Raw genomic sequence first — 186,314 nt, forward strand, 5'->3', positions numbered from 1 at the left:
GGCGGACCACGCCCATGCAGTGTCTGGGCAACGACAGGTGGGCCGGGCATTTCGAGGTGCCCGAGCCTGGCCGCTATGTGTTTTGTATTGAGGCCTGGGTCGATCACTTCGCCAGTTTTTGCCATGAACTGGATAAAAAACATCAAGCGGGCGTGCCGGTGAGTCTTGAGCTTCAACAAGGTCGGGTGCGGGTGCAGCATGCAATCGAGCGCAGCACGGGCGAGCTTCAGCAACAGTTGCAGGCATTGCTGCGCGAACTCTCAGGGTTGCTTGAGACCGAACAAGTGGCCTTGTTCCTTCATGAAAGCAGCGCTCAGTTGATGGCGCAGGCGCAATATCACGCCTATGTCAGCCTCAGCCCTGAGTACCCGGTAGAGGTGGAACGGCAGTTGGCTGCGTTTGCCAGCTGGTACGAACTGTTCCCGCGCTCAGTCACCGATGACCCGGCCGGTCACGACACGTTCAATGATGTGCATGCCCGCTTGCCAATGATTCACGACATGGGCTTTGACGTGGTGGCTTTGCCGCCCATTCATCCCATCGACCAGCACCACCGCGCAGGACCGGACAATTCACTGCAAGCAGGCCCTGATGAACCGGGCAAACCGTCTGCCAATGGCCGCGAGGAGAGCGGGCAGGCGGTGATTCACCCGCAATGGGGTACGCGGGATGATTTTCGCCGGTTGGTCGCGGCCGCTGCGGCACAGGGGCTTGAAGTTGCCCTGGACTTCGCCGTGCAATGCTCCCAAGACCACCCCTGGCTCGCGCAGCATCCTGAGGGGTTCAACTGGCCCCCCGACGGCACGATCCGTCATGCCCAGAACCCGTCGCGAAAGTATCCGGACAGCGTCAACGTTGACTTCTATGCCCCGCACGCGATCCCCGGTCTCTGGCTTGAACTGCGCGCAACGGTGCTGGACTGGGTCGATGAGGGGGTCACGCTGTTTCGGGTGGCCAGCCCGCACACCCAGCCCCTGCCGTTCTGGCAGTGGTTGATCGCCGAGGTCAGAGGGCTGCACCCCGACGTGATCTTTTTAGCGCAGGCGTGCACCACCCCCGCGATGATGGCGCGGCTGGGCAAGGTCGGCTATTCGCAGAGCTACACCTATTTGTGCTGGCGTCATACCAAGGCCGAGCTGTGCGAGTACTTCACCGAACTCAACCAAAGCCCGTGGCGAGAATGCTTTCGCCCGCATTTTTTCGTCGATACCCCGCACATCAGTGCGCAGTGTTCTCTGGCATCTCGCCGCGCGGGGTTCCTTATTCGGGCCGCGCTCGCAACGATGGGGTCTGGCCTGTGGGGCATGTACTCGGGGTTTGAACGGTGCGAGGCCCAAGCCTTGCCGGGCAATAACGAGTGTCCGGGCAGCGGGATGTCCCCAATCGAGCCTTGCGACCTCAGCGCGCCGGGCGACATCGTGGCTGAAATTGCCCAGCTCAACCGGATTCGTCGGCAAAACCCGGCCTTGCATAGCCACTTGGGCTTGAGGCTGTACAACGCCTGGAATGATCACCTGCTGTATTTCGGCAAACGCACTGCCGATGGCAGCAATTTTGTGTTGGTTGTGATCAATCTCGATCCGCATAACGCCCAAGAGGCGCATTTTGAATTACCCCTGTGGGAGATGGGCCTGGCCGATGATGCCGCCACCGCTGGCGAAGACCTGATGACGGGGCATCGCTGGACCTGGTACGGCAAACATCAGTGGACGCGGCTTGATCCCTCGCAGCAGCCGTTCGGTATCTGGCGCATCAAACCTCTTTAACCCGGCCTTCAATGCCGCTCCCGTGGCCACAGGCGTGTGAATCAACAGGTAGTTCCAATGGCAAAGAAACGTGCATCGTCGAACCTGATCAATGACCCGCTCTGGTACAAGGATGCGGTGATTTACCAGGTGCACATCAAATCGTTTTTCGACGCCAACAACGACGGTATTGGCAACTTTCCCGGCCTGATCAGCAAACTCGATTACATTGCCGATTTGGGTGTCAACACCGTGTGGCTGTTGCCGTTCTACCCGTCGCCGCGCCGTGACGACGGTTATGACATCGCTGATTACCGCGGTGTGCACCCCGATTACGGCACCCTGGCTGACGTCAAACGCTTTATCAATGAGGCCCATCAACGCGGCCTGCGGGTGATCACCGAGCTGGTCATCAACCACACTTCAGACCAGCACCCCTGGTTTCAGAAGGCTCGCCACGCCAAGGCAGGCTCAAAGGCGCGCGACTATTACGTGTGGTCCGACAGCGATCAGAAATACGCAGGCACGCGCATCATTTTCCTTGATACCGAAACCTCGAACTGGACGTGGGACCCGGTGGCGGGCCAATACTTTTGGCACCGTTTTTACGCCCATCAGCCCGACCTGAATTTCGACAACCCCCAGGTGATAAAAGAAGTGCTGTCGGTCATGCGCTTCTGGCTGGACATGGGCATTGATGGCCTGCGACTGGATGCCATTCCCTATTTGATTGAGCGCGATGGCACCAACAATGAAAACTTGCCCGAAACCCACCAGATTCTGAAACAGATCCGTGCCGAAATTGACGCGCACTACCCCGATCGCATGTTGCTCGCCGAAGCCAATCAATGGCCCGAAGACACCCGGCAATATTTTGGCGACAGCGACGGTATCAAGGGCGACGAATGCCACATGGCCTTCCACTTCCCCTTGATGCCTCGTCTGTACATGGCGCTGGCGCAGGAAGATCGCTTCCCCATCACCGACATTTTGCGGCAAACCCCGCCCATACCTGCCCATTGCCAGTGGGCGATTTTTTTGCGTAACCACGATGAGCTGACCCTGGAAATGGTCACCGACAAGGAGCGTGACGCGCTGTGGAATCACTACGCGCCCGACCGGCGCGCGCGCATCAATCTGGGGATTCGTCGGCGTCTGGCGCCGTTGATGGAGCGCGACCGTCGGCGCATTGAATTGCTCAACAGTGTGCTGCTGTCGATGCCCGGCACACCCACCTTGTATTACGGCGACGAAATAGGCATGGGCGACAACATCTACCTGAATGACCGCGATGGTGTGCGCACGCCCATGCAATGGTCGATGGACCTCAATGGCGGGTTCTCGCGCGCGAACCCGGCCAGCTTGGTGCTGGCGCCGATCACGGACCCGCTGTATGGCTATCAGGCAGTAAACGTTGAGGCGCAAGCCCTGGACCCGCACTCCTTGCTCAACTGGACGCGGCGCTTGTTGGCCGTGCGCAAGCAGCAAAAGGCCTTTGGTCGCGGCAGCCTGAACATGCTCTCGCCCCGCAACCGCCGGGTTCTGGCCTATGTGCGTGAATTCACCGACGCTTTGGGTAGCACCCAAACCATTGTGTGTGTGGCGAACGTCTCGCGCAGTGCCCAGGCCGTGGAGCTGGACTTGTCCACGTGGGCGGGGCGGGTGCCGGTCGAGATGCTGAGCACCCAACCCTTCCCGCCGATTGGGCCAATGCCTTACAGCCTGACCCTGGCCCCCTATGGCTTCTATTGGTTTTTGCTGGTCAGTGAAAACGCCATGCCCGATTCCCGGGCTCACCCGGTGCACAGCCTGCCCGAACGGGTCACGCTCGTGCTGAAACAGCGTTTTGAAGACGTGCTTGAGCCGCCATTGCGCACCACGCTGGAGCACGACATCTTGCCCGCGTGGCTGGCTGACAGGCGGTGGTTGGGGCACACGGCGGCGCTTATTGAACAGGTCAAAATCGTTTACGGCACGTCGATCCCCGCGCCTGAGCTTCCCGTGTTGCTGACCGAAGTGCAGATCACGGCCGCAGGGCAGCAGCGGCGCTATCAATTGGTGCTGGGCCTGATCAGCGAGGATGAACCCGACAGCGCGCAGGCCAGCCAGCCAGTGTTATGCCGAGTTCGCCAGGGCCGTGAGATCGGGCTGGTCACAGAGGCCTTCAACCTGCACCCTTTTGTGCGAGCTGTATTGGCCGGGTTGCAACATGCCCGCACCCTGGACACTGACGCGGGGCAGATCCGTTTTAGCCCCACGGTGCATTTAGCCCCGCTGGCACTGGATGAGCGCAGCGAGATTGGTGAACTGACAGATGAGCCGGCCCACTGTTCGGTGGTGATCGGCGGCACGCTGATGCTCAAACTGTTGCGTGAGGTCAGCAGCGGCCTGCACCCCGCGCTTGAAATGGCGGCCTGGTTGACCGCCGCTGGCTACGCTCATGTCCCGCCGCTGCTGGGTTCAGTAGTCCGTTACGATGACGCGGGCGATGGCACGCTGCTGATGATTGCCCAACGCTATGTGCCTCATCAGGGCGATGCCCGGGCCTGGACTCAAAACATCCTTGAACGGGCGATTCGCGCAGAGCGGGCCAGTACGGCGCCCGAGCGCGCTCAGCCAGTCAGCGCACTTGCCGAGCTGGCTGATTTCGCGGCGTTGCTGGGCCAGCGTCTGGGTGAACTGCACCATGTATTGGCGCAGCCTACGGATAACCCGGACTTTGCCCCACAGATCATTGGCGTCGATGACGTGAGCCAATGGGCCGCCGAGATCAGTGAGCAAGTGCGCGCAGCGTTGCAACAGCTCAATTTACAGGGGCCGGTTTTGCCAGCACGCGATCAGGCGCAGATCAGGCACCTGTTGAAACACCAACAGCCAATCGTCGCCTACATCGAACACCTGGCCACCCGCACCCTGGGTGGGCTGAAGATACGTGTGCACGGCGACTTACACCTGGGGCAAGTGCTGGTGGTACACGGCGACGCCTGCTTTATCGGCTTTGAGGGCAACCCGGCGCGCACCTTGCAAGCACGTCGTAGCACACACAGCCCTTACACCGATCTTTGCGCGCTGTTGCGCTCTTTTGAGTACGCCGGGGCGATGGCAATCAACAACGTGCAGCAAGCCGATCATCCGCCCGAGGCGGATCGGGTGCCACAACAGGTGGTTGAGCGTTATCTCAAAGAGGCACGCAGTGCATTGATTCAAGCGTATTCGCAGGCAACAGCTAGTCTTGCTCAGGGTTGGCAAGTGTCAGGTGGCCATGAGGCTGCACTGGCCTTGTTCAGTCTGGAAAAGGCGGCCTACGAAGTGATGTACCAAGCGGCCAACCGACCTGCCTGGTCTGGGGTTCCATTGCAGGGGCTGAGTGCATTGCTCAGCCATTTGCCAGGCATGTCCAAGCCTTTACCAAACGGAGATAAAAGATGAATGCTGGCAAGGATCTGGGTAAGGGAAGTGTTGCTTTATTGCCCGATCGTCAAGACATCGAGGCGCTGATTAAGGCTGAGCACCGCGATCCCTTTTCGATTTTGGGTCCTCATGCCGATGGGCAGGGTGGGCAGGTGATACGGGCGTTTTTGCCCCAGGCGTTGAGCGTCAATGTGATAGACCGGGCTGGCGGCCAGGTGCTTGGCCCGTTGTCGATCACAGAGGTGCCGGGGTTGTTTGTCGGCCAGTTTGCGCAGCTGCAACCCTACGCCTTGCGCATCAACTGGGCCGCAGGCGAGCAAACCAGTGAAGACCCGTATAGTTTTGGCCCGTTGCTGGGCGAAATGGATTTGTATCTGTTTGCCGAAGGCAATCACCGTGACCTGAGCACGTGCCTGGGTGCGCAAGTGATGAGTGTCGATGGGGTGCCCGGCGTGCGCTTTGCGGTCTGGGCGCCAAACGCGCGACGGGTCTCAGTGGTGGGCGATTTCAATATCTGGGACGGTCGCCGTCATCCCATGCGCCTGCGCCACCCCAGCGGGGTGTGGGAGTTGTTCATTCCGCGGCTTGAGGCCGGGGAGGCCTATAAATACGAAATTCTAGGGGCCGAGGGGATCTTGCCGCTTAAGGCCGACCCTATGGCGTTGGCCACCCAATTGCCGCCCGACACCGCGTCGAAAGTGGCCTCGCCCCTCTCGGTCGACTGGCAAGATGCGCACTGGATGCACGCCCGGGGCGAGTTGCAGCGCCCCGACGCGCCGCTGTCGATTTATGAGCTGCACGTGGGTTCATGGCAGTGTGAAGTGGATGAAGTGGGCGAAGTCGCGCGCCAATACACCTGGCATGAGCTGGCTGAGCGCCTGATCCCGTATGTGCAGCACATGGGTTTCACCCATATCGAACTGATGCCGATCATGGAACATCCGTTTGGTGGCTCGTGGGGCTATCAACCGCTGTCGCAGTTCGCCCCGAGTGCGCGCTTTGGCTCGCCCGATGACTTCGGTGCATTCGTCAACGCCTGCCATGTGGCGGGTATCGGCGTGATTCTGGATTGGGTGCCCGCGCACTTTCCCAATGACACCCATGGCCTGGCGCAATTCGACGGCACGGCGCTGTACGAATACGCCAACCCGCTGGAAGGCTTTCACAAGGACTGGAACACGCTGATCTACAACTTGGGCCGCACTGAAGTGCACGGTTTCATGCTGGCCTCAGCGCTGCATTGGCTCAAACATTTCCACATCGACGGGCTGCGGGTCGATGCCGTGGCGTCGATGTTGTATCGCGACTATTCGCGTCAGCCGGGCGAATGGATTCCTAATCGCCATGGCGGGCGTGAAAATCTGGAAGCCATCGACTTTCTGCGTCACCTCAACGACGTCGTTGCGCTTGAGGCGCCTGGTGCGTTGATGATTGCCGAAGAGTCCACTGCCTGGCCGGGTGTGAGTCAAAGCACCGAACAGGGCGGGCTGGGATTTTCGTACAAGTGGAACATGGGCTGGATGCATGACTCGCTGCACTACATTCAGCAAGACCCGGTGTACCGCGCCCATCATCACAACGAACTGAGTTTTGGCTTGGTGTATGCGTGGACCGAGCGTTTCATCCTGCCCATCTCCCACGACGAAGTGGTGCACGGCAAGCATTCGCTGATTGACAAAATGCCCGGTGACCGCTGGCAAAAGTTTGCTAATTTGCGCGCTTATCTGAGCTTCATGTGGGCGCATCCGGGTAAAAAACTGCTGTTCATGGGCTGTGAATTCGGGCAGTGGCGCGAATGGAATCACGATCAGCAACTGGACTGGTATTTGCTGCAATACCCCGAGCACAAAGGCGTGCAGAAGTTAGTCGGCGACTTGAATCGTCTGTACCGCGACGTACCGGCCTTGCATGACCAGGATGACGTGGCGCAGGGCTTTGAGTGGTTGATTGGCGACGATGCGACCAATAGCGTCTATGCCTGGCTGCGCTGGAGCAAGGCCGGCAAGCCGCTGTTGGTAGTTGCCAACTTCACCCCGGTGCCGCGCGAGGCGTATCGCATCGGTGTGCCGTTTGCGGGCACCTGGGGCGAAGTGCTCAACAGTGATGCGGCGCTGTATGCGGGTTCCAATTATGGCAATGGCGGTGGGGTGCATACCCACGCCGATGCCAGTCACGGGCAACCGTTCAGTTTGGCCTTGAACCTGCCACCGCTGGGGGTGTTGATCCTGGAGCCGCAGTAAGGCGAGCACCCCGACGTGCGTGGCCGCACGTAACCTGCGCCCATTCGTCTTGTAGTCGTTGACGAGTTGCGCGAGGTTGCGTGCGGGCACGTAGCGGTCGCAAGGCCGTTCAATGCGGTGCCTCAGGGTTCGCACGTTACGATTGTTGTGCAGCCGGGCACCGCCTGTGGCAATGGCTACAAATGAACGTCCACCGCCAACGGCAAGTGGTCCGACAAATGTGTCCAGGGTTTGTTGCTCAGGATGGTCGGGCTATGGCTGCTGGCGTTGCGCAGGTAAATGCGGTCCAGCCGCAGCAACGGCCAGCGCGCGGGGTAGGTTTTGGCCAACTGCCCATGATGGCGCTCAAACACTTCGTGCAAGTCGTCACGTTGCGACAGGGCTGCGTTGCCTTGCAGCTTCCAGTCGTTGAAGTCCCCGGCAATGATCACCGGATCGTGGGGCGGCAATGATTTGAGCAGTTGGTTAAGCAGCACGATTTGCAACTGGCGATGGCTTTCGAGCAGGCTCAGATGGACGCAAATCGCGTGCACTTGCTCATGCCCCGGCACATCCAGCACGCAATGCAACAGCCCGCGCCGCTCGGGGCCGGTGATCGACACATCCAGGTTGCGGTACGACTTGATCGGGTATTTGGACAGCACCGCATTGCCATGATGCCCGTCGGGATACACCGCGTTGCGCCCATAGGCGTAGTCACTCCACATGCTGTCGGCCAAAAACTCGTACTGCGACACGGCGGGCCAGTGGTCATAGCGTGAGGCATGCTTTTCGTGCTCGCCCAGCACCTCCTGCAAAAACACCAGATCGGCGCCGGTGCTACGCACCGCTTCGCGCAGCTCGGGCAAGATGAAGCGTCGATTAAAAGCGGTGAACCCCTTGTGGGTATTAACCGTCAACACCTTCATCCGGTGTACAGCAGGGGTTGCGACAGGTGCAGGGGGTTCAAGGTTGTTACCGGCAATATCGAAGGTCATGGTTTCTCCTGTGCGATAGGGCGTTTATAGCGCGTCGGCCCTTGGACCCGCTTGATGGGGGTCATGTTCGGCCGCACCCAGTAGCGACTTCAGATAATCACCAAAGCCGCCCGCCGCGCGGCAGTCCAGTCGCGCGCTGGTGGTGACCTGCGGGCGGTGGCTCCAGGCGATTGAAGCCCCGCACGCCTCCAGTTGTTGCACCAAGTGCACGTCTTCATGGCAGGCCAGCGGCTGAAAACCGCCAGCGCGCCGATAGGCTGTGGCGCTGACGCCGAGGTTGGCGCCGTGGATATGCCGATGCCCGTCGCGGGCCTGATAGGCGGCCAGGTAGCGTGACTGGGCACGCTCATCGATTTCCGTGCCCCAGTCATCGACGGTCACGGTGCCGCATACGGCGTCTTTGCCCAAGGCCAATTGCGCCACCAACCAGTCCTCGGCCACGCGGCTGTCGGCATCGGTGCATGAAATCCAGCGCGCGCCTTGCTCCAATAACCATTGCGCACCGGTCGCACGGGCTATGCCGACATTGCGCGCATTGATCACCAACACGTTGACGTCGTATTGCGCTGCGATGTCAGCCGACAGGTCGTCACAGCTGTCGAGCACCAGCAGCACGCGCACCTGCTCGCCGTTGAGCTGTGGGTGAGCGCCGGCTGACAGCACCGCATGCAGGCAGTGGGCGAGCAGGGCTTGCTCGTTGTGCGCAGGTATCAACACACCAATCATCGCAAACCCTCCCGGCTGGCTACTGAAATAGGGTCGCGGCCCCACACTTCAAGGATGAAATCGTCTTCCAGGTGTTGCACTAAGCGCGGCCATTTCAAGGTGTCGTGTATCAGGGCGTGCACCTCATCGCCCGTCAGCACGCAGCCCTCGATGGGCGGGCGCCAGTGGCAGGCCAGCAGATGGCCGTCGGGGGCGAGGCTGTTGATGGCCCGCTCAAGCACGTCTTTGAGTGCCTGGGCATCCAGGTAATACGCCACTTCGCTGATCACTATCAGATCAAAGCGATGTTCGGGCCATTGCTCTGGCACACGGCTTTGGTGCACTTGAACGTGGGCGCAGTGGCTCAAGCGCTGGCGGGCCAGATCAACGGCTCTGGCGGCTGCGTCGCATGCCAGTAGCGCGCCGGTGCGTTGCGCCAGCCCGGCACTTAACTCGCCGTTGGCGCAGCCTATTTCGAAAATGGCCGGGTAGTGCTGGCGAGGCAGGCTGGCCAGCGTCACGGCCCGTTTGCGCTGTTCGTACCAGCGCTCGCGAAAGGCCCACGGATCGCTATTGTCGGCATACAACTGATCAAAAAAAGCCGTTGAGACACTCATGGCCTCTCCCTGTCCTGTACAAAAACCAGTTCAAAAGGTTGCAGCAAGCGTTCGAGCGCCAGCGGGCTGAGCACGGCTGGCGCCCCGGTGCTCGGGTCTGCGCTTAACTGGCTGGTGAAGGCCTGGGCCGCGTCACGTTTGCGCGCAACCTGCTGCTCACTGAGGTTGATACGGCGGGCACGGTGCCACGGCACACGCGGGTCATCATCGTGCGCCCAATGCCAGGTCCAGATCGGCAGCTCATGCACGGCTGCGCCGACGTTTTTAGCCGCCAGAGCGCTGGCGCGGCCCACCGCATCGTGGTCGCAATGCCCGTCCTCGCGCCAGGTGCTGAACACCACGTCGCCGGGTCGCAAGAACTGCTGAATGAAGGTGCCGAGTGCCGCCTCACGGGCCTGCACCTGGCTGTCGGCGAATCCGCCCCTGACCCATTGCAAGCGTGGCAATGCCAACCCCAAGCGCGCCAGCGCCTGTTCAGACTCCGAGGCTCGCTGGTGCGCCAGATCGTGGGGGGGCCAGCGGCTTGAACCCGGATGGCTGGCAGTGCCGTCCGTGACGGAAATCAGCAGTATCGAGCGCCCCAGCGCATTGGCCATTTGCAGCAGGCCGCCACTGCCCAGCACTTCATCGTCCGGGTGCGGCGCCACAATCACCGCCCGCGAACCGTGGGGTAACAGGTGTGCAAGCTCAATCGACGGTAAGTTGGCCAAGCGCTCAGACTGGCGCCAGTGTGCTAACGCAGTGCCGCTGCCCACGATCAGGTTGGCTTTCATAGTGGCCAGTGCCTTGCGGGTGACTGCGCGGCCAGTTCACCCAGCACTTGGAGGTCGCGCTCGGCATGGCTTTGACGCAGGAAAACCGGCAAGTCAGCGCTTAGGCGGGCAAACTGCGGGTCTTTACAAAAAGGCCCGGCCCCCAGCGCCCGACCGACATGGGCGATGACGTGCTCGGCGCAGGCCTCAATCTGTGCCCGCGCCTGCCGGGCCAGGAGTTGACTGTCGGCGGCCGGGTTTTGATCCAGATACGTGGCGCAGGTGTGCAGCGTGTTACGTGCCCCGAACAGCGCGGCCTGCACCGCGCCCAAATGCGCCAGCGCGTGTGGCTCTGCGCGTTTGGCACACTGCTGTTGCAGATGATGCGCCAGTGAGGACGCCGCCCCCAACCAACACGCCGCGATGCCAATAGCGCCTTGCCAAAAACCGGGGCGGCGCAGGTAATCACCCGGCTGGCCGACGCGGGTGCAGGGCACCTGATCAAACACAATGTCGACACTGGCAGTGGTGGCCATACCCACGGCGGCCCAGCCGTCATCGGTGACGCTGATCCCCGACTGTTGCATGTCTACGGCCACCAATTGTTGGCCGCCGTGCTCATCCCAAGCGGTGAGCAAACCGTGGCTGAGCATCCCTGCGCCCGAGCACCAGGCTTTACGGCCCATGAGCAGCGTTTGGCCGTGAACTTCGCGCATTTGAACGCGAGCATTGGGCGGTTCGGCCGCCCACATGCCCCATGTGCTGCCCGCTGGCACGGGGCGGGCGCCCAATTCGCGCAGGGTCGCCAGCGCATCGGTGTGCCCTTCGAACAGTTTGCACAAGCCCAAATCGTGGCCCGCGACTAACGCCAAATGTTGCCAGCGCTGCAAGGTCAAACCGCTGCCCGGCAACGGCAGTTGATCCAGTCCGGCTTGCACCATGCCCTGCAAGCACTGACCCAGCGCCTGCGGGGTGTCGAGTGGCCAGGCGTGGTCCTCAAGGAAGTCATGCAGGTTCATGAGCCGTTGGGTTCCTTGTGATGCTCCAGTTCAAACAGCGCGAGCGAGCGGCCGTTAAGCCTGTACGTGCTGCCAAACGCCAAGGGGGCGGGGCTTTTGAAGTCAGGGTCGAAGGTGTCGAACTTGCAGATCCAGGCGGAGCCTTCAGGCACCTGCGCCAGGATGAAATCCACCCCGTCATGGTGGGCATTGAAGGTGATCAGCAAGGTGGCGTCGGCGCCGGCGCGCTGGACCCCGGACACTTGCGCCCGGCCATCGAGCAACATGGCGAAGCTGCGGCCTTGGGCGTCCTGCCATTGTTCGATGGACATTTCGTTACCGTCGGGCGCCAGCCAGGTGACGTCTTTAACGCCCAGTTCTTCGTTGTAGTGGCCGACCAGAAAGCGCCCGCGTCGCAGGATCGGGTAGCTGTTACGCAGCTTGATCAGGCGTTTGACGAACTTGAGCAACGATTTGCCGTCGCCATCCAGGTCCCAGTTGATCCAGCCGATTTCACTGTCCTGACAATAGGCGTTGTTGTTGCCGTGCTGGGTGCGGGCAAATTCATCACCGGCCACGATCATCGGTGTGCCCTGCGCGAGCAGCAGCGTGGCGAAAAAATTGCGCATCTGGCGCAGGCGCAATGCATTGATTTCAGGGTCGTCAGTCGGGCCTTCGACGCCGTGGTTCCAGGACAGGTTGTTGTTGCTGCCGTCCTGATTGTTCTCGTCGTTGGCTTCGTTGTGCTTGTCGTTGTACGACACCAGATCGTGCAGCGTGAAGCCGTCGTGGGCGGTAATGAAGTTGACCGAGGTGTACGGGCGGCGGCCGCGCTGGTTGTACAGCTCGCCCGAGGCGGTCATGCGTGCGGCAAAGTCGGCCAACTGGCCGTCGTCGCCTTTCCAGAACCCACGCACGGTGTCACGAAAGCGATCGTTCCATTCGGCCCACCCCGGCGGGAAGCCGCCGACCTGATAGCCACCGGGGCCGCAGTCCCATGGTTCGGCAATCATCTTTACCTGACGCAACAGCGGGTCCTGACGGCAGGCGACCAGAAAGCTGTGCCGTTCGTTAAAGCCATCGTGGTAACGCCCCAGAATGGTGGCCAGGTCGAAACGGAAGCCATCCACATGCATCTCGTGCGCCCAATAACGCAGCGAGTCAGTGACCATTTGCAGCACGCACGGGTGGCTCAGGTCCAAGGTATTGCCGGTGCCCGAGTCGTTGATGTAATAGCGTTTGTCATCCGGCATCAGGCGGTAATACGAGGCGTTGTCGATGCCGCGCATCGACAGGGTGGGGCCTTGCTCGTTGCCTTCGGCGGTGTGGTTGTAGACCACGTCCAGAATCACCTCCAGCCCGGCCTCGTGCAGGTGCGCAACCATTTCCTTGAACTCGGCAATCTTGCCGCTGGCCAGGTAGCGCGGGTCTGGGGCGAAGAAGGCGATGCTGTTATAGCCCCAGTAGTTGGTCATGCCTTTTTGCAGCAGATGCTGATCGTTGACGAACGCATGCACCGGCAGTAACTCGACACTGGTGACGCCCAGTTTGCGAATGTGCTCGATGACTTCATCCACCATCAGCCCGGCAAACGTGCCGCGTACCGCTTGCGGCACATCAGGGTGGCGCATGCTGATGCCACGCACGTGGGTTTCATAAAAGATGGTCTTGTCCCATGGCACGATCAGGCGATGGTCGTGCCCCCAGGTGTGCGCCGGGTCGATGACTTTGCACTTGGGCACAAAGGGCGCGCTGTCGCGTTCATCAAAGCTTAAATCGCCATCCGGGTGGCCAATGGTGTAGCCAAACAAGGCCTCGGACCATTTCAGCTCGCCGACCAATTGTTTGGCGTAGGGGTCGATCAGCAATTTGTTGTGATTGAAGCGATGGCCATTTTGCGGGTCATACGCGCCATATACCCGGTAACCGTAGATCTGCCCCGGATGTGCATCGGGCAGGTAGCCGTGATAGGTCTCGTCGGTGTACTCGGGCAGTTCGATGCGTTCTAGCTCCACCTCGCCGGCTTCATCGAACAGGCACAGTTCAACCTTGGTGGCATTGGCCGAAAAAATCGCGAAGTTAACACCTAGCCCGTCCCAGGTAGCGCCCAACGGGAAGGGCAGGCCCTCCCTGAGGCGTGAGGGTTCAACGTCCGGTGTCTCGGGTGGGGCTGACTTGCGCTTGGTCATGTTGACTCCTGGCTGGATCAAAGGCCTTCACAAACGGCAGGCAAAACGTGCCCGTCAGGCATTACGGGCCTGTTCAAATGGGCGTGAAACGTCGGTGCGTCAGGGTTCTGCGCACTACAAGCCAAGCGTCAGGAAGCGGGAGGTTTGCGCGCAGCGCGGGGTTTTTTCGCAGCCGGTTCTTTCACCGAGGCTTTGCTGCTGGCAGATGGCGCTTTAGGTTTGGCCTTGCGCGGTTCAGCGTTGCCTGGTGCCAGCGCTTCGGCTTGGGCCAGCGTGCGCGCCATGTCCCAATGACGGGCTTGCTGGCCATCAGGTTTGCCTTCGGATTCCCAGATTTGGTAAGCGAATTCACGAATGCGTTTGTCATCATTATTCATCGCAAAGCTCCTGAACTAGGTGGTGGGTATGAGGTTGACAGGGAAAGAACCTAGTACGTCGCTGACCCGTATCGTCTTACTGTTAATGACTGCTGGCTGTGTAAAAAATCCATTTAATTTGCGAGATGTTCCGTCGAACGGTCATTTGATGCGGGTATATGCTCATATGGATTTCTATATGGGTTGGCTGGCATCCACTTGGATGCCTTTAGGCGCCTGGATCATCGTCTGCACTCATCGCGTTCTTGTGCCTGTAGGCGCGCGCAGGCCAGCAGTTCCAGACGTTTGGCAACATCCGGGCGATCAAGCAGGGCTGAGCATTCAACGGGTAAGCGGCGGCGCCAATTGGGATGAGTGCCCACGTTACCCGGCAAGTTGGCTTGCTCCACCACGCCCAGCGCATCCTCGATGGGGAGCAGCACCAGCGGTGCCCGGGTGTGCCCCAAGAACCGTGCGCTGGCGTTGAGTACCTGATCGGCGCCGCTGGCTTCCTCCTGAAAATTTTGCGGGTCCTGGCTCAACGCATGATGCAGACCGTTGCGCTCATGGGCACGGTTGTCGCGCCAATGGTCTTCGGTCTCGGCATTCACCAGACCCAATTGCGCGTTCCAGTCGATGTCGCGTTCCAGCCACCAACCATTGAGCGTGGGCAAGTCGTGGGTGCTGGTGGTGGCCAGGGCGGTGTCGGGCCATTCGAGGACCGGGCGAAAGCGCGCCCCATAATCCTGTTCAAACAGCAAAATGCGCATGCCCAGAATGGCGCGTTCGCTGAGCTTTTCACGCAGGCCATCCGGCACCGTGCCCAAGTCTTCGCCCAACACAATGGCGCGATGACGTAACGATTCGAGGGCCAGCAGGCGCAGCATGTCTTCGACCGGGTAATACAAATAAGCGCCGTCGCCGGGCGGGGCACCCAAGGGAATCACCCACAGCCGTTGCAGGCCCATGACGTGGTCGATGCGTAAACCCCCGGCATGGGCAAAATTGGCGCGCAGCATTTCAATAAAGGCCCGAAAACCGTTGCGTTTGAGACCGTCGGGTGAAAACGCCGAAATGCCCCAGCCCTGGCCCTGACGGTTAAGCAGGTCAGGTGGGGCGCCGACGGTGAGTTGCGAGAGTAATTCGTCCTGACGGCACCATGCCTGACTGCCAGCGCCGTCAGCCCCCACTGCCAGGTCCGCGATCAGGCCAATCGCCATGCCGCTGTCACGGGCCGCCTTGTGTGCCTGGGCCAGGCAGCGGGCAATGAGCCATTGGCAAAACGCGTAATAGCCGATGTCGTGGTGGTGTTCTTCGGCAAACAGTAACAGTGCAGGGCTGTTGGGGTCGCGCCACTGTTCGGGCCAGTCGCGCCAGTCCTGGCTCAGTTGCTCACTGCGCCGTTGAACTTGCACCGCTTCGAAACGGCAGTGGTTTTCAAGGGCTTCTCCCCCGGCGTCGCGAAAGGCATAGAAGTCGTCGTGCAGCGGCTGTTCAGTGCTTATGAAGTCGTCGTAGAGCCTGCGCAGCAAGGTTTGGCGGGCCTGGGTTGCCGCTGGCCAGTCGATCAGCGGCAGGTGCTCAAGGCGTTGCCACTCCTCGCGTAACCCGCAGTCATCAATGGCCTGTTGCACCACGCTTTCGCCCAATACGCTGGCCGGGGCTGCATAGAGGTAATTGAGGAACAAACGGCTGGAGGGGGAATAGGGGCTGTAACGCTCTGGATCGCAGGTGAACATGGCGTGCATGGGGCTGATCGCCAGCGCGTCGGCGCCTCGTTCCCCGGCGGCCTTGGCAAACGTTTCAAGCGCCTGCGTGTCCCCCAGCCCACCGTCGCCGGGGCGCCACAGGCTGTAGAGCTGCGTGCTCAGCCCCCAGCTGCGCGGGGTATCGCTGTGCTCGGCATCGCTGATGCTGTAGCAACGCGCGGGTGCCACCGCGAGGGTGAAGTGCTGCTCGCCGATCTGTGCCCGGTGATAACCCACCGGCACCATGCCGGGCAGGTAGGCATCGGCGTCCAGTTCAATGTCCAGCGAGCCGCCCGTCTCCAGATGGATCACGCACTGGCTGTGGGGGTGAAAGTAGCGGGTCAGGTCCAGACTTCGGCCTACGTCTGCCGTCAACAAAGGCGGTAGACGTTTGTTTTGCTGTTCCAGTTGCAGGTTCAACAAACTGGTTTCGATGGCTTCGTCGCTGTCGGCGGGCAGATCCAGCCCGGCAAGCACGGCACGCAGCACGCAGGAGGACACCCGTTGCGGGTTGCCATTGGCATCCACCCAGTCCACGGCCAGCCCGGCACGGCTCGCCAGTATTTCCAGTTGCGCGTCGCTCATAGGCGTTCTCCATCAGGGGCGAGGGGTTCGCTTGGCGGCACCCGGCTGAGCAGGGCGCTCTAAGGCGTTAATTCAGTGCTCTAGCCGTTCACAGGTCAGGTACAGCAGATACCGGCCGTTAATGCCTGTCACTTAACTGGCCGGTTTCAATGCAGGTCTTGTTTTTGTCAGGGTTTGCTCACGCGGGTCAGCGATTTGAGCACCAGTTGTTCATAGAGCTGCGCGTAGGGTTCTACCGCCTGGCACCAGTTAAACGGGGCTGACATGGCGCGGCAGCGCATGGCGTTGAGCAGGCCGGGAAAGGCGAACACTTTGAACGCTCGGCCCAAGGCCTGTTCGTAGCTCTGCACGCTGGATTCGTTAAACAGAAACCCGGTGATCCCGTCTTCGATGGTGTCTGCCAGCCCGCCGGTATTGCGCGCGACCGGCAAAGAGGCATAGCGCTGCGCGTACATTTGGCTCAGGCCGCAGGGTTCGTAGCGTGAAGGCATCAACAGGAAATCGCTGCCGGCAAACATGCGCCGTGCATCGGTCTCATTGAACCCGATGCGCACGCCGATCTGGCCGGGAAAACGCAACGCCAGTTCGCGCATGGCCTGTTCTTCTTCTGGCTCGCCGCGGCCGATGATTGCGATTTGCCCGCCGTTGGCCACGATGTACGCGGCCACACCTTGCGTCAGGTCCAGGCCTTTTTGATACACCAGGCGCGAGACCACAGCAAACAGCGGGCCTTTGGACGGTTTGAGGCCGAACAATGTGCGCACATGATTGGCGTTGATGGCTTTGCCTTGCCATTCACCGATTGAAAAGGGCGCCACCAGATGCGGATCGCTCGCGGCCTCCCATGTCTCGTCTATCCCGTTGGGGATGCCGCTGAGCAGGCCTTGCTGGGTCTTGCTGTGCAAAAAGCCGTCCAGCCCGCAGCCAAAGGCCGGGGTGGTGATTTCTTGCGCATACGTGGCGCTGACGGTGGTGATGTGGCTGGCATACGCCATTCCTGCCTTGAGGAACGACAGTTTGCCGTAGAACTCCATGCCTTCCTGTTGCAGGGCGTGGGAGGGGATGCCCAGCTCCGGGCAGCAGGCCAGGCTGACCACGCCCTGATAGGCGAGGTTGTGAATCGTGAACAGGGTGGGAGTGCGTTGACCGCGCCAATGCATGTAGGCGGGGGCCAGCCCGGCTGGCCAGTCGTGGGCGTGCACCAGATCGGGCTGCCAATGGATTTGCGCCAGGTTGGCGGCAATGTCGGCGGCGGCCAGGCCCAGTCGCGCAAAACGGATGTGATTGTCGGGCCAGTCGCGACCGTTATTGGCGCCATATGGCGTGCCTTCGCGCTCGTACAGTTCGGGGCAGATCAGTACATAAATCACCAGCCCGTCTTTCAAGTCCATGCGCCCGATCTTGCAGGCGGGCAGTGCGGCATGCCCGCCCAGCTCACCAATAATATGGATCGGGTTGTCGCTGTTGATCACCTGCGGGTAGCCCGGAATCAGCACCCGCACATCATGCAAATGGCGCATGGCACGCGGCAGCGCGGCGGATACATCGCCCAAGCCGCCGGTTTTAACCAGATCGGCCAGCTCGGAGGTCACAAACAGGACTTTCTTTTTGTTGGGGTTGTTGGGGATTTCAGGCGCTATAGGCACTGCTGCTTTACCTGCCGGGGTTTGGCCCGCAGCGGCGATCACCTCATTAACCAGCGTAGTGAGGCAATTGTGTGGGTGTGGTGCAGCAGCACTGATCATGATGTTCCCCCTTGTATTTATTGATCGGCCTCGACCTGTGGCCGGGCTATTACTCACATCCTGTGGGCAGGCACTACAGGCCTAAACTGGGTAAAGCGCTTGATGGCATCACACCTACATCTTGGGTGAATACGGCTTTGCAAGAATTGCACCCGATAACGCAGACCCTCTTTTTAAGCTGACCCGACGCAGACGCAGAAGGTTCGTTTTAAATGACTCGGCTTTGAAGCCAGATTTCAAGCTGCTTGAGTGTAGGAGAGAAGCTACAAAGCGGCGTTTAAACAGACAAAATGTGTGGGAATTTTTTCTCTGATTGTTTCGGATGCGCCAATGAGGTGCAGTCAGAGAAGAAATGGTGCGATTCAGGGACTATCGCGGGGCGATGAGATGAGTTCTACCAAGGATTTGGTGAGAGATCCAAGCAAGGCTTAGAACGATTTGGACTTATACAGAACGTTTGGTTGTTGCGCGTCAATCGGGACTGTAGGAGCGAGCTAACTCGCCCCTACGCAGGGGTGTTGATCAATGACCGGGGTATTGAGCAACCACCACATCGTGGCCATCGTTGCTCAGGCCAATCACTTGATAGGCATCCTTGCGATCACCCATCTCCATGCCCGGTGAGCCCATCGGCATGCCCGGCACGGCAATGCCTTTTAAATCGTTGCGTTTAGTCAGGGCCACCACTTGGTCGGCAGGCACGTGACCTTCTACAAACTTGCCATTGATCACCCCGGTATGGCACGAAGCCAGTCGAGGCTCGACGCCAAGGCGCCGCTTAACGCTGCTCATGTCGGTTTCTACGTGGTCATTGACCTTGAAACCGTTCGTTTCCAGGTGTGAAATCCAGGCCTTGCAGCACCCGCAGTTGGCGTCGCGGTGAACATCAATACTCAATTGCTCGGCGGCATGCGCCGTGGCGCTGAGCAGCAAGGCGGTGAGTGCAGCAATACGTAATGGGGTGTTCATTGAGGTCCTCTGTCCGTAAAAAGGCGTACATGCAGCCTTGGGAAATTGCCAGCCTGGCTGACGACGGCTGTCAGTCAACTGAGGGCTGGATGACAGTTTTGTCAGGTTGGGGCGGTTGTTTTGTTATCGGGTTCAATGGCACTCAGAACAAGGCGATCCATTTTCCGTGGCACCTGCTGAGGCTGAATTTGTGGTCATGCCCAAGCGATGGGTGGTGGAGCCAACTCATGCCTGGAGTGAGAGGGCTCTGCGACTGATCATGCACCACCACCGTCTTTTTGCGGTAAGCGAGGCATGGGTGTAGTTGGACGAGGCTCGAATACTCGCGCGCCGACTTAGCACATGATTTTGTCTACACCCTCTTAGGTGTCTGACTGTCATTTATGACAGGTTAAATTATCTGATTCTGACTCTATATTGTTTTTGCGGCAGCTCTTGGAGTAAGGGCTAGTGCTAAATCAGGGAGATATGAATCATGACGCATAATATTATGGGGATTGACCCATGCGATGCCCAGAACCAAGCAGTTTTTAATGTATCCGCTCAAAAACGAACGTTTGTAGATCAGCGCACTGGATTATTTGAAGCCTATGTTCCACTGCCTTCAGTAACGGGCAACGCAGGGTGTGGCCCCGTAGTGGATATGGGACTGTTTTACTCTCCAGTCGTCAATAATCAGGCGGGTTTGGGTGATGGCTGGTCCTTTGCGTTTACGACGTACGATGAAGGCAGTTCCAAGCTAACGCTGCATACCGGCGAAATTCTGAGTGTTAAAAAAAATGAGAATTTGAACGTTTCGGGAGTTTGGGTTACGTGGGATGAGAAGGAAAAAACATTAAGTGTTTTACGTAAAGATGGGCGAGAAGAAAAACTCAAAGCCGCCGGTAAAAGTAAGATTTATGTGCCAGAGACCATCCTTGACGATACCTTAAATAAATTGTCCGTCACTTGGAATATAACGGAACAACAGCTGGGTAATGTCACGCACTACCAAATTAAACTGGCGGGTATAAAAGACTCGGCGCGAGAATTGCTCCGTGTGAATTACACAGCGTCGCAAGCTAAAGACTACGATACCTGTGCACAGGTCATTTTTTGGCCCGACAGCACCGAAAAAATGTCTTTTGAACTTCGAATGAAAGAGTATGCACTAAAGGCGGTAGTTGCCCCCGAACAAACGAGTACAACCTTATCGTATTTGGATCACGCGAAATGTGGCTGGCTGTTGACGGAGATAATCAGTTTTGACGGTCTCCGGGAAACAGTTGGTTATAAGGATAATGGGCTGAAATTTGATGACAATCCTAAGCTCACACAGTTGCCGTGCGTAGAGTTGCATACGATAACGCCCATCGGCGCGGGCTGCGAACGCACCGTGTGTGCATACAAGTATGAGCGGCTTAATGATAAGCGCTATAAAACAACATTGTCCTATAAATCTAAAGATAGTTCGGTGGTGCGCACGGAGAGCTATCTGTATGGCGCTGATCATAATCTGCTTGAAGAGATTGTTGATCACTCGGGAAGCTCTATAAAAAAAGAATATACACAGGAGTCAGACGGTCTTCTGACTGCGGTAACCTATCAAGACAAGGACAGAGGGAGTCCGCGCAAGGAAACATTTTTTTCTGCATTTGATGAGATGGGGTGCCGTTCTTCAAAGGATGGTGTAATAAATTATTTGATTAATGATAATGGCGCTGCGCTCAATAGCCATGAAAAGTATAAAGATATCGGGGCCACTATCGGTTATCGGTGTCTAGCCAAGAAAGAAGCGGAACCAGCACATGAAGAAGATTATATAAATAAGCTATGTAGGGGGGACATTGATAAACGAGTAGCGATCTCTGACTTTGTTGGCGGTTATGCTCGAGCAGAATTGACAATGGTTAATAAAAAATTGTTCAAGGATACTAAGTCTTGCTTGTCTTTTGAAAGCTCAGGAGTGGGAAATGTGGGGTCTGATTTTAACCAAATTGTGCTTTTAAAATATCATTCTTATCAAAAACGGTTGGGCAGGGTGGGTAATAAGATTAGCAGAACGTTGACTATGGCCAATGCGATCGGAGACATTAAAAAGTCTGCATGGTTGGGGCAATGGTTTAGCTATTATGAGGATGAAGACTTCCGCTGCGGGAGAAAAAAGACGGTCGAACAAGGGACAGTGAGTGAGCGTGGGGAGTTGGCTAACCCTACAGAACCTGCCTACACCTATGAATATTCACTGAGCAAAACCGAACTCACTACAACGACCAAGGCACGTTGGGAAAAAGACGTCCGTGAGAGTTCGCAAACCCACAGTGTTTTAAGCGGTCGACTGCTGGCTGAGACAGACGCCGATGGCAATAAATCTGTTTATAGCTACGATGACTATGGGCGACTTAATAAAAAAACGGTGTGCGCACAAAATGAAACTTACAAAGCGTCCACATCGTTCTCTTACCCCACTGTATCCCGTCTGGAAATTACTGAGCCTAATGGGCTTACGAAGGCGATCGAGTATGATGGTCGAGGTAATATTACTCAAGAGCTACAGCGCTTTGATAACCCAAAGACCCAGAAGATTGAGTGGATTCCCACGTTGGCTATCAACTATGACGCCTTGGGCCGTACAGCACGCATCGAGAAGTATGATTCTGCTGGCACCGTGCAGATCAGTGAGTGGTGCAATATCAAGTATGACAACTGGGGTGAGGAATGTGGGCGTGACTACAGTAATGGCACGAAAGAATATTATGAATACAATCCGGTCAAATTAAGTAAAGTTGAGGGTAAAGCTGAGGCTGGAGACGATAGGACTCTCACGCTCTTTAATGCAGATATGTCTATTAAAAGCATTGAAGAACATAGGCTTTCTCGCTCGAATGGGACGCGGAATTTTTCCTATAATGAGGCCGGTAAATTAACGAATGAAATAGTGAGCGGCGAGCTGGGTAAGGTCTCTATTTCTTATGCATACGACGGCATAGGGCGCGTTTTGAAGGAGACGCACGCAGAGTATAAGAAAGACGAAGCATCAGCGTGTTTGGAGTTTACGTATCACTATACATACGCTGCCAACTGGCTCTCCAGTGAACCGTTGAAAATTGAAATTGAAGCCGACGGGGAACGCAAGACGCTTGGGGAACGTCATATTGACGGTTGGGGCCGAGTGACGACGTTGAGTCGAGGAGCCAACACAGAGGCGTTCACGTTCAAAGGTGCTAGTACAGTCCCTTTTTCGCGAAAAATCGGTGACACTACCTTTACATACGAGTACATCAAGGAGTTGGGTAATCGACTGAGTACTGTAAAAAGTACCAAAGGAGGGACTCAGACGCTTACCTATAGCTACAATAAACAATCCAGTTCTTCAGCCGTAGAGGACTCTGTCAAGCTGGATTATAAACACGCCGACGAGTTCAAAGTAAGCAAACAGTCTCATGGCAATACTAAAACGGGCAAGGGGCACGCATTGACTTCATCCTGTTCCATAGGTGGGCGTCTGCTCAGTGAAGTCGATGCGCAGGGTAACGAATCGACGTTTACTTATAATGAGCTTGGGCAACGTGTTAAAACAGTCAGCAAGGAAGTTGTTACGCAGCATGTTTATAATGATAAAGGTCAATTGAAATCTGAGACCTTGACCTTGACGGATAAAAAGACGCTTCCCGTCGCTGTGGAATATGAGTATGACCTGTCGCTTAGAGAAGTCTCCCGGCATTACAAAGTGTCTGGAAGTGTTTTGTTCACCCTGGCGACGGATTACCATTTAAATGGTAATTTAAGGGGCGTTGAACTCAAGCAGAAGGGAAAAGTTCTGGCATCACGCGGGTTGGAGTACGACGCCAATAGTCGAGTCGTTAAATGTTCAGTCAAAGGCGCATGGATGAGCAAGACCCCGAAAAACAATAAAAATGTGGACAGCCAGACGTTCACCTATGACGCGCTGGGGAACGTGAAAACCTGTATCAGTAACGTCGTTGGAGGCAATCCATGTACCAGTACTTATACCTATGACACCCTCAGCAACAGTCGACTCGAAAAAGTGGATCATGCTGCCCACCCTGATTATCCTGCCACTGCCACGCTTCAGTACGACTCAGAAGGGCGGGTGACACAGGATCAAAACGGCAAAAAATATAGTTATGACGGGCTAGGAAGGTTAATCAAGGCCGGGTCAAGTGTGTACACCTATGACCCTTTGAATCGTTTCATGGGGCACGGAGAGGGACAAAATCAACGGCATATTGTTTACGATGGCCTTCAAGTTCGGGGAGAAATTGATCCGACTGACACCCGCACAGGGCGCTATCTAAGCCCAGGCAGTGCGGCGTGTACGGTGCAACGGGTGCGGCGTTCAGAAGTCGACAGACTTCTATTGGAAATGCGAGATTTTGATGGAACTGTACTGGTCAGCTATGACCTTTCTGCCGACACCATGAAGCATCATGCTTATAGCGCCTATGGCGAGCACTTCTCGGAAGAAAAAGATTCTTTGTTGGGTTTTAATGGTGAGTTTCGCGACCCTAATACTGATCAGTATCCGTTGGGTCAAGGCTATCGCTGGTATGCGCCCGATAGCATGCAGTTTCACGCTCAAGACTCATTGAGCCCGTTTGGGCTTGGAGGCCCGCAGGCGTATGGGTATTGCAATGGCAACCCGGCCAATCTCAAAGACCGCACTGGGCACTTTTCAGTCAATAACAGGTTATACCAAGCGTGGGGTGGCAACGTTCCTAAGCCTCTTGGTCTCGGATCCAACGGCCCAATGATAGGTACTGTGTTGTGGGCTGGCCTTGGGGTATTAACCGCCATTTTTTCGGGGGGGGTCTCGCTCTTGCTGCACGCCGCATTGATCGCCGCTGCTGTTGTGGCGATGGCATTGGCAGTGACCGCTGTTTTGATTAAGGATACGAATCCGGCTTTGGCATCGATCCTGACGTGGGTGTCGTTCGGCTTCACGATGGCGGGTGGTGTTGGCATGCTTGCGCGAAAAGTATCCTTGCTGCTCGCTCAGTTGGGTCGTGCTTCGGCGGGGATGGCTCGTAAATTGATGAGCAATCTGAAATATTCGGCCTGGCTCGGTCGATCAAACGTTTATAAGGTGCCGAAATTATCAGTTAATGACATTGGTCGTCCTATTAATAGATGGAATTTTCTAGGCAACTCGGGTGGCGCGTCATACGAATCCGCTATGGTTAATTTTGCAAAAAATAGTACTCAAGTACCTGTAGCTACGATGTGGCTCGCTCCTGCGACAGCCACTTCTAACCTGGCATCGGCTGGCGGAAAAATGAGCATCATGCAGCGGTTTTGGGCCCAAGGCCTTGAGTCACTCGATTTAGACGACTTGAACTCGGTCATTTGTGGAGTAACCGGGGTGCTGGGCAATAGCGGCTATTTCGATTCAGAACGGGCCGCTGAGATTAATGCAAATATTAATAACTTGACGTGGACCCCTTGGACTAGCGCTTTTTCCAGATGATGAATGCAAGGGCCGTCCGCAGCGGTCACTCGCGTGAATGGTATTGACTTCGAACACCCCAAGACGGTTAAACCCTCTTGGGGTGTTTGACTTTAGGCTCTGTACGACACCAGCTGAAACCCATTTGAATGCCACGGGCATTGAAATTCAGTAAAGTCCGCGACCATCAAAGGCAGTAGCCCACGATGGGCAAACGGTACGAACTCCCCGACGCAGTCTGGGATTTGGTTGCAGACATCTGCTATGAATCACGCCGTCGCGGGCGCCCACGAACAGATGATCGCTTGATGATCAACGGCGTCCCTTGGGGACTCTGTTCTGGCGCCGCCTGGCGCGATATGCCTGAGCGCTTTGGCCCATGGTCGACGGTTTACTGAGGCTCAGGGCGCGAAACGCAAACTGGCTCGAATGCCCTGAACTTCAGGCTCAACGGCTTTGTAACCGTCCGCCGGGCCTGCGTAGGACAGCGCATAAGCGTGGCTGCCACGGGTGGCGGCCACCAGGGTCTGGGTCATCAGATGATTGCCGTTCTGCGTGATTTTGCAGGTGGTCTCCAGCGCATCCAGGCCGCCCAGCGTGCTGGCGTGGATTTTATTGCACGCGCTCTGATAGCCGCCTTTGGCGAAGTTTTGCTGCAAGGTTTTACGCATTTGCAGCAGCACAGCGTCCATGTTGACCTGATGCTCGGGTGCCAAGGTGGTCTGGGTCAGCTCCATGACCATCAAAGGGTCACCGTTGGCGTCATTTTTCACCGCGCGCTGGCGCTGGCCATTGTCGTCTGGTGCAGGCGGTACCGCTTGTACCTCCCAGCCCCCGGGCCAGGTGATTTGGGTCGAATCGGCCCAAGCCGGAGTTAACCCGAATGTACAGAGGAGTCCGATCAATGCACTACAGCGCGGTGAAACAGTCATGGGGAGCGGGCCTTATGGGCGTTTTTTGACTGTCAGATTGTATCAATAGGTGTCCATATATTGCTTTGCTCTGCCAGATGTTTTTCACCTTTGCTCAGCTAAACCTTTGCTTCTTATGTCTAATCCCGGACAATCGCGCCCTTCTTATGGCTGGGGCGTTGTCTGTAAGGTGTGTTTTGTCCGCCCCGGCCGCGTGGTAACGACCGGCTAGCGGAGATTCGACCGGATGAATGACCAGGCTAATAGCGTCGACGAACGTTTCGACGAGACACCCGCGACACTCACTCGCTGGAACCGCCAAGACACCACCTGGATGCTGGGCCTGTTTGGCACAGCCATTGGCGCAGGCACTTTGTTTTTGCCGATCAACGCCGGACTTGGCGGCTTTTGGCCGCTATTGATTCTGGCGCTGTTGGCGTTCCCCATGACCTTTTATGCGCACCGTGGCCTGACCCGCTTCGTGCTCTCCGGGCGTGAGGGTTCTGACATCACGGACGTGGTAGAAGAACACTTCGGCCTCAAGGCTGGCGCAGTCATTACGCTGCTGTACTTTCTGGCCATCTTTCCCATCCTGCTCATTTACAGCGTGGCGCTGACCAATACGGTGAGCAGTTTCATGCTCAACCAACTGTCGATCACGCCCCCGCCACGGGCACTGTTGTCGCTGGTATTGATCCTCGGCCTGTTGATTGTGGTGCGCTGCGGCGAGCAAGTGATCGTCAAGGCCATGAGCATGATGGTCTACCCGTTTATCGTGGCGTTGCTGTTTTTGGCGGTGTTTCTCATTCCGCACTGGAACGGCGGCATTCTGAGCACGGCCAGCACGTTGCCAGAGCCTTCGACGTTCCTGCACACGCTGTGGCTGGCGATTCCGGTGATGGTGTTTTCGTTTAACCATTCGCCGATCATCTCGGCCTTTGCTGTCGATCAAAAGCGCCGCTACGGTGAAAATGCCGACGAGCGCAGCTCACAGATCCTGTCCCGCGCCCACCTGCTGATGGTGGCGATGGTGCTGTTCTTTGTGTTTAGTTGCGTGCTGACCCTGTCGCCTGCACAGCTGGCCGAAGCCAAGGCTCAGAACCTGTCGATCCTGTCCTACCTGGCCAACCACTTCAGTAACCCGACCATTGCGTTTGCTGCGCCGCTGATTGCCTTTGTCGCGATTGCCAAATCGTTCCTGGGTCATTACATCGGTGCCAGCGAAGGGCTTAAAGGCCTGGTACTCAAAACCGGCAAGCGTCCGGCAGCCAAAACCCTGGACCGCATGACCGCCGCGTTCATGCTGATCGTGTGCTGGGCGGTTGCGACGCTGAACCCAAGCATTCTGGTGATGATCGAAACCCTCGGCGGCCCGGTGATTGCGGCCATCCTGTTCCTGATGCCGATGTACGCCATCCGCCGGGTGCCGTCCATGCGCAAGTATTCGGGCAAAATTTCCAACGTCTTCGTGACGCTGGTGGGGCTGATCGCGATTTCGTCGCTGGTTTACTCGCTGATTCCTTGATCCCTGTAGCGGTCGTCGCCTGACTGTGCGGCGACCGCCTGTGAATCCCCGCAATCCCCGCCCTTCGCCATCCGTACTTGCCTTGAGCTGTGGCAGCGCGGTCAACGTGCCGTACGTCATTTCAGCGTTTGCCAGCGTCAAAGAGCATTGATCCGCATCAAGAGTGCGCCCGCACACAGGCATAGGCTTAAACCTTCCATGCAGCAGCAGGAGGTCCTGGATGAGCATCATCGTGACCGGTGCGGCCGGGTTTATCGGCAGCAACCTGGTAAAAGCCCTCAATCTGCGCGGTGAGCGCGACATCATCGCGGTGGATGATCTGACCGATGGCGACAAGTTCCGCAACCTGGCGGACTGTGACATCGCGCATTACTTCGACAAACGTGACTTTGTGCAACGCTTTGCCGATCGCCAGCTCGGTGACGTGCGCGCGGTGCTGCATCAGGGCGCGTGCTCCAGCACGGTTGAGCATGACGGTCGCTTGATGATGGACAACAACTACCGTTACAGCTGTGACCTGTTGCAAGCCTGTCAGGATCAGTCCGTCCCGTTGGTGTATGCCTCGTCGGCGGCGGTGTATGGCTCTGGTACGGACTTTCGCGAAGTGCGTGAGTGTGAACGCGCGCTCAATGTGTACGGTTGGTCCAAGAGCCTGTTTGACCAAAGGGTGCGCCAGCTACTGCCCAGGGCGCGCAGTCAGATTGTCGGTTTGCGCTACTTCAACGTGTACGGCCCGCGCGAACAGCACAAAGGGCGCATGGCGTCGATGGTGTGGCACTGCGTTAACCAGTATCGCGAGCGCGGGTTTGTTGAGTTGTTTGGCGAATACGGCAACTACCCGGCGGGTGGTCATTTGCGCGACTTTGTGTCGGTGCAGGATGTGGTCAAGGTCAATCTGCACTGGTTGGACCATCCGCACACCGGCGGTATTTTCAATGTGGGCACAGGGCGCGCGCGCTCGTTCAATGATCTGGCCTTGGCAACGATTAACAGCCTGCGTGCGGCTGAGGATCGGCCCCCTTTGACCCTGGAAACTGCGTTGCTCGAAGGAGTGCTGCGCTACTGCGAATTTCCCGACAGTTTGAAGGGCAAATACCAGGTGTACACCTGTGCCGATCTCACTCAACTGCGTGAAGCGGGGTATCGCGAGCCAATGCTGACGCTAGAGGAGGGGGTGCAGCGCTATATCGGCACGATAAACCGGTAGAAGCCCTGTTACCGGCCCACTATTGCGCCTGTAATACGTGTAGCCGTTGACGCGAAGCGCTCGCTAATTCCTTGACGCGGTGCCTCACAGACACCGCGTCACGGGGTTGCAAGCGCTTCGCAATCGAACGTCGCCTTCGGCACCGGCTGCATCACATGCAGCCGCAGCCTGTGGGCGTTGCGGGTTAGTTACCCGACAACAGCGCTTCCAGCTTCTCTTGGTCACGGGCGAACTGACGGATGCCTTCTGCCAGTTTTTCAGTGGCCATCGCGTCTTCGTTGGAGGCCCAACGGAACTGCGCTTCGTTGAGGATCAGGCGCGGCTCGCCGCCATTGCCGGGGCTCAGTTTGCGCGCCAGCGTGCCTTGCTCTTGCGCCAGTTTTTCGATCAGGTCCGGGCTGATGGTCAGGCGGTCGCAACCGGCCAACTGCTCGATCTGGTTGAGGTTGCGAAAGCTCGCGCCCATGACCACGGTGTTGTAGTCATTGGCTTTGTAGTAGTTGTAGATGCGGGTCACGGACTGCACGCCCGGATCATCGGAGCCGGTGTAGTCAATCCCGGTGGATTTTTTGTACCAGTCGTAGATCCGGCCTACAAACGGGGAGATCAAAAACACCCCGGCGTCAGCGCAGGCGGCCGCTTGGGCAAACGAGAACAGCAGGGTCAGGTTGGTTTGAATTCCGGCTTTTTCCAGCTTTTCAGCTGCGCGGATACCTTCCCAGGTCGAGGCCAGTTTGATCAGCACGCGATCGCGGCCTACACCGGCTTTGTCGTACAGCTCGATCAGTTGATTGGCTTTTTGCAGCAGGGCAGGTTCATCAAACGACAGGCGTGCATCGACTTCTGTCGAAATGCGGCCCGGAATCACGTTCAAGATACCGCTACCCACAGACACCGCGAAGTGGTCGCAGGCCAGGCCGACATCACCCTTGGCGTGGCTGATGGCACTTTGCAGCAGCTCGGCATAGCCGGGCATGGCCGCAGCCTTGAGCAGCAGAGAAGGGTTAGTGGTGGCGTCTACGGGTTTAAGACGGGTAATCGCGTCGAGGTCGCCGGTGTCTGCGACCACGGTGGTGAACTGCTTGAGTTGTTCCAGCTTGGAAGTCATGAGCGTGCTCTGTCCGAAAAGTATTAATGGCTGTGAAGATTGAGTGCGTCGTCGATCAAAAGTTCGCTAAACATCAGGTCTGGCAGCATGCCGCTCAAGACGTGGGTTATGCAACCAGTGTGTGCGCGCACGCGCCATTAGATCCCTTTCGAACAGGCTTTTTAGAACTTCAGTGTGCCCTGACCCGATGTGCGCACAGGCTCTTCGCTCATCTGTACGGCATTGATGGTTTTGCCCGTGGCCTCTTCAACCCGACGTGCCACTTGCGGGTCGTCCGCGAAGGGGATAAGGCTGGCTTCGTCGATGTCGCGCTCGGTTTGATGCTTCAAACACCAACTGATCGCGAAATAGAGGCTGGTCACGGCCGCCATGTTCAAGGCGATATCAATCATCTCTGAAACTCCTTATTAAGCACCGCGCAAACCGTAGGGTTTGCGCGGTGTGTGGGTCAGGCGATTTGCGCTGACAACTCGGCTTTTTTGAAGTCAGGAACGCGCACAGTGCGCCACACGTTGTAGGACATCAGCAGCATGCCGGTGAGGAAGAACACGCCTCCCACCAGTCGCACCACGAAGCCCGGGTGGCTGGCTTGCAACGATTCCACAAACGAGTAGGTCAACGTGCCGTCATCGTTGATGGCGCGCCACATCAGGCCCTGGGTGATGCCGTTGACCCACATCGAGGCGATGTACAGCACGGTGCCGATGGTGGCCAGCCAGAAATGCAAGTTAATCAGCGCCACGCTGTACATCTGCTCGCGGCCATACAGTTTGGGGATCATGTGATACACCGCGCCAAAGGTGATCATCGCCACCCAGCCCAAGGCCCCGGCATGCACGTGGCCGATGGTCCAGTCGGTGTAGTGGGACAAGGCATTTACCGTTTTGATGGCCATCATCGGGCCTTCAAAGGTCGACATGCCGTAGAACGCCAGTGACAGCACCAGAAAGCGCAGGATCGGGTCAGTGCGCAACTTATGCCAGGCGCCCGACAAGGTCATCATGCCGTTGATCATGCCGCCCCAGCTGGGGGCCAGCAGGATGATCGACATGGCCATGCCCAGCGATTGCGCCCAGTCAGGCAGGGCGGTGTAGTGCAGGTGGTGCGGGCCGGCCCAGATGTAGAGGGTAATCAAGGCCCAGAAATGCACGATGGACAAGCGATAGGAGTAAATCGGGCGGCCGACTTGTTTGGGCACGAAGTAGTACATCATCCCCAGGAAGCCTGTAGTCAGGAAGAAGCCCACGGCGTTGTGCCCGTACCACCACTGCACCATGGCATCCGTCGCGCCCGCGTACACCGGGTATGACTTGAACCAGTCCACTGGAATCGACAAGTGGTTGACCACGTGCAGCATGGCAATGACCAGAATGAAGGCACCGAAGAACCAGTTGCCGACATAGATATGCTTGGTCTTGCGTTTGACCACGGTGGTAAAAAATACGATGGCGTAGGCCACCCACACCACGGTTAACCACACCGCGCCGGTGAACTCGATTTCGGCGTACTCCTTGGTGGTGGTGTAGCCCAGTGGCAGGGTGACCAACATGATCACAATCACCGATTGCCAGCCCCAAAACGTAAACGCGGCCAGTTTGTCGGAGAACAGCCGCACCTGGCAGGTGCGCTGCACGGCGTAGTAGCTGGCGGCAAACTGTGCGCTGCCGGCAAAACCGAAAATCACCAGGCTGGTGTGCAGCGGCCGTAAACGGCCGAATGTGGTCCAGGGCAGGTCGAGGTTCATGGCGGGCCAAGCCAGTTGAGAGGCAATCCAGACCCCCATGGCCATGCCGATAACGCCCCACACCACCGTCATGATGGTGAATTGGCGCACGACCTTATAGTTATAGGCCTGCCCGTTTAGTGCTGTGCTCATGCTCAAGTCTTCCACGGTTCAAAGTCCTGCCAGACCTCGTGGTCTGGCGCAGGTTGAACTTTAGAAACCCTGCGCATAACAAAACAGATCCAGAAAAACATAAATAATACGGATCAGATATAAAGGCTGTTTTAAGGCTTTAAATCGCTATCTGATCTGCTTTTTTGGATATTTACTGATTTTTTGAATACTCTGCGCCGTATTGACGCAGGTTCACAGCGTGCGCGTGATAAATGGGCGCTGGATCACACCTGCTACGCAATGCACGGCGAATCAGTGACGATTGCCCAAGGCTTGTCTATACCTTAAACACCGTGTGCATGCGGTTGCGCTTTCTACAGGAGTTTCATCATGAAGTTGGGCTTAATGATCGGTGCGCTATGCCTCGCCTCGCTTGGGCTGGGCGGTTGTTCAAGCAATGTTCCGCAACCGGATGAATACTCCGGTTTTTTGAAGGACTACAGCCGTCTCAAAGAAGCAAAATCGCCCTCTGGCGCTGATGTCATGCGCTGGGTTGACCCCAATCTCAACGTTAACCAGTTCACCAGCGTCTATATCGAACCCAGCCAGTTCTATCCAGCGCCACAACCCACCGCAAAAATTCCGCAAAGCACCCTCACGGCCATCACCCATTACTACGATCAGGCACTCAAGCGTGAGCTGAGCAAATCGTTACCCTTGGCCAGCGCACCGGGGCCAGGCGTGATAGTGGTTCGCCCGGCAATCACGGCGGTCAGCAGCAAGACTGAAAGTCTCAAGCCGTACGAGTTGATCCCGGTGGCGTTGGTGGCGGCCGCCGTGAGCACCGCTTCGGGTATTCGTGATCAGGAAACCGACTTGGCAACAGAGGCCGTGTTTATCGACGGCAGAACCCAGGATGTGGTGGCGCAAGTGGTGCGCAAAGGCACGGGCAAACCGCTGGAAAACGACAGCCAGGTCATGAAGGCCGATGATGTGAAGAATGTGATCGATGGCTGGGCCTCCGACCTGCATCAGTCGTATTTGAAACTGAAGCAGTAAAGCGTTGCACCATCCACCCTTTACAGGGGCGAGGTACGCTCGCCCCCCCGCGCCATAACGCCAGTAGCAAGGGGTTGTAAGTTTTTTGCGTAACTGTATTCAGAAAAAGTGCGGATCTGTAGGAGTGTGCGTGTAGGAATTTGTCTGAATAATGTTAAGAATCGTCTTAATGTGATGTTCAGCATGACATTTTGCAGGTAGGGCATAGGTCAGCAGAATGTTTTCATGTTTAACTTCGGCCTCTTCAAAAACTGTTAAGAAGGACATTGTTCATGGCTCAAGTGACGCTTCAAGGCAACCCTGTACAAGTCAACGGCAACCTGCCAGCAGTAGGCGCCAAGGCACCTGCGTTCTCGTTGGTTGCGGGTGATTTGTCCGATGTAACGTTGGCCAGCTTTGCCGGTAAACGCAAAGTACTGAACATTTTTCCAAGCGTTGATACCCCGACGTGCGCGACGTCGGTGCGTAAGTTCAACGAGCAGGCCAGCAACCTGGCCAATACCGTTGTGCTGTGCATCTCGGCCGACCTGCCATTCGCTCAAGCGCGTTTCTGCGGCGCTGAAGGTCTGGAAAACGTTAAAAACCTGTCCACCCTGCGTGGTGCAGAGTTCATCCAAAACTACGGCGTGGCCATTGCTGACGGTCCGTTGAAAGGCCTGACAGCTCGCGCTGTTGTGGTGCTGGATGAAAACGACAACGTGCTGCACAGCGAGCTGGTTAAAGAGATCGCTGAAGAGCCGAACTACGAAGCCGTATTGGCTGTATTGAAGTAAGCCTCGGCGCTTCACCTAAAACGGCCCGGCATTGATTGCCGGGCCGTTTTTTTTCGCATGCGCCGACCGGCGACGCGAGACAACCCAGCCGTCGTAAAACCCTTGTGTCCGGTGTTTTCGACCCATCACGCGCTCAGGATTTACGTCTGCTTGGCGCTTGATCGCAGCCTCGCCACTCGACAGTGGCCACACGTCTTGGGCTTATTTAGCCCTTAAACCCGCTCCAGACACCCCGTTAACGTAAATACCCGGTAAAGAGCCTTTTCTTAACGGCCCACACTGCTTATCGTTCAGCCTTCTCGAATTCAAGCCCTCGTGCCTAATGGTTGATCACTCCATGCAATCCTCTGTTTCACACAAATCCCGTCGCTGGCTGGTTGGCCTTTTGCTCCTGTTGATTGTCATTGGCCTGTGCTGGTGGCTGTGGCCTTCAGCCTCGAAAAACCAGCAGGCGGCCCAGCCTGCCGGGCATACCGGTAAGTCGGGGATGATGCGCCCAGGTTTTGGCGGCTCCACGCAGGCGGTGCCGGTCAGGGTCTCTGAAGTGAAGCGCGGGGACTTCCCGGTGTTCTATAAGGCTCTGGGCACCGTGACGGCGCTGAACACGATCAATGTGCGCAGTCGGGTGGGGGGAGAGTTGGTCAAGGTGTACTTCAAAGAAGGGCAGATGGTCAAAGCGGGGGAGTTGCTGGCTGAAATCGACCCGCGCAGCTATCAGAACGCATTGCTGCAAGCAGAAGGCACGCTGTTGCAGAACCAGGCCCAATTGAAAAACGCTCAGGTCGATGTGCAGCGCTACCGCGGCCTGTACGCCGAAGACAGTATCGCCAAGCAAACCCTGGACACCGCTGAAGCGTTGGTCAGCCAATATCAGGGCACGGTCAAAACCAATCAGGCAGCGGTCAACGACGCCAAGCTCAACCTTGAATTCACCAAGATTCGCGCCCCGATCAGTGGTCGTGTGGGGCTGCGCCAACTGGATGTCGGCAACCTGGTCGCGGCCAATGACACCACAGCCTTGGTGGTCATCACCCAGACCGAGCCTATCGTGGTGAGTTTTACCTTGCCCGAAACCGATCTGGCACTGGTGCTTGCCCGCTATCGCTCAGGCGCAAAACTGCCGGTGCAGGCGTGGGATCGAGGCGATCGTAAAGAGCTGGCGGTCGGGGTGTTGAGCAGCATCGATAACCAGATTGATATCACCACCGGCACCCTGAAATTCAAGGCGCTGTTCGAGAACCGTGATCAAGTCCTGTTCCCCAATCAGTTTGTCAGCGTGCGCTTGCTGGCCGACACCCTGAAGGATGTAGTGCTGGCCCCGTCGGCGGCCATTCAGTTCGGCACTGATGGCTCGTTTGTGTACGCGCTGGAGGGCGACGACAAAGTCAAGATTCGCCACATTAAAGTGGGGGCCACTGACGGTGACGTGAGCGTCATTGAAGAGGGCCTGGCGGCAGGTGATCGCGTGGTGCTCGAAGGCACCGACCGTCTGCGTGACGGGGGGGCGGTCGAAGTGGTCAATGACAGCGCTCAAGTGCCTGCCACGCCTGCTTCGCACCTGCAAGGCGGGGCCGATGCCGATGCCGGTACTGCGCAGGCTACAGACACTGCCAAGACCAAGGCCCACGAATGAATCTGTCGCGGCTGTTTATCCTGCGTCCGGTCGCTACCACGCTGTGCATGCTGGCCATCGTGCTGTCCGGGATCATCGCCTATCGCTTGTTGCCGGTATCGGCCCTGCCTCAGGTGGACTACCCGACCATCCGCGTGATGACGCTGTACCCCGGTGCCAGCCCGGACGTCATGACCAGTGCCGTAACGGCGCCACTGGAGCGTCAGTTCGGGCAAATGCCGGGGCTGACGCAAATGGCCTCCACCAGTTCCGGCGGCGCGTCGGTGTTGACCTTGCGCTTCAATCTGGACATCAACATGGATGTCGCCGAGCAACAGGTGCAGGCCGCGATCAACGCTGCCAGCAACTTGCTGCCGAGCGATCTGCCAGCACCCCCGGTGTACAACAAGGTCAACCCGGCGGACACCCCGGTACTGACCTTGGCCATCAGCTCCAAAACCATGCCGTTGCCCAAGCTCAACGACTTGGTCGACACGCGCATGGCGCAGAAAATCGCACAGATCAGCGGCGTCGGCATGGTCAGCATTGCGGGCGGGCAACGCCAGGCGGTGCGGATCAAGGTCAACCCGCAGGCGCTGGCGGCCAATGGTTTGAACCTGGCCGATGTGCGCACCTTGATCGGCGCCTCTAACGTCAACCAGCCCAAGGGTAACTTTGACGGTCCGACCCGGGTCTCGATGCTCGATGCCAACGATCAACTTAAAACCCCGCAGGAATACGCCGAGCTGATTCTCGCCTACAACAATGGCGCGCCATTGCGCCTCAAGGATGTGGCCGAAATAGTCGACGGTGCCGAGAACGAACGTCTCGCCGCGTGGGCCAATGAGAACCAGGCGGTGCTGCTCAATATTCAGCGTCAGCCGGGCGCCAACGTGATTGAGGTGGTGGACCGCATCAAAGCGCTGCTGCCCAGCATCACCGACAACCTGCCCGCCGGTATCGATGTGACCGTGCTGACCGACCGCACGCAAACCATCCGCGCCTCGGTGCGCGATGTGCAGCATGAACTGCTGATTGCCATTGCGCTGGTGGTGATGGTGACGTTCCTGTTCCTGCGGCGTGCCAGTGCCACGATCATTCCCTCGATTGCCGTGCCGCTGTCATTGGTCGGTACGTTTGGCGTGATGTACCTGGCCGGTTTCTCGATCAACAACCTGACCTTGATGGCGCTCACCATTGCCACCGGCTTCGTGGTGGATGACGCCATCGTCATGCTGGAAAACATCTCGCGCTATATCGAGGAGGGCGACAGCCCGATGCAGGCGGCGCTCAAGGGCGCCAAACAAATTGGCTTTACCCTGATTTCGTTGACGCTGTCACTGATTGCCGTGCTGATCCCGCTGCTGTTTATGGCAGACGTGGTCGGGCGTTTGTTCCGCGAGTTCGCCATCACCCTGGCGGTGGCGATTCTGATCTCGCTGGTGGTCTCACTGACCCTGACGCCGATGATGTGCGCGCGTCTGCTCAAGCCTGAGCCCAAAGAAGCCGAGCAAGGTCGGTTCTACCGCGCCAGCGGTGCCTGTATTGACTGGATGATTGCCGAATACGGGCGCATGTTGCGCTGGGTACTCAAGCATCAGCCTTTAACCCTGCTGGTCGCCATCGCCACCTTGGCCCTCACAGTGTTCCTGTACCTGGTGGTGCCCAAGGGCTTCTTTCCGGTGCAGGACACCGGGGTGATTCAAGGCATTTCTGAAGCGCCGCAGTCCATCTCGTTCAGCGCCATGAGCCAGCGTCAGCAAGAGTTGGGCAAAATCATTCTGCAAGACCCGGACGTTGAGAGCCTGTCGTCCTACATCGGCATCGATGGCGACAACGCGACGCTTAACAGTGGTCGCATGCTGATCAACCTCAAGCCGCACAGCGAGCGCAGTGAAACCGCGACCGAGGTGATTGCGCGGTTGCAACCGCAGCTCGACAAATTGGTGGGTATTCGCCTGTTCATGCAGCCGGTACAGGACTTGACCATCGAAGACCGTGTGAGCCGCACTCAATACCAGTTCAGCCTGTCGTCCCCGGATGCCGAGCTGCTCAGCACCTGGAGCCAAAAGCTGGTCAGCGCATTGGCCAATCAACCTGAACTCAAAGACGTCGCCAGCGACCTGCAAGACAAAGGTTTGCAGGTGTACCTGGTGATTGATCGCGATGCTGCGTCCCGTCTGGGCGTCTCGGTGGCCAATATCACGGATGCGCTGTATGACGCGTTCGGGCAGCGGCAGATTTCGACCATCTACACCCAGGCCAGCCAATACCGTGTGGTGTTGCAGGCGCAGGACGGCGAGAAAATCGGCCCGCAGGCGCTGGACCAGATTCACGTCAAAACCACCGACGGCGGGCAGGTTCGCTTGTCGAGCCTGGCCAGGATTGAAGAGCGCCAGGCGCAACTGGCCGTGTCGCACATCGGCCAATTCCCCTCGGTGATGGTCTCGTTCAACCTGGCGCCCGGCGTGGCGCTGGGGCAAGCCGTTGAATTGATCGATCAGGTGCGCAAAGACATCGGTATGCCGGTCGGTGTGCAGACCCAGTTCCAGGGTGCGGCGCAAGCGTTTCAGGCCTCGCTGTCGAGCACCTTGTTGCTGATTCTGGCAGCGGTGGTGACCATGTACATCGTGCTGGGCGTGTTGTACGAGAGCTACATTCACCCGATTACCATCCTCTCGACCTTACCGTCCGCGGCCGTCGGGGCTTTGTTGGCGCTGATTCTCAGTGGCAACGATCTGGGCATGATCGCCATCATCGGCATCATCCTGCTGATCGGTATCGTGAAAAAGAACGCGATCATGATGATCGACTTCGCCCTCGATGCTGAGCGCAATCAGGGCATGGCCCCCGAGCAGGCGATTTACCAGGCGGCGCTGCTGCGCTTCCGACCGATTCTGATGACCACGCTGGCAGCCCTGTTTGGTGCCGTGCCGTTGATGCTGGCCACCGGTTCCGGGGCCGAACTGCGTCAGCCTTTGGGCCTGGTGATGGTCGGCGGTCTGTTGGTCAGCCAAGTGCTGACCCTGTTCACTACCCCGGTGATTTACCTGTATTTCGACCGACTCGGCCGCCGCTGGCGGGGTGATGTGGCCCAGCCTGAGCAGGCGTCGGTATGAACCTGTCCGGGCCTTTTATTCGGCGGCCGGTCGCCACTATGCTGCTGAGCCTCGCAATCATGTTGCTGGGCGGGGTGAGTTTTGGCCTGTTGCCGGTGTCGCCGTTGCCGCAGATGGATTTTCCGGTGATTGTGGTGTCGGCCAACTTGCCGGGTGCCAGCCCCGAGGTCATGGCGTCGACCGTGGCCACGCCGCTGGAGCGGGCCTTCGGTGCGATTGCCGGGGTCAACACCATGAGCAGCAACTCAAGCCAGGGTTCAACCCGGGTGATTTTGCAGTTCGATCAGGACCGCGACATCAACGGTGCCGCGCGCGAAGTGCAGGCGGCCATCAACGCCTCGCGCAACCTGCTGCCCAGCGGCATGAAAAGCATGCCGACCTACAAGAAAATCAACCCCTCGCAAGCGCCCATCATGGTGCTGTCACTGACCAGTCAAGTGCTGTCCAAGGGTCAGTTGTACGACTTGGCCTCGACCATCCTGTCGCAAAGTTTGTCGCAGGTGCCGGGGGTTGGAGAGGTGCAGATTGGCGGCAGTTCGCTGCCTGCCGTGCGTATCGAGTTGGAGCCGCAACTGCTCAACCAGTACGGCGTCGCGCTCGATGACGTGCGTCGCACCATCGCCAACGCGAACGTGCGCCGGCCCAAGGGTGCGGTGTCCGACGATGAACATAACTGGCAGATCCAGGCCAACGATCAACTGGAAAAGGCCAAAGATTACGAACCGCTGATTATCCGCTACCAAGATGGCGCCGCGTTGCGCCTCAGCCATGTGGCCACGGTCAAAGACAGCGTTGAGGACCGCTACAACAGTGGTTTTTTCAACAATGATGCGGCGGTGTTGCTGGTGGTCAACCGGCAGGCCGGGGCCAACATCATTGAAACCGTGAACGCGATCAAGGCGCAGTTGCCAGCTCTGCAAGCGGTGTTGCCGGCCAGTGTGCAACTGAACGTGGCGATGGACCGTTCACCGGTGATCAAAGCCACCTTGCACGAAGCCGAAATGACCTTGCTGATTGCTGTGGCGCTGGTGATTTTGGTGGTGTTTCTGTTTTTGGGGAATTTTCGCGCCTCGCTGATCCCGACGCTGGCGGTGCCGGTGTCGTTGGTGGGCACCTTTGCCATCATGTACCTGTACGGTTTTTCGCTGAACAACCTGTCGCTGATGGCGCTGATCCTGGCCACCGGGCTGGTGGTCGACGATGCGATTGTGGTGCTGGAGAACATCTCGCGCCATATCGACGCCGGGATCGCGCCGATGAAAGCCGCGTACCTGGGGGCCAAGGAAGTCGGTTTTACCTTGCTCTCGATGAACGTCTCGCTGGTGGCGGTGTTCCTGTCGATTCTGTTTATGGGCGGGATTGTCGAAAGCCTGTTCCGCGAGTTCTCCATTACTCTGGCGGCCTCGATTGTGGTGTCGCTGGTGGTCTCCTTGACCCTGACCCCGATGCTCTGCGCGCGCTGGCTCAAGCCTCACGTGCCGGGCACTGAAAACGCCATGCAGCGCTGGAGCATACGCCTCAACGAGCGCATGGTCAGCGGCTATGCGCGCAGCCTGGATTGGGTGTTGCGGCACAAGCGCCTGACGCTGTTGAGCCTGCTGCTGACCATTGGCGTCAACGTGGCGTTGTATGTGGTGGTGCCTAAAACGTTTATGCCGCAGCAGGACACCGGGCAGTTGATCGGTTTTGTACGCGGTGACGATGGCCTGTCGTTCAGCGTGATGCAGCCCAAGATGGAAATCTTTCGCAAGGCGGTGTTGGCAGACCCTGCGGTAGAAAGCGTGGCGGGCTTTATTGGCGGTAACGGCGGCACCAACAATGCGTTCATGATCGTGCGCCTCAAGCCGGTGTCTGAGCGCAAGGTGTCGGCGCAAAAAGTCATCGAACGCTTGCGTGAAAACATGCCCAAGGTGCCGGGCGGCCGCCTGATGCTGATGGCCGATCAGGACCTGCAATTTGGCGGCGGACGTGATCAAACCAGTTCGCAATACTCCTACATCCTGCAAAGTGGCGACCTTGCCGAACTGCGCGCCTGGTATCCCAAAGTCGTGGCCGCGTTCAAGGCGCTGCCGGAGTTGACCGCCATTGATGCGCGCGAAGGCCGTGGCGCGCAGCAAGTCACGCTAGTAGTCGACCGCGACCAGGCCAAGCGCCTGGGGGTGGACATGGACATGGTCACTGCCGTGCTCAACAACGCCTACAGTCAGCGCCAGATTTCTACCATTTACGACAGCCTCAACCAGTATCAAGTCGTCATGGAGGTCAACCCCAAATACGCCCAAGACCCCGAAACCCTGAATCAGGTGCAGGTGATTACGGCCGAGGGCCAGCGCATCCCGTTGTCGGCGATTGCGCACTATGAAAACAGCTTGCAGAACGATCGCGTCTCGCACGAAGGTCAGTTTGCGTCAGAGTCCATCGCGTTTGACATGGCACCCGGCGTCACGCTGGAGCAGGGCACCGCGGCCATTGAACGGGCGATTGCCAAGCTTGGGCTGCCCGAAGAAGTGATTGCAAAAATGGCCGGGACGGGCGACGCCTTTGCCGACACGCAAAAAAGTCAGCCGTTCATGATTCTTGGCGCGCTGGTGGCGGTGTACCTGGTGCTGGGGATTCTCTACGAAAGCTACATTCATCCCTTAACCATCCTTTCGACCTTACCGTCGGCGGGGGTCGGGGCGTTGTTGAGCATCTACCTCACGGGCGGAGAGTTCAGTCTGATCTCGCTGCTCGGTTTGTTCTTGCTGATCGGGGTGGTGAAGAAAAACGCGATTCTGATGATCGACCTGGCGCTGCAACTCGAACGTCACTCAGGCATGAACCCGCTGGAGTCGATCCGCAGCGCCTGTTTGCAACGTTTGCGCCCGATTCTGATGACCACGCTGGCCGCCATTCTCGGCGCCCTGCCGCTGATGCTCAGTACCGCCGAGGGCGCCGAAATGCGTCAACCGCTGGGCCTGACCATCATCGGCGGTTTGATCTTCAGCCAGATCCTGACCCTTTACACCACCCCGGTGGTTTACCTCTATCTCGACCGCACGCGCCATCGTTTCAATAAATGGCGCGGCGTGCGCACTGATGCTGCTCTGGAAACTGCGCTATGACCCATCGTTTGCTTACCCTTGCACCGGCTCTGTCGTCCCAACCGTGGACGCTGGCCCCCGGCTCGCGCCTGTTGGCACTGGTGCTGTCCGCCCTGTTGCTCAACGCCTGCGCGATTGGCCCGGATTATCAGCGCCCTGACACCACCACACCGGTGGCGTTCAAGGAAGCGGCGGGCTGGCGCCAAGCCAACCCAAGTGACGCTTTGGCGCGGGGTGCGTGGTGGGAGCTGTATGGCGACGCGCAGCTCAATGACCTGGTCCAGACCCTCAACCGCTCCAACCAGACCGTTGCGCAGTCCGAAGCCCAGTTTCGTCAGGCGCAGGCCCTGGTGCGCAGTGCGCGCGGAGCTTTCTTTCCGAGTGCCGACTTGAGCGTGGGTAAAACCCGTTCCAGCCAGGGCACCGGCAGCTCCAACTCCAGTTTGACCAGTTCCAGCAGTGGCATTCGGGACACCCTGAACGCGCAGGTCGGCGTGAGCTGGGAGGCCGATGTGTGGGGCAAGTTGCGCCGGGGCCTGGAAGCCAATGAAGCCAGTGCCCAGGCCAGCCTGGCCGACCTGGCGGCCATGCGTTTGAGTCAACAGTCGGAACTGGTGCAAAACTACCTGCAATTGCGTGTGATCGACCAACAGAAACGCCTGCTGCAAAACACCGTCGTGGCCTATGAGCGTTCGCTGAAAATGAGCGAAAACCAATACCGCGCAGGCATCTCCGGCAAAGATGCCGTGGCTCAGGCACAAACCCAGCTGCGCAACACCCAGGCCAACCTGATCGACCTGATCTGGCAGCGGGCCCAGTTTGAAAACGCCATCGCCGTGCTCACCGGGCAACCGCCCGCAGGTTTCACGCTGGCCGAAACCCAGGCGGTGCCTGCCTTGCCACAAATCCCTGTGAGCTTGCCGTCGCAGCTGTTGGAGCGGCGCCCGGATATCGCTTCGGCGGAACGCTCAATCATTGCGGCAAACGCCAACATCGGGGTTGCCAAAGCGGCGTACTACCCTGATTTCAGCTTGAGCCTGTCCGGCGGTTACAGCAGCAGTACCTATGAAGACTGGATCAGCGTGCCGAACCGTTTTTGGTCGGTGGGGCCCAAAATCGCCTTGCCGCTGTTTGATGGTGGCCAGCGTTCGGCCGAAGTGGATCGCAATGAAGCGCTGTATGACCAGACCGTCGCCAAATACCGGCAGACCGTGCTCGATGGTTTTCGCGAAGTTGAAAACTACCTGGTGCAGTTGAAGGTGCTCGAAGACGAGGCCGTGGTGCAGCAGCAGGCGCTGGAATCGGCGCGTGAGTCGTTGCGCTTGACCAGCAACCAGTACAAGGCGGGCTTGATTGCCTATCTGGACGTGGTCGTGGTGCAAGCCACGGCGTTGAGTGCAGAGCGCACCGTACTCAACCTGCAACAAAGCCGATTGATTGCCAGCGTTAATCTGATTACCGCGCTGGGTGGCGGTTGGGATGGCAACACCGACTTGAGCGCGAACGAGAAGGCCGCTCAATAGTCATGAGCCTGGTGCGTAGCCGTTGGCGCAGGCCACGCACGGGCGGCTCATCTTCGACTTGTTCTGCGTCACTCATCCGAGCAAACTGCGCGCATTCGCCCGCACCGTTCTCTTCAGGATGTTCAATGTTCAAGTCATTCCCCCTGCGTACTGCTTTTGCCGCCTTTGTGCTGACAAGCCTCGCAGGTTGCTCGACGCAGAAAACCGCGATTTACGAGCATGAAAATTTCGATGACTCCGGCACGTTCTCGCGCAACTACCCGGTGGCCGACAAAGCCGCGTGCGAAGCGGCACGCCGTGCCTTGCTCAGTCAGGGCTACATCATCGGCAGTCGCGATCCAAAAATGATCAGTGGCCACAAAAGCTTTCAACAAACCGGTGAAAGCCATCTGGAAATCAGCTTTAGTGTGGTCTGTGCCGATGAGGGCGCAGCCAGCCATCACTCCACCATGTTTGCCAACGCCTTGCAGGACCGCTATGCACTGAAGAAGGTGAATAATTCGGCCAGCCTGGGGGTGGGCGTGTTGGGATCGGTGTCGATGCCGATTGGCTCGACCGATGACTCGATGGTCAAAGTCGCCAGCGAAACCGTGTCGTCGGCGCAGTTTTATGATCGTTTCTTCTCCTTGGTTGAAGTGTATTTGCCCAAAGATGTGAAACAGGCTGCGCACATTGAAGAGACACCCAAGGCTGACCTGGGGGTGCCTGACGCGGTGCCAGCCAAGGTGGAGGTCGCCCCGGGCGCGCTTGCACCGGTGGCTCCGGCCGTTATCGCCCCGGTTGTGGTTCCCGCCGCAACACCGTTGGCTGAACCGGTCATGGCCGAACCGGTCGGCTCACAGCCGGTGGTGCCGCCAGCCGAAGCAGCGCCCATTACCCCGATCGAGGTGCCTGTAACACCGCAAGTGCCAGCGCCTGATGCACCGCAGGCGCCTGATGCCCCGGCACCTGAAACGTCCCAACCCGCTCAAGCGCCGGTGCCCGTGACGGCACCAGCAACCCTTGAAGCGATGCCGATGCAATAAAGGCGCGGTAAATCCGAAACGTTCTGCTACGTTTAATTCTGAGCGCCGGGTCAGCCCGCGAAGGTGTCATTTTTCCTTCATGCGGGCACCTTATGCTGGCTCGAACACGACCACAGACACACAAGGATGCCGACATGGATGACTATCAGGAAGAGCTGCTTGAATATCAGGCATCTGAACTGGACCCGCTGGACCCCGCTGACGACGCCACCGAGTTGTGATCGCAGGGTTGCCCTGTCAAGCCGACTGGCGCTGGCGACGTCGAAACTCTCCCGGGGTTTCGGCGTTCCAGCGTTTGAAGGCGCGTTGAAACGCCTCGGCTGAGGCAAATCCCAACAAATACGCAATTTCACCAAACGCCAACTCTGTATCGCGGATGTAAGTCATGGCGAGGTCGCGGCGCGTGTCGTTGAGAATGGCGCGAAACTGCGTGCCTTCTTCGGTGAGCTTGCGCCGCAGGGTCCAGGTCGGCAGCTTGAGGCGCGCAGCCACTTCTTCCAGGTCGGGTTCACGGCCGCCGTTGAGCAACGGTCCCAGCAGTTGAGTGATGCGTTCGCGCAGGCTGCGGGTGCGGGTCAGTTGCTCCAGTTCGCGTTCACACATCAGCAGCAGACAAGACCAGGTGCTGGGGCAATGCTGCGCATTGCGCAGGTCCAGCGCGTCATGGTTCAAGCGCAACTGATTGGTGTCGGCGCGAAAGTGCAGCGGGTGATGGCTGAGGTGGCGGTATTGCTCGGCGTAATCGGGCTCACTGAACTCGATGTCGATGTGTTCACTGATCAGCGTCGTGCCCGCCACCGACGATAATTGGTGCAGCCAGCCGCAAATGATCGAGTCCACGACAAAGCGGTTATAGGCGTTATACGGGCTGATGGAATAAAAGCGCAGCCAGGCGCCCTGGGCATCTTCGTGCAGGCTCGACTGACCGCGGTAATTGGAGCCGTACAGCGCTTCGAAACGAATCAACGTGCGTGCCGCTTCACGCACCGTGGGCGCCTGGGCGGCTGTCACCCCGGCCAGCCCGGCCTGGCTCAGGCGGCTCAGTTGGCCCATGCGCAAACCCAGCGCCGGTTGCTGGGTCAGCGCAATGGCGGCATGCCCCAGGCGCATGTAGCGCGGGATCGACAACCGCGCCAGCGGCTGGCTCAAGCGGGCGGCATCCAGCCCGTACTGGTTGAGCAAGGGCTGCGGGTCGTGGCCATAACTGCGCACTGCATCGGCCAGTTGCTGCACGAAGCCGACCGATAAATCCCCCAGGCGCATCGGCAACGGTTTCATGGTTTACAACCAGAGATTGAGCAGGCGCGCGCTGGTCACCGGCATGTCGTGGCTGGTCAAACCGTTACGGCTGATAAAACTTTGCCCGCCACTGTGCTTGTTCCAGAACTTGCCTTGTGAGAACACCGTGATTCCGGCTTCGGCAGTGCTGGTGGGCACGCTGCTGATGAGCGTTAAACGGTGCCAGGCTGCGCCCTCGCTGACTTCACCGGGTTTAAGGCTGATTTCGCTGGGTGTCGAAACGCTCTTATAGCCGCCCCACGGTTTTTGCCAGGTGTCTTTGCCGGTGATAAACGCAGGTACTGCGATGAACTGCGCCTGTTGCTCGTTGAGTGAGCGATAGTTTTCGGGGTACCAGCTGTCGCTGCCGACCAAAATGCCCAGGCGCCCGGCCGGGGTGTCAATCACATTCAACTGGTGGTCGGGGCTGGGCTGGATGTAGGTTTGTTCTTCATAGGTGGGCAGCAATTGACGCTGCGGTTTGCCCTGCGCGGCGCCATTGCGGTCAAACACCACGCTGCTGTTGTACAGCGGCCCTGTGCCTGCCCGCAGCGTGCCGTTTTCGATGCGCGGGTCGGGCAGCGCAATGCTCCCGGCCACCAGCGTCACGCCGAACTCCTTGGCCAGCCCGCCAAACAAGGTTTGGTAATCAGCGGCCATGCTCGCGGCTTTCATGCGCAAGTGCGCATCGTTGAGGCGGCTTTCACCGACTGCGCCCAGCCACGCACGGGTGAACGTCAACGGGTTGCTGATGGCCAGCCAGTGCATGGCTTCGCTCAAATCGCGGGCTTGGTACAGTTCGTTTTTTTCACCGCGAAACATTAGCCAGGTGCCAATGTGCTCGGGTAATACGACGATGGTTTTGTCGTTGAGCAAACCGGCATCACGCGCTTTGCTCATATAGGCAGCCAGCTTGAGGTGCAGCAGCGCCAGGCTTTGATAGTCACGCGGCGACAGTTGGGCTTCGATGCCTAACAAGTTGCCACGTCCGCTATCGACGCCGTCGTTGATCGCCAGTTCAACCCGCAGGTCAGACAGGTAGTGGCCGACCTCTCGTTGCTCGGTCCAGTACGCATAACCGCCACCCGCGGCGGCAAGGGCAATCAGTAGGGTGCAGCCAATTAAAGTACGCATGGGAAATAGAGCAGGCAGCCATTTGCAGGATTCGGCGTCTAGGGTAGGTGGCGTATGCACACTTGCCAAGGGGCGCTGCGCAATTGGGTTAATAATTTGTCACTTTGGGTCATTGAGCGGGGTCGGGCGTGCCATTACTGTGCCTTACCTTCAACGACGGGAGCCGCAGAGCATCCCGCGTTCCGTGAATTAGCCTGTTGTGGAGCAACCTGATGACTGCCACTCACTACCCGCATTTGATGGCCCCGCTGGACCTGGGTTTTACCACGCTGCGCAACCGCAGCTTGATGGGCTCGATGCACACCGGCCTTGAAGAAAAACCCGGCGGTTTCGAGCGCATGGCCGTCTACTTTGCCGAACGCGCCCAAGGCGGCGTGGGCTTGATGGTCACAGGCGGCATCGCGCCCAACGACGAAGGCGGTGTGTACAGCGGTGCAGCCAAACTCAGTACCGCTGAAGAAGCCGAGAAGCATGTGGTGGTGACGCAAGCGGTGCACGCAGCGGGGGGCAAAATCTGCTTGCAGATCCTTCACGCCGGGCGTTATGCCTACAGCCTGCGCCAGGTGGCGCCGAGTGCGATCCAGGCACCGATTAACCCGTTCAAGCCCAAAGAGCTGGACGAGGCGGGTATCGAGAAGCAAATCAGCGATTTCGTGACCTGCGCCAAACTGGCGCAAAGCGCTGGCTATGATGGCGTCGAGATCATGGGCTCTGAAGGCTACTTCATTAACCAGTTCCTGGCGGCTCACACCAACCAGCGCACTGACCGTTGGGGCGGCAGCTATGAAAATCGCATGCGCCTGCCGGTCGAGATCGTGCGCCGCGTGCGTGAAGCGGTGGGTGCGAACTTCATCATCATTTATCGCCTGTCGATGCTTGATCTGGTGGAGGGCGGCAGCGTCTGGGATGAAATCGTGCAACTGGCCCAAGCGGTCGAGCAGGCCGGTGCAACCCTGATTAACACCGGTATTGGCTGGCACGAAGCGCGTATTCCGACCATTGCAACCAAAGTCCCGCGAGGCGCATTCAGCAAAGTCACCGCCAAGTTGCGCGGCTCGGTCAGCGTGCCGCTGATTACCACCAACCGCATCAACACCCCTGAGATCGCCGAGCAGATTCTGGCTGAGGGCGATGCCGACATGGTGTCGATGGCGCGGCCGTTTTTGGCTGACCCTGAATTCGTCAACAAGGCCGCTGCCGGGCGCAGCGATGAAATCAACACTTGCATTGGCTGTAATCAGGCGTGCCTGGATCACACCTTTGGCGGCAAACTCACCAGTTGCCTGGTCAACCCGCGCGCCTGTCATGAAACCGAACTCAACTACTTGCCGACCATTGCCGTGAAAAAAATTGCTGTGGTCGGCGCCGGGCCTGCGGGCCTCTCGGCGGCCACTGTGGCGGCCGAACGGGGGCACCAGGTCACGTTGTTTGATTCGGGCAGTGAAATTGGCGGCCAGTTCAACGTGGCCAAACGTGTACCGGGCAAAGAGGAATTCTTCGAGACCCTGCGTTACTTCAAGCGCAAGCTGCAAACCACTGGGGTCGAGGTGTGCCTCAATACCCGCGTGAATGTTGAGCAGCTGCTGGCGGGCCACTTCGACGAAATCATTCTGGCCACCGGCATTGCACCGCGCACCCCGGCGATCCCGGGTATCGATCACCCCAAAGTCCTGAGTTATCTGGATGTGATCCTGCAACGCAAGCCGGTGGGCGCCAAGGTGGCTGTGATTGGCGCGGGCGGTATCGGTTTTGATGTGTCGGAGTTTTTGGTACACAAAGGCGTATCCACCAGTCAGGACCGCGACGCGTTCTGGAAAGAGTGGGGCATTGACACCCGGCTTGAAGCCCGTGGCGGGGTGGCAGGTATCCAGCCTGAGGTTCAAGCGCCCGCGCGTCAGGTGTTCCTGTTGCAGCGCAAAAAAAACAAAGTGGGTGAAGGTTTAGGTAAAACCACCGGCTGGATTCATCGCACCGGCTTGAAAAACAAACACGTTCAGATGCTCAACAGCGTCGAATACCTGAGCATTGACGATCAAGGTCTGCACATCCGCATCGGCGAGGGCGAGCCGCAACTGCTGGCGGTCGACAACATCGTGATCTGCGCAGGCCAGGACCCGCTGCGTGAATTGCAGCAAGGTCTTGAAGCCGCCGGGCAGCGCGTGCATTTGATCGGTGGCGCCGATGTTGCCGCTGAGTTGGACGCCAAGCGTGCGATCAATCAGGGGTCGCGGCTGGCGGCCGAGCTATAAGCGATTGAGGTGCGCTAAACTCCGCTCATTTTTGAGCGGAGTCTGCCGTGAATGTGCCTTTGATCGACTGGCAGCCTTATGCGCCTTTGCAGCGCTTGCATGTTGACTGGCTGACAAACGCAGGGGTTGAGGTGGCGGTGCTGCGCCTGGATCTGATTGACCCACTGATCAGTGGTAACAAATGGTTCAAGCTGCACCATCACTTAAGGGCCGCTCAGGCCGCTGGCGCGCAGGGGCTGATCAGCCTCGGCGGGGCACACTCCAATCATTTGCATGCGCTGGCCGCTGCGGGTAAACGCTTCGGCTTTACCACCGTGGGCCTGCTGCGCGGGCACCCTCAAGCAACCCCGACCACCCGCGACCTGCAAGAGTTCGGCATGCATCTGCATTGGCTGGGCTTTGCCGGGTATCGCGCCCGGCATGAGCCGGGTTTCTGGCAGCCTTGGCACGCGATGTATCCGCAGTTACACACCGTGCCCGAAGGCGGAGGCGGGCTGGCGGGCGCTTTAGGGTGCGCGCCGCTGGTGACGCAGGTGCGCGAGCAACTGGGTGCTATCGGCTGGGCGGATTATGACGCGTGGTGGTTGGCCGCGGGCACCGGGACTACGCTGGCAGGCTTGGTGCTTGCAGACCCGCGCGAGGTGTATGGCGCGCTGGCGGTGCCGCAGGATCATGGGGTGGCACCTAATGTGCAGGCCATCTTGCAACAGGCCGGGCAGGCCTCGCGGCCCTATCAGTTGATCGAGGCCTGCCGTGGCGGGTTTGCCAAGGTCGATGATCAGTTGCTTGAATTTATGCGTGCCAGCGAACAGTCGAGTGGGGTGCCGCTGGAGCCGCTGTACACCGCCAAGGCCTTGTTGGCGCTCAAAGAGGCGGTGCAAACGGGGCATATTGCACGCGGTCGGCGAGTGGTATTTGTGCACACCGGCGGCTTGCAGGGCCGCCGGGGATTTGCCGCACCGGTTTAGCTGCGCTTGGGCAGCATGCGCAGCAAGGTGTTGTCTTTGATCACGTAGTGATGCGCCAGGCCGGCCAGTGAATGCAGACCGATCAGCCAGTAACCAAGGGTGCCGCCCAGTTCGTGCCAGCCCTTGATCTGTTTGGCAGTGTCGATGTCTTTGAGGGTTAACGGCGGCAGGTCAAAGCCGTAGAAAAATATCGACTTGTCGTTGTAGCTCAGCACCAGATAACCCATGACCGGCATGGCGATCATGAACACATACAACGCCCAGTGCATGAGGGTCGCGAGTGCGGTTTGCCAGGCGGGTGGTGTTGGCGTGATGGTGGGCGCCACGCCGAGGGTGCGTGCCAGCAGGCGCAGCCAAACCAGCGCAAACACGGTTAAACCGAGCATGAAATGTGCATCTTTCATCAGCGTGCGGCCGTCGCTGTCTTTGGGGAAGATCCCGCGAAACTCGATGGCGGCGTAGATCAATACAAATAACAGCACCATCAGCCAGTGCAGGGCGATGGACATACGACTGTAACGGTCAGTCGAGCTTTTCCAGGACATGGTGTTTCCTCACGGTTCAGGTCTTGAGCCTGCGTTCTTGTCTGACGCAGTGCGTTCACTTTAATACGGTTGCACTCGATTGCATGGTTTCGCTGTTACCCGGCAGGTTTGGCCACACGTCGGACACCAGAAACAAACGCTCGGCTTCCTCCCAGTCACCGTCGTTGTTTTGAGTCAGGCGCACCAATAATTGCGCGGGTGCCTGGGGATGCAATTGGCTCAGCCAGCCCTTGAGTTGGGTTGCGCTCCAGCAGTCTTGCGGGCCGTAGTGGGCGGGCGCCAGCCACGCATGGCGGGGCAGCGGCTGCCAGCAGCCTTGGGCGCTCTGACGGACAAACGCAGGCCAGTCGCGCTGGTGCAGCCACCGCCCACGCAAGTGTTGAGGGTGAGCGCCCGCTGGCGGCTGCGCATGGCCGGGCCACGGGTACAGCAGGTAGCCGCCCAGCCACAGGTGCGCGCTGAACTGTTGGATATCCAGCCCGGCCAGAATCTCGCGGCTTTGCGCCCGGCTGGACATCGGCAACTGATGCTGGGCGAAGTGGTTGAGTTTGCGGTCCAGTCGGTCATTGCTGCCGGGGCCAAGCCATTGCGCGGGGTCGCGGCCGTCGCCTTGTTGCGGCCCCAGATAGAGCTTGATCGCCAGTTCGAGGTGATGCACGCCGTCGCGATCACGCAACAGCATGTCCAGTTCGCCCAGCGTGTGGCCACCCACGCGAATGGGCAAGTTGGCTGCAATCAACGCCACACCGGGTGCGTGTTGGATAGCAAACTGCCACAGTCGCTCGTAGTAACGGCCGAGCCTGCGCGTGGTGGCCTGCGCGAGCCAGTCCTCCAGGGGTTGGCTGTGCTGATCCAGTGCCCGCAGCCAGTGTTCGAGCGCATCCGGGGCCTGTACCCAGTCGCTGCCAGCCAGCGGGTGACGTTGTGGCCACGGGGTTTGGCTGAGCATGGGGGGCGCGAGGATCACCCACGCCAAATCCCGCACCTGGGGGTGACGTAGCTGGCGGGGCAGGTTGAGCAAGTCGGGGAAGAGGATCATGCTGCGAGCATAGCGTGCTGAAGGGCTGAAAGGGTTTTGTCTATCGTGTGCTTTCGCCCATAATCGTCGTTTTCGCCCGTCACGTATCCCGCAGGAGCCTCATGGAGCAATTTCGTAATATCGGCATCATTGGTCGTTTGGGCAGTTCGCAAGTGCTCGACACGGTTCGCCGACTGAAAAAATTCCTGCTCGAGCGGCACATGCACGTGATCCTCGAAGACACCATTGCCGAAGTGTTGCCCGGTCATGGCTTGCAAACCTCCTCGCGCAAAATGCTCGGTGAAGTGTGCGACATGGTGATTGTGGTCGGCGGCGATGGCAGCTTGCTGGGCGCCGCTCGCGCACTGGCGCGGCACAATGTCCCGGTGCTGGGCATCAACCGGGGCAGCCTGGGTTTTTTGACCGACATTCGTCCGGATGAACTGGAAGTCAAAGTGGCCGAGGTGCTCGACGGCCATTACCTGGTTGAAAACCGCTTTCTGTTGCAAGCCGAAGTGCGCCGTCACGGCGAAGCCATTGGCCAGGGCGACGCGCTGAACGACGTGGTGCTGCACCCCGGTAAATCCACGCGCATGATCGAATTCGAATTGCACATCGACGGCCAGTTCGTGTGCAGCCAGAAAGCCGACGGCCTGATCGTTGCCACGCCGACAGGCTCCACGGCCTACGCCATGTCGGCCGGTGGCCCGATCATGCACCCCAAGCTGGATGCCATCGTCATTGTGCCCATGTACCCGCACACCCTCAGCAGCCGGCCGATTGTGGTGGATGGCAACAGCGAGCTGAAAATCGTGGTGGCCAAGGACATGCAGATCTACCCGCAAGTGTCGTGCGACGGTCAGAACCATTTCACCTGCGCGCCCGGCGACACCATCACCGTCAGCAAAAAAGCGCAAAAGCTGCGCCTGATCCACCCGTTGGACCACAACTACTATGAAGTGTGTCGGACCAAGCTCGGTTGGGGTAGCCGACTGGGCGGTAGGAGCGACTGATGCTCGATCCCGCGCGCAGTTACGATCTGATCGGTGACGTGCATGGCTGTGCTCATACCCTTGAGCATCTGTTGGAGCGTCTGGGCTATCGCAAACATGGCGGTGTTTGGCAACACGCGCAACGCATGGCGGTGTTTCTGGGTGACATCATCGACCGTGGTCCGCGGATCCGCGAGGCGCTGCATATCGTGCGCGACATGGTTGTGGCGGGGCACGCGCTGTGCCTGATGGGCAACCATGAGTTCAACGCGTTGGGTTGGTGCACACCGGCGCCTGCGGGCAGTGGCAAGCAGTATGTGCGTGAGCACAACCCGCGCCACACCCGGCTGATCCACGAAACCCTGGAGCAATTTGCCCAGTACCCCGGCGAGTGGCGCGACTTTGTGCAGTGGTTTTACGACATGCCGCTGTTTGTCGATGCCGGTCGTTTTCGGGTGGTGCATGCCTGCTGGGATGCGGATGTGATTGCCACCCTGCGCGCGCAATACCCCGATGGCTGCATCGACGAACCGTTCCTGCAAGCGGCGGCGCAGCCTGAAAGCTTTGCCAATATGAGCTTCAATCGCCTGCTGCGCGGCACCGACATGCGCTTGCCGAATGGCATGACGTTGACCGGTGGCGACGGTCTGACACGAGCGTTTTTTCGCACCAAATTCTGGGAAGACGACCCCAAAACCTACGGCGATATTGTGTTTCAGCCTGATGCACTGCCCGCAGGCGTGGCACAAAAGCCACTATCGCCCACTGAAAAGAGCGCCTTGCTGCGCTACGGCATTGAAGAGCCGATGTTGTTTGTCGGTCACTATTGGCGCAGTGGCAAGCCTGCACCGATCCGGCCAAACCTGGCCTGTCTGGATTACAGTGCCGTGTTGTACGGCAAGTTGGTGGCCTATCGTCTGGATCAGGAAACACGCCTCGATCCGCACAAATTTGTATGGGTGGATGTTGAGCGCCCGGAGGCTATTCAATGAATGCTGTTGCTGTATTACGTTTGCCGCTGTCGACTGATTTAAGTGGCTTTGTCAGCCTGCTCAAGCGCCTGCAAGTGCCGCATCGCGTCAGTGAAGAGGCGGGCGAGCAAGTGGTGTGGGCGCCAGACAGCATCGCTGACGATGTGCGCAGCCTGTATCAGCGTTTCCCTCAGGGTGATCCCGAACATCAATTGCCGATCGTTGAGCGCCCGCAGGCGATGGCGCGCCCCGGCTTTATCCAGCAATTGCGCGACAGTCCGGCCACTGCCGCGATTTTGCTGTTGTGCATCATCGTCGCGGGGGTGACGCAACTGGGTGAAAACCTCTCGACCCTCAGCGGGCTGACGTTTCTCGATTTCAGCATCCGCGGGCAGTACATCCAGTTCACACCTTTGTCGGATAGCCTGGCCGCCGGGCAATGGTGGAGATTGTTCACCCCGATGCTGATTCACTTCGGTTTCTTGCACATCGCCATGAACGGCCTGTGGTACTGGGAATTGGGGCGACGCATTGAAATGCGTCAGGGCAGCATCAATCTCATTGGGTTGAGCCTGTTGTTCAGCCTGGTGTCCAACTTTGCCCAGTACCTGTTTGGCGGCCCGAGCCTGTTTGGCGGCTTGTCCGGCGTGCTGTACGGCCTGTTGGGGCATGTGTGGATTTACCAGTTGATGGCGCCAAACCCGCTTTATCGCCTGCCTCGCGGGGTTTTGGTGATGATGTTGGTGTGGCTGGCCGTGTGCTTGTCCGGTCTGGTGTCACTGATCGGTTTTGGCCAGATCGCCAACGCCGCCCACGTGGGCGGGCTGTTGATCGGTTGCCTCACCGGTTTGCTCGGCGGCCTGTGGGCCCGCAGAAAGCAGACTCATGCCCTGTAAGTCGATGCCCAAGGCTGCGATGTATACGTGGCGAGCCTTCCTGAAATTAGCGAAGGTTTTTCGGTCCTATCTCACCCTGCGCCAGCGACTACGCGATTAATTACTTTTTAGTGGAAAAACAACCATGTCCTCTTTCAACGAAATGATCCAAAACATCACCCCCGAGATCTACCAGAGCCTGAAACTGGCCGTGGAAATCGGCAAATGGGCGGACGGTAACAAGTTGACCGCCGAACAGCGCGAGCTGTCGTTGCAGGCCATGATTGCCTGGGAGGTGAACAACCTGCCGGAAGACCAGCGCACCGGTTACATGGGCCCGCAGGAGTGCAGCTCCAAGTCCATCTCGGTGCCTAACATCCTGTTCAAATCGGATGCCATCCATTGATTGAAATTGGTCGTGGTGCAATCAGCAAAATGTCGGCAAGCCTTGAATCGCCGACTGTTCAATATGCGTTTCGCTTGGGTGACACCGAGGTGCCGGTCAACCCGTTGATCGGCACTAAACTGCGCCTGGAGTTTTTGGGGGCGATCAACTGTACCCACTGCGGGCGCAAAACCAAAAAAAGCTTCAGCCAAGGGTATTGCTACCCCTGCATGACCAAACTGGCCCAATGCGATGTGTGCATCATGAGCCCGGAGCGTTGCCACTACGACGCAGGCACGTGCCGTGATCCGTCGTGGGGTGAGCAGTTCTGCATGACCGATCACGTGGTGTACCTGGCCAACTCGTCAGGGATCAAAGTCGGCATCACCCGTGCCACGCAGTTGCCTACGCGCTGGCTCGATCAGGGCGCCAGCCAGGCAATACCGATTGTGCGTGTGGCCACGCGACAGCAATCGGGGTTTGTCGAAGACCTGTTTCGCTCGCAAGTGGGGGACCGCACCAACTGGCGTGCACTGCTCAAGGGCGACGCCGCGCCGGTGGACCTCGTTGCAGTGCGTGAGCAATTGTTTGAGAGCTGTGCCGAAGGCCTGCAACAGTTGCAGGAGCGTTTTGGCCTGCAAGCGGTCCAACCTTTGCATGACGTTGCGCCCATCGAGATTCGTTACCCGGTCGAGCAATACCCGAGCAAGATCGTCAGTTTCAATCTGGACAAAGATCCGATCGTCGAAGGCACGCTGATGGGGATCAAGGGCCAGTACCTGATCTTTGACACCGGCGTTATCAACATTCGCAAATACACGGCCTACGAGCTGGCCGTGCATCAGTAAAAGGACTCCAGCATGCGCACCGAACAACCGAAAATGATCTACCTCAAGGACTATCAGGCGCCCGAGTATCTGATCGACGAAACGCACCTGACCTTTGAATTGTTCGAGGACCACACGCTGGTTCATGCGCAGCTGGTGATGCGTCGCAACCCGGAACGGGGTGCAGGCTTGCCGCCATTGGCGCTCGATGGCCAGCAGTTGGAGTTGCTGTCGGTCAAGCTCAATGACCTGGAGCTGACGGCGCAGGACTATCAGCTCACGGACAGCCACTTGACCCTGCACCCGCAAACCGAACAGTTTGTACTGGACACCAGCGTCAAGATCCACCCTGAATCCAACACCGCGCTTGAGGGCCTGTACAAGTCCGGCGGCATGTTTTGCACCCAGTGCGAGGCTGAAGGCTTTCGCAAGATCACCTACTACCTCGACCGCCCTGACGTGATGAGCACGTTCACCACCACGGTGATCGGTGATAAAAACCGCTACCCGATCCTGCTGTCCAACGGCAACCCGGTGGGCAGCGGCCCGCAGGACGACGGTCGGCACTGGGCGACGTGGGAAGATCCGTTCAAAAAACCGGCTTACCTGTTTGCGCTGGTGGCCGGTGATCTGTGGTGCGTCGAAGACACCTTCACCACGATGAGCCAGCGCGAGGTGGCGCTGCGTATTTATGTCGAGCCTGAAAACATCGACAAGTGCCAGCACGCCATGAACAGCCTGAAAAAATCCATGCGCTGGGACGAAGAAACCTACGGCCGTGAATACGATCTGGACATCTTCATGATCGTGGCCGTCAACGACTTCAACATGGGCGCAATGGAGAACAAGGGCCTCAACATCTTCAACTCCAGCGCCGTGCTGGCGCGTGCCGAGACCGCGACCGACGCCGCCCACCAGCGCGTTGAAGCCATCGTTGCGCATGAATACTTCCACAACTGGTCGGGCAACCGCGTGACTTGCCGCGACTGGTTCCAGTTGTCGCTCAAGGAAGGCTTCACCGTGTTTCGCGATGCAGGTTTCTCGGCCGACATGAACTCGGCGACGGTCAAGCGCATCCAGGACGTGGCCTACCTGCGCACACATCAGTTTGCTGAAGACGCAGGCCCGATGGCTCACGCGGTACGCCCGGACAGCTTCATCGAAATATCCAACTTCTACACCCTGACGGTGTACGAGAAAGGCTCGGAAGTGGTGGGCATGCTTCACACCTTGCTCGGTGCCGAAGGTTTTCGCAAAGGCAGCGACTTGTACTTTGATCGCCACGACGGCCAGGCCGTGACCTGCGACGATTTCATCAAAGCCATGGAAGACGCCAACGGCGTGGACTTGACCCAGTTCAAGCGCTGGTACAGCCAGGCCGGGACGCCGCGCCTGAGCGTCAGCGAGCAGTACGATGGCGCGAGCCAGACCTACAGCCTGACGTTCAGCCAAAGCTGCCCGGCCACACCGGGGCAGACTGAAAAACTGCCGTTTGTGATCCCGGTGGCGCTGGGCCTGCTGGACGCCAAGGGCAAAGAACTGCCACTGCAATTGGCGGGTGAATCGTCGCCTGCGGGCACCAGCCGGGTGTTGTCGGTGACTGAAAGCCAGCAGACGTTCACTTTTACCGGTATCGCTGAACAGCCGCTGCCGTCGTTGCTGCGTGGTTTCTCGGCCCCGGTCAAACTGCACTTTGCGTACAGCCGTGACCAATTGATGTTCCTCATGCAACACGACAGCGATGGCTTCAACCGTTGGGAAGCAGGCCAGCAGTTAGCGGTGCAGGTGTTGCAGGACTTGATCGGGCAGCATCAGCGCGGTGAAGCGCTGGTCATGGATCAACGTCTGGTTCAAGCCCTGCGCAGTGTGCTGGGCAATGAGCAACTGGATCAGGCGATGGTGGCAGAAATGTTATCGCTGCCGGGTGAAGCCTACCTGACTGAAATCAGTGACGTTGCGGATGTGGAGGCGATTCATGCCGCCCGCGAATTCGCCCGCAAACAGCTCGCTGACAGCCTTTACGATGCCTTGTGGGCGCGTTATCAGGCCAACCGTGAAGTGTCCAAAACCACGCCGTATGTGCCCCAAGCGTCGCACTTTGCGCGCCGTGCGCTGCAAAACATCGCATTGTCGTACCTGATGCTCACAGGCAAATCCGAAGTGCTGGCCGCCGCCCTGGAGCAATTCGAGCACAGCGACAACATGACTGAGCGCCTGACAGCGCTGGCGGTGTTGGTCAATTCGCCGTTCGAGGCTGAAAAGGCCCAGGCGCTGGCCAGTTTTGCCGAGCACTTCAAGGACAATCCGTTGGTCATGGATCAGTGGTTCAGCGTGCAGGCAGGCAGCACTTTGCCTGGCGGCTTGCAGCGGGTACGCGAGTTGATGGAACACCCGGCCTTCAACATCAAGAACCCGAACAAGGTACGCGCGTTGATTGGTGCGTTCGCCGGCCAAAACCTGATCAACTTCCATGCGGCGGACGGTTCGGGTTACCGCTTCCTGGCGGACAGGGTCATCCAGCTCAACGGCTTTAACCCACAGATCGCTTCGCGCCAGTTGGCACCGTTGACGCGCTGGCGTAAATACGACAGTGCCCGTCAGGCGCTGATGAAAGCTGAGCTGGAGCGCATCCGTAATTCGGGTGAGCTGTCCAGTGATGTGTTTGAGGTGGTGAGTAAAAGCCTGGCGTAAAACCCGGGGGTAAAAAAGGCGCTCTCCGAGGTTTGGACAGCGCCTTTTTTATGGCTTGCAGAACGCCCGATCAACGTCATGCCCCGCGCCATAAAGGTGTACCGCAGGTGCCGGGAGTTTTTGCTTTTAGATGAGCGTCAAGGGTGGCTGAGCCGCCCATTTGATCCCTCTGGAAGCCGATATCCCATGACAAACCTCCCGGATTCGCCGTTGGCGCTGAGCCCCGCCCAGATGCTGCGACAGGCCATCGCCCATCAATTCTCTGCACGGCCGACACTGCGCAGTGCTGTAAATGAGCTGCTTGAAAAAAAACTGACCAGCAAGCTAGGGCCTTGGGAAACCTTGCCGCCGCTCAATCAACTCAACATTGTGTGGACGGTTGATCAGCGAGAACAGGCGCTGAGTGTGCCGCGTCAGCGCGTGTTGCTCGAGGCGGTGCTTGAACATATCGCCTGTGCAACGCCCCTTGACTACACGTTTTATGAACCCCGGCAATGTTTTCTGGCACAGGTGCCGGTTGGCGGTGTTGCGTCAGCGAGTGCTGCCCCTGTGTTGCCGATGACAACGGTAGAGCGCGTGATACGTGACGTGTTGCGCGAGTGGAACAGGGCTTTTCAAACGGCAGTGGTTGATTACTGGAACCAGCCGACGGGGACCTTTCGCAGCCGCCAGCATTGGCTGGCCACGTTGCTGGGTGACACGTTGCTGTCCTCGGCCAATACCCGTGGCGGGCTCAGTGATGAGCAGATTGACGCGGTGCGCCAGATACTCAAGTACCCGGTGATCGAGGACCGATGGCGGGTGTTTGGAGCTGCTGAACGGCCCAGGGCGTATGTCGCCCAGTTGCAAGTGAGCCAAGCACAGGCGACGTATGCGCCGCTCTCTCCCGATCTTCTTATCGCGCACAAGGTCGATGGCCACGAGCAGATGTTGCAATGCAAGCCATCCGGGGCTATCGAAGCCTTTGCAACGTGGAGTGCTTATGGCCGCATCATGGGCAGGATGCTGGGCGCACGTTACCTGATAGATTCGCTGACATGGAAACGCTACGAACCCAGCGGCAACTGCCTGCACACCCAGGCGATGATTTTGCTCAACAATCAGCTTGAGAGGGTGGCAGCCCTTGAACCGGCTTCACGGGTAAAAGACTGCACGGTAGCAATGCTTGAGCGCCAGCTTGGCGACCTAACGGACCTGAGCGCGGGGTTTGCCGATGAGGATGAAGCCGACGCCGTGTATGACGCGACGGTATTGGGGCGGGTGTTTACGGCGTTGCCTCAATGGTTACAACAGGCAAGCGAGGCTGATCGCTTTGTTTACCGCTCGCACGTTATTGACTTGGCCAATGTCCTGCGTAACGCCAAAGGCCAGACGTTTAACGACGGTATTGATGACCTGCACACGTACGCGTCCAAAGTCCTGCGTGAACAAATGTTCAAGGATCAGCCTTTGGCACCCGGGTATTACTCGGACGACATCGAACTCGATTTTCTCGTGGCCAGCGGTCTGCCAGGCACCTCGGGCAGCGTGCACACGGTAACGTTCACGCTGACCGAGCTGGCGTTGCAAAACCTGGCCGCGATCCCCAGCGGGCACATGACGATTCGGCATCGGCATAATCAACTGATTCAAGACTGGTGGATGACGCCAACCTACGTGAAATCACTCATTCAACGGGTGAATGTGGGCGCCAAATACCCGCAATTGATCACGCGTTTGCTGATAGGTGATGCAGATGAGTCTGCGCGACGAGAAACACTTTTCGTTGATCAATTACGCGTCGCGCTGCCGATGCTGGCCCTGGAAAAACTGTTGAAGGGGGAGGGAGGGCTGAGCATGTGGGGTTACCGCTGTATCGCCGCATTGATGCAGGTCGACGTCGCCTCCAGAGTGCTTGACGGTCAGAGCGTCAGCATTAGCCCATTGGCGTTGTTGAGCACACCCAAAGCGGTCCCTGATTATGCGCGCAACATGTTTGTGATCGGCCTGACCCATGACCCCGACGGGCGTTGCGTATTGTATCGGCCATTGTTCAAGGCGGTGTTGCTTGAGTTTGCGAGCGCGCAAGCCATGCTGGCTGCGATACGCGAGAAGGGGGACTTGCGCAGCAGCGTACTTGACTGGATGTCCGAAACGTCGCGCACCACGATGGAGGCCGGTGTTTTGAGCCTGGTCAATGTGCGTCTAAAGGCATCTGAGACATTTTATCTGCGTCCTTTAAGCAGTCCTTTTCTGCATGATTTGTTTATGGAAACCGCCCTGACATTGATTGAGTTGGCTGATCGCCAATCGGTGTCGAATACGGAGAGCCGATGGGCAATCCTCAAGGAAGGGGGCTGGTTACTTTTCAATACGGTGGTGCCGTTATTGCGCGGACCGGTAGCCGTATTCTCTTGGGTATTACTCACTGTCTCCGCGCTTAAGCACGATATCGAAGCGCTTGGCAGTGACAGTGAAGACACCAGGGCACCGGCAATTATTGACCTGCTTTTTAATATCGGGATGGTGTTGCTGCATGTGACTCAATCCGTACCGTCCAGCGATGAGCCATTGCATGAGGTAGCGAATGTCGCACCGCGGTTGATCGGCCCGGCGGTGCGCCCGCCCGAAGTGGCCTTCGAACCTGACTCAGTCAAGGTTGAACAGGGGGTCACTTATTTTTCCAGCGTCGCGGTGGGCAATCAGCACAGTGCGCTGGATTTCTCCTGGTTCAATAATCCGCGTATCTATTTGAACGAAACGCATCTCACGTGGCTGGACCGTAACCAGGGAGTCGACCCGGGTGAGCGCGACCCGGTCGCGCAGGGTCAGTACAAGGGTTTGTATATCATTGACAACACATGGCACGCCATGATCAGAGGCCACAGTTATCAGGTATCCCTTGAGGATGAGGGCGTAGTGCTGGTCAGCCCTAAAGACCCGACTCAAACAGGGCCATGGATCCGCCCAGACTCAGCCGGAAACTGGGACTTTGACACGGGTATGCGCTTGCGTGGAGGGGGACCCAAGACCCGCCGCGAACTGGCAGCGCAAATGGCGCTGCGCAACAGGCGTATCAATGAGTTGAATAACAAATACTTTGCGTTCCATGACAGGGAACAGGAGATCCATACCCAGCTCAGTGATGCGCGGACAAAGGCAATTGAAACGCAAGAAGGCGATTTAAGTAAGCAACTGACCTATCTCGAAAAAACATTGCGGGTCAAAAGCCTGAGATCGCTTGCCGAGAAAAGCCGTGCGGAGTTTGCAGTGGAGCACGCGAACTTCAAGGAGCGACACGCGCTAATGAGCGAGGTTAAGGACCATATCCGCGAAGGCAACTTCAACGAGGCTTTTTTCGATTTTGCGACGGATATCGTCTACGCCCAGCACCTGTATATCGTCCATCTCGTTGCCTTGTACCCCGAATTCAGTGGGCCGCCAGAAGAGATTCTGGCCAGAAATGAGAGGGATCGTTATGCCAGCTTCAGGCGTGAACTCTTCAAGGCGCACCAGCAACACTTGAACGATTTTCGCGAACAGGTTCGGCTTCTGGAGGTGCTGCGCGAGTCCCCGCGTGTGGGTTATGCAATGGCCGAAAAACGGGTCAGCGCGATGGCGCTCATAGAGCGCCCTGATGGCACTCGACAGCAGGCTACGGAACTGGATTTTATGTCGATGCATCTGGGAATCCTGACCGATGTTGTTCCCGTGATTGCCTTTGGCGAAGATTGGCAAGCGCTGAGAGAAATTGTCTGGCCGTTGACGTTCTCCCTGCAAACGCATGCGCAATTGGCCGATACCAGCCTGTTCACGCACAGCGAACGTGTGGAAATCATGACCGATTTACAGGAGCGCTATGCCAGGGCGCAGGACGCGCTGGCCATTTTGCACCTTGAGGTGGGATACCGCTTCAATCGGGTCGAATACAACCGGTTAACAGAAATGATTGAAGGGTTCAGCCTCAAAATTGAACAGCAACTGGCTGAAGAGGCCCGGCGACAAACGGAGTGGCTTCCATCGCAACCCAATCCCTCGCGACGGGTGCATCCGGCCTCCAGAATCATCAAAACCCGCAAGCATGGTGTTTTGATTGGTGTGGCGCGCCCCCGCGCGTCCGATCAAGAGCCTTTGGAAGTGGAAGTGGGTGATTCTCTTCTGCGCGAACCGATAGATCGACCGATGAGCCCGGGTGCGAGCCTGCCCAGGATGACCTTTCGCGAGTCATCGCCCAACCGCTGGGAGGCCATAGAACCAATAATGGCCCCTGTGCCAGCCCGTGCGCTGGGTGTCATTCGCGCCCAATGCAATGAGTTGTTGAGCAAGGTTGACCCCAAGATCAACCGCGTGAAGGTGTACGCCAATAACTCAAAATATCCTCTGGAACTTGAAGAAATTCTGGAGCGAGACGCGCAAAAGCTTGATGCACTGATCAGCGAGATAGAGCGTGGCTTCGCGCACGAACCGGTTCAGCAAAAACCCAAGCCAGGCACCCCCCAGTCATTGCTCAAACGTTTGCGTGAGGGCGCGCACAAGCTACGCGAACAGGCGTTGTGGATCCTGAAGTCGTTGCCGCCGACCGAGGCAACTGTTGAGTTTTTACTGGACAAGGGCGATGTGCACCTGCTCAAAGATGGCGGTCGGGTCAAGATGTTTGGGCCTCGTAACGATTTCGTGCAGGAGTACCAGGTACTCAACAAAAAAAATCAGGTGGTGTGGTATGCCCATCTTCACTATGAAACCCTGAATGCGCCTGATAACCCGCCAACGGCGGCGCATTTCAAACTCAAGGATCAACGTAAAGTCAGCAAACAAAGCCTTGAAGCCAAAGCCAGGCCGGGTGAAAAAGTACCTGAGGTGTATTACGGCAAAATCAGCCAACGCATGATTGTTGAGCGCTTTTTGCTTTGAATTCGGTGAGTGATCACTGTTTTGCGTGGGTAACTGCGACGGATTGACCTATCATTGCGCCTTTCTTACAGGTGATTGATGAATGAGCGATTCAAACCAGACCTTGCGCGCAGCCCTTGAAACCAGCGATATGTTGGTCATCGACGGGCTGCATGCCTGGGATTTCTCTCTGGACGATGTGCAATTGCTCATCACGTGCATGGACGGTCGCGCCCAAAAGCGCTGGCGCTTCAACCCGGCGCAGCTCGACGCGGCCGTATTCGACGACACGTTGCAAAGCTGGACCCTGACCGGTGACTGCGCAGAACACCGTCTGGTTTGCTTAAAAGCGCTGAAAGCCACGAACGATGACGATGATTACGAGGTCGCTGATGAAGCTTAAATGGTTGCCCTTGTTGATGGCCTCAAGTGTCGGCGCGATGTCGGCGCAGGCTGCATCTGAAAGCGAAGTCGAGCTGCTGGTCGGTTCCTATACCCAGGGCAAAAGCCAAGGCATTTACCGCCTGCAATTTGATAGCGATAAAGGGCGTATCACGCCCCAACCGCTGCAAGTGTTCAAGACGGATAACCCGTCCTGGCTGACCCTGTCCAAAGACCAGCAACGGCTGTTCGTGGTCAATGAGAACGGGCAAGGGCAGGCAGACATCGCGGGGCGCGTGAGCAGCCTGGCGATTGACCCAAAAACCAACCGTTTAAGCGCGATCAACCAGGTTAAAACCCTGGGCGAAGAACCCACCCACTCCAGCTTGAGCAGCGATGAGCGTTACCTGTTTGTAGCCAACTACGGCGTGCATGCTGACCCCGGCGGCAGCCTGGCGGTGTTACCGATCAGCGCGCAAGGTGAGTTGCAACCCGTGACGCAGATGAGCAGCCATCCGGCCAGCCGGGTAAACCCTGAACGCCAGATGTCAGCCCATGTGCACTCGGTGGTGTCGTCCCCAGATGGCCAGTTTGTCTATGCCAGTGATTTGGGCGCGGACAAGGTGTTTGTCTACCGTTACGATCCGGCTGCCAACCCCGAGCACCCGTTGGTCGCCGCAGAGCCGGCCGCCATCGAGTTGCCAGCGGGTAGCGGTCCGCGTCACCTGTTGTTCTCCAAAGATGGCAAGCACGCGTACCTGACCACTGAGATGAGTGCGCAGGTGTTTGTGTTTGATTACGACAAGGGTCAACTCAAGCAGCGCCAGGCCATTGAGCTGGCCCAGGGTAAACCTGCGCAAAACCGTGCGGCTGGCGGCTTGCATGCGTCACCCGATGGCAAGTTCCTGTATGTGAGTAACCGGGGCAAGGCCAACGAAATGCTGGTGTTCAGCATTGACCCGGCCACTGGCGAGTTGACCGAAATTCAGCGGCGTTCGGTTGAAGGTGATCACCCGCGTGAGTTCGCCTTGAGCCCGAACGGCAAATTTTTGTTGATTGCCAATCAGATGAGCAACGCCATTGTGGTGCTTGAGCGTGACCCGAAAACCGGCCTGCTGGGCAAGACTGTGCAGACCCTTGAAATGGATGCTCCCTCTGACTTGAAGTTCATCAATCGCCCGTAAAGCGCGGGGTGCAGCGCTGTATCAATCACGCTGATACCCGCTAGTGCTGCAATGAATTTTTGCCGGATGACCCCCGGCGTTAAGTTGGCTCCACGGCCTGAAAAGGCAGCAAGCCAACTGAATCGTCGAGGGTTAACCATGAACTTCAATCTTTTCTCTGTGATTGCCGCGTCCGCCATCTCTGCCACCGTGGCTCTACCCGCCAGCGCCACACCGCTAGCCAGTGATAAAAAATCGATGGCCTACACGCAAAAATACCTTCAACAAAGTGCGAACTTCTATGCCGCGCTGGATCACAAAACCCAACCCTGAAAGCACTTCAGGCTGACCGTTCGACAGGGGATGTGTTCGCACAATGACCGATCAAATAATGGCACGAAGCCTGCAGGGTGTTGGTCGGTTAATCGGGGCGTTGCCATGAAGACGTCTAGGATTAATAGTGATTCCCGGGGGCGTCAAAATAATGTGTAGAAAATAATCGCCCTGCCACGGGAATAAGCCTGCGTGGCCTGTGTCTCATAGGCCATCCCAACTGTCGGCCCCGTGGCCGTGGAGTGCATTATGGTCGATCAGTTGCCGCCCCGGCGGCCTGCAAAATCCCCCTTGAGTTCGAGTGCTGCAGTGGTGCGTTTGGCCGGTATTGGTGCGGTCGTGGCCGTTATAGGTGCCGCGTTTTATTACGTAAATGGAACGTTCGACCCGCAACGGCTGCAACCCAAGAGTTTCGTCAACGCCCTGGAGCACAACAACGGCCTGCACCCTGGTTTCAGGCGCAACCACGCCAAAGGCATCTGCGTGGTGGGCTATTTCGAGAGCAACGGCGATGCGCAGGGCGTGTCCAGTGCGCAGGTCTTCCACCCGGGGCGTACGCCCGTGGTCGGGCGCTTTGCACTGCCCAGCGGTAACCCGTATGCGCCTGACAGCAGCGTGCCGATGCGCAGCCTGGCGCTGCGTTTTACACAAGCCAATGGTCAACAATGGCGCACCGGGATGAACAGCATGCCGGTATTTCCGGTAGGTACACCCCAAGCCTTCTACCAAATGCTTCAAGCGGGCAGCCCTGAACCTTCAACCGGTAAGCCCAAACCCACCGCCATGCCCGCCTTTTTTGCCTCGCACCCCGAAACCGCCGCGTTTTTGCAATGGGTGAAAACAGCCAAACCTTCTGCCAGTTATGCCACTGAGCGCTACAACGCGATTAATGCCTTTTACCTGGTGAATTCGGCGGGCGAGCGCCAGGCGGTGCGTTGGGGTGTAGTGCCGCTGGATCAGGATGCACCCGGCGCCACTGCCCCGAACGAAGCCGATTATCTGCAGCAGGACTTGGTACAGCGCATAGCCAACGGGCCTTTGAAGTGGCAGTTCAACCTGACCCTGGCCGAGGCGGGCGACCCGATTGAGGACGCCAGCAAAGCTTGGCCCGCTGCACGCAAAGTGATCACGGCGGGCACGTTGGTGCTCACCAGCACACAGGCGCAGAACAGCGGCGAATGCCGCGACATCAACTACGACCCCTTGATCCTGCCTGCGGGCATCCAGGCTTCCGCAGACCCGTTGCTGGCCGCGCGGTCTGCCGCCTACGCCAGTTCGTATCACCGGCGCACCGGTGAAGTTGATCAACTCCCTCAGGAGCCACGCCCATGAGCGCGCCTGCCTCTCACTTCGCGCCGTTGGCGCGCCTGCTGCACTGGCTGATGGCCTTGATGATCGTGAGCATGCTGTTTATTGGCGCGGGTATGGCCGCGTCGGTTTCAGCGCGGCACGTATGGCTGCTCAATCTGCATAAACCGTTGGGCATTGCGATTTTGTTGTTGGTGGTGGTCCGTCTGTTTGTGCGGTTTTCGACCCGGCAACCGCCACTGCCGGCCGATTTGCCTGCGGTGCAAGTGCTCGCGGCCAAAATGTCCCATGTGTTGTTGTATGCGCTGATGTTCACCTTGCCGCTTGTGGGCTGGGCGATGATCTCGGCGGCGGGTGATCCGGTGATGCTAAGCCAATCGCTGCAACTGCCCGCCTTATTGCCCGCGAACGCCAAGACCTTCGCCTTCTTGCGCACCGCGCATACGTACTTGGCGTATTTACTGTTCTTCACCGTCTTGCTGCATGTGGCGGCAGCCCTGTTTCACGCGTGGGTACGACGCGACGGGGTGCTCAACAGCATGCTGCGTGGTAAAGACTGAGTTGTATGCCAGCAGCACTGCGCGCAGGCGTTGGCGCAGGCTGCGATCTTTCGATTCTGAAAAGCTCGCAGCCTGCGGCGGCTCCTGGAGCTGGACGGGACGTGTTTCAGGTTTTAGCCATCACCCCGGTAAACAGCGCTGACGCCATGAAACGTTCCAGCCAGTGCTTAAGTTTTGGGTACGGTGCATGCGCAAACCACTCGCGGTCGACATGGGCGAACTGGCGTATGAACGGCGCCAGTGCCACATCGGCCAACGACAGGGTGGAACCTGCCAGGTAGTCGTCGTGCTCAAGCAGTGCCTCCAGGTGCTGCAAAAATGCAGCGCCTTGCGCCCGGTAATGTTCCATCGGGTGCTCGGGATAGCGGATGGCGTATTTGTAACGGTCGAGCCACACCTTGAACCGTGTGTCGTTGGCTTCGATCAGTTGGCTGACCAAGGGCTGCGCGGGTTGCAACCACTGGTCCGGGTCATGCTGGGCCAGTGCCCAATGCATGATGTCCAGGCTTTGCTCAATCACGCGCCCGTCGGCGCACACCAATACCGGCACGGTGCCTTTGGGCGAGAGGGCGAGCATCTGCGCAGGCTTGGCTTTTAAGCTCACTTCAACGATCGTCAGCGGCACACCGCTGTAGCGCAAGGCCATGCGTGCGCGCATGGCGTAGGGGCAGCGCCGGAAGGAATACAGCAGGTTTTCGCTCATTTGACCTGCACCGTGCTTAACCCATTGCCTTGGCGCAGCACTTGGATCTGCACCGGAATACGTTCGTGCATTTCCTGAACGTGGGAAATAACCCCCACTTTGCGGCCTTGGGCCTGCAAGCCATCCAGCGCGTCCATCGCCAATTGCAGTGATTCGGGGTCAAGACTGCCAAACCCTTCGTCGATAAACAGCGATTCAATCTTCAGTGTGCTCGATGCCATCGAGGCTAACCCTAATGCCAGCGCCAAAGACACGAGGAAGGTCTCGCCCCCGGATAACGAATGCACGGAACGCAGTTCGTCGCCCATCTCTGTGTCCATGACCAGCAGGCCGAGCATGCTGCCCCCGCGTTTAAGGCGATAGCGGCGCACCAGTTGGCGCAGTTGTGCGTTGGCGTGATGCACCAACAGGTCGAGGTTGTAGGCTTGGGCAATTTTGCGGAACTTGTCGCCGGTGCTTGAACCAATCAGGTCGTTGAGGCGTGCCCAGCGCTGCCATTGCGCGTAGGCCTGTGCGGTACGTTGCGTGAGCGCCTGATTGGCGAGTTGACGACGTTCATCCTCTGCCTGTTGCGCGCGTAACTGCGCGCTCAGTTGTTCGCTGGCAGCCAGTTGCGTATTCAATTCGTTCAATGCGCCGTTCAGGGCGTCAGCGTCCAGGTTGCCATTGGCCTGGGCTTGATGCTGATTGAGACGCTGCTCGCGTTCTTGTATCAGTACGCGGGCTTGTTCCAGTGCTTTTTCGCTGTGTTGTATGGCTTGACGCAGCTCGCGAACCTGAGGGTCGTCATACGCCAGTAACTGCTCCAGGCGTGCGTCATCGACGTCGCTGTGTGCCGCGCGCCATTGGGTGACGTGCGCGCTCAACGTGGCGTGCTCGTGTTGCAGCGCGTGCAAGCGCTCGTGTTGCGCCTTGATTTGCGCCGCCAACTGGATGAGTTGGCGGTTTGTGTCATGCAGCGCCTCACTGGCGTGCGTGTGACTGGCGCGAGCCTGCTCGATGGCCTGATCGAGCTGCTCTTGCCAGAGGTGGGCACTGGGGTGATCACCCAGCAGGTTTTGCAGGGTATGTGCGCTGGCGTGTTGCTGCGCCGTGACTTCAGCCACGTTGTGTTGCACAGCGTCCCGTTGTTTGAGGCGATTGGCCTGCTGGTCGGTTTCGCGTTCGATCTTCTGGCTGCGGTCCGTGTTTTCTGCCTGTTCTTCGCGCAGTTGCTCGCATTGGGCAAGGCGTTCGGCAATGTGTTGATCGAGGCGCATAAAGCAGGCGGCGCTGTCGTCGCGCAGAGCAGCAAACACCTGAGCAGGCAGCAGGCTGCTAAACGCTGTCAGTTCCTCGTCAAGGCGCTGGGCGTCCGCCTTGAGGTGTAATTGTTGTTCGGCCAATTGTTGCGCCGCCTGTTGGCTGGCTTCGCTATGGCGCTGGATCTCGTGTTGCAGTTGAGCGGCGTCTTTTTGCACGGTGAGCAGGGCGTTTTGGCGCTGCTCGTCTTGCGTGATGCGGTACTGCAACTGTTCAAGACGCTGGGTCAGCCAAGGTTCGCGCCTGGCTGGCAGTTGCGCCTGCCATTGCGGGTAGTGCGGGTGCTGTTCAAGGCTGGGCGCGAGGGCTTGCTGGTCGTCTACCAGTTGTTGATGTTGCAGGCGCAATTCGCGCAATTGGGCATTCAAACCGCTGACGTTGTCGCGCAATTGATCAAGGGTTTTTTTGAGTGCCTCCACAGCCTCACGGGCTTTGGCTTCTTCCTCTTCATCGTGACGTGTCAGGCTCTGCAACAGCGCTTGGGGCTGGTGATAGGGGTGTTCGTGGCTGCCACACACTGGGCACGGCTGATCATCTTGCAACTGTTCGCGCAGTTCTTCGACGCTGGCAGTGCGGGCCAGGCGCTGGCGCTCAAGCAGTTGGCGGGTGATGTGCAGCGCCTGCTCGGCGCTCTCGTAGTGTTTTTTGGTCTCCGTGCCTTGTTCGATCCGTTGCTCGCGCTCGGTTTGCAAGGCTTGCAACTTGCTCTGAAGTGCCTGCAAACGGGTATCCAGCGCCTGCTGGCTGTGGCACAAGCGCTGTAAGTCTTCGACGTCGCGCTGTTGCTGGCGATTGTCTTTGAGCAGGCTGCCCAATGTGTGGATTTGTTCGTTGAGCGCCTGCGGCTCGGCCACGGCTTCCTGGAACAGAATCTCCAGGCTGTCACGCAGTTGCGTGATCTGTTGCGCGGCCTGCAAGGCGCGTTGCTCAAGGGCGGGCAGTTCCTGGCGCCCGGTGCTCAGGGTATTGCTTAAACGCACTAACTGTTGCAAACGGGGGCGATACGCATCCCACGCATTGGCCAGAGGCGCCAGTTCAGCGCTGTGCTCAAGCTGTTGCGCAATCAGGGCCAGCTGTTCGGCGCTGTGCTGATGGCGCTCGAGCAGCGTATTCAAGGCCTGTTGGCCGGTTTCACAGGCTTGTTCGGCTTGTTGCGCAAGGGTGCGTTGTTTGTCCAGTTCCGCGTTGAGTCGCTGAAGGTTGGCCTGTTCCACATGCGCCTGTTTGAGTCGCGGCGCGCTGTCCTGTTGCTGGGTTTGCGCCTGGTTGGCCGCCAGGCGTGCGCTGTCTAGCGTCTGTTCAAGCTGCAACTGCTGTGCGTGAAGCGTCGCGTGCTGGTGTTCCTGCGCGGCCATCTGCTCAGCCATTGGGCTGAGTTGTGTGTCCAGCGCTGCCAACTGTGCGAACTGATGGCGTTGCGGCGCCAATTGCTCCAGCAGGTCAAGGGTCTGGCGCGGCTCGTCTTGGGCCGCCCATTGGGTTTGTGCCTGTTGCAGTTGCTCGGCTGCGCTCTGTTGCTGATCGCGCAGCTCGCGCAAGGTGGCAAGCCACGCGTGCTGCTGCTCCAGTTGCTTGAGCTGTTGTTGCCGGGCCTTGAGCTGTTGTTGCGAGTGATTGAACTGTTGATCCAGTTCGGCGCGCGCTTGCGGCGCCAGCGGGGTGATCCCGACCGCCTGATCCTCAAGCTGCTTGTGCACCTCTTTGGCCTCTTTGGCCTTGTCGAAAGCACGTTTGCCCAGGCGGGTGTAGAGCGCGGTATCAGTGAGTTTTTCCAGCAGTTCACTGCGTTCGTTGTCGTCCGCTTTAAGGAAGGCGCTGAACTCGCTCTGCGCCAGCATCACGGCGCGTGTGAACTGCTCGAAGTTCAAGCCCAGTCGTGCTTCGAGCTGAACTTTGTAATCACCCTTTTGGCTGGCCAGCAACTGGTCGCTGTCCAGGTCACGCAAGCTTTGACGACTGGCTTGCAGTTTGCCCGTGGCCTTTTCGCGGGCGCGGTTGGCCTCCCAGCGGGCGCGATAGCGACGCCCGTCGATGCCGATAAAATCGACTTCGGCATACCCTTCGCCCGTGCCCCGGCGCAGTAAGGTACGCGGGTCGCCGGTGGCGATCTCGCCATCGAGGTCGGGCACTTTGGCATCGCGGCCGGTGTTGTTCAGGCGCGGGACGGCACCAAACAAGGCCAGGCACAACGCGTCGAGCAAGGTGCTTTTACCGGCGCCCGTGGGGCCGGTGATGGCGAACAGACCTGCACTGGCCAAAGGTTCGGCGGTGAAGTCCAGCTCAAAGGGACCGGCCAGCGAGGCCAGGTTTTTCAGGCGGATGGCGAGGATTTTCATGGTTGTTCGCCCTCCAGCTGGACTTCTTGCAAGAGCACGGCAAAGTCCTTGAGCGTTTGTTCGCAGGCCTGGCTGGCGTAATGGTCTTGCCAGGCGCGGCTGAACAGCTCTTGTGGGGTCAATTGGTCAAGCTCGATCAGACGCGTACTGTCGTCATCGTTGGCGCGGCTGCCGCTGCCTGCGTATTCGGCGCTGATGCGAACCAGACGCACGGCTTTGCCTTGCAGCGCGGTTTCGATTTGCTGGCGCAGGTCGGGCTGCGGTTCATCAAGCACCACGCGCACTTCAAGCCACGGTTGACGCTGTGTGTCGGCCAGCAGGTCAACTTCGGGCAATTGGCTTACATGGGTAAGAATCTCGGCCAGCGCTGCCGGACCGATGCGTTGCAGGTTAACGGCGCGCGGGATCAGCCGTGGTTCGACGCTGACCAGTGTTTCGCCGTCCAGTGTCACGTCAAGAATTTGATGCGCGTAGCTGATTTCCGAAAAGGACAGGGGGATGGGTGAGCCGCAGTAGCGAATGCGTTCTTCAGCGTTGACCCGTTGCGGCTTGTGCAAATGGCCAAGCGCCACGTAACTGATGCTCGGGCCGAACAGGCTGGCGGGCAAGGCTTCGGCATTGCCAATAATCAGGCTGCGCTCTGAATCTTCAGACACCGAACCCCCGGCCATGTGAGCGTGGCTAATGGCGATCAGCGCTTGACCAGGGACGCGTTTGGCGTTGGCCGCCTCGATCAGCCATTCATGGACTTGGCCAATGCCCCGCAGATAATCGTCGCCCAAGTGTGCGCCCGTGACTTCGGCGGGCCTCAAAAAGGGCAATGCCAGGCACCACGCGGCGATTTTGCCGCTCGCATCGGGCAAAGGAATCAGCAGGCGCTCAGCGTCGAGTTGACCCTCATCGAGCCAGAGCACCCGGCCAAGCGCGTGAGTGCGCAGGCGCCGCATCAAGGGCGCGGGCAACTCGATGCGCGAGCCGGAGTCGTGATTGCCGGCGATCATCACGATGGTCAGCTTGGGTTGTTGTTCGTGGGCGCTGACAATGAAGTCGTAGAGGCGCTCTTGCGCTTTGACCGGCGGGTTGACGGTGTCGAAGATGTCGCCGGCAATCAGCAGCACATCGGGCTGCTCGCTGGCCAGTTGGGCCAATAGCCAATTGAGAAAGCAGGCGTGTTCGAAGTCGCGTTCCTGGCCGTGGAGGTTTTGCCCCAAGTGCCAGTCAGAAGTGTGAAACAGGCGCATAACAGAATCCGGTTAGAAAAGGGGGTCAGCGGTATTGACCACACCTTGAAATTATTTGGGGTAAAGCGGCGGCAGGCTGCTCGGCTCGCTGGCCAGGTCCTGTTCGCGTTCGGTCGCAGGAATGCTGCGAATCGCTTTCCACAGTTCTTCGCCTTGCCAGTGCTGGCCGGTTTCGCTGTAGAGCGCGCCATTGAGGCCGTCCAGCGCATCACTCAACAGCACAAAACGCGCGGCCATGTCGGCCAGTGTCTCGGGTTGTTGGCGTGCCCAGGCATCCAATGCCTGACGGGTTGCCTGCGGGTCATTGGCCAGGCACGCGCGTTTGAGGTCATCCAGTAACGTGCGCGGGCTTGGCCCGGTTTGCGCCGCGCGCAAAATGGCCGGTTGCCGGCGGGCACGCCACCAAAGCCCAAAGCCGATCAACGTGGTGCTGGCCAACACCAGGGTGCTGAGCTGCCATAGCCACAACGGTGAGTCATCGCTCAAGGTCTGCGGGGTGTTATGGCTGGGGGTATCGACGGCAAGCTCCGGGTTTGCCGCGACTTGCAAGGTGCGCGCCGGTAGATAACTGCGCTCTAGCCGGTCTTCGTGGGTGTTCCACCACACCACTTCGACGGCGGGCAACTCAACCTGGCCCACGCGGGTGGGCACCAGTGCTTCGCGCTCTTCGCGGCTGCCGATCAGGCCGTTTTCAGTGACTTGATTGCTCAGTTGTGGCAGGGCGGGGTAGCGCCGCAAGCCGTTGACGTCGGTGGTGGTCAGCGCAGGCAATTGTGCACTGGACAGACCTTCGGCTTTTAGCGTCAAAGTGCGCGTCAGCGAGTCACCGACCCTGCAATGGTCTGGCTCGGGGTTCCAGGTTTCGCTGACGCTGAGGCTGCGCGCCGGCAACCAGGCCGCATTGGTCGGGTAATCCTCTGGCTTGGGCTTGACGTTCAGCGGAATGTCGGAAGAGGTGACGTGCACCAGTTTTCCGGGCTTTGGCCCAAGCGGGGCGGGAGCGGTCGATTGCTGGCTGTCGACTTGCGTGGCGCTGAAGGTTTGGGCCGGGATGTTTAGCTCACCGCTGTGCTGCGGGTAGATACCGTATCGGGTTTCGATCACGCCATGGCGCACGCCATTGATGAGTTTTTCGTAGGTACGCGACTCGCCCAGTTGCTCAACAAGGGCATCGCTCAGGTGCAGGGGCGTGAGGCTGCTGTCGTCGTACAGCGCCACCGAGTGATAAATGCGCAAGGTCAAAATGGCTTGCGCCTGGACGTACACGCTCGGCTGGTCGAGGCTGGACTCGATAAAAACCGGGGCCAGTTGCGCTTCACTGGTCTCACTTTGCGTGACATTCAGGCTGATGGGCTGGCTGCGGTAATCGCCCACTTGCAGCGGAGGAATGATCACCGTGCCGGTTTGCTTGGGCTGCAGGGTGATGATCCAGCGGGTATTGGCTTTGTTGGTGTCACTGAGGTTGGTCAGTTGATTGACTTGCCGCGTACCACGCACCTCAAACAGCGCGTTGAGGGGGGAGAGGTCGGGTTTGCCAAACAGCGTGGCGTCGGTGGACTCCAGTGTCAGCTCGACGGTTTCACCCGAATTGAGTTGGTCGCGATCAACACGGGCGACCAGCCCCGCGGCGTAGGCAGGCAGGGCCGAACAACACAGCAAAAGTAAAAAGGCGCAAAGGCGGTTCATTGGGGCGTGTCCTGATGTTGCTGCTGTTCGTACCAAAATTTGCGTCGCAACAGTTCACTGGGGTTGTCGGGGATCTGTTTAAGCCATTGCTCAAGCGCCTGACGGTGTTCTTCGTCGATTGACGGCGTCACAGGCGCGGCTGGCCCGGTGTCGGGTTCGGTGCCGGGCGGGCCAGACGTGGCCGGTGTGCCCTCAGGGGGGGTGGCTTCGTGCAGGTTGGCCTCACCGGCAGGCACGTCCTCTTGCTGGTTTTTCACCGCCGCCCCGGCGTTGGTCGCGGTGTTGCTGCTGACCGCGGTGTCGGATGCGGGTGGTTCGGCGCCGGGTTCGGGTTCTTTTTCGGGCGTGACGGGAGGCACGTCGTGTTTTTGTGCCAGCAACGACTCGATCAACGCCTTGTTTTGTGCGGCGGCTGACAAATCGGGTTGTAACTCCAGCGCTTGTTCGTAGGCATCGATGGCGGCTTCCAGCTCGCCACTCATGGCCAGTGCATTGCCACGATTGTAGTGGGCGCTGGCACTGTTGACTTCAGCAAAGCGCAAGGCAGCCGCAGCGTAGTCACCCGCCTGATACAACGCTAAACCTTGCCACATAGGGTCTTTGAAGTGTTCGACGGCTTGCAGGGGTTTTTTCTGCTCCAGCAGGCGCTGGCCCTGTTGGTCTGCGCGCAACCACAGGTCGGTGAAACTGAAGGCATAGCCGGGCTGCGGCAGCATAAACAACAACGGCAGACAGAACAGCCAGCCGCGGCGACCGGCACAGGCAGCCAGCAGCAACAGGGGCAGGAGTAGCCAGTAACCTTGGTCGGCCCACGTATCCAGACGTTGGGTCTGGCCGTTGTCGCGCAGGTGCTGCGGGCCGTCCAGCAGGCCAAGCCCGCGCAGGTCGTTGTCATCCAGCCGGGCCTGGCGGTAGCGCCCGCCGACATCCATCGCAAACGCGCGCAGGCCGGGACTGTCGAGGCGCGGCAGGAGGATCGCGCCCTGATTGTCCTTGAGCAACTGCCCGTTTTCGTCGACCACTGGCGCGCCTTCGCGGCTGCCGACGCCGAGCATCAGTAGTTGCGCGGTGTGGCTGCCCAATGCCTGGCGGATGCCTTCACGTTCCTGCTCGCTGAGGGATGAGCCAATCAGCAATAAGCGGCCCTGACCCAGCGCACCCTGATTGAGTAATTCAAGGGCTTTGACCACCGCGAGATCGGCGCGATGACCCGGTTGCGGCATGATCGAGGGTTTCAGGGCTTCGAGCAGATTGCGGCTGGTGGCCAGGTCGTCCGACAAGGGCACCAGCGTGTGGGCGCTACCGGCGTAGACAATGACCGCGGTTTGCGCGTCGTTACGGCTTTGCAGCAGGTCGTAGAGCTTGCGCCGCGCTTGCTCCAGACGATTGGGCGAGCTGTCGGTCGCCAGCATGTCGGGGGTCAGTTCGAGCATCACCACCAGCGGATCGGCGGGCTTTTGCGTGGATTGTTCCACCCGCTGCCAACTGGGCCCGAGCAAGGCCAGCAGGGCCAGCAGCCAGGCCAGCCCGAGGGCGATCCAGGGCAATTTGCTGTCGCGGCCATTGCCGCCACTCAGCAGCACGGGTTGGAACGCTGCGGGCAGAATCATCTGCCAGCGGCCTGCGCGTTTTTGACGGTGCCACAGCTTCCACAGCAGCCAGCAGAGCAGCGGCAGGGCCAGTAGCCATTCGGGGCGAAACCAGTGCGGCCAGAGCGCGCTCATCGACGCCTCCGCAAGCGCAGTCGCTTGAGACGTTCACGCCAGTCAGGAGGGGGTTGCAGAAAGTGCTCCTTGCTCAGCCAGCGTTGCATCAAGGTATTGGGCCACAGCTCGCGGATGACCAGCAGCGCGCTGAGCAGCAGGGCGCAAGCCAGTGGCCAGCTGTAGAGCGCCTGCGCCGGGCGCGCTTGTGTGGGTTGTTGGGCGACGGGTTCAAGTTGGTCGAGGGTGTCTTTGATCGCCGCCAGTTCTTTGCCATCGCGGGCGCGAAAGTATTGGCCACCGGTCAAGGTGGCGATTTCTTGCAGTGCAGGCTCATCCAGGTCGACCCCCGGATTGATCCCGAACAGGCCCTGGGCGCTGTTTTCTTCAGGGTCGGCGCCGATGCCGATCGGGTAGATTTTGACCCCTTCTTCGGCTGCCAGTCGCGCGGCGGTGAGCGGGTCGATTTGCCCGCCATTGTTGGCGCCATCGGTCACCAGAATCAGCACGCGGCTTTGCGCCGGGCGCTGACGCAGGCGTTTTAAGGCCAAGCCAATCGCGTCGCCGATCGCCGTGTTTTTACCGGCAATGCCGATTCGCGCCTCGTCGAGCCATGTACGCACGGTGTGTCGATCGAACGTCAGAGGCGCTTGCAGATACGCCTGACTGCCAAACAGGATCAGACCTACGCGATCACCTTCACGGTTTTCCAGAAAGTCTCCGAGCAGGCTTTTCACCAGGTCAAGGCGTGTCACGTCTTCGTCGTTCCACTGCATGTCCGGGAAATCCATTGAGCCGGACACATCCACGGCGACCAATAAATCACGACCGCTGGCCGCAATGGGTAAGGGCTCGCCCAACCATTGCGGGCGCGCAGCTGCGCTCAGCAGGAGTAACCACAACACGATAAACGGGGTTTGTTGACGCCAGGAAGGCAAGTTGGGGCGAGCTTTGCGTCGTGCCAGTTCTTCAAGATCACTGAGGAAGCTGACCTTGAGTGCAGCCTCGCCACTGTCGGCAGCCGGCAGCAAGACCCGCATCAGCCAAGGTAACGGGAGCAAGGCGAACAGCCACGGCCAGGCGAACTCAAACATGTTTGCGAATCCAGGTTTCAACGGCTTGATTGAGCCCGGCGATGGCTTTGTCGTCGAGTTTGCATTCGGGTTTGTAAGCGCCTTCTACCAGCACCATCCAGCGTGTCAGCCCGGCAGCGGGGCAGCGGTTGTCTAAAAACGCCAGCCATTTACGGCCGTTGAGCGTATGGCTTTGGCTGTAAGGGTAGTGATTGCGGCACAGACGTTTGAGCAGGCCGTTGAGCTGTTGCAGCCAGGCACCTGCGGGTGCGCCATCGTATGGCTTGGGCAAGCGTGCCAGTTCCTCGAGGGCTGCCAGGCGCACCGGGTCCAGAGGCTGCTCGGCGCGGCTTGACTGGCGTTTGGCAGGCAAGTAGCGACGCAACCACCACAAGGCCCAGCCCAGCGCGGGCGCCACAATGAGCAGCAGCCACCAGCCGGGGGCGGGAGGCCAAAAGCCAATCGCAGGAGGCAGGATCAGAGGCTGTAGCTGTTCGAGTTCTTTCATAGGGATTTGCCGGGGCGCTTGGCATTCAGGTATTCGCGCAGTTGCTCGATCATTTCGTTTTGCGTGCTCAGGGGCATGAGCATGACCCTAAGCTTTTGCGCGAGCAGTTCCCAGCGCGCAATTCGGGCTTCGGCCTGAGCACGGTACGCTTGACGTAAATCGTAGTTGAGGGTGTCCAGTTCAAGTTGTGCACCGCGCTCGGCAAAGCGCAGCAGTCCGGCGGCGGGCAGGGCATGGTCCAGCGGGTCGGACAAGGGCAACAGCATCAGGTCGCAATGGCGAGCCAACAGGCTCAGTTGTTGTTCGGCTGCATCGGTGAGTGCCCGCTCGTCACAGATCACAATCACCAGACTGCCGGGGCGCAGCACTTCGCGGGCGCGGATCAACGCCATGCCCAGTGCATCGCGGTCTGATTGAACTTCGGTGTGCAATGACTGGTTGACCCGTACCAGGCGGTTCAGCAGTTGCAGCAAACTCTGCTTGTTGCGCCGGGGTTTGATTTCATAGTGCTCGTGGTCGCCAAATACCAGCCCGCCCACACGGTCGTTATGGCCCAATGCAGCCCAGCCGATCAGGCTGGCGGCTTGTGCGGCCAGCACTGATTTGAACATCAGGCCGGAGCCAAAAAATAATCGCCGGCTTTGTTCGGCCAGGATGAAGATCGGGCGTTCTCGCTCTTCATGGAACATTTTGGTGTGGGGTTCTTGGGTGCGGGCCGTCACGCGCCAGTCGATGGTGCGCACATCGTCCCCGGCCTGATACACCCGCACTTGATCGAAGTCGACGCCGCGACCGCGCAGTTTTGAGTGGTGCAACCCCACCAGCGGGCTGCGCTGGCTGGGGGAGGCAAACAGTTGCACTTCGCGCACCCGGTGGCGCATCTCGATCAATTCGGCGAGGGTGACGCGAATGCCGGGTTCGGCGGGCAGGGGGTTGTTCATCGGTCAGGCAACGGCAACGACGTCGAGGATGCGCTGTACCACGCGGTCTTGGTCAATACCGGCCGCCTCGGCTTCAAACGACAGGATGATGCGGTGGCGCAGTACGTCGAACAGTACGGCCTGGATGTCTTCGGGGCTGACGAAGTCACGCCCGGCCAGCCAGGCGTGGGCCCGCGCGCAGCGATCCAGCGCAATGGAACCGCGCGGGCTGGCGCCGTAAGCGATCCAGTCGGCCATTTCAGGGTCAAATTTACCGGGGGTGCGAGTGGCCATGATCAACTGCACCAGGTATTCCTCCACCGCATCCGCCATGTACAGGCCGAGGATTTCCTTGCGTGCAGCAAAAATGGCTTGCTGACTGACCCGGCGCTCGGGTTTGGTTTCGCCGTTCAGGGCTTCGCCCCGCGCCTGCTGCAAGATGCGCCGCTCGACAGCGGCGTCCGGGAAGCCGATTTTGACGTGCATCAGGAACCGGTCGAGCTGCGCTTCTGGCAGGGGGTAGGTGCCTTCCTGCTCAATCGGGTTTTGCGTGGCCATCACCAAGAACAACGGTGACAGCTCGTAGGTGCTGCGCCCGACGCTGACCTGACGTTCAGCCATGGCCTCCAGCAGGGCCGACTGCACCTTGGCCGGGGCACGGTTGATTTCGTCCGCCAGCACCAGGTTGTGGAAGATGGGGCCTTGCTGAAATACGAAGCTGCCGGTTTCGGGACGATAGATCTCGGTGCCGGTGATGTCGGCAGGCAACAGGTCAGGGGTGAACTGGATGCGATGGAACTGTGCTTCGATGCCTTCTGCCAGCTCTTTGATGGCCTTGGTTTTGGCCAGGCCGGGCGCGCCTTCGACCAGCATGTGGCCGTCAGCCAGCAAGGCGATCAGCAGCCGGTCGATCAGTTTTTCCTGACCGAGAATCTGCGTGGAAAGAAAGGTTCGCAGCGCAAGCAGCGCTTCACGATGTTCCATCGATGACTGTTCCTGAAAAGGACACCGACGGCGTAAACGTTACGCCGGGGCTGGGGGCGTTACTTTAATCCATTGCAGGGCTTTGGGACTAATGGGAGTGGGGCTTTTTATGGAAAAAGCCCAAAACAAGCGGGTTGTTGAGAATGCTGCTTATTTGGAACGGTCCGCTGGTCGTTATTGGTTCTGCGCGAAGTGCTCGGCCAGCAGTGCGGCGAAAGCGTCTCGTGCCGTGTGGCAGCCGGTTTCGTTATGCCAGACCAATACGTTTTGCACCGCGGGCAGCTCAGTGAAGCGGTAGGTACTGAGCGCAGCCCCTGCGCCAAATCGCTCAAGGATGCCCTCGGGGACGATTGCCAGCCCGGCGCCTGCGCCCACACACCCGATAATGCTGCCCCAGTTGGCGTAGTCAACGCGGTTGATGTGCAAGCCGTTATCGTTGAGCCAGTGCTCCAGCGTTGCGCGATATGGGCAGCCTGGCGGCCACATGAACACCGTTTGCTGGCTGATAGCCTGCAAGTCAGGCAAAGGGGGGTGGTTGGGGCCGGTTATCAGTACCAGCGGTTCGTGGTACAGCGCACAGGTGTGGAGTTTTGGATGTTGAACGTCGATGGCCACAATCGCGGCATCAAGGCGGTGATGCTGAATGTCATCGAGCAGTTGCGGCCATTGCCCGGTGATCAGTTCCAGCGTGACGTCGGCGTATCGTTGATGGTATTGAGCCAGTAACGGGGGCAGGCGGCCTGTCGCGCAAGATTCAATGGCGCCAATGCGTAGCTTGCCATTGGGAATGGCATCGGGCTTGACCGCACGTTTGGCTTGATCAACCAGCGACAAAATACGTTCGCAATAGCCAAGGAACAATTCGCCGGCGGGGCTGATGCGTAAACCGCGTCCGGCACGGGTAAACAGCGCCGTGCCCAGTTCACTTTCCAACTGTTTGATGCGCGTGGTGATGTTGGACGGAACGCAGTGTAGTTGCTGGGCGGCCAGCGCAATACTGCCGCACTCTGCCACGGCCTTGATCATCCTGAGTTGGTTTAATTCCAAGGTTCACTCCTAAAGAATTCAGAACTCGCTATCTATCACTTGTGGGTTAACGCATGCCTGACAGAATTTGAGTTCTGCACACACTGGCGCTGACGACACTGTGCGTTGGCGCGTTAAAAGTTAACGGCTGTGTAAGCGAGGTCAATATGAACATCACAACAACAAAAGTCGAGGCGTTGGCGCACACCGTGTTTACCCATGGCGCACTGAATAATGCGTTTTATCAACGCTGGCTCAATGAACGCATGGGCTTTGATGAGGTTGAAATATTTGCCCGTAACTACTGGGCCAGAACTCGGCGCACCGCCACGATGGTGGCGCTGTCACTGTTGCGCGCCAACACCTTGCCCGCGCGGGTCGAGATTGTTAAAAACCTCTACTCGGAACTGGGTGGGGGTGACGTGCACAAGGTGCACAGCGTGCTGTTACGCAGTTACTTGCTGGACGTGTTGAGCCGTTTGGCCGGGCGCCCTTATTCATTGGCCGAACTTGAAGCCGTGCCGGTATTGCCCTCCACACAGTTATTTATTGAAGAGCAGGAGGCGTTATATGCGCCGCACGGGTTGGGGCGTCCCGACAGTTATGTATTGGGTGCCTTGTTGGCGCAAGAATGGCTGGCGTATTCCATGTTGACGCGCTTGTACGAGGGCGCACGTAATTATCAGCACTTGTATACACACAATGATGAGTTTCATGAACAGTGCGAATACTTTCATGTTCATATTGGCGAGGCTGAAAAAGAGCACAAAGTTCAAGCCGTTAAAGCCGCCGCCCTTGAGTGTTGTACTGAGCAAGACCTGGAAGGTCTGAAGGTGGGTTTTAATCGTTTTCTGTCGATCACCGAAAATTATTGGAATGGCATGGCACTTGCCATGTCGGCCTCATCAATGACGGCGGCCCGCGCTTGAAGTGTTCGCCGTCGATCAGGCTTGCCGCCGCCGCAGGGGCAGTGGTGCTGTGCTGGGCCTATTCACCGATAGGCATCCATATCGGTTTGCAAAGTTACAGCCCCGGGCATCTGGCTTTGCTGAGGTTTCTGGTCGCTTCGTTGTTCATGGGCGTTGTAGCGTTGTTTATAGGCATCGGGCTGCCTCGGCGGGTGGACATTCCCTGGCTATTGCTGCTGGGGTTGTTCGCTATTGTTTTTCATCATGTGGCGTTAAACATGGGGCAGCGCTGGGTCAGCCCCGGAGCCTCCAGTGTGCTGGCGCAGTCAACGCCCATTTTCAGCACCCTGATTGCCGCACTCTGGCTCAAAGAGTCTGTCAGCGTGTGGCGTTGGTGTTGGGTGGGCGTGGGGCTTGCGGGCGCTCTGGTGGTCATTTGGGGGGACAAGGGGCTGGGTAGCTTTAAGCCTCAAGGGTTGCTGATCTTGCTTGCGGCGCTGTCGTGGAGTGTGTATTTCACCCTGCAAAAACACTACTCCAGCCGCTACAGTCCCTTGACTATCGTGTGCTACACCATTTGGGCCGGGACCTTGCTGCTGGGTGTGTATGGGCCGGGGCTTGGCCAGGCAGTGATTAATGCACCGTTACGCGTCAATGCAGCCGTGCTGGTGCTGGGGGTATTTCCCAGTGCGCTGGCTTATCTGTTTTGGGCCTATGTGCTGGCGCATACCGACGTCAGCCGCGCGGTGGGCGTGATGTACCTCGTACCGCCGGTCGCCATGCTGATGGCGGCCTTGATGCTGGGCAGCACAGTCACGGCCGGGGTTCTGCTGGGCGCCGCGATTGTATTGACCAGCGTGTTTGCAATGCGCAAAGAGCGCTGACGGCGCCTGTTCATCACGCTGAACGATAGAAGCCCTGAGCGTTATGCCACAGGGCTTTACGTGCCCCCGGTGCCTGACCTGCCGGTTGAAGGCTGATCAGCTCAACTCGCTGACGTAGGTGCCGGTGCCTTTGAGGATGTTGATCAGGGTTTGCTCGACGTCGGCCAGGCACGAAACATCGGTGCCGTGAGTGATTTCCAGATGATCATCGCCATTGAACACATCCGTGTCATCGGCGGCGACTTCGATCAACAGGCGAGTAGGGCTTAGTGTCACTTTCACCCCGTCGAGCGACGAAAACTCGTCATTGAGGGTGATATCCAGTTCATCTTCGTCCGGGTAGCGACTCATCACGAACATGTCATTTGGCGCGCTGATACAACAGAGCATTGCCATGTTGTCTTCTTCTTCATCGCATGGGTTGGCCAGCAAGTGGTCGGTGGTCATTTTCATGGGGCATTCCTGGCGCTGCGCGCGTGTAAAGCAATCAAACCGCGATTTTGCCAGCCTGCGCACTTTTGTGCTGATCTGAATGTCAAAGCAGGGCGTGCGGACGGCCGTGGCCGATCAGTCATTTCGCAGCCTGACAACAGATAAGCAGATTTTTCTGTGGGGATTTATCGTTTCGCAGTGCTAGGGTTGTTCATTCACCGTGCATGAGGTTGCATCCTGATGACCGAATATGTCGCAGCACCGCAAGCAGTGCGCACAGCTCACTCGTTAAGCTGCATCCGGGATAGCTATCTCTAAAGGCACAGTCGGCCAGTCCGGCAGTCGTTTTTGTAGATACCCTTCCTGGAACGTGAATGTGACCCCTGGGTCGCGGCCAGCTTCACCTCCCTGTCATGCTGATGATTCACGGTCAATTGCCAACCGAAGGCCGTGCGCAGCACTGGCAGCTCCCCATGCGGGAATAGCACGCGACGCGTCTCTCAATAACAAGCCCAAGCGGAGTACCACAGATGGCGTTCTTCACCGCAGCCAGCAAGGCCGACTTCCAGCATCAACTGCAAGCGGCACTGGCCCAGCACATCAGTGAACAGGCACTGCCACAAGTGGCGCTGTTTGCTGAACAATTCTTCGGCATCATTTCTCTGGATGAACTCACGCAACGTCGCATGTCCGACCTCGCCGGCTGTACGCTGTCGGCCTGGCGCCTGCTTGAACGTTTCGATCCGACCCAGCCCCAAGTGCGGGTCTACAACCCTGATTATGAGCGCCACGGCTGGCAGTCGACCCACACGGCGGTTGAAGTGCTGCACCACGATTTGCCCTTTCTGGTGGACTCGGTACGCACCGAGCTGAACCGTCGCGGCTACAGCATCCATACCTTGCAAACCACGGTGTTGAGCGTTCGCCGTGGCAGCAAGGGCGAATTGCTGGAGATACTGCCCAAGGGCACGCAGGGCGAAGGTATCTCGCAAGAGTCGCTGATGTATCTGGAGATTGATCGCTGCTCCAATACAGCTGAATTGAATGTGTTGAGCAAAGAACTGGAACAGGTTCTGGGTGAAGTGCGCATCGCGGTGGCCGATTTTGAGCCGATGAAAGCCAAAGTCCAAGAGCTGCTGTCGAGCATTGATAGCTGCCAGTACGCGGTGGCCGAAGATGAAAAAGCCGAGATCAAGAGTTTCCTGCAATGGTTGGTCGGCAACCATTTCACCTTTCTCGGTTATGAAGAATTTGTAGTACGCGACGAAGCGGATGGCGGGCATATCGAATATGACCCGAATTCGTTCCTTGGCCTGACCAAGCTGCTGCGCGCCGGGCTGACCCCTGAAGACCTGCGCATCGAAGATTATGCGGTGAGCTACCTGCGCGAACCGACGTTGCTGTCGTTTGCCAAAGCCGCGCACCCCAGTCGTGTACATCGCCCGGCGTACCCGGATTATGTGTCGATCCGCCAGATCGATGCTGACGGCAACGTCGTGAAGGAATGTCGCTTCATGGGCCTCTACACCTCTTCGGTGTACGGCGAAAGCGTGCGTGAAATCCCGTATATCCGTCGCAAAGTGGCTGAAATAGAGCGTCGTTCGGGTTTCCAGCCCAAGGCACACTTGGGCAAAGAATTGGCGCAGGTAGTCGAAGTCCTGCCGCGCGACGACCTGTTCCAGACCCCGGTCGATGAGCTGTTCAGCACGGTGATGTCAATTGTGCAGATCCAGGAGCGCAACAAGATTCGCGTGTTCCTGCGTAAAGACCCGTATGGCCGTTTCTGCTACTGCCTGGCCTATGTGCCGCGGGATGTCTACTCCACTGAAGTACGGCAGAAAATCCAGCAAGTGCTGATGGACCGCCTGCAAGCATCGGACTGCGAATTCTGGACCTTCTTCTCGGAGTCGGTACTGGCGCGCGTGCAACTGATTCTGCGGGTTGATCCTAAAAACCGGATCGACATTGATCCGCTGTTGCTGGAAAAAGAAGTGATTCAAGCCTGCCGCAGCTGGCAGGACGATTACGCCAGCCTGGTGGTTGAAAGCTTCGGCGAAGCCAATGGCACCAAGGTGCTGACCGATTTCCCGAAAGGTTTCCCGGCAGGTTACCGCGAGCGCTTTGCCGCGCACTCGGCCGTGGTCGACATGCAACACCTGATGAGCCTCAGCGACAAGAACCCGCTGGTCATGAGCTTCTATCAGCCGCTGGGCCAGAGCGCCGGGCAAGAGCTGCACTGCAAGCTGTATCACGCCGATACGCCGTTGGCGCTGTCCGACGTGTTGCCGATTCTGGAAAACCTCGGTTTGCGCGTTCTGGGCGAGTTCCCGTACCGCCTGCGCCACGTCAATGGCCGTGAATTCTGGATCCATGATTTCGCCTTTACCGCGGGCGAAGGCTTGAATCTGGACATTCAGCAGCTCAACGACACGCTGCAAGACGCGTTCGTGCACATCGTGAGTGGCGACGCGGAAAACGATGCGTTCAACCGTCTGGTGCTGACGGCCGGCCTGCCTTGGCGCGATGTAGCGTTGCTGCGGGCCTACGCGCGTTACCTCAAGCAAATCCGCCTGGGTTTCGATCTGGGCTATATCGCCAGCACGTTGAACAACCACACCGACATCGCCCGCGAGCTGACGCGGTTGTTCAAGACGCGCTTCTATCTGGCGCGCAAGCTCACGGGTGAAGACCTTGAAGACAAGCAGCAGCGTCTGGAACAGGCGATTCTGACAGCGCTCGACGACGTTCAAGTGCTCAACGAAGACCGCATCCTGCGTCGCTACCTGGACCTGATCAAGGCCACGTTGCGCACCAACTTCTACCAGCCGGATGCCAACGGTCAAAACCGTTCGTACTTCAGCTTCAAGTTCAATCCGCATTTGATTCCTGAACTGCCCAAGCCGGTGCCGAAGTTCGAAATCTTCGTTTATTCGCCACGGGTTGAAGGTGTGCACCTGCGCTTCGGTAACGTAGCGCGTGGCGGTTTGCGCTGGTCGGACCGTGAAGAAGACTTCCGTACGGAAGTGTTGGGCCTGGTTAAAGCCCAACAGGTGAAGAACTCGGTCATTGTGCCGGTGGGCGCCAAAGGCGGGTTCGTACCGCGTCGCCTGCCTCTGGGCGGCGGTCGGGATGAGGTTCAGGCTGAGGCGATTGCCTGCTACCGGATCTTTATTTCCGGTCTGCTGGACATCACCGACAACTTGAAAGACGGCGCGTTGGTGCCGCCTTTGAACGTGGTTCGCCATGATGACGATGATCCGTACCTGGTGGTGGCAGCCGACAAAGGCACTGCTACGTTCTCCGACATCGCCAACGGCATCGCGATCGACTACGGCTTCTGGCTGGGCGATGCGTTCGCCTCGGGCGGCTCGGCCGGTTATGACCACAAGAAAATGGGCATTACCGCCAAAGGTGCCTGGGTGGGCGTTCAGCGCCACTTTAAAGAGCGCGGGATTAACGTTCAGCAAGACAGCATCAGTGTGGTCGGCGTGGGCGACATGGCCGGTGACGTGTTTGGTAACGGTTTGTTGATGTCCGACAAGCTGCAACTGGTCGCCGCCTTTAACCACCTGCACATCTTTATCGACCCTAACCCGCAGCCGGCCAACAGCTTTGCCGAGCGTCAACGCCTGTTCGACCTGCCGCGTTCGGCCTGGTCAGATTACGACACCAGCATCATGTCGGCAGGCGGCGGGATCTTCTCGCGTAGCGCGAAAAGCATCGCCATCTCGCCTGAGATGAAAGAGCGCTTTGCAATCACTGCCGACAAGTTGACCCCCACCGAATTGCTCAATGCCTTGCTTAAGGCGCCAGTCGATCTGTTGTGGAACGGCGGCATTGGCACTTACGTCAAGGCCAGCAGCGAAAGCCATGCCGATGTAGGCGACAAGGCTAACGATGCGTTGCGCGTCAACGGTAACGAGCTGCGCTGCAAAGTGGTAGGCGAGGGCGGCAACCTGGGCATGACCCAACTGGGGCGTGTTGAGTTCAACCTCAACGGCGGCGGTTCCAACACCGACTTCATCGACAACGCGGGCGGCGTGGACTGTTCTGACCACGAAGTGAATATCAAAATCCTGCTCAATGAAGTGGTGCAGGCGGGCGATATGACCGAGAAGCAGCGCAACCAGCTGCTGGGCAGCATGACTGACGAAGTCGGCGGCCTGGTCTTGGGCAACAACTATAAGCAGACGCAAGCCATCTCGTTGGCAGCGCGACGTGCTTATGAGCGGATCGCTGAATACAAGCGTCTGATGAACGATCTGGAAGCCCGTGGCAAGCTTGACCGTGCCATTGAGTTCCTGCCATCTGAAGAGCAGCTCAACGAGCGCGTTGCAGCGGGCCACGGTCTGACCCGTGCCGAGTTGTCGGTGCTGATCTCGTACAGCAAGATTGATCTCAAGGAGGCGCTGCTCAACTCGCAGGTGCCCGATGATGATTACCTGACCCGTGACATGGAAACGGCGTTCCCGCCGATGCTGGTGAGCAAGTTCGCCGACGCCATGCGCCGTCACCGTTTGAAGCGCGAAATCGTTAGCACCCAGATCGCCAACGATCTGGTCAATCACATGGGCATCACCTTTGTCGAGCGGCTTAAAGAGTCGACCGGCATGAGTGCAGCCAATGTGGCGGGTGCTTATGTGATCGTGCGCGACATTTTCCATCTCCCGCACTGGTTCCGTCAGATCGAAGCGCTGGACTATCAAGTGCCGGCTGAGATTCAGATGGCGCTGATGGATGAGCTGATGCGTCTGGGCCGCCGTGCAACCCGCTGGTTCTTGCGCAGCCGTCGCAATGAACTGGATGCCGCGCGCGATGTAGCGCATTTCGGCCCGCACCTGGCTGCGCTGGGCCTAAAACTCGATGAATTACTGGAAGGCCCGACGCGCGAGGGCTGGCAGACCCGTTACCAGGCTTACGTTGAAGCAGGCGTGCCAGAGCTGTTGGCGCGCATGGTGGCGGGCACTACGCACCTGTACACCCTGCTGCCGATTATCGAGGCATCAGATGTGACCGGGCAAAATGCGGCGGACGTGGCCAAGGCGTATTTCGCCGTGGGCAGTGCGCTGGATTTGACCTGGTACTTGCAGCAGATCAGCAATCTGCCGGTCGAAAACAACTGGCAGGCGCTGGCTCGTGAAGCCTTCCGGGACGATATTGACTGGCAGCAGCGTGCGATTACTGTTTCGGTCTTGCAGATGACGGACGCTGGCGACAGCATCGAGGCGCGTCTGGCGCTGTGGCTTGAGCAAAATCAGTCGATGGTGGAGCGCTGGCGCTCCATGTTGGTGGACTTGCGTGCCGCCACGGGCAATGACTACGCGATGTATGCAGTCGCCAACCGTGAATTGCTCGACCTGGCAATGAGCGGCCAAACCGGTCTTTGATCGCCTGAGTGACAAAACAAAGCCCCGGCTCGGATGAGTCGGGGCTTTATTGTTTGCGGGCTGCGGTGAACTTAGATGCCCATGTTGCCCAAGGTCTGGACGATGTTACGCAAGGTGGTGGCCAAGGTTGGATGGTCAAGTTCGAAGCGTTCTACCGTCAGGTTGACACTGTCGGCAAGGTTGGTGTCTTTGCTTGCAGACTCGAGGTTGAGCTGAGCCTCAATTTTCTGTGCCAGATCGTTAAGGTGGACGCGTTCTTCTTGAGAAAGGGGCGGGTTCTGATCGATTTGCTCGCGCAGGGCGTCGAGTTGTTGTTGCAGTTCGCGGGCAGGCATAGCGTTCATCCTTTATTGAGAGGCTGTTAGATAGACCGTTGTAATGAACAAAAGGTCGATCAAGCGGGTCTTTAGATTAATCCACTGATGCCCGATTGGCATGATCTCCATCACATTCACAGGAAAACACGGTGTTCAGCGCTCTTTGCCCTTAGATACCTGGCAGTGAACAGGGCATTTGTCGGTGCACAAGCCGGTGCTGAACTCAGGATGTTTATTTTAGGGGGCTGTCTGTCTGGCAATTGCCGTTATACTACCGCCCAGAACCAGGGCATAGCGCCCGAGTATTAGTGCTACCAAGGAGTTTTTTGCTATGCGCTGGAATGATCGTCTCGCTCAACTGTGCCTCTTTGCCGGTGTGGCCATGTTGCCATTTGCCGCGCATGCAGCGACTGAAGATGACCCGTGGGAAGGGGTCAATCGTGTCATTTTCAAGTTCAACGACACACTGGATACCTATGCCTTGAAGCCAATTGCCCAAGGCTATCAATTCATCACCCCGCAATTTCTCGAAGATGGCATTCACAACATGTACCGAAATATCGGTGACGTGCGCAACCTGGCCAACGACGTGTTGCAGGTCAAGCCACATGCTGCCGGGGTAGACACCGCGCGCGTGTTGATGAACACCATTATCGGTGTGGGCGGCTTCTTTGATGTTGGCACCAAGATGGGCCTGCAACGCAACGATGAAGACTTCGGCCAGACCCTGGGTCACTGGGGTGTACCAAGCGGCCCATATGTTGTGCTGCCGTTGCTGGGCCCAAGCACCGTGCGTGATGCGGTCGCCATTTACCCGGATACCTACGCCGAACCGTACCGTTACATGAATGACATCCCGGCGCGCAACATGGCGATCGGGATGGACGTGATCGATACGCGCGCCAGCTTGCTGTCGGCAGAAAAACTGATCACCGGTGACAAGTACGTGTTCATTCGCAACGCTTATCTGCAAAACCGTGAATTCAAAGTTAAAGACGGGCAGGTTGAAGACGACTTTTAAGCCGTTTTCACCGTCATTCTAAAAGGCCCTTCGGGGCCTTTTTCAGCTTCTTGACCTCGGTTTTAGTAGCCGTTAGCAGGGTTCTTATAACCTTGGGGAATTTAACCTGTTGAGCGTTGCAGGCCGCTATCGGGCTGAGCTTGAAACCCCCCGCGGATGGGAGTACCGTCTGCGCCTTACACACGCACCTTTGTAGGATTGAGCAATGCTCATTTTGAGTTTAGGGTGTTCAAACCTACATTCAGTCGTTAAGCCTTTTTTATCCGGGCTTATACGCCAACCTCATTCTGGCGCCGTTTGCCCACATGCCAAAAACCAGTGCCACGCTGCTGATCATTGATGACGACGAAGTCGTGCGCGCCAGTTTGGCGGCCTATCTGGAAGACAGCGGATTCAGCATCCTCCAGGCCAGCAACGGCTTGCAGGGCCTTCAGGTGTTTGAGCAAGAGCAGCCAGACCTGATCATCTGTGATCTGCGGATGCCGCAAATGGGTGGCCTGGAACTGATACGCCAGGTGACTCAGCAATCGGCCATAACGCCAGTGATCGTGATTTCTGGCGCGGGCGTCATGAGTGATGTGGTTGAAGCGCTGCGCCTGGGCGCGGCGGATTATTTAATCAAGCCACTCGAAGACCTGGCCGTGCTTGAACATTCCGTTCATCGGGCATTGGACCGGGCCAGATTGCTGCTTGAAAACCAGCGTTATCGCGACAAGCTTGAGTCGACCAATCGCGAACTCGAAGCCAGCTTGCACTTGTTACAAGAAGATCAGAACGCCGGTCGCCAAGTTCAGATGAACATGCTGCCGCCCAGCCCCTGGTCGATCGATGCGTTCGATTTTGCGCATCAGATCATTCCTTCCTTGTATTTATCAGGCGATTTTGTCGATTACTTCCGGGTTGACGAGCGGCGAGTTGCCTTTTATCTGGCAGATGTTTCGGGACATGGTGCTTCTTCTGCCTTTGTCACCGTGCTGCTCAAGTTCATGACCACGCGTTTGTTGTTTGAGTCCAAACGCAACGGCACATTGCCGGAGTTCAAGCCGTCAGAGGTGCTGGGGCATATCAATCGCGGGCTAATCAACTGCAAGCTCGGCAAGCATGTGACCATGGTTGGCGGCGTCATTGATGAAGAGACCGGCACGCTCACCTATAGCATTGGCGGGCACCTGCCGTTGCCGGTGCTCTACACGCCCGACAGCGTTGCATACTTGCAAGGTCGCGGATTGCCAGTAGGCTTGTTCAATGAGGCTACGTATGAAGATCATGTAATGACATTGCCGCACGTCTTCAGCCTTACGCTGATGTCGGACGGCATTTTGGATCTTTTGACCGAGCAGACGCTCAAAGAGAAAGAAGCCGCTTTGCCTCAATTGGTAAAAGCAGCGGGTGGCAGCCTGGACGGCCTGCGCCAAGTGTTTGGTTTAGCTACGCTCGGGGAGATGCCGGATGATATCGCCTTGTTAGTGTTAAGCAGGAATCTTAAATGAGTACCGGTAGAATTCAGTTCGCCGAACAGGATGGCACCTTCGTCCTGAAGTTTGTGGGTGAAGTGCGCCTGACCTTGTGTTCAGCACTGGACGCAACCATCGAGAGGATCTTCACGGCGCTGAACTTTTCGGCCATCGTGATCGACCTGACCGAGACGCGCAGCATCGACAGCACCACGCTGGGTTTATTGGCGAAACTGTCCATTTTGTCTCGCCAGAAAGTGGGCTTGTTACCGACAGTGGTGACCACTCACGAAGACATCACGCGGCTGTTGCAATCTATGGGTTTCGATCAGGTTTTCAATATCATTGAAACGCCCTTGCCGTGCCCTAACTGCCTGACAGATCTGCCTTCGCAGGACCAGTCTGAAGAGATTGTGAAAGTCAAAGTGCTCGAAGCACACAAAATATTGATGAGCCTTAACGATACCAATCGCGAAGCGTTCCATGATTTGGTCAATGCCCTCGAGCGACATTGATGCACGTGCGCAAAAAAAGGAGCCGTCCAGTGCAGGAGCGGCTCCTTTTTTGTATCTAATCGTTTATCGGCCTTCCAGCAACTCACCTGCTTGATCAAGCAGCGCCAGTGGGTCTTGGGCTTTGTGAATATCCACAGACAACAACTGGCGGAAACGACGGGCGCCAGGAAAGCCTTGGCCCAATCCTAAAATGTGTCGAGTGATGTGATGCATCGCACCACCTGCGCCGATATGCTCGGCGATGTAGGGTCGCAGCAAGGCTAATGCTTGAGCGCGGGTCACGACGGGCTGTGTGCAACCAAACAGTTTTTGATCGACCTCGGCCAGAATGTACGGGTTGTGATAAGCCTCGCGTCCCAGCATCACGCCGTCAAAGACCTGCAAATGATCGATGCACTGATCAAGTGTCTTTATCCCGCCGTTGAGAATGATCTCCAGGTCAGGGAAGTCGGTCTTCAACTGCGCCGGCACGTCGTAGCGCAACGGTGGAATATCGCGATTCTCTTTAGGCGAAAGTCCTTCAAGAATGGCGATGCGGGCATGCACTGTAAAACTGTTGCAACCCGCTTCGCGCACAGTTGCGACGAAATCACACAGCTGGGCATAACTATCGCGTCCGTTAATCCCGATACGGTGTTTAACCGTTACAGGGATAGACACAGCGTCGCGCATCGCCTTCACGCAATCGGCCACCAGCGCAGGATGCGCCATCAAACATGCGCCAATCATATTGTTTTGCACCCGATCACTTGGGCATCCGACGTTAAGATTGACCTCGTCATAACCTGCTTCTTGCGCCAAACGTGCACACGCCGCCAAATCGGTGGCAGTACTGCCGCCGAGTTGCAAAGCCAGTGGATGCTCAGACACGTCGTGACGTAAAAACCGCTCCGCATCGCCATGCAGGAGCGCGCCAGTGGTCACCATTTCGGTATAAAGAAGAGCGTTTTTAGACAGCAGTCGCAAGAAGAAACGACAGTGACGATCTGTCCAATCCATCATAGGTGCCACGCTAAAGCGCCTGGACACCGTAGAGCCTGTGTTTACGTGGGGTGTAGCTGAATTCTGTACCATTTTGCTCTACGTGTTTTAAGCGTGTTTTAGGGGGTTTTAGGGCGTTTTTCAGGGCTCGCGAGTACGATGTACCACTTTAAAACTGGCGCGTAGCACTTTCCCATGGCAACTCGTGATGGCAAGAAAAAGGGCGAGTAGGGCTGTTACCCGTTCCGCGCAGATCCGCATTTGACGCGACAGAGCGCAAGTCTACCAAGAGAGCACGCCTTCGTCCGTAAACAGGCTGCTCATGCGAGGGTTAGCACGCGTGAAAATGAGCCGATTACGCTCATCTCCGAAGTGAGAGGCATTGCCTCGAGCAGTCCCACTGTGCTTGGGCTTACTCAGTGGCATCAAACGCATCATGGTATTTGACTGTTCCCGTAGGTAGTTCGCCCTCAAAGGTGATCGCTTGGAGGTTCTTTTGAGTAACACATGGAAGTTCAAGCCCGGGGCAGGTTTTGAATCCTGAGCGAGCCTAGCAGTCAGGATTACCCTGCTGGACACAGCCTGCACTGCCAATGCGTTGCAATTGAGTCAGCGCAGCGTTCATCGGGCCTGAACCGATACAGTTTTCTTGTCGATCGGGTCGTACCGAGAGAGGTCCGGGGCGGTACCTGTGGATGTCACCCAAAGAGAGGGTGACTGGAGAAACCACCACATGCCCGACGAGTGCGTCGTCCTCAAAGCAGCCTGGGAGATGCTCAACTGACCGTTGCGGTGCAGCGCGTTCGCACGGTGTTGCTCTGTATGACTGGAGTTTTTGAGCATCTTGGCAGAACAGGCTATTGCTCTTGGTTTCGGTTGTGGCTGGCGCGCAGGTTATGTCTGGTACTTGGCCTTTAGCCTGGGATGAACTTTTAAGTGGTCGTCTGCGGGCCATTCCCACTGGCTGTCCAATTCTTCTGCAACAGCTTCGTAAGGCAAGCCGGGATGCAGGGCGCAATGGGTTTGCTTGGGTTCGAAAAACAATGTGGGCTGTTCCAGGGCTGTATCAGCCTGGGTAATCAGTGAAAGAGCTTCTTCAATTCCTGCAACGTTGATGGCGTTGTCTTTACCTGCCTGGACGAACTTCAACAGAAATGTCACTTCAGCGTTCCTTGTCTATTGGAACCTCACTAAGAGGTGCCATGTTAATGACAGCTCTTAGCGTAGTCTCTTAGCGGAAGGTCTGTAGTGCCACTCGGTGAAAGTCGAAGGGTTTAACTGCCTTTAGCGGTCACGATAGTGGCGACCAAGCGCGGCTGGCAGTTGAGATAGGCCGAGGACTGTAGCCAGCGCTGGTCGGGATACCAGGCAAACATGAACTGACCGTCCTTGAGTTTGTCTACCACTTGGCGCGCCACTTGCGGGCGTACGGCAGGGCAGCCCTGGCTGCGGCCGATACGGCCTTGGCGCTGGCTCCAGAGCGGGTTCACGTAGCTGGCCGCGTGTATCACGATGTCACGCTCACGGGCTCGATCATTGATACCAGGCTCCAGGCCGTCCATGCGCAAGGAGTAGCCATGCGCGCCTTTGTAGCTTTCCTGGGTACGGAACAGGCCCAGGCTAGACTGAAAGCTGCCTTCGTTATTGGAGAATTGAGTGGCGAAGTTTTCACCGGAATTTTGCCCGTGGGCAACCAGATCGCGCAGTACCAGCGTTTTTTTGCGCAGATCGAATATCCACAGGCGGCGTGCTGTCGAGGGCTGGGAGTAGTCGATCACAGCCAGGTGTTGAGCTTGACTGGCGCCGTTGTTGACCGCGCATTGCATCGCACTGAGGGCACTTTTTAGTGCTTGGGGATTGAGTTCTGGTGCTGCCTGGGCGAGGCTGTTGAACAATACCGGTTTAGAGGGGCTGGAGGCGAACACGGGACTACAGAGTGTGCCCAGAGTCGCAGCGGCCAGACAAAGCCGACGCAAAAAAATCAGCATAAGTTGAATATTCTCACTGTTGAATGGGCTCCTGACGCTTCGCGGGTAACGCGCAACGACTGTATAAAAGGCTGGCCTGAGTGCGACGGGTGATACGGTGCCCCATCTACCGGATGGCCATGGATTGGAGTAAAGCAGTTGATCAAAAAACACGCATGTTACTTGAGCCTTGCCTTGCTTGTAGCGCCATTGGTCGCGCTGGCGGATGAAGTGCCGGTTGATCCCGTCACGTTGCTGCAAGTGGCGCCCGCAGAACTGTCCAAGGTTTGCCCGCAGTTGGCACCGCGCCTGACAGCCTCCACTCAGCAACTGTTGCAGGGGTTTTACCAGGGCCAGAGTTATCAGCCGGTGTGGTCGGTCAACGGTCGCCTTTCTGCCTTGCAGGCCGCGTTGCCCCAGCTTGCGGATGATGGCCTTGACCCCGCGCACTACGCCTTGCCCAAAAACGAGGGCATGTGTGCCGACATCGACATCAGCCTGCACTACCTGCAAGCCCTGCACGACTTGCATTACGGTCGTCTGAACCAGTCGCGCTTCGAGCCGGTGTGGCACTCCAACGACGTTATGCCGGACCGCCAGGCGGCACTTCTTGCCCTCGCGGTGCCGGGTGTGCAGGACGTCGCCGGTGCATTTGATCAGGCACGCCCAGCGCTTGAGCGTTATCAAAACTTGCGCAAGGTCTATGCACGTTTGCGCCAACAACCCTTGCCGACGTGGCCGGTCGTGGGCAGTGGCCCCCTGCTTAAACCCGGCATGCAGGATGCGCGGGTGCCGGTGTTGGCGCAGCGCATGCTCAGCGAAGGCTATTTAAGCGCATTACCCAAAGTGAGTAACAACACCTACTCGCCTGAGTTGGCCGCTGCGGTGAAGAGTTTTCAACTTGATCATTCGCTGCAAGCCGATGGGGTCATCGGGCCGGGCACCTTGAAAGAGATGAACGTCAGCCCACAGATGCGGCGTGATCAGTTGCGTATCAACCTGGAGCGTTTTCGCTGGATGGCGCACGATTTCGAACCCACCAGTTTGTTGGTCAATGTGCCCGCGGCGCTGCTGATGGTCTATCAGAATGGGGTGCCGGTTTGGCAGACCCGAACGCAGGTGGGCAGGGCGGATCGACAAACACCCTTGTTGAAATCGCGCGTCACGCGGTTGACGCTGAACCCCACATGGACCATTCCGCCGACCATTTTCAAACAGGACAAACTCCCGCAAATCCGCCGTGATCAGTCGTATCTGGCCCGCCATGATTTGCAAGTGCTCGACAGCAACGGGCAAGTGCTGGCCGCTCAGGATGTCAACTGGGATCGCCCCGGCAATATCTTGTTGCGCCAGGGGGCAGGCCCGCGCAATCCGCTGGGCAAAATTGTGGTGCGCTTCCCTAACCCGTTCTCGGTGTATTTGCATGACACACCGAGCCAGGCACTGTTCAGTAAAGGCCCACGCGCCTTCAGTTCGGGTTGCGTGCGGGTTGAGTCGGCGTTTGAATTGCGTGACTGGCTGGTCAATCCTGCGGAAAAAGCCCGCACCGAAGAACTGCTCAGTACCGGCCGCACCCATGAGTTTCGACTGGCACAACCCGTGCCCATCTTGATGACCTACTGGACCGCACAAGCCGACAAGGACGGTAAAGTGTCCTTCGCCCCGGACATCTATGACCACGATCCAGCGCTGATTGCGGCGCTTGTCAGCAAGTCCCCAGCCCCGTAGTCAGGGTTCGCCTATGTACCGGGGTGGCAGGCACCCCGGATTTGAATCACTCAAGTCCCTTGGCGCGCTTCAATTCACTTTTTTCTGATGATCGACTCTGGAGATACCCGCATGAACGGTTGGCCGGATTCACGCTTTATTGAATTGGCAGGTATTAGCGCGCCGATCATTCAAGCACCGATGTTGGGGGCGGGCGCCGATCTCATGATCGGCGTGGCGCAGGCAGGTGGGTTGGGGTCTCTGGCGTGTGCCACGCTGACGTTGGACTCGATTCGTGCCGAGGTTGCAGCTTTTCGTGAGGCGTGCGATCAACCCCTGAACCTCAACTTCTTTTGCCACCCGTCACCCGCCCATGATGAAGGTCGTGCCCAGCAGTGGAAGTCGCTGTTCAAGGCGTACTACCAAGAATTGGGTGTCGATTATGATGCGCCTACTCCCGTGTCAAGCCGTGCACCGTTTGACGAGGCGACGTGCGCGCTGGTCGAAGAGTTACGCCCGCAAGTGGTGAGTTTTCATTTCGGTTTACCGGCCCCGCAGCTCTTGGCACGGGTTAAAGCCTGTGGGGCAAAAGTGCTGAGTTCGGCCACCACGGTGCAGGAGGCGATATGGTTGGAGCGCCACGGCTGCGACGCAATTATTGCGATGGGCTACGAAGCCGGTGGCCACCGGGCGATGTTCTTGAGTGATGAGCTGAGCACGCAAATCGGTACGTTCGCCTTGGTGCCGCAGATCGTTGACGCGGTGGGTGTGCCTGTCATTGCCGCAGGCGGGATTGCTGATGCCAGGGGCATCGCAGCCGCGTTTGCGTTAGGCGCCAGTGCCGTACAAATCGGTACGGCGTATCTGTTTTGCCCGCAGGCCAAGTTGACGCAACCGCATCGCCGCGCCCTGCGCGAAGCCAGTGGCAGCCAAACGGCGCTGACCAATCTGTTTACCGGGCGCCCGGCGCGCGGGATCGTCAATCGGGTGATGCGCGAACTGGGCCCGATCAACCCTCAGGCGCCGGCCTTTCCGTTGGCCGGCGGGGTGTTGTTGGCGCTCAAAGCCAAAACCGAACCCCACGGTTCAGGCGACTTCATTAACCTGTGGGCGGGCCAGGGCTTTACGTTAAGCCCAGGGCGTACTGCCGAGCTGTCCTCTTATGAGCTGACACGCACATTGATCGATGCGTATGCCGCACGCCGCCCAGCCTAAGGCCGAGTGTTTTGTTCGCTAACACGCCAAAGGCGCTGGCGCACTGGCACCTGCGTCTTTGGTATGAGCTGGATCAGGCGCGTTGCCGCGCCAGGGTCATGGCGGTGTCTTCGATCATGTCTTCCTGACCGCCGACCATGCCGCGACGGCCCATCTCCACCAGGATCTCGCGCGCGGGCACGCCGTATTTCTGTTCGGCACGCTTGGCAAACAGCAAGAACGAACCGTAAACCCCGGCATAACCCATCGTCAGGGCATCGCGGTCGCTGCGGATCGGGAAGTCCATGATAGGCACCACCAGATCTTCGGCTACGTCCTGAATACCAAACACACTGACTCCGGTTTCGATGCCCATGCGCTCACACACGGCGATCAGGATCTCCATCGGCGTATTGCCAGCCCCTGCGCCCAACCCCGCAGCGGCTGCATCGATGCGTGTCGCACCTGCTGCAATAGCCGCAATGGAGTTGGACACGCCCATCGACAAATTGTGATGGCCGTGAAAACCGATCTCCGTGTCCGGGTGCAGCGCCGCGCGCAGGGCACTCACGCGTGCCTGAATGTCGTGGGGCAGCATGTAACCCGCAGAATCGGTGAGGTAAACGCAATTGGCGCCGTAGCTTTCCATCAGCTTGCCTTGCTTGACCAGCCCTTCGGCACTGTTCATGTGCGCCATCATCAAGAAGCCCACAGTGTCCATGCCCAGGGTTCGGGCGTATTCAATGTGCTGCTGTGAGACATCTGCCTCCGTGCAATGGGTGGCCACCCGAATCGTGTGGACGCCCAGCTCAAAGGCCATTTGCAGGTGGTCCACCGTACCAATCCCCGGTAGCAGCAGCGCGGACACTTTGGCCTGCGTCATCAGCGGGATCACGGCTGACAGGTACTGTTCATCGGTGTGTGCCGGGAAGCCGTAATTCACCGAACTGCCTCCCAAACCATCGCCGTGCGTGACTTCAATCAAGGGCACGCCCGCGGTATCAAGGCCGCAGGCAATGTCCTGCATTTGTTGCAGGCTGATCTGGTGACGTTTGGGGTGCATGCCGTCGCGCAGGCACATGTCGTGCACGGTGATTCTTTTACCGCGTAGGTCCATGGTCGACTCCTTAAGCGAGGGCAGGTTGTGAGGCGCTGGCGCTGAGTTGCCGTTCGCCGTTGAGGATTTCCTCGGCGAACATTTCAGCGGTACGTGCCGCCGCGGCGGTCATGATGTCGAGGTTGCCAGCGTACGTGGGCAGGTAGTCGCCCAGGCCCTCGACCTCCATGAAAATCGAGACCCGGTTGCCGTCAAATACCGGGCCGTTAACCAGTTTGTAGCCCGGCACGTAGCGCTGAACCTGTTCGATCATGCTGGCAATGGCCAGGCGGATGGCGGCCTGATCTGGCTCGGTTTCAGTCAGGCAGTGCACGGTGTCGCGCATGATCAACGGCGGCTCGGCCGGGTTGACGATGATGATGGCTTTGCCTTTTTTTGCGCCGCCCACCTGTTCGATGGCACTGGCGGTGGTGCGGGTGAACTCATCGATGTTTTTGCGCGTGCCAGGGCCGACGGACTTCGACGCTGCCGTGGCGATAATTTCGGCATAGGCCACCGGCTGCACACTTGAGACAGCCGCCACCAACGGAATCGTGGCCTGCCCGCCACACGTCACCATGTTGACGTTCATCGCCCCGCGCATGAGGCCGGACTTGAGGTTCACCGGCGGTACGCAGTACGGTCCGATGGCCGCTGGGGTCAAATCAATCATCAGCACGCCGAGGGCATTGAGCGTGTGGCTGTTTTGCGCGTGGGCATAGGCCGAAGTTGCGTCGAATGCGATCTGGATGTTGTCTTCCAGTACGTGCGCAAGCAGCCCGTCGACCCCGTCGCTGGTGGTTTTCAGGCCCATCGCTCGTGCCCGCACAAGGCCCTCGGAGGTGGCGTCGATGCCCACCATCCATACCGGCTCCAGCACCTCGCTGCGCAATAATTTGTAGAGCAGGTCGGTGCCGATATTGCCCGGCCCGATGAGGGCACATTTGATTTTTTTAGTCATCATCAAGGTCTCGATCACAGGTTCAGGACACAAAACGCAGGCGGGCGCTGCCCAGGCCGCTGAGGCTCAGGCTGACGTGATCGCCAGGCTGCACCGGCACCAGCGGGGCCAAGGCACCGGAAAGGATGATTTCGCCTTTGCGAAACGGGATGTCGAATTTACCCAGCGTATTCGCCAGCCAAGCCACGGCTGCGCACGGGTGGCCCTGTACCGCAGAACCCAAACCCTGACCGGCGGGCAGGCCATTTTTGAGCAGGTTAAGCTCGACCTTGGCCAAGTCCAGCTCTCGCGGATTGATGCGCTCATCGCCCAAAGCAAATACGCCGCAAGAGGCGTTATCGGCCACCGTGTCCTGAATGCGGATCTTCCAGTCAACAATGCGCGAGTCGACGATCTCAAAACACGGCGCAACCCATTGCGTGGCAGCCATCACGTCTTGGGCAGTGATGCCGGGGCCGTTCAGGTCTTCGCCGAGGATAAACGCGATCTCGCCTTCCGCCCGGGGTTGCACCAGATGGTGGCTGTGAAAGCTCACCTCGCTGTCATTGGCGACGTGCATGCGGTGGGTCAAAAAGCCGAAGTCGGGCTGATGCACATCGAGCATGTCTTGCACCGCGCGGCTGGTGACGCCGATTTTTTTGCCGACTACTTGCTCGCCCAAGGTCTCGCGGCGTTGCAAGAACCGCAGGGAAATCTGATAGGCCGTTTCAAGTGTGAGGTTCGGGTAACGCTGCGTCAGGGGGGGCACGCTACGGCGCTCGCGCAGGGCGTGAAACAACTCATCGCCCAGGGCTTCAATCAATGTGGCGTCCATGAATCTCTCTCTGCTCATAACGGGTTAATCACACGGGCCGTAGCCGTTGTCGCAGGCGATGGGTGAAGGTGGCGCCACGCTCAGCCCGGCCACACACTCGATTCAGCGCCGCCGTCCACTTCGATGATTTTGCCGGTCACCCAGCGTGAGGCCGGGGAGGCGAGGTACAGCGCTGCGGCACTGATGTCTTCGGGTTCACCCAGGCTTTGCAACGGTGTGGCCCGCACCATGCCGTCGCGCATGGGTTCTGGCAGTACACGGTTCAGCGCATCGGTGAGGATCGGCCCCGGAGCAATCGCGTTCACCCGCACCAATGGCGCAAAATCCTGCGCGAGCAAGCGGGTCATGTGGCTCAGCGCAGCCTTGGCGGTGCCATAGGCACTGAACTGCGTTTGTGCGTAACGTGCCGCGCCTGAGGTGATGTTGATGATGTTGCCGCTGCCTGCATCGCGCATGTGCGGCACGCACAGCTGGCACAGGTGATACGCCGAGGACACATTGAAACGCATGATGTCTTCAAAGCGCTCAATGCTTAGCGTCAATGGATCGTTAGGTCCTGCGCCACCGGCGTTGTTGACCAAATGAGTGATGCGGCCCATGTGTTCGCGAGCCTGGGTAATAAGGGCGATTCGCTGTTCTGCGTCATTCACGTCGCAGCTCACGGCCAGTGCGCGGCAGCCCAGCGTGCGTATCTCTTGCGCCACGCGTTCTACGTCGCTCAGGGTGCGTGCAGCCAGCACCACATCGGCGCCTGCTTGTGCGTAAGCCAAGGCAATCGCCCGGCCAATGCCACGCCCGGCGCCCGTAACCACGGCCACGCTGCCCGTCAGGCTGAAGCGTTGAAGAATGTTCATAAGACTCCTTTTAAGGGTTGGATGGCCTTTGCATCATGCTCAAGCCTTAGCGCGGCGCCCACAGGTCGGGCAAGCCTGGATCGCTGGCCGCAATCAAACGTTTGAGCAGCACTTTAAGGGCCTGTGCATCGCCCGGCCCGAGTTTGGCTGCAAGGTTTTGCTCTACCGCCTTGGCCAATGCCAACTGTTGCACGGACGCTTCTCGTCCGGTGGCGGTCAACACGTAACGCGGTGACTGGCTGTTGCCTTCCACCGCGACCATATGTTGCTTTTCCAGAAAGCGCATGCTGGCGAGCGTGACCACATGCCCGGTGTAGCTGACGAACGTATTGATGTCATGCAGCGTCAGGTTGTCGCGAATGCACAACACGGACAGGATGAAAAACGCGTGCTCGTCCAATTGCTGATTGCTCAGCAAACGGTGCAAGGCATCCAGCAGTTGGTAGTGTGCCCGCCCTAGCAAGTAGCCGAGCAGGTCCTCGGTGTAGCTGCATTCTGGCGGCGGCGGAGTGGTCGCCAGGCGCAGTTCACTGCGCGGTTTGCGGGTTGCCAGCGCATATTGACCGCTTTGAAACGCCAGCGGCGCACGGTCGCTGTGATCGAAGGCCAGTACTTCACCGACAAAAATCACATGGTCGCCGCCCTCGTATTGAAAGGCGGTGCGGCATTGAAAGCGAGCCGTGCAGTCTTGCAACAGCGGCGCTTCGCTGATGCCGTTGTCGAGCTGGATTTCGGCGAACTTGTTCTCGCCCTGCATGGCGAATCGACCCGACAACGGTTCTTGCTCGGTTGACAGTACGTGCACGTTCCAGTGCTTGCCGGAACTGAACACCGGCAGGCTGCGCGCTGTCTTGGCCAGGCTCCACAGCACCAGCGGTGGGTTAAGCGACACCGAGTTGAAACTGTTGGCGGTGATGCCGATGGGCGAACCGTCCTCAGCCTGGGTCGTGATGATCGTCACTCCGGTGGTGAACGTGCCGAGCGCGGTGCGAAACGCCTGCGGATCGAAGCTGCTTTGCATTGCCATGACGAACCTCATGGATTGAATTTTCGTGCTCGCAGTATTCGCCCCTTGAGCGCGGGTTACATCGTCTCTATGGACTAACGGAAACGGCCGATTATCGTCCGATTGGACGAGGTTTTACGCGCAGTTATTGGCTAGGTTCGACCCATCGAAGCGGCAGTAAAAACCGCCCGCATTGTCTTTGAAGAGGATTGGCGCATGACCTCCACGCACACCACGCCCGCGCAGCTGTCACAAGTATTGACGGCGCAAAAGAAAGCCTTCGTTGCCCATGGTCATGTCAGCGCCGAGCAGCGTTGTGAACGCTTGCAGCGAGTGATCGAGCTGTTGGTGCGCTATCAGCAACCGCTGATTGAAGCGATGGATGCCGACTTTGGAGGCCGGCCCCAGGGTTTTTCGCTGATCAATGATGTGCTCGGCTCCCTGGCGTCACTCAAATACGCGCGCGACCATCTACAGCACTGGATGGAAGACGAGCCGCGCCACGTGTTTGCGCCTTATGACCAGCTGGGCGCCAAGGCGTGGGTCATGCACCAACCCAAGGGCACCGTCGGGATTATGGGCACCTGGAATGCGCCGCTGTTTACCGTGCTCAGCCCGTTGGCCTGTGTGCTGGCGGCGGGCAACCGGGCCATTCTCAAGCCCTCGGAGGTGGTGCCGCGTACAGCCCAGGTATTGGCGCAAGCCTTTGCCGCGTATTTCGACCCGCTGGAAATCGCCGTGGTTAACGGTGACGCCGAGTTCGCGCAGGCATTCACCTCGCAACCGTTCGACCACCTGGTGTTTACCGGAAGTACGGCCGTGGGCCGTTCAGTGATGCGCAACGCGGCGCAACACCTGGTGCCGTTGACGCTGGAGTTGGGCGGTAAATCGCCGGTAATCATCTCCCGCACGGCTGATCTGGCTAAGGCCGCATTCAGCATTGCGGCGGCCAAGGCCAACAATGGCGGGCAAATTTGCATCAACCCCGATGTGGTGTATGTGCCCGCAGCGTTGCTGGAGGACTTTATCGGCGCCCTCGGCACCGCCTATGGCGAACTGTTTGCGAGCATCGAAGACAATCCGGACGTGGTCGCAGTGGTCAATGCCCGGCATTTGCAACGCGTCGAAGGCTATGTACAGGACGCCCGCGAACGCGGTGCACGCGTGGAATCTTTCCCGCAAGCACTCGCGGCCGATGAACAGCAGCGCCGTCGTCCGTTGCAGGTCGTGGTCAATCCGCCCTGCGACAGCCAGATCCTGCACGAAGAAATCTTCGGCCCGGCGCTGGTGGTGTTGCCCTATCAGCAGTTGGACCAAGCGCTGGCCGACATTCACAGCCGCGAACGGCCGCTGGCGCTGTACTACTTTGGCCAGAGTGAGCAAGAGCAGCGTTACGTGCTACAACGCACCCACTCGGGTGGCGTGACCCTCAATGACGTGATGATGCATGCCGCCATGCACGATGCCCCGTTTGGCGGGATCGGCGCCTCTGGCATGGGCCACTATCACGGTCGCGAGGGCTTTCTTGAATTCAGCCACATGCGCACCGTATTCAAAGCCCCGGCGCACGATCCGCGCCGCGAGTGGGGATTGCTGCCCCCGTACGGCGAACACTTTTTAACGACCCTGCAAGCAATGGTCACGGCTGATTAGGCCGACGATCAACCGATCGCAGCCTTCGCCAGTGCCTGTGCGTTAAGCGCTCTCACAATAATAAAACCCGGACTGGAGAACACCCTTGCACAACCCTGTCGAAGACGCTCTAACCTGCGCCGGTTGGCCCCGTCGTCATGTCCTTAAAGCCGGTGCTGTGGCCGTCGGGGCTGCTCTGTTGGGGCGCTTTGCCCAGGCAGCCAGCCCGTCGGCAATCACCCCCAGTGAGTATGGGGCGATGGACGCCTGGGACATGGCCGAGGCGGTGCGTAAAGGCGAGGTCAGCCCGCAGCATTTGTTGGCAGCGGCCATGGCCCGTTGTGATGCCGTTAACCCTAAGGTCAACGCCGTCAATATGCGTCACGATCAATACGCCCACGCGCTGCTCAAGGCGCGTGAGGCCAGCGGCGGGTCTACGACGGGTGCGCTGGCCGGGGTGCCGATACTGCTCAAGGACCTCAACACGTACCTTCAAGGCACACCTACCAGCAATGGTTGCCGCCTGTTCAAGGACGCCCCCGACGCTGAGCACACCAGCACCCTGATCGCCCGTTATCAAGCCGCCGGAGCCGTACCGTTTGGTAAAACCACGTGCCCGGAATTTGGCCTGACCACCACCACCGAGTCCTTGCTGTGGGGCCAAACGCGCAACCCGTGGAACCTGGCGATGAGCGCTGGCGGTTCATCAGGGGGCGCCGCGGCGGCGGTGGCCGCAGGCATTGTGCCGGTGGCCCATGCCACCGATGGCGGCGGCTCGATTCGTATTCCGGCCTCGTATTGCGGGCTGGTGGGGCTCAAACCCAGCCGCTATCGCACCCCCAGCGGACCAGGCAAATACGAAGGCTGGTTCGGGGCCAGCGTGGGCAATGTGGTCACGCGCAATGTGCGGGACATGGCGTTATTTCTGGACGTGGGTCAAGGCCATGAACACGCCAGTCCCTATTGGGCCAAGCCGCTGGTGCGCCCGTATGTCGAGGAGTTGCGCGCCGCGCCGGGTCGCTTGCGTATCGCGCTGGTACGCGACTCGCTGACCGGCGCGCCGCTGGACCCGGCTGTCGCCAAGGTGCTGGATGACACGGCGCAGCGCCTATCGGCAATGGGCCATAACGTTGAGCAATTACGTTTGCAGATCGACCCACGGCAACTGTTTGGTGCCCACGGCTCAGTCATTGGTCAGGCGCTGCTGACCCTGGTGCACGACCGCGAACAAACGCTGGGCCGCAGCGCCACCCCCCAAGACCTTGAACGCATCACGCAGGTGGTGCTGGGCAACGCTCAAAAAGTCACGGGGGAGGGCCTGTACCGCGCGCGGCAAGCCTTCGAGACCATTGGTGCCTACATGGAAGACCAATTTCAGACCTATGACCTGATCCTGTCCCCGGTCACCGCCAATGTGACGCCCGAACTGGGCCTGCTGAGCCTCAATCAGCCGTGGGACAGTTACGCCCACAACGCGATGGGCAGCGCCAGTTTCACCGTGCTGGCCAATGTCAGCGGGCAACCGGCCCTGTCCCTGCCGGTCGGCATGAGTGACAACGGCATGCCGATAGGCATGATGTTCACCGCGCCGCTGGGGGGTGAAGACGTCTTGCTGCGCATGGGCGCGCAGCTTGAGCAACAGCGCCCTTGGGCTAAATTACCCCGCGTGTGAGGCGCCACCTTGCGGCTTAACATTGACCTGTCACAACGCACTGCGTAGCCTTGCGCGTTCGAGGTTCTTCGCCACGCGAAGCTAAGAAGGGAACGCGGTATGCCGCGGCTGCCCCCGCAACTGTAAACGGTCAATTGCCTTGCATCGCCACTGCCTGATCCGCGGGAAGGCGCAAGGAGGGGCACAGCCACTGGCTGAGGCCCAGCCGTAAGCCAGGAGACCTGCCTCGTGACTGTTTCTTACTTCAACCGGGCGGGGTGATCCGGTGGCGAAAACGACCGCACACTGGCTGCGGTCGTCGTCCCGTATGCCCGCCGCTTTGCCAAAGGGCATCCGATGAAAACACTGGCCAAAATCCCCGTCACGATCGTTACCGGCTTCCTCGGCTCGGGCAAAACCACCTTGCTGCGTCACATGCTCGACAACGCACAGGGTCGACGCATTGCGGTGATCGTCAACGAGTTCGGCGAGCTGGGCATTGATGGTGAAATCCTCAAGCAGTGCACCATCGGTTGCACCGAAGAAGAAGCCAACGGCCGTGTGTATGAACTGGCTAACGGCTGTCTGTGCTGCACCGTGCAGGAAGAATTCTTCCCGGTGATGCGCGAATTGGTGGCACGCCGTGGCGACATCGACCACATCCTGATCGAAACCTCGGGTCTGGCACTGCCAAAACCGCTGGTCCAGGCGTTCCAGTGGCCAGAAATCCGCAGTGCCTGCACCGTTGATGCGGTGATTACCGTGGTCGACAGCCCGGCCGTTGCGGCCGGTACGTTTGCCGCGTTCCCGGATCAAGTCGACGCCCAGCGCAAACTGGACCCTAACCTGGACCACGAATCACCGTTGCATGAGTTGTTTGCCGATCAACTGGCCAGCGCCGACCTGGTGATTCTCAACAAAGCCGACCTGATCAACCCGCAGGACCTGGCCAAGGTGCGCGCAGAAGTTGCCGAAGAGCTGCCGCCTGCAGTGAAAATCATCGAAGCCAGCAGCGGTCGCCTGCCGCTGGACGTGCTGTTGGGCCTGGGCAACGGCTCGGAAGAACACATCGACAGCCGCCACAGTCATCACGACCATCATCATGATGGCGATGACCATGACGACCACGACCACGACCACGATGCCTTCGACTCCATTTCCATCCAATTGCCGCAAGCCGAAGAGCGAGTCCTGCTGGACGCCTTGACCCAACTGGTGATCAAGCACGGCATTTTGCGGGTTAAAGGTTTTGCTGCGATTCCTGGCAAACCGATGCGCTTGCTGATCCAGGGTGTGGGCACGCGTTTTGACAAGCATTTCGACCGCGCCTGGGGCGCTGATGAAAGCCGTGTGACCAAGCTGGTGCTGATTGGCCAGGACCTGGACGCCGCCCTGCTCGAAGCGTCCCTGCGTACAGCGTTGAGCGCTTAAACCATGCATTTGCTCAGGACCCAACCCGGCGGCTTTGTATCAGACGACAACATTGCTGACCTGGGGCAAACCCCCGCCGAGCTGGTGATCCTGTGCAGCGGCGACTCAAGCCTGGCGCTGTTGGCCGAAGCGGCCCAGCAGTTGCCGCACGACTATCCCAGCCTGCGTCTGGCCAACCCGATGCAGGTCCAAAATCATGCCTCGGTCGACTTATATGTCGATCAGGTGCTGCAACACGCCAAAGTCATTGTGCTGTCGCTGCACGGCGGGATTGGCTATTGGCGCTACGGCATAGAACAACTGATGCAGTTGGCCGAGCGCGGGGTCACGCTGATCCTGGTGCCCGGTGACGATCGCCCCGACCCGGAACTCAGCGCGCTGAGCACGGTTGCGCCTGAACAGGCTGAACGCTTGTGGCATTTTTTGCGTCAGGGCGGGCGACACAACGCACTGCAACTGTATAACTGCCTGGCCCAGCAATGGCTGGACCGCGACTATGCGTGGGACGCGCCGCAAACATTGCCGCGCACCGCGATCTATCACCCCGCGCATTCCAGCCCACAGCTCAAGGACTGGCAAGCCGACTGGCACCCCGACTACCCGGTGGCGGCGTTGCTGTTCTATCGCTCGCACTTGCAAGCGGCCAACACGGCGTTTGTCGATGTGTTTTGCCAGCGCCTGCAACAGGCCGGATTGAATCCGTTGCCCATCGCCGTGGCCAGTCTTAAGGAACCCGGTTGTCTGGCGGTGGTGCAGGACCTGCTGGATCAAGTTGAAGCCGGGGTCATTCTCAATACCACCGGGTTTGCTCAATCAAGCCCCGAAGCGCCGCACCTGCGGCCATTTAGGCGCAACATCCCGGTGATTCAAGCCATTTGCGCCCAAGACAACGAGCCAGGCTGGCGCGCCAGCGAACAGGGCCTTGGCCCGCGTGATCTGGCGATGCACATAGCCTTGCCGGAACTGGACGGGCGCATCATCAGCCGCCCCATCAGTTTCAAAGACCTGGCCTGGCGCAGCGAGCGCAGCCAGTCAGATGTGGTGTGCTACCGCGCGCAACCGGAGCGCATGGACTTTGTCGCACACCTGGCGCGGCGCTGGGTTGAGCTGGCACGGGTGCCCAATGCGCAAAAGCGCATTGCCCTGATTCTGGCCAACTACCCGACCCGTGACGGTCGTATCGGCAACGGGGTAGGGCTGGACACCCCGGCCGCCGCGTTGAATATATTGCGCGCGTTGCAGGCGCAGGGTTATCCGCTCGACGCCGACCTGCCCGACAGTGGCACCGCGCTTATTCACGCCTTGCTTGGCGGCGTCAGTAATGACCTGGACAGCCTTGACCTGCGACCTTGCCATCAAAGCATGGGGCTGGACGAATACGGCGCCATGTTCAGGGCCTTGCCTCAAGCCAATCAGCGCGCCGTGCTGGAACGGTGGGGCAGCCCTGAAAACGATCCAATGTTTCGCAGTGGGCGGCTGATGATCGCCGGCCTGCGATTTGGCCAGACCTTTGTCGGTATTCAGCCCGCCCGTGGCTACCAAGTGGACGCCAGCGCGGTCTACCATGACCCGGACTTGGTGCCGCCGCACGCGTATCTGGCGTTCTACTTTTGGCTGCGTCACACCTACGGCGCGCACGCCGTGGTCCACGTCGGCAAACACGGCAATCTGGAATGGTTGCCGGGTAAGGGCGTCGGTCTTTCAGAGCACTGCTGGCCTGACGCACTGCTCGGCCCGCTGCCCAATGTCTACCCGTTCATCGTGAATGACCCGGGCGAGGGCGCGCAGGCCAAACGCCGGACGCAGGCGGTGATCATCGACCACCTCATGCCGCCACTGACCCGTGCTGAAACCTATGGCCCGTTGCGCGATCTGGAGCTGTTGGCTGACGAGTATTACGAAGCCCAACTGCTGGACCCGCGGCGCGCGCGTGAGTTGCAACGCGACATTCTGAAGCTGGTGCGCGAAACCCATATCGACCGCGAATTACAACTGGATGAAAAGCTCGACAGCGATGCCGATGCTGCGATCTGGCTACCGCGGCTCGACACCTACCTGTGCGACCTCAAAGAGTCGCAAATACGCGACGGACTGCACATCTTCGGCGAATCGCCCAGCGGCCGTTTGCGCATCGACACGCTATTGGCGTTGTTACGCATTCCGCGTGGCAACGGACGTGGGGCGCAGTCCAGCGTATTGCGTGCGCTGGCCAAGGCATTCGAACTGGGCTTTGACCCGCTCGATTGCGCCCTGGCCGAACCGTGGACAGCGCCCCGACCGGCGGTGTTGCGGGCGGTCAGTGAGGCGCTTTGGCGCACCGCAGGTGATACCCGTGAGCGCCTTGAACTGTATGCCGCGCAATTGATCGAGCAGGCGTTAGACGGTCAATTGCACCTGCCTGACGGCGAGCAATGGTGCGAAGTGCAGAGCATTTTTGACGCCTTGCGTGAGGTGGTCGCCCCGCGTCTGGATGCCTGCGGCCCGGCCGAAATGCAAGGTTTGCTCGATGCCTTGCAGGGACGCTTTGTACCCGCCGGCCCCAGTGGCGCACCGAGCCGCGGGCGACTGGATGTATTGCCCACCGGGCGCAATTTCTTTTCGGTGGATGTGCGCAACCTGCCTACCACCACTGCGTGGCGCATCGGTTTTCAATCGGCCAATCTGATCCTCGAACGCCATTTGCAAGACCACGGCGACCATCTGCGTCAGTTGGGACTGTCAGTGTGGGGCACGGCCACCATGCGCACGGGCGGTGATGACATCGCGCAAGCCATGGCACTGATGGGCGTACGCCCGGTGTGGGCCACGGGCAGCCAGCGGGTGGATGACTTTGAAATCCTGCCGGTCAGCCTGCTCGACCGGCCGCGTGTCGATGTGACGCTGCGGGTGTCCGGGTTCTTTCGTGATGCCTTTGCCAACCTTATTCGCCTGTTTGACGCCGCCGTGCAAGCCGTGGCGGCGTTGGATGAACCGGATGAACTGAATCCGCTGGCGGCCAAAGTGCGTGCCGAGCGCGAGCAATTGGAGCGCGAAGGCATTGCGCCGCAAGCCGCTGCACGCCAGGCGGGCTGGCGCATATTCGGGGCCAAGCCCGGAGCTTATGGCGCCGGGGTGCAAAATGCCATTGATGGGCGCGTGTGGCAGAGCCGTGAGGACCTGGCCGAGGTGTACCTGAACTGGGGCGGTTATGCGTATGGCGGTGCCGATGAAGGCACGGCCGCGCGTGACCAGTTCGCCCAGCGCCTGAGCCAGGTACAGGCCGTGGTGCACAATCAGGACAACCGCGAGCATGATCTGCTCGACTCTAATGATTACTACCAGTTCCAGGGTGGCATGCTGGCGGCCGTGGAAAGCTTGAGCGGTCAATCGGCGGCCAGCTATCACGGCGACCACAGCCAGCCCGATTTGCCTAAAATCCGTACCCTCAAAGAAGAGCTGAACCGGGTGATCCGTTCGCGTGCCGCCAACCCCAAGTGGATCGAGGGGGTTAAGCGTCACGGCTATAAAGGCGCGTTTGAAATGGCCGCCACGCTGGACAATGTGTTTGCGTTCGATGCCACCACGCATTTGATCGACGATCATCAGTACGCGTTGCTTGCTGATGCCTACTTGCTGGATGGCGACACACGCCAGTTCGTGCAGCAACACAACCCGCACGCCCTGCGCGACATGACCGAACGCCTGCTGGAAGCCCAGCAGCGTGGATTGTGGCGTGAGCCGGGTGAGTACCGCGAGGCGTTGGAAAACCTGCTGCTCGACATTGAAGAAGACTGACTTGGAAATCTGGACATGACTGACACCCCGCACTTTCCACTCTCCGCAGTCGTGGGCGCCGAGGATTTGAAACTGGCGCTGTGCCTGAGCGCAATTGATCCCAAGGTCGGTGGCGTGCTGATCGAAGGCCCGCGCGGCATGGCCAAATCGACCTTGGCCCGCGGCCTGGCAGATGTGCTGGCCAGCGGTCAGTTCGTCACGTTGCCGTTGGGGGCTACCGAAGAGCGACTGGTCGGAACCCTCGACCTGGATGCCGCGTTGGGTCAAGGCACGGCGCAGTTTTCGCCCGGCGTGTTGGCCAAAGCCGATGGCGGCGTGCTGTATGTCGATGAAGTGAACTTGCTGGCCGACCACCTGGTCGACGTGTTGCTCGACGTTGCCGCCAGCGGCACCAACGTGGTTGAGCGTGATGGCATATCCCACCGTCACCCGGCGCATTTTGTGCTGATTGGCACCATGAACCCGGAAGAGGGCGAATTACGCCCGCAGTTGCTCGACCGTTTTGGTCTGAATGTGGTCATGAGCGGGCAGCCGCTACCGGCCGAGCGCGGCGAAATCATTCGTCGGCGTCTGGATTTTGACGCTGATCCGCAAGGCTTTTGCACCCGCTGGGCCAGCCATCAGGATGCCCTGCGCGCACGGTGTGAGCAGGCCCGCGCATTGCTCGGCCAGATAGCGCTGGATGACCAGTCGCTGGCAATCATTACCGAGCGTTGCTTCGCCGCAGGTGTCGACGGCATGCGTGCCGACCTGGTGTGGCTGCGTGCCGCCCGTGCCCATGCGGCCTGGCGCGGTGCCAGCGCAATTGCCCAGCACGACATAGATGCTGTCGCCGAGTTTGCCTTGCGCCATCGTCGACGTGCGCATGCGACACAATCGCCAGCCCCGGCGTCGATGCCGCCTCAAACCACAACCGGCAACACGACTTCCAGCGCAGGGCAAGGGCAGTGGGGCGAGTTGCCAGCCCAGCCACAGGCGGTAGGTGCGCGTCGAGAAGTACCCGTCTGGCCAAAAAAGCCCTAGGCATTCGCCCCCTTTCAGCGCTGGGGGCGGGTGCCAAACCCCAAGCCGGAACGTTGAAAACGGGCAAACAAGGTGCCGGTCGCAGTGGTGCATTGGGTTCAATTGATTGGGTTCAGACACTGCTGCGCGGGCGCCCGCGAGCGCGCCGGGATTTGGCCTTTAATCAGCGTCGAAGTACGCCGCAGGCCATGTGGCTGGTGATCGTTGATGCTTCGGCTTCAACCCGTCGCCATCAATCGCTGACCGATGCCAAAGGGTTATTGGCCCAGGTGTTTGAGCAGGCTTACCGCGAGCGTGCGCGGGTTGCCGTCATGACCGCCAGTGGCAATGTGCCGACCTGGCACGTGAGCGGGCTAAAAGCCTCAAAGGCGTTGCACGACTGGCTGACTACTTTGGGGGCGGGAGGCGGCACGCCATTACTGGAGGCGCTGGCTGAGGCAGCGTCCTGGCTGAGCACCCGGCAAAAGCGCTTTGCGAATGAACAGCAGCAGGTGTTGCTGTTCACTGACGGTCGTCTTAAAGAGTGGTCAACACTGGCGCTGATCGAGTGCCCGGGGATACTTGTCGATATAGAGCGCGGGCCGATCCGCCTGGGCCGGGCCAAGCAAATGGCGACCGGTCTGGGCATGGATTACCGGCACATCGACGAACTCAAAACCGTGTAGGCGCTGACGAGGCACGAAACTGCGCTCGGGGGCGCAGCAGCTGTAAAGAATGCTGTGACAACTGCTGCGCGGGCAGACGTAGCCTCGCCCTACTCGTCAGGGGCTACAGCCGTATTGATCTGCGTCTTAAGCCGGCATCACCCAAGCTTGCAGCGTGTAGCCGTCATTGCTTAACTCGGCGCGGGCTTGGGCCAGCAGGTTTTCGAGTTGGGCGGCGTCGGCGCAGGCACTGCGCGGGATCTGTTTGCTAACAATTCGGGTATTGGTGCGGTCAATGACGCTCAGGCTCAGTTCGCCATGGCCATCTTGTGCAGCCCAGGCAACGCATTGGAAAGGCTCAAAGGCGTGGCCGGCAATCAAAAGTGCTTCGTTGAAACGGAGCGGGGCGTTCATAAGGTGGTCTCTCTAATAGGCCCATCAAGTGATTAACCGTCGGCTGGGCATACCGTTCGGTTGGTTACTTGTACTGATGACCGATGCCCCCTCTCAGGTCACACGCAGAATCGATTTTTTTATACCTTTTTTCATAAACCTGATTCAGGTCAATTTTCAGTGTGCTCGAAAACACTCTTTTGAGTGACGGCTAGTGCTCTTTGAGTGGGTAAAGTTCAATTTGATATTAGGCTTATAAAGAAACGGTACAAGCGCGCGTCAAAGAATGACTACCGTTACCAACAGCTTCTACAACTTACTGTTTCTAAAAACCTTTTATTATTTTGGCGCCAAGGAACAGTCATGCTCGAATTGTCCTCATCCCGCCGTCTGTTAGTGGTTGATCCTTGTGATGATTGTCATCAGATACTGCCCGGGCTGCGCACCATCGGCTGGGATGTGGACAGTTGTAATCTGGACGCCGTGTTTGATCGTTCATGTGACGTAGGCTTGCTTCGCCTGCAACCGTTTCACCTGGAGCGCCCAGAAGCCATCAAAGACATGATCAGTCGCAGCGGCACCGAGTGGATTGCCGTGCTCAGCCCTGAGGTCTTGAAGCTGAAGAAAATGGGCGATTTTGTCGGCGAGTGGTTTTTTGACTTCCACACTTTGCCCTTTGACGTATCACGGGTCCAGGTCACGTTGGGGCGTGCGTTTGGCATGGCCCGGTTACGTGGGCAAGGTTTAAGTGCGGTGGCGAGCGCCGGTCATGAGTTACTGGGCGAAAGCCGTACCATTCGTGACCTGCGCAAACTCCTGGGCAAACTGGCACCCACCGAATCCCCGGTGTTGATCCGCGGCGAAAGCGGCACCGGCAAGGAGTTGGTTGCCCGCACCCTGCACCGTCAGTCACAGCGTCACGACAAACCCTTTGTTGCGATCAATTGCGGGGCGATCCCTGAACACCTGATCCAGTCCGAGTTGTTTGGCCACGAAAAAGGGGCGTTTACCGGCGCCCATCAACGCAAGACCGGCCGTATTGAAGCCGCCAACGGCGGTACGTTATTCCTCGACGAAATTGGCGACCTGCCGCTGGAGTTGCAAGCCAATTTGCTGCGTTTTTTGCAGGAAAAACACATCGAACGGGTGGGTGGCAGTCAACCGATTGCCGTGGATGTGCGGGTGTTGGCGGCCACCCACGTCGACTTGGAGGCGGCCATTGTCAATGGGCGGTTTCGTGAAGACTTGTACTACCGCCTCAACGTATTGCAGGTGGTAACCGCGCCTTTACGTGAACGCCATGGTGATCTGGCCATGCTGGCCAATCACTTTTCACACTTCTACAGCCTTGAAACCGGCCGCCGCCCGCGCACCTTCAGCGCCCAGGCGCTGGTTGCGATGGGTAATCATCAATGGCCGGGTAACGTGCGCGAGTTGGCCAACCGGGTTCGGCGCGGTTTGGTGCTGGCCGAAGGGCGGCAGATTGAACCGCCTGACCTGGGCCTTGAAACACGCCAAGCGCCCTGCGTGGCAATGGGCACGCTGGAAGAATACAAAGACCGGGCCGAACGCCAGGCACTGTGTGACGTATTGCAACGCCACAGCAATAACCTCAGCGTGGCCGCACGTGTGCTCGGCGTGTCGCGGCCTACGTTTTACCGTTTGTTGCACAAGCACCAGATCCGCTAGGGCGGGGCACAACGAAAAGGCCCGCCGTGTTCACCCACGGCGGGCCTTTTCCATGGGCGTTGGGTTAGAAGTAGTACGGGAATTTCAGGCTGAAAGTGAAGTCGGGCGCGTCTTCGGTCAGGCCGATCGACAGGTTGGGCACGATGGTCAGGTTGTCGGTGGCCGCAATGGTCATGCCCACGTTGAAGTACCCCGCGTTGGCGTCGCTGGTGGTGAGGGTTTGCCAGTCCTGACCCTTGTATTTGATTTTGCTTTTGCTTTGGATCAGGTCAGACACCGAGAACGACATGCTCATTTTCTCGTTCAGGGCAAAGGCGATACCGGCGCCGATCTGGTAGCTGTCACCCAGCTTTACGCTGCCCGGTTGGGTTTGATTGGCCCTGGAGCCGATATCGCTGAAGGAGTCCTCCAGGTTATAGGTGTAGGAGAGTGAGCCAAACAGCACCGCCGGGTCGAAGGTTTTGACCAGTGAGATGCCGGGTGTGATGGACCACACGCCATTACCCGTGGGCAAACTTTCAGGGTAGGAAATGTTGTCGCCACTGCCGCTCGCCTGAACCAGTTTGATGCCGTAGGGGTCTTTACCCGTGGGCGCCTTCACACGCACAGAAAATACCGCGTCGGGTGTGTTGGCGGACTCGTCGAGAAACTTGTAGGCCACGCCGACGTTGACGTCACCCAGGGTCGGGTCGCGGGTGACCGTTTTTTCGGCGGTTTGGGTGGCGTCTCCACCGGCGCCCGCCGATTGAAAGGTCGACTCGCGATAGACCACCGGCACGTTGATGTCGAACTGCCAACGATTATCGAGGTTGTAGCGTGCGGTGAGATCAAGCGTCCAGTTGTCGGCCTTGATCCGGTCCAGGTCGATGTTGCCGAGCAGGATCGAATCGAGCAGCAGCAAGCCGTTGAGGTTTAACTGGCGTGTGTCGTAGCGCGAGTAGGTGACGCCGGTTTCAACACTGAACTTGCCGCCGCCAAAAAAACCACTGGCTTCGTCGTACAGGTTGGTCACGCTCTGCGCTGGCGCCGAGTCGTCCTTGAGGGCTTGGCCGTAAGAACTGCCGCTGCCGCCCGCACCGCCGCCGCTGGCTTGAGACACGGTCTGGCCTCGCTTGAGGTCTGCCGGAGACTTGACCAGCCTTTGCGGGGCTGGGGCTGCAGGTTGTTCTTCCACTTGACGTACCCGCTGTTCGAGTACTGCCAGGGCTTTTTGTTGCTGGTCGTAACGTTGACGCAGTTCCAGTAATTCTTGCTTTAATGCCTCGACATCACCCTCCGGGGCTGCCTGTAGCAGCGCGCAGGGAAGCAGAGTGCTCATACATACAACGGCGCGAAAGGTAAACGATCGATGCATGAAATAAGCCGTCCGGGGAAGTCTATTTAGTAGTGCCTCAGCCTAGTTCAATATCCCGCAGCGCGAAGGGCTTTTAGTTGGCTAATACTGGAATTAAGTCCCTCGGTATTCACCGCGTTGTTACGCAGCACCATATTTAACTGCGTCATGTTATTCACCGCATTACCGCCGCCGAGCAACGTGGTGTTCTGTAAGACCCCGCCTTGAGCGATCTGCTGCAATGTAGTGCCTTGGTTATTGTGGGCGCTAATTGCTAACTGAACCGCGCCGCCGCTCATTGAAACATTCAGGTTGCCAGCCGCATTGTTGAGCTGTACCGGGGCGCTGGTCGTGAGCAATGTACCTTGCTGATTAAGCACTGGCGCCTGATTGCCATAGCTGACATTGATATCGACAGTGTTGTTGGCCCCGTTGTTGTCGCCCGCCGCGCGCACGCTTTGGACCACGCCTTGCCCCGCGCCTAGCCCGGCACCGCCCACCACGCTGCCGGTGCCGACGGTGGGCGTGCCGGGACGGCTTTGACCTTGAGTCGAGTAGGTGGTCACGTAGAACTGCGGTTTGACCGAGTTCTGTAATTGCAGGGAGGTGCTGGCGCCGATGCTGTTGCCCTGCGCGTTGGTCCAGGTGCTGCTCATGACCAGACCGAAACTGACAATGCGTCCGGGCATCACAAACCGTCCGCGCAACTCAGCCAACTCCTGATCCTTTAATTCAATCGGTTTAAACATCGAGTCGGCTTGCGCCTGCAAACAGACGGCAACGCAACTGATTGCCAGCCAATAGTTGATATTCATGTGCCTCTCCCGAAGCGTCCTGCCCCGTGGTCAGTGTGTGCACTTAAAAGAAATCGCTTTGGATAAAACCGAAGTCCAGCAGCTCGGCATCTTTGACCGGGCTGAACCCGTTCAGTGTGTTCTTGGCTGAGAGCGGAACAGGCGGATCACGTAATGCATTGGTTTTGTCGTAGCCGGGGCCTATCACGGCAAACACAATGCCGTTCCAGCCTTTAACGAAATCGTCTTGGGAATAACGCTTGTGACCCAGTACTGGGTCGCCGATGTACACCCAGTTGTCTTGTGTGCGTTGCAGCACCACAAAGTGCTTGTAGCCACGAATGTCCAACAGGACCACCACCGGCACGTTGATGTTTTGCAGGTTTTGCGCCGGGATGCGATAACCCCGTGCCCGCATGCCGATGCTTTCGATGTAGCGCTTCATATCGAGCATCGAAAAACCTTGGGTACGCACCAGCTCTTCGTTCGCATTGACCAGCATGCCCTTGATCACATGGTCTTCATCGACATCCAGCCAGTACGCCTGACGCAGAATCGTCGCCAGTGCGGCGGCGCCACAACTGAAGTCGGTTTTCTGTTCCACCAGGTCACTGAAACGACGTTCGCGAATGCTCTGCACCGGTTTGTAAATCAGGTTGGCGCCCGGCAACGCAGCCACCGCCATTTGCGCCGCTTGCGCAACACCGGTCAAACACAGCAACACAGCGAGTGCGATGCGTAACATGAGCAGGCCACCTCGAACAAAGAAAGGGCCTCTGATGCAGAGGCCCTTTGAACCGCCGTGTTACATGGCGGTTTTGCTGACGCTGCTGATAGACAGCGAGTTGCTCTGCTGGTTACCCACGCCTGACGCGACGTTGGCACCCACGTTGCCGGAGGTGGATTTAAGCGCATTGGTCATGTTGGAGTTGTTGCTGACCGGTACCCGGGTGGTGGTTGAACCAAAGCTCCACGGGGTGTGGGTGCTGACCGAGCTGAGGTCGTTAACCACGGTCAGGTTGTTGGAGGTCTGCGTCGCTCCGGCACCGGCGGTTGCCAGGTTGCCACCGGACACCGCAATGGCCAGGTTGTTTTTCTGCTGGTTAAGGTCGCCCGCAGCCACGTTCACCCCAACGTTACCCGAGGTGGTGTTGACCGAGTTGTTGAGTGTTGCCCCGTTCTGAGTGCCGTGGTTGTTCACTTTGTTGTAATAGCTGGACTGGCTGGCGCTGGTCAACGCAGCGCCGGTACCGAGCACAAAGTTCTGGTCATTGTTGGCGATGGCAGCGGCGTTATCTTGCTGGTTACCGGCGCCCGACGCCACGTTGGCACCGATGTTGCCGCTGGTGCTTTTGATCGAATCGTCAACTTTTGCACTGTTCAGCGTGCCGTTATTGGTGATGTTGTTGTCGTGACTGACTTGCACATCCGCGATCACAGCACTGGCGCCGTTAACCACAGCGGTGGTAGGCGTGGGGGTAGGGGTTGGGTGGCGATCACTGGTGTCCGCTTGAGCGGCCACAGCCATAAGTGCAGCCAGAGCGAAAACCAGTGGTTTAAGAGCCATTGCAGGTTTCATGGTGATTCTCCGTGCTTCATTAGTTAAGTGAGTGTTGGCATTTTTCTAATTGCACTGCGCGTTACCCGAGTCATTGCGCGACCCGTACATTCAGGGTGTTAGCCATGCGGTTCCCCACCCCTGCACTCTGGTTGACTTGAAGCACTCCGCGGCTGCCGGTGAAGGCCTGATCGCTGGTAACGACCTGGCGGCTGCCGGTGTTGAGTGCTCCTGTTACCGAGTTTGGTGTCAACGCCACGTTCTGTTGCGCGAGGGCGTTGTCGTCGATGCTTTGCGCCGCTGTACTGATGCTGATCCGCACGGCGTTGACCATTTGATTGTTGGCGCCCGCAGATTGGTTGATCCCCAAAATACCGCTGCCATGACTGAACGAGTCGCCGTTAATACTGACCTTGGCGTCCAGCGCGGGGTCGGCCTGACCGGTGAGTTGCTGGCTCACCCTGGTGTTGCCCTGCACCTGACTGCCAATGGAAATAGTGCGGGCATTGACTTGTTGCTGCTGGTTGCCGGCAGCCTGGTTGATCATCATGTTGCCGGTGTAACCGGTGCCGGAATTATTGATTTGGGCCTGATTGCTGTCAGCCAGCACGGGGGTGGATGCCAGCAGGGCGAGCACCAGCACAGAGCTTTTCACGTTCATTGCCCGCCGCCCAATGTGGTGAGCGGGCGCATGCCTTGCTCGATACTGCGATTGATCTGGCCACCGAGATTGGCGCTCGGGCCACCTGAGCCGCCGGCTCGGCCACTGCTGGTCAGGCCCGGCATGCCGGTGTGGTTGATCATGCCTGGCAGGTTATTGGTACCAGTGGTGATGGTGCGGGTAATGCTTGAACCCGTGCTGATGCGGGCAAAATCGCCATCGCCCAATTCGCCTTGGGCTGTCATCGCATTGATCTGTGCTGCTGGGTTGGCGTTGACGACGGTGGGGTTGGGGTCAGGCGGGGCCGGGATACTGCCAACGGCATGCGGGTACACCTGGCGCGTGATAACGATTTCGCCGTTGCCCGCCGCCTGGGCGCTCAGGCAAACGAGTACAGCGCTGAGGCTGCAAGCCGTAAGCGCGTAACGGGTGAGTTGAGTGCGTAAAGTCCCCATGACATCGTTCTCTCTTCAATACGCTGGCCCTGATCAGCGTTGCGAAAGAGAGAGCAGAAGCTGTGCCGCTTTTTCAATTGCGTTTAAAAGCAATGAGTTGTGGGTTTGTGTCAGGGGCGCGTCACCTCAACTGTCTCAATGCTGAGACAGCGGGTCGAGCGTGTAACGGTGGGCGGCGGGTGCTTGGTGCGGCTTTGGCGGCTCGAATAGTCTATGTAACGGCACAGTTACACAGTCGTCTGAATCGCCCGCAGGCCCGATTAATCAAGGGGGGGTGAGGGCATGGGTGTGTCAGTAGCGGACATGTCAGACGCGTATTTGTGTCAATTGGCCAGTAGCTGGCCCACAGCGTGCAGTGCGCAAGCTTGGCGCTCTTGCCAACCCCCGCGAATGATTTGCATGGGTTGACGGTGCTGTTCGAGCCACGTGCGGCTTTGTTCAAAGAATTGCAGGCGCTCGTCCAGGCTCGGTTGGCAACGCAGACCGTCGGGCGTCCAGCCCACATCCTTGGGCGACAACAGCAGATGCAGGTCGTAATGACGGCTCAATAATTCAGGTTCAAGCCAGGCCGGACAGTCGCCGAACAGGGTCTTGCTCCACAGGATATTGCTCAGCAGATGCGTGTCGAGAATCAGCAAATGCGGGCTTTGGGCGCGAGCGGCGTCCTCCCATGCCAATTGACCACGGGCGATGGCCGTAATATCGCCAAGGCAGGTATCGCGAGGGTTTTGCTCCATGAAATAGCGCACATATTCAGCGACCAACAGGCCGCCAAACTGCTGTTGCAACTGCGCCGACAACCAGCTTTTACCGCTTGACTCAGGCCCGGCCAACACCACGACCTTCATGTACGCAGCGCCGGATCAAGACGCCAGTCACGCCAGCCCTGAATCGCAATCACCGTGAACAGGGCATACAGACCTGCCGTGAGGTACAAGCCCTTGTACACAAACAAACCGACAAATATCACATCGACCACAAACCACAGCGCCCAACACTGCAACCGTTTTTGCGCCATCCACATTTGCGCCACCAGGCTGAAAGCGGTCAGCGCAGCGTCAAGCCACGGCTGTGCGGCGTCGGTCCAGTGCGCCATGGCGGCGCCCAGAGCCAGACTGCCCACGGCGCCGATGGCCAGCCCCGTAGCGACCTGGCGCGTGTTGAGCGCCGTCACTTGACGACCTTGGTGTTGTGCGCCAGCGCGTGTCCACTGCCACCAGCCATAGAGTTGCAATGCCGCATAAATGACTTGCAGCAACATGTCGGAATAGAGCTTCACCTCGAAGAAAATCCAGCTATAGAGCAACACCATGACCAGCCCGATGGGCCAGCACCAAGGGTTTTGTTTGACTGTCAACCAGACGGCAATGACGCCGAGTGCGGCGGCAAACAGTTCAAGCCCTGACATGGGGGTTCCTTGGGGGAGAGAGAAGGGCGGGGATTGTAACCTCAGGTGCGCTTGTTGTGGTCGTCGGCAACGACAAACATCCCGTAGGGGAGAAGGCCGGTCTGCCCACGCCTCCAGGGGAGGCGGCGAGCAGGTGCCGGGCTGGCCGAACGCGGCTTAATGCACGATCTGTGCAAGAAAGGCCTTGGCTCGCGGGCTTTTCGGCGCACTGAAGAAGTCGTTGGGCGGCGAGTCTTCGATGATCATGCCGCCGTCCAGAAACAACACGCGCTCGGCCACCTGGCGGGCGAAGCCCATTTCGTGGGTCACGCAGAGCATGGTCATGCCGCTGCCTGCCAGGTTAACCATCACGTCGAGCACTTCGCTGACCATCTCCGGGTCCAGCGCTGAGGTGGGCTCGTCGAACAGCATGATTTTTGGCTCCATGCACAAGGCTCGGGCAATCGCCACGCGCTGTTGCTGGCCGCCGGAGAGCTGGCTGGGGTATTTATCGGCCTGGCTGGCGATGCCCACTTTGGTCAGAAAGTGCTGTGCCAGCTCGATGGCTTTTTTTCGCGACAGACCGCGCACCGACATCGGCGCGAGGATGCAGTTGTCGAGCACGCTCATGTGCGGGAACAGGTTGAAGTGTTGAAACACCATGCCGATTTGACTGCGCACGCTGGCGGCTTCGCGGGTGGCGTGCGACAGGTCGGTGTCATTGATCAGGATGCGGCCCTGTTCGGCAATTTCCAGACGGTTGATGCAGCGAATCAGGGTGGACTTGCCCGAGCCTGAAGGGCCGCACAGAACGATGCGTTCACCTTCGCGCACCTTGAGGTCGATCCCTTTGAGCACATGAAAGGCGCTGTAGTACTTGTTCAGTCCAGCAATATCCACCACCACCTTGCGGGTATCGGTAGATGGAGACACGGGCGTGTGAACGTAAGCAGGTTGTGCATGCATTGTGTGTCTCCAGTGATCAGTAAAAGCGCTCGGCGCTATAGGGCGTCGGATCGGTGAACGGGTACTCGCCGGTCATCATTTCGGCCAGCAGGCGGCCTGTCACCGGGCCGAGTGTCAAGCCGTGATGGGCATGCCCAAAGTTGAACCACAACCCTTTATGCCGGCTGGCCGGGCCAATCACCGGGCACATGTCCGGCAGGCACGGGCGCCGGCCCAGCCACGGCTCGGGGTCCAGTCGTTCGCCCAGTGGGTAGAGGCGCTGCGCGCGCTCTTCGCAGCGGCGTAACTGGATCTCGTTGATCGGGTCGTCGCTGTCAGCAAACTCAATACCGGTGGTCAGGCGAATCCCGCCCACCATCGGTGCCAGCACATACCCCCCCACTGAATCCAGAATCGGGTGCTGCATGGTGTGCCCGTCCTTGGCAGCGTAGTGCATGTGGTAACCGCGCTTGATCGCCAGCGGAATGCGATAACCCAGCGGCTCAAAAATATCGCGTGCCTGCGGGCCCAGGGCTACCACGGCTTCGTTGGCTACGATCAAACCTTTGTGGCTGTCTACCTGCCATTGCCCGGCCGTAGGGCGCAGGCTGCTGGCGTCACCAATCACAAAGGTGCCGCCGCGCTTGATAAACAGCTCGGCGTAGCCGCGGGTCAGGCCGCCGGGATCGCTCACGGTTTTGGGGTCGAGCCAGTGAATGCCGCCGACCACATCCTCATGCAGACCGGGTTCAAGCGCATGGATTTGCTGTTGGCCCAGCACACGGTAATTGAGTGCGTATTGCACGAGCGCCACGGCATCACGCTGGGCTTTTTCAAAGTCGGCCCGGGTGCGATAAACCTCGACCCAACCACTGTCGTGAATCAGTGCACTCATGCCTGCAGGCTCTGCCAGCAGGTCATGTTCGCTGACGCAGCGTTCAATCAGCGGCAACATGGCCCGGGTGGCTTTGGCCAGGCCTTTGTCGCCGGATTGGCGCCAATACTGCATCAGCCACGGTCCGGCTTTGGGCAGATGCTTAAGGCTGTAGCGCACGTCCGACTGTTGGTTGAGGCCATAGCGCAGCAAACGTGAGATTTCGCGTGGGAACGAGTAGGGGATAACACTGGCGCGTTCAATCAACCCGGCATTGCCGTGGCTGGTGCCGCTGCCGGGCTGAGCACGGTCGAGCAGCACGACGTTGCGGCCCCTGGCCTGGAGTTGCAACGCGGTGCTGACGCCGACAATGCCGGCTCCCAGAACGATGGTGTCGCAATGCATAAACAAATCCTTGAGACGAGGGCCGTGTTCGCAGCCCGAACAATGGGCTTACTGCAAATGACGGCCGAGGCGGCCTTCGATCAGTTTCAAGGTGCGGCGCACCACTTCCACGATCAACAGATAGAGCACGGCGGCCCACAGATAGACCTGAAAGTCGAAGCTGCGCGAAAACACCATCTTGGTCACGCCCATCAGGTCATAAATGGTGACCAGCGAGGCAATGGCGCTGGCTTTGATCATCAGGATCAGTTCGTTGCCCAACGGGCCGATGGCCACCAGCAACGACTGCGGCAGGACGATTTTGCGAAAGGTGGTCCAGCGCGACAGGTTAAGCGCCTTGCAGGCTTCACGCTGCCCTTGTGCCACGGACAGGATGGCGCCGCGCAAGATTTCGGCCTGGTACGCCGCCGTGTTGAGGGTGAACGCCAGCAAGGTGCACAGCCACGCATCGCGAAAGAACCACCACAGGCCCACGTCTTGCCACAGGCTTTTGAACGAGCCGAGGCCGTAATACAGCAAAAAAAGTTGTGCCAGCAGGGGCGAGCCGCGAAAAAAGTACACGTAGGCGCCGGTGAAACTGCGCAAGAAGCGGCTGTTGGACAATCGGCCCAGCGCAATCAACAGGCCGAGCACGGCGCCCAGGGTGAATGAAATGGCCACCAGTTTGCTGGTTACCAGCAATCCGTCGATAAAGCGCGGGCCATAGCGTTCCAGCAAGTCGGGGCTGAGAAACATGTTTTGCAGTTCCGTCAGGCTCATGGCTGCACGCTCCGCTGATGGCGGTTGAAATGGCGCTCAAGAAAGGCAAACAGGCGCCCCGAGATGGCTGAAAAAAACAGATAGATGAAGCACGCCACGCTGTAGAAGAGCATGGGCTCTTTGGTCACGCTGACGGCCAGGTTGGTTTGACGCATCAAATCGACCAGTGCAATGGTCGACACCAGCGACGTGTCCTTGAGCAGCGACAGCCAGTTGTTCGACAGGCCGGGCAAGGCAATGCGTGCCAGTTGTGGCAACACGACTTTACGAAACGTGGTGAAGGGCGACAGGCCCAGCGCCGAGGCGGCTTCGAACTGGCCTTTAGGGACGGTTTTGAACGCTCCCAGCCAGATTTCACTGGAGAACGCGGCAAATACCAGGCTGAAGGCGATCATGGCGGCGACGAAGGTGTTGATCGTAAATTGCGTGTCGTAGCCCATCAGCGCCAGGATCTTTTGCGCAGCGATCTGGCAGCCGTAGTAAATGATCAGCAGCGTCAGCAGTTCTGGCAGCCCGCGAAACACGGTCGAAAAGGTTGTCGCCCAAGCGCGCATCCAGCGGTTTTTGGAACGTGCAGCCACCGCCACCACCAGGCCCAGAGGTAAACCAATGGGCAGGCAGCTCAAGGCCAGGGCAATGGTCACTAGCGAGCCGGCAAGCAGTGCCGAGCCCCAGCCACCACTGGCAAATGAAAGCAGAGAAAGTTGATCGAGCATGCTCGAATCCCCGGGCAAAATCGGGCCGATATTCAGCCGCTGCGCACACAGGGTGCGCAGGGCAAGGTAATGGGCGGGATGCCCTTAATACAGGGCAGGCAACTTAATAAATGTCGAAGTCGAAGTATTTGCTGGAGATCTTTTTGTAGGTGCCGTCAGCCACGATCTCGTCCAGCGCTTTGTTGAAACGCTCGCGCAGTTCGGTGTCTTGCTGGCGCACGGCAATGGCAGCGTCGGCCATCGTGCCGTCGACATCGCCAATAATCTTGCAGCAGTCTTTTCCGGTTTTATTGACCCACTCCAGCAGCGGGAATTTGTCGGCAATCACCACGTCAACACGCTCGTTGGCCAGTTCGCTATTGGCCTCATCCAGGGTTGGATAGAGTTTGAGATCCGCGTCTTTGTAGTGCTCCTCGGCATAGATGCTTTGGGTTGCAGCGCTCTGTGCACCGACGACCTTGCCTTTGAAATCACTCTGGGCATCGGTAATAGGCGAGTCTTTTGGCACCGCGATCGACAGCGGGGTGCGGTAATAGTGATTGGTGAAGGCGATTTTCTGTTTACGCTCTTCGTTCACAATCATCGAGGCCACAATGGCGTCGTACTTTTTTGCCATCAGGCCGGCGATGATGCCGTCCCAATCCTGTGCCACCAGGGTGCACTCGGCTTTCATGCGCTCGCACAGCGCCAGGGTGATGTCGACGTCAAAACCGTGCAGCGTGTTGTCTGAGTCAACGTAGTTAAACGGAGGGTAGGCGCCTTCCGTGGCGATTGTCAGTTTATCGGCCCAAGCGTTGGACGCTGCGGCCACAACCATTGCACATGCACTGGCAAAGCGAATGACATTGTTCATCTAGCACCTCGTTTTATTGTTTTGTGCCGGGTGAGGAGGTGTAGCCCACGAACTCGTTGTGCAAGGCCGCGGTTGCCTCAAGACGTTTTTCAACGTCGGGTCCCAGTTGTTTACACACTTCATTGACCAGCAAATGCACCAGCGACAGCATGGCTGCCGTGGATTCCCAGAACAGATTGAATTGGCTGGGTACGCGAAACACTTCATCGGCGTAGGCGTCGGCCCAGTCGCAAAAGGTGTCCGTCACCAGCGTTACCGCAATGCCCGCTTCACGCGCCTTGCGGCACAGGTGCTGGGCATGGCGCGAGTAGCGCCGGGCCTCAAACACCACCAGTGCGCAATCATTGGCGGGGGATAACAGCACATCGGCGTAATGCCCGGCGGCGCCATCCACCAGATGCACGCCATCGCGCAGGTATTGCAGCAAGTGCGCCATAGAGGCGGCGATGCCGCGTTCGGTCTGAAAACCGGCAATAAACACGTTGCGCCGCGTGGCCAGGCGCTGGCTGACGGTTTGCCATTCGCGCGTCAGGCTGTGTTCGTAGACCTTGACCAGCGCGCCGACTTCCAGCTCAAAGCTGCGTGGCAGTGCCTGCGGGCTTTGGCTCGATTGCTGGCGGAACTCTTGCAGGCGATCACCGACCAGCCAGGGACCATCGCCCAAGTCGTCTCTAAGGTCGTTTTTCAGTTCTTTGAAATGGCTGTAACCCAGTGCGCGACAGAAACGCCCGACGCTGGATTCGCTGACCCCCAGTGTGCTGGCGATGTCGGCGGCGGTTTGGAAAGGCAGCGCGTAAAGGTTGGCCAGCATGTAGCTGGCAATCGCCCGGCCCGAAGGCGCGGCGGTTGACAGACTGCTTTCCAAACGTTGTTTGATCGACTGACTCACGGCTGTTTTCCTGTTTTTATTTCAGCGCGTTGCAGAAAGTGAATGTTTTCTGTCATTAAGTCAACAATTGACAGATATCTGTCACCGCCGGATAGTTGGCCCCACAATAACAACTCGATTGGAGCGCCCGCATGTCTCAGTCCGCCTCTTCCGCGCAGGCCGTGGAATCGCTGTCTCTGGATCAACTGACCACTTTGTTGCAGCAGATTTTTGAACGCCACGGCACCTCGACGGCCGTTGCCAGGGTGTTGGCCGACAACTGCGCACGGGCACAACGCGATGGCTCCTACAGCCATGGCGTGTTTCGCATCCCGGGCTATTTGTCGTCACTGGCCAGCAATTGGGTGGATGGTCAGGCCACCCCCAAGGTGGAAGACGTGGCCTCAGGCTTTATCCGGGTAGACGCGGCCAATGGCTTCGCCCAACCTGCGCTGGCAGCCGCACGTGCGCTGTTGGTCGAAAAAGCCCGCAGTGCCGGGATTGCGGTACTGGCCATTCGTAATTCGCACCACTTTGCCGCGCTCTGGCCCGACGTTGAGCCGTTCGCCGAAGAAGGTCTGGTGGCGCTGAGCGTGGTCAACAGCATGACCTGCGTGGTGCCGCACGGTGCGCAAAAGCCGTTGTTCGGCACCAACCCTATCGCATTCGCTGCGCCACGCGCCGATGCCGACCCTATCGTGTTCGATCTGGCCACCAGCGCCATTGCCCATGGCGATGTCCAAATTGCTGCGCGTAAAGGCCATGAGCTGCCTGCGGGCATGGGCGTGGACCGTCGCGGTGAACCGACACAAGACCCCAAAGCCATCCTTGACGGTGGCGCGCTGCTGCCGTTTGGCGGGCACAAGGGGTCGGCGCTGTCGATGATGGTGGAGTTGCTGGCCGCGGCGTTGACGGGCGGTAACTTTTCGTTCGAATTCGACTGGTCCAAGCATCCGGGGGCGCAAACACCGTGGACCGGGCAGTTGCTGATTGTGATTGATCCCGGCAAATCGGGCGGCAACAGTTTTGCGCAACGCAGCAGCGAACTGGTGCGTCAGATGCAAGCCGTGGGGCTTGAACGCCTGCCGGGTGATCGTCGGTTCAAGGAACGGGCCAAATCGCTGCTTGCGGGCATTCCGTTGGCAGCGGACGAACTGGCCAGGCTGCGCGCGCTGGCGCAATAACGGCTGGCGTTTGTTGCGCGGGTTAAGAAAACAACTGGCGAATGAGGTTGGGCGTGCACCCGGTCCAACGTTTGAGTGAGCGTCGAAAGTTGGCCGGGTCGCTGAAATTAAGGTACTGCGCCACGTCTTCATTGCTCATGCCTTTGATCTGGTACAGGTACAGCGCCATGTGCTTGCGTGCCTGGTCCTGCTGGGCCTGAAAGTGGGTGCCGTGCTTGCTCAATTTGCGCTTGAGGGTGGCCTGGCTCATGCCAAAGGTCTGCGCCGTCAGCTCAAGACTCGGTGCGTGCTGCGCGTGGTTGCGTAAGTACACGTATAAGCGGTCGATCAAACTGGCACTGAAACCCAGCGCATTCAGTTCGTTGCGGGCTAGCTGCAACGACACTTGCCGGGCGATGGCAGACGCATTGGGCCACGGCCGGGTGAGGTATTCACGCGGGATGCGCATCAGGTCCAACTGGCAGCCAAACTGGCTGTTTTCTCCCAGATGCACCCAGTATTGCTCTACATAACGCGGTTCGGCATGGCTGAAGTGGCACTCCCACGGCAGGCGTTCGCCACTGAGCCACTGACTCATGGCCAGCAAGGCGGTCATGCTCGCTTCCAGCACAAAACGCAGTTGCTCCTGTGCGCCGCTGCTGTCGAGCCAATACACATAGGCATATTTCTCGTCGAGCAGCAGCCGTGGTGTCAACAGCGGGCTGAGCAGGGCACGGTGGTGAATCACGGTTTGCAGGGCGTGTTGCAGGTTGGGCGCCTGTTGCAGGGCGTGGCTGGCGGGGCCGTAATGACCTGGCAGTAAACGCTGACCGAGCAGGAAACTGCTGTCGTCGGCGTCCAGTAATCGCCGGGCATTGGCAATCAGGCTGAAGAATTGCTGCGGGCTGAGACGGGTGGTGCCGGCCAGAATGTCGTCGTAAAACAACCCCGTGCCACGTAACAGGCGATGGCTGTCGATGTCCCGTGACAGCGCCAGGTCAATCAACGCAGCGGGTTGGTAATGGCCCGCGATGAACCGCGTGTCGGCTTCGTACCACGCCTCGAATTGGCTCATGCGCGTTTGACCCGTAGCGGCTTGGCGCGGGCGAGTGCCAGGTTCAGGCGCTTGAGCAGGGGCTCGGTGGTTTCATCGACCGCCATCACCACCGCCGTGCTGGCACTCAAGTAGACCCGCTCGCCTTGTTGACGGGTTTTATGCGCCAGGCTCAGTACGGCCTGTTCCAGTTCAAGTGCCAACAAGCGCGCCTGACTTTCGCCGGTGGTGGGCAGCACCACCACAAAGCGATCCCCCGCCAGGCGGCAGAGCAGGTCGTGACGACGCAGGTTGAGCAGCAACAATTGGCTGATGGCTTGCAGCACGGCGTCACCTTCAGCGTGGCCGTATTGCTGATTGATCGCGGCAAAGTGATCGAGGTCCAGCGCCAGTAACGACAGCGGTTGTTGCTGCTCAGTGCTTTGCGTCAGGCAATCGCTGACCTGGCGTTTGAGGTAGTCGGCCCCGCCTAGCGGCGTGAGTTTGTCGAACAGACGATGTTCGCGAAACACCCGTTCGCGTTTTTCCATTTGCTGGCTGATGGCCAATTGTTCGCGGTGCCAGTGAAACAGGCCGAGGGTCAGCAGCACCATGCCCACCGGCATCGGGGCCGACTCCAGCCAGTGATCCCAGCCGATGTGCTTGGGCAGGCGGATGAATTCGTCGAGCACGTCGATCCACCATGAAAAAAACATGAAGCACAAACCGCTGGCGAGGTAGTCAGTGACGCGCCCGGCAGGGCGGCTCTTGAGCACCAGCGCCAACCAGAAAAGCATGAACAGCGCCGTACCGCCCTCGCCGAAAATATCCAGCCATTGCCATTCGCTGAAGGCTTTCGGGGTGCCGAACGCCACATTGAGCAGCAGCCCGAAGTTGGCGCCGAACACCAGCAGCGTGAGCTTGTAGCGATGATGTTTAAGTACGTTTAACCACGTCATAAGGGGTCTACCAAAATGCAGTGCCGGTCAGCACAACAGAGGTGTGTGACAGCGGTATGACGGGGCAGGCAGGTCGAATCAGCTCAGGTGTGTTGCCAGAAATTTCCTTTAAACAGCCTCCTGTCGTCGCGGCCATAGGCTGCGATGGGCTGCGCAACAGTCATGACGTTCATAGGCGCTGCCAACGTGCTCGCTGCCAGCACCCGCGACGACGGCGTGTTGGGTCAAATCAGCTCAGTTGGCCCTTCAATACCCCTTAAACCCTGCTTTTACGGGATGTCTCGCCGAGGACTGTCACAGCACTGTCATTCGCCGTGCCTAGTTTTCGCTACCTATTGCCGGGCCACTTGCCGGGTCGTTAGCGGGTTTCTGGGGGAACACAAGCATGTACACAAGCCGCAGCAAGGCGCAGTGGGTGGGGTTTACGGTCAGTGCGCTGGCCTTGGCGATTGCCAGCGAACGACTGAGTGCCGCCGATGCTACGGCGGCCGGTGCCACCGAGCATGTTGAGGTGGTGGGCCAGGCGGCCAGCATTGATCAGGCACTCAAGCAACAGCGCAACTCAGACAACATCGAAAGCGTGGTGCATGCCGATGGTGTCGCGCAGTTACCGGATGCCAACGTCGCCGAAGCGGTGCAGCGCCTGCCGGGCATCAGTGTGGAGCGGGATCAGGGCGAAGGGCGGTTTGTCAGCGTGCGCGGCCTGGGCCCGGATCTCAACAGCGTCACCATCAATGGCACGTTGGTGCCGTCCCCTGAGAGCGCGCGCCGTGCCGTGGCGCTGGATGTGTTGCCCGCCGAGCTGGTGCAGTCTTTATCGGTGATCAAGACCCTGACCCCGGACATGGACGCCAACTCGTTGGGCGGTACGGTCGATGTACAGAGCTTGTCGGCGTTCGATCACAAAGGGCTGTTTTTCACCGGCAGCAGCGAGGCGGGGTACAACAAAAACACCCACCAGACCAGCCCCAAGCTGTCCGGTGCGATCAGTGATCGCTTCAGCTTGGGCGATGGCGTCGACAACTTTGGGGTGGCGGCCGCCCTCAGTTGGAACAAACGTGACTTTGGTTCAGACAACGTCGAAACCGGCGGTGCCTGGGACTTCACTGACGGCGCGCGACTCAACAGCTTCGAACAGCGGGTGTATGACATCAGCCGCGAGCGCACCGGCGGCGGCCTGAATGTGGATTACAAGCCTGACGATGACACCCGCCTGTATGTGCGTACGTTGTACAGCCGCTACAAAGACACCGAAACCCGCAACTCCACCCACCTCGAATTCGACACGCCGCAGGCAGCTGGAGAGTTGGGCAAGGCAAAAGCCAAGCGCAAGCTCAAGCAGCGCGAAGAAACACAGGAAATCCAGTCTTACGTGTTCGGTGGCGAACGCCTGCTGGGCCTGTGGACCCTCAGCGGGCAGGCGGGCTACAGCAAGTCGAGCGAAGACAGCCCAGGGCATATCGCCGGCGCCACCTTGAAGGGCAACACGAATTTCCCCGACAGTGGTTTTTACGACACCGAAAAGCCGCGTCCGATCATTGGAGCGGGCTTTTATGACCCGTCCAATTTCTCGCTCGATAAGGTGGACTGGGAAGCGCAAAACACCCAGGACACCGAGAAAAATATCCGCCTTGATCTGGCCCGCGACTATGACGTGCAAGGCTATGCCGCGCAGGCCAAATTTGGCGGCAAGGTCAGTCGGCGCAATAAAGACAACGACCTCAATGCCTGGGTCTACAAGGACTTCGACGAGGCGGGTTTTAACGACGCGCAATTGAACATGAGCGCGTTCGACAAGGGCAACGTGCACTATCAATTGGGCCAGTTCGGCCCCGGTCTCAGCGGTGGTGCGATCAAGGATCTGATCGGCGGGCTTACCCCCGATGCTTACTACGATGAGCAGGAATCGCGGGCCAATGACTTCAAGATTCGCGAAGACATTAATGCGGCGTACGTGATGAATACCGTCGACATCGACGACTGGCGCTTTATCGCGGGCATGCGCTACGAAGGCACCGAGTTTGAAGCCAAGGGCACTGGCGCGCGCGACGGGGTGTTTGAAGCGCAGGACACCAAACGCGATTACCACCACTGGTTGCCGGGGCTGCACGCGCGTTATCAATGGGGTAAAAACACCCAACTGCGCGCCGCGTGGACCAACGCCGTGGTGCGGCCGACCTTCGGCCAGTTGGCACCGGGTTTTGTGATCGACGATGACCAAGCCACCTTTGGCAACCCCAACCTCAAGCCGCTGGAATCGAGCAACTTCGACCTCGGCATCGAGCACTACATGGGGCAGGCGGGCACCGTCTCGGCGTTCCTTTTCTATAAAGACATCAAGAACTTTGTCTACAACAACGATTTGGCGGGCAGCGGCCAGTGGGCTGACTTTAGCGAGGCGCATACCTACGCCAACGGCGACAGCGCCAAGTTGTACGGGTTGGAGCTGGCCTACTCGCAGAAATTTGACTGGCTGCCCGCGCCGTGGAACGGCCTGTTGCTGGGTGCCAACACGACGTTCAGCCGCTCCAGCGCCAGCATTGAAGGCTTTGACCAGGCCCGGGGGATGAACCGCAAGCGTGACATCGACTTGCCGAACCAATCCGACACCGTGGGCAACCTGATGCTGGGCTGGGAGGACGACACACTCAGCCTGCGCCTGTCGGCCAACTACAAATCGCAGTACCTCTACGAGTTGGCGGGCATCGCTGACAAAGCCCACGACCTGCATGTCGATGCGCAGACGTTTGTTGATTTCAGTGCCCGCTATTCGCTGACCAAAAACCTGCAAGTCAGCTTCGAGGCGCAAAACCTCACCAACCAGCCTTACTTCGTCTACAGCGGCAACCGTCGCTACAACAACCAGTACGAAGAGTACGGGCCAACCTATTCGTTGGGCCTGACCTTTACCCATTTCTAAGTGCGGCCCGAGCGGGCCTGTAGAAGGAATCTTCGATCATGCGTTTTAACTGTAAACCGTGCCTGTTGCCGCTGTTGATCAGCCTGAGTGCAGGCCATGCGCAGGCCGCCACGCCCGTAACCGCGCCGACGCTTAAGCCTTGGAGCGCCACCAAAGCCCAGGCCTTGGGTTGGCTCGCCGGGGATCAGCGCCTGGCGGTGAGCAAGCGTGAAGGTGTGTTGCTGCTCGACGCGCAAGGCAAAACCCTGAGCCATGTGCCGGGGGCATTCGCCTCGTTGGACAGTCGCGCCTTGGGCGATCAAGTGCTGGTGGCCAGCCATGACGAGAAGAAACAGCAAGTGGCGCTGTTCAGCCTCAATCCCCAGAGCCACGAATGGCTGGCGCCGGTCTATTTACCGAGGCGTGATTACGCGGTCAACGGTGTGTGTCTGTACCGCGACGAGGCAAGCAATATTTACCTGTTCACTGTCGGCGAGGAGGGCAAGGGCGAGCAATGGCTGGTGGCCGCAGACCGTAAACGGCTGAATCAGCCGCGTTTGGTGCGCAGCCTGCCGCTGCCGCCAGAGGCTGGCTTGTGTCAGGTCGACGACGCGGCACATCAGTTGTTCGTCAATGAACAGAAGGTGGGCTGGTGGGCGTATCCGGCCCATGCCGAGGCGCAGGCTTCACGGGTACCGGTGGCGATGATCGAGCCGTTTGGCGAGGTGAAACAGGCGGCCGGGGCCATGGTGCCAGTACCGGGCGGGATGCTGGGCCTTGATCCAAAAGCTGGCGAACTGCACCTCTATCAGCAGCAAGGCAAGGGCTGGTCGCCCGTGGCCCGCTTCCCGTTGAAGCCGCTGGTTGAACCCGAGCACCTGGCGGTGCGCCAGACGCCACAAGGGCTGGACGTGTGGGTGCAGGACGCTGACAACAATCAGCTGTTTGAAGGCCGACTGAGCTGGAATCCCGTCCCGGTGAGTGTGCCGCCGGTGTTGCCCGTGGTGAAACCTTCCGTACAAACCGACCCCGTCGTGAGCCAGGGCGATGCGGCGGATGACCCGGCGATTTGGCTTCACCCGCACGATCTGGCGTTGAGTCGGGTGCTGGGCACTAATAAAAAGAACGGCCTTGAGGTGTATGACCTGCAAGGGCGGCGCGTACAACATCTGGAAGTGGGGCGCTTGAACAACGTTGATGTACGCCCGGATTTCAAGCTGGGCACGCGCACTGTGGATCTGGCGGTGGCGACCAATCGGGATCACAACAGCCTGAGCGTGTTCAGCATCGACCGCGCCACAGGTGAGGTCCGTGCAGCAGGCGAGGTGCCGACACCGCTCAAGGATATTTACGGGTTGTGCCTGTTCAAGGCGCCCACGGGTGAGATCTACAGCTTTGCCAATGACAAGGACGGCACCTTTTTGCAACACCGCTTGAGCGCCAAGGGCGAGCAGGTGCAAGGCGAACTGGTGCGTCAGTTCAAGGTCGCGACCCAACCTGAAGGCTGTGTTGCCGATGACACGCATCAACGCCTGTTTATCGGTGAGGAAGACGTGGCGGTGTGGGCACTGGACGCGCGACCCGAGCAACCGGCCGCCCTGAGCAGCGTGATCAACGTCGGTGGGCCAGTGCACGATGATATTGAAGGGCTGGCGCTGTATCAGGGCGAAAAAAACAGCTATCTGGTGATTTCCAGCCAGGGCAATGACAGCTACGTGGTGCTTGATGCGCAACCGCCGTATGCGTTACGTGGCGCCTTTCGGGTCGGCGTGAACGCCGAGGCCGGGATTGACGGTGCGTCAGAGACCGATGGCCTGGAAGTGACCTCCGCCAACCTCGGCGGCCCGTTTACCCAAGGCATGCTGGTGGTGCAGGACGGGCGCAAGCGTATGCCCGAGCACAGTCAGAACTACAAATACATCCCGTGGGCCGATGTGGCCAAAACCCTGAACTTGCCTTGATCGGGCTGTCATCAGCCGTTCACCGCTGTGGGTTTGAATCTTTCGGTGCGTCACTCGCGCAGAGCGGCGCCTACTTGAGCAAGGAGTAAGGCATGCAAGCCAGCATGGAACACATGACGATCTGGGGTCTGATCAGCGACGCAAGTCTGTTGGTCAAAGGGGTGATGCTGGTGTTGTTTCTGGCGTCGTTGCTGAGCTGGTTTTTAATCGTGGGCCGCAGCGCTGTGTTGCGCCGCAGCGAGCGTGGCATGGACGCTTTTGCCGAACGACTGCGTGCGCCCGGTGAGCTGAACACGTTGTACCGCGAGAGCCGCGACAACCAGCATGAAGACGCAGGCGCCGATCAGGTTTTCGCCGCTGCTTACAACGAATATGCGCAACTTAAGCAACAGCCCGGCATTGACCCGCAGGGTGTGATGCAAGGGATTGAACGGGCGTTGTATGTAGCAATCAGTGAACAGGAGGTACGGCTGGAAAAGGGCTTGCAGTTTCTGGCCACGGTCGGTTCGGTCAGCCCCTACATCGGCCTGTTTGGCACCGTGTGGGGGATCATGAATTCTTTTATCGGTTTGTCTCAGGTACAGCAGGCCACGTTGTCGGCGGTGGCGCCGGGGATTGCCGAAGCCTTGATTGCCACTGCGATCGGTTTGTTTGCGGCCATCCCGGCAGTGATTGCCTATAACCGGTTTTCTTCCCGGGCCCAGACTTTGCTGACGCGCTATTACAGCTTGGGTAACGAAGTACAAATGCGCTTGTACCGAGGCCTGCATGCGGGTTCTCGGAACATGGCGGCTGCTGCCTGACAGGGAGTTTGATCATGCTTGCTCGACCACAACGCAAACACGGGCCAAAAGCCGAAATGAACGTGGTGCCCTACATCGATGTGATGTTGGTATTGCTGGTGATTTTCATGGTGACCGCGCCGATGCTGACCCAGGGGGTCAAAATCGAACTGCCCAAAGTGGCCAGCGAGGCGTTGGTCAATGACAAGCCGCAGAGCATTCTTACGTTGTCGGTGAAGGCCGACGGTGGCTATTACTGGAACCTGGGCCGTGAGCTGGACAGCCAACACCAGACCGACAGCGCTGTCAGCCTTGAAGAGTTGCAGGCCAAGATTGGTCAGGTGGTGGCTCAAAACGGCGACACCCAGGTGTACATCCGCGCTGACAATGAGGCCGGTTATGGCAGCGTGGTCAAGGCCATGGCCGCCTTGCAGCAAGGCGGCGTCAGCAACCTGGGGCTGGTGACCGAGGCGGCGCAATGAACGTTGCCGTGATGGACGTGCGGCCTGTGGCATGGGAGTGGTGGAGGCGCAACAGTCAGGCATGGGCGCTGACGGTTGCGCTGCATGGCACGATAGTGGCGTTGCTGGTGGTGGGCTGGACGCTGGAGCCTGCGCCCGTGAACGCACCCTCAGTGTTGAAAACCCGTTTGATTACCTTGCCCGCACAGCCTCAGGTTGCACCGGCTGCGCAACCGCTGGCGGTCGAGGCGCCCGTGCCAGTGATTGAAGCTCCGCCCAAGGTCAAACCTGCGCCCGTTGATCCGCAGCTCCAGGTGCGCAAACTCGAACAGGCCGCGCTGGCGCGCAAACGGGTGGCGGAGCGAAAACAGACGCAGCAAGTTCAGGAGGCACTTCAAGCCCAGCAGGCGCAGCCACTCATACACGCGCAACAACGAGGTGCTGAGCAGGCACGGCTGGGGGCAGCTAACGCGCAGCGGACTCAACAGCTCGCTGCTGTGGCCGATGTCCGCCAATACCTGCCGATCAGCAAAGAAGCACCGGACTACCCGCAACGGGCACTCGACAAAGGCATTGAAGGGGATTGCACGGTGGAATATTCGGTCACCCCCCAAGGCAAGGTCGAAAACCCCAAGGTGGTCGGCAACTGCCACCCGATGTTTATGCGTCCTTCGCTGTTGGCGGCCGCCACTTTTCGATATCAACCGCGCGTGGTGGATGGGCAGGCCGTGAGCGTGCCGGGCGTTCGCAACACCTTCCACTACAAAATTCAGTAGTGCATCACTCCTCAAGCTGACAAACATCAAAGCCCGAGCCTCGATCCTGACCTATGCTGCAGGCGATTTTATGCATTAGGAGATGGCCATGAATGTGCCCGCAACCACCCCGGAGCCGACGACGGCAAAATTGAAATTGCCCTTGGGTCTCGTGATTGCTGTTGTGGTCATGGTCGGCATTTTGTTGCTGCCACTGCCGGCAGATTTACCGGTCGCAGGCCACCGTATGCTGGCGATTCTAGCCTTTGCGGTGGTGGTCTGGATCACCGAAGCGGTGTCGTACGAAGCCAGTGCGATCATGATCACGTCGCTGATGGCGTTTTTGATCGGTATGGCGCCGACACTGGACGATCCGTCCAAACTGTACGGTACGTCGGCCGGGATCACGATGGCCCTGACCGGCTTTTCCAATGCCGCACTGGCGTTGGTGGCGGGTGCGCTGTTTATTGCGGCGGCCATGACCCATACCGGTCTGGACCGGCGCATCGCGTTGGTGACGCTGTCCAAAATCGGTACCAGTACCCGGCGTATTCTGCTCGGGGCTATCGCCGTCACCATTTTGCTCAGCCTGGTGGTGCCCAGTGCCACGGCGCGCAGTGCCTGCGTGGTGCCGATCATGATGGGGGTGATTTTGGCGTTCGGTGTGGACAAGCGTTCCAACATCGCCGCCGGGATCATGATTGTGGTCGCGCAAGGCACCAGCATCTGGAACGTGGGGATTCAAACGGCGGCGGCGCAAAACCTGCTGACCGTGGGCTTTATGGACAAGATGCTGGGCGCACGTGTGAGCTGGATCGACTGGCTGATTGCCGGGGCGCCGTGGGCGATCATCATGTCAGCGGTGTTGTTGTTTGTGGTGCTTAAAATGCTGCCGCCTGAAAGCGACAGCATTCCGGGCGGTAAGGAAGCGGTGGAGCAATCATTGCGCGAATTGGGGCCGATGACGGCCCCGCAAAAACGCTTGATGGCGGTGTCCATTGCTCTGTTGCTGGCGTGGGCGACCGAGGGCAAATTGCACAGCTTTGACACCACCTCGACCACCTATGCGGGCCTGGTTTTCTTGCTGTTGCCGCGGTATGGGGTGATGACCTGGAAAGACGTGCAATCACGTATTCCGTGGGGCACGGTGATTGTATTCGGGGTGGGCATCAGCTTGGGGACTGCGCTGCTCACTACCCAGGCCGGGCAATGGTTGGGGGTGCAGGTGGTGGCGCACACGGGGCTTGATCAGGTCGGGCCGCTGGGTATCTTTGCGATTCTGGGTGCGTTCCTGATTTTGATCCATTTGGGATTTGCCAGTGCAACCGCGCTAACTTCGGCTTTGTTACCCATTTTGATTGCAGTGCTGCAAACCTTGCCGGGTGAATTCAATCGGTTGGGCATGACCATGCTGCTGGGTTTTGTAGTCAGTTATGGCTTTATCTTGCCGATCAATGCGCCACAAAACATGGTGTGCCTGGGCACGCAAACCTTCACCGCCAAACAATTCGCCAAGGTGGGTTTGATTGTTACCGCTGTGGGGTATGTGTTGATGCTGGGCTTTGGCGCGACGTACTGGAAGTGGTTGGGGTTGATGTAAAGCCTGCGGCAGCGTCTAGCGTCTAGCGTCTCTTGTCGCCGCTGCCGAAGGCTGTACCCGGCGGCTGGGTGGTCGTAAAACCATGCCGCCCGCTACATCCGATACTGCGCAGCGTTCAGGTTGGTGATTACTGCGCAATCTGGCGATGCATTGGGCAACGGCTACAAGAATGTGGGTAAGCGTTTAACTGCCACCTTCGCTGCGCCCACCGCTGCTGACTTCTGCCGGTACGTTTTCGCCTGCCATGCGTTTGCGGAACAACGAGGTACGTGCGAGCAGCAACGTAGTTACCGGAACGGTGATGGACAGCAAAATCGGGATCAGCCAGGCGTGCAGTACCGGTGTGGATTTAAGCGCCGAGAAGTACAGGATCGAGGCCAGTGCCACGCCCCAGGCACCGATGGTGGATGCCAGCGCAGGCGGGTGCATGCGCTGGAAGAAGTCCTTGAGGCGTAACAAGCCGATGGCGCCGCACAGGGCGAACAGGCTGCTCAGCACCAGCAACACCGCTACCGGTATTTCAATCCACAGGGATAACTCGCTGATTGAATTCATTCGATCACCTCACCGCGCAGCAGGAATTTGGCCAGCGCAAACGATCCGACAAAGCCAAACAGCGCTATCAGCAGTGCACCTTCAAAGTACGTGTCACTGGCATAGCGAATGCCTAGCACCAGCATCATCAACATGGCCACGATGTACAGGTAGTCCAGTGCAAGGACTCGATCTTGTGCTGAGGGGCCTTTGAACAGCCGGATCAGTGTCAGGACCATGGCCAGGCTGAAGATGAACAGGCTCAGCAAAATGGCATTGGAGAGCAGGGCACTCATTCAAAGATCTCCATCAGTGGGCGCTCGTAGGTGGACTTGAAGTGCTCAATGAAGTGCGCTTCATCGTCCAGATCGAACACGTGCAACAGCAGGATACTGCGGTCCAGTGCCAGTTCCGACCAAATGGTGCCCGGTACGACGGTGGTAATCATCGACAAGGCTGCCAGGCCGTTGGCGTCACGCAGGTCCAGCGGGATTTTGATAAACCGGGATCGCGGTGGTCTTTTGCCCGCATTCAAGACGCCCCACGCAACCGCGATGTTAGAGACGATAACGTCACGCCCCACCACAAAGAACAGTTTGATGATCACGCCGGGGCGCCGGATGCGGATCGGCAGCGGGCGCAGCGGAGCCATCATCAGCGGCGCCAGAAACCCCAGGGCCGCGCCCAGCAGTAGATTGCCCGCGCTTAAGGACAAGTTCAGCAGTAACCACAGTAACCACAATGCCAGTGACAGCCACGGCGCAGGGAACAGGCGCTTCATGGTTGCACCTCTTGCATGGCCGCTTTCGATTCAGGACTGAGCACAGGGCGTGAACCCATGACCGCCATGACATAGCGCTCGGGGTTATTCAGCGTGTCTGCCGCGGCCTGGGTATAGCGCAACAGGGGTTCAGCCTTGAAGGTCAGCACGACGCACAGCCCCAGCAGCACCACGATAGGAATGCACTCATAGCGGCGCAACAAAGGGGATGGCCGCTCAAGGGGTGTCCAGAAGCGCTGAATGCCCAGGCGCGAGAAGCCAATCAGCGACGCCAGCCCGGAAAGAATCAACAGTGCCAGCAGGCACCACGCGGCGGTAGAAACAGGTGCGTCACTGGCATTGCCCAGTCCCATCGGGTTGAGCAGTGCGTTGAGCAGGCTCAGTTTGCCAATGAACCCGGACAGTGGCGGCATGCCGATAATCAGTAGCGCGCAGGCAATGAAGCTCAAGCCGAGGAAGGCCATGGTCCAGGGAATGATTTGCCCCACCACGGCTTTTTGTTCATCGTCCAGGTTGGTGCCACGCGGCGGGTTGAGCGATTCCATCAAACTGGGCAGTTGCCCGACGTCATCTTCAAGGAGCATTTCATTTGAAGAACGTGAACGTTCGATCAGTTCAGCCAAGAGGAACAGGGCACTGAGGGCCAGGGTGGAGCTGACCAGGTAAAACAGGGCAGCGGCCGTGAGGTTGGGCTGTGCAAAGCCCACCGCCGACAGCAGAATCCCGGCAGAGACCAGAATGCTCAAGCTGGCCATGCGTTCGAGTCGTTGTGCGGCCAGAATGGCGATGGCGGCACACACAATGGTGGCCATGCCGCCGTAGATCAGCCAGTCACTGGCAAAGTACGCCGAAGCGCCCGCTTGACCTGAAAACAGCAGGGTCCAGAGGCGCAGAACGGTATAGATGCCGACTTTGGTCATGATGGCAAACAGCGCAGCGACTGGCGCACTTGCAGAGGAGTAAGCCGGGACCAGCCAGAAATTCAACGGCCACATGCCGGCCTTGGCTAAAAAGGCGACGGCCAAAATGGCCGCTCCGGCGTGCAGCAAACCACGGTCGGCTTCAGGCACCAGCGGGATTTTCAGCGCCAGATCGGCCATGTTCAGCGTGCCGGTGACGCCGTATATCAAGGCCGCGCCAATGAGGAACAAAGAGGAAGCCAGCAGGTTGATCGAGATGTAATGCAAACCCGCAGACACGCGGGCCTTGCCCGAGCCATGCAGCATCAGCCCGTAAGAGGCGGCCAGCAACACTTCAAAGAAAACGAAGAGATTGAACAGGTCTGCGGTCAGAAACGCACCGTATAACCCCATCAACTGGATCTGGAACAGGGCATGGAAACTGGCACCGGCCCGGTCCCATCGCGCCATCGCAAACAGCAGCGCGCAACTGGCGATCACCCCCGTCAGAACCAGCATCAAGGCGGACAGGCGATCGACCACCAGCACAATGCCAAACGGCACCTGCCAGTTACTCGGTAAATAGACGCCAATCGAAGCCGGTGCGCTTTGTTGCTGGGTCCAGAGCAACAAGGTCACAGAGATGGCCAAGCCAATCAGGGTCGACACCAGGTTGATTCGGGCCTTCATGGGGCGGTGCTTTTCACCCAGTAGCAACATGCACGCGGCGGTGAGCAGCGGTAGCAGGATGGGCGCAATAATCAGATGCGGCATCAGGTTCATTCTTTAGGCTCCCGGCCATCCACGTGGTCGGTACCGGTCAGGCCCCGCGAAGCCAGCAAGACCACCAGAAACAGCGCGGTCATGGCAAAGCTGATAACGATTGCAGTGAGCACCAGTGCCTGAGGCAATGGGTCGGTGTAGTTGAGCAAGTCTTGCGGGACGCCGTCCTTGATCACCGGTTCTTTGCCGATGAACAGGCTGCCCATGCTGAAAATGAACAGGTTGACCCCGTAAGACAGCAGGCACAGGCCCATGACCACCTGAAAGGTACGAGGGCGTAGCACCAGCCAGGTGCCAGAGGCCGCGAGCACCCCGATAGCAATAGCAATGACTTCTTCCATCAAGCGGCTCCTGTCTTGGATTGTGCAGCGGCTTGCTGGCTTGGACGGTGCGCCCGTACTGACTGGTGAGCGAGCGCAGTGAGAATCAGCAACGTAGCGCCCACCACAACGGCGTAGACGCCGATATCAAAGAACAATGCACTGGCCACGTGGATATCACCCAACACCGGCAAGCTGAAGTGCGCGGTGTGAGTCGTCAGGAACGGGTAGCCAAAACCGATCGCCCCCAAGCCGGTGACGGTGGCGAACAACAAGCCTGTACCCATCCAGCGCAGCGGTCGCAGACTCATCTGAGCTTCAACCCACTGCGTACCGGCAACCATGTATTGCAGGATAAACGCCACCGACATCACCAGCCCGGCGACGAAACCGCCGCCCGGTTGGTTGTGCCCACGCATGAACAAGTACATCGACACCACGAACGCGATGGGCAGCAACAAGCGCACCAGCACCGCAGGCACCATCATGAAGCCCAGCGCAGTGTCACTGGCGCTGCGCGGGTTCACCAGGTCGGTGACCACGTCTTTGGCCAGCAGACGCTGCTGGGCGGGCAGCTCCATGCTCTCTTTGGGAGGGCGGAAGCGGCGCAGTAAGGCGAACACAGTCAGGGCAACGGCAACCAGAACGGTGATCTCTCCCAGGGTGTCAAAGCCCCGGAAGTCCACCAGCATCACATTCACCACATTGCTTCCTCCGCCTTCAGGCAGGGCGCGACTGAGGTAGAACGAGGAAATGTCGTTAGGGGTCTGGCGGGTCAGCATCGCGTAAGACAGCAGGGCCATGCCGCCACCCACAACGGCAGACAGCAGCAAGTCACGCAGGCGACGAATGCGCGCCTTACGCAATGAACTGGGCAGTGGCGAGACTTCTTCGATCCGGCGTGGCAACCAGCGTAAACCAAGCAAAATCAGGACAGTCGTCACGACTTCGACCACCAGTTGGGTCAGGGCCAGGTCGGGCGCCGAGAACCATACGAAGGTCACGCACGTCACCAGACCACAGACGCTGACCATGGTCAGGGCCGCAAGACGGTGATACTTGGCTTGCCAGGCGGCGCCCAGTGCACAGGCAATGGCCATCAACCACAGGGTGACAAACACGATTGAACCCGGGATTTTGGGGCGGTCGCCCCAGCTCAGGCCGCTGTAGATCAGTGGGATTAAACCGGCAATCACGGCCGCCAATACCAAGAGGAACAGCTGGCTTTGCAGGCGTTGGGTGCTGAGGCGACGCTCCATACGCCGTGCCCCGCGCATGATGACGACCAGGCTGCGCTCGAAGAAACGCTTGCCACTGAAGTAGCGAATCAACGGCGGAAGGGCAAAACGATCGAGTTTGAGCTGTTTGCGCAGCAGCACGTAGAGCAGGATGCCCCCCGACATGGCAATCAGGCTCATGATCATTGGAGCATTGAGGCCATGCCAGATGGCCAGGCTGTACTCGGGCAGTTCGCCACCCACGACGGGTTGCGCGGCGGCAGCAAGCAGCGGGCCTACGGTTTGCGCCGGGAAGATGCCGACCATCAAGCAGGTGAATACCAGCAGCTCTACCGGGGCGCGCATCCAGCGCGGCGGCTCATGCGGTGTGTGCGGCAGGTCAGTCGCGGGTGGGCCGAAGAACACATCGACCGTAAAGCGCAAGGCATAGGCCACGCTGAACGTACCGGCAACGGTCGCGATGACAGGCAGTGCGATTTCAACCCATTTTGTGGAGTTGATGAACACGGTTTCGGCGAAGAACATTTCTTTGGACAGAAAACCGTTGAGCAGGGGGACACCCGCCATCGAGGCGCTGGCGACCATGGCCAGCGTCGCCGTATACGGCATCAGCTTGAACAGGCCACTGAGCTTGCGAATGTCTCGCGTGCCGCTTTCGTGGTCGATGATGCCCGCGGCCATGAACAATGATGCTTTGAAGGTGGCGTGATTGAGGATATGGAAGACAGCAGCGACAGCGGCCAATGGACTGTTCAGGCCCAGCAGCAAGGTGATCAGGCCCAAATGGCTGATGGTCGAGTAGGCGAGCAGACCTTTGAGATCGTTTTGGAACATGGCGCAATAAGCACCTAATACCAAGGTGCAGGCCCCCGCACCACTGACGATCCAGAACCATTGTTCACTGCCCGAGAGCGAAGGCCACAGCCTTGCCAGCAGAAAAACCCCCGCCTTGACCATGGTTGCCGAATGCAGGTAAGCCGAAACGGGGGTGGGTGCCGCCATTGCGTGAGGCAGCCAGAAATGAAACGGAAATTGTGCGCTTTTGCTGAGGGCGCCGATCAGTATGAGTGTGAGCAGGATTGGATAAAGGCTATGGGCGCGAATTTGATCGCCCGCTGCCAGCACAGCATCCAGATCATAGCTGCCGACGACATGGCCGAGCAGCATGACGCCTGCCAGCAGGCACAGTCCCCCCGCGCCGGTGACCATCAACGCCATGTAGGCGCCGCGTCGAGCATCTGAGCGATGGTGCCAGTAACCAATCAGCAAGAATGAAAAGAGGCTGGTGAGTTCCCAAAAGAACACGATTTGAATCAGGTTGCCTGACAACACTAGACCGAGCATCGCGCCCATGAACGCCAGGAAAAACGCGAAAAAGCGCGGTACAGGGTCTTCGGGGGACATGTAGTAGCGGGCATACAGCGACACCAGTGTGCCGATGCCCAGCACTAAAATCGAGAACAGCCAGGCAAACCCGTCCAGACGCAGAACAAAGTTCAAGCCGAGACTGGGCAGCCACATGAACTCTTCACGTATCACGCCCCCGTGGGCGATTTGCGGATAGAGCATCGCGACTTGAATGGTGCCAACGAGTGCAATCAGACCGGCCAACAGTGATTCACTGTTACGCGCGTTGTGCGGCAAAACAGCCGCCAGACAGCTGCCGATAAAGGGCAGAAGCAGTAGAACTATCAGGGACATAGGCTTCTAATCTGCAGGAGTTTGTGAGCGATCATACGTGGCGAGCAGGGGATCACCAACAGCCATGCTGCGGCTCAATCCTACAAAATGTGTACAAACCGTTGAAGGGTTTGCCCAACTTCATCCTTGTATGAGCGCTCCCGAGTATGAGTATTTACGTTGTGTGTCAGAGAACTGGAATCAGTCGCAGGCTTTATCGCCTTGCTTCTCATCGGGTTCCTCGATTGCTTTACCCTTTGTTTTTAACTCACTCACGATCACTGCTGCAACAATCAATACTGCGCCAAGCAATGCAATACCGGGCAATCGCTCACCGGCAAGACGTCCGGCGATACCGGCCCACACCGGCTCGCCTGCATAAATGAGGGTAGCGCGTGTCGGAGAAACGCTCTTTTGCGCCCAATTCATTGCAACCTGTATCACGGCGCTGGCGGCACCGAGGCCCACAGCACTGATTAACAATAGCCACGAAAAATCCGGAACGGCTTCTTGAGTCGGAACGGTCAGGATGAACGCCAGAATGGAGGCTGTGCTTAATTGCACCACTGTTACGCGTCGGACATCGACTTTACCGGCGTAAGCACTGATCAGAATAATCTCGGCCGCTATGGCGACAGCACTGATTAATGTGGCGATCTCCCCGCAGCTAAAGTTTAGCGACGCGCCGCTGGGCCCAGACAGCAGCATCAACCCTGCAAATGCCAACATGATCCCCAAGCTTGGCATCAGGCCCGGGCGACGCCCCAGCACTAACCATTGCAGCAGCGGTACAAAAGGGACATAAAGCGCGGTAATAAAGGCCGACTGACTACTTGGGATGCTTTGTAAACCAATCGTTTGCAGGCCATAACCGAGCATGATCGCCACGCCGATAAACATTCCTGCCTTGAGTTCGAACAGTGTTATGCCGCGCAAACTGCGCAATGAAAAAAGCGCAACCATGAGGGCTGCCGCTGCAAAGCGCAGCCCTACAAAAAACAGGGGGCCGCTGGCCGTCAGGGCGTTTTGCACCAGTAAAAAGGTTACCCCCCAAACCATGGTAATCAGGATCAGCACGCATTCAGCTTTGCTGAGGCGTGAAGTTAAAGGTTGCAGACTAAAAGCTTTCAAAGATGTCACGACCTTGCACGTTACGGGGAGGGCGACGCACAATGCGCCAACGCTGAGCAGTATACTGCGCAGTCCCATGAAGTGAGCAATATAGTGCCCAAAGAAAATTCACAGCGTGCTTCGGTTCTCCAGCACGTCAGTCAAAACGTTCGACGCCTGAGATTGCTCGCGCAGCTTAGCCAAAGCGCGCTTTCCGACTTGTCCGGCGTGAGTCGGCGCATGCTGGTTGCCATAGAGGCGGGCGAGAAAAATGTCAGCCTCAGCACTCTGGATCGAGTGGCTGAAGCCCTGAATGTGGCTTTCAGCGACTTGATTCAGGCGCCGGGTTCTCCAGACCCAAGTCGCATTAATGAAGTTGCATGGACCGGGGCTATCGCGGCCAGCAAGGCCGTCTTGCTGGCAAAGGCCTCTGCAACCAGGGAAGTGGAGTTATGGGAGTGGCGCCTGGAGCCGGGAGAAGCGTACTTTTCGGAAGCGGATGCTGAAGGTTGGAGTGAGCAGCTATATGTCTTTGAGGGATGCTTGACCTTGATCATCAACGACCAGGCCTTACGCTTCAATGCGGGCGAGTTTTATATGTACGCCAGCAACCAGCCTCACGTTTATCGCAATGAAAGTGATTGCGTGGTGCGCTTTGTACGCAATGTTGTCATATAGGTGCAGATGACGGGGCTTGCACCCCGTCCAGCCCAACTGCTCCAGTGTGACCGCTCGCAGTGGTTACAGGCCATTAGGTTAACCTGTCACGACCGGGTATGTACTGACTGGGGAATCAGCTCAAGCAGCCTCTTGACAGCAGGCAGACTGAGTTACGGCTTAACGGATGCTTTTGATCGTACCTTTATTGCCGGTCACAGTGACATTCACTGTCTTGAAGATGAAGTAATCCTCAACAGAGACCGCGTAGCGGGGGGCTACGATCAAATCCGCGCCTGAATCTTTGACGGCTTTGTAAGCGGCAGCGGCCTTAATGGCCGATACGGGATCTGGCAAGCTGAAGGCTGAAGCCTGACCACCATAGGTCACCCCGTCTGCGAACTCACTGTCCCCACTGATCTTCAACACACCAAACAGGATGTTCGAAGAGGATTGGCCTTTAATTTCACCACCTACCTCAATGTTTGCTTTCAGATCGGCAGTGACACTGCCAGCGATCGGTGCATTTGGTTGGCTTACGTTGTGGCTCATGCAGCCACTGGTTAGCAACGCTACTGCTACAACTGCGGCAGTCATCCATATTTTTTTCATCTTGAAGCTCCAATAAATGCGTCAGTCCGTTCGTTAACGGCGGCGAGACTTTACTGGAGTGGCCCGAACGTTGAAGTCAGCCGGATCCTCAATGCTCGAGGGCAGAAATGATGCGTTCTGTAGGAGTTTCCAATATGGCTAAAAGTGCTTTTATTTGAGAGAGAGGGGCATCACCCCTTAGTTAAAACCTTGAAAGTCGAATCCTCAAACATGACGGCCGCGCCTTTTTAACGTTGGAGAGGGATAACCGGCCGCAAATCATTCCCAGCCATAGGGTAGCCCCTAAAAATTATTAGAATTCAGGGGGTTGCCAGCATCCGTGTTCTGGTACATAATGCGCGCCATCAGCACGAGGCACAGCCTGAACTGCTGAAGAATCAAATGCTTGCAGCCTAAAGCATGATTAAATTTCCTTTTGTTTCTGATGTTTTTCTGAGATATCAGCTGCAAATGGCCGAGTAGCAAAATGGTTATGCAGCGGATTGCAAATCCGCCCACGCCGGTTCGATTCCGGCCTCGGCCTCCATATTGAAAACCCCGTAGATTACCGTCTACGGGGTTTTTTATTGGCTGCTGGAAAGTGAAGTGTTCCGAAACTATTTTATTTTGAGGGTTTCGCGATGGCGCCGACACGCCGACCAACCCGCTTGGTTATCTCCTGTTTTGAGTGTCCTAGCAGTAGGCTCGCATCAGCAATATCAGTTATTTCTGAGGCAGCTTTCGGGCGAATGTCCTTGAAGTCGAACTGAGCAACCTTTTCCGCATCTGCTGGTTTTCCTTCACTAATGGCCACATTAGCAGCAGTGTGAGGGTAGGGATGTGTTGCTTTCCGTCCCGTCCCACTCCGTATGGTCATATAGCTCAGCCAACCAGATTGGACTGCCCCCTGCATCATAGACATCTCCAGCCTATGCTTTGAGCATAGGAGGAAGTCTATGAGCACCCAACGATTCACGCCGGAATTCAAGGCAGAAGCCGTCAGGCAAGTCATCGAGCGCGGATATTCTGTTGCAGATATAGCCGAACGCCTCGGTGTATCAACCCACAGTCTCTACAAATGGGTCAAGGCTGTGACGCCTGATAAGACCGAAAAACAGGCCAGCGAACTACTCGAAGCCAAGAGCGAAATTTTGCGGTTGCGAGCCCAAATGCGACGGCTGGAAGAAGAGCGCGACATCTTAAAAAAAGCAGCGCGGTACTTTGCCAGGGAGCCCGAGTGAAATACCGCTTTATCAACGAGCACCGTCATCAGTACGCGATCACCACGCTGTGCCGGGTCTTACAAGTTGCTCGTGCCGGGTTCTATCAATGGCTGCACAAGCCGGTCTCTGCCCGCGAATATGATAATGCTCGGTTGTTAGGGCTGATTCGCGATTCTTATGCTGCCAGCCGTGGCGTCTATGGTGCCCGGCGGGTGTTTGCAGACTTGCGGGAGGCAGGTGAAACCTGCGGCAAGCACCGTGTGGCCAGGTTAATGCGCGCGCATAAAATCAAAGCTCTAAGGGGCTATAAAGCCCCACGCCCGATTAAAGGCCGGCCCTCGATCATCGCCCCCAATCGCCTCAACCGGGCGTTTACGGTTGACGCCCCCAACAAGGTTTGGGTGACCGATATCACCTACATCCGGACGTGGCAGGGTTGGTTGTACTTGGCTGTCGTGCTGGATCTCTATGCGCGCAAAGTAGTTGGCTGGTCAATGAAACCGACGCTAGCTAAGGAGTTGGCGTTGGATGCCTTGCTGATGGCGGTTTGGCGCCGCAAACCCAAGCACCGAGTGCTCGTCCACTCCGACCAAGGCAGTCAATATGGCAGCGATGACTGGAAGCGGTTCTGCCTGGCCAACCAGCTGGAGCCCAGTATGAGTCGCCGGGGTAACTGCTGGGACAATGCCGTGGCCGAGTCCTTTTTCAGCAGCCTGAAAAAAGAACGCATCCGCAAACGGATCTACAAAACCCGGGATATGGCCCGGGCCGATGTGTTCGATTACATTGAAGTGTTTTATAACCGAACACGTCGTCACAGCCATCTGGGCGGCGTCAGCCCTGAGGCCTTTGAAAGCGCCTCATTATGAGGCTGGAAATTGTCTATGGCGGCGGGGGCAGTCCAATCCGCTACGTCAGCAAGATGATGGTCGTGCTTTCAAGCAGTACGGGGCGTACCAGGATCTTGTAACAATCGGCATCGAATGCTTGCCCCGCCAGCCTGGGTGCCAGTCTGGCCTCAGTTTCGCTGGCATAGGTCCCTATGTAACGCCAGCTCTCCACAACGTGGTACTCCTCGAATTCTCCATGCCGCTCGTGCAATGCGATTGCGCCAGGGTAGGGCCAGTGATGCACGGCCCAGCGCTCTAAAGCATTCAACAAGCGCTTGGTATGCGCCTCATTGCTTTCTTCGCCTTTGCAGGCTCCGGCGCACTTACCTATTTGAGCCCTGAAGCAGCCTCGGCCCATTGTTTTTTCAAGGCCCAGCAGGGAATGGCAGAGGCGGTGCTCGTCCGCAATCAACATCAGCGCTTGGGTGGCCATGCGCCGGTTACGGAAAAGTCCGTACAACTGGGTCCCGTGGCTAATTTCTGTCGTGTCGATGATCTCCAGCACCCCGTCGCGAATTCGTAGCGAGCACAGACGCTGCTGCCGACGAAGTCGCTTGTTCTTCAGGGGTTGCAGCTCTTTGATCAGCCGCGATTCAAGCAGTAGGGCGCCGATTTCGCCTGCGGTTTGCCGGTACTCGATCCGTTGTGCCTGGAGCAACATCCTGGCTTCTGCGGAAGTGCGCAGGTGAGAAAGCAGTCGACTGCGAATATCGATGCTTTTGCCAATATAGAGCGGTATCACGTCGCCTTCAGCATAAAAGAAATACACCCCGGGTGCTCGCGGGGCCGCCTCGACCTGAGCGCGCAAGTGCGCCGGGTATTCATAAATAAGATCGGGGCGAGCAATGGGGGCGGGCATGCGGTGCCTTCGGTGTTGATCTGGCTGGTTCAGTTTTTGGTTTTCATCCCACGTTTCTTTCAACACTGAGCGAAACAGGTCTGATAATAGGGGCTCTATTTGTTTTCGGTCACTACGAATTGGTTTGATGCTTTCGAGACGCTGCAGTTCACGCTCAACGAATCGTTGAATGGGTGCAATCTGGGGAGATAAGCCCCTCTCGGGTGATGCTCGTTTGATCACAAGCAAGTCATCAATATCTTGCTGGAGTTCATGATCTTCCTCGATCTGTAGTGGATCAACTGATCCCGGACACGAGGTTAAGTTTTTTCTCGCCCTGAGCCGATGGCAGCCCACCATTAAATTGGTGCGGTCGAATTCTGTTGTACCGGTGCATCAAAAAATGGCTGATATCCCGCTGAGCTTGTTGGACCGTCATGCGGCATCCGACTTCCCCGACAATGTCCAACCCACAATACGGCGTGTAAAAAGACCTAACACAACCGCCAGATACTGCCATTTCCCTTGAGCCCAGATGTAAGTGAGATCGCCACACCAGACGTGGTCAGGAGCGGGCACTTCAAACTTGCGGTTCAAAATATCAGGAATGTCGGGCCGCTCGACTGTCGCCTTTTTGTAAGCATGCGATCCAGGTTGTTTGCTGACCAACGCCAGTTCGCGCATCAGGCTGCGCACCTTGAATCGCCCGATCTGCTCGCCGTCGTCCTGCATCATGGCCATGATGCTACGGCTACCTGGAGCACTCCGGCCTTGGGTGAACAACTCGTTCACCCGACTGCGCAATCAAAGGCGTTCTACATCCGGTGTGCGGCGCCTGAGACGCCGAGCGAAGTAGCACAGTCGCAGCGCTCGGCGTTCTTTTTTTGAGGGTTATGGCTTTGGGCTAGATGGGCGAACACTTAGCAGTACGCGAAATCATAGGTGGAAATCGCCCGCAGCCTCCGGCTGATAAAGTACTTTCCTGATCTCAATCCGACGGGTTCGATCAGATATCTTCCAGTCGATGGCGTCACCCTCCTGATAGCCCAAGATGGCCGCGCCGATGTCGGAATGTACGGAGTGCTTACCTGCGTTGGTGTCCGCGTCTTCAGGATAGACCAAGGCCACTTCTATCTCTTCGTCATCCAGCTGCAGCAAGGCCCTGGAGTTCATCGTAACTACATTGCTAGCCACCTGCTGCGGCTTGACGACAATGGCTCGCTCAAGTTCATGTTCGAGTTCAACAACGGCCGGGCCTTCCTCGAGCGCGATTAGACTCTCGAGCCTGGCCTTGTCAATTTCAGTGATGTAGATCCTCGTAGAATCGCCAACGGTGCCTTCTCGCAATAGCTGGAGATAGCGCCCTACCGTCATCGAGAATGACTTTAATGTCGGCGTGTCGCTCTCAAGTACAAAGCCGCTGCGCAGAAAGGCTTTCAGCGAGCGCGCGTTGTCCGGGTGGATCTTGGCAATGAGCTTCTTTGCCCGCATGTCGAGAAAGGCCAGCTTCATACCCTCGCGGATCGTGCGGGCGCCAAGGTTTCGGCCCCATTTGTCGCTGTCTCCGATGACCAGAACTATCTCGCAATTTGAGTCGGTCTTGATTAGACGGACAAAGCCTACCGGAGCGTCATGCCGGTCATAGGCCATGAAGAATCGACCGCCCCTGTTGAATAGATGGGTAAGGATCGGCAATTGAGTACGATCAATAGCTTGCTCGATGGAGCGGGAGACATGACGCGAATCGCTCAGATAGCAGGTGACGCGTTCATCCTCCAACCAATCCATCAGCTTCAGCGCGTGTGCACGAGTAATTTCAGGGCACAGAGAAATGAAAGGCTTGTTCATCTTAATCACACTTATTTGTTTAAGGATGGAAGCCCTTCATGGTCATGACGGTTCTTCGGCAACCGGCTATTTTAAGACATATCGCGAGTAGTTCCTATCAGCGACTGGACTTTTACCGGTCTAGCCGTAGACCCAGTGGGTCGCCGCGAACGGCTCCAGCAAATGTACGTGGATGCTGGGTTGTTACTGGGGGCAACATCTGTAAATTTCTAACTTCAAGCCTCGGCATTGGCCGGGGCCTTTTCGTTTTCGGCCCTGCCACACCCGTAGCGCCAAGCCGGGTGTGTTATCGGGGCCGATCTATTCCAAGACTCGCCAACTCGTGGGCTATTTCGTTCTGAGGCGCAGAAAATGTCTGAACAAGTAGCTCGTGACATGAAGGCCGTAGTTGACGCTGAAATTGTCGGCTACATTGACCGCCAGCCTTATCAAGACCATTCAGCACACCCGTGTGTCGAATGCCGGGTTCTCTCAAAGCGAGTTTTATCACCCTGGCGGCAGTGTCTTTGGCGCTGTTTACACCCCTGACAAATGGTACGGCCGGAAAATCGGGGCATCTGTTGTTAGCCTTCCATATCTGCAGGCGGACGATATAGCGATCAAGGCCCGCGTTGAGTACGACGAGGCAGTGCTAAAGAAATCCTGAGAGCTCTAGGTTGCCTTCGGTGTGCTGGAGAAACTGTTTGAAGGCCACTCATTCGCGGATAGCAAACTGACCAGTCTTGCGCATGTAGATCTGTGTCCGGAAGTTTTGTGTTACTTGTTAGATTCTGTGCTACTAATATCACGCCATAGCCCGAAATGTCTCTGTCCTGAATATTTTGAAGTATATGTACGATATATATATCAATTAAGTCTGCTAAGGGGTTCGGGTGTTTAAATATTAAGTTGGAGGTGCCATTTTGAGGGTGTATTCAATAACCCCATTCTTCTTGGTGTTGTCATTATTGGTTGGAGTGGATAGGCGGATTTTAATTTCATGTGTATTTTTGATCATATATTTACTTGTTATTAGAAGTGGTGTCGCCTCTTCAGGGTTGAGCATGAATCCCCTACCACGAGCTACACTCGGGCCTGATCATGACTTTATGAGTATTGTTGTATTTAGTAAAATCTTGTTTTTTCTAGAAGTGTTCATTTTTTCACTGTTCCCCGGTGGTGAAATCTGCGGCGCCGCCGCCGAACTGAGCGACTTGCCGTTCATGGGCCCTGCGGTCGGGGCCAAGGTGCAACGTCTGATGCGCGGTGTTAACGCCGCACAGGTCAAGGTCGGCGCGGTGGTGGCCACCTACAACAAAGCCACCCGCGCAGCCTCGCAGATCGAGGAGCGCCTCGGCGTGCTCAAAGAGCAGGCGGCCAGCATCGTGCCCACCGGCGCGCTGGGTGCAGACGCGACTCCGGCCGCCGAAGCGGTAAAGCCGTTCCCGCATTTGCTGATCATGCAACCGCTCAAGCCCGGATCGACACCGTTCTACTTCAACCTGGACACCGCCGCGTTCGACGAACTCAAGCGCTCCAGCGAATACCGCTGGGCCTCGCAAGTGCGACTGAGCCGCCGCCCGGCGCAACAAGCGGTGGGCATGGGCGAAGAACGCATCACCCTCACGGGCGCGATTTTTGGCGGGTACAAAGGCGGCATCAAATAACGCGACACCCTGCCCAGCATCGGCGCCCAGCTCCAACTGCTGTGCCTGACCACCGGCTATGGCGAGGTACTGGGCAACTGGTCTTTGAAAAACATCGAAGAAGAACAAAGCGCCCTGCTGCAAGGCGGCATCCCGCGTAAACAGGGTTTTACCTTGGAGTTTGTGCGCTATGGCGACGACCTGCAGAACAGCTAGCGGCGACGTGCTCGACACCCTCTGCCAGAACTATTACGGCCACCTCAACGGCACGGTCGAGGCCGTGCTCGATGCCAATCAAGGGCTGGCCGATGAGGTGCAGCCGTTTCGGGCGGGGCTGGTTATTCACTTGCCGGATTTGCCGGTGCCGAGTGATGAGGTGGTGATGTTGTGGGCTTGAATTTCTAGTGCTTCATCGACGAACAAAAGAGATAGGACTTCCGTCATCATGGGAAAGGTCTTATTGACCCTTGGCCGAACTGGCCGATACAGTCCGCGCACTTCAATGGATTGACTTGGAACGGGCCGCTGCTTAATCGGCCCTGGTGATTAAGGAAAATACGACATGCACATGCGCCTGATTTATGCAGACGACCGAGAAGAACTTGGGGTTCGTCTCAGTGAGATCGAAGCCCCTTTCTTTGCCAAATTTGAAGTCGAAGACGCTTTATGTACGCCTTTCCCCACGCTAAGCCTGTTTGATATCGAAACTTACGGCCGACAATTAACCCATGAAGAAATCGTAGACGCCGTAGAAGCGGGCGACATTTTATTGGTTAAAGACGATCCCTTCAGTCCGCTGAGCCAAGACACATTCAACGAGTATTCCCACATCACAGGACGCGGTTGGACGGGCAGTTTCCATATGCCTGTTGAGCAGGAAAAACCGCCGTTGCCGGAAGCTGAACCTATTTTCAAACCGCAACCGCAAGAGCCTGGCTTCTATGTCGTCCCTAAAAGCACCACGGGCGAAAAGTTAAAAGCGGCTTTATTTTCGGTACAAAACCCCACCGTGATGAGCAAGTTCGATGCGCTGAATCCAAATCTTGGCAAGATCAACGCCGGTACGATGATCGTATTGAGCGACCCGAATAACCTGCAATGCACGCGTGAAGAAGCGATGCTGATGCAAGTTGCGGCCAAGGCTAATGCCGTTATTAAAGAGATGACGCCTGAAGAAGCTGACTTCATGGTTCAGCATCGGAATGAAATTCAAACGTTCACAGGCTATGGGTCAACTTCTATCGGGGTCGGTGAAGCGATGTTTGCCAAGCACCTGGATGACATAAAGCACTTATTTAAATATATCGAAGCGCTGCATGTCAGAACATTTGAGGCCAATGGGAATTTAAACTCGCCTGATTTTTTTGCTGAGCGTAAACGCCTTTTAACCCAGCTTGATTCCCATCTCACAGCGCTTACCCGAAAAAGTATTGGCTTCCCTGATCATCCGAATTTGAAAAGCGCCCTGGGTATATCCAGTCGTAGCTTGATTCATCGCTGGACGGCAGCAGGGGGGGCAGATCATATTCCTGGGTATGCAACGCATATTGAGGGCGTGTCCAAAGCGGCCAAGTATCTTAAATATGGTGGTTGGATTGGAACAGGCATTGGTGGTGGAGCCTCATACGTGAAGGTCCAGAATGTTTGCTCGGCAGGAAAAACAGAGAAGTGCAGGAAGATCAGATTTACTGAATCGGGTGGATTTTTAGGCACTGTTGCGGGTGGCGCGGGGGGAGGATATTTACTGTCAGGAGCTATTGGTGGAGGTCTTTGTGCTGGGCTTACAGTCGCGACTGGTGGGGTTGGTGGCTTGGTGTGTGGGATCGTCGTCGTTGGGGCTGGATCTTTTCTCGGTGGTTTTGCTGGAGGGATGGTTGGAGAAATAGGTGGTGAAGTTATTTACGAGAGCGCGAAATGAACTCTGCCGAATTAATAGTCGGGTATTTGGGTGTCATCGTTATCGTTAGTTTGCTCATATGCTTGGCTATTGTCTTGCATACGGCTTACACCCAAATAGACTTGATACTGGGATGTTTGAAAAACTGTACTGCAATCATGGTGCGCTCCCCGCTTAAGCACGGTGGGCCATGGGGGAGGCTTCTGCTGATTGGCGGCATTTCAGGGGTTCTAACGTTTCCAAGCTCTTATCTAAAAAGAGGCGAGTTATGCCCTGAGGATTTGAAAAATTTTCCGATAATGCTCAAGCGAAAGTTGGTTGTCATGCAGTGGGGTATTATTGTTTTGATGATAAGCATCGTGTTGCTGGCAATGATTGGAAAGTCTGGCTTACTAAAATGATCATAAATCTAACCGAAGGCTAGGATTTAAATTTCCCTAAATGCTCGTATTTAACACATGAAGCATACACATCTACAGCCCACCTCAGCGTGGGCTTTTTATTATCCGGAATTTGCCTATGACCCCCATCTTTCGTATCGTCGCAGACGGTGCTGACATCACCACGCTGATCAACGACCGCCTGCTTTTACTGCGAACCACTGACAAACCCGGCATGGAGTCAGACGACTTTGAACTGCGCATCGATGACCGTGATAGCGCCGTATCATTACCCAGCCGTGGAGCCAGCATCGAAGTGTTCCTCGGCTATAGCGGCACCGCCAAAGTGGCGGACGGCCATCTGCTGGTGATGCAGCGCGAAGGAGGACAAAGCGCGAGTGGTACAGCGCTGGGCACCATCACCCTGACACGTAGCGACGTCAGCCTCTGGCAGTTCCGGCTGGGTGATCGCAGCGCGCACAAGGCGGTCAGCACCAAGCACCAGGACAAGAAAACCGGCAAGTTGGCCATCGTCACCTTGGACAACGACGAAGCCCCGGATGGTCTGCCGCCGGTACACACCGACCGCCACATCTATCCCAACAAATCCGCCGGCGAACAGGCCGCCAAAGCGCGGCTGGCCGCGTTCAATCGCTCGACCGCCGGAGTGCGTCTGGAAATGCCCGGGCGAACTGATTTGTTTGATGAACGGACCATCAATGCCCAAGGCTTCAAGGTCGGGCTCGATGGCGAGTACCTGGTGGACTCGGTGGAGCAGGTGTTCACCCAACGCCGGCCAAACAGCCGGCGTTTTTGTTCCTGTGCTAAACACCGCGATGGCCCGCTTCCAGATCGTCGGCACAAAACGCATCGCCGCCTTTATCGCACAGATCGGCCACGAGTCCGGCCAGTTTCGCTACGTGCGCGAATTGGGCAGCGATCAGTACCTGAGCAAATACGACACTGGCTCACTGGCCAAGCGCTTGGGCAATACGCCCGAGGCGGACGGCGACGGGCAGAAGTATCGCGGCCGTGGTCTGATCCAAATCACCGGCCGCACCAACTACATCAGATGCGGCGAAGCGCTGGCCCTTGATCTGATCAACCAGCCCGAGCTGCTAGAAAAGCCGCAGCACGCGTGCATGTCAGCGGCGTGGTTTTGGGCGAGCAGGGGGCTCAAAACCTTGGCTGATGCGGGTCAGTTCGACACCATCAGCCGCCGCATCAACGGCGGTCAAAAAGGCGCGGCGGGTCGTCAGGCGCTGTACGACAGCGCGCTCAAGGTGTTGGCGTGAAGTTCGATGCGGTGAAGTGGGGCGGGGCATTTTTTGCCGCTCGAATATCTGCCGTGAGTTGAGAGCCCATTTAAATTGACGCACGAATTCTTCTAAATGGTTCTGCACCACGCGGAACTGATTGTTATGAATTGGGAGCCGGAGGCTTTGGGAGGGTTGTTTTAGGTTAGTAGACTTGAAACCTGTAGCAGGTTTGTGACGAAGGGCCGCTATTGGCCAAAAGCGGACATTGTTCAGGACTCTTACGATAGTGTCGCAGGGAAAAAAATCAGCCGTCCGACTTTGTCGCCATTTCAAAGGCTTAATCGACCTCGATTCCTAGGTATCTGACAGCTCCCATGCTTCGGGCGACTGGGGCGGAGTTGAATGTACTCTGGCTCTTGATGTTACGAGGGGAACCGTTGATTTAATCGGCCATTCTCGCAGAGGCGTGCGTCACTTCAAGTCTCAGGACCAGGAAAGTTCCATCCGTTACGCGCGGAAGCTCCAGACCATCTCCACAACCCGTGCGGAAATTAATATATAGATGAGGACTATCAAAAGCTGAAAGACGAGGTGATAGCGGAGTTGGGCTAGACGGCGAATGCCATCACTGACGTTCAGGAGCATCAGTAATCCAGAGATGGTGATCACTCCCCACCCAGCCAGGTTAGTGGCAGTGATACTCATAAAAAGCTTGTGATCACTGTGCAAAGCGTTCGTACCCGCTGCAAACAGAAGCGCGCACAGAACCATATTTTTGAAATTGTCGAAGATCTTGGCATTGAGATCCTTGTCGAGTAATTGCGAGTAGCGCCTCCATAATTTTTGCATGTTCACCACCTCAAGAAGGATCAATTAAGCACAGTTCGTATCAACAACTGCTCGGAGAGTGTCGGGGGCGCTGTTGTAGTCGGCTTCAAGTGTAAGGATTTAGCAAGCGCACTTCTACGGCTTTGCGAACGTCTTCTTTTGGCCGAAAGCTGCCGTTAAAGATAGGCAGTTATCGGTCAAAAACTGTCTTTCGCAGGCGCGATCTTAACGCGCTAGGTTTCGCTGTCGTCCAGGACTGCCGGAGTCGCAGCCGTCCCAGCCAACAGACCACCATCAATATTGAACTCACTGCCCGTAATGTACGTAGCGTTATCCGACGCGAGCAACAAGGCCAGAGAGGCCACTTCTTCAGGCATACCGAATCGCCTGAGCGGAGTGTCTCGAACCAGCGCAGCCATTCGTTCTTCGCGACCGGCATCGCTACCTAGCATGGGTTCCCACATGGGAGTAAGGATGGCCGCCGGATGAATCGAGTTGCATCGAACGCTCAGTCCTTGTTCGGCGCAGTAAAGCGCCACCGTTTTAGTGTGATTGCGAACGGCAGCTTTGGACGACGCATACGCTGCGGCCCCTGGAATGCCAACCAGGCCGGAACGAGAGGAAATGTTGATGATGGAACCGGCTCCTGACTGGCGCATGGAGCGAATGGCGTATTTGCATCCGAGGAATACTCCGTCGAGGTTGGTTTGATGCACGGAACGCCAATCTTCCAGCCTTGCATGTTCCGGGTCATGCCGCTCAGCACCGCTCTCGAATCCGGTGATGCCCGCGTTATTCACGAGGATATTCCAATTGCGGCCTTGATTTGAAATCTGCGTGGCCAATCGTTGCCAATCCTCTTCACGCCGCACATCCAGACGCAGAAAGCAGGCGCTACTACCCAACGAGCTTGCAACCGCATTACCAAGGTCGTCGTTAATGTCAGTGACGTAAACGAAGCAACCTTCTTGTACAAAGAGCCTTGCAATGGCGGCGCCGATGCCTTGAGCCGCGCCGGTGACAACCGCTGTCTTGGAAACCAGTATATTTTCCATAAATGATGATATCTCCATGATGAGGCGTGTTCAGAACCCATGATAATGAGGCAATGCCCTATCCCATGTTCACGCTGGGCAAAGAGGCTAATCCATAACCGAATGCCGCGAAACCTGAAAAGCTGGGCCAGGCAGGGTCAGCCATTGGGCAATCGAGAAACGCTATTGTGAGTGAGGGGCGATTCATTATTTCTTGCATTGGAGCCCTGTGAGGGTGGCTGGTGCCGCTTGCCTTATGGTCCGGGTAATATGTTTTCGGCCAATTCTGTTGAAAAGGTCAGTTTGCCCAAAACGTTCGAATGTTGATGTGTAAAAACACCTCTTGTGAACGCTGCTACGTGAAATCCGAGTCCTGAGCGTTCTGCCAAAATCTCAGATGAATACTTTTTTCAACAGAATCGGCCAATAGCGGTCGCTCGATAAGTATTGCTATCGACACTCCGCAGCAGGGACATGCCGGTCAACAACTGCCTTAGAACCTCCGCTAAATCGGATATGATTAACCGGACGCCGGGGATGAGTCAGGTTTTAGTTGGTGTTTGGCAACGGCTTAATCTAAAGGAACCACCCATGAGCAAATATCTGGTTTTGTTGTTGGTTAGCGCCACAGGCGTTGCTCAGGCTCAATCGATATGCACTTACCCATGGTATCAATCGATCGATAAGATACTGCATACCACTGACGGGCAAGGGCATGGGCCGGATATAGGCTCCGATGAATGGAAGTCGGTGATTGAATTCAAATTAGGGGTTCGCGATGGGGCGAATGTCCCTGAGCGAAGCTCCGATCAGTGGTGCACATACATTGATCAGCATATCAATGGGGTTCAGGCGACCGGTGACGGTCAGGGGAAATCGTCGACAGTCAATGTGACCCTTGGCCCCTCTTACGATTGCGCCAAGGTTAAGCCTGGCGCTATCGACGCGATGATATGTGAGGACAAGGAATTATCCGCGCTTGATCGCAATCTGTCGCAAGTGTATGCCAGCGCGAGCGTCAAGGCTGTCAACGAGCATCCACCCCGGCTTAAAGCAGAACAACGTGGGTGGATAAAGGGTCGTGACGACTGCTGGAAAAGTGATGACGTTGTTGCATGCTTGCGCATGGAGTACCAGCGCCGCATCGCCGAGTTGCAAGCACGGTACCGATTGGTAGCGCAAACCGGCCCTGTCTATTACGAATGCGATGGCAATCCTGCCAGTGAGGTTGCTGTCATGTTTTTCAAAACCGATCCACCAACATTAATCGCCGAGCGTGGCGACAGCTTATCGCTCATGTACCAGCAGCCAAGTGGCAGTGGCGCAAAGTACCTTGGACGCAATGAAACGCTTTGGGAACATCAGGGCGAAACTACAATCACTTGGGGATACGGAGCGCCCGGATTACATTGCAAAAGAAAGCCTTGAGCAACGATCCAGTCAGTTGGGTAATTGCTTTTTAGCGAAAGCTAGCAAGTGGCCTCAGCCAGCTTTCGTGAAAGAACGCAACCGGCCAAAAGAGGAAGTTAAAATTGCCCCGTGCGGCTTGCTACGAGCGGCTGTAATTCACTCGAAGCGTTGTGATCGCCATCGGCAAAGCCCGCGAGGTTAGCCAAACGCTGTCAGGATGAACGTGACAGCGCTCAGGACTCACCCCACCACGTCAAAAGACTCATGATATCGCACAGTGCCTGTTGGCAAATCACCGCCAAAAGACAGCGTTTGGAAGTACTCTTGAGGAACTCCAGGTAGCTCCAAACCAGCGTAAGGTTTGAAGCCAAAGCGACCGTAGTAGCCCGGATCGCCCAGTACGACGCAGCCGCATGCCCCTTTGCCTTGTAGCTCGGCAAGAGCGGCTTTCATCAGGGATGAACCAATACCCTGACCCTGGCGGTCAGGCACCACGGATATTGGCCCTAGCCCATACCAACCCGCAGCACAGGAAGACACGGTGACAGGGGAAATGGCGACGTGCCCAACGATTTCATCATTCTCCACTGCAACCAGCGAAACTGTTAATTGCCCGGCTTGGCGTAGTGCATCGACAATTAAATGCTCGGTGTGGCTGGAATGTGGCTCCTGCTCAAATGCCGCAGCAGTCAGTGCTGATATGGGTTTGATGTCTTCAGGTTGCTCATTGCGGATATTCAAATTCATATTGAGTTTTTCTCTGGTGTCTCGATCGATTAGGCCCCGTAGCGTGTTGAAAAGGGCAGTGGTTTTTGTGTACTGGTTGCCATAGGTCAGGTTGAACGCATAGTCAAAGTCAGGTGGATTGATGCCTTGGTTGTGCTGCAGGATCGTCTCAAGCTTGTCGAGTGCTTTGACGGCTACGGCCTCAGCGGATGTAGCATTTTCGTAGTCCTCCCAGAGCGCCAGTATTTCCCCCCGCGCGCCGTCATCCAGTGTGCGAGTCAGATGTAAGAGGTCAGCACGCTCTTGCTCGCTTTTGTGCGGAAAGTCGTTTTTGCTCACGGCGGGAATGTCTCCGTTTATAGCTTCACCCAAGTCATGAACAAGACAGAGTTTGAGCACTTTCAAGAGATCAAGGCCTTTGAGCTCGTCAGCGAAAACCATGGCCATCAGGCTCAGTCGCCAACTATGCTCGGCGGTACTTTCTTGGCGCCCCGTTGAAGTGTGGGCACTTCTGAGTACGCTTTTTAGTCGCTCGGACTCCCGCAGGAATTCCAGGCGCCCATGCAGCGTTTCAATATTCATGACAACTCCGATTATTAACGGTTATCCAGTTGCGGACGCACCGCCTGCAACCCTGATGGGTTGACTCGATAAGGCTGGCCGTCTATGGACTTGAGTAAACGCTTGGCCTTGAGTTTGTTGAACACGTTCAGCGTGCAGTCGCAAAGCAAATGGCCTTCTCGGGTATAACATTCGACCGCTCTGACCCGGCCTGACGCGTCGCGCTGGTGAGAGATGCGGCCGCCTTTTGCGAGGACGTGCAGCGTCCGTTGTTCCAATTTGGAAATATTCATGGTGTCAATCCAATAAGTGTCAGGACATGGTGAGCGCTGCTTCGATGCTAGGCGCCGTTGTTCTGCAACACGAAGAACTGGTAGCCGTAGTCATCCAGAAAGCGCTCGTGGATATCAATCTCGTCTTTGATGTCTGCCAGGGCTTTTGAGGAAAAGTCTTCTGCGCACAGTTCTGCAATCTTTTCACGCAGAGGGTTCAAGTAGTTTTCCCACGCATGGCGGCTTAATGGAAAACTGCAAACGACTCGATAACCCTGCGCTGTAATGCTGGAGACTCGATTTTCCAGCGTCGTCATATCAGGGTAGTTTTTCTGCCAGAACGATGAAGCCTCAGAGCGCGGACTATCGGTTAGCCATATCAAATCGCTGACTACCAAGAAGCCTTGTGGCTTGATAAACCGTCTCCAGCTTTTGAGGGCGTTACAAAAGCCCATTATGTACGCGCTGCCCTCGGCCCAAATGGCATCGAACGAACGACCTTCAAATGGCAGCGCGGTCATGCTGGCGCACAGTAGCCGGACATGATGTTCCACTGCATGGGTTGTGACGGCTGCCCTCAGGTGTGCCAGGCTGTACTCATCATTGTCCACGGCGGTGACCAGCCCTTGGGTATGTTGTGCCAATAACAGTGTGCTCACCCCACGGCCGCAACCGATGTCCAACAACGTCTTTGGCGCAGCGGGTAACGTACTCAGGGCCGCCAATGTATCTTCAGCAGAACCCGGTCCCAAGCGATCCAAACCATCAAAGATTCGCTCGAAATCGGCCATATAGTGGTCATGCTCATTCATATCTTTTGATAACCACTTCAAACGCAGTGCCTGCTTTTCGTTGAAACCTTGCTTGAGCAACCAGGCCAAATGAGCTCCAGGAGCTTGGCTTTCCAAAGCTTGGTGCCAGCCACGCATGGAGGCCTTCCCAAGCATTGCTGCGAGCAGATCTCTGGATTGTTGTTTGTGCGCAATCTCTTGTTCCAGAGACTGTAATCGTTCAAGTAACAATGCCCGGTCTATGCGCGTGTCCAGGCACGCTTGGCACTCTTTTAAAGTCAGGCCACCTGCTTGTAGCTGCTGCAGCAACTTCAACTGTTGCAGGTCATGCTCTGAGTAGGCGCGATAACCATTGGCCTGCCGCTTGGATGAAATCAACCCCAACTTTTCGTAGTAAAGCAGCGTAGAGCGACTTAAACCTACTTTCAGCGCCAGCTCGGAAATGCGATACATCACCAGTCCCTCGTTCTATGGCGTACACCCTAAACTATGAAGCTGTAGACAGGTAAAGGGGTAAATTCGCTGAAGGAGCTTTTTTCTTTGCGACAACGTCAGCGCTGGTCGGGAGAGGCTTTTACTTTGAATGTCCGCTTCTTGGCCGCAGTCAGCAGCCATCAAACAACCTCATCCGCCCAAAGCTCACAGAAAATTATTCTGACAGGCCCCTACCGTAAAACTCACAACCCGAGTGCCAACGTTGCAAGCTTCGCCACCTCAAGTGGGGTAGACGGTTCAATGCCGTCTTCGAGCATCCAGGCAGCTGACAAGCCGGTCCACGCGAGTACCCATTGCAATAATCTGCGGTGATCGATGTCACCGGCCCGTCTCACGATCTCGATCCGACGCGCAAAACAACCTGGCGCCAAAGCGCTTTGGCTATCTGGATTGCAGAAAATATTCGCGTAATCAAAACCGCGCTCACCATAGAGCCCCTTAGGATCGATAGCGAGCCACCCCTTAGGGCCGAAGTCCAATACATTGGCGTGGTGGATGTCACCATGCAGTACCCCTACGTCGCGGGGGGCATGCAAGAGCTCGCGAGCGGCTTTTGCAGATTGCTCAAAGACGCCTTGGTGGGTTGCCGCTGCGCCCCATAGGGCTTCAAACCGTTGCAGCAGTGGAACTAAAGCAGGAGCCGGTTGTGTACGTGGTGTGTGAAGGCGGCCTGCCGCAGCACAGAGAATACGAGTCGCTTCGTCATCCTGGCCGCAGTTCACCATGTCCATGAGCGAGCGCACGCCGCTCGCGCGCTCCATAAGCAAGGCTTCGCCATCATGTGCCAACACGGGCGCTGCTCCCTGACCGTCCCACCAAGCCATGAGCCGATTGCCAGCTTGCTCCTCTGGCTCTGGCGAGATTTTGAGCATAGCGGGTGTGCCGTGGTAGCGAACAGGAAGTAGATGGCCATTCAGCGAGACGAAAGCATCACCGTCGAGGGTCAACGCCCATCGTTTCAAGTATTGATCAAACATAAATTCATCAACTTTTCGCTCTTGCGGGAGCAATCATTATGAATGCTTTTGACATAAGGACAAATGTCTGCTTCTGCCAACGTTTGACCAGATACTGAGCAACTACCCATCAAGCTCAACGCGCAGGGATTAATTGATCTGGAGGCCTGGTTGATTGACTCCACCACAGTACGAGTAACCCTGACTATTTATGCTGCTTCGATTTAGCATCATTAGGGAGGGCTTAATAGATACCTTGGGGTTGAGGTAAGGGGTGAACAGATATTTACATCTTGTGGCATATGAGTCGGACGTAGTAATGGGTTCTGTTTGGAACTTTATTGTCTTTTTTGTCACATATTCTTTTGTTGGGTTGATCCGCTACGAAAGTTGGTATGCCTGAAACTTTTTTGATGGTTAATGATACAGGAGAGGATATGAAGCTATCTGCGCCCATGGGAACTCCAGGCTCGTACTTCGACCGGAGCATCAATCGTGAGAGCCGTAATCCCGAGGCGAAATCAAGTACCTCAACCCCTTCAGACAATCATTCCACGACGGTCTTACCTGATATTCGCCCTTCTTATCGAGAAAAGATTAACGATTTTGGCTCAGGCGATTCACTGCGATTGCCTCTAAATCTGACGCGTCTAGAACTTATGAAAGGCAACGATGGAGCCGGAGCGGCAGTGGCCAAAGTACATGGTCAAGCGGCCGATAAAAAACAGGGTGATTTCAGGTTGTTACGAGAACAACCTGCTCCCCAGGGCACCGCGATGCTCAAAAGCGCGGCTGAAATTATAATGGAACGTAACAAAGAGCTATCGGCATTGGGGGCTTTTACCGCGACGGCTGATGTGTCAACTCCCCCCGACAAGTCGCATTTTTGGAGTGGCAATACGTTCAGCAATGGCAAGGTGATTCACTCCGCCGTGATGACAGCACAGTCTATTGCTCGAAAGACTGATGGTATTACTTTAGAAATGACGGAAGGTGGCCATCACTTGGACAACTACAGCGGTGAGTCGGACAGCTCTTTGTATCTGAAAGAACGTTTCAAGTATGCCAGTCCAACTGATGCAAGTCCTCCAGGGTATGCACCGCACAAAGCATTGATTGAAAAGGGCGTGAGCCGTCTAGGCGTCGACATGCTCAAGCAAACGGGCATGGACAAAACAGGTGCTACTTCCTATATCCCTACGGGTAAGGCGCCCGCCGTAAACATGCTCTGGGATAATTTGTCCATGCGCTATGCCAATCAGGTAAGTGGCGAAACTGTAGCGGTCCATGCTATTTCAAAGAATGACCCTTTTAATCAGGACGCCACGTATCTTGCCAATACATGGAATGCCAAAGAGCGCCCTATTCTTGAGAGGAACGGGATTAATATCAAAGAGCTTTACTCCGAGAACTTAAAGGGTGAACTGGTCGGGCCTTCCAATGGTGCCCGCACCGATTGGGAAGGGACGGGCGGCTATCATGGGAACGTGTCGTGATCATGTCATCACACAATGTTGAGGTGTCCTCTTCGATTTAAATAGTTGAATTCGTGTGAGGGCGACTGATAGTTGCGATGTCAAAAATTCATGCTCACACAAAAAGAATTCAAGTACTTTTTAAGCCGTTTTGGGTATCACCTGAATGATTAGGCTGATGCGTGAGAGAGGAGGGCTGCTGCCTATTCTTTTTTTGCGAAACATTAGGATGGGTTGGTGGAAATCAATGCCCTCTTTACGGCAACAATGCTGATCATTTCAGTGGGTAGCCAGGTTGCGGTCTTTTCTCGTGCTCTTTAGATCCAGAGCTCGCGTATTAGATCCTTTGGCCAGCGAGGTGTCTGAGATTGATACTTTTCACAGATTTAGGCGAGCTGACACAGTCAGCGATGCACCACTAAGGGACGAACATGCGCGTTTTGATCGCAGCTTGTGCATTTTTAATGTTGGTGGGTTGTGGGCGTTCGCCAGTGTCCTCTGACCGGCCAGATGCTGTTCCAGCGAAAAGGCTGTATGCATTTGGCGGGCACAGTGATGCTCGGATTGTTGTGGTACGCGATGGCAGTCTGTACGGGGCTGGTTGTCACTACCGCTTATATATAGACGATACGCTTGCAACTGAATTCGCCTCTGGGGGGGTGACCAGGTTTGGCTTGCCAGCAGGGCGCCATAATTTAGGTTCGACCTACAGCGGAGCGTGTGGCGGGGGAAGCCTAGTAGAGCGAGAGATCGAAGTTAAGACCGCAGACGTTGTCAGGCGGCGAATTTCTGTTATCACTGGTGGGGCTCAGGACATCTCTTCTACAGCCTTCTAGTTGCCGCGCAGGAATAGACCATTTCGGGGAGGCCAATCACTTGAAGGTTGGCGTCCACAAGCAAACGCCCCAGCAAATCGCGTTCGCCGGGGTTCTGCGCGGTTATGTATTAGCCCGCACGCCTGTGGTCCAGATCACGGTTTTGGCCTCAATGATGATGGCCATCATCCAGAGTCACACCGCTGTCATCGACCGCCACGACGGATGATTTCAAGCGCCATTTCACTTCCGGCACTTCGCAGGCTTGGGCGATGGACTGGCTGATATCAGTACCCAGGGATACCCCGACCTTTTCGCCCCGATCAACGATGATGACTTCCACAGAGAAAAGAAATGCAGTACCTCAACTTCAAGCTGCCGGCGTATTGCTGTGTGCGATATTTCGAACTGAGAGCGCTGAACCGGCTCTGTGCCTGAGCTAAGCAACCCTGCATACGACACCTGTTCATGTGCGCGTCCTACTGCGCGAGATCGGGCGTTGGTGAGGCACTCTGATGTAGATGCGTCACTGATTTATAGGGTAACGACTGTGTAATTATCGACGGTGAACTTTCCCCACTCCCGTCGCCACTCCTCTGTAAATCAAATAGAGATACACCTTTGCTGACCGGGGGTCTGCTTGAAACTATCGTCTTCTTCTGCTTTTGCACCTGCGCATTTAACTCCGCAAACAGACGCGTCTGTCACGCCGTCTGCCGAAGAGCTGCGAGACTTTAAAAAGCTCACAGATAATTGCCGTCAGTTGATTCGAAGTACTCAAGCACTTCGCGCGTTAGCCCACCAGCTTCACGACATTACCGGTGAGGACAATGCCAGTGGGCGTGCAGGCATGCTGGCCCAATCATTGATGCGTCTTCGCGCAATGGCGCCCGATGCCGAGCGCTTGAGCGCTGCCTTTCTGGGGGGCGTTGAGGACTTGCAGGAAAACGCCCATCAGCCAAGAAAAGAACACCATCGTGCCGCCAAAGACTTTATGAGCAAGGCCCAGTCTGAATATGGACAGCTCAGGGAGCATGCCAGCGCGCTGTCTTTGGCATTGGCGCTTAACCTGCGCCGTCAGCCTGCAGGGAACCTATCAAGGATGGCCGCTTCCCCGCCTCTGGTTGAGAGAAGAGTGAACGCCTTGCGTGAAGCGGTGATGAAGGTATTGAAGATGGAAAAATCATTGCATGACGGCGGTGCCATGAGTCTTCAATACCGTCCTCCGGCAGTTGCCTCCGGCTCGCACGATCGCTCAGGCCATCTGGCTCAGACACTGACTGCTTTTCTAACCGGGCCATCGGCCTTGAGCGCCATCTCTTCATCCTCCCCCCATCGTGTTCGCCGTGCAGTGCAAGAAAGCCTGCCACTGCCGGTTGTACCCCGTTCCAGCGCTCAGTCCGCAGTTCCACCGGCAGATCCTGCAGCGCCGTTCATCACCCAGCTGCGCGCTTCTCAGCAAGAGATGATTCGTTTGAACGAGACCGTGCCGCGGGCCAGCGATACGGCGTCGCGGCATTTGAATGATTGGTTTGCCAACACCTTTCCTTCTCATGTGGGCACCCTGAAAGCGGATGAATTGTCGGTGCGTTTCTTGAAAAATGAGACCGGCTCACAGAATGAAGGTAAGACAATTGCGCTGAGTGATCTCTACTGGCAAGCAGTTGCCGGTCAACTCAATCTGCGCGATGTGTTTTTAAACATGGGGGACGTTGAGATCCTGCGCCAGACGGGCAGCGTAACAACGCTCGCTCCAGGTCTGAACAGCAATGATGCCAAAGGGAAAATTGAAAAACTGCTGGTTGATGCTGCATCGTCCGGTACGGCGTCTATGTTGGGTCGGGCACTTAACGCTTTCTGGGATAAACCTGGCGGTGTCTCCCAGGGACGTAACGTCAGCGACTGGCTGGCTACACAGTTGCAGCAGCAGCTGGGTGCGCAGGCGAATATGTTTTTGCAGGACGGCGCGCTCACTTCACAGGCGCACGAGCAGGTGACAGCCGCTCTGGCGTCACCTGACGTGGAGTCACGCGCAAAAATGGCTGAGCCCAGTCGCCCCGGTGTGTATTCGCTCAGTTATACGCCTGAAGGGTGGGACAGCGGCATGCCGTTACCGGGTTCTTGCGTGATAACACAGCACGACAGCATTGCTGATCCGGGCCGACTGGTGCTGTGGCAACCAGGGCGCGCACTGGAGGAATTTGCTGATTGCGCGGCGCTCAACGCTCATCTGGCAAAGAATGAGAGCGGGGCAGGCGAGCTGAAACTCGTTCCTGTGGCAGGGAGTTTCCTGACCCATATGGTTGGGGAGATACGTGAGATGCAGAAGGCCAACGTGACGGGCGCCTTGGCAGAGGGCCCCGCTGGCGATGAAACCTGCGAGGATTGGCTGAGCAGGCTGGATGCGGCATCGGACGTGGGTTCATGGCTGGATCTTGCCAGTGTGACGGATGAGCGTGAATTTCAGGTGAATCTGAAAAAACTCAATACCTGGTTGCACGCCAATCCCGACGTAACCGACCCGGACAGAAAAGCCTGGTGGGCGGCTGCCCAAGAGTGGGAACAGGCAGTGGCAAACACGGCTTCTCTGCCCCCTGATCCGGTAACACTGGCCACCCCAGACACCATAAAGGCCTGGACCCATAAAGAGCTGACGCGGATCATCGCAGAGAAGAAATACCCGCAGGTTGACCCGGACCATGTTCTTTTGAGTGTCGATGATCAGCCGTTGAACCTTAATGAATTTGACGATTCTTCGCCGATCTCACCCAACGTACTACTGAGTTCGATAAAGGACTTTTTTTATGACACCCGTTCGTTGACGGACTGGGCCATCTCCAACCTGACGCCGGGCGAACGCAATGCGCCTAACCATAAGGAGCAGGGGGGACTGAGTCATGCGCAGATTCTAGATGTTGTGCAAACGGCTGATGTGGGCAGCCGCTTCGTGCAATCACTGGGAGTTACGGGTCGAGCGCAGCAGGCGCAGTGGATGGAGCTCAAAGGCAAGCAGATGAGGGCAGAAGTTTTGGCCGCCCATATCTCGGGTGATCTGACGCATGACCGTGAGAAAACCGGGCTTAAACAGGTGCTGGCGGTGCTGGACAGTCCCGAGCCGCAGGGGCGGGCGCTGGTCAATGGCCATGCAGTGGTGGCTCACCAGCTTAAGTGGGGAGAGGATGTACTAAAGGACGTGGTGGCGTTCGGGGTGAAGACGCTGGGGAGTCGTCCGTCGCTGACGCTGTACACACCGGGCGCACCAGACGGTAAGGTTTTCCGGGAGGTGCATGCCAATACGGTTGAGGCGCTGAATAATGCTGTCGCGCAGTCGCTGACCGCCACGCCGCAGATGACCCGCTGGCTGATTTCGCAGTTACCGCTCCAACTACAAGAGGCGCAGCTTGGGAGCTTGCCGCCGAAGGAGGCTGCCCCCGTACCGGGTAACAAAATCACAACGGCCATACAGTCCGTGTTCGAACCGCTTAAACACCGGTCCGCTGAAGATTTTCGGTTAAAACTCGCATCGGTAGAGGTGACAGGCAACCTGCTCAAAGCCCAGCACGAGGCACAGATGAGCAGTGCGCTGAAAACAGCGGACATGCTGACCGTGTCGAACGCTGAACGAGACAGCGATGCGGCGCAGCAAGCTCGAAAAAAAGCCATTTTGTTGTTTTTAGAAATGGTCTCCATGTTCCCGGCTGGCCGTGCAGGAGGGATTCTGGCGCGCGCAATGCTACCCATGATGGTGGCGGGGGCCGCTTTATCGTCGATAAAGGGCGAGGGGGGCAGCTTTAACCAGTGGGCCGGAGATTTTCTTCGTGGTCTGGGTAACGTGCTCAAGGACGGGGGGGCAGAGTTCATATTGTCGCGTGGCGGCAGGCTTGGGCGCGGGATCAAGGCAAACGTGCCACTGTCGTCGCTGCCACGGCTGCTCAATCCGCAGGTCAGGGGGTATGTGATTAAAGGCTTTGACCCCAAGGGGCTTCAAGTCACCAACAGGGAGCGCGGCCTCTATCAACAAGGTGCGCAGGGCTATCTGAAGCTGGAGGGGCAATACGTAAAAACAGCTGTGCAGCAGGGGGAACGGATCATTTATGCGCCGAATAACCGGGCAGATTCGCGCAGGGTTAACTGGGAGGATGGCCGTTGGCATCTTCAGCAGCATGCAGGGCTGCGGGGGGGCGGGCCTGGTCAAAGCGCGGGGGATGGAGCTTCTGCCGGTATGAAATCGACCCCTTTAACAGTGACCTGCGCCCGTCAGAGCCTGGATGCAAGGTCGTCGGAGGCCCTCAAAGAGTTGTCCCCCATCATGGATAACGTTGCGGGCATGAAAACGCTGACCCCTGAACAGAAAATCAAGTATGTCGATACGCTGAGGGACGGCGGCGATAGCTATGCCGCCATTAAAAAAGTATTACAACAAAACGCGGTCGGCAGTTCTTTTACCAGCCCGGTTTATAAAGGCAAGCATGAAGCGGCTTTGAAAGCGGCGCAGGCTGTTCAAGGAGCGGCCGCAAGTCGAGTGGCAGCGGTTCTGCCAGAACCTGTCTTGCCTGCGCCAGTTCAGCCATCCACTGCACCACAGACCAGTAGACGCCGCCCGGCATCCGATACGCATGAAGCAACGCCTTCGGCCAGGCGGGCAAGACCGGCAGCCCCAGCCACTTTCCAGCGCGTTAAAATCGCCAAGGCAGATCTTCCGCAGGCCTACCACTATTTAACGAATGATAAATACGCAGCGCTTCGCGGGACAGGTTCAGGCAATGTCCTCCCCTACAGCAGTAGCAACCCTTCTGGTCGAGGGGCACTCACCGAGCAATATAAACATGTCATTTACTTCACGGATATTGCGCCTGGTGAGATGAGAGGCAATCCGCAACATGTGATTGATGTGTTTGGCCGGACCCGGATCGGTGCACCCCGTTGGAGCTGCGTAGAAAAAGCATTCACACTTAATTTGAATCACGTGCCGGAGGGCGCCGTTTTTTATAAAGAAGCGCCCCATATTTATACGATTGATATGTCCGGCGTTACGGACATAAACAAGCGGGGGATCGGGCTGACTCTTAGAAAACCTGAATCACAAGGCGCAGGTAGCCTGTTGTCTGATCCTTTAGCTTAAAAACGGGATCTGGATGCTGCTCTCAGGGGGGGGCGCCCCCTGTATCTGCGTTCGGTGATGTTGCATTGAAAACAGGCTCGGAATGCTCAACTTACAATCCGTGAACGGCGTTCCCTCGCCTGGTTGCGCATGTGAACGACGGGGAATCGGCGTTCTGGTTTTCGACACTCACTGCGGCCGAAGTGCTTGACCTCTATCCCCGGCTTCAAGGCGAACACGCTGATTAGGCATTCAAGCCTGACTTCAACGCGTTTCACCGCTTTACCCTGTAAGCCTCTCCACGCATCATGCCGCCCACTGATAAATGCCCGAGGTATCGGGCAGTCGTGGTCAAAAGGAAGCATCGTTTGAATGAACACACATTGTCCGTGCGCCTAGAGCGCGTGGCGGCGCACGTCCCGGCGGGCGGGCGTTTGGGGGACATAGGTTCCGATCACGCGTATCTGCCAGTGGCTTTGATGCGCCGCGGCGCCATCGTGGCAGCCATAGCAGGCGAGGTGGCGCTGACGCCGTTCCATGCGGCCACCCGCACCGTGCGTGAAAATGGCCTGAGTGAACACATCACTGTGCGCCTGGCCAATGGTCTGGCAGCGATCGAAGCCCAAGACGCCATCACTGTCGTCACTCTCTGCGGAATGGGGGGCGAGACGATCCGCGATATCCTCGAACACGGCAAGGCAATACTCAGCGGTGAGGAGCGTTTGATCTTGCAGCCCAATGGCGGTGAACAGCCTCTGCGCCAATGGCTGATGGAAAACGGTTACCGCATCCTCTGCGAGGAGCTGCTGCGCGAGAACTGTTTTTTTTACGAAATAATCGTCGCCGAGCGCAGCGGGCCGGTGAGTTACTCCGCCCAAGAGCTGTACTTCGGGCCGTTGCTCATGCAAGCGCGCAGCCCGTTGTTTCTGGCCAAGTGGCAGCGCATGCAACAGCAAAAACACAAGACCCTGACCAGCTTGAGCCTGGCGCGCCAGGCAGTCCCCCGTGAAAAAATCCAGGAAACAGAGCAATACATGCGGTGGATCACTGACTTGCTCACGTGAACCTAAAGCGTAATAACGCACGCTGTTCATTCACATGACACAGCGTGCGTGGCTCTCGGGTTCGGCTCAGATCACTCTTCGATGCGCGGATGCTGCTGTGCCAGGTTTTTGCGCTTGGCTTCCAGATCGGCGATTTCCGCGTCGATGTCTTCGATTTTCTGCTCGATGTTGTCGTGATGCTCCTGGAGCAACTCGCGTGCTTCCTCAATATCAGAGGCTGCCGGCGCGGCGCCGCGTAGCGGTTTGTTAGCGGTTTCTTTCATGGTGATGCCCGTTACCAGGCCCACCACGGCGATCACCATCAGGTAATAAGCAGGCATGTACAGATCGTTGGTGCTTTCTACCAGCCAGGCCACGGCAGTCGGGGTCAAGCCTGCGATCAGCACCGAGATGTTGAAGGCGCTGGCCAGTGCGCTGTAGCGAATGTGCGTGGGGAACATCGCAGGCAGTGTGGAGGCCATCACGCCGATAAAGAAGTTGAGCAGCACGGCGAGCATCAGTAACCCGGCGAAGATCAATCCCAGCTTGCCGCTGTTGATCAGGATGAACGCGGGTACAGCCAGGAAAAACAACCCCACACTGCCACTGATGATGAACGGGCGGCGACCGATCTTGTCACTCACAAAACCGATCAGTGGCTGCACGAACAGCATGCCGACCATAATCGCAATGATGATCAGCACACCGTGGTTTTCACTGTAATGCAGGTTGTGTGACAAGTAGCTCGGCATGTAGGTCAGCAGCATGTAGTAGGTCACGTTGGTCACGGCGACCACGCCGACACACGTCATCAAACTACGCCAGTGTTTGGTGGCCACCTCTTTGAACGACACCTTGGGGCCTGCGGCCAGCCCTTCACGATCACCTTGCTCCAGTTTTTCGAGATGCTGCTGGAAGGCCGGTGTTTCTTCCAGGGCGTGACGTAAATACAGGCCGATCATGCCCAGTGGCAAAGCCAGGAAAAACGGCACGCGCCAGCCCCACTCAAGAAACTTTTCTTCCCCCAGGACGGTGGAAATCAGCACCACCACGCCTGCGCCGAACACGAAGCCTGCGATGGAGCCGAAGTCCAGCCAACTGCCGAGAAAGCCGCGTTTACGGTCGGGTGCATATTCGGCGACGAAGATTGAAGCACCGGTGTATTCACCGCCCACTGAAAAGCCTTGGGCCATCTTCGCCAGCAACAGCAGGATCGGCGCCCAGATGCCAATCGAGTTGTAAGAGGGGATCAAGCCAATGGCGAAGGTGCTGAGCGACATGATAACGATGGTCGCGGCGAGGACTTTTTGCCGCCCGTACTTATCGCCCAGTACGCCGAAGAACAGTCCGCCCAAAGGCCGGATCAAGAAGGGCACCGAGAAGGTCGCCAATGCGGCGATCATTTGTACGCTGGGAGACGCAGTGGGAAAGAAGACTTTGCCCAGGACATAGGCGACAAAACCGTAGACGCCGAAGTCAAACCACTCCATTGCGTTGCCCAATGCCGCAGCGGTGATTGCCTTGCGCATCTTGGTGTCGTCGACAATGGTGATGTCTTTCAACCCGATGGGCTTGGCCTTTTTCTTGCGAGATATCATGCGTGTCCCTCTTCTATCTGTTCTGTCCGTTCCAAACCGCTGACCCAGTCGTATGAAGGGTAGACGCGTTTTGCGCGCGCTGAATGCCATCGCAGTGATGGCACTCGCTCTTGGGGATCAGATACATGGAGACACGAAAAAATTCACCGCGGTGCGTTTTTTCTTTCCGGACCTTAAATGTCCTCGACTTGATGAGGCATCCACTATCAGAGCGGCCAGAAAACCATGCCCGTGCGCTGAGTTACACCATCAGCCTTTGGCGGCCATGGCGGTCACTTCAACGCGCATGCCTGCGACTGCCAGGGAGGCAACGCCCACCGCTGCGCGAACGGGCCATGGTTGGCTGAAGAAACGCTTGTACACCTCATTGAAAGCAGCCCGGTCAGCCATGTCGGTGAGGTAAATGGTCAGGTGCATAACGCGCTCCATTGAACTGCCTGCCCGCTCCAGTGCAACTTTTAGCGCCTGTAGCGTGCATTCGCTCTGTTCGGTGATACCGCCCAGTTCGAGGCTGCCATCGGCATGTGTCGGGATCTGGGTAGACACCAGTACGCCGGCAAAACAGGCGACATCAGACGAAATGGAGGCGGGGTCAGGATCAGGGATAAAGGTCAGATCAGGGGTAGTCATGGGGAGCTCTTGTCTGGGGTGTAAGGCGGGCCAGTGTACAGACGTCTGAATGCCCTAAAAACCCGATGAGGCGCTGCTGCAACTGTCTGCGACGGTTATTTGAAGCTTGTTCAGGCGGCCTGATTGATGCCTGGTACGCAAAAGTCCGGTAGCGTCTGCGGGTGGAGTGTCGGAATATGCCGTGGTTTCCACGGGCTGTTTCTTCATCTCCTGCGCATAAGGCCTCAACTTTTCATGGACAAGCTGGATAAGGCAATTCTGCAAATCTTGCAAACTGACTGCACGCGTGCGGTAGGTGATATCGCCGAAAAAATCGGGCTGGGTACCACGGCCTGCTGGCGCCGGATCCAGAAACTCGAAGAGGCGGGCATTATTCGTGGCCGCGTTGCGTTGCTGGACGGTAAAAAACTGAACGTGGGGGTGATTGTGTTCGTGTCGATCAAGACCACCCAGCACAACCCGGACTGGCTTGACGGTTTTCATGCCTCGGTGTCTGCAATCGACGAAGTGCTGGAGGTGTACCGCATGGCCGGTGATACCGACTACCTGTTGCGCGTGGCAGTGCCTGATGTCGCCGCTTATGACGCGGTCTACAAACAGTTGATTCGTATACCGGGCCTGTCGGACATCAGCTCGAGTTTCTCGATGGAGCAGATCAAGTACTCGACGAGCCTGCCACTGCGCTATGCCCCCTGACGGTTCCATCGGTCAGCCTCAGGCGACCGCCACACAGGGCTTGTTGAGCGCGATGTCCAGCGCACGATGGAAGTCGTGCTGCAAATCATTGATGTGCTCCAGCCCCGCATGCACACGGATCAGATAGCCCTGCGCCGGGGTGCAATGATTGCGCTGAGGCTGGCCTACGGGCACGACCAGGCTTTCAAAGCCGCCCCATGAAAGCCCGATGCCAAACAGTTTTAAGTTGTCGAATAGGCGGGCCAATACCACCGGGTCTTGTGTATTGACCTCAATGCCGAACAGTCCACTGGCACCCAGAAAGTCGCGCTTCCACAGGTCATGGCCGGGGTCGCCAGGCAGCGCGGGGTGCATGACGCGAGTGATCAACGGATGGTGTGCCAGGCTGCTGGCCAATTCGACGCCGTTGCTCCAATGCCGTTGCAACCGTACGGGCAGGGTACGCAGGCCTCTCAGCGCCAGGAACAGGTCATCCGGGCTGGCGGTTTGGCCAAAGTCATGGGCGCCGGCTTTTAACAGGGGCCATGCCCGTTCGTTGGCCGTAGCGACCCCTAGCAAGGCATCCGAATGACCGACGATATATTTGGTTGCAGCCTGTATCGACACATCCACGCCATGTTCGAACGGTTTGAAATAGAGCGGCGAGGCCCACGTATTGTCGAGCAGCACAAAGGCGCCCACGCTGTGGGCCGCCTGGCAAATGGCCGGCAGGTCGCACACCTCAAACGTCAGCGAACCGGGTGATTCGGTGAACACCACGCGCGTATTGGCTCGCAGTTGCTGCGCAATGTTCGTACCTGCGCTGGGCGCAAAGAACTCCACCGCTACACCAAGGCGCGTCAGTACCGTGCTGACAAAAGCACGTGTCGGGCCGTAAATGTTATCGGTGATCAGCACATGATCACCGGCACTCACGAAGGCGAGCAGGGCATGTACGCAAGCGGCCAGGCCTGAGGGGAATACCAGGCTTGAGTGGCCACCTTCCAGTTCGGCGATGGCGTCCTCGAAGGCGCGGGTTGTCGGCGTGCCAAAGCGCCCGTAGTGGGCGTATGGGTTGCCATCTTTTTTGCTGGCCTCCCAACTGCTGAAATCTTTGGCCAGTACGGTTGAACCCCTAAATACCGGGGTATTGATCAACCCGCCGTAGGCCTCGGAGTCTCTGCCGCAATGGAGATAGTGAGTGGTGGCATCGTGCATGGTCGTCAGTCTTGGCTGAGAGTGTCGAAAAATGATACCGATGCTTTGCGTGTTTATTTTTGCTTTTTATTCGGTTTTTAAATTACTAATTAGAATTAAATTCTAGTGGGATGAGGTTTGAGGTTGATAATCCGCCAGGACGGCCGGATGGAAGCCGTCAAGGGTGCAAGCGCAAAGCGCGGTTACCCGTTTGCTGGCATAGGCAGCGAGCGGGCAGCGCAGTGATCGGCAATGTTGCGTATCAACGATCTTCATCAGCCCGCTAGTGCAGCAGGTCACCCGGCTGGCAGTCCAGTGCTGCACAAATGGCCTCCAGTGTCGCCAGCCTTATGCCTTTGACCTTTCCTTGTTTGAGGAGCGAAAGGTTTTGTTCGGTGATACCGATGATCTGTGCCAAGTCCTTGGACTTTACCTTGCGCATGGCCAGCATCACGTCCAGCTTGATTTCGATGGGCATGTTTACCTCTTAAACAAACTGCTGATTTTCGCGCGCCAACCCGCATGCACGGTGCAAGCTGCGGGCAACGATCATGACACTGGCCGCCAGGAACAAGGCGACCAGATCCGAGGGGCCAAAGCTCAAGGTAAACAAGCGCTCTCCCTCTGGTCGCATAAAGGTGATCCTGACGCTCAACACGGGGCCCTACCCGGCAGGGCATGACACTTCTTGCCGTGCCTCTCGTCGAAATTTCCTACAGATAAATTGACCTGCAACGCTTGTCGCAGTTTACTGTATGTCTATACAGTTATCAGATAAGGCGTGCGTCATGGGTTTCACGGTTTTGGGTCCTCTGGCTGAAGGTGGTGTTCGCCGACCGTTGTGTTCGTTCAAGGTGCCTGCCGGTTTTCCGTCACCGGCAGCGGACCATATCGAGAAGCACATCTCCCTCGATCAAGCGCTCAATATCCGCGCGGCCCATGTCTATCTCGTCACCATTGAGGGCGACAGCATGCAGGACGCGGGGATTTTTTCAGGTGACCTGGCCGTGGTCGACCGCGCGATTGAGGCGGGCCACGGGCATGTGGTGGTGGCGCTGCTCAATAACGACCCGATCTGCAAACGGCTGTCGAAGAAGGGCAACACGCTCATCCTGATCTCTGAAAACCCTAAATACCCCAACCGCTACATCATGGAGGGCGATGAGCTTTCGATTTGGGGTGTGATCACCCATACGGTGCGCACTCATGGTCACTGACCCCAAGCCGGTGTTCGCCCTGATCGACTGCAACAGCTTCTATGCCAGTTGCGAGCGCGTGTTTCGCCCGGACTTGGCCAAGGTGCCGATTGTGGTGTTGAGCAACAACGATGGCTGTGTGATTGCCCGCAGCTATGACGCCAAACCGTTTATCAAAATGGGTGCGCCCTATTTTCAGATCAAACAGTGCCTGCAGCAGCACGGTATCCGGGCGTTCTCCTCGAACTATGCGTTGTACGGCGACATGAGTGAACGGGTGATGAGCCTGATCGAGGCTCAAGTGCCTGCCGTCGAGGTGTACAGCATCGATGAAGCGTTCGCGGACATGACCGGTATTACAGATGTCACCGAGGTAAGCCGGCAATTGCGAGCACGTATCTTGCAATGCACCGGTATCCCGGTCGGTGTCGGTATCGCGGCGACCAAAACGTTGGCCAAGCTGGCCAACCACACAGCTAAACGTTTGCAGGAGCAAACGGGTGGGGTGGTCAATTTGTGCCCGGATATTTCGCGAGACTGGGCGCTGCGCAATACACCCGTTTCGGATGTTTGGGGGATTGGGCGGCGCATGAGCGCGCACCTGGAAGGCATGGGCATTACCAAGGCCATGCATTTGGCGAAAGCCGACCCCTGGATGCTGCGTAAAAAATTCAGCGTGGTGATCGAAAAAACCGCCCGTGAATTGGCGGGCACGCCGTGCCTGGAGCTGGATCAACCCGACCCGCCGAAACAAGAAATCTGTTGCAGCCGAATGTTTGGCAAACGTTTGAGCGACATAGCGCCGATCAAAGAAGCGGTCGCGACGTACATGATGCGTGCCTCGCAAAAGCTGCGGGAACAGAAGTCTTATTGCCGTAAGGTGCGCGTCAGCATTCGTACCGGGATGTTCAACCCCGACGAGGCCAAATACGCCAAAGGGGTGGTGGTGACGTTGCCATACCCGACCGATGACGTGCGCCTGCTCACTAAAACCGCCGTCGAGGCGGTGGAGCATGTTTTTCAGCCCGGGTTCAAATACAGCAAGGCCGAAGTCATGCTGCTCGACTTGCGCCAACCGGGCGAGTTTTCCGATGACCTGTTTGCCCTTAACCAGCCCGCCGAAGCCAGCAAGGTGATGGCCGTCCTTGACCAGATCAACAACCGCTGGGGCAGGGGGACGCTGCGTGCGGCCAGTGTGCCGAGTCATCCAGACTGGGGCATGCGCCGAGACCTGATGAGTCAGAGTTACACCACTCGGCTGGACCAGTTGTGGAAAGTGTCCTGCCACTAAACCAGCAGCCAGCCCGCCACATATAAGCCAAGGCCAAAGGTCAGGTGCGTGAGCAGGCTTTTTTGGCGTGCCAGGCGCGGATTGGGAGTGTTTGCAGCCGCGATACCCATGCCAAACGCGGGCTGCATAATCACCCACGGCACCGCAACGCTAAGCAAGCCTGCAAGCAAGGCGGCAACCAACGTGGGCTGATAGAGCCAATCTTTACCGACGGCCGCCACCAGCAAGCCTGCAAAGACAACGCCGGTCAGGTAGTGAAATCCCCAGCCAATCAGGCGCTCATGCCGCGTGGGGCGGGCGCTGTTAATTGAGGCATGGCTGAACGTGCCCGAAAGCATATGGCCTAACCATCGGCCTACGAGTGCGTAATCGAGTGATTGCACATTAAAAAGACGCTTGCGCAGCCAGGCCACGAGGTCCATAAACAGGGTGGCCCCCAAGCCAATCCCTACCATCCTGGCGATCATTTCAGCACTGCTCATGTCAGGTTCCCCTTGTCGGGCAGACGTTTGGGTTAATTGAAAGGCGAGTGTGCAGGTTCAAGTCGACTTGAGGTCAAGCATGAAAGAGTTGGGCATTGGTGAAGTCGCAAAGCGTAGCGGGGTGCCCGCATCGACCTTGCGCTACTACGAAGAAAAAGGATTGATCCGTTCAATAGGCCGACGTGGCTTGAGTCGCGTGTTCAACGCAGACGTGCTGGACCGTCTTGCACTGATCGCACTCGCGCAATCGCTGACGTTCTCACTGGATGAAATTGCCCCGATGCTGGCAGAAAATGGCCAAGTGACACTTGACCGGCAACAGCTCACCCGCAAGGCTGACGAGCTGGACCGTTTATTGGATAAAGTCAGCGCGGTGCGTGATCAACTGCGTCGTGCGGCCGCGTGCCCATCGGCCAGCCATGAGCAATGTCCAAGCTTTCAGCAACGCCTCAAAGAGGCGTCGCGCGAGGATACTCTTGCGGGCGCCTTATGCTTTCAAGGCCGCAATGCCCCCTTGTCATCACGAGCGTAGGGCTATCACGCAGGCGTCGGGTTCAAGGCCGGTAACTCGCGCCAAGGCATGCCTGCCCATGCGCCTGTCTTGGGTGCCAGCAATTGATTCAACCGCGTTTCATTGAAACGCTCACCCAAAGGATCAGCCCGAAAGGCCGCTACCCATTGCTGACGGCCATCAATGAACGCCTTGCCCAGATCCTCCCAACTGGCAAAACAATCCTGTGCACGTTGGGCGTTGAGTAACAGCACGCGCCAAACCGTTTGCTCAGGCAGCCATGTCATTAACATCACACAGCGCATCAGAAACGCTGTGCGGATACAGGCAAAGGCCATGGCTGCGCGAGGATCATCGTCGGGCGACAAATGCTCAAGGTCCAGGCCAAACCACTGACGCTCCAGGGTTGCTTGCAGATGCGCACGCACTTCGTCATCGGTGGCGGTGCTGCGAAACCCCAATTGATGCAAAAGTGGACCTCTGATCTGCGCCAATGTCTGGTCTGTAAACGCGGTGGTGCCCGGGTCATAGAACCCGGGCAACCCCTGGGCGTCGACCATGGGTTGGGACAGTGTCAGCGCCCACTGTTTGCGTTGCGTGAAGGGCGAAGCTGCGACAGCGCGCGGCTTTCTGAACGACCACCAACTCAGGCATAAAATCGTAATAATTAGAATCGTTACCATCGCAAATATTTCACCGTGTTTTTGCTTGCCAATCGATGATGCCCGCCGCGTGCGCAGAAGACAGGCCAACCCATGGCACACCCTCGGTGCTGAAGTGTCGGTTATCCGACAGATCGGGTGGGTTGAGGGGGTCGAGCACGTGGCGTACGGCATACCGAACCGAGGCGGCTTGCGGCTCGACGTGCTGCAACAGGTCGACCTGACGGGCTGCAACCAGCCATTCGACCATGGCCGAAGGCGCCGCAAGGCGAGCAAACAGGTGCGGATAACGCACCACCAACCGGGTCTGGTCGCTGGCATCGCTGACCTGCTCGATACGCATCCAGCCTGCGTGTGTGCGCACAATCCCCATGGCGATACAGTCCGGTGGTGATTGTTGATCAGTGCCCAGTGCGTTCAGGCCCCTCAGCAGCGGCTCAACGTAGCGTTCAATGGGCGCACGGTTCTGTTTGCCTTTCACTTGCTCGATGGTCATTTCGCCATTCGCGTGCACCGTCATGCTGAGCGTGATGTGCGGCTGGCCTTGGCTGTCACGCAAACTGAACAACCGCATGTGACCGTTCTCAGCAGCGTGGGCGTAGTATTCGCCATAGCCTCCGGTCAGCGCTTTGCGATCGGCGAACTGCCCCAGGCAATGGCGCATGGCATAGCTTTCATAGGCCATTTCGGCGCGTAGCAATGGGCTTTTTGGCAGCAACTCAACCCACGTATGCTCACCACACGTCACCACGCTGCGCAGGGCTTGAGGCTGACTGGCACGCCAGCCTTGCGCTGTACGGGTGACCATTTGCGCATGCTCTTTTTCCCACAACATCAGCGCCTGAGGGCAATTAATGCGCTCAAGTTTGCCCTCAAGTGGCGTGCCGCTGCGCGACGCCAAAAACTCCACCAGCAATGCTTCCTGCAGCAGCAGGGGCGGCGCCTTGGGGTCGACCCACACCAGTGGCACGGTCTTGTCCTGTTCATTGAAGTGGCGGCTCAGCCACCGCGGCGCCGGGCTGCAACCCAGTACCGTGAGTGCATCTTCCTGAGTGTGGATACGCTGTGCAGGCTCAAAGTTGCTTACCAGATGGCGATAAAAGTGGTTCTGCAACCATGCGCGGATCGACGTTTCATCGCCCCGTGTTTGGCTACGCTCGGTAATGCCCTGTTTCAGCTCGTCTGCATTTAAGGCATTACGCGGTGCGTAACCCCCGTGGTGCAGGTGGGGCACTACTTCCATATCTGCCACCAGCATTTATTGGCTGCTCTTTCAGCCCGTTGCAGCTCTGCAATGCTTTTCTTTATGGCTGAGGCGTCCGGGTTCGCCCAGTCGGCCTCGGTTGAACGGATTAATAACGCGCGCTGGTAATACTCGATGGCTTCGGCCCTGCGTCCCAAACGCTTGAACATCGAGGCGGCCTGGACCATCAGCGTCAGCATATTCGCGGTCTCGACTTGAGGGGCATAGCGCAGCCACAAGGCATATGCATTGTCGGGGTGGCTGTGCGCCAGATAGCGTGCCAGCACCATGCGTGAAATCAGCCCGTTAGCCGTCAATTGCTGATCGCTGATGCCCTGTGCTTCCTGGCATTTGAGCAAGCGTTCAATCCAGATCAGAATTTCGCCACTACGATTCAAGGTAAGTAAGGCGTAGGCAACGTCACAAATATATTGGTCGAGTTCATGACGGCCGTAGCCAAACTCAAGGGCGTAATGCCAAAGCTGTTCGGCAGCCTCAACGATGGCCGAGTGATTATTCTGATCGCGATATACCCGAAGGATGCCGTCATAGTGCTCGGCAAACGGACTGGCTTGAATGCCACGCTGATGCAGGTTGATGGCACGTTCTTGCAGACTAGGTTCGTGGGCGCATTGGTACTGAATCGCAAGGTTGTTACACAGCATGGAGTACAGATGCGTGCAGGCATTGAAGGGATGCCCGGTGCCGCTGGCGAAATAACGCTCCATGTGCGCCAATCCTTGCTCGTAGGCATGGATTTGAGCTTTTGCCAGCAGCGCCTTGGCTTCTTGACGTTCTGTAGCCGGTAGCTCTTTAGACTGTTCTTCGATCAGATTGTCTATGTGGCCCGCGTAGTTATAAGCATGCAAGCCACAGATAAAAATGGGAGCAGGGTGTCGCAGTGCTGCAATCACCCCCAGAGCATGCACGCGGGCTGTAAACAGGCTGAAAGCGGTACGGTTGTCTTGCAAATTGCCGGCGTGGGCAGCTTCCAGCAACAAGGCCAATTGGGCCGGGGCATCAATGATGCCGGCCTCGCCATCGTGCACTGCCGCCAGACGCTTGATCCAGTAATGATCCGGTGCTCGCCGTTGCGCTTCGGCACGGGCCAGGGCAAAGACCTCGTTTAGTCTCTGTGCAGTATCGGTGGCTTGATATAGGGTTGCGAGCAAGGGGCAGGGCGCAGTGCTGCAGGTATCGAGGGGCGGCAGGGCTTCGATAAACGCGTGCAGCGCCTCAGGCCTGGCGCAGGCGCGCATCACGCACAACGGCCACCACACCCGCTGGTCTTCGGGATCTTGCAGGCGTTCATGCACCAGGCGCACAGTGCCAGGCCATAGCTCGCTGCCCAGTTCGTAAACGTCGTGAAATGCGCGCTGCCCAGCGGCGTCGATCTGGCCGCTCTCCATCAGCCACGGTAAGTGGCAGTGGATGAAGTTATGACCTCCCTCACAGTCCAGGCTGAGTGTTGCCACCGCACAGATTTCCAGTGCTTGGGCAAGTTCGCCTTGCGCGTATTTGGAACGCGCAGCAAGACGCGCCATTTGCACTTCCCATTCGCGCTGTTGAGGCAGGGGTAAATGTGCCGTCAATTGGGTGATAGGTTGTTCAAACATTGCCAGGCGCAAAGGAATGATTTCGATCAGCGCATTCCCCAGCCATACCCAGTCGGCGGCATCGACATCCTGATCGGCGCCTGCGGTGCGTAAGGCGGTCACGGCGTGTAATGCCGCCTCACGTGCCTGTTCGTGTTGCTCATAAGCCGCCAGCACCCCGGCACGCCGTTGATGCCGATCCGCCAGATCCCAGGCCTGCACTGCAACGCGATCAGGATTGGCAGTTGCCAGGCGATGGCGCACCTCAATGGTTTGCAGCGCCACCTCAAGGCTGCCGCACTCCAGTTCGTCGAAAAGACGGTGCTGGCGATAATGCTCCACGTCGAAGTCCAACGTTTGAGTCGCCATCGCTGCCAGCGCTTCAAGCTGCTCAAGCATGGCGCTGTCTTCATTCAAATAGTTGGCCAGGCGCAAGCGCAAAAAAGCCAGATTCATGTTCAGCTCAGGCTGTTGCGCGCCAGGAACGGTCAGCAATAGCGCAGCAGCATCCTGCTCAAGTACGGCTTTGGCGGCCTGCGCATCCCCGGCGTTCACCCACAACACATGCAGGCGGTCGATGGCATCCAGAGAATCAGCCTTCAGCGGCTGAGCACGCAGGGACGCCAACGCGGTATCGGCATCGTGTTCCTGACGTTCAGCGTCCACACGGTCCATGAATTGGTCCAGCGCGATGCCGGTAAGTGCCTTTAAATTGTTCACACTCAACTCCATGTGTTGACCTTATTTCGTTGTTTAACAAACTGCGTCACAGCAAAGCCGCCATTGCGCAGCAAGCAAGGGCGGCTGGGTGGTTAATCCGGTTATTGGGCGTCAGCCGCCTCGTCATCTTCTGGCTCGCCGCAGAAATTTTCCGGGTCGGTGGGCCACACTACTTTGCCGCTGCCATCAATCACTTGCTGCACATCGCAGCCAACCGTGCGGGTCTGAAAACTTGGCGTACCGTTGAGGCTATACAAGGCTCGCAGGCTGCGGGTTTCATCGTTTGGCGTACCTTCCAGCGCGTAAGCGAATAGCGCGCCGCGCGCTTGATCTACAACCACTTCTTGCCACTGGGCAGGCACCAGGAGCTTGCCCTTCAGGTCATAAAGCGCAGTGTTTGTCTGGCGGGTTGATTCGGTCATGGCGCGGATAAAATGGCCACTTTTGTCCAGCGTAATGTGCAGATACTGGCCGGGTTCAATCAGCACCTTGCCGCTGGCATTCATCACGCCCAGCGTGGGCTGTTGATTGGCGGCGCCCAGAAACGTGACGGTTTTGGTAGGCGAATCGGGCTTTGCAAACACAAACAGATCAGGCGTCAAAACCCCTACCTGCACGTATTCGGGCTTGAGCAGTTCAATACCCTTGTCGGTGTCAAAAATGCCGTAATAAGCCACGAACATATTTTGCAACGTGCCGGTCTGGGTATAGCCAGGGGCATTCTTGAACATGCCCATCGGGGCATGCACTGCAGGTCCGACCCAGTCGAACGTCGGCTCAGTCAGTGCTTGCCCGGTGCGTGCGATGAAACTGAATTTACCCTTGCCGCCGTCATCGGTCTTGGGCTTAACCATTGCGCCTTTCTGACCAAAAACCTCACATTCTGCATAGGCCGGAGCAATGGCGACCTTGCCCTGAAAATCCAGATAGCCGCAGAGGCTGTCGTGGTTTTCCTTGAACGCAACCAAACCATTGCCCGGTACGCCCATCCAGTAATATTTGAGGTCGGTCAACAGCTTGGTTGACGCGTCTGCCAAGCCCTTCTTGCTACCGAGCGAGACCACGAAATGGTCGTTGGCATATTCATCGAACTTATCGAAGCCGACCTGTTTGGTTTCCCCCGTCTGGAGGTTAATCACCCAATTCTGAGCGTCACGTTCGGCAAGAATCCAGCCGCCGGCCAGCGCGATGTCTTTGTATGTTGTTAGAGAGTCGAAGAGCGGCTCAGTGACAACATGCCCATCAGCGCCAAGCAGGCCGAACTTTTCGTCGATCCCGTAGACGATGTACTGACCCATGCCCGGTGGCAGGTCACCTCCTGAATAGATTTCATCATACGCAGGCGCTTGAACTTCATTACCTTGCTGATCCATCACGCCAAACTTGCCATCACGTTCGAAACCGAAATAACCCGGTGTCAGCAAACGCAGGCCATCCGTGAAGTTGGGTTTAATGATCTGAGAGCCATTGGCATTGGCAAGATTCCATTGACCGTCTTCGGCAAAGATAAACGTGTTATTCAGCGGTATGGACAATGTCACGGCATACGTATTATCGCCGTTGACCAACATCGCACCGTTTTGATCCAGTACCAGGCATTCATCATTGACACAGACTGGAATGACCATCGAGGCGAGAGCAGCAGGCTGGGCGGTATCTTCATTACATCCCGCCAGAAATAAGGCAGATAACGAAAACGCCAAAGGTGCCAGGCGGGCACTGAACATTCTTTCCATGACAAAAAATCCTTAAAGGGGTAAGCCAATGCCCACTCACATATCAATAAGTGAATGGGCACTTGTGATGCGTTATATCCGGATGATCCTTATCGAGTCCGACAGCCCTGAGCATTCATGGGCTATCGAAACGAAGCATCCTGTACAAACGTCTTAATGAGCGCTCGTACTGTTTATGGCTGCATGGATTTCAAGCCTAGGCGCAGGGCTTGGTCTGCGCTTGTACACCAGCCTTTAAGGCCTTGCTGGGTATCTTTGATATTCGAAAGTTTGCCATCACTGCCTTGGCTCATGCCCTGACGGCCGGTTTTTTCCATCGCGTCCCCCGCGCTTTTATCGAACGTAGCCGGCATGTTAGTGACGTAATCCACCATTTTTGCGGCATTGGTCTGGCTTTCATTGGTCAATACACCTTGATCGACACAATACGAAATCAAGCCCGACATCGACCGGCTGTTGTCATAGATGCGCTTCAGGGTTGCAGCATCGGGCATGCCCGCAGCAGGTGCGGGAGCTGCTTGAACGACAGAACATAAAGAAACGGTGGTTGCCAGCAACAGGGTTGAAAACTTGAGGTTCATGTTTAATCCATTAAAGTTGATGCAAATGTGAACGTGCGGGAGGGTTGAATCTTTGCCGGGTCCGGGAGTACCCCAACAGGTGAAAGCACACCTGCATTAAACGGATTTAAGGCAGGTGTACAGAGCTTTTCTGGCGTGAAGCGAAGGCACAATCAACTGCTAACAGCGCCTTTAGGGCCACTGGCTATTAGCGCCGCGCCACAAGCCGTCTTCATTCCATCGAGTGCAACGGCAATGCCGTCAACGGAGTAAGTCGCGCTGCCCTCGGCAATGGGAAAAACCCCTTTGCATAACGGGCAACTGACGTTATGACCCACACCGGCAATCGGTTTACCGTTGAGGTCAGTCCGGGAAAAAGCTTCAAGCACGACACCCCCATGGGTGGTGGAGTCGCCTAGGCGGATGATGTCTTTCATTGTGGTGGCACGACGTCAGTGGGAAAAAAGTTAAGAATGTTCATGTTGTTTAAAATCTAACTTGTTTGAATTAAGAATTTCCCTGCATCGATATCTTGACAAGAGATATTTTTTTTAAGCATCAAATACCCTATGCCGCCGACGAGTATGCCTTTGTGGTAGGGGGCTGCTTTATTTAAGCGTGAGCTGTTTATTTGGAGGGCGTAATCCAGGGTTTTTAAGTTCTCATCATCTTGAATCCATGCTGGAATTCCTCCTATTTTAGCAATGCCATTCTCATTGCTATCTTCATTGGGGTTTTCAATGACCGTTATTTTTTTTGAAGGAGTAATAGGGTCTGCATAGGCACCCATCTGTAGCATGGAAGGCTTATAAGCAATCACTTTGCCTCCTTCGGTCATGATGGTTTCAATGTAGTCGTCAGAAGTTTTTGAATAAGGCGTAAAAATTGAAATGACCAACTGTGTGTCTAGGTTGAAGTTTGTATATTTGTTGATGAACGCTGCTGGAAAGGTGGCAAGGTGTAGTAATGGCCCACCTTCTGAGCCTTTAGGCCAAGCTAAAGCAGTCGGCAGATAAGGGTCGCCTCCAAGGTAGGGTTCAGAGTTACTTGGAGTCCCATCGATAAAAACTAATTCATTAAACATCTTCTGCACTCCGTTATTTGCAGGGGCATGGGCAAGAAGTAAGGAAGTTTTCAGCTTCTTTGCGTAGTTCTCTAGCACGTGATGCGGGTAAGCCTGAGGTCCTTAGCGCACCTTGCCATACGTCCATTTGACGTTTGGAGGGTAGTCCATTTGGTCCAAATTGGAACTCGTCGCGGCCAACATTGAGATGCAAAGCTGCCAAAGCATTTTCATTTCGGTGGACATCTGTATGCATACCGCGAGGGATAGCAATTGATGGGTTAGATTTATTGCGAACCCCTTCGGGTGTCAACCCCATTTGCTCCAGTGCTTCATTGCGTACAAATTCATGAGCATCCAGGGCATCACCGGTATTCGTCTTTCCCGTAAGACTCCCGTAGGTGCCTAATTGGCATTTTCGTGCCAAGCCTAAAGGATCAATCCAGCCTGTGCTGTTTGAGGCGTATTGGAAGAGGTTCGCACCACCAGCATATCCAATCGGGTCTTTACTGATAAACCGCCCAACCCGTGGATCATAGTACCGATAGCGGTTGTAGTGCAGCCCCGTTTCGTGATCGTGATACTGGCCCTGAAATCTGATCGGATTGGTCAGGCCCTCACGCTGTGCCCATTCCGAACGCTGTTCTTTTATCTCACCCCACGCTTTGTACTGCGCACTCCAAGCGAGTTGGCCGTTGGGGTCGGTGAGTTCTTGCGGCGTGCCTAAGTGGTCGCACTGGTATCAGGCCAATACGTCAATCGGTAGCGCTTGGGGCGTGTGCGTCCACAGCGGGTCTTGGTCTATATCGTAGGCAGCTTCGTAGTTCGGCTGCGCCAACAGGCGG

Annotated in this window: 150 protein-coding genes, 1 tRNA gene, 12 pseudogenes and 1 riboswitch (1 of these 164 only partly in view); of the genes and pseudogenes, 72 read left to right on the forward strand and 91 right to left on the reverse strand. The window is 57.7% G+C overall.

Annotated elements, in window-relative coordinates; all coding sequences use genetic code 11:
* The 3 genes in view from AP059_RS12520 to glgB are tightly spaced (at most 57 nt apart) and all read left to right on the forward strand, a layout consistent with a single transcriptional unit that may run on beyond the window.
* Positions 1-1,766: the 3' portion of a maltotransferase domain-containing protein gene (locus tag AP059_RS12520; RefSeq protein ID WP_059763341.1), read on the forward strand. Its footprint begins 229 nt before the window's first position; 1,766 of the gene's 1,995 nt are visible here — the last part of the coding sequence; its start codon lies beyond the left edge, outside the window; the stop codon is at positions 1,764-1,766.
* A 57-nt stretch (positions 1,767-1,823) separates the two neighbouring features.
* The gene (treS, locus tag AP059_RS12525) at positions 1,824-5,174 is read left to right on the forward strand and encodes a maltose alpha-D-glucosyltransferase (RefSeq protein WP_059763340.1); all 3,351 of its coding nucleotides are present in this window, start codon (positions 1,824-1,826) and stop codon (positions 5,172-5,174) included.
* Positions 5,171-7,396 carry a 1,4-alpha-glucan branching protein GlgB gene (gene glgB / locus AP059_RS12530; RefSeq protein ID WP_059763339.1) on the forward strand — a complete coding sequence of 742 codons (2,226 nt, stop codon included), beginning with the start codon at positions 5,171-5,173 and terminating at the stop codon, positions 7,394-7,396. Before treS ends, glgB begins: the two co-directional genes overlap by 4 nt.
* 176 nt (positions 7,397-7,572) lie before the next feature.
* On the opposite strand, the gene AP059_RS12535 is transcribed toward glgB, so the two are convergent.
* The 10 genes from AP059_RS12535 to AP059_RS12580 all read right to left on the reverse strand — a co-directional run bounded on the left by AP059_RS12535 (position 7,573) and on the right by AP059_RS12580 (position 19,037).
* Positions 7,573-8,373 carry an endonuclease/exonuclease/phosphatase family protein gene (locus tag AP059_RS12535; protein ID WP_059763338.1) on the reverse strand — a complete coding sequence of 267 codons (801 nt, stop codon included), beginning with the start codon at positions 8,371-8,373 and terminating at the stop codon, positions 7,573-7,575.
* A gap of 24 nt (positions 8,374-8,397) precedes the next feature.
* Positions 8,398-9,099, reverse strand: coding sequence for a glycosyltransferase (locus tag AP059_RS12540; protein WP_059763337.1), 702 nt, complete (start codon positions 9,097-9,099; stop codon positions 8,398-8,400).
* The gene (locus AP059_RS12545) at positions 9,096-9,695 is read right to left on the reverse strand and encodes a class I SAM-dependent DNA methyltransferase (protein WP_059763336.1); all 600 of its coding nucleotides are present in this window, start codon (positions 9,693-9,695) and stop codon (positions 9,096-9,098) included. The genes AP059_RS12540 and AP059_RS12545 overlap by 4 nt, the downstream gene beginning before the upstream one ends.
* On the reverse strand, positions 9,692-10,468 hold the full coding sequence (locus AP059_RS12550) for a PIG-L deacetylase family protein (protein WP_059763335.1): 777 nt from the start codon (positions 10,466-10,468) through the stop codon (positions 9,692-9,694). Before AP059_RS12550 ends, AP059_RS12545 begins: the two co-directional genes overlap by 4 nt.
* Positions 10,465-11,466 (reverse strand): hypothetical protein, encoded by a 1,002-nt coding sequence (locus AP059_RS12555; protein WP_059763334.1) that lies wholly within the window; start codon positions 11,464-11,466, stop codon positions 10,465-10,467. Before AP059_RS12555 ends, AP059_RS12550 begins: the two co-directional genes overlap by 4 nt.
* The gene (gene glgX, locus AP059_RS12560; protein WP_059763333.1) at positions 11,463-13,634 is read right to left on the reverse strand and encodes a glycogen debranching protein GlgX; all 2,172 of its coding nucleotides are present in this window, start codon (positions 13,632-13,634) and stop codon (positions 11,463-11,465) included. The genes AP059_RS12555 and glgX overlap by 4 nt, the downstream gene beginning before the upstream one ends.
* A 128-nt stretch (positions 13,635-13,762) precedes the next feature.
* Positions 13,763-14,011: a DUF2934 domain-containing protein gene (locus AP059_RS12565; protein ID WP_048365022.1), complete on the reverse strand. Its 249-nt coding sequence runs from the start codon at positions 14,009-14,011 to the stop codon at positions 13,763-13,765.
* 221 nt (positions 14,012-14,232) lie between these two features.
* Positions 14,233-16,323, reverse strand: coding sequence for a 4-alpha-glucanotransferase (malQ, locus tag AP059_RS12570; RefSeq protein ID WP_059763332.1), 2,091 nt, complete (start codon positions 16,321-16,323; stop codon positions 14,233-14,235).
* A 167-nt stretch (positions 16,324-16,490) separates the two neighbouring features.
* Complete coding sequence (gene glgA / locus AP059_RS12575) at positions 16,491-18,068, reverse strand: glycogen synthase GlgA (protein ID WP_059763331.1); 1,578 nt, start codon at positions 18,066-18,068, stop codon at positions 16,491-16,493.
* Between the two features lie 522 nt (positions 18,069-18,590).
* Positions 18,591-19,037 carry a DUF411 domain-containing protein gene (locus AP059_RS12580; protein WP_059763330.1) on the reverse strand — a complete coding sequence of 149 codons (447 nt, stop codon included), beginning with the start codon at positions 19,035-19,037 and terminating at the stop codon, positions 18,591-18,593.
* Between the two features lie 133 nt (positions 19,038-19,170).
* On the opposite strand from AP059_RS12580, the pseudogene AP059_RS22035 reads away from it, so the two are divergent.
* The 3 genes and pseudogenes from AP059_RS22035 to AP059_RS22040 all read left to right on the forward strand — a co-directional run.
* Positions 19,171-19,341: pseudogene (locus tag AP059_RS22035) on the forward strand (IS5/IS1182 family transposase); the annotation flags it as partial.
* 171 nt (positions 19,342-19,512) lie between these two features.
* A complete protein-coding gene (locus AP059_RS12585; protein WP_059763329.1) occupies positions 19,513-24,504 on the forward strand; it encodes an RHS repeat domain-containing protein in 4,992 nt (1,663 codons plus the stop codon).
* Positions 24,505-24,689: 185 nt separating this feature from the next.
* Positions 24,690-24,878 (forward strand): annotated as a pseudogene (locus tag AP059_RS22040) (transposase); the annotation flags it as partial.
* 6 nt (positions 24,879-24,884) lie between these two features.
* Here the strand turns inward: AP059_RS22040 and AP059_RS12590 are convergent.
* Positions 24,885-25,415, reverse strand: a complete 531-nt coding sequence (locus AP059_RS12590; protein ID WP_059763328.1) for a DUF4946 domain-containing protein — start codon at positions 25,413-25,415, stop codon at positions 24,885-24,887.
* 226 nt (positions 25,416-25,641) lie between these two features.
* Between AP059_RS12590 and AP059_RS12595 the strand changes: the two genes are divergently transcribed.
* A complete protein-coding gene (locus AP059_RS12595) occupies positions 25,642-26,919 on the forward strand; it encodes a serine/threonine transporter (RefSeq protein ID WP_059763327.1) in 1,278 nt (425 codons plus the stop codon).
* Positions 26,920-27,139: 220 nt separating this feature from the next.
* On the forward strand, positions 27,140-28,126 hold the full coding sequence (gene rfaD, locus AP059_RS12600; RefSeq protein ID WP_059763326.1) for an ADP-glyceromanno-heptose 6-epimerase: 987 nt from the start codon (positions 27,140-27,142) through the stop codon (positions 28,124-28,126).
* A gap of 184 nt (positions 28,127-28,310) precedes the next feature.
* On the opposite strand, the gene tal is transcribed toward rfaD, so the two are convergent.
* The 3 genes from tal to ccoN all read right to left on the reverse strand — a co-directional run bounded on the left by tal (position 28,311) and on the right by ccoN (position 31,110).
* Positions 28,311-29,234: a transaldolase gene (gene tal, locus AP059_RS12605; RefSeq protein WP_059763325.1), complete on the reverse strand. Its 924-nt coding sequence runs from the start codon at positions 29,232-29,234 to the stop codon at positions 28,311-28,313.
* Positions 29,235-29,395: 161 nt separating this feature from the next.
* Positions 29,396-29,626, reverse strand: a complete 231-nt coding sequence (locus tag AP059_RS12610; RefSeq protein ID WP_048365011.1) for a hypothetical protein — start codon at positions 29,624-29,626, stop codon at positions 29,396-29,398.
* Between the two features lie 56 nt (positions 29,627-29,682).
* Positions 29,683-31,110: a cytochrome-c oxidase, cbb3-type subunit I gene (gene ccoN / locus AP059_RS12615; RefSeq protein ID WP_059763394.1), complete on the reverse strand. Its 1,428-nt coding sequence runs from the start codon at positions 31,108-31,110 to the stop codon at positions 29,683-29,685.
* Positions 31,111-31,461: 351 nt separating this feature from the next.
* On the opposite strand from ccoN, the gene AP059_RS12620 reads away from it, so the two are divergent.
* From AP059_RS12620 to AP059_RS22740, 8 genes are all read left to right on the forward strand, one after another.
* Positions 31,462-32,130, forward strand: coding sequence for a DUF3313 domain-containing protein (locus AP059_RS12620; protein ID WP_059763324.1), 669 nt, complete (start codon positions 31,462-31,464; stop codon positions 32,128-32,130).
* Between the two features lie 272 nt (positions 32,131-32,402).
* Complete coding sequence (gene tpx, locus AP059_RS12625; RefSeq protein WP_059763323.1) at positions 32,403-32,903, forward strand: thiol peroxidase; 501 nt, start codon at positions 32,403-32,405, stop codon at positions 32,901-32,903.
* Between the two features lie 322 nt (positions 32,904-33,225).
* Complete coding sequence (locus AP059_RS12630) at positions 33,226-34,536, forward strand: MdtA/MuxA family multidrug efflux RND transporter periplasmic adaptor subunit (RefSeq protein WP_059763322.1); 1,311 nt, start codon at positions 33,226-33,228, stop codon at positions 34,534-34,536.
* A complete protein-coding gene (locus tag AP059_RS12635) occupies positions 34,533-37,634 on the forward strand; it encodes an MdtB/MuxB family multidrug efflux RND transporter permease subunit (protein ID WP_059763321.1) in 3,102 nt (1,033 codons plus the stop codon). The genes AP059_RS12630 and AP059_RS12635 overlap by 4 nt, the downstream gene beginning before the upstream one ends.
* Positions 37,631-40,738, forward strand: coding sequence for an efflux RND transporter permease subunit (locus AP059_RS12640; protein WP_059763320.1), 3,108 nt, complete (start codon positions 37,631-37,633; stop codon positions 40,736-40,738). The genes AP059_RS12635 and AP059_RS12640 overlap by 4 nt, the downstream gene beginning before the upstream one ends.
* Positions 40,735-42,240 carry an efflux transporter outer membrane subunit gene (locus AP059_RS12645; RefSeq protein ID WP_082706793.1) on the forward strand — a complete coding sequence of 502 codons (1,506 nt, stop codon included), beginning with the start codon at positions 40,735-40,737 and terminating at the stop codon, positions 42,238-42,240. The genes AP059_RS12640 and AP059_RS12645 overlap by 4 nt, the downstream gene beginning before the upstream one ends.
* A 125-nt stretch (positions 42,241-42,365) precedes the next feature.
* Positions 42,366-43,265, forward strand: coding sequence for a DUF2242 domain-containing protein (locus AP059_RS12650; protein WP_059763319.1), 900 nt, complete (start codon positions 42,366-42,368; stop codon positions 43,263-43,265).
* Between the two features lie 92 nt (positions 43,266-43,357).
* On the forward strand, positions 43,358-43,486 hold the full coding sequence (locus tag AP059_RS22740) for a hypothetical protein (protein WP_256209838.1): 129 nt from the start codon (positions 43,358-43,360) through the stop codon (positions 43,484-43,486).
* A gap of 16 nt (positions 43,487-43,502) precedes the next feature.
* Here AP059_RS22740 and AP059_RS12655 read toward each other — a convergent pair whose 3' ends face one another.
* Both AP059_RS12655 and AP059_RS12660 read right to left on the reverse strand, forming a co-directional pair.
* Complete coding sequence (locus AP059_RS12655) at positions 43,503-44,543, reverse strand: AraC family transcriptional regulator (RefSeq protein ID WP_059763318.1); 1,041 nt, start codon at positions 44,541-44,543, stop codon at positions 43,503-43,505.
* A gap of 3 nt (positions 44,544-44,546) precedes the next feature.
* Positions 44,547-45,677 (reverse strand): carbon-nitrogen hydrolase family protein, encoded by a 1,131-nt coding sequence (locus AP059_RS12660; RefSeq protein WP_059763317.1) that lies wholly within the window; start codon positions 45,675-45,677, stop codon positions 44,547-44,549.
* A gap of 212 nt (positions 45,678-45,889) precedes the next feature.
* Here AP059_RS12660 and AP059_RS12665 point away from each other — a divergent pair, with 212 nt between their 5' ends.
* The gene (locus AP059_RS12665) at positions 45,890-47,926 is read left to right on the forward strand and encodes an NADPH-dependent 2,4-dienoyl-CoA reductase (protein WP_059763316.1); all 2,037 of its coding nucleotides are present in this window, start codon (positions 45,890-45,892) and stop codon (positions 47,924-47,926) included.
* 47 nt (positions 47,927-47,973) lie between these two features.
* Complete coding sequence (locus AP059_RS12670; protein ID WP_059763315.1) at positions 47,974-48,894, forward strand: 1-aminocyclopropane-1-carboxylate deaminase/D-cysteine desulfhydrase; 921 nt, start codon at positions 47,974-47,976, stop codon at positions 48,892-48,894.
* On the opposite strand, the gene AP059_RS12675 is transcribed toward AP059_RS12670, so the two are convergent.
* Positions 48,891-49,439, reverse strand: a complete 549-nt coding sequence (locus tag AP059_RS12675) for a cytochrome b (protein WP_059763314.1) — start codon at positions 49,437-49,439, stop codon at positions 48,891-48,893. The genes AP059_RS12670 and AP059_RS12675 overlap by 4 nt on opposite strands.
* A gap of 55 nt (positions 49,440-49,494) precedes the next feature.
* Positions 49,495-50,478: a DUF1853 family protein gene (locus AP059_RS12680; protein ID WP_059763313.1), complete on the reverse strand. Its 984-nt coding sequence runs from the start codon at positions 50,476-50,478 to the stop codon at positions 49,495-49,497.
* Between the two features lie 101 nt (positions 50,479-50,579).
* On the opposite strand from AP059_RS12680, the gene AP059_RS12685 reads away from it, so the two are divergent.
* From AP059_RS12685 to AP059_RS12735, 12 genes are all read left to right on the forward strand, one after another.
* On the forward strand, positions 50,580-51,470 hold the full coding sequence (locus AP059_RS12685) for an NAD(+) kinase (protein ID WP_048364997.1): 891 nt from the start codon (positions 50,580-50,582) through the stop codon (positions 51,468-51,470).
* Positions 51,470-52,441 carry a metallophosphoesterase gene (locus AP059_RS12690; protein WP_059763312.1) on the forward strand — a complete coding sequence of 324 codons (972 nt, stop codon included), beginning with the start codon at positions 51,470-51,472 and terminating at the stop codon, positions 52,439-52,441. The genes AP059_RS12685 and AP059_RS12690 overlap by 1 nt, the downstream gene beginning before the upstream one ends.
* Positions 52,438-53,316 carry a rhomboid family intramembrane serine protease gene (locus AP059_RS12695; RefSeq protein WP_059763311.1) on the forward strand — a complete coding sequence of 293 codons (879 nt, stop codon included), beginning with the start codon at positions 52,438-52,440 and terminating at the stop codon, positions 53,314-53,316. The genes AP059_RS12690 and AP059_RS12695 overlap by 4 nt, the downstream gene beginning before the upstream one ends.
* 124 nt (positions 53,317-53,440) lie before the next feature.
* Positions 53,441-53,701: a YeaC family protein gene (locus AP059_RS12700; protein ID WP_059763310.1), complete on the forward strand. Its 261-nt coding sequence runs from the start codon at positions 53,441-53,443 to the stop codon at positions 53,699-53,701.
* Positions 53,698-54,528, forward strand: coding sequence for a DUF2797 domain-containing protein (locus AP059_RS12705; RefSeq protein WP_059763309.1), 831 nt, complete (start codon positions 53,698-53,700; stop codon positions 54,526-54,528). The genes AP059_RS12700 and AP059_RS12705 overlap by 4 nt, the downstream gene beginning before the upstream one ends.
* Before the next feature lie 12 nt (positions 54,529-54,540).
* On the forward strand, positions 54,541-57,198 hold the full coding sequence (pepN, locus tag AP059_RS12710; RefSeq protein WP_059763308.1) for an aminopeptidase N: 2,658 nt from the start codon (positions 54,541-54,543) through the stop codon (positions 57,196-57,198).
* 186 nt (positions 57,199-57,384) lie between these two features.
* Positions 57,385-62,088, forward strand: coding sequence for a dermonecrotic toxin domain-containing protein (locus AP059_RS12715; RefSeq protein ID WP_059763307.1), 4,704 nt, complete (start codon positions 57,385-57,387; stop codon positions 62,086-62,088).
* A gap of 82 nt (positions 62,089-62,170) precedes the next feature.
* A complete protein-coding gene (locus tag AP059_RS12720) occupies positions 62,171-62,470 on the forward strand; it encodes a DUF5629 family protein (RefSeq protein WP_059763306.1) in 300 nt (99 codons plus the stop codon).
* Positions 62,460-63,632, forward strand: a complete 1,173-nt coding sequence (locus AP059_RS12725; RefSeq protein WP_059763305.1) for a lactonase family protein — start codon at positions 62,460-62,462, stop codon at positions 63,630-63,632. Before AP059_RS12720 ends, AP059_RS12725 begins: the two co-directional genes overlap by 11 nt.
* Positions 63,633-63,770: 138 nt before the next feature.
* Complete coding sequence (locus AP059_RS22485) at positions 63,771-63,944, forward strand: hypothetical protein (RefSeq protein ID WP_165599935.1); 174 nt, start codon at positions 63,771-63,773, stop codon at positions 63,942-63,944.
* A 249-nt stretch (positions 63,945-64,193) separates the two neighbouring features.
* Entirely contained in the window at positions 64,194-65,276 is a 1,083-nt protein-coding gene (locus AP059_RS12730) for a catalase family peroxidase (RefSeq protein WP_059763304.1), read from the forward strand.
* Positions 65,273-65,812, forward strand: coding sequence for a cytochrome b (locus AP059_RS12735; RefSeq protein ID WP_059763303.1), 540 nt, complete (start codon positions 65,273-65,275; stop codon positions 65,810-65,812). The genes AP059_RS12730 and AP059_RS12735 overlap by 4 nt, the downstream gene beginning before the upstream one ends.
* A gap of 106 nt (positions 65,813-65,918) precedes the next feature.
* Here AP059_RS12735 and AP059_RS12740 read toward each other — a convergent pair whose 3' ends face one another.
* From AP059_RS12740 to AP059_RS12785, 10 genes are all read right to left on the reverse strand, one after another.
* Positions 65,919-66,515: a glutathione S-transferase gene (locus AP059_RS12740; protein WP_059763302.1), complete on the reverse strand. Its 597-nt coding sequence runs from the start codon at positions 66,513-66,515 to the stop codon at positions 65,919-65,921.
* Positions 66,512-70,153, reverse strand: coding sequence for an AAA family ATPase (locus AP059_RS12745; RefSeq protein ID WP_059763301.1), 3,642 nt, complete (start codon positions 70,151-70,153; stop codon positions 66,512-66,514). Before AP059_RS12745 ends, AP059_RS12740 begins: the two co-directional genes overlap by 4 nt.
* Complete coding sequence (locus tag AP059_RS12750; protein WP_059763300.1) at positions 70,150-71,394, reverse strand: exonuclease SbcCD subunit D C-terminal domain-containing protein; 1,245 nt, start codon at positions 71,392-71,394, stop codon at positions 70,150-70,152. Before AP059_RS12750 ends, AP059_RS12745 begins: the two co-directional genes overlap by 4 nt.
* Positions 71,395-71,445: 51 nt before the next feature.
* Positions 71,446-73,080, reverse strand: a complete 1,635-nt coding sequence (locus AP059_RS12755) for a BatD family protein (RefSeq protein WP_059874963.1) — start codon at positions 73,078-73,080, stop codon at positions 71,446-71,448.
* Positions 73,077-74,804 carry a tetratricopeptide repeat protein gene (locus tag AP059_RS12760; RefSeq protein WP_059763298.1) on the reverse strand — a complete coding sequence of 576 codons (1,728 nt, stop codon included), beginning with the start codon at positions 74,802-74,804 and terminating at the stop codon, positions 73,077-73,079. Before AP059_RS12760 ends, AP059_RS12755 begins: the two co-directional genes overlap by 4 nt.
* Positions 74,801-75,877 carry a vWA domain-containing protein gene (locus AP059_RS12765; protein WP_059763297.1) on the reverse strand — a complete coding sequence of 359 codons (1,077 nt, stop codon included), beginning with the start codon at positions 75,875-75,877 and terminating at the stop codon, positions 74,801-74,803. Before AP059_RS12765 ends, AP059_RS12760 begins: the two co-directional genes overlap by 4 nt.
* Entirely contained in the window at positions 75,870-76,364 is a 495-nt protein-coding gene (locus AP059_RS12770; RefSeq protein ID WP_059763296.1) for a DUF4381 domain-containing protein, read from the reverse strand. The genes AP059_RS12765 and AP059_RS12770 overlap by 8 nt, the downstream gene beginning before the upstream one ends.
* Positions 76,361-77,305: a DUF58 domain-containing protein gene (locus tag AP059_RS12775; protein WP_059763295.1), complete on the reverse strand. Its 945-nt coding sequence runs from the start codon at positions 77,303-77,305 to the stop codon at positions 76,361-76,363. The genes AP059_RS12770 and AP059_RS12775 overlap by 4 nt, the downstream gene beginning before the upstream one ends.
* A gap of 3 nt (positions 77,306-77,308) precedes the next feature.
* Positions 77,309-78,268, reverse strand: coding sequence for an AAA family ATPase (locus AP059_RS12780; RefSeq protein ID WP_048364979.1), 960 nt, complete (start codon positions 78,266-78,268; stop codon positions 77,309-77,311).
* A gap of 174 nt (positions 78,269-78,442) precedes the next feature.
* The gene (locus AP059_RS12785; protein ID WP_059763294.1) at positions 78,443-79,315 is read right to left on the reverse strand and encodes a LysR family transcriptional regulator; all 873 of its coding nucleotides are present in this window, start codon (positions 79,313-79,315) and stop codon (positions 78,443-78,445) included.
* 146 nt (positions 79,316-79,461) lie between these two features.
* Between AP059_RS12785 and AP059_RS12790 the strand changes: the two genes are divergently transcribed.
* Both AP059_RS12790 and AP059_RS12795 read left to right on the forward strand, forming a co-directional pair.
* The gene (locus AP059_RS12790) at positions 79,462-80,223 is read left to right on the forward strand and encodes an iron-containing redox enzyme family protein (protein ID WP_059763293.1); all 762 of its coding nucleotides are present in this window, start codon (positions 79,462-79,464) and stop codon (positions 80,221-80,223) included.
* The gene (locus tag AP059_RS12795) at positions 80,220-81,086 is read left to right on the forward strand and encodes a DMT family transporter (protein WP_059763292.1); all 867 of its coding nucleotides are present in this window, start codon (positions 80,220-80,222) and stop codon (positions 81,084-81,086) included. Before AP059_RS12790 ends, AP059_RS12795 begins: the two co-directional genes overlap by 4 nt.
* A 96-nt stretch (positions 81,087-81,182) precedes the next feature.
* Here AP059_RS12795 and AP059_RS12800 read toward each other — a convergent pair whose 3' ends face one another.
* Positions 81,183-81,539 carry a hypothetical protein gene (locus AP059_RS12800; RefSeq protein ID WP_059763291.1) on the reverse strand — a complete coding sequence of 119 codons (357 nt, stop codon included), beginning with the start codon at positions 81,537-81,539 and terminating at the stop codon, positions 81,183-81,185.
* Positions 81,540-82,048: 509 nt separating this feature from the next.
* Between AP059_RS12800 and AP059_RS12805 the strand changes: the two genes are divergently transcribed.
* Positions 82,049-86,905 (forward strand): NAD-glutamate dehydrogenase, encoded by a 4,857-nt coding sequence (locus tag AP059_RS12805; RefSeq protein WP_059763290.1) that lies wholly within the window; start codon positions 82,049-82,051, stop codon positions 86,903-86,905.
* 71 nt (positions 86,906-86,976) lie between these two features.
* On the opposite strand, the gene AP059_RS12810 is transcribed toward AP059_RS12805, so the two are convergent.
* Positions 86,977-87,240 carry a DUF4404 family protein gene (locus tag AP059_RS12810; protein WP_059763289.1) on the reverse strand — a complete coding sequence of 88 codons (264 nt, stop codon included), beginning with the start codon at positions 87,238-87,240 and terminating at the stop codon, positions 86,977-86,979.
* A 313-nt stretch (positions 87,241-87,553) separates the two neighbouring features.
* On the opposite strand from AP059_RS12810, the gene AP059_RS12815 reads away from it, so the two are divergent.
* The 3 genes from AP059_RS12815 (at position 87,554) to rssC (ending at position 90,212) form a co-directional block, all read left to right on the forward strand.
* Positions 87,554-88,243: an MlaA family lipoprotein gene (locus AP059_RS12815; RefSeq protein ID WP_059763288.1), complete on the forward strand. Its 690-nt coding sequence runs from the start codon at positions 87,554-87,556 to the stop codon at positions 88,241-88,243.
* Between the two features lie 305 nt (positions 88,244-88,548).
* Complete coding sequence (rssB, locus tag AP059_RS12820) at positions 88,549-89,733, forward strand: two-component system response regulator RssB (RefSeq protein WP_059763287.1); 1,185 nt, start codon at positions 88,549-88,551, stop codon at positions 89,731-89,733.
* On the forward strand, positions 89,730-90,212 hold the full coding sequence (rssC, locus tag AP059_RS12825; protein WP_059763286.1) for an anti-sigma factor antagonist RssC: 483 nt from the start codon (positions 89,730-89,732) through the stop codon (positions 90,210-90,212). Before rssB ends, rssC begins: the two co-directional genes overlap by 4 nt.
* 63 nt (positions 90,213-90,275) lie before the next feature.
* Here rssC and dusA read toward each other — a convergent pair whose 3' ends face one another.
* The 3 genes from dusA to AP059_RS12840 form a co-directional block, all read right to left on the reverse strand.
* A complete protein-coding gene (dusA, locus tag AP059_RS12830; RefSeq protein ID WP_059763285.1) occupies positions 90,276-91,286 on the reverse strand; it encodes a tRNA dihydrouridine(20/20a) synthase DusA in 1,011 nt (336 codons plus the stop codon).
* Between the two features lie 801 nt (positions 91,287-92,087).
* A complete protein-coding gene (locus AP059_RS12835; RefSeq protein WP_059763284.1) occupies positions 92,088-92,354 on the reverse strand; it encodes a hypothetical protein in 267 nt (88 codons plus the stop codon).
* 113 nt (positions 92,355-92,467) lie between these two features.
* Positions 92,468-93,181, reverse strand: a complete 714-nt coding sequence (locus AP059_RS12840) for a murein L,D-transpeptidase catalytic domain family protein (protein WP_059763283.1) — start codon at positions 93,179-93,181, stop codon at positions 92,468-92,470.
* A 138-nt stretch (positions 93,182-93,319) separates the two neighbouring features.
* Here AP059_RS12840 and AP059_RS12845 point away from each other — a divergent pair, with 138 nt between their 5' ends.
* Complete coding sequence (locus tag AP059_RS12845; protein ID WP_059763282.1) at positions 93,320-94,888, forward strand: L,D-transpeptidase family protein; 1,569 nt, start codon at positions 93,320-93,322, stop codon at positions 94,886-94,888.
* Between the two features lie 111 nt (positions 94,889-94,999).
* Complete coding sequence (locus AP059_RS12850; RefSeq protein ID WP_059763281.1) at positions 95,000-96,082, forward strand: NAD(P)H-dependent flavin oxidoreductase; 1,083 nt, start codon at positions 95,000-95,002, stop codon at positions 96,080-96,082.
* 73 nt (positions 96,083-96,155) lie between these two features.
* On the opposite strand, the gene dmpG is transcribed toward AP059_RS12850, so the two are convergent.
* The 5 genes from dmpG to AP059_RS12875 form a co-directional block, all read right to left on the reverse strand.
* Positions 96,156-97,178, reverse strand: coding sequence for a 4-hydroxy-2-oxovalerate aldolase (gene dmpG / locus AP059_RS12855; RefSeq protein ID WP_059763280.1), 1,023 nt, complete (start codon positions 97,176-97,178; stop codon positions 96,156-96,158).
* A 10-nt stretch (positions 97,179-97,188) separates the two neighbouring features.
* Positions 97,189-98,118 carry an acetaldehyde dehydrogenase (acetylating) gene (locus AP059_RS12860; RefSeq protein WP_059763392.1) on the reverse strand — a complete coding sequence of 310 codons (930 nt, stop codon included), beginning with the start codon at positions 98,116-98,118 and terminating at the stop codon, positions 97,189-97,191.
* Between the two features lie 22 nt (positions 98,119-98,140).
* Entirely contained in the window at positions 98,141-98,932 is a 792-nt protein-coding gene (locus AP059_RS12865) for a fumarylacetoacetate hydrolase family protein (protein ID WP_059763279.1), read from the reverse strand.
* Between the two features lie 80 nt (positions 98,933-99,012).
* Positions 99,013-99,786 carry a glucose 1-dehydrogenase gene (locus AP059_RS12870; RefSeq protein ID WP_059763278.1) on the reverse strand — a complete coding sequence of 258 codons (774 nt, stop codon included), beginning with the start codon at positions 99,784-99,786 and terminating at the stop codon, positions 99,013-99,015.
* A 46-nt stretch (positions 99,787-99,832) separates the two neighbouring features.
* Positions 99,833-100,813 (reverse strand): flavin reductase family protein, encoded by a 981-nt coding sequence (locus tag AP059_RS12875; RefSeq protein WP_059763277.1) that lies wholly within the window; start codon positions 100,811-100,813, stop codon positions 99,833-99,835.
* 195 nt (positions 100,814-101,008) lie between these two features.
* On the opposite strand from AP059_RS12875, the gene AP059_RS12880 reads away from it, so the two are divergent.
* The 6 genes from AP059_RS12880 (at position 101,009) to AP059_RS12905 (ending at position 110,968) form a co-directional block, all read left to right on the forward strand.
* Complete coding sequence (locus AP059_RS12880; protein WP_059763276.1) at positions 101,009-102,445, forward strand: coniferyl aldehyde dehydrogenase; 1,437 nt, start codon at positions 101,009-101,011, stop codon at positions 102,443-102,445.
* 85 nt (positions 102,446-102,530) lie between these two features.
* Entirely contained in the window at positions 102,531-104,096 is a 1,566-nt protein-coding gene (locus AP059_RS12885) for an amidase (RefSeq protein WP_059763275.1), read from the forward strand.
* A 44-nt stretch (positions 104,097-104,140) separates the two neighbouring features.
* Positions 104,141-104,339: riboswitch (cobalamin riboswitch) on the forward strand.
* Between the two features lie 93 nt (positions 104,340-104,432).
* A complete protein-coding gene (cobW, locus tag AP059_RS12890; RefSeq protein ID WP_059763274.1) occupies positions 104,433-105,506 on the forward strand; it encodes a cobalamin biosynthesis protein CobW in 1,074 nt (357 codons plus the stop codon).
* A 3-nt stretch (positions 105,507-105,509) separates the two neighbouring features.
* The gene (gene cobN / locus AP059_RS12895) at positions 105,510-109,280 is read left to right on the forward strand and encodes a cobaltochelatase subunit CobN (protein ID WP_059763273.1); all 3,771 of its coding nucleotides are present in this window, start codon (positions 105,510-105,512) and stop codon (positions 109,278-109,280) included.
* Between the two features lie 15 nt (positions 109,281-109,295).
* Positions 109,296-110,303 (forward strand): ATP-binding protein, encoded by a 1,008-nt coding sequence (locus AP059_RS12900; protein WP_059763272.1) that lies wholly within the window; start codon positions 109,296-109,298, stop codon positions 110,301-110,303.
* Positions 110,228-110,968 carry a vWA domain-containing protein gene (locus AP059_RS12905; RefSeq protein WP_082706792.1) on the forward strand — a complete coding sequence of 247 codons (741 nt, stop codon included), beginning with the start codon at positions 110,228-110,230 and terminating at the stop codon, positions 110,966-110,968. The genes AP059_RS12900 and AP059_RS12905 overlap by 76 nt, the downstream gene beginning before the upstream one ends.
* A gap of 126 nt (positions 110,969-111,094) precedes the next feature.
* On the opposite strand, the gene AP059_RS12910 is transcribed toward AP059_RS12905, so the two are convergent.
* Complete coding sequence (locus AP059_RS12910) at positions 111,095-111,361, reverse strand: hypothetical protein (protein WP_059763270.1); 267 nt, start codon at positions 111,359-111,361, stop codon at positions 111,095-111,097.
* 342 nt (positions 111,362-111,703) lie between these two features.
* Here AP059_RS12910 and AP059_RS12915 point away from each other — a divergent pair, with 342 nt between their 5' ends.
* Entirely contained in the window at positions 111,704-113,029 is a 1,326-nt protein-coding gene (locus AP059_RS12915) for a sigma-54 dependent transcriptional regulator (protein ID WP_059763269.1), read from the forward strand.
* A 64-nt stretch (positions 113,030-113,093) separates the two neighbouring features.
* Here AP059_RS12915 and AP059_RS12920 read toward each other — a convergent pair whose 3' ends face one another.
* The 14 genes from AP059_RS12920 to AP059_RS12985 form a co-directional block, all read right to left on the reverse strand.
* Positions 113,094-114,383, reverse strand: a complete 1,290-nt coding sequence (locus AP059_RS12920) for a hypothetical protein (protein WP_059763268.1) — start codon at positions 114,381-114,383, stop codon at positions 113,094-113,096.
* 47 nt (positions 114,384-114,430) lie between these two features.
* The gene (locus AP059_RS12925) at positions 114,431-115,177 is read right to left on the reverse strand and encodes a hypothetical protein (RefSeq protein ID WP_059763267.1); all 747 of its coding nucleotides are present in this window, start codon (positions 115,175-115,177) and stop codon (positions 114,431-114,433) included.
* A gap of 43 nt (positions 115,178-115,220) precedes the next feature.
* The gene (locus AP059_RS12930; RefSeq protein ID WP_059763266.1) at positions 115,221-115,901 is read right to left on the reverse strand and encodes a C39 family peptidase; all 681 of its coding nucleotides are present in this window, start codon (positions 115,899-115,901) and stop codon (positions 115,221-115,223) included.
* Positions 115,902-115,961: 60 nt separating this feature from the next.
* Positions 115,962-116,735 carry a hypothetical protein gene (locus tag AP059_RS12935; RefSeq protein WP_048364955.1) on the reverse strand — a complete coding sequence of 258 codons (774 nt, stop codon included), beginning with the start codon at positions 116,733-116,735 and terminating at the stop codon, positions 115,962-115,964.
* Between the two features lie 70 nt (positions 116,736-116,805).
* Positions 116,806-117,375: a hypothetical protein gene (locus AP059_RS12940; RefSeq protein WP_059763265.1), complete on the reverse strand. Its 570-nt coding sequence runs from the start codon at positions 117,373-117,375 to the stop codon at positions 116,806-116,808.
* The gene (locus AP059_RS12945; RefSeq protein ID WP_059763264.1) at positions 117,372-117,830 is read right to left on the reverse strand and encodes a hypothetical protein; all 459 of its coding nucleotides are present in this window, start codon (positions 117,828-117,830) and stop codon (positions 117,372-117,374) included. The genes AP059_RS12940 and AP059_RS12945 overlap by 4 nt, the downstream gene beginning before the upstream one ends.
* A gap of 323 nt (positions 117,831-118,153) precedes the next feature.
* Positions 118,154-118,678 (reverse strand): AAA family ATPase, encoded by a 525-nt coding sequence (locus AP059_RS12950; protein ID WP_059763263.1) that lies wholly within the window; start codon positions 118,676-118,678, stop codon positions 118,154-118,156.
* On the reverse strand, positions 118,675-119,238 hold the full coding sequence (gene pnuC, locus AP059_RS12955; RefSeq protein ID WP_048364951.1) for a nicotinamide riboside transporter PnuC: 564 nt from the start codon (positions 119,236-119,238) through the stop codon (positions 118,675-118,677). Before pnuC ends, AP059_RS12950 begins: the two co-directional genes overlap by 4 nt.
* A gap of 156 nt (positions 119,239-119,394) precedes the next feature.
* A complete protein-coding gene (locus tag AP059_RS12960; RefSeq protein WP_082706799.1) occupies positions 119,395-120,120 on the reverse strand; it encodes an amino acid ABC transporter ATP-binding protein in 726 nt (241 codons plus the stop codon).
* 79 nt (positions 120,121-120,199) lie between these two features.
* Positions 120,200-121,441, reverse strand: coding sequence for an NAD(P)/FAD-dependent oxidoreductase (locus tag AP059_RS12965; protein ID WP_059763261.1), 1,242 nt, complete (start codon positions 121,439-121,441; stop codon positions 120,200-120,202).
* A gap of 48 nt (positions 121,442-121,489) precedes the next feature.
* Positions 121,490-122,200: an ABC transporter permease gene (locus AP059_RS12970; protein WP_048364948.1), complete on the reverse strand. Its 711-nt coding sequence runs from the start codon at positions 122,198-122,200 to the stop codon at positions 121,490-121,492.
* A complete protein-coding gene (locus tag AP059_RS12975) occupies positions 122,197-122,916 on the reverse strand; it encodes an ABC transporter permease (RefSeq protein WP_048364947.1) in 720 nt (239 codons plus the stop codon). Before AP059_RS12975 ends, AP059_RS12970 begins: the two co-directional genes overlap by 4 nt.
* A gap of 103 nt (positions 122,917-123,019) precedes the next feature.
* Positions 123,020-123,769, reverse strand: a complete 750-nt coding sequence (locus tag AP059_RS12980) for a transporter substrate-binding domain-containing protein (RefSeq protein ID WP_048401917.1) — start codon at positions 123,767-123,769, stop codon at positions 123,020-123,022.
* A gap of 13 nt (positions 123,770-123,782) precedes the next feature.
* Complete coding sequence (locus AP059_RS12985) at positions 123,783-124,658, reverse strand: MurR/RpiR family transcriptional regulator (RefSeq protein ID WP_048364945.1); 876 nt, start codon at positions 124,656-124,658, stop codon at positions 123,783-123,785.
* A 131-nt stretch (positions 124,659-124,789) separates the two neighbouring features.
* On the opposite strand from AP059_RS12985, the gene AP059_RS12990 reads away from it, so the two are divergent.
* Positions 124,790-125,821, forward strand: a complete 1,032-nt coding sequence (locus AP059_RS12990) for an Ldh family oxidoreductase (protein ID WP_059763260.1) — start codon at positions 124,790-124,792, stop codon at positions 125,819-125,821.
* Between the two features lie 22 nt (positions 125,822-125,843).
* On the opposite strand, the gene AP059_RS12995 is transcribed toward AP059_RS12990, so the two are convergent.
* Both AP059_RS12995 and AP059_RS13000 read right to left on the reverse strand, forming a co-directional pair.
* The gene (locus AP059_RS12995) at positions 125,844-126,875 is read right to left on the reverse strand and encodes an AraC family transcriptional regulator (RefSeq protein ID WP_059763259.1); all 1,032 of its coding nucleotides are present in this window, start codon (positions 126,873-126,875) and stop codon (positions 125,844-125,846) included.
* The gene (locus tag AP059_RS13000; RefSeq protein ID WP_059763258.1) at positions 126,872-127,792 is read right to left on the reverse strand and encodes a GGDEF domain-containing protein; all 921 of its coding nucleotides are present in this window, start codon (positions 127,790-127,792) and stop codon (positions 126,872-126,874) included. Before AP059_RS13000 ends, AP059_RS12995 begins: the two co-directional genes overlap by 4 nt.
* Before the next feature lie 385 nt (positions 127,793-128,177).
* On the opposite strand from AP059_RS13000, the gene AP059_RS13005 reads away from it, so the two are divergent.
* From AP059_RS13005 to AP059_RS13030, 6 genes are all read left to right on the forward strand, one after another.
* Entirely contained in the window at positions 128,178-130,712 is a 2,535-nt protein-coding gene (locus AP059_RS13005) for a TonB-dependent receptor (protein WP_059763257.1), read from the forward strand.
* A gap of 38 nt (positions 130,713-130,750) precedes the next feature.
* Positions 130,751-132,652 carry a phytase gene (locus AP059_RS13010; RefSeq protein WP_059763256.1) on the forward strand — a complete coding sequence of 634 codons (1,902 nt, stop codon included), beginning with the start codon at positions 130,751-130,753 and terminating at the stop codon, positions 132,650-132,652.
* A gap of 92 nt (positions 132,653-132,744) precedes the next feature.
* Positions 132,745-133,455, forward strand: coding sequence for a protein TolQ (gene tolQ / locus AP059_RS13015; RefSeq protein ID WP_059763255.1), 711 nt, complete (start codon positions 132,745-132,747; stop codon positions 133,453-133,455).
* A gap of 14 nt (positions 133,456-133,469) precedes the next feature.
* The gene (tolR, locus tag AP059_RS13020; RefSeq protein WP_059763254.1) at positions 133,470-133,916 is read left to right on the forward strand and encodes a protein TolR; all 447 of its coding nucleotides are present in this window, start codon (positions 133,470-133,472) and stop codon (positions 133,914-133,916) included.
* Complete coding sequence (locus AP059_RS13025; RefSeq protein WP_059874965.1) at positions 133,913-134,671, forward strand: energy transducer TonB; 759 nt, start codon at positions 133,913-133,915, stop codon at positions 134,669-134,671. The genes tolR and AP059_RS13025 overlap by 4 nt, the downstream gene beginning before the upstream one ends.
* 88 nt (positions 134,672-134,759) lie before the next feature.
* A complete protein-coding gene (locus AP059_RS13030) occupies positions 134,760-136,250 on the forward strand; it encodes a DASS family sodium-coupled anion symporter (RefSeq protein WP_059763252.1) in 1,491 nt (496 codons plus the stop codon).
* Between the two features lie 183 nt (positions 136,251-136,433).
* Here AP059_RS13030 and AP059_RS13035 read toward each other — a convergent pair whose 3' ends face one another.
* The 7 genes from AP059_RS13035 to AP059_RS13065 all read right to left on the reverse strand — a co-directional run bounded on the left by AP059_RS13035 (position 136,434) and on the right by AP059_RS13065 (position 143,694).
* Entirely contained in the window at positions 136,434-136,805 is a 372-nt protein-coding gene (locus AP059_RS13035; protein WP_048364942.1) for a Na+/H+ antiporter subunit G, read from the reverse strand.
* Positions 136,802-137,080 (reverse strand): K+/H+ antiporter subunit F, encoded by a 279-nt coding sequence (locus AP059_RS13040; protein WP_047273660.1) that lies wholly within the window; start codon positions 137,078-137,080, stop codon positions 136,802-136,804. The genes AP059_RS13035 and AP059_RS13040 overlap by 4 nt, the downstream gene beginning before the upstream one ends.
* Positions 137,077-137,565: a Na+/H+ antiporter subunit E gene (locus AP059_RS13045; protein WP_059763251.1), complete on the reverse strand. Its 489-nt coding sequence runs from the start codon at positions 137,563-137,565 to the stop codon at positions 137,077-137,079. Before AP059_RS13045 ends, AP059_RS13040 begins: the two co-directional genes overlap by 4 nt.
* On the reverse strand, positions 137,562-139,247 hold the full coding sequence (locus tag AP059_RS13050; RefSeq protein WP_059763250.1) for a monovalent cation/H+ antiporter subunit D: 1,686 nt from the start codon (positions 139,245-139,247) through the stop codon (positions 137,562-137,564). Before AP059_RS13050 ends, AP059_RS13045 begins: the two co-directional genes overlap by 4 nt.
* The gene (locus tag AP059_RS13055; protein WP_003446102.1) at positions 139,244-139,588 is read right to left on the reverse strand and encodes a Na+/H+ antiporter subunit C; all 345 of its coding nucleotides are present in this window, start codon (positions 139,586-139,588) and stop codon (positions 139,244-139,246) included. The genes AP059_RS13050 and AP059_RS13055 overlap by 4 nt, the downstream gene beginning before the upstream one ends.
* The gene (locus tag AP059_RS13060; RefSeq protein ID WP_059763249.1) at positions 139,588-142,506 is read right to left on the reverse strand and encodes a monovalent cation/H+ antiporter subunit A; all 2,919 of its coding nucleotides are present in this window, start codon (positions 142,504-142,506) and stop codon (positions 139,588-139,590) included. Before AP059_RS13060 ends, AP059_RS13055 begins: the two co-directional genes overlap by 1 nt.
* A gap of 180 nt (positions 142,507-142,686) precedes the next feature.
* Entirely contained in the window at positions 142,687-143,694 is a 1,008-nt protein-coding gene (locus AP059_RS13065; RefSeq protein WP_082706791.1) for a DMT family transporter, read from the reverse strand.
* A 15-nt stretch (positions 143,695-143,709) separates the two neighbouring features.
* Between AP059_RS13065 and AP059_RS13070 the strand changes: the two genes are divergently transcribed.
* Positions 143,710-144,273, forward strand: coding sequence for a helix-turn-helix domain-containing protein (locus tag AP059_RS13070; protein WP_059763248.1), 564 nt, complete (start codon positions 143,710-143,712; stop codon positions 144,271-144,273).
* A gap of 159 nt (positions 144,274-144,432) precedes the next feature.
* Here AP059_RS13070 and AP059_RS13075 read toward each other — a convergent pair whose 3' ends face one another.
* On the reverse strand, positions 144,433-144,864 hold the full coding sequence (locus AP059_RS13075; RefSeq protein WP_059763247.1) for a hypothetical protein: 432 nt from the start codon (positions 144,862-144,864) through the stop codon (positions 144,433-144,435).
* A gap of 452 nt (positions 144,865-145,316) precedes the next feature.
* On the opposite strand from AP059_RS13075, the gene AP059_RS13080 reads away from it, so the two are divergent.
* A tRNA-Cys gene (locus AP059_RS13080) sits at positions 145,317-145,390 on the forward strand.
* A 75-nt stretch (positions 145,391-145,465) separates the two neighbouring features.
* Here the strand turns inward: AP059_RS13080 and AP059_RS22745 are convergent.
* Positions 145,466-145,627: pseudogene (locus AP059_RS22745) on the reverse strand (integrase); the annotation flags it as partial.
* A 172-nt stretch (positions 145,628-145,799) separates the two neighbouring features.
* Between AP059_RS22745 and AP059_RS22750 the strand changes: the two are divergent.
* Both AP059_RS22750 and AP059_RS13095 read left to right on the forward strand, forming a co-directional pair.
* On the forward strand, positions 145,800-146,084 hold the full coding sequence (locus AP059_RS22750; RefSeq protein ID WP_048381728.1) for a transposase: 285 nt from the start codon (positions 145,800-145,802) through the stop codon (positions 146,082-146,084).
* Positions 146,039-146,935 (forward strand): annotated as a pseudogene (locus AP059_RS13095) (IS3 family transposase); the annotation flags it as partial. The gene AP059_RS22750 and the pseudogene AP059_RS13095, both read left to right, overlap by 46 nt.
* 40 nt (positions 146,936-146,975) lie before the next feature.
* Here the strand turns inward: AP059_RS13095 and AP059_RS13100 are convergent.
* From AP059_RS13100 to AP059_RS13110, 3 genes and pseudogenes are all read right to left on the reverse strand, one after another.
* The gene (locus AP059_RS13100) at positions 146,976-148,043 is read right to left on the reverse strand and encodes an endonuclease (RefSeq protein WP_371260630.1); all 1,068 of its coding nucleotides are present in this window, start codon (positions 148,041-148,043) and stop codon (positions 146,976-146,978) included.
* 49 nt (positions 148,044-148,092) lie between these two features.
* Positions 148,093-148,658, reverse strand: a pseudogene (locus AP059_RS13105) (DDE-type integrase/transposase/recombinase); the annotation flags it as partial.
* 72 nt (positions 148,659-148,730) lie between these two features.
* Entirely contained in the window at positions 148,731-149,642 is a 912-nt protein-coding gene (locus AP059_RS13110; RefSeq protein WP_059763389.1) for a bifunctional GNAT family N-acetyltransferase/nucleoside diphosphate kinase regulator, read from the reverse strand.
* Between the two features lie 388 nt (positions 149,643-150,030).
* Between AP059_RS13110 and AP059_RS13115 the strand changes: the two genes are divergently transcribed.
* The gene (locus tag AP059_RS13115; RefSeq protein ID WP_059763244.1) at positions 150,031-150,288 is read left to right on the forward strand and encodes a hypothetical protein; all 258 of its coding nucleotides are present in this window, start codon (positions 150,031-150,033) and stop codon (positions 150,286-150,288) included.
* A 237-nt stretch (positions 150,289-150,525) separates the two neighbouring features.
* Here AP059_RS13115 and AP059_RS22495 read toward each other — a convergent pair whose 3' ends face one another.
* Entirely contained in the window at positions 150,526-150,687 is a 162-nt protein-coding gene (locus AP059_RS22495; RefSeq protein ID WP_165599936.1) for a hypothetical protein, read from the reverse strand.
* Between the two features lie 67 nt (positions 150,688-150,754).
* On the opposite strand from AP059_RS22495, the pseudogene AP059_RS13120 reads away from it, so the two are divergent.
* The 6 genes and pseudogenes from AP059_RS13120 to AP059_RS13145 all read left to right on the forward strand — a co-directional run bounded on the left by AP059_RS13120 (position 150,755) and on the right by AP059_RS13145 (position 154,839).
* Positions 150,755-151,483, forward strand: a pseudogene (locus tag AP059_RS13120) (phage tail protein).
* On the forward strand, positions 151,458-151,664 hold the full coding sequence (locus tag AP059_RS13125; protein ID WP_059763243.1) for a tail protein X: 207 nt from the start codon (positions 151,458-151,460) through the stop codon (positions 151,662-151,664). The pseudogene AP059_RS13120 and the gene AP059_RS13125 overlap by 26 nt, the downstream one beginning before the upstream one ends.
* Positions 151,665-151,829: 165 nt before the next feature.
* Positions 151,830-153,185 (forward strand): hypothetical protein, encoded by a 1,356-nt coding sequence (locus AP059_RS13130; RefSeq protein WP_059763242.1) that lies wholly within the window; start codon positions 151,830-151,832, stop codon positions 153,183-153,185.
* Positions 153,182-153,565, forward strand: a complete 384-nt coding sequence (locus AP059_RS13135) for a hypothetical protein (protein ID WP_059763241.1) — start codon at positions 153,182-153,184, stop codon at positions 153,563-153,565. The genes AP059_RS13130 and AP059_RS13135 overlap by 4 nt, the downstream gene beginning before the upstream one ends.
* A gap of 118 nt (positions 153,566-153,683) precedes the next feature.
* A pseudogene (locus AP059_RS22045) lies at positions 153,684-154,334 on the forward strand (phage late control D family protein); the annotation flags it as partial.
* The gene (locus tag AP059_RS13145) at positions 154,291-154,839 is read left to right on the forward strand and encodes a glycoside hydrolase family 19 protein (RefSeq protein ID WP_059763239.1); all 549 of its coding nucleotides are present in this window, start codon (positions 154,291-154,293) and stop codon (positions 154,837-154,839) included. The pseudogene AP059_RS22045 and the gene AP059_RS13145, both read left to right, overlap by 44 nt.
* Positions 154,840-154,857: 18 nt before the next feature.
* Here the strand turns inward: AP059_RS13145 and AP059_RS22550 are convergent.
* The 3 genes and pseudogenes from AP059_RS22550 to AP059_RS13155 all read right to left on the reverse strand — a co-directional run.
* Positions 154,858-154,956 (reverse strand): annotated as a pseudogene (locus AP059_RS22550) (DNA adenine methylase); the annotation flags it as partial.
* A gap of 354 nt (positions 154,957-155,310) precedes the next feature.
* Positions 155,311-155,652, reverse strand: coding sequence for a hypothetical protein (locus AP059_RS13150; protein ID WP_059763238.1), 342 nt, complete (start codon positions 155,650-155,652; stop codon positions 155,311-155,313).
* 212 nt (positions 155,653-155,864) lie between these two features.
* Positions 155,865-156,686, reverse strand: a complete 822-nt coding sequence (locus AP059_RS13155; protein WP_059763237.1) for an SDR family oxidoreductase — start codon at positions 156,684-156,686, stop codon at positions 155,865-155,867.
* A 570-nt stretch (positions 156,687-157,256) separates the two neighbouring features.
* Here AP059_RS13155 and AP059_RS13160 point away from each other — a divergent pair.
* Entirely contained in the window at positions 157,257-158,093 is an 837-nt protein-coding gene (locus AP059_RS13160) for an MliC family protein (protein ID WP_059763236.1), read from the forward strand.
* A 222-nt stretch (positions 158,094-158,315) separates the two neighbouring features.
* On the opposite strand, the gene AP059_RS22755 is transcribed toward AP059_RS13160, so the two are convergent.
* From AP059_RS22755 to AP059_RS13180, 5 genes and pseudogenes are all read right to left on the reverse strand, one after another.
* A complete protein-coding gene (locus AP059_RS22755; RefSeq protein WP_256209856.1) occupies positions 158,316-158,822 on the reverse strand; it encodes a GNAT family N-acetyltransferase in 507 nt (168 codons plus the stop codon).
* A 3-nt stretch (positions 158,823-158,825) separates the two neighbouring features.
* A pseudogene (locus AP059_RS22760) lies at positions 158,826-159,383 on the reverse strand (HD domain-containing protein); the annotation flags it as partial.
* 14 nt (positions 159,384-159,397) lie between these two features.
* Positions 159,398-159,655 carry a YjhX family toxin gene (locus AP059_RS13170; protein WP_059763235.1) on the reverse strand — a complete coding sequence of 86 codons (258 nt, stop codon included), beginning with the start codon at positions 159,653-159,655 and terminating at the stop codon, positions 159,398-159,400.
* Positions 159,656-159,702: 47 nt separating this feature from the next.
* Positions 159,703-160,878, reverse strand: a complete 1,176-nt coding sequence (locus tag AP059_RS13175; RefSeq protein ID WP_059763234.1) for a MerR family transcriptional regulator — start codon at positions 160,876-160,878, stop codon at positions 159,703-159,705.
* 224 nt (positions 160,879-161,102) lie between these two features.
* Positions 161,103-161,897 carry an aminoglycoside phosphotransferase family protein gene (locus tag AP059_RS13180; protein ID WP_059763233.1) on the reverse strand — a complete coding sequence of 265 codons (795 nt, stop codon included), beginning with the start codon at positions 161,895-161,897 and terminating at the stop codon, positions 161,103-161,105.
* Positions 161,898-161,976: 79 nt separating this feature from the next.
* On the opposite strand from AP059_RS13180, the pseudogene AP059_RS23055 reads away from it, so the two are divergent.
* Together AP059_RS23055 and AP059_RS13185 are read left to right on the forward strand one after the other, a co-directional pair.
* Positions 161,977-162,077 (forward strand): annotated as a pseudogene (locus AP059_RS23055) (IS5/IS1182 family transposase); the annotation flags it as partial.
* Between the two features lie 194 nt (positions 162,078-162,271).
* Positions 162,272-163,372 (forward strand): hypothetical protein, encoded by a 1,101-nt coding sequence (locus AP059_RS13185; protein WP_131811522.1) that lies wholly within the window; start codon positions 162,272-162,274, stop codon positions 163,370-163,372.
* A gap of 846 nt (positions 163,373-164,218) precedes the next feature.
* Here the strand turns inward: AP059_RS13185 and AP059_RS22765 are convergent.
* Positions 164,219-164,509 (reverse strand): annotated as a pseudogene (locus AP059_RS22765) (FAD-dependent oxidoreductase); the annotation flags it as partial.
* Between the two features lie 297 nt (positions 164,510-164,806).
* Here AP059_RS22765 and AP059_RS13190 point away from each other — a divergent pair.
* Together AP059_RS13190 and AP059_RS13195 are read left to right on the forward strand one after the other, a co-directional pair.
* Complete coding sequence (locus AP059_RS13190; RefSeq protein WP_131811523.1) at positions 164,807-169,288, forward strand: dermonecrotic toxin domain-containing protein; 4,482 nt, start codon at positions 164,807-164,809, stop codon at positions 169,286-169,288.
* A 347-nt stretch (positions 169,289-169,635) separates the two neighbouring features.
* A complete protein-coding gene (locus AP059_RS13195; RefSeq protein ID WP_059763230.1) occupies positions 169,636-170,331 on the forward strand; it encodes a tRNA (adenine(22)-N(1))-methyltransferase in 696 nt (231 codons plus the stop codon).
* 71 nt (positions 170,332-170,402) lie between these two features.
* On the opposite strand, the gene proP is transcribed toward AP059_RS13195, so the two are convergent.
* Together proP and AP059_RS13205 are read right to left on the reverse strand one after the other, a co-directional pair.
* Positions 170,403-171,908 (reverse strand): glycine betaine/L-proline transporter ProP, encoded by a 1,506-nt coding sequence (gene proP / locus AP059_RS13200; protein ID WP_048365518.1) that lies wholly within the window; start codon positions 171,906-171,908, stop codon positions 170,403-170,405.
* A gap of 249 nt (positions 171,909-172,157) precedes the next feature.
* Entirely contained in the window at positions 172,158-172,538 is a 381-nt protein-coding gene (locus tag AP059_RS13205) for a RidA family protein (RefSeq protein WP_048365519.1), read from the reverse strand.
* A gap of 234 nt (positions 172,539-172,772) precedes the next feature.
* Between AP059_RS13205 and AP059_RS13210 the strand changes: the two genes are divergently transcribed.
* Positions 172,773-173,234, forward strand: coding sequence for an Lrp/AsnC family transcriptional regulator (locus tag AP059_RS13210; RefSeq protein ID WP_059763229.1), 462 nt, complete (start codon positions 172,773-172,775; stop codon positions 173,232-173,234).
* An 18-nt stretch (positions 173,235-173,252) separates the two neighbouring features.
* Here AP059_RS13210 and metC read toward each other — a convergent pair whose 3' ends face one another.
* From metC to AP059_RS22055, 3 genes are all read right to left on the reverse strand, one after another.
* Positions 173,253-174,431, reverse strand: coding sequence for a cystathionine beta-lyase (metC, locus tag AP059_RS13215; protein WP_059763228.1), 1,179 nt, complete (start codon positions 174,429-174,431; stop codon positions 173,253-173,255).
* Positions 174,432-174,693: 262 nt separating this feature from the next.
* Positions 174,694-174,888 (reverse strand): helix-turn-helix domain-containing protein, encoded by a 195-nt coding sequence (locus AP059_RS13220; protein WP_059763227.1) that lies wholly within the window; start codon positions 174,886-174,888, stop codon positions 174,694-174,696.
* Positions 174,889-174,897: 9 nt separating this feature from the next.
* On the reverse strand, positions 174,898-175,044 hold the full coding sequence (locus AP059_RS22055; RefSeq protein ID WP_177332382.1) for a hypothetical protein: 147 nt from the start codon (positions 175,042-175,044) through the stop codon (positions 174,898-174,900).
* 154 nt (positions 175,045-175,198) lie between these two features.
* On the opposite strand from AP059_RS22055, the gene AP059_RS13225 reads away from it, so the two are divergent.
* Together AP059_RS13225 and umuC are read left to right on the forward strand one after the other, a co-directional pair.
* Positions 175,199-175,627, forward strand: coding sequence for a LexA family protein (locus AP059_RS13225; protein WP_059763226.1), 429 nt, complete (start codon positions 175,199-175,201; stop codon positions 175,625-175,627).
* Positions 175,617-176,897: a translesion error-prone DNA polymerase V subunit UmuC gene (gene umuC, locus AP059_RS13230; protein WP_059763225.1), complete on the forward strand. Its 1,281-nt coding sequence runs from the start codon at positions 175,617-175,619 to the stop codon at positions 176,895-176,897. The genes AP059_RS13225 and umuC overlap by 11 nt, the downstream gene beginning before the upstream one ends.
* Here the strand turns inward: umuC and AP059_RS13235 are convergent.
* Positions 176,894-177,379: a DUF2938 domain-containing protein gene (locus AP059_RS13235; RefSeq protein WP_059763224.1), complete on the reverse strand. Its 486-nt coding sequence runs from the start codon at positions 177,377-177,379 to the stop codon at positions 176,894-176,896. The genes umuC and AP059_RS13235 overlap by 4 nt on opposite strands.
* 79 nt (positions 177,380-177,458) lie before the next feature.
* Here AP059_RS13235 and AP059_RS13240 point away from each other — a divergent pair, with 79 nt between their 5' ends.
* Positions 177,459-177,911, forward strand: a complete 453-nt coding sequence (locus AP059_RS13240; RefSeq protein WP_059763223.1) for a helix-turn-helix domain-containing protein — start codon at positions 177,459-177,461, stop codon at positions 177,909-177,911.
* A 5-nt stretch (positions 177,912-177,916) separates the two neighbouring features.
* Here the strand turns inward: AP059_RS13240 and AP059_RS13245 are convergent, their stop codons facing one another.
* The 8 genes and pseudogenes from AP059_RS13245 to AP059_RS23245 all read right to left on the reverse strand — a co-directional run.
* On the reverse strand, positions 177,917-178,450 hold the full coding sequence (locus tag AP059_RS13245; RefSeq protein ID WP_256209850.1) for a DUF1266 domain-containing protein: 534 nt from the start codon (positions 178,448-178,450) through the stop codon (positions 177,917-177,919).
* A gap of 133 nt (positions 178,451-178,583) precedes the next feature.
* The gene (locus AP059_RS13250; protein WP_256209851.1) at positions 178,584-179,810 is read right to left on the reverse strand and encodes a PcfJ domain-containing protein; all 1,227 of its coding nucleotides are present in this window, start codon (positions 179,808-179,810) and stop codon (positions 178,584-178,586) included.
* Positions 179,786-182,110 carry a hypothetical protein gene (locus AP059_RS13255; protein ID WP_256209852.1) on the reverse strand — a complete coding sequence of 775 codons (2,325 nt, stop codon included), beginning with the start codon at positions 182,108-182,110 and terminating at the stop codon, positions 179,786-179,788. Before AP059_RS13255 ends, AP059_RS13250 begins: the two co-directional genes overlap by 25 nt.
* A 101-nt stretch (positions 182,111-182,211) precedes the next feature.
* Entirely contained in the window at positions 182,212-183,846 is a 1,635-nt protein-coding gene (locus tag AP059_RS13260; RefSeq protein WP_059763220.1) for a WG repeat-containing protein, read from the reverse strand.
* A gap of 173 nt (positions 183,847-184,019) precedes the next feature.
* The gene (locus AP059_RS13265) at positions 184,020-184,427 is read right to left on the reverse strand and encodes a hypothetical protein (RefSeq protein ID WP_059763219.1); all 408 of its coding nucleotides are present in this window, start codon (positions 184,425-184,427) and stop codon (positions 184,020-184,022) included.
* Between the two features lie 152 nt (positions 184,428-184,579).
* Positions 184,580-184,843, reverse strand: coding sequence for a PAAR domain-containing protein (locus AP059_RS22060; RefSeq protein WP_048365530.1), 264 nt, complete (start codon positions 184,841-184,843; stop codon positions 184,580-184,582).
* Between the two features lie 56 nt (positions 184,844-184,899).
* Positions 184,900-185,490, reverse strand: a complete 591-nt coding sequence (locus AP059_RS22555) for a DUF1963 domain-containing protein (protein WP_177332384.1) — start codon at positions 185,488-185,490, stop codon at positions 184,900-184,902.
* A 400-nt stretch (positions 185,491-185,890) separates the two neighbouring features.
* Positions 185,891-186,314 (reverse strand): annotated as a pseudogene (locus AP059_RS23245) (RHS repeat-associated core domain-containing protein); the annotation flags it as partial.

It is taken from the genome of Pseudomonas sp. TAA207, from assembly GCF_001529285.1.
Taxonomy (GTDB): Bacteria; Pseudomonadota; Gammaproteobacteria; order Pseudomonadales; family Pseudomonadaceae; genus Aquipseudomonas; species Aquipseudomonas weihenstephanensis.

Excerpts from the sequence above, each read along its gene's own strand:
- malQ (WP_059763332.1), bottom strand. The coding sequence starts at position 16,323 with ATGAGCGACGCGCAACTGGAAATACTGGCGAGCCGTGCCGGGCTGGCC.
- AP059_RS12665 (WP_059763316.1), top strand. The coding sequence starts at position 45,890 with ATGACTGCCACTCACTACCCGCATTTGATGGCCCCGCTGGACCTGGGT.
- AP059_RS13045 (WP_059763251.1), bottom strand. The coding sequence starts at position 137,565 with ATGAAGCGCCTGTTCCCTGCGCCGTGGCTGTCACTGGCATTGTGGTTA.
- pepN (WP_059763308.1), top strand. The coding sequence starts at position 54,541 with ATGCGCACCGAACAACCGAAAATGATCTACCTCAAGGACTATCAGGCG.
- AP059_RS13040 (WP_047273660.1), bottom strand. The coding sequence starts at position 137,080 with ATGAGTGCCCTGCTCTCCAATGCCATTTTGCTGAGCCTGTTCATCTTC.
- AP059_RS12945 (WP_059763264.1), bottom strand. The coding sequence starts at position 117,830 with ATGGGGACTTTACGCACTCAACTCACCCGTTACGCGCTTACGGCTTGC.
- AP059_RS12620 (WP_059763324.1), top strand. The coding sequence starts at position 31,462 with ATGAAGTTGGGCTTAATGATCGGTGCGCTATGCCTCGCCTCGCTTGGG.
- AP059_RS12950 (WP_059763263.1), bottom strand. The coding sequence starts at position 118,678 with ATGAAGGTCGTGGTGTTGGCCGGGCCTGAGTCAAGCGGTAAAAGCTGG.
- dmpG (WP_059763280.1), bottom strand. The coding sequence starts at position 97,178 with ATGGACCTACGCGGTAAAAGAATCACCGTGCACGACATGTGCCTGCGC.
- glgA (WP_059763331.1), bottom strand. The coding sequence starts at position 18,068 with ATGATCAGTGCTGCTGCACCACACCCACACAATTGCCTCACTACGCTG.
- AP059_RS12755 (WP_059874963.1), bottom strand. The coding sequence starts at position 73,080 with ATGAACCGCCTTTGCGCCTTTTTACTTTTGCTGTGTTGTTCGGCCCTG.
- metC (WP_059763228.1), bottom strand. The coding sequence starts at position 174,431 with ATGCACGATGCCACCACTCACTATCTCCATTGCGGCAGAGACTCCGAG.
- AP059_RS13235 (WP_059763224.1), bottom strand. The coding sequence starts at position 177,379 with ATGAGCAGTGCTGAAATGATCGCCAGGATGGTAGGGATTGGCTTGGGG.
- AP059_RS12640 (WP_059763320.1), top strand. The coding sequence starts at position 37,631 with ATGAACCTGTCCGGGCCTTTTATTCGGCGGCCGGTCGCCACTATGCTG.
- AP059_RS22060 (WP_048365530.1), bottom strand. The coding sequence starts at position 184,843 with ATGAAAGACATCATCCGCCTAGGCGACTCCACCACCCATGGGGGTGTC.
- AP059_RS12935 (WP_048364955.1), bottom strand. The coding sequence starts at position 116,735 with ATGAAACCTGCAATGGCTCTTAAACCACTGGTTTTCGCTCTGGCTGCA.
- AP059_RS13205 (WP_048365519.1), bottom strand. The coding sequence starts at position 172,538 with ATGACTACCCCTGATCTGACCTTTATCCCTGATCCTGACCCCGCCTCC.
- AP059_RS12730 (WP_059763304.1), top strand. The coding sequence starts at position 64,194 with ATGGTCGATCAGTTGCCGCCCCGGCGGCCTGCAAAATCCCCCTTGAGT.
- AP059_RS12860 (WP_059763392.1), bottom strand. The coding sequence starts at position 98,118 with ATGACTAAAAAAATCAAATGTGCCCTCATCGGGCCGGGCAATATCGGC.
- AP059_RS13260 (WP_059763220.1), bottom strand. The coding sequence starts at position 183,846 with ATGGAAAGAATGTTCAGTGCCCGCCTGGCACCTTTGGCGTTTTCGTTA.
- AP059_RS22495 (WP_165599936.1), bottom strand. The coding sequence starts at position 150,687 with ATGCTCAACCCTGAAGAGGCGACACCACTTCTAATAACAAGTAAATAT.
- pnuC (WP_048364951.1), bottom strand. The coding sequence starts at position 119,238 with ATGTCAGGGCTTGAACTGTTTGCCGCCGCACTCGGCGTCATTGCCGTC.
- AP059_RS22555 (WP_177332384.1), bottom strand. The coding sequence starts at position 185,490 with ATGTTTAATGAATTAGTTTTTATCGATGGGACTCCAAGTAACTCTGAA.
- AP059_RS12880 (WP_059763276.1), top strand. The coding sequence starts at position 101,009 with ATGACCTCCACGCACACCACGCCCGCGCAGCTGTCACAAGTATTGACG.
- umuC (WP_059763225.1), top strand. The coding sequence starts at position 175,617 with ATGGTCACTGACCCCAAGCCGGTGTTCGCCCTGATCGACTGCAACAGC.
- AP059_RS12765 (WP_059763297.1), bottom strand. The coding sequence starts at position 75,877 with ATGTTTGAGTTCGCCTGGCCGTGGCTGTTCGCCTTGCTCCCGTTACCT.
- AP059_RS12870 (WP_059763278.1), bottom strand. The coding sequence starts at position 99,786 with ATGAACATTCTTCAACGCTTCAGCCTGACGGGCAGCGTGGCCGTGGTT.
- rfaD (WP_059763326.1), top strand. The coding sequence starts at position 27,140 with ATGAGCATCATCGTGACCGGTGCGGCCGGGTTTATCGGCAGCAACCTG.
- AP059_RS12545 (WP_059763336.1), bottom strand. The coding sequence starts at position 9,695 with ATGAGTGTCTCAACGGCTTTTTTTGATCAGTTGTATGCCGACAATAGC.
- AP059_RS12910 (WP_059763270.1), bottom strand. The coding sequence starts at position 111,361 with ATGAACGCCCCGCTCCGTTTCAACGAAGCACTTTTGATTGCCGGCCAC.
- AP059_RS12970 (WP_048364948.1), bottom strand. The coding sequence starts at position 122,200 with ATGAGCCTGACGGAACTGCAAAACATGTTTCTCAGCCCCGACTTGCTG.
- AP059_RS13250 (WP_256209851.1), bottom strand. The coding sequence starts at position 179,810 with ATGCTGGTGGCAGATATGGAAGTAGTGCCCCACCTGCACCACGGGGGT.
- AP059_RS13060 (WP_059763249.1), bottom strand. The coding sequence starts at position 142,506 with ATGTCCCTGATAGTTCTACTGCTTCTGCCCTTTATCGGCAGCTGTCTG.
- AP059_RS22740 (WP_256209838.1), top strand. The coding sequence starts at position 43,358 with ATGCTGGCTCGAACACGACCACAGACACACAAGGATGCCGACATGGAT.
- tolR (WP_059763254.1), top strand. The coding sequence starts at position 133,470 with ATGCTTGCTCGACCACAACGCAAACACGGGCCAAAAGCCGAAATGAAC.
- AP059_RS13185 (WP_131811522.1), top strand. The coding sequence starts at position 162,272 with ATGCCTGAAACTTTTTTGATGGTTAATGATACAGGAGAGGATATGAAG.
- AP059_RS12975 (WP_048364947.1), bottom strand. The coding sequence starts at position 122,916 with ATGCTCGATCAACTTTCTCTGCTTTCATTTGCCAGTGGTGGCTGGGGC.
- AP059_RS13005 (WP_059763257.1), top strand. The coding sequence starts at position 128,178 with ATGTACACAAGCCGCAGCAAGGCGCAGTGGGTGGGGTTTACGGTCAGT.
- AP059_RS12980 (WP_048401917.1), bottom strand. The coding sequence starts at position 123,769 with ATGAACAATGTCATTCGCTTTGCCAGTGCATGTGCAATGGTTGTGGCC.
- AP059_RS12630 (WP_059763322.1), top strand. The coding sequence starts at position 33,226 with ATGGTTGATCACTCCATGCAATCCTCTGTTTCACACAAATCCCGTCGC.
- AP059_RS12540 (WP_059763337.1), bottom strand. The coding sequence starts at position 9,099 with ATGATTGGTGTGTTGATACCTGCGCACAACGAGCAAGCCCTGCTCGCC.
- AP059_RS13075 (WP_059763247.1), bottom strand. The coding sequence starts at position 144,864 with ATGAAAAAAATATGGATGACTGCCGCAGTTGTAGCAGTAGCGTTGCTA.
- AP059_RS13030 (WP_059763252.1), top strand. The coding sequence starts at position 134,760 with ATGAATGTGCCCGCAACCACCCCGGAGCCGACGACGGCAAAATTGAAA.
- glgB (WP_059763339.1), top strand. The coding sequence starts at position 5,171 with ATGAATGCTGGCAAGGATCTGGGTAAGGGAAGTGTTGCTTTATTGCCC.
- AP059_RS22750 (WP_048381728.1), top strand. The coding sequence starts at position 145,800 with ATGAGCACCCAACGATTCACGCCGGAATTCAAGGCAGAAGCCGTCAGG.
- AP059_RS12660 (WP_059763317.1), bottom strand. The coding sequence starts at position 45,677 with ATGCGTACTTTAATTGGCTGCACCCTACTGATTGCCCTTGCCGCCGCG.
- AP059_RS12740 (WP_059763302.1), bottom strand. The coding sequence starts at position 66,515 with ATGAGCGAAAACCTGCTGTATTCCTTCCGGCGCTGCCCCTACGCCATG.
- AP059_RS13145 (WP_059763239.1), top strand. The coding sequence starts at position 154,291 with ATGGCGAGTACCTGGTGGACTCGGTGGAGCAGGTGTTCACCCAACGCC.
- AP059_RS12700 (WP_059763310.1), top strand. The coding sequence starts at position 53,441 with ATGTCCTCTTTCAACGAAATGATCCAAAACATCACCCCCGAGATCTAC.
- AP059_RS13025 (WP_059874965.1), top strand. The coding sequence starts at position 133,913 with ATGAACGTTGCCGTGATGGACGTGCGGCCTGTGGCATGGGAGTGGTGG.
- AP059_RS12750 (WP_059763300.1), bottom strand. The coding sequence starts at position 71,394 with ATGCGCCTGTTTCACACTTCTGACTGGCACTTGGGGCAAAACCTCCAC.
- tolQ (WP_059763255.1), top strand. The coding sequence starts at position 132,745 with ATGCAAGCCAGCATGGAACACATGACGATCTGGGGTCTGATCAGCGAC.
- proP (WP_048365518.1), bottom strand. The coding sequence starts at position 171,908 with ATGATATCTCGCAAGAAAAAGGCCAAGCCCATCGGGTTGAAAGACATC.
- dusA (WP_059763285.1), bottom strand. The coding sequence starts at position 91,286 with ATGGTACAGAATTCAGCTACACCCCACGTAAACACAGGCTCTACGGTG.
- AP059_RS13035 (WP_048364942.1), bottom strand. The coding sequence starts at position 136,805 with ATGAATTCAATCAGCGAGTTATCCCTGTGGATTGAAATACCGGTAGCG.
- AP059_RS22485 (WP_165599935.1), top strand. The coding sequence starts at position 63,771 with ATGAACTTCAATCTTTTCTCTGTGATTGCCGCGTCCGCCATCTCTGCC.
- AP059_RS13225 (WP_059763226.1), top strand. The coding sequence starts at position 175,199 with ATGGGTTTCACGGTTTTGGGTCCTCTGGCTGAAGGTGGTGTTCGCCGA.
- cobN (WP_059763273.1), top strand. The coding sequence starts at position 105,510 with ATGCATTTGCTCAGGACCCAACCCGGCGGCTTTGTATCAGACGACAAC.
- AP059_RS12925 (WP_059763267.1), bottom strand. The coding sequence starts at position 115,177 with ATGAATATCAACTATTGGCTGGCAATCAGTTGCGTTGCCGTCTGTTTG.
- AP059_RS12590 (WP_059763328.1), bottom strand. The coding sequence starts at position 25,415 with ATGACTGTTTCACCGCGCTGTAGTGCATTGATCGGACTCCTCTGTACA.
- AP059_RS12695 (WP_059763311.1), top strand. The coding sequence starts at position 52,438 with ATGAATGCTGTTGCTGTATTACGTTTGCCGCTGTCGACTGATTTAAGT.
- glgX (WP_059763333.1), bottom strand. The coding sequence starts at position 13,634 with ATGACCAAGCGCAAGTCAGCCCCACCCGAGACACCGGACGTTGAACCC.
- AP059_RS13010 (WP_059763256.1), top strand. The coding sequence starts at position 130,751 with ATGCGTTTTAACTGTAAACCGTGCCTGTTGCCGCTGTTGATCAGCCTG.
- AP059_RS13110 (WP_059763389.1), bottom strand. The coding sequence starts at position 149,642 with ATGAACAAGCCTTTCATTTCTCTGTGCCCTGAAATTACTCGTGCACAC.
- tal (WP_059763325.1), bottom strand. The coding sequence starts at position 29,234 with ATGACTTCCAAGCTGGAACAACTCAAGCAGTTCACCACCGTGGTCGCA.
- tpx (WP_059763323.1), top strand. The coding sequence starts at position 32,403 with ATGGCTCAAGTGACGCTTCAAGGCAACCCTGTACAAGTCAACGGCAAC.
- AP059_RS12555 (WP_059763334.1), bottom strand. The coding sequence starts at position 11,466 with ATGAACCTGCATGACTTCCTTGAGGACCACGCCTGGCCACTCGACACC.
- AP059_RS12720 (WP_059763306.1), top strand. The coding sequence starts at position 62,171 with ATGAGCGATTCAAACCAGACCTTGCGCGCAGCCCTTGAAACCAGCGAT.
- AP059_RS12940 (WP_059763265.1), bottom strand. The coding sequence starts at position 117,375 with ATGAACGTGAAAAGCTCTGTGCTGGTGCTCGCCCTGCTGGCATCCACC.
- AP059_RS13150 (WP_059763238.1), bottom strand. The coding sequence starts at position 155,652 with ATGCAAAAATTATGGAGGCGCTACTCGCAATTACTCGACAAGGATCTC.
- AP059_RS12685 (WP_048364997.1), top strand. The coding sequence starts at position 50,580 with ATGGAGCAATTTCGTAATATCGGCATCATTGGTCGTTTGGGCAGTTCG.
- AP059_RS12770 (WP_059763296.1), bottom strand. The coding sequence starts at position 76,364 with ATGAAAGAACTCGAACAGCTACAGCCTCTGATCCTGCCTCCTGCGATT.
- AP059_RS12810 (WP_059763289.1), bottom strand. The coding sequence starts at position 87,240 with ATGCCTGCCCGCGAACTGCAACAACAACTCGACGCCCTGCGCGAGCAA.
- AP059_RS12780 (WP_048364979.1), bottom strand. The coding sequence starts at position 78,268 with ATGGAACATCGTGAAGCGCTGCTTGCGCTGCGAACCTTTCTTTCCACG.
- AP059_RS12920 (WP_059763268.1), bottom strand. The coding sequence starts at position 114,383 with ATGCATCGATCGTTTACCTTTCGCGCCGTTGTATGTATGAGCACTCTG.
- rssC (WP_059763286.1), top strand. The coding sequence starts at position 89,730 with ATGAGTACCGGTAGAATTCAGTTCGCCGAACAGGATGGCACCTTCGTC.
- AP059_RS12840 (WP_059763283.1), bottom strand. The coding sequence starts at position 93,181 with ATGCTGATTTTTTTGCGTCGGCTTTGTCTGGCCGCTGCGACTCTGGGC.
- AP059_RS12535 (WP_059763338.1), bottom strand. The coding sequence starts at position 8,373 with ATGACCTTCGATATTGCCGGTAACAACCTTGAACCCCCTGCACCTGTC.
- treS (WP_059763340.1), top strand. The coding sequence starts at position 1,824 with ATGGCAAAGAAACGTGCATCGTCGAACCTGATCAATGACCCGCTCTGG.
- AP059_RS13155 (WP_059763237.1), bottom strand. The coding sequence starts at position 156,686 with ATGGAAAATATACTGGTTTCCAAGACAGCGGTTGTCACCGGCGCGGCT.
- AP059_RS12965 (WP_059763261.1), bottom strand. The coding sequence starts at position 121,441 with ATGCATTGCGACACCATCGTTCTGGGAGCCGGCATTGTCGGCGTCAGC.
- AP059_RS12900 (WP_059763272.1), top strand. The coding sequence starts at position 109,296 with ATGACTGACACCCCGCACTTTCCACTCTCCGCAGTCGTGGGCGCCGAG.
- AP059_RS12580 (WP_059763330.1), bottom strand. The coding sequence starts at position 19,037 with ATGAACACCCCATTACGTATTGCTGCACTCACCGCCTTGCTGCTCAGC.
- AP059_RS12715 (WP_059763307.1), top strand. The coding sequence starts at position 57,385 with ATGACAAACCTCCCGGATTCGCCGTTGGCGCTGAGCCCCGCCCAGATG.
- AP059_RS12595 (WP_059763327.1), top strand. The coding sequence starts at position 25,642 with ATGAATGACCAGGCTAATAGCGTCGACGAACGTTTCGACGAGACACCC.
- AP059_RS12745 (WP_059763301.1), bottom strand. The coding sequence starts at position 70,153 with ATGAAAATCCTCGCCATCCGCCTGAAAAACCTGGCCTCGCTGGCCGGT.
- AP059_RS13065 (WP_082706791.1), bottom strand. The coding sequence starts at position 143,694 with ATGGGACTGCGCAGTATACTGCTCAGCGTTGGCGCATTGTGCGTCGCC.
- AP059_RS13160 (WP_059763236.1), top strand. The coding sequence starts at position 157,257 with ATGAGCAAATATCTGGTTTTGTTGTTGGTTAGCGCCACAGGCGTTGCT.
- AP059_RS12850 (WP_059763281.1), top strand. The coding sequence starts at position 95,000 with ATGAACGGTTGGCCGGATTCACGCTTTATTGAATTGGCAGGTATTAGC.
- AP059_RS12610 (WP_048365011.1), bottom strand. The coding sequence starts at position 29,626 with ATGATTGATATCGCCTTGAACATGGCGGCCGTGACCAGCCTCTATTTC.
- AP059_RS12690 (WP_059763312.1), top strand. The coding sequence starts at position 51,470 with ATGCTCGATCCCGCGCGCAGTTACGATCTGATCGGTGACGTGCATGGC.
- AP059_RS13125 (WP_059763243.1), top strand. The coding sequence starts at position 151,458 with ATGGCGACGACCTGCAGAACAGCTAGCGGCGACGTGCTCGACACCCTC.
- AP059_RS12655 (WP_059763318.1), bottom strand. The coding sequence starts at position 44,543 with ATGAAACCGTTGCCGATGCGCCTGGGGGATTTATCGGTCGGCTTCGTG.
- AP059_RS13170 (WP_059763235.1), bottom strand. The coding sequence starts at position 159,655 with ATGAATATTTCCAAATTGGAACAACGGACGCTGCACGTCCTCGCAAAA.
- AP059_RS12875 (WP_059763277.1), bottom strand. The coding sequence starts at position 100,813 with ATGGCAATGCAAAGCAGCTTCGATCCGCAGGCGTTTCGCACCGCGCTC.
- AP059_RS12930 (WP_059763266.1), bottom strand. The coding sequence starts at position 115,901 with ATGTTACGCATCGCACTCGCTGTGTTGCTGTGTTTGACCGGTGTTGCG.
- rssB (WP_059763287.1), top strand. The coding sequence starts at position 88,549 with ATGCCAAAAACCAGTGCCACGCTGCTGATCATTGATGACGACGAAGTC.
- AP059_RS13135 (WP_059763241.1), top strand. The coding sequence starts at position 153,182 with ATGAACTCTGCCGAATTAATAGTCGGGTATTTGGGTGTCATCGTTATC.
- AP059_RS12675 (WP_059763314.1), bottom strand. The coding sequence starts at position 49,439 with ATGTCCTGGAAAAGCTCGACTGACCGTTACAGTCGTATGTCCATCGCC.
- AP059_RS13220 (WP_059763227.1), bottom strand. The coding sequence starts at position 174,888 with ATGCCCATCGAAATCAAGCTGGACGTGATGCTGGCCATGCGCAAGGTA.
- cobW (WP_059763274.1), top strand. The coding sequence starts at position 104,433 with ATGAAAACACTGGCCAAAATCCCCGTCACGATCGTTACCGGCTTCCTC.
- AP059_RS13000 (WP_059763258.1), bottom strand. The coding sequence starts at position 127,792 with ATGACGTGGTTAAACGTACTTAAACATCATCGCTACAAGCTCACGCTG.
- AP059_RS22055 (WP_177332382.1), bottom strand. The coding sequence starts at position 175,044 with ATGCGACCAGAGGGAGAGCGCTTGTTTACCTTGAGCTTTGGCCCCTCG.
- AP059_RS12725 (WP_059763305.1), top strand. The coding sequence starts at position 62,460 with ATGAAGCTTAAATGGTTGCCCTTGTTGATGGCCTCAAGTGTCGGCGCG.
- ccoN (WP_059763394.1), bottom strand. The coding sequence starts at position 31,110 with ATGAGCACAGCACTAAACGGGCAGGCCTATAACTATAAGGTCGTGCGC.
- AP059_RS12550 (WP_059763335.1), bottom strand. The coding sequence starts at position 10,468 with ATGAAAGCCAACCTGATCGTGGGCAGCGGCACTGCGTTAGCACACTGG.
- AP059_RS13175 (WP_059763234.1), bottom strand. The coding sequence starts at position 160,878 with ATGTATCGCATTTCCGAGCTGGCGCTGAAAGTAGGTTTAAGTCGCTCT.
- AP059_RS13240 (WP_059763223.1), top strand. The coding sequence starts at position 177,459 with ATGAAAGAGTTGGGCATTGGTGAAGTCGCAAAGCGTAGCGGGGTGCCC.
- AP059_RS12800 (WP_059763291.1), bottom strand. The coding sequence starts at position 81,539 with ATGAAAATGACCACCGACCACTTGCTGGCCAACCCATGCGATGAAGAA.
- AP059_RS13245 (WP_256209850.1), bottom strand. The coding sequence starts at position 178,450 with ATGGTCGACGCCCAGGGGTTGCCCGGGTTCTATGACCCGGGCACCACC.
- AP059_RS12790 (WP_059763293.1), top strand. The coding sequence starts at position 79,462 with ATGAACATCACAACAACAAAAGTCGAGGCGTTGGCGCACACCGTGTTT.
- AP059_RS12775 (WP_059763295.1), bottom strand. The coding sequence starts at position 77,305 with ATGAACAACCCCCTGCCCGCCGAACCCGGCATTCGCGTCACCCTCGCC.
- AP059_RS12645 (WP_082706793.1), top strand. The coding sequence starts at position 40,735 with ATGACCCATCGTTTGCTTACCCTTGCACCGGCTCTGTCGTCCCAACCG.
- AP059_RS12865 (WP_059763279.1), bottom strand. The coding sequence starts at position 98,932 with ATGGACGCCACATTGATTGAAGCCCTGGGCGATGAGTTGTTTCACGCC.
- AP059_RS12680 (WP_059763313.1), bottom strand. The coding sequence starts at position 50,478 with ATGATCCTCTTCCCCGACTTGCTCAACCTGCCCCGCCAGCTACGTCAC.
- AP059_RS12565 (WP_048365022.1), bottom strand. The coding sequence starts at position 14,011 with ATGAATAATGATGACAAACGCATTCGTGAATTCGCTTACCAAATCTGG.
- AP059_RS12635 (WP_059763321.1), top strand. The coding sequence starts at position 34,533 with ATGAATCTGTCGCGGCTGTTTATCCTGCGTCCGGTCGCTACCACGCTG.
- AP059_RS13265 (WP_059763219.1), bottom strand. The coding sequence starts at position 184,427 with ATGAACCTCAAGTTTTCAACCCTGTTGCTGGCAACCACCGTTTCTTTA.
- AP059_RS12995 (WP_059763259.1), bottom strand. The coding sequence starts at position 126,875 with ATGAGCCAATTCGAGGCGTGGTACGAAGCCGACACGCGGTTCATCGCG.
- AP059_RS13130 (WP_059763242.1), top strand. The coding sequence starts at position 151,830 with ATGCACATGCGCCTGATTTATGCAGACGACCGAGAAGAACTTGGGGTT.
- AP059_RS12585 (WP_059763329.1), top strand. The coding sequence starts at position 19,513 with ATGACGCATAATATTATGGGGATTGACCCATGCGATGCCCAGAACCAA.
- AP059_RS13180 (WP_059763233.1), bottom strand. The coding sequence starts at position 161,897 with ATGTTTGATCAATACTTGAAACGATGGGCGTTGACCCTCGACGGTGAT.
- AP059_RS13050 (WP_059763250.1), bottom strand. The coding sequence starts at position 139,247 with ATGAACCTGATGCCGCATCTGATTATTGCGCCCATCCTGCTACCGCTG.
- AP059_RS12915 (WP_059763269.1), top strand. The coding sequence starts at position 111,704 with ATGCTCGAATTGTCCTCATCCCGCCGTCTGTTAGTGGTTGATCCTTGT.
- AP059_RS12650 (WP_059763319.1), top strand. The coding sequence starts at position 42,366 with ATGTTCAAGTCATTCCCCCTGCGTACTGCTTTTGCCGCCTTTGTGCTG.
- AP059_RS12760 (WP_059763298.1), bottom strand. The coding sequence starts at position 74,804 with ATGAGCGCGCTCTGGCCGCACTGGTTTCGCCCCGAATGGCTACTGGCC.
- AP059_RS22755 (WP_256209856.1), bottom strand. The coding sequence starts at position 158,822 with ATGAATTTGAATATCCGCAATGAGCAACCTGAAGACATCAAACCCATA.
- AP059_RS12805 (WP_059763290.1), top strand. The coding sequence starts at position 82,049 with ATGGCGTTCTTCACCGCAGCCAGCAAGGCCGACTTCCAGCATCAACTG.
- AP059_RS12815 (WP_059763288.1), top strand. The coding sequence starts at position 87,554 with ATGCGCTGGAATGATCGTCTCGCTCAACTGTGCCTCTTTGCCGGTGTG.
- AP059_RS13055 (WP_003446102.1), bottom strand. The coding sequence starts at position 139,588 with ATGGAAGAAGTCATTGCTATTGCTATCGGGGTGCTCGCGGCCTCTGGC.
- AP059_RS12735 (WP_059763303.1), top strand. The coding sequence starts at position 65,273 with ATGAGCGCGCCTGCCTCTCACTTCGCGCCGTTGGCGCGCCTGCTGCAC.
- AP059_RS13210 (WP_059763229.1), top strand. The coding sequence starts at position 172,773 with ATGGACAAGCTGGATAAGGCAATTCTGCAAATCTTGCAAACTGACTGC.
- AP059_RS12990 (WP_059763260.1), top strand. The coding sequence starts at position 124,790 with ATGTCTCAGTCCGCCTCTTCCGCGCAGGCCGTGGAATCGCTGTCTCTG.